Origin of the sequence: Modicisalibacter xianhensis, from assembly GCF_900113605.1 — a bacterium.
Classification (GTDB): Bacteria; Pseudomonadota; Gammaproteobacteria; order Pseudomonadales; family Halomonadaceae; genus Modicisalibacter; species Modicisalibacter xianhensis.
The window spans coordinates 57,530-288,215 of the sequence record NZ_FOPY01000003.1; the positions used below are offsets into that span (position 1 = coordinate 57,530).

Consider the following 230,686-nt stretch of genomic DNA (forward strand, 5'->3'; position numbering starts at 1 on the left):
CCGACAAGGAGTTTCGGGCATCGCCTCTCATGCGCCTGCATGTCCTGCAACGTCATATCGAAGAAGGCCGACTTTCCGAAAGCCTGCATTGGCAGACTCACTAATAACCAAGAAACAAGCGTTTCGGATAAATGCTCACGGAGGGATGCATCATGAAAGTGGTCATATTTGCTGGCGGCTATGGCACGCGCTTGAGTGAGGAAACTGCCATATGTCCCAAGCCGATGGTGGAAATCGGTGGTCGGCCAATAATCTGGCACATCATGAAAACGTATGCCCATTATGGCTTCAAGGACTTTGTCATTCTGGGTGGTTATAAAGTCGATTATATTCGCAATTACTTCTTGAATTATCGCGGAAACTTGACCGATTACACCATCGACTTGAAAACCGGCAACATTGATTGGCTCCAGAGCGTCAATGAAGACTGGAAAGTGACCGTGCTAGATACCGGGGATGGGGCCATGACCGGAGGGCGCCTCAAGAAGGCGATGCCGTTGCTGATGGATGGCTCTTTCTGCCTGACTTACGGCGATGGGGTCAGCGACATCAACATTCCTGCACTCATCGATACCCATAAGTCAGCGGGTAACTGGTGCACCTTGACGGCGGTCACCCAGCCCGGCCGCTTCGGCGCCCTGCGATTCGACGAGGGGTCGAGTCGCGTCAAGGGCTTTCGGGAGAAGGGAGAGAAGGATGGCGGCTTGATCAATGGCGGTTACTTCGTCTGCGAGCCGGAAGTCTTCGAATTGATCGACGATAGCCAGACGACATGGGAAAACGAGCCCCTCGAGCGCATGGTCAAGCTTGGCAAGCTGGGCTACTACCATCACGACGGCTATTGGCAGTGCATGGACTCGCTGCGCGACAAGCGGGTACTGGAAACGGCCTGGGAAACCAATCCGCCCTGGAAGGTCTGGAGCGATTGACCCTGCCTCGCCAAGCCCGATCACTTCTCAACAGACGACACTATAGATGATCATTATCGATACTGGCCTTGCCAAGCGGCAGGCGGAAGGGAATCCCATTCGGGTCGGTATGGTGGGTGCCGGATTTCAGGCCAGCGGTATCGGCCTGCAAATCATCACCGCCACACCGGGAATGCAGTTATGCGCCATCGCCAACCGTAACCTGCCGGCGGCGATCAATGTTTTCGGACAAGTCGATATCCAGCCGGTGCATTGCGATACCCAGGACGAACTGGAGGCCGCCATCGCTGCCGGCCGCCCGGCCGTTACCGAGGATGCCGTCGCCCTGGCACGCGCTGGCGGGCTCGATGCGATCATCGAGGTGACCGGCTCGGTGGAATTTGCTGCCCATGCCGTACTGGCCGCGCTGGAAAGCGGCAAGCATGTCATCCAGATGAATGCCGAGCTGGACGGCACCATCGGTCCCATCCTCAAGGCCAAGGCGGATGCGGCCGGGGTCATTTATACATTTTCCGATGGCGATCAGCCAGGCGTGCAGATGAACCTGTATCGTTTCGTGGCCGGCCTGGGCGTGACACCGGTGCTGTGCGGCAATATCAAGGGCTTGCACGACCCCTATCGCAACCCTGCCACCCAGGAGAGCTTTGCCAAGCGCTGGGGTCAGAAGCCGGCGATGGTCGCCTCGTTTGCCGATGGCACCAAGATCTCGTTCGAACAGGCCATCGTTGCCAATGGGACGGACATGCAAGTGGCCCGGCGTGGCATGCTCGGCCCGGATTTTTCGAATGGCAATCCCGGCTCGCCGCTGGTACCGATCGAAGAGACCGTATCGGCATTCGAACCGCACCTGAATCCCGATGGACCCGGATTGGTGGATTATGTCGTCGGAGCGCGACCGGGGCCGGGCGTGTTCGTCCTCGGTACGTTGGAAAACCCCAGGCAGCGGCACTACCTGGAGCTCTACAAGCTGGGCAAGGGGCCCTATTACTGCTTCTACACGCCGTATCATCTGTGCCACTTCGAAGTGCCGACCTCCGTGGCCCGGGCGGTGCTGTTCAATGATGCCGTGCTGGCGCCCAGGGCGGGGCCGAAGGTCGGGGTCATTGCCGTGGCCAAGAAGGATCTGGCCGAGGGCGAGACGATCGAGGAGTTCGGAGGCTTCGAGGTGTATGGCGTGGCCGAGAACATGACGGCCATTCGCCAGGAACAGCTGTTACCGGTCGGGTTGGCGCTGGGCTGCCGCCTGGCAAGGCCGGTAGCGAAAGATACGCCGCTGACATTCGATGATGTCGTTGTGCCTGCCGGCCGATTGATCGATCGCCTTTATGCCGAGCAGGAACATCTCTTTGCCTGAGTTTGGCTGATATCTTTTCCTGGGAGAATGTGATGATTTTCCATCCGACGACATTGAACGATGCCTGGTTGATCGAACTTGAGCCAAGAGGCGATCAGCGAGGTTATTTTGCACGCACCATGTGTCAGGAAGAATTTGAAAAACAGGGTTTGATTAGTCGGTTCGTACAGCAAAATACGTCATTTTCATCCGAGCGTGGCACATTGCGTGGACTACACTATCAAAAACGGCCGCATGGGGAAGCCAAGCTGATACGTTGTCTGCGTGGTTCGATAGTGGACATTATTGTCGATGTCAGGGAGGAGTCGTCGACTTACCTGCAACATCAGATTTTCGAGCTGACAGACAAGAACTTTTATCAACTCTATGTGCCGCCAGGCTTCGCTCACTCGTTTCAGACGCTGACCGATAACGTGGAAGTCAGTTATCTGGTTTCGGCGCCATATACGCCCGAAGCCGAGCGGGGATTACGATATAACGATGAAAGGCTAAACATAAATTGGCCCGTTCCGGTGACGGTAATTTCAGAAAAAGATAAAAACTGGCCTTTGATTGTCGATCAGGAACTTCCTCTTTATTGAAAAATGAGTGTGAGGTCATGGTCTGAATACGCAGGTGCCGGTGGGAGAGAATCACATGGGGAAGGTGGTAGCGGTCATCCTGACTTACAATCGTAAGGAGTTGCTCGAGAAGGCACTGGCTGCCGTCTATGCGCAGACACGGCCTTGCGATGGCGTCATCGTGGTGGATAACGCCAGTGAGGATGGCACCCGGCAGATGCTGAACGAGTCTGCCTATCCCGGCCTGAAAGCCTACGTGCTGTCAGCCAACATCGGAGCCGCGGGTGGCTTCAATGCCGGGTTTCGCCTGGCCTACCAGCATGGCGCCGATTTCGTATGGATGATGGACGATGATGTCTTTCCCGAGCCGGATGCCTTGCAGCGTCTTCTCGACGCGGATGAGTTCCTGGCGCAGAAAGGCGTCGAGCATAGCTATCTCTTGTCGACGGCTTACACGGAACATAGCCAGGTTACCAATACCCCCGAGGTCAGTCAGCTGACGAACGAGGTCGGCTACGGCAACTGGCCTGCCTTGGTCGAGCATGGCCTGATTCCCATACAGCGAGCGACTTTCGTCTCGATTCTCGTGCCCCGTCCAGTGTTGACCCGTCATGGGTTGCCCATAGCCTCGATGTTCATTTGGGGAGAAGACTATGAATACACCCTCCGTATAAGTCGCAAGCGTCCGGGGTTTCTTGTCGGCAACAGCAGGGTTCAGCATGTACGCCAGAAGAGCGGTGCCCAGAACCTGCTCAAGGAAGAGAATCCTTCAAGACTGAAATTTCACCGGCACCACGTCAGGAACAATATCTTCATCGCCAGAAAATACTTTTCCACCCGCAAGTTGCTTGGGGTTATCTGGTTTTCCCTGAAAACTTTGTCCAAGCTCTTGCGTAGAGCGGAACTTGCCAAGTCCAGGGTGCTGGTTCATGGAATGATCGAAGGTTTGAGTTTCTATCCCGCCGAGGAATCGGTGAACTCCCCGTTCGACAATCTGAAAGTCAAGGCATTGCCGGTCGAGAGTCTTTTTTCACAACGTCAATCACCGCCGGGTTTCGATAGAGCTATGCCACCTGTAATTGAATCTCTACAGGGGAACTGTAGCTAGTAAACATTCTATTTCCTGAAAAGCTTGAGACATGGAAGTGGTGGTGGCGTGTTACAGGGGTATGTTCCATGGAATTCAGGAGAGATATCAACGGCCTCAGGGCAATCGCAGTCGCGCTTGTCGTGCTGTTCCATTTCGGTGTGCCGGGCTTCCAGGGAGGATTCATCGGCGTCGATGTGTTCTTTGTGATTTCAGGCTATTTAATGACTGGAATCATTTTTTCAAGAATGCGCAAAGAGACATTTACCATTCTAGGTTTCTATCTCGACCGGGCACGCCGAATCGTGCCCGCGCTCGCTTGTCTGTGCTTTGTTGTGCTTCTGGTCGGCTGGGCGCTGCTGTTGCCTGTCAACTACGTGGAACTGGGAAAGCAGGTGCTAGGCAGCTTGGCCTTCGTGTCGAATTTTTTGTATTCCCAGGAGGCGGGGTATTTCGAGCAGGCCGCTCATGAAAAGTGGCTGCTGCATACCTGGTCGCTCTCCGTTGAATGGCAATTCTATCTGCTCTATCCGCTGGCGCTTGTCGCCTTGCGCCTGTTCGTACCCATCGACAAGTTGCGCTGGTTCATCCTGGCTGCCGCCATGCTCTCGTTGGCGATCTCGGTCTATGCCTCCAGCCGCTGGTCGATTCATGCCTACTTCCTGCTGCCTACCCGGGCATGGGAGATGCTGGCCGGGGCATTGGTATTCTTGTTTCCCTTGCGCCGCATGCACACCGACAAGGTCAGTTGGGAATGGGTCGGCATCGGCCTGATCTTGTTCAGCGCGATGTTCTTCAGTTCGCAACTGGACTGGCCAGGGGCACTTGCTGTGTTACCTGTGCTGGGCACGGCCTTGATCATCCTGCAAGCCCGGCAGGATTCGATCGTCACCTCCAATTCTGTGTCGACGTTTCTGGGTAAAACCTCCTATTCGGTCTACCTGTGGCATTGGCCAGTGGTCGTCTGGATCAATTATTTTGGCCTGGGTGGCGAGGCGGCATGGACGGTACTGGGTATCGCGGCATCGATCCTGCTCGGCTATCTCTCCTATCGCTTCATAGAGAACATGGCTCGTCAGCGGCGCTCGCGGCCTGCTCGCGCATTTCACTCATCCCGCCCTCTGTTGCATATCGGTGTGCCGACTACGGCAGCGGCTGTGTTTGGCATGGCAATCATTGTCTCCAACGGGGTGTCGCAGCGCATGAGCGAGGATTTCTATGCAGCGATGGGAAGGCTCGACCTGCCGCGCATGAACAACGGTTGGTGTTTCTACGACGTCAACTCCGATGAAAACCTCGCGGTAGGAAGCGAAGGGCTGCACTGTGTGCGAGGGGAGAGTGGGGCGCCACTCAAGGGGTTATTATTCGGGGATTCCTTCGCCGGGCACTATGGGCCGTTCTGGGACCGGGTAGGCAAGGACATCTCGGCCGAAATCAACTCCGTAACGACAAACTGGTGCTATCCCAGCACGAACGATGTCATCTATGGTGATTCGTCCACCAGAAGCTACGATCAGTGCTTGATCAATAGGCAGTACTTCCTCGAGAACGTGTCGGACTACGATTTCGTGGTGCTGTCAGGCTCGTGGCGCAATATCTATACTTCGAACCAGATGCAGGGCGTCTACGATGCCATTGCCTATGCTGCCCAGCGGACCCGGTTGGTTATCGTCATGCCGACCCCGACCTATTTCGATGTCAACGTGAAGAACATCTATGCACGTAGCATGCTCTTCAACATCGACTTCGATATCAGCCATTTTGCCAAGACCGGCGATGCCGAGGCCGTCGAGGCGAACAGGGCCGTCGAGGCCTTCGCCGAGCAATACGACAATGTCGTCTACATAGACCGGGAAGCGTTATTCAACGTCGATGGCCTGCCTTCGGAGGTCACGGCGGAGAATATTCCCTTCAATTATGACGAGAACGGGCACATCAGTATCTATGGATCGAAAATGGCGGCTGAGTCTTTCACGTCTTCCAGCAGTTATCGTGAACTTTCAAGACAGCTGATGGAAGTGCGCAATGCCAAGGCCAGGCTTAAACCCAAACCTGATCCCAAGCCCAGGGAGCTGGTTACCCAGTGGTTAACGAACTGGGACATGCCCAACTCCGCCGTCATTACCTGGTAGGGCGTCCATTGTATCAAGTGGGCCAAGTGGCAACCAAGGGGCAGGCAGGCCCGGTCGCACAGCGGGGCGTCGGGACGGGACTGCCTGGCATGGGATCGGGGTCAATATAGCGCCTGAAGCCGTTCGGCAGCACATTGCCGATTCAAGACTTCTGCGCGGTGCAGTGCCTTCTGGTAGCTGGCGAAGGTTTCTTGGGTGTTGTGTATCGCGCCGTCGTCATCCTCGATGATCAACCAGGTATCGACTGTGCGGTTGGGGTCGACGCGGCGATTGGCGGCGGCGACTCGATAGGTTGGAGCCAACGGGTATCTCCTTATTCTGGTGTCCTTGATAGGCTGAGCCACGGTCTGGCCCGATCTACGTTCTGTCTGAAAAATGTCTGCGCTCAACCATACAGCGTTAAAAATCGACTCAAGATGCTCATTTACCCATGTAAACTCCGCGCTTTCGTCAATTTTTGCCTTGTCTGGCTATCGCTCGCCGATTTTCAGACAGAACTTAATCTTTTTTTCCTGGAGCCTGCCTCTCGAGGCAGGGCCAGTGTGACTTCATCCTGGCCTGGTGGAGGGCCCCATCCCTGGGACGGCATTTCTGCCGTCTCCTTCAGGCAGTACTTGCCAGAACTGAAATTCACATTGTTAAGTGTAATTAGCGTAAAGATACATTGTGATGCGCTTTCTGCTCGTTGTTTTGTGAGATATCTCTTACATTGCTTCTGATACATTTCCTTTCAATGTAGCCAAGAGGTACTTTCATGACGTGGCTTGGGTCATGGAATTCACGAAATGATAACCGTACTTGGTAAGGAAGAATCTCATTACCAAGTATAAGCCATCGTTTTAGATAAGCGAGAAAAAAAGAGGGGTGCCCCATCTCGTTAAGAGTAAGTATTTTTACAGGCCAAGTTTATATTTTATCTGTATGCATTATTTTTATGAGCTTGCTTTGTATTGGTTTGTGCTTTTCAAGCGGGTGTGCGGAGCCCTGGAACAGCCATGGAATTAACTGCTTAAGCTTCCCATTACTTTTTTCGAGTATCTGTCAGTTGGGGAACATGCGCGACATGGAAAACATGAAGTGCCATACGGGGCAAGGTTGAGAAAAAACCATCTGGAAATAGGTGGTTTCGCCATCTGCCGTTCATGAATCGCTGTGGTGAGGCTGTCGTCAGGGCATTGCTCACACTGATAACCCATTTAATTTCAATGGGTTGTTGATAATCGCTGAGCAATGGATACGGCTGAGCCAACGAGCGGGAGCGAGCATGGCAATTAACTAAGAGGAATTAGCCTAGTGTCAGTAGCACACCTTGAAAATCACGTAGAATTAAAAAAGCCCGCGGCACGCATTAGTCCGTCAGTAATGAAGATATTATGGTGATAGTGATTAGTAACCAAAAATAAAAATAAGTAAATCACGTTCTTACAAACTGCCATTGTTTGTTCTAGCTTATCGGTGTGACCGGTCAGGTTTTCAATTCGTTTACAAAGTAACCGGCTGGTGGTCTGTCGCTATGTGGCCTTGAGGGAGCGCCAAGTAACCTCCGGGCGGTAGCGTGGAAAACAACAAGGGAACGGAACAACGGCAAGAAAACTTGCCTTGATAAGCGGGAAACATAAAAGACGCCTGTGACTACAGGTGCAGAGTACGGGACTTATCCAGACGGCTTACGGATAAGCCTTGCTGGGCAAGGCAAGCGGTACCGCGATTGGCCTGCTTGCATTGCCATCCTTCTTATTGGAATGAGAGCGAATAAAAATGCTGACACGTCTATGGGTACACCGCACACGTTGGGGCCGGCCTGCGGCGGGGATTCTGCTGGCGATGGGGCTGTCCGCCTGTGCAGCGGCCCCGGGGGGCCACATCGATTACGATGCTGAAAGCGATCCGCTGAGCGACGTCAAGGTCGATGTCAAACCGATCACGCTTGAACTGATTCAAGAGATGAATGCCCGAACTCGTGAGTCTGCGGCTATCGCCATGGGGGGCGATACCGATAACCGACCCGGGAAGCCGCTGCCCGATTATGACTACTACATAGGCCGTGGCGATGTGCTGAACATCATCGTATACGACCATCCCGAATTGACAATCCCTGCCGGTAGCGAACGCAGTGCAGCGGAGTCGGGCAACGTCGTGCACTCCGACGGCACTATCTTTTATCCCTATGTCGGCAAGGTGAAGGTGGTAGGACGCACCGTGCACGACGTGCGCAACGAGATCCAGCGCCGCTTGGCGGACTATATTGCCGAGCCGCAGGTGGACGTCAAGGTGGCCGCCTACAACTCACAGAAGGCATACGTGACAGGGCAGGTGAACACGCCGGGACAACTCCCGATCACCAACGTGCCTCTGCGTGTACTGGACGCCATCAGTCAGGCGGGTGGCCTGACCGACCTGGCCAACTGGCGTGATGTCGTTCTCTCGCGGGATGGCACCGATACCTCCCTCTCGGTCTACGACATGCTGGTCTACGGCGACCTGAATCAGAACCTGTTGCTCCGCAATGGCGATGTCGTGCATGTGCCGGAAGTCGGCAACCAGCAGATCTTCGTCATGGGCCAGGTCAACGAGCAGGCCTCGTTCGCCATGGGCAATACCCGCCTCTCGTTGACAGCCGCCATCTCGCAGGCGGGTGGCATGGATGAAGACAGCGCCAATGCCTCGGGCATCTTCGTGATACGTCGCAACCCGGCTGCCAGCGATACCTACGCCACGGTCTACCAGTTGGATGCCAGCAATGCCGCGGCGTTCGTGCTCGGGTCGCAGTTCATGCTCGAGCCCACCGACGTGGTTTACGTCACGGCTGCACCATTGGCTCGCTGGAACCGTGTCCTGAGACTCCTGCTGCCGTCTCTGACCACGATCTACGAAGCGACGGAAGTCAACGAGAACATTCGCGACCTCTGATCCTGAACCGGATCGATTCATCACGGCGGGCCTGAGGGCCCAAGGGGAAACGCCATGCGGGGGTCAGCTTACCCCGCATGGGTTCTCAATCATTTCGCCTCGTCTCTCTGGTAACGCTCATGAAACAACTACCGTCTTCCAATCGTTTGACTCAGGAAAACGGCGATATCGATTTCACTCGTACGCTCGGTATCCTGATCGATCATAAGTGGGTGATCATCTCCATCACCTCGCTGTTTGCCATCATTGGCGTCATTTATGCGCTGCTCGCCACTCCGATCTACCAGGCCGATGCTCTGGTGCAGATCGAGGACGACCAGCAGAACGTCAACCCGCTCAACGAAGTCACCAGCCTGCTCGGCAAGGAGCCGCCTTCCGAGTCAGAAATCGAGATCATTCGTTCACGCATGGTGCTGGGGCGTGCCGTGGACATTCTCAACCTCGACCTGGTAGTGGAGCCCAAGCAGGTGCCGCTGGTCGGGGGCTTTCTCAACCGCCATGGTGTCGAGCGGCCGACCTTCGTGACCGACTGGAACCATGCCAAGGTAGCCAGCCTGCCGGTGGTCAGCGGCATGCTGGACTGGCTGGGAGTCGAGTTGCCCGAATTCTCGTTCGACTGGGGCTATATCTGGGCGGGTGAGTCCATCGACGTCAAGGCCATGCCGGTCTCCGACGAGTACCTGGACAAGGCATTTACCCTGCAGGTACTCGATAGCCAACGCTACCGGCTGATCCATGACGAGCTGCCGGTAGGGGAAGGGCGGGTCGGTGTCGACGAAGAATTCCTGAATGGCAACGTTGGCCTGACGGTCGCTGAAATCAATGCACCGCCTGGCGCTACCTTCGAGGTCATGCATTTGCGTCGCTTGCGGGCCATCAACAACCTGCGCGAGAGCCTGGTCATCACCGAGCGCGGCCAGGAGACCGGCATTCTCAGCTGGATGCTGACCGGGGCCGACTCCGAGCAGGCCATGACGACGCTAAGTACCGTCGCCGATATCTATGTCGCCCAGAACATTCAGCGGCAGTCGGAAGAGGCCCGCAAGAGTCTCGACTTCCTGGATAGCCAGGTACCGGCCGTCCATGACGAACTGCGTGCAGCCGAGGACAAGCTCAATACTTACCGGACCGAGCGCGATAGCGTCGACCTGTCGATGGAAACCAGCTCGATCCTCGAGCGAATGGTCAACCTCGAGTCCCAGTTGAATGAGCTGCAGTTTGCCGAGGCGGAAATTTCCCGGCGGTTCACGCCCAGTCATCCGACCTACGCTGCCTTGCTGGAGAAGAAGAGCCAGCTGAACAAGGAAAAGGCCAACCTGGAAAGCAAGGTCAACAGCCTACCGCAGACCCAGCAGGAAATCCTGCGCATGCAGCGTGACGTGGAAGTGAACCAGGAAATCTACGTCGCCCTGCGCAACAAGGTGCAGGAGATGCAGATTGCCGAAGCCAGTACGGTCGGTAACGTGCGTATCCTCGACATGGCCGAGGTCTATCCGGAGCCGGTCGCGCCCGGCAAGAAGTTCATCGTGCTGGTTGCGACCATGCTGGGTGGCATGGTGTCGGTCGGCGGTGTGCTGCTGCATGCGGCACTCAACCGGGGTATCGAAACGCCCGATGAACTCGAGCATCTCGACATGCCGGTCTATGCCACCGTGCCGCTGTCCGAAGATCAACAGAAGCTCAATCGCTTTATCCGTCGCGAGAACGGGCGAAACGACACGATCACGGCGGGACTCCTGGCCAAGCGCAATCCCACGGATGTCTCGGTCGAGGCGCTGCGCGGCCTGAGAACCAGCCTGCACTTCGCGATGCTGGATAGTGCGGACAATCGCATCCTCGTGACCGGGCCGAGCCCGGGCATCGGCAAGAGCTTCGTGACGGTCAACCTGGCGGCAGTCTGTGCCCAGGCGGGACAGCGGGTGCTGATCATCGACGGCGACATGCGCAAGGGACATCTGCACAGTGTCTTCGGCACACGCCCCGATGGCGGCCTCAGCGATATTCTCAGCGATCGCCAGCCGGTGCAGGACATGATCCGTATCGCCGATGGCATGGATTACCTGCACTACATCGCACGTGGCGCCGCGCCCCCCAACCCGGCCGAACTGCTCGACACGCCGCGCTTTACGGAGCTGCTGGAGTTCGTCGATCAGCACTATGACCTGGTGATCATCGACTCACCTCCCATCCTGGCCGTCACCGACGCCGCCATCATTGGCAAGCATGTGAGCACCACGCTGCTGGTGGCGCGTTTCCAGATCAACTCCGTCAAGGAAATCGATCTGGCACGGCGTCGCCTGGAAACGGCGGGCGTCAAGGTCAAGGGGGCGATTCTCAATGCCATGGAACGCAAGGCTGCCACCGCTTACGGGTACGGCTATTACAACTATGCGTACAAGTAAGCACCCGATGGACGAGTGAGCCTGACCGGCAGGGAAGCCGAACCCTTCACAAGGTGTCCGATGAAAACAGTCAGTGTGTACATTCCGACGCGTAATCGGCCGGAATTCCTGGAGCGGGCGCTGGAGTCCCTCGTCAAGCAGCAGCACAAGGCATTTCAGGTGTTGGTCTGCGATGACGGTTCCAGCGCCGAAAACAAGCCCAGGGTGCTTTCGGTGATCAACCGCTACCGGCAGCGCTTCTCGGATCTGGTGTTCTTCAACGAGCCCGAGTCCCGTGGCGCCTGCCATGCCCGCAACCGGATGATCGGGGCCGCGGAGGGCACCTACATCACCGGGCTGGACGACGACGACGAGTTCATGCCTGAGCGCTTGCGGGTCTTTCTCGACAGCCGGCAACTGGACCAGTACGCCTACCTGAGCGCCGGCAAGATCGTCGATGACGGCACGTCGTCGTTCGAGTCGATCGAGACGCATGGCGAGATCACGCTCGATAAGCTTCTGCACTCGAATATTGCGGGTAACCAGGTGTTTACCCGTACGGAGTACTTGAAGGCCGTAGGCGGGTTCGATGAGCATTTTGTGTCCTGGCAGGACTATGACCTGTGGGTGCGACTGACCCGAGAGTTCGGGGCTGGCTACAAGATAGAGAAATGCACGTATCTCTGGCATGTCGGCCATGAGCTAGGGCGAATCAGCAATCCTGCCAAGGTCAGTGCCGGCTATCACCAGTTTCTCGACAAGCATGCAGGCCTGTTGTCGCGCCGTCATCGCCAGGCCCTGGCCGTGCAGGACAGGGTGCAGAGCGAACTGCCGCTATCGCTGGGTTTTGCCTTGGCCAACATGAATCTCAAGACCTGTTATCCATTGACCAAACATCTGGCGCGCAGCCAGTTCCCTGGCTTTTTCCTCTTGCTCAGAAACGTCATGAGGCCGGTAGGCGGCAGCAAGGCCTGACGGAAGTTAGTAGCACCGGAACGACACGACAACAGTGGTCAGGGATGACATGAAAATATTGATGCTGAATTCGTATTACGACAAAGGGGGCGCGGCAAGGGCGGCGTTACGGCTTGCCAAGGCACTGCCGCTCGTTGGTGTGGAAGTGGATTATCGCAGTGTTTACAACAGGCACATGCGCCCTTGGGAAAAAGCCAGTTACCTGTTCCGGGTAGCCAAGGATCGATTGCCGGGAGCCCTGAAAGCCAGGTCGAAAATCATGTTTTCGGCAGGAAGGCCGGACAACAGCACGTTGGTCGAGAGCATCAATGCCTCCGACGCGGATATTGTCCATATCCATTGGCTGCATGGCGGTGGCCTGTCCATCGAGGATATCGCGAGAATCGCCAAGCCGGTCGTCTGGTCGCTGCACGATATGTGGGCGTTTACCGGTGGCTGCCATTACGATCAGGAATGCGCGCGTTTCGTCGAGGGATGTGGGCATTGTCCCTTGCTTAAGAGCCGTGGACGAGACGATCTCAGTCGCGACATCGTCAAGCGCAAGCTGGCGCTGGCCAGCCAGAAACGCGACCTGACGATTATTGGCCTGAGCCGCTGGATGCTGCGCCAGGCCGCTCGCTCCAGGGCCCTGGGCGACGTGCCCAAGGTGAACCTGCCCAACCCCATCAACACCAATGTTTTTGCCCCGCTCGACAAGCGCCAGGCCAGGGAACGGCTCAACCTGCCACTGGACAAGAAGCTGATCCTCTTCGGGGCCATGTCTGCCACGGACGATTCACGCAAGGGCTATACGCAGCTTGTCCAGGCACTGCAGCAGCTCGATATCCGCACCACGGACGTGGAGGTCAGCGTCTTTGGCAGCGACGAGCCTGACCGTAAACCGGACATTCCCATGCCCATACATTACCTGGGCAATATCGGCGATGACCGGCAGCTGCAGGCGATCTACAGCGCGGCGGACGTCATGGTGGTGCCGTCCCTGCAGGAGAACCTGTCCAACGCCATCATGGAATCGCTGGCGTGCGGCACGCCCGTCGTCTGCTTCGATATCGGTGGCAACGGGGACATGGTCGAGCATCTCAAGACGGGGTTTCTGGCGTCGCCCTGCGACCCGGCAAGCCTGGCGGAGGGGATTCGCTGGGTCATTCTCAACAAGAAACATAGCGAGTTGTGTGAAAACGCGAGAAACAAGGTAATTGAAGAGTTTGATGAAATAACAGTGGCTAACAGATATCTGGCCTTTTATCAGGACCGGTTAGTGAATAACAAGAAAAACGTAGAAAGCCCGGTTGCTGCCAAGTCCTGAAAGCCATCCATCTATTGCGTTTCCGATGCCATCCTAAGCATAAGGAAGTGAAGGAGATTTATCATGGAAAAGAGAGCGTTGATTACCGGGATTTCCGGACAGGATGGGTCATATCTCGCCGAGTTTCTTCTGGAAAAAGGTTATGAGGTTCATGGTATCAAGCGCCGTGCTTCATCTTTCAATACTCAGCGAATCGACCATATCTACCAGGACCCGCATATAAAAGATCAGAACTTCGTACTTCATTACGGGGATCTGACGGATTCTTCCAACCTGACGCGCATCCTTCAGGAAGTTCAGCCTGACGAAGTATATAACCTGGGAGCGCAGTCGCATGTTGCTGTCAGCTTCGAGTCGCCGGAGTACACGGCGGATGTCGATGGACTCGGCACGCTGCGACTACTCGAGTCCATTCGTATTCTTGGCTTGGAGAAGAAGACTCGCTTCTATCAGGCCTCGACATCGGAATTGTATGGCTTGGTGCAGGAAATTCCGCAGCGCGAGACGACCCCGTTCTATCCGCGCTCGCCCTATGCGGTAGCCAAGCTCTACGCCTACTGGATCACCGTCAATTACCGCGAAGCCTACGGCATGTATGCCTGCAACGGCATTCTCTTCAACCATGAGTCGCCGCGGCGCGGCGAAACCTTCGTGACCCGCAAGATTACCCGCGGCTTGGCGAATATTGCTCAGGGGCTGGAAGCGTGCCTGTACATGGGCAACATGGATTCGCTGAGGGACTGGGGGCATGCCAAGGATTACGTCCGCATGCAATGGATGATGCTGCAGCAGCCTCATCCCGACGATTTCGTGATTGCTACCGGCGTGCAGTACTCCGTGCGCGAATTCATTGTCTGGGCGGCCGCGGAACTTGGCATCACGCTGCGCTTCGAGAATGTCGGGATCAAGGAGCGAGCCGTCGTCGAGGCCGTCGTGGGCGACAAGGCCCCCGGCGTCAGGGTCGGCGATGTCATTGTCCGGGTCGATCCGCGCTATTTTCGACCCGCCGAGGTGGAAACCCTGCTGGGCGATCCGAGCCAGGCCCGTGAAAAGCTGGGGTGGGTACCGGAAATCACCGTGCAGCAACTCTGCGCGGAAATGGTCAAGGAAGATCTCAAGGTGGCTCAGCGACATGCGTTTCTCAAGCGACACGGCCATTACATGCCGATCGCTGTGGAGGGCTGAGTATGGGCGACTTTCGAAACAAGTGCGTATTCGTGGCGGGGCATCGCGGCATGGTGGGCTCATCGCTCGTCCGCCAGTTGAGCGAGAAGGGCTATCGGCACATCGTCACGGCAACACGCGAAGAGCTTGATCTGACCGATCAGGCGGCGGTACGGGCCTTCTTCCAGCGGCAGCGTATCGATCACGTCTACCTGGCGGCGGCCAAGGTCGGCGGCATATTGGCCAACAATACCTATCCCGCCGATTTCATTACCGACAATCTTCGGATCGAGCTCAACATCATTCAGGCTGCGCATGAGTCGGACGTCGAGCGGCTGCTGTTCCTGGGCTCGTCGTGTATCTACCCCAAGCATGCACCCCAGCCGATGCGAGAAGAGGACTTGCTGACAGGGACGCTGGAACCCACCAACGAACCCTACGCCATTGCCAAGATTGCCGGCATCAAGCTCTGCGAAAGCTACAACCGCCAGCACGACCGGGACTTCCGTAGCGTGATGCCGACCAACCTGTTTGGCCCGGGAGACAATTTTCATCCCGACAACAGCCATGTCATTCCCGCGCTGATGCGCCGTTTCCACGAAGCCATCGAGGCGGGCGCCAAAGAAATGGTGGTTTGGGGGAGCGGCACACCGCAGCGCGAATTTTTGCACGTGGACGACATGGCCGAGGCCAGCATCTTCGTCATGGAAATGAGCCGCGAGGCCTACCGCTCCAGTACTTTGCCGATGTGTTCGCACATCAATGTCGGCACCGGCAAGGACTGCACGATTCGTGAGCTGGCTGAAACCATGGCTCGCGTCACGGGTTATCGGGGGCGGCTGGTCTTCGATACCACCAAGCCGGACGGGACGCCTCGCAAATTATTGGATGTGTCGCGTCTCAATGCCTTGGGCTGGTCAGCTTGTATCCCCCTAGAAACGGGGCTCAGGTCCACCTACGCGTGGTATCGAAAGAACAAGCACAACAGCGAGCGAAGCCATGAAAATAATGTTGCATGCCATTAACTTCAGTCCCGAGCTCACCGGGATCGGCAAATATAGCGGTGAAATGGCCCGTTGGTGGGCGGAGCGCGGACATGAGGTGCGGGTGGTGACGGCGCCTCCCTATTACCCTGACTGGAAAGTCTGGCCCGGCTACAGTACGCGCTGGTGGCACAAGCAGCGGGAGGACCGGGTGACGGTCACCCGTTGCCCCCTTTATGTGCCGTCCAATCCCAGTGCCTTGAAGCGCATCTTGCATCTGGCCAGCTTCTCGCTGTCATCGATGCCCGTGGTCCTGAGCCAGCTGCGCTGGAAGCCGGACCTGGTCATCCTGCTGGTACCGACCCTGTTCTGCGCCCCGCAGGCCCTGCTGGTCGCCAGGCTGTGCAAGGCCAGGGCCGTGATTCATATCCATGATTACGAAGTGGACGCCATGTTCGGGTTGGGCATGGCCAGGGGCAAGGGGCTGAAGCGCCTGGCGTACTGGCTGGAGCGCAGCATCTTCAAGGCTTTCGACAAGGTATCCGCCGTGTCCGTGAGCATGCTGCAACGAGCGGAGCAGAAGGGCGTACCCAAGGACAAGTTATGTTTCTTTCCCAACTGGTCCGAGATTTCCCGCTTTCAGGGCGTCAAGCGCTCTCCGGCCTTGCTCGAGTCGCTGGGTGTCGACCCTGCACGCAAGGTGCTGCTGTATTCCGGCACCATCGGCGCGAAGCAGGGGCTGGAAAATGTCATCGAGGCAGCCCGGCGCCTGCGTACGCGCAGCGAGCTCGTCTTTCTCATCGTCGGTGACGGCGCCGGCAAGGCCCGGTTAGTCGATCTCGCCAGGCAATACGATCTCGACAATGTCGTCTTTGCACCCTTGCAGGCCTATGACGTGCTGCCGGAATTGCTGGCGTCCGCCGAGTGTCATCTCGTGGTGCAGAAGGTAGGCGTTGCCGATGCCGTGCTGCCTTCCAAGCTGACCAACATCCTGGCCGTTGGCGGCAATGCCGTGATTACTGCCGATCCGGAAACCAACCTGGGCATGCTGTGCAGCGATTATGCGGGCATTGCCGTCCGCGTCGAGCCCGAGTCGGTCGATGCGCTGGTCGAAGGTATCGAACGCGCCCTGGCCATGCCCGAGAAGAACACGATCGCCACGGGGTATGCGCAGGAGTTTCTCGACAAGGACAAGATACTTACACGCTTTTTGGCAGAGGTCATCTGATGTGGCTCAGCGAGCAGACTTTCCGGACAGTCATAGCGTCCTCGCCATTGGTTTCCATCGATCTCGTGATAAGAAATCGGGAGGGTCGAATCCTTCTGGGGCGGCGGCTGAACCGCCCCGCACAGGAATTCTGGTTTGTTCCGGGAGGGCGCATCCAGAAGAACGAGCCACTCGACGAGGCCTTCCTGCGCATAACCAAGTACGAACTCGGTCAATCATTTACACGCCGGCAGGCCAGGCTGATGGGAGTCTACGAGCATTTTTATCCCGACAGTGTGTTTGGCCCGGAAGGAAAGGCTCCTGACACGCATTATGTCGTGCTGGGCTATACGATGTTCCTGCCCGATGAGTTCAATCTCGTGCCGCCAGCGTTACAGCATAGCGATTATCGCTGGTGGCGCCGTGACGAGATGCTGGTTTCGCCTGAAGTGCATCAATATGCCCAGGATTATTTAAAATAATAGCTACACTCTCAAGTTGTCCCTCGGATGTTGTGCCTCTCGAATGGAGAGGTGGGACAACAGCTGCAATGGATGGGGAGTGTAGACAGGCGAGGGGGATGTCTCTTGAATACTTTGTTTATTGCTTTGATTCTGGTGCAATGCGCCGTTCTCATATATCTGGTGTATAAACGTCAGGGGCGGTTTCTTATCGTTTTTCCTGCCCTGCTGTTCATTTCTGCACTGTATACCTGGATTGGCTGGCGGTTCTTCAGCTTTTCAGTCGACATGCCATTCGACTTCCTCAGGCACGCCAGGGCCGATAATGTGGAAAAAGCCATTATCTATTTCATAGTTTGTGCAGGGGCGTTTGCACTGGGCAGTCTTCTGGTAAGAGACAACTCAGCTGCCCGTGCAGGCACTGAACTGCCTAACAAGCTGGTCGTGACACTGGGCAATCTGGGGCAGATGCAGTTACTCGCAACGGCGGCGATCTGGTTCGTCGTGTTCATACCTTCCTACGGTCTGGACAACTTGTTGCAACGCACCTTGTATCGCCCCGAATTCGCGTTCCAGATTGGCATGGTCATCGCTTCGATCGTCTTGCCTTTTTCCTCGCTGGCGATCGGTCTGCTCAGGAATCGCTTCGTCCGGATGGCCTTGCTCATTGCCGCCATGTTGATCATCGTGGCGACGAGTTCACGCTCGTCTCTCGTACTGATTGCGTTTTACCTGATCGGCACGTTCATGCGTAAAGGCCGGATCGTCAAGACGGAACTCGCGGTGTTTGCTTTTCTCGCCTTGTGGTTGAGCGCATTCGCGCTGGAGTCACGCCACTTGCCGGTCCAGGGAATCATGCCCAACTTCCTGGCACTGCTGGCCTGGTTCGACATCGACGCGGTGGTCTATACCATCAACTATATCCTGTCGTTCTCGGTAGGTGTGCTGACGTATGCCATTGAAATGCCTTATCACCTGGTCAATGTCGTGCCTTATTCGCTGAGCCCGCTGCCCAGTTTCCTTTACAGCATCCCGGTCACTTTCGACAACCTGATTGGTACGGCGCCCTATAGCGCCATGGCGATTCTCTATAACGAAAGCTACTGGGGCGGGGTGGTCTTCTTCTTTGTCTGTGGTTTCCTGATTGCCGTCATGGAACGTTATAGCTACCAGAGAAACTTTTTCCTCTGGGTGATTATTTCTTCCTTTATCTTTGTGTTCACCATTCTTTGTGTGCAGTATCAACTTCGCTCGGCGGCCCGCCTGGTCTATTACATGATGTTCTTTTCTGCCCTCTATACGTTTGGTATGCCTGTTATCAGAAAGATGTTTTTTACTGAACGGATTGGGCATGTCTAGAAAACCTCTCAAGGCGAACGAGAATGAAAATTGCCTATTGTATTCTGTGCCATAAGGTAACCAACCCTCTGAGGTTTACGGTCAACTATCTTTCCCGGTTCGAGGGGAACAGGATTTATATACATGTTGATCGCAAGAGCGACATTGCCCCTTTCGAAGAGGCCTTTGAGCAAGCAAATGTGACATGGCTCACCGAGCGAATCGATGTCGCATGGGGAAGCGTATCCCAGGTCGATGCCACGCTGGCACTACTCAAGGCAGCGACACAGGAGACGTTCGACTACGTTTTCCTCATCTCCGGCGACGATATACCGATCGCCAGTCATGACCAGATACTTGCTTGCCTCGAGCGTCACAAGGGGCGCGAATTCATTGCTTATCAGGATGAAAGGTTCAACCGTGTCGACCCATGCGAGCGTGTGAAGTACCACTATACAGACATGTTCTTCAAGAAGCGCAAAACGCTCATGGAAAGGGTCGGGGCCAAGCTTCATGGAGTTGGATGCAGGCTGGGGTTCTTCAACAACCCGTTCTACAAGACGCTGCCCAGGCTGTACAAGGGAACCTCCTGGTTCACCATAAGTCATGGTGCTTCATGTTTCATCCTGAAATATCTGGAAGACTATCCTTATTATCGGCTGGCTTATCAGTATTCCTTCTGTTGCGACGAAGTCTTTTTTCATACCATACTCAAACAATCGCCATTCAATAGAAATATCATTCGTGACCCAGAATGTTATTCCGATAGTTTGCGTTACATCGATTGGAAAACTGGCCCCGATTACCCGAGGACACTGGATGAAAGCGACTTCGCGAACATGAAGTCTAGCGGGATGCTTTTTGCTCGTAAGGTCGACCCGGATATTGATATCGGCTCTCTGGAGTGCTTTATCGATAAAACCAACGAGCATTACAAAGAAAGTCTTTTTGTCTGAATTCGAAAGTCGGGTGCACTGGCTACCCAATAACAACGCCAGATGGAAAATATCAATGGATGAGCAGGATCGTTCCTGAAGCGCCTGGCGCTTGAGGCGGCTTGTGATCGATTCCTGTGCCTGCTGGCTTCTTGTCGATGAAAAGGAATTTACCGTGCTGACTCCCGTTATCCTTGCTGGCGGCTCTGGCTCACGCCTGTGGCCGTTGTCACGGAAACTGCGACCCAAGCAGTTTCTTGCCTTGAATGGCGCTCAGACAATGCTTCAGCAAACACTGGCTCGCCTGAGTGGGCTTGTGTATGGACCGCCCTTGATTATCTGTAATGAGGAACACCGGTTCCTGGTTGCCGAGCAGCTCCGCCAGGCCGACCAACTCGGGGCGAGCATTCTCCTGGAGCCTGTGGGACGTAATACGGCACCGGCCATTGCGCTGGCAGCGATGATGGCCTGCGACGAGAACGGTGAAGACCCGCTGTTGCTGGTGTTGTCTGCCGATCACCTGATCGAGGACGTCGCACGTTTCCAGGCCGCCGTCGAGAATGCAATTCCTTTGGCCGAACAGGGCTATCTGGTGACCTTCGGGGTCGTGCCGACGCGCGCTGAAACCGGCTATGGCTATATCCAGCGAGGGGAGGGGCTGCTGCAAGGGGAGAAGGTTAAGCGCTTTGCGGAGAAACCGGATGCCGATACGGCAGCCACCTACGTGGCGTCGGGAGAATATTACTGGAACAGCGGCATGTTCCTTTTCCGGGCCAGCCGTTATCTGGAAGAGCTTGCCCAGCATGAGCCGGGTATCGTGCAAGCCTGCCAGGCTGCCATCCAGGGCCTGAACAAGGACTTCGGCTTCCTGCGTGTCGATGCCGACGCATTCGAGATGAGTCCGAATGTCTCCATCGATTACGCCATCATGGAAAAGACCGATCGGGCGGCCGTGGTGCCTCTTGAGGCCAGTTGGAGCGATATCGGCTCATGGTCATCGTTGTGGGAGGTCAGCGAGCAGGACTCACAAGGCAACTGCCGGCACGGTGATGTGCTGACGGTGGAAACCCAGCGCACCCTGATACGCGCCGAAAGTCGGTTGGTCGCCACGGTCGGGGTCGAGGACCTGATGATCGTCGAAACCAAGGATGCCGTTCTCGTCGCGCACAGGGACAAGGCGCAACTGGTCAAGCAGGTCGTGGAACGCCTCGAGCGTGAAGGGCGGCCCGAGTACGAGAACCATCGCGAAGTCTATCGGCCTTGGGGCAAGTACGACTGCATGGGGAAAGGCAGCCGTTATCAGGTCAAGTGCATCACGGTGGCACCCGGAGCGAAGCTGTCCGTGCAGATGCATCATCATCGGGCGGAGCACTGGGTCGTCGTTTCCGGGACTGCCGAAGTGACGGCGGGGGACGAGACATTCCTGGTCACGGAAAACGAGTCGACCTATATCCCTATCGGCCGTGTCCACGCGTTGAAGAATCCTGGCGTGATTCCTCTGGAGCTGATCGAGGTGCAATCCGGCTCCTACCTGGGCGAGGACGACATCGTCCGGCTGCAGGACAACTACGGGCGTACCTGAACACGCCATTCGACGCATGGCACTAATGACAATCAGGGATGTGACGCAAGGGCAGGCTATGGATACCTTAACGAAGAAACCTCTTGTGCTCGAGCAGAGCAGCAGGGACATTTCCCGACAATCATCGACCAGCTTCGGTTCCCTGATGAGGATCATGGACTTCTCATTGATGATCGGGGGCATGCTGGTCATCGGCAGGTACCAGTCGGAAACCGTTGGCCTGGAGTGGTTGCTGCTTTATGGCTGTATCGGCTGGATTCTCTACCATGCCGGGGCCAGTTATCTGAATTTTTACGGTTCGTGGCGTGTCTTCTCATTGCTGCGCGAGCTGACACATGTCGCGCTGATATGGTTCATTGCCTTCAGTTGCGTCGCTCTCACGGCCTTGCTGCTTTTCGACGACGAAACCCACGTGCGCGATGTGATACTGCCCTGGGGCGTGGTCGTTGCCACCGGCATGCTGAGCTATCGCAGTCTGGTTCGCCTGTTTCTCCATCGCCTGCGTGAATTGGGCATCAATAACCATAACGTGGCGATCGTGGGCTGTGGGCCTTCGGCCGAACGCCTGAAGAAAGGCTTCGAGTCCGCCCCGTGGATGGGATTCCGTGTCGTGGGCCAGTTCGACAAGTCGCAGGTGGCCAACGGGGCCAGTGAAACGCTGGACGTCCAGGAAATGATACATCTGGCGCACAGTGGCCAGATCGACCGGACCTACGTGACCTGGGAGATGAGCCGCGAAGCGGATATCCGGCAATTGATCGAGGCCTTGGCTGACACCACGGTATCGCTTTACCTGATACCCGATCTGCTGGTGTCCGACCTGATGTACTCCCGGGTCGAGCCCATCAACGACGTGATAACGGTCAGTATCTACGATACGCCAGTCTATGGGCCGACAGGTTCATTGAAGCGTATCGAGGATATCGTGCTGAGCTTGGCGATACTGGGGATCGTATCATTGCCCATGCTCGTGATCGCCTTGGCCGTCAAGCTCACGTCGCCAGGGCCGGTACTTTTCAAGCAGACACGCTATGGACTCGATGGACGCCCTATCAGGGTCTACAAGTTTCGTACCATGAAGGTCATGGAAGATGGCGATGTCGTTACCCAGGCAACCCGAAGCGACAAGCGCCTGACACCGGTGGGCGGCTTTTTGCGCCGTACATCCCTCGACGAGCTTCCCCAGTTCATCAATGTCCTGCAGGGGCGGATGTCCATCGTCGGCCCGCGACCCCACGCAGTGGCCCACAACGAACAGTATCGTGGCCTGATCCATGGCTACATGCTGCGTCACAAGGTCAAGCCGGGCATTACCGGATGGGCACAAATCAATGGCTGGCGCGGTGAAACCGATACCTTGGAGAAGATGCAAAAACGCGTCGAACTCGATCACGACTATATACGCCACTGGAGCCTGGCCTTCGATCTCAAGATCATTCTGCTGACGGTTTTTAGGGGGTTTGTCGATAAAAACGCGTATTGAACATCTGAACTTCTATTTATCGGCAATAACGCTCTAGACACGTTGCGGTGTGATCCAATGAAAATACTAATTACAGGTGGGGCTGGCTTCATTGGCTCTGCAGTGATCCGGCATATTATTGAAACGACGCAGGATGATGTCGTCAACTTGGACAAGTTGACTTATGCAGGCAATCTGGACTCCTTGGCAGGTGTGGTCGCCAACCCACGCTATCAATTCGAAAGAGAAGATATCTGTGATGGCGACGCGCTTCGGCGGGTTTTCGCCCGGCATCAGCCGGATGCCGTCATGCATCTGGCGGCGGAAAGCCATGTGGACCGTTCCATCGAGGGGCCTGCCGCCTTTGTCCAGACCAACATCGTGGGCACCTATCAGTTGCTGGAGGTGGCAACCCGGTACTGGCAGGAGCTACCGGCCTCCCGCCAGGCACACTTTCGTTTCCACCATGTCTCCACGGATGAGGTGTATGGGGATTTGGGTGGGACGGACGCACTGTTTACCGAGCAGACCGCCTATTGTCCCAGTTCGCCCTATTCGGCCACCAAGGCAAGTTCCGACCATCTGGTGCGTGCCTGGCACAGGACGTTCGGCCTACCGGTCGTCGTGACGTCCTGCTCCAACAATTACGGCCCTTGCCAGTTTCCGGAAAAATTGATTCCCCTGATGATACTCAATGCCCTCGAGGGCAAGGCCTTGCCGGTTTATGGCAAGGGCGAGCAAATCAGGGACTGGCTCTATGTCGAAGATCATGCGCGAGCGTTATATACCGTACTGACACGGGGAGGCAACGGAGACACTTATAATATCGGCGGATTTAACGAGAAAAAGAACATTGAAGTCGTTTATACGCTCTGTGAGTTACTGGAAGAACTTGCGCCGTCGAAGCCTGGGCATGTCCGCTACTACAGCGACCTGGTGTCCTTCGTCGAGGATCGACCAGGGCATGACCTGCGTTATGCCATCGATGCGGGAAAACTCCAACGCGAACTCGGCTGGATGCCTCTCGAGACCTTTTACTCGGGCATCCGCAAGACCGTGACGTGGTACTTGCAGAATATTGAGTGGTGCCGGCGTATTCACGACGGCAGCTATCGGCGTGAAAGACGGGGTCTGGGCAGCAGGGAGGTAGCATGAAGGGAATCATTCTCGCCGGGGGAAGCGGAACCCGGTTATACCCAATCACGATGGGTACGTGTAAGCAGCTTCTACCCATCTACGACAAACCGATGATTTATTACCCGCTCTCCTTGCTCATGCTGGCAGGTATCCGGGACATCCTGATTATCGTCAACCCGACCGATGAAGAGCGATTCCGAGATTTGCTCGGCGATGGCAGCCAGTACGGGATCTCGCTCAGCTATGCCATACAGCCCCGGCCAGAAGGGCTGGCCCAGGCGTTCATCATTGGTGAAGACTTCATCGGCGACGAAACGGTGTGTTTGGTCCTGGGCGACAATATCTTTTACGGACAAGGATTCACCGAAAAGCTCAGGAGTGCGGCTGCATTGAAGAAAGGAGCGTGCCTCTTCGGCTACCAGGTGAAGGATCCGGAAAGGTTCGGTGTCGTCGAGTTCGACGAGGAAAACCGTGTTCTCTCCATTGAGGAGAAGCCGGCCAGGCCCCGTTCGAACTACGCAGTCACCGGGCTTTACTTCTACGACAACGATGTCGTCGACATCGCCAAGCAGGTCACGCCATCAAGCCGTGGCGAGCTGGAAATCACCAGCGTCAATCAAGCGTATCTGGAGCGGGGCGATCTGAGCGTTGACCTGCTGGGGCGTGGCTATGCCTGGTTGGATACCGGGACGCACGAGAGCCTGCTCGAAGCGGGCATGTTCGTTCAGACCATTGAGCGCCGCCAAGGGCTGAAGATCTGCTGCCCCGAGGAGATCGCCTTCAACAATGGCTGGCTGACGACAGAGCAGGTCATTCGGGCTGGGGATTGCCTGGCCAAGAACGGCTACGGCCAATATCTGCTGAAGGTGGCGACATCATGATACCCGTGACGAGACCTTACCTGCCCGATCGTGAGAAGCTCCAGTGTTACATCGACGGTATCTATGCCCGTCAATACCTGACCAATAACGGTCCGTTGGTACAGGAGCTGACCCGTCGCCTCGAAAACTACCTGGGCGTCGAGAATCTCCTGCTGGTCAGCAATGGCACCCTGGCGTTGCAGATTGCCTACCGAGCATTAGGCATCTCGGGTCAGGCGCATGGGGAGCGCGTCGAAGCCATTACCACACCCTTCAGTTTCGCGGCCACGGCCAGCTCGCTCAAGTGGGAGGGGGTCGAGCCGGTGTTCGGCGATATCGATCCCGACACATGGTGCCTGGATCCAGCTTCCATCGAGCCCGCCCTGACGACCTGTACGCGGGCCATCGTGCCGGTTCATGTCTTCGGCAACGCTTGTGAAGTCGAAGCCATTGAAGCGATTGCCCGCCGGCACCGGTTAAAGGTGATCTATGACGGTGCCCATGCCTTCGGCGTGACGTACCGGGATCGAAGCCTACTGGTTCATGGGGATGCCACGACGTTGAGTTTCCATGCCACCAAGCTGTTTCACACCGTGGAGGGCGGGGCCATTATCTTCAAGCACAAGGAGGATCTCGAACGGGCAGCCCTGCTCATCAACTTCGGCATTTCGGGGCCCGACAAGATCGATACGCTGGGCATCAATGCCAAGATGAATGAATTCCAGGCCGCGATGGGGCTTTGCGTACTGGATGAAATCGAGGCCAATCTCAAGGAAAGGGAAGCCATCTGGCGGCTTTATGCCTACGCCCTGGGCAATCATTATCAAATGCAGCGACTCAATAGCCACTCTCGCTATAACTACGCCTACTTTCCTGTGGCCTGCCGCGATGAAAAGGAGCTGTTACGCGAAGTCGATCGTCTGGCTCGTGCCGAGATACAGGTACGGCGTTATTTCTACCCCTCCCTGGATCAGGTCCAGGCATTCTCCGACAGGAAAACGCACTCGATATCGGACGATCTGGCACGGCGGGTCATGTGCCTGCCCGTGTACCAAGGATTGGATGCCGGCATCGTACTCCAGCAATTATCGAGCATCAGTGAGGTTGCCTAATGTTTTACCACTTGAAAGAACTCTATTCCCTGCTGAGCAAGGAGCAGCGCAGGAAGTTTTTTCGCCTGCAACTTCTCGCCGTTATCATGGCGTTTGCTGAAATCGCCGGTGTCATCTCGATCGGCCCCTTCATGGCGCTTGTCGGCAACATGGACCAACTGGAAGGGCAAGGAATGCTGGCCGACGTGTATCGTGCCAGCGGCGTCGCGAGCCCTGAAATCTTCCTGATCTGGGTCGGTGGCGGTGTACTGGCCGTCCTGCTGCTGTCCGGCATGTTCTCGATGTATACCATCTGGCAGATGTCGATGTACGGGGCTCGCGTCGGGGCGGAGCTGAGCAGTCGCCTGTACAACTACTACATGCATCAGAATTGGCTGTTCCATGCCAGTGGCAACAGCAGCACCTTGACCAATCGCATCGCCGAAGAATGTCAGCGGGTGATGATGCACATCATCATTCCGTTGATGCACATGAATGCAAAGCTGACCCTGGCCATATTCATGACACTGGCGATTTTCGTCTACAACCCGATCGTGGCGCTAGCGGGCGCCGGTGTGTTCCTGGCCTCATACTTTCTGCTTTTCAAGACGGTCAGGCGTCGTTTGGTCAACAATGGAAAGATCATTTCCCGTTCGCAGACGATTCGTTTCAAGTTGATGGCAGAAGGATTTGGTGGCATCAAGGACGCCCTGTTGCTCAGGCGACAGGATGTTTTCACGAAACGCTTCAATGATGCCAGCGACAGATATGCCAATGCCTTGGGGGCCAACCAGGCATTGAGTCTGGCTCCTCGCTATGCGATGGAAATCGTGGCATTCGGCTGTGTCATATTCCTCGTGCTTTATCTTCTGGCGAGCAGCGGCGGCAATGTCGTGAGCCTGCTGCCGGTCTTGTCCATCTATGCCCTGGCGGGTTTCAAGATTCTGCCGGCCCTGCAACAGGTCTATAACAGCCTCTCGCAGATCCGTGGGCATATGTCCGCGTACGAATCGATTCGTGAAGAGCTGAAGGCTAGTGCACATAGCCCCGCCGTCAGTGTGGATTACTCCGCCAAGCAGAAAAAATTGACGCCGAGGCAGGACATTGTCCTCCAGGGTATCGGTTTCACTTATCCGGGCAAGGTGGATAAAGCCCTGGATGAGGTGGATCTGCGAATTCCCGTCAATCGCACTGTGGGGCTGGTAGGAGCGTCGGGCTCGGGCAAGTCCACGCTGGTGGATATCTTGCTGGGACTCATCGAGCCGGATCAAGGAGGTATTGTCGTCGATGGACAGCTCCTGACCAGAGACGCCTTGGGTGACTGGCAAAATGCATTGGGCTTCGTGCCGCAAAGCATTTTCCTGGCTGATGCCAGTATCAAGGAGAACATCGCTTTTGGCCTTCCCGAAGAAGCCATCGATATGCAGCGTGTACACGACTGCGCCAAACAAGCGCATCTCGATGAGTTCCTCGACAAGCTTCCTGAAGGTCTGGACACCCGTGTTGGTGAGAGAGGGGTCCAACTGTCCGGTGGGCAGCGTCAGCGAATCGGTATTGCGCGTGCGCTCTACCATGACTCGGACGTGCTGGTACTAGACGAAGCAACCAGTGCACTGGATGGCATTACCGAAAGCCATATCATGCAGGCGATCCAGAGTTTTTCTGGTCAGAAAACAATCGTCATGATCGCGCACCGACTGGCAACGGTAAAACAATGCGACCTGATCTACTTGATGAGGGATGGGAAAGTCGTGGATCAGGGGCGCTATGAAGAACTGGTCGTAAGAAATGAAATATTCAAGCGCATGGCGGAACACGCCTAGCCTCACATGATAATAACTAAAAAAATGGCCGACTAGTCGGCCATTTTTTGAATGAGCGATTGTTTTGATTTTTAGCGACATGGAATTAACGCCAAGGGAATATGATGAAGAAGATTCTTTTCTTGGGGGCTTCAAGAATACAGCTCCCCCCAATCCAGTACGCAGTAGAGAATGGCTACTATGTGATAACCTGTGATTACTTGCCAGATAATCCTGGTCATCAACTGGCGAATGAGTATCACAATATATCTACAAGAGACAAAGACGCTGTGCTTCGCATGGCAAGGAAGGCCGGAATTGATGGCGTGGTAGCCTATGCTGCTGATTCGGCTGCGCCTACGGTAGCCTATGTTGCCGAAAAGTTAGGGTTGCCGGGAAATCCCTATGAGTCGGTAACCATCTTGACCCGAAAAGATCTTTTCAGGAACTTTTTAAAGGCTAACGGATTCAATGCTCCCCGCTCAAATTCCTTCGATAGCCTGGAAGAAGCAGAGGAGTGGTTAAGAATTATTGGCGCTCCTGCGTATGTCAAGCCCGTTGACTCATCGGCAAGTATCGGGAATACACTATTAACCTCCGCGAGTGATCTCCCCGCCGCGTTTGAACATGCCATGAAACACTCATCGGCACGTCGCGTGGTCGTTGAAGAAGTCATTGAGAAAGCCGGCTATCAAATTGATAGCGACGTTTTCATGGAAAAGGGAGAGTTGAAGTATTGGCTGTGGGCCAACGCGCATTTCGATTACAAATGTAGTCCTCCCATTGAGATTGCCAATAGCTATCCTGCGACATTAAAAAAAGAAGTGGGTGAAAAGGCAAAAAGTGAGCTTGAAAAGATATTTCGGTTATTGAACTGCAGGACAGGGGCGTTTAACGTAGAATTTCTCGTGGATTCTAACGAAGAGATATGGTTCCTGGAAGTGGCACCTAGAAACGGAGGAAGCAGGATCCCTGAGCTGATAAAGTATGCAACCAATAACGACATGGTAAAGGCAATCGTCGATACTGCGGTCGGTCTGGATAGCCAACTGGTACATGTGGATTCACCAATAGGCTATTGGTCGAATTATACAATACATTCTCTTGAGGATGGTGTGTTAAAAGACATTTGGATGTCGAACAGGCTCAAGTCGAAGATAGTAGAAAAACAAATATGGTCGCAGCCTGGCGACTTTGTACGTAAGTCCAGGGGAGGGATTGATGACTTGGGGGAGATGATACTTAGATTCGATGATGCCAGCGAAATGGTAAGCATGCTTGATGATATGAATAAGGATATCAAGGTTAACGTTGATATTTAAAGTGTTATCAGAATAAAGATTCTTCCCGGTCGTCAGGCCTGCCTGTTGTATAGCCAAGGAAAGATATGAAAACCATCCTCTTTTTGGGCGCTTCGTCTACCCAGGTACCCCCTATCGTTTATGCTGTAGAGCAAGGTTATCATATTCTAACTTGTGATAATCGTCCAAGTAATCCGGGGCATAGGCTTGCGCATGAAAGCTATGATATATCAACGACAAACAAGGAAAAGGTTCTTGAGCTGGCTGCAAGCAGAAACATTGACGGCATCGTGGCTTATGCATCGGATCCTGCTGCGCCTACCGCAGCTTTTGTAGCAGAGCGGTTAGGGCTGCCGGGTAATCCTTACGAATCGGTGCTCACTCTATCCCAGAAAGACAGGTTTCGTGAGTTCTTGCAGAGAAATGATTTCAATACGCCGAGGTCCCGCTCATTCCAAGACCAGGCAGAAGCGCAAGAATGGCTGGAACAGCTTGATCTCCCTGTGTATGTGAAACCCATCGATTCTTCAGGAGGAAAAGGGATAACTGTTCTAGAGGATAAGGATGGTTTCGCAGACGCCTTCGCTCATGCCATGAATTTTTCCCTTGAAAAAAAAGTTGTCGTTGAAGAAAAGATACGCGGCAAGGTCGGCTATCAGAACGACAGTGATGTATTCATGGTCAACGGAAAGCTCAGATTCTGGATATGGGGCGACAGCCATTTCAATCATGCCTGTAGCCCGCCTTTTCAGGCGGCAAGCAGCTATCCCGGTTCTCTCGAAACAAGGTTGGAAAAAAAAGTATGTCAGGAACTTGAGCGTTTGCTTGGGCTCTTGAACTTCAGGTCTGGCGCTTTCAATGTGGAATTCCTGATCGATGCCAGTGATGAAATATGGTTCTTGGAAGTCGGGGCAAGAAATGGTGGGGGAGGCACGGTTGACGCTATCAAGTTTGCCTCTGGCGTCGATATGGCAAAATATACCGTCGATGCTGCCTTGGGGGGAGATTGCTCTTCGCTGAAAAACAGGAAAACATCGGGGTATTGGGCAGAATGTCTTGTTCACTCGCTGGTTTCGGGGGAATTGGAGAGCCTGGATTTCTCTGATGAGCTGGCGGGTAAAGTTTTCCAAAAGACCATTTGGACTAACCCGGGTGATTTGATCTACAAGGCGACTGGGTCAAATCATGCCTTGGGCATGATGATACTCAAGTTTGAAAGCCGGGAAGAAATGAATCGTATGCTTGATGATATATCTTCACATATCTTCGTGAAGGTTAGATCCGGTGTGATGATGGGGCAGGAAACTGCTGCTTTACCTGCTTAGTGGCTTGGTTTGTATTGCTTTTTATTCCAAGGGCTCTATCTGGTAGTGTGAATTTCAGGTGGGTAAAATGAAGAGTGAAAATAATAACTTTGAGGTGATGGTTAGTGTGTGCTGTACTGCTTTCAATCACGCAAACTATATCGCAGATGCCTTGGAGGGTTTCATCAAGCAGAGCGTGGATTTTCCGATTGAGATCCTCGTTCACGATGATGCATCTACCGACGGTACTCAGGAAGTAATCCTTGAGTACGAGAAGCGATACCCACATTTAATTAAAGCGATATGCCAAAAGAAAAACCAGCATTCGCAAGGACGTTACGCCTTTGCTCATATTCTCTATCCGATGGCTAGAGGAAAGTATATTGCCTTCTGCGATGGCGATGATTATTGGACAGACCCTTTGAAGTTGAAAAAGCAAGTCGAGTTCCTGGAAAATAATCCTGATTACGTGATCTGCGGGCATGATGCTTACGTAATCAACGAGTCCGGCATCGTTAGCACTTCAAAACTTCCCGATGTGCATAAGAGAGATGCTGTTTCCCGGCAGCTCCAAAAGAACCGCGACATCCTTACTTTATCTATATGTTTCAGGAATTTAAGAGTGCCGATTCCCGAAGAGTATAGTAATGTCATGAATGGTGATGCGTTTCTTTTCTCTTGGCTAGGCAATTTTGGCCATTACAAATATATGGATGATATCAAGCCGGGGGCCTACCGGGTACATGCAGGGGGAATGTGGTCGTTGCTTGACATGAAGGAGAAAAAAGTCAATTCAATGGTCACTTATTACTGGTTGGCACAATATTACAAAAGTATGGGTTCTCATGATATTGCCTTCTATCATCTGACTCAGGCGGTATACATAGCTGTCGATGAGCTGTGCATCTTGGGAATAAAAAGGGTTTTATTGCTGAATTGCGTTCTTTTTAAGGCAATGGCGCAAAAAAGCGTGCCGCGCTCATTTGCTTTTCTTCGCTCACTGAGAAACCGTTTGTTCTACAAGAACGATCTCATTAGCAAACACGAATACCATTAAGCCGAGGTGGGTAATGTACCGATGCCCTAACTGCAACAATTTTGGAGTCTATCCTGTCAAGCGAAGATGGTGGCAGCGCTTGCTCAACCTGCCGCACCGCTATTATTGCTATGACTGTGGTCGCGAATGTGCCCGTTCCATGGTTCAACGTACCCGCGATGAAAGTGCTGCATCCTCTCAAGAGGAGAGTGCGGCTGATGAGGAGCGGATGGAGACCGTACAAGGGTCGTCTGGCTCCATGTAACAGCATGATAAATCTAATCCTGCTGTATTAGATAATTCGTATAGAAAAAATTCCTTAGGTTGCTACGATAAGCCATCCGAAGCGTACTGGCTTCTGAGCTACTGTCTGCCGAAGACTAATTTTACTTAGCTTTTGCCGCGTGATAATGTTACTTTTCGTAACGAGTCAGGCAATACGCCACGGACAAGGCGGGTGAGTGCAGTGAGTGCATCGGGGCCTATGGTAAGGGAGTCACCATGTTGAAATGCCCAGCTTGTGAAAGTTTCGGCGTATATGCAGTGAAGCGCCACTGGTGGCAGCGGCTAGCCAACCTGCCGCATCGCTATGAGTGTCATGATTGTGGTCGGTTTTCTTCAAAGGCCGAACTCATCGAGGAGAGGGGATTCTTGCCACACCCCACGTCGTTATCGGGAGGCCCGCGGAAGGCCTGATTGCCAAGAGACGCCTCTTCTTGTCTTGGAGCTTTGCCTTTGCTGTAAAGATGATATGTATGCGCCATTCGGCGATTTATCGCTAGCATTTGCGCGTCAAGAATTTGACCCCTTGGGTCATCAGGTTGTCATTCCTTGCCCGGCGCTTGCCGGGTTTTTTTCGTTCAGGCCTTGATCTTCTTGAGCCTGCATTGGCCTAGTGCCACTTGCTTGCGGCGGCTTTTCGCCTCGGTATTGCGGTCCTGCCTCTCGCTGGCCCCACGCACAAAGGCGAATACGCAAAGCACGGCGATCAGATAGCAGACGATAGCCAGTATCCAGTAGTTCATGCTTCCCTCCGTTTTCAGTGTTACCTACCTCCATCGGCTGCCTGGAGAAAAACTTGAATGTCCCGTGTTTTCCGAGCGGCTGTCTGGCTGGAGGCATTCTATCCTGAGCCCGACCTGTCCCCGCAGTAATTTCGTACTCAGCCTAGATGCTTAGGAAAGTCATTTCACTTCATAAGGTTACGATAAGCCCCTTTGAGGTTGAAAATGCGTTTAGGTTTGTTTCTAATGTCTTTAGCGTAGTCAGTTGGTAATAAAAAGTAATTTTGTCTACGCTGAGCGTTACAAAAACACTTGTCCTCTAGGGAAGGGAGAATGAGATGCGTCAGGGAACGACGGGTAGAGAAAATTACACACCCTATGGGCCGCTTGATCGAGCGACCGCCCTATCCTCCGTAGCCGTGCCTCAGCAGTGAGCTGAGCGCTATCTGATACCTGTCTATTCAAGCCGATCGGTGTCGTTACCGGCCGGCAGCGGAGGAGTCATGCCTTTTGTTCACTTATTGGCGCCTAAGCTTGGCGTCATGGCGTTATTTTGCTGTTCAGTCGGTGTCGCTTGTCTACTGGGAGACCCGTCGTATGCCTTGGCCGACGACAAGTCTGCCATCAACGGCGATGGACGTGGGGCGCCGAACCAAGAGACGACACTTGCCGTCAGGTTTTCCGGTGTCGAACTCATTGGCAATTCGCTGTACTCGGACCAGCGTCTCACCAGGCTGATTGCCAGCGATATGGCCAAGCCGCTGACGTTTACCGACGTGCAAGCCCTGGCAGCCAGAATAGAGACGTACTATCGCAAAAACGGTTATGACCTGGCGCGGGTTATCGTGCCCGAGCAAGCGTTTCGTGAGGGCAAGGCATTAGAACTCGTCGTACTGGAAGGGCGGCTAGGCACCATCGAGATCCGAGGCAACACTCGCTATCCGGACCGCTACATCATCGATACGCTGGAAACCTCTGGCCTCGAGCGTACACGGGCGTTTTCGCTCGGCGACGTCGAGCGTGGCCTGGCCCTGATCAATCGGCGTTCAGGCGTCGAAGTCAGCTCGACGTTACGCCCCGGTGAGGTACAGGGCGCGACCGACCTGGTCGTCGATGTCGATGAGCAGTCACGTATCACCGGGGCGCTGGAGGCCAACAATTATGGCAGCGAAAACAGCGGCAAATACCGCCTGGTGCCGGCACTTAGCCTGTTGAACGCGACGGGACATGGAGACCAGCTAGATATCCTGGGCATGAAATCGCTGGGCGATGGTGATGCCTATTTCGGCTACCTGGGCTATGAGACGCCTATCAATGCAGAGGGCACCAAGGCCCATGTCTACGGCTTTTCAGGCAACGTCGCCATTGGCCAGGACTTCAGGGTGCTGGAAATCGAGGGGGATAGTGAAGGCTGGGGCGTCGGGCTTTCGCATGATGTTGTCGTGTCCAGTCAATCCATCGTCAATGTCGGAGCCTGGCTGGAGGGGCAGGATCTCGAGCAGTCGATGCTCGGCATCACGACATCCAAGGACCGCGTGCGCAAGGTCCGCCTGGGGGTCAGTATCGACAGCACCGACCTGCAGGGACGCACCTTGTTGTCTCTCGATGTACACCAGGGGTTGGGCGATCGACTGGGCGGGATGGATGACGATGCATTGCTGTCTAGCCGCAGCTATGCCAGGGCCGACAACGATTTCACCAAGCTGACCTTCGACCTGGCGCGACTGCAACGCCTCAATGAACGCTGGTTAGTGGTGCCTCGTCTCTATGGACAGTATGCGTTCGACTCGCTGGTGGCTGGCGAACAATGGGCTGTCGGTGGCTTTCATTCCGTGCTGGGGCATCCAGCATCGGCGTTCTCCGGCGACAGTGGCTATACCGCTTCCGTCGAAGGCCGTTATTCCCTTCTCGGAGAGGATCGCTATCAGTTGATTGTGCGCGCAGACCATGGCCGCGTGTTCGTCAGACAGCCCTATCTTGGCCAGGCCGATGACCGCGACATCTCCGGGGCCGGGCTGGGCCTGCGTGCGCAGCCGTGGGAAAGCCTCGAGCTACGTGTCGATTACGGCGTGCCCATCGGCAGCGAAACGGGTGACGACGCCTACTGGTACGGTCAGGCCAGTTACCGCTTCTGACGGTGGCTCGTGTGGTTTGGCCGGGCCAGGGATAACAAGTCTCAGGGAACGAAAAAGGATATGACCATGGAAAGGATGCCCATAAAACGGCTGTTCTTGGGCCTGTCGATGCTGGGAGTGCAGGCAGTGGCGCTGGGTGAGCCCAACCTGGACCGTATCGCTGAAGGTAGCGCCACGGTAACGGCCAACCAGACGGTCAATGGTATCAATGTCGATACGCTGATCGAACAATCCTCTGGCAAGGCAATTCTCGAATGGAGCAATTTCGATATCGATGCCGGGGAACTCGTTCGCTTCATGCAGAATGGCTCCGATTCGGTGGCACTCAATCGCATCAGTGGCGACGCGACACAGATTCTTGGGCAACTCCAGGCCAACGGCCGGCTGTTCCTGGTCAATCCCAACGGTATCGTCTTCGGTGACTCGGCCAGGGTCGACGTGGCCGGCCTGGTGGCAACGACGCTCGATGTGGCCAACCAGGATTTCCTGCAGGGCAATTATCGCTTCGAGGGCCCGGCGCAACCCGGGGCGGAGATTCGCAACTCGGGCACGATCGACATCGACGACAATGGCTTCGTCTATCTGGTTGCGCCCGACGTCGACAACCGGGGGGCCATCAGGGCCAATCTCGGCCGTGTGGGGCTCGCCACGGATGGCAGCTTTACCCTCGACTTGAAAGGCACCGAGCTGGTCAGCTTTCAGGTCACGGAGGAGCAACTCGAGACGTCGGCGACGCAGGTCAGCAATGCGGGGTCCCTGGTAGGGGATGTCGTGATCCTGCAGGCCAACGAGGCAGACAAGGTCATGTCATCGGTCGTCAACAGCGGCAATATAACGGCGGCAACGGCGTTCGACATGGTAGGTGGCCGTGTTGCCCAGGAAGGAACGTTGACAGCGGGGGACGTAGCGCTCCGGGCCAGCGACTCTGTACTGCAGAGCGGCGATATCAGCGCAACAGGCCGCGTCGATATCGATGCCGATGTCGATATCGTCATGACGCAAACGGCCGAGACCCGAGCTGGCGGCGATATTCGCTACAATGCCGACGACGACCTGACCGTGAATACACTGACCTCGGAGAATGGCTATATCGGTCTGATAGCCGATAATCAGTTCGTCCAGACTGGCGATATCACCACGCGCGGCACCAGTGTCGAGGTCATGGCAGGCACCGAAGCCGCGGGTGGCCCCGGCAGTACCGGCGATATCGTCATGGCTGAGGGTGCTCGCACCCAGGCGGTCGATGACATCCGCTACCAGGCAGGGCGGGATTTGACGGTCGGTATGCTGGCTTCTCGACCGGATGACGATATCGAGCTGACCGCTGGCCGTAATCTGTATCAACGCGCGGACATCGTGGCGGCCGGTAGCGTCACTGTCGAGGCCGGCAACGATATCGTCATGGCACGTGATTCGATGACTCGGGCCGGGAGCGATATTCGCTACAATGCCGATGGCAACCTGACCGTGGCATCACTCGACTCCGACACCGGCTACATTGGCCTGCTGGCTGACGCGTCGATCATGCAGACGGGCAATATCTCGACCGGCGGTAGTAGCGTTCAGGTAGAGGCGGGTACCGTGGCTGCGGGTGGCCCGGGTGTCACCGGCGACGTTGTCATGGCCGAGGGGACGCGAACCCGAGCCACGGGCGATGTACGCTACACGGCGGGGCGCGACCTGATACTCGAAGCATTGGTGTCGTTGCCCGATGATGATGTCGAGCTTCAGGCCGGTCGGGATATCCATCAGCATGCCGACCTCTCGGCAGGCGGGCAGATCGCAGTAGCTGCCGGCAATCATCTGATCGTGAACGAGGGGATCGAGGCCCGTGCCGGTGAGGGAGCCACATTCACTGCCGGAAACACCATGGAACAGCGGGCAGGCAGTCGTATCGTGGCAGCCAAGGATATTTCGATCACGGCAGGCCGCTCGGTCAGCATGGCGGGTTCGGCACTGACGCGATCCGAGCAAGGAGATATCGCCTACCAGGCGGGGCGGCAGCTGACGGTAGGCCATATCATGACCTCGGACCGGCTCGATGGCGGCACTGTCAGTCTGAAGGCGCCAGCGATTTCCGGTGCTGCAGGCGGCGAGGGTGTCCAGGCCGGCTTCATCGATATCGAGGCCTCGCAGACCTCGGCCACGGCACTCGAGCGCGCGATTCGTTCGCCCTACGAGGTGACCCGCATCGTCGTCAACCAGCGTGAGGCTGGCGGCCGCATGACCCGGGATGCCCGTTTCATGAACGACCTGCTGCTGGTGCCCAATGGCATGACAGTCGCGCAACGAGTGCCTGTGCCGGATGCGGATCAATGAGATAGCGTCAAGTGGCGTTAGGCGCTGCGACGCGGGCGGAACCGGGGTTCCGCCCCTTGCTGAGTGATTTGACGAGTCGGCTCAGGCGAGAAGCGCCTCGGCTTGGGAGGCATCGATGCCCAGTAGCTGGGTCTGCACGGCCTCCGTTCCGTCACTGATGATAGTCATGTCCTTGGGAAACGCCTTGTCGTCTCCGTAGGCCTTGTAGGCGAATCGCCACACCTCGCCGGGGGCAAGTGTATTAGGCGAGTCATCGCTGATCCGATAGCCGGTATCGTCCTGGTTGGCGGCGCCGTTCCATACGGTGTCGAGATCATCGGCCAGGTCGAACTGCAACTCGGGGTTGGTGATTTCCACTTCCGAGGTATTCTCGACGAAGATTTCCGCGACATAGCCGTCGTTCCACTCGCTCCTGACCCGACCGCTAACGGTGACGTCGCCTTCCGGCTCGCTAGCGGTATCTCCTGCCTGGGCTATTTCACTACTGTTGCCTTCGAGAATGTCTTCGGCAGAAGGGACCTTCGGCGCCTCGCCTCGGGATGTGCGCCCGGATTCGACATCAAGCATGGTGCCGTCACCGAAGACGACTTGTTCGATATCGTGCAGACTGTCCTTGCCCACCTGAACGTTGTCGCCGCTGATACGGATATCGCTTTCATCGTAATCCTGTAGATAGAACGCGATATCGTCGCCCTCGCCGCCATCGAGCCGGTTCTCTCCCCAGCCATCCGCCGGGCCCGCCTGCAGGATATCGTCTCCCTGGCCTCCATATAGGGTGTCATTGCCCTCGCCGCCGTTGAGATAGACGCCGTCATCAGAACCCTGTATGACGTCGTCGCGACGTGAGCCCACCACGTAATCGAAGGTGACCTGGTTGGCCTCGACATCGGTGGCCGCTCCCCAACTTGTACCGTCTTCATTGAACCATAGAGAGGTCGAGATATCGTCGGCACCACGTATCGACTGATCAACCTGCACCGTGTTGCCGTGGTCGCGACCGCCATGAAAGTTGATGTCGCGGTCCGTGGAGCGCACATGGGCATCGTTGTCCACCGAGGATCGCCATGAGGCAAACAGCAGGCTGTGGCGCATGCCGCTGTCGCTCAGGTTGGTGTAGCTGCCGTCATAGCTCTCACGCAGTTCGTAAGCGTAGCCGCTGCCGCCGGAGCCCTTATTGAACGCGCCATGGGCCTCGATATCGTCAACCCGGCTATCCAGTGTCTTGGCAAAATGGTAAGCGGTGGAAGGGCCGTTGATGACCTGAATATCCGATAACTGGCTATCCACCGTGCCGTTCACGCAGACGGCCATGAAGTCCTTGAGATCCGACATGGTATTCTTGAATTTGCCATTGTCTGGCGTGCCCAGTTCGAATTCGATGCTGAAGCCTTGCAGGGCGACATCGCTCAGGGTATCGAGACGCTCGACCTGGGTCTTGCCGTCGTCGAAGTCGAAATGCACTCCCCGGTCCAGGGTGATCGTCCGGCCATCGATAGACTCCACTCGCGCCATGCTGGTGCGCAGTGGGGCATTCTCCTTGCGCCAGGCCGTGTCGCCGATCTCGTCGAAGAATGCCGAGTCGTTATCCTGCCAGAGGCGCAGGGTATCTCCGGGCTTGAGGTCGCCGACCTTGTCCAGGGTGATGCGACGCTCTCCTTCATCGGCATCCCGGGACAATCTTCCCACCGTGGCTCCATCGCTGCCGTCCAGTTGAATGGCATAGCCATCGCCGTTGTCCAGCGCCCGGTTGGTGAAGCTCAGGGTGGTCTTGCCGCTACCTGCTCCCTTCAAGGTCACGTCGGAGCGGGTAATGGTCAATGAATCATCGAACGCGTAGTTACCTTCACCGAACTCGATAATGGCGTCTTTCGGGGCATCGTTGATGAGGGCTTCGAGTTGGTGGGCGCTGGTGCCCTTATCGATTTTCAGGGTACTGCTCATGCAATGTCTCCAGTAAGCATCTTGATGCTTCTGGCAGATCCGTTGCCGACGAAGCGCTGCCTGCCGCGGTTATCAGTGTGGCAGGCCCGGTCGATACGCTGCGCACCACAATTCCCTTTCCGGTTGGCTGCCTGGTTATTGCTGGGCAGGCGGGCGGATGCTAGCGGCCAGGCGAAACGCAGGGCAACCGAGCACTTGCTAGGGTTTTTGGTTGCAAAGTTTTTTTGTGTATCGAGGTGACGCTGATTGGCGACACGGTGTTTAATTCTTAACTTTATGTTTTAAATGATTTTTTAACGAGAGCGTAAGTTTTTTAAAATTAACGTTTTCTTTAAAAGAGAGAGCTGCGTTACGAAAGTATGTTTTTTGTGATCATAAAAGCGCTCTCAACTTTGTTACGCTTCGTGCCGTGCCGATAACCGTTCGTGCCAAACCGCCCCGCTTGACCCATGCCTCGATAGCCGTAGTGACGCCAATGACACCAAACCGCCATCCCAGTGAATTGCGGCACGCCTTGAAGGCCTGCTGTTCCTCGTTTGCTGCCGTGGGTGGATTCAGCCTGTGCATCAACCTGCTGATGCTGGTACCTGCCCTCTACATGCTGCAGGTCTACGACCGCGTCATCCCGACAGGCAGCATGGAGACCCTGGCCATGCTGACCGGGGTCACGGTCTTTTTCTTCATTGTCATGGGCGGGCTGGAACTGGTCCGCTCGCGGATTCTCGTACGGGTCGGCAATCGCCTGGATATGCTGCTGAACCCGTGCTTGTACAGCGCCATGTTCCGTCGCAGCGTGACCACGCCGGGGCAACAGACGGCACAGCCGCTCAATGATCTGGCGACGCTGCGCCAGTTTTTGGCGGGCAATGGCTTGTTTGCCTTCTTCGATGCACCCTGGGTACCCATCTATCTGGGCATCCTGTTCCTGTTCGACGTCTGGTTCGGCGTCTTTGCCAGTGTCGCCGCGTTGATTCTTCTGGCGTTGGCCGTTGCCAACGAGAAGGCGACACAATCGCTGTTGGCCGAGGCGGGCAGCGAGCATATCCAGGCCCAGGACCTGGCGACGAGCAACCTGCGCAATGCCGAAGTCCTGCATGCCATGGGCATGCTGCCCGAAATCATGGGCCGCTGGGCGGCCCGCCACGAGGCCTTCCTGATCAAGCAATCCCAGGCCAGCGACCGGGCGGGGACGCTATCCAACCTGTCAAAGATCCTGCGCCTGCTCTTCCAGTCGCTGATTCTCGGCCTGGGGGCCTGGCTGGTGGTCAAGGGCAGCCTGACCCCGGGCATGATGATCGCCGGCTCGATCGTCATGGGGCGGGCGCTGGCGCCCATCGACCAGATGATTTCCAGTTGGAAGGGCTTCGTCGGCGCGCGCAACGCCTACCAACGTATCGAGGAATTGTTGGCCCAGCAGCCCGAAGCGTTGCAGTACATGTCATTGCCGGCACCACGCGGCGATATCTCGGTCGAAACCGTCGTCGCCGTGCCACCCGGGGGCAACCTGCCGACGCTACGCGGCGTTAATTTTTCGGTGGCCGCAGGCGAGCATGTCGGGATCGTCGGGCCGAGTGCCGCCGGCAAGTCGACGCTGGCCAGGGTCCTGCTGGGTGTCTGGCCGGTCCAGGCCGGCAAGGTACGTCTCGACGGGGCGGACATTGGTCACTGGAACCGCGACGAACTGGGGCCGCATGTGGGTTACCTGCCCCAGGATATCGAGCTCTTCGACGGTACTGTCAGCGAGAACATTGCGCGCTTCGGTCACGTCGATGCCGACAAGGTCATCGAGGCTGCCCGCAAGGCGGGCGTACATGACATGATCCTGCGTCTGCCGGAGGGCTACGACACGTGGATCAGCGCCCGAAGCGGAGCGCTTTCCGGCGGGCAGCGCCAGCGCATCGGCCTGGCCCGTGCCTTGTACGGCAACCCTGTCCTGGTGGTGCTCGACGAGCCCAACTCGAACCTGGATGACACCGGCGAGCGCGCCCTGGCACACACGCTGCAGAAGCTCAAGACAGATGGCGTCACGCTGTTCGTGATCAGTCATCGCACCAGTGTATTGAAAAGCGTGGACAAGTTGCTGGTACTCAAGGATGGCCAGGTCAGCCTGTTCGGCAGTCGCGACGAGATTCTGTCCAAGCTGGCGCGGCCGGTTCAGGCTCGCCCCGATACGGCGCGTCGCCAAGTCAGCGGCAAGACTCGCCTGGCCGCTGTCGGGGCAGACGCCGGACAGCCTCATCAAGACCTCGAGGAACAAGCATGAACGCCTTGCGTACACGCCAGCCAAGCCTGGAAACGCCAGTCCAGCCTCAGTTGCCCACCGGCGACAGGCGCTACCGGCAACTGGGGCTGGGCATCGTGCTGGCCTGCTTCGTGGGGTTCGGCGGTTGGGCGACGGCTGCCAACCTGGCCGTGGCCATCGTGGCCCCCGGCACGGTCTCGGTCGCGTCGTTCAAGAAGACGGTACAGCACTACGAGGGAGGTATCGTCAGCGATATCCTAGTCAGCGATGGCGACCATGTCGAGGCCGGCGATCCCCTGCTGATTCTGGATAACACCCAGGCCCTGTCGAAACTGGAAATCGTGCGTTCCCAGTACCTGATCAATCGCGCCACCGAGGTACGGTTGCTGGCCGAGCAGGCCGACAAGGCGAGCCTGGGCTTTCCCGAGTCGTTGCGAGACCACGAATCCGAGCGTATCGGCAATATCCTCGCGGTCCAGCGTGAGCTGTTCCAGGCACGCCGACAGACGATGCAGGGCGGGCTCGACACGTTGGAGCAACAGACCGTGCAACTGCGCGAGCAGATCGAGGGGCTGCAGCAGGTCATGGTCGTCAACCGCAAGCGGGTCGGGTCATTGCAGCAGGAAGCCGAGGATTTCCGGTCGTTGTACAAGGAAGGGCTCGGCAACAACCAGCGCGTGCGTGAACTGGAACGCCAGATTCTCCAGTACCAGGGCGAGAATGCCCAGCATCAGGCCGATATCGCGCGCCTGGAATCGCAGATCAGCGAAAACACGCTCCAGCGGCGGGTTCGTCAGCAGGAGTTCCAACAGGACGTCGGGGAGCAACTGCGCCAGGTGCAGGCGGACATCGCCGATGCCGAGGAGCGGATGACCGCACTGCGCGACCAGGTCAGACGCACCACGGTCACGGCCCCGGTCGCGGGAACCGTGGTGGGGCTGGCAGTGCATACCCAAGGGGCCGTGATCGCACCAGGAGATTCGATCATGGAGCTCGTGCCCAGTGACGACAGCTTCACGATCGAGACCCGTATCGCCGACCGTGACATCGAGACTGTCTTTCCGGGCCAGCGTGCCGACATTCGCTTCAGTGCGTTCAACCAGCGCCTGGCCAACGTCATCGAGGGCGAGGTCATGCAGATCTCGGCCGACAGCTTCGTCGATGAGGCCACAGGCGCCCGGTATTACAAGGCGCGTATCAAGGTCACCGAGCAAGGCAAGCGCAAGATGAACGAACACATGCAACTACTGGCCGGCATGCCCGCCGAGGTCATGATTCGTACCGGCGAGCGTTCGTTCGTCAGTTACATTGCCCAGCCGATCACCGACATGATGGCACGCGCCATTCGGGAGGGGTAATGGCAATGCGTCATCGACTCGGTGCGCTGGTGTGCCTGTGGGGCCTTGCGGGTACGGCACAGGCGCAGTTGCCGTCCCTGCCGCAGTTGTTTGCCCAGGCGCTGGCGCACGATGCCGGCCTGACCCGCCAGCGGTATGAATTCGAGGCGACACGCCAGGAAGTCGGCAAGGCCTGGGCGGGGTTGCGTCCGCAGGTCGAGGCCAGCTACAGCCATGTCTATCAGGATTCCAGCAACATCTATACCGAGAATCCCGAGAACTACGCCCAGAACGATCTTTATGATGAGCGTGTCGACGGCGAGATCGGCGAGGACGTCTGGCGGGTGCAACTGAGTCAGCCCTTGTTCAGCCTCGAGCGCTGGCGCCAGGTGGACAAGGCTAAGGCGCAGGTCTCCGCTGCCGAGCTGAATCTGGCCTTGGCCGAGCGCGATCTGGCGCTGGACGTCTCCCAGGCGTATCTCGATGCCTATCTGGCCTCGCAGACGCTGGCGCTGCTCGAGTCAAAGCGCGAGGCGTTGGCGTTGCAGCGTCGCCAGGCGCAGCGTGCCTACGATCTGGGGGTCGGCGATCGCATCAATCTGCTCGAAGCTCAGGCCCGCTTCGACCAGGCCGAAGCCGACCAGTACGAGGTGGAGAATGAACTGGCCAATGCACTCAGCACACTGGAACGTCTGACAGGCTCCACCCCCGAGTTTGCTCGAATAGCGGTCAGTAATGTGCAGGCCATCGAGGTCGCGCGCCTGCAGGGCGATCGTGACGCATGGCTTGCGCGCATCGCCGACAACCTGCAGGTCCGGCTGGCCGAGCAGCAGCTGCAGGTGGTCCAGGCCGATACCGCGATTCGGCGAGCCGGCCACTACCCGCAGGTCAACCTCAACCTGGGCTATACCGATCGCAACAGCCCCGATGAACTGCGTGCCAGTGAGGACGCCCAAGCCAGTGTGGAAGTCAGGGTGCCCCTCTATCGGGGCGGCTATACCCAGGCCAACGTCCGCCAGGGGGAGCTGTATGCCCAGGCCGGCGAAGCCGAGGTGACCGAAGCAAGTGAACTGGCCCGCCAGGAAGTTCGCCAGCGCTTGCGCGGCCTGGAAAGCAAGGCACGCCGCCTCGACGCACTCAAGCGCTCGCTGGCCTCGGCCATGCTGTACCTGGAAGCCGCCGACAAGGGAGAGCAGCTCGGCCTGCGCGACCTGGTCGACGTACTGGATGCCCGTGCCGATCTTTACGACCTGCGCATCGAGTTCGTCGAGGTCATCGGTCAGTGGCTGGCCGACAAGCTGGCACTGGAAGCGGCCGTCGGGGATCTCGAAACCCGCGATCTGGACGCGGCCATGGCGCTATTGGATAAGCTCAGCGCTGCATGATCAGGGCGCCAGCCGGTAGCGGTCGCGCCCCTCTCGCTTGGCCGTCAGCAAGGCAGCATCAGCGCGATTGATGGTGTCCTGAGGGGGCTCGCCAATACGATGTTCGGCGACGCCGACGCTGGCCGTGACCGCCAGGCTGACATCACCGACCTGAAGCGGCAGCGCACGCAGATGCGCGCAGATGCGCTCGACAGTCTGGCGCGCCTGGTCGAGGGAGGTATCGCTCAGCAACACCAGAAACTCCTCGCCACCCCAGCGCCCGCACAGGTCGCTGGCACGCAACTGGTTTTTCAGGACGCCGGCCAGTTCGACCAGCGCCTGATCTCCGGTCTCGTGACCATGTTGGTCATTGATACGCTTGAAGTGGTCGACATCGATCATGGCCACGCAAAATGGCAGGCTCTGGGCCTTGGAGCGCTGGGCGGCCTGCTGCAGATGGTCGTTCAGGAGACGGCGGTTGGCCAGGCCGGTCAGGGGATCCTGGGAAGAGGCGGTCTTGAGGGCCTGGTTGCGTTCGCGCATCAATTGCTGATAGCGGTCCGAGATGCGTGACAGCTTGCGTTCACGCTGTACCTGGCGATCGTATTGCGCCTTGATGGCCTGCATGTCCTCGCGGGTGAACTGCTGGTAGCTGTCGGCAATGCTGAGCAGGCGATCGAGACGCCGGGTCTGTGTCATGTGCAGGCGATAGAGTTTCGAGAGCGCCTGCTGCAGGGGATGACCCCGGTGCTCCGGCTGGTCGATCATCGCCTTGATGTCGGCCAGCAACCGTGCTTCTTCCTGGGTCACGATCAAGCCTGTTGCGGTGTGATGGTGAACGGGAAACTGCAGTCTTCGCGAAACTCCTCGGCAAGTTCGGCAATGCGTTCGTTGCGTGCATCGTAGTACCAGCGTACCTGCACGTCCTGTCCGGCTTGGTGCGCTTCCTCGAGCATGTCGAAGATATCCATCATCACCTTGACCGAGCTTGTGTTCAGGTAGACGAGCCCGAGATCGAGGTGCAAGGGACGGTCTCCCTGGGCCAGGTAGCTTTCCACCCAGTCGATGACCTGGCCGAAGAGCTCGTAGGAATTTTCCGGGTAGGAGTCCCCCTGCATGGCCAGGCGGCCGGCTTGCCACTCCCCCTGAACGGCCGGGGTGGATTGACTGCCGGGAATGTTGAGGTCGTTGGTCATTGTCGATGTGGCCATGTCAAACGGTGGCTGTGAGGCTAAAGAAACCGCGCCCGTCGGGCAACTGCTCGAGTGACGCCTGCAACGGCTGGCTGGACTTTCGCGCCATGTCCAGGATGCCCAGACCGGCACCGCTACTCGCGGCTGCCTCGCGGGGTTCGCGTAACTGACGCTTGTAGGCCTGCTTGAGTTCCGCCTTGTCGAGTCCCGCCAGGCCCTGGATGGTCTCGACCAGGTGGTTGCCGTCCTCAAGCTCGACGAGGTTGCCGGCCGATACGAGATACTGGCCATGCGCATTCTTGGCCACCGCCACGGTGGCTGTCGCGTCCTGCTCGCCGTAGCCCTGCTGGCGTGCATAGTGACGGATGTTCTGTGTCATCTCGATGTAGATGGCGAAGACGTCCATGGCCGACGACGGCGTGGCATCCTGGCTCGACAGGTAGCTGCGCAGAGCGTTGCCGATTTCCTCGATCAGGCTGCGCGAGATCGGACCATTGAAGCACAGCATGATGCGCTGTTGCTGGTAGCTTTCACGCATGGCTAACAAGTCCATGGCGTCTCCTCTTGTGATGGCTCGCCCCGTGGCGAGACTGGGTTAGCCGGTGCCGGGCGGCGATGCTGGGTATCTTGCTCGCTAAACGGCGTGGGGGAGGGCTGCAGGCGGAAGCTGAGTACCGTGATGTCGTCGCGCTGAGGCAGTTCGCCCTGATAGGAAACGAGCTCGGTTTCGAACCGGGCGATCTGCTGCTCGGGAGGCAGCTGAGCGTATTCCACCAGCATCGCTTCGAAGCGCTGGTTGCCGAAGCCGAACCCATGTTCGCCACCTGCCTGGTCGAGGAACCCGTCGGTGCACAGGGTATAGGTCCAGCCGGCATGCAGCGGCTGGGTGACATTGCAATAGGTGGTGCGGCGCTTCTGCGCAACGGCGCGCTTGGCGCCGCGCTGGACCTGAAGGTCCTGCCCGTTGCTGGCATAAAGCGACATCTTGGCGCCGGCAAAGGCCAATGTGCCGGCCAGGCGGTCTACCCAGACCAGGCCGATATCCATGTTGGTCGCAATGGTCGGCGGCAGCTCGTCCTCACGAAGCAGCTCACGGCTCTGCCGGTCGGTGGCGTTGAGAATCCCGGCCGGGTCATCTTCGCCGGCCTCGAGAATGGCATGGTCGATGGCGGCGCGGGCCAGCATCGTCATCAAGGCACCGGGCACGCCATGGCCGGCGCAATCGACGACGCCCAGCAGGTAGCCCCGGGGAGTGGCGCGAAAGACATAGAAGTCGCCACCGACACGGTCGCGGGGACGCCACAGCACGCCGTAGTGATGTTCCAGCGAGTCGGCGATCTGACGTGATGGCAGGATGGCACGCTGGATGATACTGGCATATTCGAGGGAGTCTTCGATCTGGCGTTGGGCAAGCGCCATTCGGGCGTTGGCTTGCTCGAGTTCGCGGGTGCGCTGACGTACCTTGTCCTCGAGCTGCTGGGTGTGTTGCTCGACCTGGCTGGCCATGCTCGAGAAGGCGCGTGACAGCTCGCCGATTTCATCATGCCGTCGGACGGGAAGTTGCGGACTATAGTCGCCCCCGGCAATGGCCTGGGTCGATTGTTGGAGGCGGCGCAGAGGGCTGATGATCAGGCGGTTGGTAGCGACGATGAATGCCAGCAGCAGGCACGCCAGGAGCAGGGCCAGGCCGCCTGCCATTCCCCACAGCCAGCCTGGCGCGAGAAACTGGGCCGCCTGGATATCCAGCGCGGTGATCATCAGCCAGCCCAGCTCCGGCATGTAGCCGACCGACAGCAACCTGGGGCGGCCATCCAGCGTCGCCAGCAGTGTCTGGATCGTGCCTGGGGCGCGCTCGGCCTGCTGCATGACGTCAGTCAGGGCTGCGCGCTGGGCTTCGGTATCTAGCAGGGACTGGACACGCTGTTCGCGCTCGGCCGATACGGCGTTGGCGCCCGAACTGAAGGCGATGCGCTGGGCATCGGGGTAAGCCTGCAATGCCCCGTTGCGGTCGACGATCATCGGCATGATGCCTTGGGCATCGCTGCGGATGAAGTCATCCAGGAACCCGCTCAGGTCGAGACCGCTGCCGGCCATGCCCAGTACGCGCCCTGCATCGCGGACTATCACGTTGAACCATACGTTGGTAACGCCGAGCTTGGTATCCACATTGACGTTGATGTTATAGGGCTTGCCACTTTCGACAGAGTGGAAATACCAGCGGTCGTCGGGGTCGTCGGAACTCAGCCGGTAGCTGGGGCGCAGTGCGTTTGCGCTACCGGCATCGTTGAAATAGTAATTGCCACTGGCGTTGGCGACGATGAAGTAGGCATGATCGCTGAAATCCTGCCGATAACCTTCGGCTTCCTCGAGAAAGTCGGCTTGACGGCGGGTGTCCGTTTCGTTGGCCAGCCAGCGGCGTGTGGACAACGAGTTTGCAAAGCGCTGCGATAGGGCCAACTCGCGAGATACCGGCGCGAGGATGCGCTGCATGTGCAGTAACGTATAGTTTTCGGCGTAAGCGTTGGCGAAGTGGCGTCGAATGTCATCGATGGCCTGCCAGCCGATCAGGGCGGCGGGAACCAGGGCGATGAGACAGGCCAGTAGCAAGGCCAACGCCGACTTGCCACGCAGTCCCCAGCGAATTGCCATGGATGTTCCCCTGCGACAAGGGCGGGCGAAGGTTCGTGTTCTGGTTGTTGCCCGCAGGGCGTAACATGCCACAAAGCGCCGTTGGCAGCGAGATGACTCATTGTCCGATAGGCAAAAACCTGATGTTTTTTGACGAGGGGCAGATGAGCCGAACAAGGCAGGGGGGAGGGACGCGAGGAAGGGCAATGACACGGCGGCCACGGTGGGCCGCCATGCGAAGGGGGTCAGGCAGCCGGGCGGGCCACCAGGGAGCGCGTATCCTCACGCGCTTCGGTCAGCACGACCTGGGTGACGTCGCCGAGCTTGAAGCGCTCGACACCGTCGACCTGGACACGGCCTTCCTTGTCATCGATGGCCACCTTGTCGCGGTCGCTGTGGATCAGCGGGGCAGGCACGAAGGCAGTAGCGCCGTTGGCTGTCAGGCGGACACGCATGCCGCCGCGGTTGATCGAGACGATCTCGGCCTCGAAGGCCTGTTGTGCCTCGGCAGCAGGGGTTAGGTAGCGTACGTACAGCCAGTCCTTGACGTCGCGCTCGGCCATGCGGTTGAGCTTGCGACGCTCCGTCAGTTGTTCGGTCAGCGTGGCGCTGGCCTCTGCCGGGGCCTGCTCGCCCTTGAGGACACGCTTGATCAGGCGATGGTTGACCATATCGCCATACTTGCGAATCGGTGAGGTCCAGGTGGCATAGGCCGGCAGCCCCAGGCCGAAATGCGGGCCAGGTTGGGCTGACATGCTGGTGAACCCCTGGAACTTGCGCAGGCGCGCATCCAGCCAGGCATCGTCGCGGCTTTCCAACGCACGCTTGAGCTCACGATAGCGGGGCAGTTCGAGCAGAGCCTCGCGTTCGACCTCGATCTGCTGGGCCGTGAGGAATTCCAGGGCGGCATCGGCCTTCTCGGGCTCGAAGGCGTTATGCACGTTGAAAATGCCATGACCGACCTGAGCGGCGAGAAGATCGGCGCAACAGGCATTGGCGGCGATCATCGACTCCTCGATCATGCGGTTGGCGATGCGCCGGTCCTCGATGCGCACGTCGAGCACATTGCCCGATTCATCGAGATCGAAGACGTAATCGGGACGATCCTTGAACACCAGGGCATGTTCGCTGCGCCAATGGCTGCGTGCCTCGGTCAGCTTGGCCAAGGCCTGGAGCTGCTCCCCGATACCGGGCTCGGGTGCCCAGCCATCCCGGCCCTCGAGCCAGTCGGACACGTTGTCGTAGACCAGACGGGCATGCGAGCGCACGTTGGCGGCGAAAAAGCGGTAGTCGCCCAGGCTGCCATCGGCATTGACGTCAAGCGTACAGGCCAGGGCCGGACGATCCTCGCCTTCCTTCAGCGAACACAGGTCGTCTGCCAGGGCCTCGGGCAGCATGGTGACGTTCTGCCCGGGCAGGTAGACGGTGAAGGCCCGGGTCTGCGCTTCCAGGTCGGCGGCATGGCCTTCGGCGACATAGGCGGTCGGGTCGGCGATGGCCACGGTCAGGCGCCAACCGCCGTCTTCGCGCGCCTCGACGTGCAGGGCATCGTCCATGTCGCGCGTCTTCTCGCTGTCGATGGTGAAGAAGGGCGTCGCGGTCAGGTCTTCGCGTGTCAACCCTTCCTCAAGCATCGGCCAATCGTCACCGGCCTGTGGCGACGCCTGCTCCAGGGCGTGACGCGCCAGGGTGACCCGCCACGGCACCGCCGGATCGTCGGTCTTGGCAATCAGTTCGTCGATCTGCGTGAAGAAGGCGCGATCGTCGGGCTTGAGCGGATGACGCACCAGGCATGCCACCACCCAATCCCCATCGCCGAGACTCTGCTCGTCGAGGCTGTTCTTGACCCGGGCCTTGAGTGAATTCTTGATCGAGGGGTGATCCGGAATCACCGCCAGGCGGCCTTCACGCTTCTGCACCCGGGCGATGAAGCGATCCAGGCCCGCTTCGAGCAGGGTTTCCGGTTCGACGGACTTCTTGTCGCCTTCCTCCTTGAGGACGGCTTCGACACGATCGCCGTGGAGTACCTGCTTCATGGCGGGAGGCGGCACGAAGTAGGATTCGCCGTTATCGGTCTCGAGAAAGCCGAAGCCGCGGTCGGTCGCCTTGATCACACCCTCGACACGGGGCGTGTTGTCACGGATCTGTTGCTTGAGCTGGGCAAGCAGCGCATTGTTTTGCAGCATGAAGGAGTCGGTACGATTGGCGGGAACGAAGGGCCACTATACGGATTTACGGCGCCATCGCCAATTCCCGTGGCCCATGACGAGACGATGCCGGTTACTCAGGGCGTCTGCGATGGTGTGCCGTCCATCGAGAAGGACAGGGTCGCGATCGTTCAGAACTGGCGCCCGACCTGACGAGTGTCTTCAAGCCCAGTCTCCCTTCGTCAACAAAGTGCGGTAGCCTGAGAGGTGACATGCGGCTCAAGGAAGGAACATGCAACCCCATCTGATCGTGACGGATCTCGACAACACCTTGCTCAACGCAGAGCATACGCTCGACCCGCTGACCATCGAGACGTTTCGGCACCTGGCCGGGCAGGGGCATCACATTGCCCTGGCTTCGGGGCGCCATTACCGGGATATCGCCGCGTTCCGCCAGCGGCTGGGTGTCGATGCCTACATCCTGAGCACCAACGGGGCGCATCTCTATGCACCGGACGACACGCTGATCGCGGAACAATGGGTGCCCCACGATCTGGTCAGGGAACTGGTGCGGATGCCTCGCGGCAGCGACATTCGTCTCAATCTCTACACCGGGGATGGCTGGCTGATCGATGCACCGGCACCAGAGCTATTGAGGCTGCATGCCCACAGCGGCTTTGGCTACGAGGTCGCCGACCTGGAAGCCCATGACGGTAACGGCGTCGGCAAGGTGCTATGCATCGGCGATCCCGAGGCGTTGGCGGCGCTGGAAGAAAGCATCCGGGCCAGCCTGGGTACACGCCTGCACATTACCTATTCCATGGCGGATGCCCTCGAAATCATGGCCGAGGGCGTCAACAAGGGCGTCGCCCTCGAGCGGTTGCTGGCGCGGCTCGACGTACCCGTGTCGCGCTGTTTGGCGTTCGGCGACAATCTCAACGATGCTGAAATGCTACAAGTCGCCGGTCATGGTTTCATCATGGCCCGGGCGCATCCCGACCTGCCGGCTCGCGCACCCCGGGCCGAACGGATCGGCCATCATCACGACAGTGGTGTCGCCCGGCGCTTGCGTGCCTTCTTCGATCTGGAGGTGTCGGTCAGCTAACCAGGCAGAGCCATTTCACATGACAAGGAGTGTCATTGTGTCATCTTACGAACAACGCGATCTCAGTGATTTCCGTCGGCGAGTGTGGATCGTCGCCGGCGTTGCCACGCTCACGCTCTCGGCACTGGCGGCGGTATGGTTCGGGTACCGGATCCTCATGTTGATCTTCGCCGGGTTGCTGCTGGCGCTGTTCTTCTCGATTCCGGCGACCTGGCTGCAGCGCCATACTTTTCTTTCGCAGCGCTGGGCGCTGGCCGTCGTGCTGGTCGTGTTGGCAGGATTGGGCCTTGCCTTCGGTTTCAAGTTCGCGATGAGCCTCAACCAGGAATTCGCTCAGCTGACCAAGGTAGTCCCCGGCTCCCTGGAAGCGCTCAAGGAACAATTGAGGACCTGGCCCCTCGGCTCTTATATCGTCGATGCCTTTGATCGTGCGCCGTCACTCGAAAGCGCGGTGAGAGACTGGTCATCACGCGTCTCGACGCTGTTCTCGACGACCTTCGGTGTCTTGCTCAATGTCGTCGTCGTGGTATTCATCGGTCTGTTCGCGGCGTTCGAGCCGTCGATCTATCGCAAGGGGCTGATGCGGCTCATCTATCCGTCGCAGCGGCCACGTATCGCCGAGTTATTGATGACGCTCAAGTACCGCATGTCGTGGTGGCTGATCGGGCGCTTGTCATCGATGACCGTGATCGGCGTGCTTTCCGGAGTGGGGCTATGGCTGCTGGATATCCCGATGGCGTTCACGCTCGGGCTGCTGGCGGGGCTGTTGTCGTTCATTCCCTACCTGGGGCCAGTCATGTCGGCCGTACCGGCCTTGCTGGTGGCGTTCTCGCAGAGCCCTACCAGCATGTTGCACGTGGCCATTCTCTATCTGGCAATCCAGTTCCTGGAGAGCTATGCCATCACGCCGCTCATCCAGCGTGAAGCCGTCAGTATTCCGCCGGCGCTGCTGCTGGCCGTGCAGGTCTGGCTGGGCCTGTTCGCGGGGCTCATCGGCTTGCTGATCGCAGAGCCGTTGATCGTGCTGTGCATGGCCGCGGTGCAGAAACTGTATGTGGAAGATTGGGTCGAGCGCCAGACGCAACAAACTGCGTCTGGCCCGTCCGACCCGTAACCTGGTCAATGCGGCCCTGGCTCAGGGTCGATGCACCGTGATGACTTCGCAATCGGCCGCATGAGAGACCTTGTGCGACACACTGCCGACCACCAGCCCGGCGATGTCACTCAGGCCACGGCTGCCCATGACGACTGCGTCGACACCCAGCAGGTTGGCCTGCTCCAGAATGACGCGGGCCGGGTCGCCCTGCTGGATGCTGACATCGACATCGGTCACGCCATGCTCCGTGGCTTCCTGCCTGGCACCCTCGGCAATCTTCTTGCCGGCACGCTCGACCTCGTCCTGGGGCGCATCCATCAATACGGAGCCGGCACCCCAGATCAGGCGGGTATCGTGGGACAGGGTCTCGGGAATATGCAGGATATGCACGCGGGCTCGATCCTGAATGGCCAGCTTGCAGGCGATGGCCAGGGCGTGCCTGGCATTTTCGGAGCCGTCGACGGGCACCAGCAGCGTCTGATACATGGCTGTCTCCGTAGGCGAAAGATAGCGCTGTCACATACACCCTTAGCGTAGCTTGCCTAAGGGTTGCAAAGCCTGTCCTCGATCAAATGAAGGTCATTTTTGGCGTTCGTCGCCAGGTGCTGCTTCCAGGCGGCGCAGGCGTTGCCAGAGTTCGCTGCGCAGGTCGCCGATGCGCGGTGCTTCCTGTTCATCGAAGGGCAGGGGGCGCATCAGGCGCATGGCGCGAAGCCCCAGCCGGGCTGACAGCAGCCCGACCCCGAGCCCCTGGCCGGCGCGGGCCGACAGCTTGCCGGCCAGGTTCATCGAGAACAGCTGCATGCTGGCGTCGGACACCAGTTCGCTGGTACCGGCGAAGGCCATGTTGGCCAGGACGCTACGAAACAATTTGAGCCGGCTGGCATAGCCGAGCTCCAGGCCGTAGAGCGCGGCGATACGATCGAGCATCGCCAGATTGCGCCAGGCCACCAGAAGCATGTCGACCAGGGTCAGCGGGCTTACGGCCACCATGATTGCCGTGTCGCCGGCCATGCGCGAGATCAGGCGGCGGGCTTCCCGGTCGCGCGGTGCCAGCAGGTGATGGGACAGCAAGGCACGAGTCTCGGCGCCGTCGTGGTGTGCCTCATGCGCTTGCTGGAATGCCTGCCAATGCGGGGCGTCGCGGTCGAGTTTTATCTGCTCGCGGAGCTTCTCGCCCAGACGCTCGGCCTCGCGCCCCGAGGTCGTCTCGAGGCCCGACAGGCGCTCACGCAGTCCGGCGTGACGGCGCAGGCGGCGCAGGCGGAAAAGTTCGCGCAGCAGCGCCGAGCCCCCGAGCCCGAGGGCCAGCAGGCCGAGCGCGCTCCATGCGCCACTGAGCAGGTCGCCGCTCAGCGATGACACATACAAGGCTTGGCCGGCTTCCACGGCGCCAAGCGTAAGACTACCCCCCAGGACTGCCAGCAATCCCCAGCGTCGCTTTCGCGGGCGTGCCAGGCTGCGGTCGAGCGCGGCATCGGTCGTGGCAGGCAGGGAATCGTCCAGGGCATGCGATGTGGTGTCGACGGCATAGTTCTCGGCGGGACGCAGGTCGACGGTGCCGTCCAGAGAAGAGGAGTCCAGCGTAAAACGCTGGCCCGGTTGCGGATCGCTCATTGCAGCTTGTCTCCGATCAGCCAGTCGAGGGCGGCATCCATGCGTATGTGCGGTAACCCTCCGCCGCGAGTCTCTCGGGAAAGCGGACGGAAGGCGGTGAAGGCAAAGCCCTGGCGGGCCCAGAAATCGGGGCGCGGCAGGCGCGTAGGCACTTCGCCGGGAAATACCAGCGTCTCCTCGCCGTCCAGGGTCACGCCGCGCAGGGCGGGGGTGCGCTTGCCCTGATGTTCCACCTCGTGGGCCTGGGTGGCGCGGATCGAGGCCAGCGACAGCGCCTTGACGGGAACGTCGGCAAAACGCAAGTCCTTGATCGGCTCCGCCAGCAATGCCTCGAGCAGGGTGACAAGGTGCGTGTGCTGTTCCGGCGTGACATGGTCGGCCTTGGTCGCGGCGATGGCCAGGCGATCGATACGCGGCGAGAACAGCCGGGAAAGCAGGCTGCGCTTGCCGTAGTCGAAGCTGCGCATCAGGGTCGCCAGTGCACGCGACAGGTCCTCGAAGCGTTCCGGCCCGGCATTGAGCGCACCGAGCACATCGACCAACACGATCTGGCGGTCGAAGCGGCGAAAATGCTCACGGTAGAACGGCTTGACCACATGCTGCTGATAGTAGGCGAAGCGCTTGGCCAGGGTGCGGTAGATACTCTCGTCGGGCAGGCTTTCGAGGTGTTGCCGGTCGGCGTCCTCGAGCCCCGGCAAGGGGAAGAACTGTAATACCGGCGCCCCATCCAGATCCCCAGGGAGCAGGAAGCGGCCTGGTTGCAGGTCGGAAAAGCCGGCATTGCGTGCAGCCTGCAACGAGTCGGCATAACGCCCGGCAATCTCGGCCAGTTCGGCTTCATCGGCGGGCGCAGCCGGATCCAGCCGCTCGACGGTGGCCAGCCAGTCGGCGGCCAGTTCGCGGCGTTGCGGTGACAGGGTCGCCTGCTGGCGCTGGCTCCAGCTGAAGAAGTCATGTTCCAGCAACGGCAGGTCGAGCAGCCACTCCCCCGGGTAATCGAACAGGTCCAGCGTCAGCGTGGCCGTGTCGCTACCCAGGCTGCCGAACAACCCATTGTTTTCAGGACGGTAGCGTATGTGCAGGCGCAACTCGCTGATGCCCCGTGTGGGCTCCGGCCAGTGAGGCGGTTGCTGGTCGAGTGAGGCGATGGCCTGATCATAGGGAAAGCGCGGTACGCCCAGGTCCTGCTGGGCGACACGCTGGGCACCCAGCAATCGCCCTTCCCGGGCTGCCGGCAACAGGTCGAGGCGGGCCTCGACGCCGGCGTGGCGCAACTGGTGTACCAGCGAGGTCAGGAAGGCCGTCTTGCCGGCCCGCGACAGTCCGGTGACAGCCAGGCGAAGCTGCCGGTCACGGCTGCGCTCGATGAGGTTGTTGAATTCGCGTGCCAGGCTCTGGCGCATGGAGTGTCCGCTTCCAATCGGGTTCAGTCACTTAATCTGAGGATGATTGGCCTCGGTGACAAGTCGGCCAAGGCAGATGCATGAAAATCGGCGCTTGAAACGACGGCGCCCTGCCGCAGGTCATGCAGCAGGGCGCCGGGATGTGGCGAGAGTAGAGCGAGAGCTCGGAGGTTATCCGGCAAAGGCCAGGTAGATGGCAATGACCAGAACGATCAGCACGATGCCTGCCGGAATGGCGCCTTTCCATGGCGTCAGGTCGACCTGGCCGCTGTCTTCATGCACCCAGTCGGTGGCGCGTGGACGCACCTTGCCCAGGATCAGCATGAGCGCGACCAGCAGTACGAACACCAGCGCCACGAAGTGGAAATTCTGGATCACGTCGAGCACGGCGGTGAACGGTGGCACGAAGTAGACCAGGCCGATGACGAGACAGCCGCCAACCAACGAGATCTTGGCGCCGATCGCCGGGACCCGCTTGGTCAGCAGGCCGACCAGGACCACGGCCAGGATGGGGATGAAGTACATCGCGTTCATCTTCTGCAGATAGCCGAACAGGCTTTCCTGGCCTGCCAACAGCGGCGCGATGGTCATCGAGGCGAAGGCCAGCACCCAGCCGAAGATCTTGCCGGCACGCACCACCTGTTCCTCGGTGGCGTGCTTGTTGAACACCTCCTTGTACAGGCCAAGGCTGAACAGGGTGGTAGTACTGTTCAGCGCCGAGTTGAACGACGACAGGATCGCGCCCACCATCACCGCGGCGAAGAAGCCGGTGAGGTACGGCGGCAGCACGTTGAAGACCAAGTGACCGTAAGCCTCGTCGGCGCGCACGTCCTGATCGGCGTAAAGGTAAAAGGCAATGATGCCGGGCAGCACCAGGTAGAGCGGCCCGAGTAGCTTGAACAGGCCGGTCAACAGCACGCCTTTCTGGCCCTCGGCCAGGGTCTTGGCGGCGAAGGTACGCTGGATGATCTGCTGGTTGGTGGTCCAGTAGAACAGGTTGATCAGGAACACGCCGGTGAACAGCGTGGCGAAGGGAACCTGCTGGTCTTCCCCGCCAATCGAGTTGAGCTTGTCGGGCACGTTCTGCTTGAGGGTATCCCAGCCGGCCATCACGCCATTGTCGCCACCCACCGCCTGCAAGCCGAAGTAGACGATCACGAAGCCGCCGATCAGCAGGCCGACCCCATTGAGCGTATCGGAAACGGCGACGGTACGCAGGCCGCCGAACAAGGCGTATACCGAGCCGATCAGGCCCACGACCCAGACCGTGGACCACAGCAGTACGGTATCCGACTGGATGCCGGTCAAGCCTTGCAGGTCGAGCATGCCGGCCAGCCCCACCGCACCGGAATAGAGAATGATCGGCAGCAGAATCACGGCATAGGCGATCAGGAAGATAATGTTACAGATCAGCTGCGTAGTCTCGTCGAAACGAATTCGCAGCAACTGGGGCACGGTGGCGATGCCGCTACGCAGAAAGCGCGGCAGGAAGAACAACGCCAAGGCCACCAAGGCAATGACGGCAACGACTTCCCACGCCATGACGCTCAAGCCATCGGTAAACGCGGCGCCATTGAGGCCGACCATCTGTTCCGTGGACAGGTTGGTCATCAACAGCGAACCGGCGATGAGCGGGAAGGTCAGGCTACGGCCCGCAAGAAAGTAGCCACGGGTACTGTTGTGATCGTCACGGCGCGTGACGAGCCAGGTGATCAAGGCGACCAACCCGGTGAAGAAGAGAAACGAGAGTAGGGTGAGGGCATGCATAAGAAGGCATCCTTGTGTGGCTTGTATGGCCTGATTCCGATCGGTCCACTGCGACACGCCACAAGGCAGCAACGCCAACAGGGTTGTCCGGACAACTCCGGACAACCCATGCTGACACTGATTGTCTGCCATGCGGCACCGCACAAGCAGGCTGCGCTGCGATTGTCGGTGGCGCACAGTATATAAGTGTGAATCGATTCTTCCATCATCCATTTGTCGGACATACGTGGTTGCATGTCTGTTTGCAGGCTTGCCTGCCAGGCAATAACGTTTCGTTACGGAAAATAAGCGTATGTATTAGTTAAAGTTTGCCTAGCTGCGTTGTGTATCACTACGCTTAGAACACAGGACCATGTCGGGATCGGGTTGCCTGGGCGGCGGTTTCCTGACGGCATGGATCGAGGTGAGGAGAGAAAAATGACACTACGCGTAACGCGAAGGCAGTTCTTCAAGCTGGGAGCTGCCGGGATGGCCACTTCCAGCATGGCCATGATGGGATTCGCGCCGGAGCCTGCAGTCGCTTCGGTGCGCCATTTCAAGCTGACTGGCGCCAAGATTACCCGCAACAACTGCACCTACTGCTCGGTGGGCTGCGGTCTGCTGCTGTATAGCCGCGGTGACGAGAGCATCAATAACGTCGACGACATCTACCATGTCGAGGGCGACCCGGATCACCCGGTCAGCCGTGGCTCCCTGTGTCCCAAGGGGGCAGGCATTCTCGATTTCATCAAGAGCCGCTCACGCTTGTCGCACCCCATGGTGCGCGAGCCTGGCAGCAGTGAATGGAAGAGGATCAGTTGGGACGAAGCGCTGGACCGTATCGCGCGGCACATGAAGAACGATCGCGACGAAAACTTCGTCACTCAGGATGAAAACGGCAATACCGTCAATCATTGGCTGACGGCCGGCTTCCTTGCAGCCTCGGCGTCCTCCAACGAAACCGGCTACCTGACCCACAAGGTGGTACGTAGCCTCGGCATGCTGGCCTTCGACAACCAAGCGCGCGTCTGACACGGACCGACGGTGGCAGGTCTTGCCCCAACATTCGGTCGCGGTGCCATGACCAATCACTGGGTCGACATCCGCAATGCCAACTTGATCCTGTCCATGGGTGGCAACTCGGCAGAGGCACACCCCGTGGGCTTCCGTTGGGTCATGGAGGCCAAGTATCGCAATAACGCCAAGCTGGTGACCGTTGATCCGCGCTTCACGCGGACCGGGGCCGTTGCCGATTTCACGGCGGAAATCCGCACCGGCACGGATATCATATTCCTGGGGGGATTGATCAGTCATCTGATCGAGACCGACCAGATCCAGCATGAATATGTGCGCAACTATACCGATGCCGCGCTGATCGTACGCGAGGATTTCGGTTTTCACGATGGGTTGTTTACCGGTTTCGAACCGGTGACCGGAACGTACGACAAGGACACCTGGCACTACGAGATCAATGACGAGGGCTTTGCCCGGCGCGACGACACATTGCAGCACCCACGTTGCGTCTATCAGCTGATGCGCAAGCATTACAGCCGCTACACGCTGGACATGGTAGAGACCGTTTGCGGGATGCCTCGGCATAAGATCCAGCGCATCTGGGACATGGTGGCCGAGACGGCCGTGCCCGGCCAGACCATGACCATCCTTTATGCCCTGGGCTGGACCCAGCACTCCATCGGCTCGCAGATCATCCGTGCAGCAGCCATGGTGCAGTTGTTGCTCGGCAACATGGGCATGGTTGGCGGCGGGGTCAATGCGCTGCGCGGTCACTCCAACATCCAGGGGCTGACCGACCTGGGGCTGCTTTCCAACCTGCTGCCCGGCTACATGAGCCTGGCCCAGGCCGAGGAGCAGGACTATCGGGAGTATATCGAAAAGCGCACCCGCGAGCCGCTGCTGCCCGATGAGGTGTCCTATTGGCGGCACTATGAGCGTTTCCATGTCAGCCTGATGAAGGCCTGGTTCGGCGATGCGGCCACCGAGGCTAACAACTGGTGTTACGACTGGCTGCCCAAGCTCAGCGAGCCACTCTACGACGTGCTGCATACGTTCCATCGCATGCATAACGGTGAGATCAATGGCTACTTCTGCCAAGGCTTCAACCCGCTGGCCTCGTTCCCGCACAAGGCCAAGATCACGGAGTCGCTCTCCAAGTTGAAGTATCTGGTGGTCATGGACCCGCTGGCGACGGAAACCTCCGAGTTCTGGAAGAATTACGGTGAGTACAACCCGGTGAATCCCGAGGAGATCCAGACCGAGGTGTTCAGCCTGCCGACGACCTGCTTCGCTGAAGAGGACGGTGCCATTGTCAATAGTGCCCGCTGGCTGCAGTGGCACTGGGCGGCGGCACCGCCGCCGGGCGAGGCGCGCCCCGACGTGGAAATCATGGCCGGGCTGTTCCACCGCCTGCAATACATGTACCGCGAGGAGGGGGGAGCCTTCCCCGATCCGATCCTCAACCTGACTTGGTACTATCGCCAGCCGGCGTTCCCGGGGCCGTCGGAACTGGCGCGAGAATACAACGGCTGGGCGCTGCGGGACGTCTACGACGAGAACCGCAACCTGGTGTGTCGTGCCGGGGAGCAGTTGCCTGACTTCGGGGCCCTGCGCGATGACGGCAGCACGTCCTGCGGTTGCTGGATTTTCTCGGGCTCGTGGACCGAAGAAGGCAATCAGATGGCACGGCGTGACAATTCCGATCCTTACGGGATAGGCATGACGCTGGGCTGGGCATGGGCGTGGCCGGTCAATCGGCGGATTCTCTACAACCGGGCCTCGGCGCGCCCCGACGGGACGCCATGGACACGTGAGAAGGCGTTGATCTGGTGGAATGGCACTCGCTGGGTGGGTGCCGACATTCCGGATTTCCCCAAGCAGTCACCGCCGTCAGCCGGGTTGGGACCGTTCATCATGAACCAGACCGGTCGCGGCCAACTGTTTGCCCGGGATCGCATGGCCGAAGGGCCGTTCCCCGAGCACTACGAGCCGTTCGAGTCGCCGATTGGCATGAACCCGCTAAACCCCGACAACCCGCTGGCCAAGAACAATCCGGCCGCCCGGGTGTTCGAGGAGGATCGCGAGAACTTCGCCACCTTCGAGGAGTTTCCGCATGCGGCGACGACCTATCGCCTGACCGAGCACTTCCACTTCTGGACCACGCATGCCTTGCTCAACGCAATCATGCAGCCCGAGAAGTTCGTGGAGATCGGTACGGGGCTGGCCGAGGAACTGGGTATCGAGCGCGGCGACCGGGTACGGGTTGTCTCCAAGCGTGGGCATGTCGATGCGGTGGCGGTGGTCACCAAGCGTATCCGGACCCTGCAGGTGGCCGGCAAGACAGTCCATCAGGTAGGGATTCCGTTGCACTGGGGCTTCAAGGGCGTCGCCAAGAAGGCGCACCTCACCAACGAGTTGACGCCTTTCGTCGGTGATGCCAACACCCAGACGCCAGAATTCAAGTCGTTCCTGGTGCGGGTCGAGAAGCTCTAAGGAGGCGCTATGCGAGGCGATCAGATCAATCTGCAAAATATCGTGGCGCGCTCGGCATCGAATGCGCCATCCCCCCAGATACGCGACGGCGGTGTCGAGGAGGTCACCAAGCTGATCGACGTGTCACGCTGCATAGGCTGCAAGGCCTGCCAGGTGGCGTGCTCGGAGTGGAACGACCTGCGTGACGAGGTCGGCGAATGTGTCGGTGTCTACGACAATCCGCTCGACCTCACGCCCAATACCTGGGAGGTGATGCGCTTCAACGAGTACGAGGACGAGCAGGGCAATCTGGAATGGTTGATCCGCAAGGACAATTGCATGCACTGCGAGGAGCCGGGCTGCCTGGAGGCATGCCCGGCCCCGGGCGCGATCGTCAAGTATGCCAATGGCATCGTCGACTTCAACTCCGAGCACTGCATCGGCTGCGGCTACTGCGTGGCGGGGTGCCCCTTCGACATTCCGCGCATCTCGGAGAAGGACGAGAAAGCCTACAAGTGCACGCTGTGCTCGGACCGGGTCTTCCACGGCCTGGAGCCGGCCTGCGTGAAGTCCTGCCCGACGGGGTCGATCATGTTCGGCACGCGGGAGGACATGCACGAACTTGCTGCGGCGCGTACCGACTTCCTCAAGGGGCGCGGTTATGAGAAGGCCGGTATCTATGATCCCGCCGGCGTGGGCGGTACGCACGTCATCTATGTGCTGCAGCATGCCGACAAGCCCGAGATCTATGGCAACCTGCCGGAAGATCCGCGCATCAGCCCGATGGTCGATGCCTGGAAGGGCGTGACCAAGCCGCTGATGTCGGCCGCTGTCGGCCTCGCCGCGCTGACCGGCTTCTTCCATTACGCCATCAAGGGGCCCAAGGAAGAGCCGGAAGATGACCCGGATGAGCGGACAGCCACCGCTGCGGTAAGGACGGATGAGGAATCGGCCTCGCCGGATAGCCAAGAGGGGGATCGCCCGTGAGCCACTCAAACACGAAAAAGGGCATTCTGCGCTACACTTGGTGGGCACGCACCAACCACTGGGTCGTGGCGATCAGCTTCGTCCTGCTGGTGCTCAGTGGGCTGGCCCTGTTCCATCCTTTCTTCTGGTCGTTCACGGGTCTGTTTGGCGGCCCGATCCCGACACGTTTCATCCATCCCTGGATAGGCGTGGTCATGTCGCTGTTTTTCCTGCTGCTGGCCGTGCAGTTCTTCAAGGAAAGCTTTATCAAGCGCCATGATATTCAGTGGCTCAAGCAGATTCGTGACGTGCTCAGCAATCGTGACGAAAAGCTGCCTCCGGTTGGCAAGAACAATGCCGGACAGAAACTCGTCTACTGGATCATGGTGGCCTGCGTACCGGTCCTGCTGGTGACGGGCATCATCATCTGGCGGCCCTATTTCGCCGATGCCATGCCCCTATGGCTGTTGCGCTTTGCCGTGATGGTGCATGCCTATACTGCGTTCCTGGCCATCATTACCCTGATCATCCATATCTATTCGGGTATCTGGGTCAAGGGCTCCATTCGGGCCATGGTACAGGGACGTGTCAGCAAGGCCTGGGCCAAGCACCACCACAACCTGTGGTACGAGGAAGTGATGAAAGAGCGTAACCCGCCGTCGGCGGACAAGGATGACGACTCCAGCCGTCAACAGCAATCGCCATAGGATGATGATGTGAACCACGCATTTGGAAGTGCGCCGGAGGGGGTGATGTCCCCTCCGGCGGTTGTGCTCCCTGGGAGCGATGTCTTTGCCGCTCGTGCGCAACGCCTGCGCGACCTGTCCGGACGTGTCGAGGCAATGGGGGAGTTTCTTGCCTTCATGGCACAGGTCGCCCAGGCTCAGCAGGTTGCACTGGAGCAAGGGGTGCCGGATTGGCAGCCCGAGCCCGAGGCGTTCACGCTGGCGCTGGAGCATGGCATGGCGCCCCTGAGCGTCGATGCGCTTCGCCGCGATGTCGATATCCCGGGCGAAGTGATGGCGTTTGTGGATGCCCTGGACCTGCATGTCGGTGGGGCCCAGCGTCCCTTGCTCGAACAACTGCGTCGCATGCCTGCTGAAGAGCGGGACGCACTCGTTGCCGCGTTGCTCGATGGCCAGCCCGGCCCGCAAGCCAGTCGTGGCGTTATGCCGTTGCTGGCCGCAGCGTTGCAGGTAGCCTGGGTACGCCTGGTGCAACGTTTGCCCGACGCCCCGCAGCGCCCACCGGACGAAGCCCGGTCGATATGCCCAAGTTGCGGCTCGGCACCAGTGGCGAGCGTCATCCAGGACGATCCGGAATGCCGCGGCGCCCGCTATCTGCAGTGTGGTCTGTGTGCCACCCAGTGGTATCTCGAACGGGCACGTTGCAGTGTCTGCGAACATACCGGCAAACTGAAATATCTCAGCCTGGAGGACGACGACGGCAATCCTTGGTTACCCGTCCAGGCCGAAACCTGCGGGAACTGCAATAGCTACCTGAAGATCATGCCACGAGAGCTGGATGGCAAGTTGGAGACACTGGCCGACGATCTGGCCAGCCTGGCGCTGGACCTGTCGCTGAACGAGGAGGGAACGTTCCGGCGTAGCGGCTACAACCCCCTGTTTATCATCGGGGAATGAGCACAGGCGTGGACGGCAGGCGGCCGGACATGCTATGCCATGAGGCTTGATCGAGCTGCACGCGATAGCTCATGATGAAGCTCATTGGCATGGACATGAATCGACAATGGACGTTAGACGCCACCTGCCTGCCGTCGATGTATTGATGGCCACTTCCCTGTTGCAGGAATTGCTGCAACACCACGGCCATTCGCTGGTAAAGCGTGCCGTGCGTGATACCTTGGATGATGAACGTCGACGGCTGCAGGAGCAGCCGTCCGATACTGGTGTAGTACTGCCTGCCCTCGATGACCTGGCGCAACGTTGCGCAACGCGACTCGACAACCTGACCCAACCCAACAGCCGAGCCGTCTTCAACCTGACCGGCACGGTCATCCATACCAACCTGGGGCGTTCGCCATTGTCCGAGCCGGCCATTGAGGCCATGGCCGAGGCGGCACGTCACCCCGTGGCACTGGAATACGACCTGGAAAGTGGTGGACGCGGCGATCGCGACACGCTGGTCGAGTCGCTGCTCTGCGAGTTGACCGGTGCTGAAGCGGCTACCGTGGTCAACAATAACGCCGGTGCCGTGGTGCTGGCCCTGGGGGCCTTGGGAGCTGGCCGAGAAGCGATCATTTCTCGGGGCGAGTTGATCGAGATCGGTGGGGCCTTTCGCATGCCCGACATCATGCAGGCGGCGGGCTGTCGCCTGCATGAGGTGGGGGCGACCAACCGGACCCACGCGCGCGATTTCGAAGCGGCGCTGAACGAAGAAACCGGGCTGATCGTCAAGGCGCATACTTCAAACTATGCCATTACCGGGTTCACCAAGAACGTGCCCGAAACCGAACTGGCCGAGATTGCCCATCGCCATGGGGTGCCTTTGATGGTCGACCTGGGCAGCGGGGCGCTGACCGACCTGGCGGCCCTGGGACTGCCTTACGAAGCCCTGCCACGCGATACCATTGCCGCCGGGGCCGATATCGTCACCTTCAGCGGCGACAAGCTGCTCGGGGGACCTCAGGCCGGCATCATCGTCGGCAAGCGTGAGATGGTCGAGCGCATCAAGCGCCACCCGCTCAAGCGTGCTTTGCGTCTCGACAAGCTGATGCTGGCGGCGCTCGAGGCGACACTGCGCATCTATCGTGACAGCGACGCACCCGCCCGCGACATTCCCACCCTGGCCCTGCTGACCCGGCTGGAAGCTGACATTGCCGAAACCGCCGAGCGGTTGCTCCCGGCCGTCCAATCCTTGCTTGATGATATTGAAGTCACCACGCAGGACTGCATGAGCCAGTTGGGGAGTGGCTCCCTGCCGGTCGATCGCCTACCCAGCCGTGCGCTGGTATGGCGGCCCATGGCCAAGGATCGTCAAGGGCGGGAACGGGCGCTGCGCCGTCTTGAAGCGGCTTTCCGCAGCCTGCCCCGGCCGGTGATCGGGCGCCTGCGCGACGGTGCGCTGCACCTCGACCTGCGTTGTCTGATGGGGGACGTGCAGGAGCAACGCTTTCTGGACCAGATCGACACCTTGAAGACAAATTACCTGCAGCGTCAGGCCGGGGAGAGGGCATGATCGTCGGCACGGCTGGCCATGTCGATCATGGCAAGACGGCACTGATCCAGCGGTTGACGGGCATCGATACGGATCGCCTCAAGGAAGAGAAGGCGCGTGGGCTGACCATCGAGGCGGGGTTCGCCTATCCCGAGGTCGAACCGGGTATGGAGCTCGGTTTCGTCGACGTGCCCGGTCATGAGAAGTTCATCCATAACATGATGGCCGGCAGTGCGGGCATCGACAGCGTGTTGCTGGTCGTGGCGGCTGACGATGGCGTGATGCCGCAGACGGTCGAACATGTGCAGATCCTGTCCCTGCTTGGACTATCGCGGGGGCGGGTGGCGCTGACCAAATGCGATCTGGTCGACGCGGCTCGCCTGGCTCGGGTCGAGTCCGAGATCCGGCAGTTACTGAGTGCGACACCGCTGGCCGAAGCATCGATCTATCGCGTCTCGAGCCATACGGGCGAAGGTGTCGGTGCGCTGCGTGATGCCTTGTGGACCGAAGCCGCCCAGCGTCATGAATTGCCGGCCTGGGGGGCATTTCGCCTAGCGGTGGACCGCGTCTTCACCAAGACCGGCGCGGGGCTGGTCGTGACCGGGACGGCAGTGAGCGGGACCGTACATGAAGGTGACATGTTGCGCCTGGAACCGTCGGGTATCCGTGCGCGGGTGCGTAGCCTGCGTCGCCAGCACCGCGAGAGCGAACAGGCTCGTCAAGGCGACCGTGTGGCGCTCAACCTGGTGGGCAGCGGGGTGGAGCGCGACGCAATTGTGCGTGGCGGCTGGGTGGTCGACGAGTCGCTGGAGACGCCGCCGTTGCAGCGGGTCGATGTCGACATCACCCTGCTGGACAATGTGACGGCCCTCAAGCATTGGACGCCGGTACACGTCCATCTGGGCGTGGCTCGGCTGACAGGCCGTGTGTCCCTGCTCGAAGGCCAGCGCCTCGAGCCCGGCGGGCGCATGCTCGGCCAGCTGGCGCTCGACCGCCCCGTACATGCCTGCCTGGGCGATCGTTTCGTGATCCGTGATCATGGTGGACAGATGACGTTGGGCGGCGGCACGGTGCTGGATGGCGATCCGCCGCGACGCGGCCAGCGTGCGCCCAAGCGCCTGACCTGGTTGACGGCCCTGGCCGAGTGCGCCGCCGGGGGAAGCCCCTATGACATCGTCCGGCCACTCGAGACCGGCCTGTCGCTATGGCCCGAGGGGCTGGACCTGGACAAGCTGGTTCGCAACTTTAATAGCGATCAGCAAGATCTGGCGGCACGGGTCGAGGCCATGGGTGGACAGGTCATTTCAGCGCAAGGCCATGTCTGGGCGTTTTCCCGCCAAGGGCTGGAGGCAGTGAAGGCGAGAACGCTCGAGACCTTGCAGCACAACCACGTAAACGAACCCTCCATGCTGGGCACGGAGCGGGAGCGTCTGCGTCGCCAGGTCATGCCCGGTCTGCCGGGAGCGTTCTTTCGCCCCTTGCTGAATGCCATGATCGAGGTCGGCCATATCGAGCGACACGGTCCATTCCTGGCTCTGCCCGGCCACCAAGTGGCGCTGGATGAGGCCGATGAGCGGCTCTGGCAGCAAGTGCAGCCCTTGCTGGCCGATACACCCTTCGAGCCACCCCGTGTCCGCGATATGGCCGCCAAGCAAGAGCTGGATGAGCAGGCCATCAGGCAGGCGCTCATGGCCTGTGCACGCCTTGGGCGGGTATATCAGGTACGCAAGGACCATTTCTACGAGGCGATGGCAGTCGAACGGCTGGCGGGGATCATCAAGAGGCTCGACGCCGAGCATGGCGCCGCGCGGGCAGCGGATTTTCGCGACCATATCGGCACGGGGCGCAAACTCGCCATACAAATCCTTGAATTCTTTGATAGACTCGGTTTCACTCGGCGTGTACGTGACGACCACATAGTGCTTCGGCACGACATGTTCGAGTAGTGCTCCAAACGATCCAGGGAAGAGGATCGACCCCCGGTGGGGCGGCCAGGCTTCAAACCTGGTAGGGGCTGCCAGCGGTCCCTGGTGGGTTCGACTCCCACGCTCTTCCGCCACCTCGCTTGCGATTGTAGATAAAGCAATGCCGCCCATGTGGCGGCATCGCAATGAGTGGCTTTTCGGTTGGCGTGATCAGTGCCGACGGCCCTGAGAATCGTTGTGCGCACGCTCGCCGCGTTCATTGAGGCTGTTCCAAGCCTGCTCACCCTTGCGCTTGGCCTTCTGGCGATTCTCCGACTTCCTGAGCCACCAAGCGGCACCCGCTGCGAATAACCCTTTCATGCAAAACCTCCTTGCTGCATCAGGTGTGTTTTTACGGTATGGACGCTTGGCGGCGTGAGGTCAAGCGAGGCGAAGCATGATGCCATGGTCATATTGTCGTTTGCCGTCTATTTAGCAATGGATGCCTGGGCCGCCCTGTGCCATTGGCGCTCGGTCGCCTTGAGCCAGTCTCCGCATTGCGTGCCGGCACCGGCCCAATCCTGATTCATGCGGCTGACGAAGAGGGCATCTCCCTTGTGGATGTGCGTCAGCAGTTGGTCCCGGAGATCTCCCGATTCGCCTTCCGTCTGGACCAGCCAGAGCGAGTCCATGACATGGATGTGCGGGTAGGATTCCAGGCACTCGTAGAAGGCGTTGTATTCTTGAGGAAAGGTCAGATCGTAGGCGACAGCATGAATAGCCATGAGAATTCCCGATGCGTGTTTGTTGTGTAAGCGAGACGCGTCTTCACTGTCAGCGTAGCGGCAGGGCATGTCGCTCGGCGAGGGGAATCTAACCTGCGTTAATGATGAAAATGGCCATCATTTTGACGCTTGTGACAAGGCAAGGCCTGGCGCGCCGCGCATGAGAAAACTCAGCCAAGGGAGGCGGTAAGCGTAAGGAGAGAGGGTAACAACGAATTAGGCCCGGCCATTGCTGGCCGGGCCGTGCAGTACTGACGTGCTGCAAAACGGTAAGCTTGTTGGGATCCTTGGCTCTAGTGGCATCCTGCCCTTGTCACCTGCTTTCCCGAGTACCGGTCGTCCTGACCGCGCACCTCCTTGAACTGGCGACCGTCCTTGGCCGCTGCTCACCGTGGTTATCACCCTAGCCGATTACGTTTCGCTTCGTCAAGCCAGCTTCCCGATACAATTCAATCGATTACCATGAATCGATCAGTGTTGTGCCATCAAGCAGGTGTCAGGCGTTTCTCGAATAGCGCCGTGCCTGCGGTGTCCTTCAGCGTGACAGTCAGTTCGCGCGATTCGGCATCCAGATCGACCTGGCCGAAGAACTGGTAGCCCGCTGATGGGGGCAGGTTGGTCTGGCCGGATGGCGGCGCCTTGGTGAATACCGCCTCGGGGCCAAACGTGGCATCCAACTCGCCGGGGCCGAAGGTGCCTGCATTGAGCGGGCCACTGACGAACTCCCAGAACGGCGTGAAGTTCTGGAAACTGGCGCGCTCCGGAGAGTAATGGTGCGCTGCCGTATAGTGCACGTCGGCGGTCAGCCATACGACGTTCTGCACGTTGGCCTTGTACAGTTCTTCCAGCAAGCGAGCAATTTCCTGTTCGCGCCCTAAAGGCTGCCCCGGTTCGGCGTTGGCCACCGCCTCGTAACGCTCGCCATCCTTGACTACTAGCCCGAGCGGCATGTCCGAGGCCACGATCTTCCATGTCGCGCGGGATTGGCGTAGCCCGTCGAGAAGCCATTGCAGTTGGGCGTCACCAAGGAAGGCCGCACCGCTGCCTGGGTTCGCCTGCCGGTTGGCGGAGTTGGCGCCCCTGTAGCTGCGCATGTCGAGACGAAAGATCTCGAGATCGGGACCATAGGTAAAGCGGCGATATAGGCGCTCCGGAGCGTCGGGTGTCTGGCGCACCGGCATGTAATCCATGAAGGCACGGCGGGCGCGTGCGTTGAGCAGGGATACGTTCTTTTCGGTATAGCGCGGATCGTCAAGAAGTTCGCCGGGATACCAGTTGTTGACCGTCTCGTGATCGTCCCACTGGGCAAGCATGGGCACCTCGGCATTGAATCGGCGCAAATTGTCGTCGAGCAGGTTATAGGCGTACTGCCCTCGGTACTCCGCCAATGACTCGGCAACCTTGGCCTTGGCCGGTGTGACGATGTTCCTCCAGGTCGAGCCGTCCTCGAGTGTCATGCGCTCCTCGAGCGGGCCATCGGCATAGATGGTATCGCCGGAGTGGATGAAGAAATCGGGACGTACCTGGCGCATGGTCTCGTAGATTCGCATGCCGCCAAGGTCGGGATTGATGCCCCAGCCCTGGCCCACGGTATCCCCGGACCAGACGAACCGGACATTGCGCGGCCGAGTCGGCGGCAGACGAAGCCGGCCGACAGCCGGCTCGCTCAACGCGCGCTCATCGCCCAGGGCAGCATAGCGTACCCGATAGTGCAGCGACTCCATGTCGCCAAGGCCGGTGACATCGAGCTTGGTAGTAAAGTCGTCGATCGGTAGCGCCGTGGGGCCAGTCAGGTACCGGGCTTGTCTGAAATCCGGATTGTCGGCCAGCTCAAGAATCATACGCGCCGGACGGTCGCTGCGACTCCAGAGCATGGCACGACCCGGCAGCATGTCGCCGCTCATCACACCGTGGGTAACGGTTGGTCGGCGCGATTCCGCCAGCACGATGGCCGGCGCACCAAGCAGGCCGGCAGCACCCAACGCGGCACCGGCATGCAGGCTCTGCGACAGGAAACGACGACGGGACAGGGACATGGGGCTCTCCTTGCGGGCAATATCACCGGTGGACTTGGAGAGCTACCTTGCCTGTCGTTCATGACGATGGCCTGACGAGAGCATGAGCGTACGATGACGAAGTCATGACAGCTCAAGGCAAGACGCCTGGCGATACCGGGCTGGCCGGCTCCACGATACCGAACAGTTGAAGCAGAAGTGGACTGGCGGCGATCAGAAAGCCTAGCACCGCCAGGCCCCGGCCAAGCCCACGACGGGTAGGGCGGCGGGCAAGGTGCAGCCCCACCAGGCAGACAATGATGCCGATGATATTGAACAAGTAACCGGCCATGGCGAATAGCTGGGCGAATGTCATGCAATCTCTCTGCGTTGGTCACATGGGCTCGGGGCGTGAAAGGCTCGCCGCCGAGACAGTCGTTACCTACGCTCAGGATATCAATTCGCGATCGTTGGGAGCAGAGACCCATGAACGAGACGACTGCCCAGACGATTCTTCAGTTCTGGTTCGAGGCTCTTGAGCCGCGACAGTGGTTCGCCAAGGATGAGGCGCTCGATGCCGAAATCACCGAACGGTTTTCAGCCGTATTGCAGGCCGCCATCGCGGGAGAGTTCTGGACATGGCGGCGTTCTCCGCAAGGCCGGCTGGCCGAGATCCTCGTGCTTGACCAGTTCTCGCGCAATATTCATCGTGGCAGTATCCAGGCCTTCGCCCAGGACCCGCAAGCCCTGGTGCTGGCCCAGGAGGCCGTAATGGCCGGGGCGGACCGGCACCTCGACGTGCGTCAGCGCGCCTTTCTCTACATGCCCTACATGCACAGCGAGTCGCTGCTCATCCACGAGGAGGCGCTACGTCTGTTCGACCAGCCTGGACTCGAGGACAACTTGGATTTCGAGCACCGGCATCGGGCAATCCTGGAGCGCTTTGGGCGTTACCCGCACCGTAACGCGCTGCTGGGGCGCCCTTCCACTGCCGAGGAACAGGCCTTTCTCGAGCAGCCGGGATCCGCGTTCTAGCTCCTGCCGTGACAAAACACTGCACACGGAATTTGCGTCGGGCTCGTTGGGCTGACTACCTTTGCATGGCGAGTACGATCAAAAAAAGTGAGAACGATGCCTGATCGCCGGCAAGGGAGCGACATGGTTGGCCTCCGTGTCCATGCCGGCGTGGCCTTGCGAGATGGGTGGGCCGACATACGCAAACGAGGAGTGCTTGAACATGGCGAAAAACCCCCACACGAATCCGAACAGCGACGGTCCGCATGACCAGGATTTCAAGACCACCGAGCACAGCAAGTCGGAAAATCTCGAGAAGTACCGTAGCGACGCCGAAGGACACGACTTGCGCACCAATCAGGGGATTCGCATCTCCGATAACCATAACTCGCTGAAGGCCGGCGAGCGTGGTCCCACCCTGATGGAAGATTTCATCTTCCGCGAGAAGCTTAATCACTTTGACAACGAGCGAATTCCCGAGCGTATCGTGCATGCCCGTGGTGCCGCGGCGCATGGCTATTTCCAGCCCTACCAGGAAGCCGCCAGGTTTTCCAAGGCTGGGCTGTTCCAGGATCCCGGCAAGAAAACGCCCGTCTTCGTGCGCTTCTCGACGGTGCAGGGTTCGCGCGGCTCCAACGATACCGTCCGCGACGTACGCGGCTTCGCTACCAAGTTTTACACCGATGAAGGCAACTGGGATCTGGTCGGTAACGACATGCCTGTGTTCTTCATCCAGGATGCCATCAAGTTTCCTGACTTCGTGCATGCCGTGAAGCCGGAACCGCACAACGAGATTCCACAGGGCCAGTCCGCTCATGATACGTTCTGGGATTTCGTGTCTCTGATGCCCGAGTCCACCCACATGGTGCTGTGGACCATGTCGGATCGCGCCTTCCCGCGTCACTATCGCAACATGGAAGGCTTCGGGGTACACACGTTCCGGCTGATCGACAAGCAGGGCAAGGCGCGTTTTGCCAAGTTTCACTGGAAGCCTCTTGCCGGCACCTGCTCGCTGATCTGGGACGAGGCGCAGAAACTGTGGGGGCGTGACCCGGACTTCAACCGTCGCAACATGTGGGACGATATCGAGAACGGCGATTTTCTTGAGTATGAACTTGGGGTGCAGATCGTCGAGGAAGAAGACGAGCACAAGTTCGACTTCGATTTGCTCGATCCGACCAAGCTCATTCCCGAGGAACAGGTACCGGTCATTCCCATCGGCAAGATGGTGCTCAACCGCAACCCGGACAACTACTTCGCCGAGACGGAGCAGGTCGCCTACAATCCGGCCAATGTGGTACCAGGGATCGACTTTACCAACGATCCGTTGCTGCAGGGCCGGTTGTTCTCCTATCTCGATACCCAGATGCTGCGTCTCGGTGGCCCCAACTTCCACGAGATTCCCATCAATCAGCCGGTGGCGCCGTTCCATAACAACCAGCGCGACTCCATGCACCGTCAGACGATCAACAAGGGCCAGGCCTCCTACGAGCCCAATTCGATCGACGGTGGCTGGCCGCGCGAGACACCGGCAGGCCCCGAAAACGGCGGTTACGAGTCCTATTACGAGCGTGTCGATGCCAACAAGGTGCGCGCGCGTAGCGCCTCGTTCGGCGATCATTACTCACAGGCGACACTGTTCTGGAACAGCCAGACCGATGTGGAGAAGGAACACATCATTGCCGCCTATACCTTCGAGCTTTCAAAGGTCGAGCGCCCTTGGATCCGCGAGCGGGTGATCAAGGAAATCCTGCCCAACATCGACCTCGAGCTGGCGCGTCGGGTTGGCGAGAACCATGGTATCGAGGCGCCCTCCAGCAAGACGGCGCCAGCCGACGAGCTGGGGACGAGTTCTCAGGCAGATTCACCGGCGCTGAGCCTGATGGCCCGCCTGCCGGGCAACATCAAGTATCGCAAAGTGGCGATTCTGGCGGCCGATGGCGTGGACGGCGATCAAGTGGCTGCCGCCAAGGCCAAGCTCGAAGCCGAAGGCGCCCAAGGCATGGTCATTGCCCCGAGCATGGCCCCGGTCAAGGCGGCCAATGGCCAGACGATTACTCCAGACGCCATGCTCAACGGCATGCCTTCGGTGACGTTGGACTCGGTGATCGTGGCCGGTGGGGCAGAAAGCGTCAAAGCACTATCGCAGTCGGGGCAGGGGCTTTACTACGTGCAGGAAGCCTACAAGCACCTCAAGGCGATCGCCGCCATTGGCGAAGGCAAGGACCTGCTGTCTGCCGCGGGTATTCCCGCACAGGAAGAGGGTATATTCCTTGGCGCGACAGTCGATGATGTCTTTACGCCGTTCACCGAGGCGATGGGCAAGCATCGGGTGTGGGCGCGTGATGCGAAGGCCAACATGATGCCAGCCTGAGGATTGACTCGCCTCGCACGCAATGGCAGATAGGCGGTGAAACTCAGTCACCGCAACCCAGAAGCCCGGCTGCAGGACAGCCGGGCTTTTTCATGCAGTTTTCATGCAGTCATTTCAGGCGTTGACGGTGCCCTTGGACTCGACCAGCTCCTTGAGCGCTTCCTCGATGATACCGAGGCCTTCTTCGAGGATGTCATCCTCGATAGTCACCGGCATCAGGAAACGGATGGAGTTGCCGTACAGGCCACAGGACAGCAAAATCAGACCTTTCTCACGGGCGCGCTTGCAAAGGGCTCCTGCGAGGTCGGCATCCGGGGTGTGGCTGGCCTTGTCGGACACGAGGTCGAAGGCGGCCATGGCGCCCATGGTGCGAGGATGGTCGACACAAGCGAAATCCTGCTGCCACTGCGCGAAGCGCTTGGCCAGCTTGTCGCCCAGGACCCGGCTCTTCTCGAGGATGTTCTCTTCCTCGAAAACCTGAAGCACGGCCAGGGTCGCGGCGCACGAGACAGGACTGCCGGTGTAGGTGCCGCCCAGCGAGTTGCCACCGCTGGCATCCATGTGCTTGTCGGTTCCGACAACGGCGGAAATCGGCATGCCGTCTGCCATGCTCTTGGCCATGGTAATGATGTCCGGCTCCACGCCGCTGTGCTCGATCGCGAACAACTTGCCGGTACGCCCGAAGCCGGACTGCACTTCATCGATGATCATCAGCATGCCGTGTTCATCGCAGATCTCGCGGATCGCCTTGAGGAAGCTGGCTGGCGCCGGGTAGAACCCACCCTCGCCGAGTACCGGCTCGAGCACGATGGCTGCCGTGTCCTTGGGATTGGCATCGGTCTTGAGTGCCATCTTCAGGCCACGCAGGGCTTCATCCTCGCTGACACCGTGATACGGCACCGGATACGGGGCACGAAAGACGTTGCCCGGCATCGAGCCGAAGTCGGTGGCATAGGGCGCCACCTTGCCGTTCATGGCCATGGTCATGAATGTGCGGCCATGGTAGCCGCCGTCGAAACAGATCACATTGTTCTTGCCGGTGGCGGCACGCGCGATCTTGACAGCATTTTCCAGGGCTTCCGCACCGGAGTTGGCGAGCATGACCTTGGCATGGCCACGCACCGGCGTAACTTGGCTGAGCTTTTCGGCTACCTTTACATACCCTTCGTAGGGCATCACGGTCTGGCAGGTATGCATCACCTTGTCGAGCTGTGCCTTCACGGCCTCGACCACCTTGGGATGGCGGTGCCCGATATTGAGCACACCGATGCCGCCGGCGAAGTCGATGATACGATTGCCGTCGGCGTCCCAGATCAACGCGTTCTCGGCACGGTCGGCGAACTGGGTCGCCGGGCTGGCCGCACCGTTGGCGACATAGCGCTGCTTGAGCTCGTTGAGTTGAGCATTATTCATGGCTTCCTCCTTGTCATCCCGGGCAGTGACGATCACAGCCCGCCAACGCAAACATATTTTAGTTCGGTATACTCATCGAGGCCGTGACGCGACCCTTCGCGACCCAGGCCCGATTCCTTGACGCCACCGAAGGGGGCCAGTTCGGTGGACAATAGTCCTTCGTTGACGGCGACCATGCCATACTCCAGGCCCTCCATGACATGCCAGATGCGCTTGTAGTCCCGCGCATAGAAATAGGCAGCGAGGCCGAACTCGGTGGCATTGGCCATGGCAATGGCCTGCTCGTCGGTCTCGAAACTAAAGACCGGTGCCAGTGGACCGAACGTTTCTTCCCGGGCGACCTGCATCGCGTCGGTGACATCGGCCAGCACGGTAGGCTGGAAGAAGGTGCCACCCAAGGCGTGTGGCTCGCCCCCACACACCAGGCGGGCCCCCTTGCCAAGCGCATCACCAATATGTGCCTGCACCTTGTCGACGGCGGCCGGATTGATGAGCGGTCCCTGAACGACACCGTCATCCAGGCCGTTGCCCACCTTCAGTTCGTTGACTCGCTTCGCCAGTTTCTCTAGGAAAGCGTCGTATATTCCTGCCTGAACCAGCAAGCGATTCGTGCATACGCAGGTCTGGCCGGAGTTGCGAAACTTGGAAGCAATGGCGCCTTCCACGGCGGCGTCCAGGTCGGCATCGTCAAATACAATGAACGGGGCATTGCCACCGAGCTCCATGGAGGCTTTCTTGACCGTTCCGGCGCACTGCGCCAACAGCTTCTTGCCCACCGGCGTCGAGCCAGTAAACGACACCTTGCGGACACGCGGGTCGGTGGTCAATACCTCACCGATCTCGGCCGGTCGCGAGGCGGTCACTACATTCAGTACCCCGGCCGGAAACCCGGCATCCTCGGCCAGCTTGGCCAGGGCCAGGGCGGTCAGAGGCGTCGCTTCTGCGGGTTTGATCACCACCGGGCAGCCCGCGGCCAGGGCCGGAGCGCATTTACGAGTGATCATGGCCAGCGGGAAGTTCCAGGGAGTGATGGCCGCGACCACGCCGATCGGCTCGCGAAAGACCAGAATGCGCTTGTCGACCCCGTGAGAGGGCAGCGTTTCCCCGGCGACGCGCTTGGCCTCCTCGGCATAGTACTCGACGAACGAGGCGCCATAGCCCACTTCACCCTTCGCCTCGGCGAGCGGCTTTCCCTGCTCTAGCGTCATCAACCGCGCCAGGTCGTCACCATGGGCAACGATCAGCTCGTACCATCGGCGCAGCAGGCTCGACCGTTCCTTGGCCGAACGCTTGCGCCAGGCCGGCCAGGCAGCTTCTGCGCTTGCCACGGCGGCCCGGGCATCGTCGGCGTCAAGATCGGGTACGTCGGCCAGCGTCTCCCCAGTAGCAGGATTGGTTACCGCAAAACGGCGCTCGGCATCGCGCCACTGGCCGTCGATGTAGGCCTTGGGAATCAGCAGGTCAGGCAAGGTGAGGGGCATAGACACACGCTCCAACAGTCCAGGGGCTATCATGTTTTACAGACTGTGCATTATATAAAACATTTTGCCAAGTCCCGCTATAGGAATCCCCTTGTGAAGCTTGGGGTTTTGCTAGGTATCTTCGCCGTGGCATGGCAGCATCGGCGAGGCTACCGCTTTCCGGTAGACTATGGGGCCTGCAATTCATTCGTCATCAGAGAGTCAGAGGTGAGACCTTGGCCGATCCGCTAAATGCCTGGTGGGCACAGCAACTGGTCCTGTGCGGCTGGGCTTTCGAACCCGATCCCACCGACATGGAGCCGCCAATAGCCGTGGCTCGATTGGCGCAGTTGGGCGTGGTCGAGCGCGGTGAGCTGGGCTGGCGCCTGCTGGAAGCTTTTCCGCCCGGCGTACCGAACCCCCAATTCCAGTTGGCTGCGCTCGAGTTGATCGCCTTGGCGGCGGCGGCAGACTGGCTACCTTCTGCTCAGACCCGGGCTTGGGTGCTGCGTGTGGCCAAGAGCATTCACGCTCAGTATGCGTCCCTCGATGAATGGCTTGCGGCTTTGAAGCGGGCACGTCTGGAGGAAGGGTGGTCCCATGGCGACGAGGACTTCGCTCTGGCCGGGGAGGCGCTGGCGCAGCTCGAGCACCAGGGGGATGGCATCACTTGGGATGCCATCAGTCAGCACTTGGCCTCGTGCCGGGAACAGTCGCTGTGGCCTGAGCATGAGAACGAACGCCCCTGGGCCCTGCGTGCCATCTTCGCGCCAGTGCTGGTCTTGCCGCCACAGCCGGACCGGGACTGGCCCGAGGTTGCACGCTGGCTGGAAAGCGAGTGGCAGATACGTGGTCGCGATGAGTTGATCCATATCCTGCTGTGGCTCGGCGGCCAGGGGCACCGTTACGGTTGGGACCTGGATGCTGCCCGGCTGCTCGAGGCCGATGGTGCGACTCGCCAGTCCTGGCTGCGCGGACTCAACGAGCAGCGGCGGTATGGACAGGTGATGCTCGCCTATCTCGAGCAGGGGGAGCCCCTGGAATGGGCCGCCTGGGACTGGCTGCGTCTGGTCGATCTCGCCTATGCCGGCCTGATGCTTGGTTGGTTGAGTGCTGACGAGGCCGAGGATTTCGCGGCGCATGCCGCTGACTTGCTGATGCGTCGCTACAATGACTGGATGGCGCTGGTCCAGGCCTACCAGCGTGGGCGAAGTCTGTTCGAAGGACATCGCTATCCCACCGACCAGGCAGTTCCCGAGTTGGCGTTACTCTTGAATTCATCGGTCAGCCCATGGCGGGTGCCTCTACAGGATGTGGTGTCGGAAACGCAGCGTGAACGCTCGCGCCTGGCCTTGCGTAGTTGGCGTGCCGATGCCCGGCACTGGGTACTGGCGCTGGCCTCGGTGCGGGAACCCGACCTGCTCTACCGCCAGGGGATGAGCGTGGCGCTCGACGAGACGCGCCGTCAGGATGCTCGCCGCTACCTGGCAGAGACACTGGGGCTGTTTCCGGATGAGGGCATCGAAGGGCTGATGCGTTACTGGCTGCCGGCCCAGTCCCATCATCTCAATCAATTGGCTATCGATGCAGCCCACGGGGCCTTGCCGCCGCTGGACACCGATTTCGGGCGTCCTCCCGACGACGCCATTCGCTTGCGTGAGCGGGTGCAGTCATGTGTGCGTCATGCCGCCACGATCCATATGGCCGAGAAATATGCCTTCTACCTGTTGATGGCGGGAGACAGCGGTGACTTCGATGCGGCGGGGCTGGGGCGACTCGCCGAGTCACTGCGCGGCGTACTCTGCCGGCTGTATCCCAACCCCAAGCGGCTGCTCGATGCCTGGGCGGCTTGGGAAGCAGCCTTGCCGGAATTGCCCGAAGATACGCTGGTTCACGATATTCGCTGGCATAGGGATGACCCGGGCAGCCCTTTTCACTGGCTCGACTGGCACCAGATCGAATGGCAGGAACCCGGTCCAAGGCCCAGCCTGACCCGTCTGACGGCGCTGTCGCTAGCCGGCCCGCTCAATCCCGGTACCTGGGGAGAGCCTCAGCGTGAAAGCCGGGCGGAGCGTGAGGCGCTGCAGCAGTGGCTGGACAGCCATTACGGCCTGCATAGCCCGGAAGGGCTACAGGATTTCATCGATTTCCTGCTCGAAGCCGGGGATCGTCAGGAATACCAGATCAACTACGCGCCATATACGCTCAACCGGGCACGCCTGGAAGAAGAGATCGCCATTCTCGAGTCGGGCGAATGTGGCGAGGAAGAGCGTAACCATCTGCTGCGTCTGCGACGTGTACGCGACAACGAGGCGGGCTGCAACGACATCGATATGACGGCCTGGGATCTGGCTCAGGCGGTGGATCTGGCCATTGCCGGCCGTAGCCTGGATTGGTTGGGTGCCAAGCGATTCGATGATGTACTCGATACCGCCCTGGCCGAATCCCAGCGGCATTACGGTAACTGGCGGGACTATGCGCTGGGACTCTATGCGGGGTTCGCCTTCTTTATGGGAGAGACCGAAGACCGCGACAATTTCCTCGCCCGTTTCCGCGAAGGACTGGCCGCGTGGCTGAGCGCAGCGCCGCCGCTTGCCGGCTCCTGGGCCAGCCTGGACTTTCCTGGCGCACGACCACGTCATTGGGCGCCGCTGCATATCGATACGCTACCCGGCGATGCACGCACGCTGCATTGAACCAGCGATGCTGAGGCTTGCTACCAGAGATGTCGCGATGAGTTCTGTTCCGGTTCGTACACGAGGACGCAGGCCTGGGCGTCGCAGGCTTCTGCTGCCTTGCGTGGTGGCAGGTTTGCTTGCGGGGTGCGCTACCGCGCCCCAGGATGATGAGCGTCAAGCGACGAGGGGCGGCCAGGCGTTTGCCGAGAAGTCCTACATCAGCGGGCCGGTCAATCAACTGGCACAGCGTATGAGAACGCTGCGGCGTTCATCGCTGGAAGCGATACGCCGGGCACTGATGAACGAGCATGATCGCTGGCAGGGGACGCCTTACGTACTGGGCGGCGAAGGCCTGCGGGGCATCGATTGCTCGGCATTGGTGCAACGGGTCTACAGTGAAGCCTTTGCACTGAAATTGCCACGTACGACGCGTGGCCAGGTCCATGAAGGCAATTTTGTCGAGCGTGAGGCACTGGAGGCTGGCGACCTCGTGTTCTTTCGGCCTCCCGGTGTCTACCGTCACGTCGGGATCTATATCGGTGACGGCTACTTTCTGCATGCCTCGGCCTCCAAAGGCGTCACCTTGTCCCGGGTCGATAACGTGTTCTGGCATCGCCATTACTGGCAGGCGCGACGGCCCTTGCTATTGACGGAAATCGCTCAGCGCCTCGAGTAGCCTCAGTGCTGGAGGCGAGGGCTGTGTTCGAGCACGAAATCGACGAAAGTACGCTCGGCCCGCGAGAGATAGGCCCCCTGATTCCATGCCAGTGATAGGTCCAGCCAGGCTGACGGTTCGAACGATACGGCAGCGAGATCGGGCTCCTCGACGACGCGGCGTAAAAAGGTCGTGATACCGAAACCCTGGCGTACGATGGCCTTGGTCAATGGAATCAGGTTGGACTGGAAGGCGACCTGGGGTTGCTGGCCGGTTTCCGTAGCCAGGCGGTCGACGAATTCGCGATGGAAGTAGCCATCCTGAAAAAGCACCAGCGGCTCGCTCAATACGTCCCGGGCTGTCACGCTCTCCCGTTGCGCAAAGCGGTGGTCCTTGGGTACGCAGACCACCATCTCCTCGCGTAGAAAACGGTGGCACTCGAGCCTGTGTGTCGAGGCGTCCTCGGTGACCACGCCCAGATCGAGCTCCCCTTCGGCAATCATGCGTTGCAGGCGCCGAGTGCCGGCTTCGACGACCGTCAGGCGAATCCCGGGGTGGCGGGACTTGAAGCCCATCAGCAGGGGAGGAAAGTAGTAGGAGCCCAGCATCGAGGGAATACCGATGCGTACCTCGCCCTTGACCAGCCCATGCACTTCGCGCATGGCCAGTTCTATCGACTCGGCCTGACTGAGCAAGTCCCGAGCCTGGCCAAGCAGGAGCTCGCCCTCCGGGGTCAGGCTGATGCGGCGTTCATGCCGATGAAACAGCCGCAGTTCCAGGCGCGACTCGAGTCCCGCAATGGTCTGACTGACAGCCGATTGGGCCACATGCAGGGTTTGGGCGGCGCGGGTGAATCCCCCATGCTCGGCAACGGCCACGAAGTAACGCAGTGCCCTGAGGTCAAACGATAGATTCATAAGCCAATGCGATCGTTGGTATCGTCAAGCCCTATTTGGCTTATTGGTTTTGATACCGGATCATGCTCGCAAGTACAAGGAGTGATTCATGATCCAAGCCCATAGCCGAGACTGGTGGCGTGCCACGTTGGCCCTGTGCCTGGGCTCGTTTACCGTGTTCGTCAATCTCTACGCGGCGCAGCCGCTATTGCCAGAGTTGCGGCAGGTCTTCGACGTGTCAACGCTGGCCGTGGCCATGGTCATGGCTGTCTCGACCTTGACTCTGGCGGGCGCGCTATTGGTCTTCGGTCCTCTTTCCGACGCTATTGGTCGTGGCGGTATCATGCGCGTCACGCTGCTGGTCGCTGCCTTCTGTTCGTTGATATTGCCGTTTGTCGATGATTTCGCCTGGCTTCTCGTCATTCGGGCAGTGCAAGGGTTCGTGCTCGGTGGACTGCCTGCCGTGGCGATTGCCTGGATGGGCGATGAGTTCGACAAGCGGGCCCTGATGCTGGCCGTGGGGCTGTATATCAGTGCCAATACCCTGGGAGGGATCGGTGGGCGTGTCATGGGCGGGGTCGCCGGTGAGTATGGCGGCTGGCATGCCAGTTTCCTGACCGTAGGGTTGGTCAGCCTGCTCTGCCTGGCGATCTTCTGGCGATTGTTACCTGCAGCGCGTGAATTCAAGCCTGCACCGTTGCGTCTGGGCGTGGCGTTGGGCTCGTTGAAGCGCCATCTGTGCAATCCGCTACTGCTCGGCGCCTACCTGATCGGCGGCTTGAACTTCTTCATCTTCATCAACCAGTACAGCTACATCACGTTCCGGCTCAACGAGGCGCCGTATTCGCTCTCCACGCAGTGGCTGGGCATGATCTTCGTCACCTACTTGGGAGGTACCCTGGGATCGGCCTTGTCAGGACGAATTGCCCAGCGCCTGGCACAGCCGGCTTGCATGATGCTTGGCATTGCCATCTTCATGGCCGGAACGCTGGTAACGTTGAGCGAGGGGCTACCACTGATCCTGGCTGGCCTGGTCATCAATGCCTTCGGCTTCTTCCTCTGTCACTCCATGGCCTCGAGCTGGGTAAGCCGACAGGCACTCGAGGCAAGGGGCAGTGCATCGGCGCTCTATCTGGTTTTCTATTATATCGGCGCCAGTCTCGGCGGCTTCTACCTGGAGCCTTTCTGGCAGGCCGCCGGCTGGTGGGGCGTGGCGATGGCCTCATGGCTGGTGCTGGGCATGACCCTGGCACTTTCCGCCTGGTTGTGGCGCAAGGAACGACGCGTGGCCATCGTCGATGCCAGTCCCTGAGCCAGTGGGCTGCCGATCAATTTCCCGGTAGCCCGGCCTGGTCTCCCCAGATTTCCTCGAGCCGCTCGGTGCGTCCGCAGCCAGCCTTGTAGAAGCGATAACGGACCGGATTCTTTTCGTAGTAATCCTGATGGTACGCTTCTGCCTCCCAGAACTGGCCGGCCGGAACGATCTGGGTCGCGATGTCGCGACCGAAGCGCTGCTCGAGGTCTGCCTTGGTGCGTTCGGCCAGCTGTTTCTGCTGCTCGTCATGGTAAAAGATGGCACTACGGTATTGGCTGCCTGCGTCACAGAACTGGCGATCCTTCGCGAAGGGGTCGATGTTGTGCCAGAACGCCTCGAGAAGCGTGGCGTAGTCGACCTGAGAGGGATCGTATGCAACACGTACGGCTTCGGCATGTTCGGTGGCTCCGCTCGCAACCTGTTCATACGAGGGATCCTGTTCGTCGCCACCGGTGTAACCCGAGACCGTACGCCGGACGCCTTCTATCTCGTCGTAGGCTTCCTCGACGCACCAAAAGCAGCCGCCGGCAAAGGTGGCCTGGGCAGTTTCAGCTGAAGTTTCCTGGGCCAGGGTGGGTGGGACGATGGCAGCCAGGGCCATCCATCCCCAAAGCAGGGAGGACCTCATGGCGTTACCTCTAACGTAGGCATTCATGGCTTTGAGGAGTGTTGGCCATGCAGGGTTCCAATTTCCGGCATTGCCAGGCAAAAGAAAAGGGCAACCAGTGTTGGTTGCCCTTCGGGTTTCGGCGCTACCCCACTGTCTGCGGGATACGCCTTAGTGCTGATGGCCGCCTTCGCCATGCACGTGGCCGTGCTCGACTTCCTCGGAAGTGGCTTCGCGGACTTCGGCGATTTCCACGTCGAAGTTGAGTTTCTGGCCGGCTAGCGGATGGTTGCCATCCACGGTCACGGTGTCGCCTTCGACCTTGGTCACGGTAACCATGAGCGGGCCACCCTGAGTCTGGGCCTGGAACTGCATGCCCGGCTCGACGTTTTCGACACCCTGAAAAGCATCGCGGGGCACTTCCTGAACCAGTGCGGGCTGAGTCTCGCCGTAACCTTCTTCCGGGTTGACGCTGACCTGCAGCTTTTCGCCACTCTCGCGGCCTTCCAGTTCCTTCTCAAGGCCGGGAATGATATTGCCTGCGCCATGGAGATAGGTCAGCGGCTCGCGACCTTCCGAGCTGTCCAGCACCTCACCTGCATCGTTGGTCAGGGTGTAATGGAACGCGACAACGGAGTTCTGCGCAATCTGCATGTTAAGATGGACCTTTCGGTGAGTGCATGTCATTTCCATGGTAACGCGTACCTCTGCACCTGTCAGGGGCACCGAGGAATTTTCATGACGATGGGGGAGCGCCTTGATTGCTGTTCAAGCTTTCGGGGCGCCTAACCTGTATCGGAGCCGTAAATCTGAGGCAAAGTAGACGAAGCCGTCGACGGCGTTTTTTCTCGGCAGGTCAGTTGCATGGCGATTAAGGGCAAGGGTACCCTGCCCATAGCCCGATGGCAGAACAACGTTTACTAGATGCGGTGTCTGAGAAGCGCCGTTTCTGGTGGATTGCGATTACGTCTATGACTCTACTGGGAGCAAACGTTCTATGATCGAGACTCTGGTCTGGCTGATTGCCTTTGGCGTCATCCTGTTTCTATCGCTCAAGAGCTGGGATGGTGCGCTGGGCAAGGCTTTCGAGCGTAGGTTGCCGCACACCTTCAAGGGCAGTGACGACGATCGCTGGATCTGGAGCATAGGGCTGGCAGTGATTGGCGCAACGTTCATCGTTCGCCCCGTTTCCATGCTGCTGACTCTGCTCCTGATGGGGCTGATTGCCTGGATTGTCGTGAAGCTGGCTCGCTGGGGATTGTCAAAGACCCACTGAGTGACTCAGCAAGCCGTCAGTACCTATGAAAAATCCCGCATTATGCGGGATTTTTCATGGTTAATCGTCGTGGAATCAGTAGGGGGCGACGCTCATATTGGCACCGCTGCCGATCAGGCGGACACGCTGACCGACCTGCCATTGACGATCCGCTTTCTGAACAACGATCACGGTGTCGCCCACATCACGACGAACCTCGATTTCCCAGGCATTGGTCTGGTTGGCCTTGTCCTCGATCTTGCTGCCAGCCACACTACCGCCAATGGCACCGGCGGCGGTAGCGATGGTGCGTCCGGAGCCACCGCCGATCTGGTTGCCCAACAGGCCACCGATCACTGCACCTCCCAAGCCGCCTAGAACGCCGCTGTTCTGATCGCTGGCCTGGATCTGTACCGGGCGAAGCGCTGTGATGGTGCCATAGGTGACCGTCTGGCCGGTCTTGGCCTGGCTTCCCCGATACACATCCCCCGAGTAGAGGTCGGAGTTGGCGCACCCACCCAACGTCAGCAGGCCCATGGCGATAACGGGAAGAAGACGCTTCATCATACCCTCCTCAACTTGGCGAGAACGCCAAGCGTACAATCATTGAAAACGCTGTTCTAAAACAGTGTAGCGAGTCGTGCTTCCTTAGACCAGAGGCAGGAGGATAGGTGCCTGCCTCTTTCGCCGGGATATTGCAAAAAATGTGAAAATAGCGTCAACGAAAAAGGAGGCCGTAAGGCCTCCCTGGAATGAAGCGGGTCATACCGCCAGATCAAGTTCAGGCAAACTGGTTCATGGTGTTGTCCTTGCCACCGGCCTTGAGGGCGCGCTCGCTGGAGAAATACTCCTTATGGTCGTCCCCGAGGTTGGAGCCGGCCATGTCCTGGTGCTTGACGCAGGCCAGTCCCTGACGAATCTCCTGACGTTGCACGTCCCGAACATAGGCCAGCATGCCTTCGTCACCAAAGTATCCCTTGGCCAGGTTGTCCGTGGACAGGGCCGCGGTATGGTAGGTCGGCAGCGTGATCAGGTGGTGGAAGATGCCGGCCTCTCGAGCGGCGTCGCGCTGGAAGTTGCGTGTCCATTCGTCGGCAAGGGCAGCGAGTTCGGTGTCGTCGTACTCGGCGCTCATCAGCCGGGCACGATCGTAAGCCGACACATCCTTGCCTTCTTGCTCCCAGGCATCGAACACTTGCTGGCGGAAATTGAGCGTCCAGTTGAAGGACGGGGAGTTGTTGTAGACCAGCTTGGCGTCGGGCACCACGTCGCGGATCCGGTTGACCATGCTGGCAATCTGGCCGACATGCGGCTTCTCGGTCTCGATCCACAGCAGGTCGGCGCCATTCTGCAAGGCGGTGATGCAATCGAGCACCACGCGATCCTCACCGGTGCCTGGACGGAACAGATAGAGGCCGTTGGCCACGCGCAAGGGCTTCTGCAACTGCCCGTCGAGCTTGATGACCATATCGCCGTCGACGAGGTCATCTTCGTTACACACCGGCGTCGTGTACAGGAAGCTGGTGTACTGTGAAGCCAGATCCCCCGGCTCCGTGCTGACCGGAATCTTCTGGGTCAGGCCAGCGCCCAGTGAGTCGGTGCGTGCCACGATGACCCCGTCCTCGACACCCAGTTCCAGAAAGGCGTAGCGAACGGCATTGATCTTGGCCAAGAAATCCTCGTGGGGCACGGTCACCTTGCCGTCCTGATGGCCGCACTGCTTGGCATCCGATACCTGGTTCTCGAGTTGGATGCAGCAAGCGCCGGCTTCGATCATGCGCTTGGCCAGCAGGTAGGTCGCTTCCTCGTTGCCGAAGCCGGCATCGATATCGGCAATGATCGGTACCACATGGGTTTCGAAATTGTCGATTTTGTCCTGTACGGCCCTGGCCGCGACTTCATCGCCCTTGGTGTGGGCGGCATCGAGCTCGCGGAACAGGTGCCCCAGCTCGCGGGCATCTGCCTGACGCAGGAACGTGTAGAGTTCTTCAATGAGTGCGGGAACGGCTGTCTTTTCATGCATCGACTGGTCGGGAAGCGGGCCGAATTCGGAGCGCATGGCGGCCACCATCCATCCCGAGAGATAGAGATAGCGCCCCTTGGTCGATCCGAAGTGCTTCTTGATGGAGATCATCTTCTGTTGGCCGATGAAGCCATGCCAGCAGCCCAGCGACTGGGTATAGCGTGACGGGTCCTCATCGTAGGCAGCCATGTCGCGACGCATGATGCCAGCAGTGTAGCGGGCGATATCCAGGCCGGTGCGGAAGCGATTCTGGAGCGCCATGCGGGCAGCATGCTCAGGGTTGATCGTGTCCCATTTTCCGGCGTGCTTTTCGCGCAGCTTGGCAAAAGTATTAACGGTTTCCCGATAGGCAGACATAGTGGCTTCCTCGTTGCGTTAAGAGTCAGGGGCACCTTGCGCCGACATCGGGCGTGGGTGCCACAGCAAACATTTCCTGGCGCAGTCAGCATGATTTATCACTTGAATTGACCTGCTGCGCCGCAGAAACAGCTCGGGATCTGTCCGGCTTGTCTTCAGTCGCCATGGCTTTTCTGTAGAAGAGTCTTTGACTACAGGCGCCAGGGGGCATAGTTGTCAAACGGCTGTTTTATTGCCGCCTTGTCAGGAACTATGGCCCATGATTGCTGGGCTCAACAATCAGCACTTAGAGGCAGGGAGGGTTGTAGTATGACTACAGGAAACGCAAGTTGTTCGTCTTTCTGTAGTCATGTTTCGGGAGGGAAAGTTTTATCAGCAGGAACAGGAGGATAGTATCAGGCGCATGTTGCGATGCGGAATGCCGGCATCGAGAAATTCTTCGCCGTACGCCTGGAAGCCTAGCCTTTCGTAGAAAGGCATCGCCTGGATCTGGGCCGCAAGGACAGCCTCTTCATGGCCTCGGAGGCGCGCAGCCGCGATGGCTTCGCGCATGAGCCTCACTCCGATGCCGCGCCCACGTGCCTGGCCCAGTACGGCCACACGGCCTATATGTCCATCCGGGAGAAGCCGGGCCGTACCGATCGGTTGCCCGTTCTCGCAAGCTAGAAAATGCAGGCAATCGGGGTCTTGTCCGTCCCATTCCTCTGCCTCGGGGACCTGCTGTTCGTCAATGAAGACGCGGCGACGGAGTTCGCTCGCTCGCTGGCCCAGCGTCTGCCAATCGCCCTGGATGACTTGTACGGTCACGCCTCTTCCTCATCGTCTGGCCAGCTCAAGCTGCCGCGATCGAGCAGGTGGGCAAGCAGTTCTGCAGCGCCGTCGTGGGTCAACAGGTTCGCATCGACAGGTGCATTGTCGGCCAGGGCGCGAGCGAGTGATAGCGGGCAATCCATGGCATCGCCGTCGACGAAGAGGGTGGCGACATGGTCCGTCCCGTCCCGATACGCGAAGCGTGAACCCAGTGTCCGTTCCAGTGTCACGCCAGCCTGTAGTTCCGCAACAAGCGACCCGACGTCCGTCGGAACGTTCTGGGGCACCAGCTGGTCGAGGTACTTGGGCTGTGTCATCGCACGACCGAACCACTGTGCAAGCTGTTCCGGGTTATCGAGGGTATTCAGGATAAGCGCGCGCATACGCTCCAGTGAAACATCGTCAATCTCGCCGGGATGCAGGGCCGGGGTGAGGTCCGGGTCGGCATAGCGCTGCGAGTCCGGCAGCAGTTCTCCCAGATAGTCGGCATATGAGGTGATCGATTCATCGGCGGAAAGGGCGCGGAAACCCACCGAGAAGGTCATGCAGTCGTCCGAGCGGCTGATGCCGTGGTGTGCCCAGCCAGGCGGCAGGTAGAGCATGTCGCCGGGTTCCAGCAGCCAGTCCTGATCGGATTCGATCTCGAAGTGCTCGAGAATGCGCAGATCGATACCCTGAACGATAGTTGCATCGTCGGGTACCTTGCCGCCCAATTGCCATTGGCGGGCGCCGCTGGCCTGCAGCAGGAACACGTCGTACTGGTCGACATGGGGCCCGACGCTGCCGCCGGGGGGCGCGTAACTGACCATGATATCGTCGAGACGCCAACGGGGCAGGAAGTCGAAGGCCTCAAGCAAGGCGCTCACGTCGGGTACGTAGTGATCAACGGCCTGAACCAGCAATGTCCAGTCGCGTTCGGGCAGCCGAGCAAAGGTCGCCTCGTCGAACGGGCCATGCGAAACCTGCCAGGGCTTCTCGGCGCCATGCTCCTCGACAAGGCGCGCTTCAATGCCGTCCTCGCAGGCCAGGCCAGCCAGCTCATCGGGGGACAGCGGCGACTCGAAATCGGCAAAGGCACCGCGAATCAGCAGTGGCTTCTTCTGCCAATGTTCGGCCAGGAACTGGGCGGCGCTCATGCCGCCGAGCAAGGGAAGGGGGGTATTGGCGGGCATGGGATCGTTTTCCGTTCAGTGAGTTGATACGCGACAGGCACGGGACAACCCGTGCCTGTCGATCGATGCAGCCAGCGTAGCCTGAAGGCATCTATAACGCCTTGGCCTGCTCGGCGGCATTGCCGATGTAGTTACCGGGTGTCAACGCCTTGAGTTCGGTCTTGACCGCCTCCGGCAGATCCAGCGTGTCGATGAAGGCGGCAAAGCCTGCCTGATCGATACGCTTGCCGCGGGTAAGTTCCTTGAGCTTCTCGTAAGGCTTCTCGATGCCATAACGGCGCATCACGGTCTGTATCGGCTCGGCGAGGACTTCCCAGCTCTGATCCAGGTCATCGTTGAGACGCGCGGGATTGGCCTCGAGCTTGCCGATGCCCTTGAGTGTGGCCTGGTAGGCGATCAGGCCATAAGCCAGGCCGACGCCCAGATTGCGTAACACTGTCGAGTCGGTCAGGTCGCGTTGCCAGCGGGAGATAGGCAGCTTTTGCGCCAAGTGACCGAGCAGGGCATTGGCCAGGCCGAGGTTGCCTTCCGAATTTTCGAAATCGATGGGGTTGACCTTGTGCGGCATGGTCGATGAGCCGATTTCCCCGGCCACGGTCTTCTGCTTGAAATAGCCCAGCGAGATATAGCCCCAGACATCGCGATCGAAATCGATCAGGATGGTGTGGAAGCGGCAGAAGGCGTCGAACAGTTCGGCGATGTAGTCGTGGGGCTCGATCTGGGTCGTGTACGGATTGACGCCGATGCCCAGGCTTTCGACGAATTGGCGGGCATTGGCTGCCCAGTCGACTTCCGGATAGGTGGCCAGGTGGGCATTGTAGTTGCCTACCGCGCCGTTGATCTTGCCCAGCAGTTCGGCGGATTCGATCTGCTTGAGCTGACGACGCAGGCGATAGGCGACATTGGCCATTTCCTTGCCCAGTGTGGTCGGGCTGGCGGTCTGGCCATGGGTGCGCGACAGCATCGGCTGATCGGCATGCTCGTGGGCCAGGCGTTCCACGGCGGTCACGATGTCGCGCATGACCGGCAGCAACACGCCCAGGCCGCCCTTGAGCATCAGTGCATGCGACAGGTTGTTGATGTCCTCGCTGGTGCAGGCGAAGTGGATGAACTCGGTAACTGCATGCAACTCGGGCAATGCAGCGACCATTTCCTTGAGGAAGTATTCCACCGCCTTGACGTCGTGATTGGTGGTGCGCTCGATCTCCTTGATGCGGGCGGCATCATCGACCGAAAACTCGCTGACCAGCGTGTCGAGAAAGGCCTTGGCTTCGGCAGAGAGTGCCGGCACTTCCGGGATTTGCGGATGCGCGGCCAGGCATTCCAGCCAGCGGACCTCGACGGTAACGCGCGCGCGAATCAAGCCGAACTCGCTGAAGTGCTCGCGAAGGCGCTCAGCCTTGGCCTCATAGCGACCATCGACGGGGGACAGGGCGGTAAGGGGAGAGAGTTGCATAGTGTCGTCCGATGCGTCGGGCACCCGGTTGATAAAGGGCTGGGCGCCACGGGTTCAGGTTACGTCAGGTTCAATTCAGCCGATCCAGGGTCTTCTTGATGGCCCCGCGCTGAAACAGCAGTTTCCAGCGACGCCCGCCTTGCTGATGCCATAGCAGGGCAAAGCGAATCCCGGCGAGCAGGGCCGTACGCACCCGTTCCGGCATCATGCGCTGCTGGAGCAGGCCGGGGTCGCCCTGGACGACGATGCGCTGGCGGAAGGTCGATATGGTGTCCTGATAGAGCTCGCCGAGGCTGGCAATGACATTCTCGTGGGTAGTGCCGAAATGCTCGGCCTGACCCTGAATGCGTGTCAGGCGCTGTCCCAGCGTGTCCATCATCTGCGGCTGCTGGCGCAATTTCTGCATCAACATCAGTAGTGAAAAGCCATAGCGCAGCACGGCCGGATCGCTGCGATCCCGGCCAACTACGGCGTTGAGCACTTCGAGGCCTTGACGCAGGTTGTTGTGGTGGCCGCCATAGATGGTTTCGAACGAGGCCGGGTTGGTGTCGACCGTGGCATGGATCAGTGTCTTCCAGGCGCGCTCGTCACACTGGCCGGTGCGTGCCAGCTGGTCGACGACGGCAGCGGCTTGAAAGACGCCGGCCAGCGCCAGGGTCTGGCGGGCAATCGGGTCGTCGGGGGCGGTCTGGATAGGAGTTGCGGTCATGCAGCGCGTACTCCCTGTTTCCAGGTGTCCCGAATCACCCCACCGCCCAGACAGATCTCGCCATCGTAGAGTACCAGTGACTGGCCGGGTGTCACCGCACGCTGGGGGGCGTCGAAGATGACCTCGACACCGCCGTCGGAGCGTGTGGTCATCCGGCAGGCGACGTCTTCCTGGCGATAGCGTGTCTTGGCGCGAAGGTGCATGTCATGTCCCGGTGGTTCGCCGGCAATCCAGTCCATGGGTTCGGTCGCGAGGGCATCGGTATAGAGCAGTTCATGATGCTTGCCTTGGACGACGATCAACACGTTGCGCTCCAGATCCTTGCCAGCCACGTACCAGGGCGCATCGGAATAGTCGGCCAGTCCACCGATGCCCAGCCCCTGGCGCTGCCCCAGGGTGTAATACATCAGGCCCATGTGGTCACCGATCACGTCGCCCTCGGGCGTCTCGATGCGGCCGGGCTGTGCCGGCAGGTACTGCTGGAGAAAATCGCGGAAGCGACGTTCGCCGATGAAGCAGATGCCGGTGGAGTCCTTCTTGCGGGCCGTCACCAGATCATGTCGCTCGGCGAGTTCGCGCACCGCCGGCTTCTCGAGTTCCCCAATGGGGAACAGCGTACGGGCAATGGCGGCCTCGGGGACGGCATGCAGGAAATAGCTTTGATCCTTGTTGGCATCGAGCCCCTTGAGCAGGCGGGCGCGACCGCCGGATTCGCCGCGACGCACGTAGTGCCCGGTGGCGATCTTCTCTGCGCCGAGCATTTCGGCATAGTCGAGGAAGACCTTGAACTTGATTTCCCGGTTGCAGAGGATGTCCGGGTTGGGCGTTCTGCCGGCGCGATATTCGGCCAGGAAGTGTTCGAAGACGTTATCCCAGTACTCGGCTGCGAAATTGGCAGTGTGCAGCTTGATGCCCAGTTTGTCGCAGACGGCCTGGGCATCCGCCAGGTCTTCCTTGGCGGTGCAGTACTCGGTGCCGTCGTCTTCGTCCCAGTTCTTCATGAACAGGCCTTCCACTTCGTAGCCCTGCTCGATAAGCAGCAGGGCGGAAACGGAAGAGTCGACACCGCCGGACATGCCGACGATGACCTTGCCCGTGGCAGAGGGCCCCGTGGGTACAGACCCCGTGGCTTGAGACATAGTCGCTCTCGGATGGGATACGATGAAATGGTTGCGCGAGATTATACCTGAAACCGGCGCAAGGCTTCGAGTCACCGTTCGCGGATCACATCCAGCGGAAAGCACTGCCCGCGGCGCAGGTCACGAATACGCTGCATGACCAATGGGCTGCGTAGGCGCTTGGCCCGGTGGAGGTCGTCGATCTCATCGAGGGTCAGCCAGTGGGCGGCCACCACGCTCTTGTCGAGCGCTGAGTCCAGGTGAGCCAGAGGCAGCCCCACGAAGGCGTGGCTATGAAATACCAGGCCGTCAGCAGCGGTGAAGATATACAGGCCGAGATAATCGGTGATGGCCACCTGCCAGCCGGCTTCCTCGCGGGTCTCACGTACAGCGGCATCGGTCAGGCGCTCGCCGGGTTCAAGGTGACCCGCCGGCTGGTTGTACAGGCTGAACGGGCCGCCATGGTCTTCCTCGACGAGCAAATAACGTCCACCGCGTTCGATCACCGATGCCACGGTGACTCGGGGGCTCCAGCGTTTCATCGGTGTCTCCTCGTGCGGCGGGTTGATGCCTGCCGGTGGTTTGCCGGTCGCGGTGCGTTCAGCGTTTCGCTTCGCCATTCCCCCGGTGACAGCCCGTCCAGGCGCCAGGGACCGATGGCGACGCGAATCAGGCGTAGCGTCGGGAAGCCAATGTGTGCCGTCATGCGTCTCACCTGGCGGTTCCGGCCTTCGTGCAATGTCAGTTCCAGCCAGCTCGTGGCGATGCCTTGACGCTGCCGAATCGGCGGCTGGCGTGGCCCGACGCCGGGTGACCCTAGCATTCTCACCTTGGCTGGGCGAGTGGGACCATCCTTAAGTGTCACGCCTTGTCGGAGAGCGTCAAGGCTTTCCTCGTCGGGCTGGCCTTCTACCTGTACCCAATATTTCTTGGGCTGCTTGTGCCTGGGGTCGCTGATATGATGAATGAGAGCGCCATCGTCGGTGAGCAGCAGCAGGCCTTCGGAATCGTAGTCGAGTCGTCCTGCGGCATAGATGCCAGGTACGTCAATGACCTGGGCGAGAGTGTCCCGTCCCTGATCGTCGGTAAACTGCGAAAGCATGCGGTAGGGCTTGTGAAGCAGGTAGATCGTGCTCATTTCGTCCCGTTGTCTGAGGCGCGGCGAAGTCAAGGAGGGTACGAGACTAGCGGGGACCGGGACGCCTGCCAACAACCTCGTAGGGCCTGCATTTTTCTTGAGTCGATCCGTTGACGTCGTGAACGGGTTATTTTCATTCTGACGCTTGCAAGGTGCAGCGACTGCACGCATCTTGCTAGTGAACTCCGAGTGTCTTTCTACGTCAAAGTGAGTGACGTCGTAGCACTTCGGCTTGTGTTGATGGGTTAAGCCTCTTATGTTCAATACAGACGAGAGAATTTCGATGACCGCCGCGGTGCAAACGATCTGGGCAGGAATGACTCGCCCCCCACGGCCAGAAGAAGAGGATGAAGGGGATCTGTCCGTCAAGCCGGCAGACCCCGAATTGGAAGAACCGCCGCGTTACAAGGTGGTCTTGCATAATGACGACTACACGCCAATGGAGTTTGTCGTCGAGGTGTTGCAGACCTTCTTTCATATGGACAACGAGAAGGCCGTACAGATCATGCTGGCGGTGCACACCCAGGGCAAGGCTACCTGTGGCATCTTTACCCGCGACATTGCGGAAACCAAAAGTCATCTAGTCAACGAATACGCGCGAGAGTGCCAGCATCCTTTGCTGTGCGATATCGACAGGGCCGACTGACGCCTGGCAACGTGACAGTCCGGGTTTGCTAAATTGCCCGATGTGCCCGATTGTGAAAGTGCCGACGATGCCCGAGGCGGCGAGAAGGGGACTGCCATGCTGAGCAAAGAACTTGAACTGACCCTGAACACGGCCTTCACGGTGGCGCGCTCCAAGCGTCATGAATTCATGACCGTCGAGCACCTGCTGTTGGCCTTACTGGACAATGCCTCCGCTGCGGATGTGCTGCGTGCCTGCGGAGCCAATCTGGACAAGCTGCGCTCGGATCTGCAGGACTTCATCAACTCCACCACTCCTCTGATACCCGAAGGGCAGGACGATCGCGAAACCCAGCCGACCCTGGGCTTTCAGCGTGTCCTGCAGCGCGCGGTCTTCCACGTACAGTCTTCGGGCAAGAGTGAGGTGACCGGCGCCAATGTGCTGGTGGCCATCTTCTCCGAGCAGGAAAGCCAGGCAGTCTATTTCCTCAAGCAACAGAACGTGGCGCGCGTGGATGCCGTCAACTACATCGCCCACGGCATTTCCAAAGTGGCTGGGCACGGCCAGAATCCGTCGCCCTCGCAGGACGCCGAGGAGGGCGAGGAAGGCATGAGCGAAGGCAATGCACATCCGTTGACCGGTTATGCCACGAACCTTAACGAGCAGGCCCGCCTGGGCAAGATCGATCCGCTGATCGGGCGCGATCATGAGCTCGAGCGCACCGTGCAGATCCTGGCCCGGCGTCGCAAGAACAACCCCTTGCTGGTCGGTGAAGCCGGCGTGGGCAAGACGGCCATTGCCGAAGGGCTGGCCAAGCGCATCGTCGAAGAGGATGTTCCTGACGTCATTAGTGATGCCGTCGTCTATTCCCTCGACATGGGAGCTCTGCTGGCCGGGACCAAGTACCGCGGTGACTTCGAGAAGCGCCTCAAGAGCCTGCTCGCCGAACTCAAGAAGCAGCCCAACGCGATCCTGTTCATTGACGAGATCCATACCGTGATCGGGGCGGGTGCGGCATCGGGTGGTGTCATGGATGCCTCCAACCTGCTCAAGCCGTTGCTGTCATCGGGTGAGCTGCGCTGCATTGGCTCCACGACGTTCCAGGAGTTCCGTGGCATCTTCGAGAAGGATCGGGCGTTGGCGCGGCGTTTCCAGAAGGTTGACGTGCTCGAGCCCTCCGTGGAAGACACCATTCGCATCCTCAAGGGGCTGCGTGGGCGCTTCGAGGAGCATCACCAGCTCAAGTACACCGATACGGCCCTGGAAAGTGCCGTGCGCCTGGCGGATCGCTACATCAATGATCGCCACCTGCCGGACAAGGCCATCGACGTCATCGACGAGGCCGGGGCGCACCAGCGCCTGCTGCCGCCCGAGGTGCGCGTCTCGACTATCGACGTCGAGCAAGTCGAGGCGGTGGTGGCATCGATCGCTCGCATACCGCCGAAGAGCGTGTCCAGTTCCGACCGCAAGCTGCTCTCCAACCTGGAGCGCGACCTGAAGATGCTGGTGTTCGGGCAGGACGAGGCAATCCAGAGCCTGTCGGCGGCGATCAAGCTGTCACGGGCAGGCCTCAAGTCTCCCGACAAGCCGGTGGGCAGCTTCCTGTTCGCGGGACCGACCGGGGTCGGCAAGACCGAGGTGGCGCGTCAGTTGTCCCAGTTGATGGGGATCGAATTGGTGCGCTTCGACATGTCCGAGTACATGGAACGGCATACCGTGTCGCGCCTGATTGGCGCCCCTCCCGGCTACGTCGGGTATGACCAGGGTGGTCTGCTGACCGAAGCGATCACCAAGCAGCCGCACTGCGTACTGCTGCTCGATGAGATTGAAAAGGCGCATCCGGAAGTTTTCAACCTGCTGCTGCAGGTCATGGATCATGGGCGTCTGACCGATAACAATGGCCGTGAAGCTGACTTCCGCCATGTCATCGTGATCATGACTTCGAATGCGGGGGCAGAGCAGATCTCACGTCGTTCGATCGGCTTCCAGACCCAGGATCATTCGACTGACGGCATGGAAGTCATTCGCAAGACCTTCACGCCGGAGTTCCGTAATCGCCTGGATGGCATTATTCAGTTCCACGGCCTGGCGCCGGAAGTGGTGCGGAATGTAGTCGACAAGTTCCTGGTCGAACTTCAGGCACAGCTTGACGAGAAGCGCGTCCAGCTCGATGTCAGCGAAGAGGCCAGGGCGTGGCTGGCCGACAAGGGCTATGATCCGGAGATGGGGGCGCGTCCGATGGCCCGCGTGATTCAGGAGAAGCTCAAGAAGCCCTTGGCCGAGATGATTCTTTTCGGCGAGCTGGCTGACAATGGAGGCTTGGTTCACGTGACGGTGGAAGGCGATGAGTTGCATCTTGCCACCGAGGCGGAACAGCTTGCCTGATCGTGAGGGAGCGCCTGCAGGGTAAGAGCATTGCCTTGCAGGCGTTACGCTCGGCTACTGGTACCCAGTATTCACCGCAACTAACGCAGCGCCCTGTCAATGGACGGGGCGTTGTTTTTTCAGCTATCGATCATTTCCACAAGACGAGCATGAGCGGTGCAAGGCGGGCTGCACGATTTACCTGTGCCTTTTGTGCCTTTTGTGCCTTGGGCCGGGCGCCGTCATCAGCGTGAGCGGTAGACAATGCGTCCCTTGGACAAGTCGTAGGGCGTCAGTTCGACCTTGACCTTGTCACCGGTCAGGATGCGGATGTAATTCTTGCGCATCTTGCCCGAAATGTGAGCCGTGACTACGTGGCCGTTTTCCAGCTCGACCCGGAACATGGTGTTGGGCAGCGTGTCGACGACGACACCTTCCATTTCGATATGATCTTCTCGTGCCATATAAGGCATACCCTCGTGGTTGTCGTTACGCATGACAGTCAGGCGTTACACCACTGCGTCGCCTGTGCTGATCAAGATAGCCCGATATTGTGCCGCATGCCGCGCGTTAAGGCAAAAAGCGCGGAATCAGAGAGGAATCGCACGGCGCCAATGACGCCCATCAAGGTATTCGAGCGGCTGGAACGTTCGCTTGTAGTTCATCTTGCGCGATTCGCGAATCCAGTAACCGAGATAAACGTGGGGCAGGCCGAGTTCACGGGCCATCTCGACCTGACGCAGGACGGCATAGACCCCAAGTGAGCGGCGTTCGAGTTCGGGGTCGGGATCGAAGAAGGTGTAGATCGCCGACAGGCCATGGCTGAGATGGTCGATGGCTGCGACCGCCAGCAACCGCTCATTGCGACGAAATTCCAGTAGCCGGGCGTAGGGATGGTCGAGCGTCAGGAACGTACGGTACTGCTCATGGCTTGGAGGGTACATGTCGCCATCGGCATGACGTGTGCGAATGTAGCGCGCATAAAGCTCGTAATGCTCGGCATCGAAGAACGCAGGCCGCTCATGCATGGTCAGATCATCGTTGCGGCGCAGGAGCTTGCGTTGCGTACGATTGGGTGAGAAGTCCTCGACGGGAATGCGCACCGAGATGCAGGCGCTGCATCCCTCGCAATGGGGCCGGTAGAGGTGGCGGCCGCTGCGGCGAAAGCCAAGGAGTGCCAAGGCATCATAGACATTTTGTCCCGGAGACTCTTGCGGATCCAAAAACAGCGTGGTTGCCTCTCGCTCGGGCAGGTAACTACAGGCATGAGGCACTGTCAGGAAGAAGCGCAGGTCCCGCGCCGGCTGTTGCGGAGCGCTACTGCTCACGTTGGGTTATCCTCCCGGGTCGCTGGCAAGGTGGCATCCATGTCCCAGCCTGGAGACGGCTGATCTACATATGTCTCAAGATAGTCGATGAAGTCGCTGCGGGCGATGTCCCTGGCGCCAAGGCTGACAAGGTGCGGGGTATGCATCTGGCAATCGATCAGGCCGCCGCCGGTGGCTTGCATGTGCCTGGCCAGATGCACCAAGGCCACCTTGGAGGCATCGCTTTCGAGACTGAACATCGATTCGCCGAAGAACATCCGGCCCAGAGCCACGCCATAAAGGCCACCTACCAGACGACGATTGCGCCAGACTTCGACGGAGTGCGCATGGCCCATCTTGTGCAACTGGCCGTAGGCCTGCTGCATGGGACGGGTAATCCAGGTGCCTTCGGCATCGGCGCGACTGCTGGCGCATGCCTCGATGACGGCGTTGAAATCCCGGTCGAAGGTCGTCTGGAAACCGGCGTTGCGCAGGCGCTTGGCGAGGCTGCGTCGCACGCGGATCTCGTTAGGAAACAGGACCAGGCGAGGATCGGGGCTCCACCACAGGATGGGTTGGTCCTCCGAATACCACGGGAAGATACCGCGTCGATAGGCTGCTAGCAGCCAGTCCGGGGTCAGCGCGCCACCGGCGGCCAACAGGCCATCTGGCTCGTCGAGCGCCGTTTCCAGGGGCGGAAAGATCACGGGATGGGAAAGGAGCCAGGGCAGCATGGGCACGCGGTGGTCGGCTGTTGGAAATGTCGTTCAGTCTGCCGGCCTTTCCAGGTGATCTCAATGCCTGCCATGCCATGAAGTGATCGTATGCTAACCCCTGTGCCACGCGGTTCAGGCTCGGTATGATGTCCTCCTTGAAAAGGATAAATCCATGTTCGTCCGTGGCTCATGTCAAGAGTACTTATTTTTCGCGAACATGGTAGTGAAGGGGGGAGTCATTTGAGCACCAAGAAGAAACCGGTGAATCGTCGTGCCAAGGCGACCCAGGCCAAGGAGAAAGCCCGTCGCTTCGGGCTTCGCCTGCAAGGAGCCACTCGTGAGGGCGCGGTGATCTTGCTGCTCGCTGCGTGCGTGTTCCTGCTATTGGCCTTGTTCAGCTATACGCCTCAGGACCCGGGCTGGTCCCATAGTGGCCCGGAGCAGGGCGTCTCCAATTGGATGGGACGTATCGGGGCCTGGTTGTCCGATGTCCTGTATTCCCTGTTCGGTGCCAGTGCACTGTGGTGGCCCGGCATGCTGGGCTTTGCCGCTTGGCGCCTGATGCGGACACGTGAAATCCGTCTGGAGTGGGATGCCACGGCATTGGCTGTGCGTGCCGGGGGCTTGGTTCTGCTGCTACTGGCAACGACTTGTCTGGGCGCCCTGCACTTCTATAACCCGCAAAGCGACTTGCCGTATTCGTCTGGGGGCATACTTGGCGAAGGCCTGGCCAACGCGCTGACACCATTGGTTGGTATGCGGGGGACTACCCTGCTGGCATTGGCCGCCTTCCTGTGTGGGTTTCCCCTGTTCAGCGGCATGTCATGGCTGACTGTCATGGACGAGATTGGCCTACGGGTCCAGCGCAGCCTGGGTTGGATGGCGCGCCAGTTCGGTGGCGCACGCGATCAACTTACGACACGACGCGACGCCAGGGCAGAGGATGAGCAGCAAGTCGCAAAAGAGACCGAGACAGATGAAGACGAGGGCCTGTCGGAGCCGTTGCCTTGGTGGAAGCGCTGGTTGGGAAGAGGGCGTTCTCCCGAACTGGAGCGCTGGGAGGCAGAGCCGGCCCTGGCGGGTGGCCATCGGCTCGAACCCCAGTTGCATGAATACGAGGAGGAGCGGGCATTTTCGGAGCAGCGCGATCCCCTGCGTGCCGAGCGCGATACCAGTATCCCCTGGGACGTGCCCGAACGCACACCGTCGGCCAAACAGCCCGGTGCTGCCTATGCCGCTCAGGAGGCCCGTGTCCAGGCGGCAGTCAGTGCTGATCAGACTGCGCCTGCTACAGCCGAACGGAAGCAGCAAGCGGCGCCCGAAGCGGAAAAGCCACGCTCGTCGCCACACGCGGATGTAACGCGGCGTCGCTTTATCGAGCCTGAAAATGACGAGGGCAACGCTGAAGCGGCGTCGGCGACGCGCGCCATGCATGCACCGGCCGAGCCGATTCTGCCTGATGACGATGAGCCCGAGATACCGGCCAGCTTGGCGCGTCCCATCGCCGCCGAACCCCGGGAGCGCCAGCCGACTGCCCCCGTGTCGTCTCCTCGGCCGGCAAGCGAACCAGAACCTTCTCGCCGGGAAGCACCACAGGCCTCCCGATCCCCCTCGGAGCCAATCGGGCAAGCACCGCATGCATCGGGTGAGGAAACTTCCCATAGTGAAGAGGCCTTGTCTGACAGTGATCGCGGCCAGGCACGGCGCGAGCCCGTCATGTCCGAAGATGCCATGTCTGCCACCGAGGGCGAGACCCAACCTCGTCGAACGGCGCCGGCCATTGGCTGGGACGATTGGGATGACACGGAAGCGGACGACGAACAGCCGCCTGTGCGTGAGCCGCGTATCAGCTGGAATGATGCCATCGCGAGTGACAGTGCAGAGGCGCCTTCTTCCCGTACAGACATGCCGAGCATGGACTCCGAGCCTGAGCCGTTCGGAGACGAAAGCACTGCGCCCCAGACTGATGAAGCGCCTTTCGATGCACAGGAAACACCGGGTGAATCGCCGCGACAGGCCACAGCAGAACAAGCCCGAGAGGCTGCCAGCGATCCCGATGGCCCTACGCTGTGGACGGTTGAGCATCTGCAGAGCCAGCGGCCGGTGATGGACGACCTTCCCGAGCCGATGGGCAAGCTGCCATCATTGCGCCTGCTGACGCCGCCCGATCCGGCGCAGCCCAACTATACGCCGCAGCAACTCGCCGACATGGCCGAGCTGCTCGAGGTCCGGTTGCGTGAATACGGGGTCAAGGCCGAGGTCGTCGAAACCTGGCCAGGGCCGGTGATCACGCGCTTCGAGATCAAGCCGGCGGCAGGGGTCAAGGTGTCCAAGATCAGTAACCTGGCCAAGGACCTGGCGCGTTCGCTGATGGTCAAGAGCGTACGTGTGGTCGAGGTGATCCCCGGGCGTCCCACCGTGGGTATCGAGATCCCCAACCCCAACCGGGCCATGATCCGCCTGCGCGAAGTCGTCGACTCCGATGCCTACCAGCAGGCTGGGTCGACACTGACCCTGGCGCTGGGCCACGATATCGGCGGCGCGCCGGTGGTGGCCAATCTCGGCAAGATGCCTCACTTGTTGGTGGCCGGGACGACCGGCTCGGGCAAGTCGGTGGGCGTCAACGGGATGCTCATCTCGATGCTGCTCAAGGCAACCCCCGAAGAAGTGCGCATGATCATGGTCGACCCCAAGATGCTCGAGCTATCGGTCTACGATGGTATTCCGCATCTGTTGGCGCCGGTGGTCACCGACATGAAGGAAGCCGCCAACGCATTGCGCTGGTGTGTTGCCGAAATGGAGCGTCGCTACAAGCTGATGGCGGCCATGGGGGTACGCAACATTGCCGGCTTCAACGCCAAGCTCGACGAGGCCGAGCGGGCAGGCGCCCAAGTGGCCGACCCGTTATGGGAGCCGCAGCCCTGGCAGATGCACGAGCAACCGCCGGTCCTCGAGAAGTTGCCCTACATCGTGGTGGTGATCGACGAATTCGCCGACATGTTCATGATCGTTGGCAAGAAGGTCGAGGAACTCATTGCCCGCCTGGCCCAGAAGGCGCGTGCTGCGGGTATCCACCTGATCCTCGCCACGCAGCGCCCGTCGGTGGATGTGGTGACCGGCCTGATCAAGGCCAACATTCCCACGCGCATGGCCTTCCAGGTGTCGTCCAAGGTCGATTCGCGCACGATTCTCGACCAGGGGGGCGCCGAGAACCTGCTGGGGCACGGCGATATGCTCTATCTCCCGGCCGGTTCGGGCATGCCGACCCGCGTGCATGGAGCCTTCGTCGACGATGACGAGGTTCATCGCGTGGTGGAAGACTGGAAACGTCGCGGCGAGCCGGAGTACATCGAGGAAATCCTCTCGGGTGGAGTTTCCGCCGATGCCCTGACCGGGCTCGAGGCCGAAGGCGGTGGCGATGGCGACGATGCCGAGCAGGATGCACTCTACGATGAAGCGGTGATGTTCGTCACCGAATCGCGGCGCGCTTCCATTTCCGCTGTACAGCGCCGTTTCAAGATCGGCTATAACCGGGCGGCGCGTCTGGTCGAGTCCATGGAAGTGGCGGGTGTCGTATCGTCGATGGGAACCAATGGCAGCCGTGAAGTACTAGCGCCTCCTCCCGTGGGTGACTGACGCGGCGCATTATGCAGACAATGAGGAAATCCGCGGCGTCGTGCAGTCATCGGCGAGGCGCTGCGGTCCATGGTCTAGCGGAACGTGAATACGTCCGCCGACCGGAGTGAACCAAGGAGAAGGCATGAAACTGATGAAGAGCCTGGCTGTCATGGGGGCAGCGTTGATGATGCCCATGCTGGCCAATGCCGATGAACAGGCAGCCGAGCGCCTGACCCATCTGCTCGAACCGCTTAAGACCTATTCCGCCGATTTCGACCAGCAGATCCTCGATGGTTCCGGCCAGCGCCTGCAGGAGGCCCGCGGTCATATCTGGCTGTCACGCCCCGGTCAGTTTCGCTGGGAAGTCGAAGCCCCGTATCGTCAGGTCGTGGTGTCCGACGGGCAGAACGTGTTTCTCCACGATCCCGACCTCGAGCAGGTGACTATCCAGCCCCTCGATACGCGCGTTACCCACACGCCGGCACTGCTGCTTTCCGGCAAGGCCAGTGCACTGACCGAAAACTATGATGTGTCGCGCCAGCAACAGGGCACGACGGAAACTTTCACGCTGTTGCCCAAGTCGCCCGACACCCTGTTCGAAGATCTCAAGCTGACCTTCCGTTCCGAGGCATTGCGAGGGTTGCAGATGAGCGACAGCACCGGGCAGCGTACGGCCATTGCCTTTTCCGATGTCGAGGCCAATGCGCCCATTGAATCATCCCGGTTCGACTTCCAGGTGCCCGAGGGGGCCGATGTGATCCAGGAAGCCCATTGAGCCCAGATCCCACCCGACCAAGCCCCGGTGAGCCATTCAGCCGCTTCCCGGGGCTTTTTGCTGCCTGGCTCATTCACTCGGGCTGGCGATCGGCCTGGGCATCCAGTTCAGCGCGGTAATCGAGCATCTGCTTGAAGCGTTTTTCCTGTCCCTGTTCGCTGGGGATGAAGAAGCGGGTATGAGGGACAGTGTCGGGCCAGCAGTCATGGGCGCTGCCCGCCGGATAGCCGTTGGGCTCGTTGTGCGCATAGCGATAACCCTCTCCGTGCCCCAGCGAGGCCATCAGCCGGGTCGGTGCGTTGCGCAGGTAGGTAGGCACCTCGATATCGGGATGCTCGGCCACAAACCCCTTGGCACGCTTCCAGGCCTGATCGATGGCATTGCTCTTGGGAGCCACGGCCAGGTGAATCGCGGCGTGAGCGATGGCCCGCTGGCCCTCGTAGTCGCCGAGCCGCAGGTAGGCATCCCAGGCAGCCATCACCAGTGGCAGGGCGCGTGGCTCGGCATTGCCGACGTCCTCCGAGGCGATGGCTGCCAGGCGACGGATGACATCCAGCGGATCTCCACCACCTTGCATGAACTGCGCCATGTAAAGCAGGGCTGCATCGGGTCGCGATGAGCGTACCGACTTGTGAATTGCCGACAGCAGGTCATAGTAGTGGTCGCCCTGCTTGTCGAACGCGCTGGCCTGGTGGCCGATCACTTCGGCCAGGGCATCCTTGGCCAGGCGCTCCAGGCCCTGTTCCTCCACGGTAAAGTCGCAAGCCGTCTCGAGCAGCCCCAGGGCGCGGCGGGCGTCGCCGCTGCTTGCCCGCGCGAGAATGGCCAGCACATCGTCATCCACTTGGATATTGCGCCGGCCCAGGCCGCGGTCAGGGTCCTGCAGTGCATGCCGCATCACATCGGTCAGCTCGGCCTCGTCGAGTTTCTTGAGCACATAGACCCGGGCCCGCGACAGCAAGGCCGAATTGACCTCGAACGAGGGGTTCTCGGTCGTGGCACCGATCAGGGTCAGCAGCCCCGATTCTACATGGGGCAGCAGCGCATCCTGTTGGCTCTTGTTGAGACGGTGTATTTCGTCGAGGAACAGCACGGTAGGGCGTTGTTGCGCCTGGGCGGCCCTGGCGCGCTCCACGGCGGCGCGGATGTCCTTGACGCCGGCCATGACGGCCGACAGGTGTTCCAGCTGGGCGTCCGAAGCGGCGGCCAGAATCTCGGCCAGGGTCGTCTTGCCCACGCCGGGCGGGCCCCAGAGGATCATGGACCGAAGCGTGCCGCTCTCGGCCATGCGGCGTAGCGGCTTGCCGGGGCCGACCAGGGCCTGTTGGCCGATATAGTCATCAAGGCGCCGTGGGCGCATGCGAAATGCCAAGGGAGCGCTGTCCTGCGAGGCATGGCTGAACAAGTCCATGAAAGCCGCCGATGCTAGGGTTGGGGTCGATAAGGTTGTATTACCGCAACGATACCATGCGTGTGCAGTGGTCAGGGGGCGCGTCGCTGTCTTTCGCGTTTTCAACGAGCGTAAACTCGTCATACCCACTAGGGTAAACATTCAGGCTCATGTAACGGATTATGGCCATGCCGGCCTATCTCATCATCCAGCCAAGGCGCCGATGAGAAGCAGGGAGCAATTGCCTGAAAAACGTCAATTTGCGTTGTCGCCTAAACTGTCATCAGCGTGGCGGTATCTTAATGTCGGCCCACGTAAGCAGAGGAGACTCCTACCATGCCCATGCTCACTCAACTGCGCCAGGATCATGCCAACATGGCGCGGCTGTTGCACGTGCTCGCGCTCAAGCACAAAACGCTGGACCATGGCGAGCGTCCCGACTTTCAACTCATCCGTGAAGTCGTGGACTTCATCCTCGATTACATGACCGGCTTTACCGTGCCGCTGGAGCGTATCAGCAGTCAGCAGTTGCTGACCAAGGTTCCCGAAGCCAGCGAACTCGGAGCGCGTCTCGCCGAGGATTACGTGGCGCTGAATGAGCGCCTGGCCTGCCTCTCCCAGGACATCGATATGATTCTCATGGATGCCGTCGTGCCCATGGACCGTTTCGCCAATGACCTGCAAGCCTATCTCGAGGCGCACCGTGCCTATCTGCGCGCCGAACGTGAGGAACTCTTTCCGCTCATGCGCGAGCATCTTGATGAGGAGGAGCTCCAGCTACTGGCCGACGCCCTGCCCGAAGGTGCCCAGGCCGAACTGGAACGTCTCCAGGAGGCCTACCCTGAGCTATACGCCGAATTTCGTGACGCGCCTTCTCCCTTTGCCTGAATCTGAATTGTGGCAGGACTGACGGGCCGGGCCTGCAGGGGCCGGCCCGTCAGGTCGATACCTGCGGCAGTTCATCCCACCGGGTCGTGTAACATGGCGAGCGATACCGGCTGTTCATCGGCCATGTGGCGTTGTCGTAGCGCAATCCCAGTGTGAGTGAATCGCGGCCATACCGCTGTCTGATGGCATCCCAGGCAAGCATCAGCGCTTCCTGTCGGGCGGGCTCGTGCCCCTCGAACAGCGAGGCCTGGCTGCCATGGCGCGGGGACAGGTCGGCCAGCATGACTCCCAGCTTCTGATAGGCGATACCGGGACGCCACAGGTCCGCCAGGAGTCGTTGGGCATGGTGGTTGAGCCGCAAGGTGTCGGCACTGGGGAAGGGCAGCATCGTCCACAGGGAGTGCGATTGTTGCGGGCCAGTGTGATGAGGGTTGGTTCGCAGGAATACCCCGATGGCACTGGCCAGCATATCGTCACGACGCAGCTTTTCCCCGGCACGCTGGCAGTGGTGGCGTAGTGCGTCGCTCAGTTGTTGGCGATCGTTGATCAGCCGGCCGAACGAACGTGAACAGAGAATGCTGCGCCGTGGCGTAGCCAATTCGTGGGCTTCCAGGCAGGGTGTGCCGCGCAGTTCGCGAGCCGTGCGGGCCACTACCACGCTGAAGCGCATGCGCAGTAGGGCTTCAGGCGTTTCGCGAAGCGCGGCGGCGTTGTCGATCCCCAGGCTGGCCAGTTTCAGGGCGAGACGACTACCGATGCCCCACACAGCCTTGAGCGGGAGTTGGTGCAGATACCGGCTGAGTTCGGGCGCCTGCGCATCCGGCCACAGGCAGAACTGGGAATGGCCTGGCATGCCCTTGGCGCGGCGATTGGCCAGTTTGGCCAGGGTACGTGTCGGGGCGATACCCAAAGAGACGGGCAGGCCAACCTCGCGCTCCACCGCTTGAACGAGACTGCGTCCCAGAACGTCAAGGTCGCCGCCGATACCCCGCAGGTCAAGAAAGCACTCATCGATGGAATAAGGCTCGAGAGCAGGCACGCGTGCTGCCAGGACCTGTTGAACACGGCTGGAAAGGTCGCCGTAGAGGGCGTAGTTCGAGGATCTGAGCACGATTCTGCGCCGTTGTCCTGACGGTATCTGGTGCACTGGCATACCCATGGTGATACCCAGCGCCTTGAGTTCCTCGGAGCGTGCAATGACACAGCCATCGTTGTTCGACAATACGCCGACCGGCACGCCCTCCAGGCCAGGTTCGAACAGACGTTCACAACTGACGAAGAAATTGTTGCAGTCGATCAGCGCGTACATGGCAGCACTCAACGGCGAAAGGCATGAATGACATGACAGACCGGGCCCCAGATGCGGTGATCGTGCTCGCCGTCCAGGGGAACCCGGGCCAGGCGGCTGTCTTCGCCCTGAAGCCAGAAGCGACCGGCATGGCTATCCAGGCGCTGCAGGCTCAGGCTGCCGTCGATGGTGGCTACGACCCAGTCGCCGGCCCGGGGGGATAGTGCCCGGTCGATGATCAACAGGTCCTTGTCATGGAAGCCGGCCTGGACCAGGCCATGCCCACTGACACGCATGAAGAAGGTCGAGGCGGGGTGGGGCACCAGGTAGCGATCGAGATCCAGAGGGAATTCACGATAATCGTCGGCGGGGGATGGAAAGCCACTCGCTCCGCGTAGCTCGGGACTGGGAGCCAGAAGTGAGGTGCTTCTGGGGGATGCGTAAGCGAAGCGGCTGACGTTCATGGGTATGCCTCCTTGGGTAATGGTATGGATACTGTAAAAATAACCAGTATTTGAAGGGGCGACAAGGGTCGGGCCTGTTGGGCGTCGGTCAGGTAGAATGCGCACCAAGTAGTGTGGTGAGGAATCGGGATGGACCGGCTTCAGGCAATGCAGACCTTTCGTGCGGTGGTCGAGGCCGGCAGCTTCGCGGGCGGCGCCCGGCGTCTGGGGCTATCCAATGCGATGGTCAGCAAGCAGGTGGCGCGCCTGGAAGAGCAACTAGGTGTCAGGCTGCTGGCCCGAACGACTCGTCGCCTGCACCTGACGGCCGAAGGAGAGCGTTACCTGCGCGGAGCCGCACGCCTGCTCGACGAACTGCAGGAACTGGAAGCGGGGCTGGGCGAACAGCGCGGCGAGATTCGTGGCAAGGTGCGTCTCTCGGCGCCGCTGGATTTCGGTGTACGCGAGCTGATGCCGGCATTGCAGGCCTTCGAGCAGAAGCATCCGGCCGTGCGACTCGAGGTGGCGCTGGAAGACCGCCGTGTCGACCTGCTGGCCGAGGATTTCGACCTGGTGGTGCGCATCGGTGAACTCGAGGATTCGAGCCTGATTGCGCGCCGCCTGATGACCATGCCCATGCATGTCTATGCTTCGCCCGGCTACTTGGCGCGTTATGGCACGCCGGGTCACCCCGATGAGCTGCGCTCGCATCGCTGCCTGCATTACAGCCTGCAACGCGACGGGCCCAGTTGGACATTTCTCGTTGATGGCAAGCCCCAGCGTTATCGCTTCCAGCCGGTGATGACGTGCAACAACGGGCGGGCGCTGGCAGAAGCCGCATCGCGGGGCATGGGCCTGGTTTACAAGCCGGCCTTTCTGGGGGAGCCGGAAGTCGCCAGGGGGCGCCTGGTGCATGTCCTGGACGATTTCGTGACCCGGCCGCTCGGTGTGTACCTGCTGTATGCCGAGCGTGACCTCATGCCGGCGCGGCTGCAGGCACTGATTCACACGTTATGCGAGTACTTTGCCGAGGAGAAGGGATGAGCGGGCCGGTTCTCGTCTTCGATTCCGGGGTCGGCGGGTTGTCGGTTGCGGCCGCCATACGCCAGCGCCTGCCACAGGCCGCGCTGGCGTATGTCTGCGACAATGCCATGCTGCCCTATGGCACCAAGCCCGACGACTGGCTGGTGGGGCGTATTGTCGATGTGTGCCTTGCTGCCGTGGCAGCCTGTAGGGCCAGCACCCTGGTCGTGGCCTGCAATACGGCAAGTACGCTGGCCTTGCGTGAGTTGCGCGCCCGGCTGGAGATTCCCGTGGTGGGCACCGTGCCTGCCATCAAGCCGGCGGCAATGCTGACGCGTAGCGGCACGATCGGTTTGCTGGCGACCTCGGCCACCGTTCACCGCCCCTACACCGACGCCTTGATCCGTGACTTCGCGGCCCACTGCCAGGTGGTCAGGGTGGCTGCCGATGGCCTGGTTACCCTGGCTGAGCGCAAGCTGGCCGGACTGGAACTGGACGAAGCGATTCTGGCAGAGGAATTGGCGCCGCTCTGGAAGCGTCCCGAACTCGATACCGTGGTGTTGGGGTGTACGCACTTTCCGCTGCTGGTCGATCAATTGCGTGCGCAGGCGCCGCAACCGGTCGCCTGGATCGACTCGGGGGCGGCCATTGCACGTCGCGTCGCCAGCGTCGTTTCCGGCATGGGCCAGCCCTGCTCGACTGACCAAGCCTGGGCCACGGCACCCATGCCAGCACTCTCTGTCGCCCTGGCAAACTACGGTTTTGCCGCCCCGCAGTGGCTTGCCGTGGAATCCCTGCCGCATCTGCTGCGCTGATGCGCCTTTACCCCTTTTATCATCAAGCAAGGAGACTACGTGGCCATACCCGTTGTCGAACCTGAGCGTTATCAGGAGCAACTGGACGCCAAGCGCGATTTCCTGATCGAACGCTTCGCACCACTCGATGCCCCCGAACTCGAGGTATATGCCTCGCCACCCAGCCATTATCGGCAGCGGTGCGAGTTTCGCGTCTGGCATGAAGGCGATGATCTTTATTACGCGATGTTCGAGGTAGACCCCGAGGATCCCAAGAAGAAGACGGTCGTACGGCTCGATCAATACCCCGTGGCCAGTCGGCGCATCAATGAACTGATGCCACAGTTGCTCGATGCCGTACGGGATAATCCCGTGTTGCGACGCAAGCTGTTTCAGGTGGAATTCCTGACCACGCTCACCGGTGAAGCGCTGATCACGCTGATCTATCACCGCCCGCTGGGCGAGGACTGGGAAAGCGATGCGCGCTGGCTCCAGGCGCACCTGGGCGTTTCCATCATCGGCCGGGCCCGCAAGCAGCGCCTGATCCTGGAACGCGATCACGTCTGGGAGCGGCTCGAAGTGGACGGGCAGGTATTCACGTATCAGCAGGTCGAGAACAGCTTCACCCAGCCCAACGCATGCATCAACCAGGCCATGTTGCACTGGGCAAGGAACGTGACGGCTGATGGCCAGGCGCGGGATCTTGTCGAGCTGTACTGTGGCAATGGCAACTTCACCGTGGCGTTGGCCGAAAACTTCCGTCGCGTGTTGGCCACGGAGATTTCCCGGACCTCGGTGGCTTCAGCCAACGTCAATATCGAGGCCAACGGCATCGATAATGCCGTGGTGGGACGCATGTCCGCCGAGGAGTTCTCGCAGGCCCTGGCCGGGGAGAAGAGCGGACGCAGAGTGGCCGAGATGGCGCTGGACGACTACGATTTCTCCACGGTACTGGTCGATCCACCCCGTGCAGGGCTGGATCCACAAAGCTGTGAGCGTCTCAGGGAATATTCGCGCATCGTCTATATTTCCTGCAATCCGGCGACCTTGTTGGACAATCTGCAGCAGTTGCATGATACCCATGCCATCCGACGCTTCGCGCTATTCGATCAGTTCCCTTGGACGGACCACTGCGAATGCGGGGTGCTGCTCGAAAGACATGCCTGATGCGTGAGGGGGAGGCAGGATAGGCCAGAGTTGTCCTCTGTAACGAAAAGTCAAGAGGCAATGCGCAACTGATATGCTCCATGAAAGTTGGGGCATGATGATAGGGCTGTCCGGGGAGCTGGAGTACGCTCGCATAACGCGACACGCGAGTCGCGCCGATGAACATCCCACCGGTCACTGGTGACCGGGTGCAGCCGAGGTGATTGATGCAACACGTCGCAATCGATGGCAAACAGGAATTTCTTGCCCAGCTTCGCGAGCAACTCGCCAAGCGCCTTCCTCAGGAAAAAGTGAAGGCGATTGCAGCCTTCGCCGAGGATTTCTATGCCAGTGCACCTTTCGAGGATCTCGCCGAGCGCCATCTCGACGATATCTATGGTGCCACCCTGACCATCTGGCATTTCATGCAGCAGCACGACCCCAAATCGCCCAAGGTCGGGGTCTACAACCCGGATTTCGAGAAGCACGGTTGGCAATCTTCGCACACCGTGGTGGGCGTGCTGCAGCAGGACATGCCGTTTCTGGTCGACTCGGTGCGCATCGAACTCAATCGGCGCGGCATTACTGTACATGCCATTCACAATGCCGTGCTGGCCGTCGAGCGCGACCCGCAGCATCGACTCAAGCGTGTGACCCCGGTCAATGCCAAGCAGGCGCCCAAGACGCACGAGTCGGTCATCGTCATCGAGATCGATCGCCATTCCGATCCCGCCGTGCTCGAGGAACTGGAAAGCAGTATTCGCGACGTGCTTCGCGACGTGCGCACGGCGGTCGAGGATTTCGAGGCAATGCGCGATCAGGTCAGCGCGGCGCTCGAGGAACTCAAGGCATCGCGGCCATCCCAGATCGAAGCGGCCAATCACGAAGAGGCCATCGCTTTTCTCGAGTGGTTGAAAAGCGATAATTTCACTTTCCTTGGCTACGATGAGTACGAGGTCGTCAAGGAAGACGGTCAGGACCAGTTGCGTCACATCAAAGGCAGCGACCTGGGGGTGTTCAAGCTGGATCAGCCTCGCTACCGCGAGCGTATCCGCAACGACCTGGGCGTCGAGGGCGATCACTACGTGCTGGTGCCCGAACTGCTGTCGTTTGCCAAGAGTGCCTACCATTCTCGGGTACATCGCCCGGCCTATCCCGATTACATTTCCGTCGATCGCTACGATGCCGACGGCAATGTCATTGGCGAGAGACGCTTCCTGGGGTTGTATGCGGCGACGGTCTACAATGATTCACCGCGCCATATTCCGATCCTGCGCAAGAAAATCCAGGCCGTGATCCAGGCCACCGGCGTCGATCCGCGTGGTCATGATGGTCATCAATTGCGCCAGATCCTCAATGTCTACCCGCGCGACGACCTGTTCCAGATATCTACTGATGAGCTGATACGGACCGCGACGGGAATCCTCAATATTCGCGAGCGACGCCGGGTGCGTCTGTTCATTCGCGAGGACCGTTTCGGGCGTTTCTACTCGTGCCTGGTCTTTGTGCCACGCGACGTGTTCTCCACCGACCTGCGCGTGCGTATCCAGAACCTGCTCTGCGATGAGCTCGATGCCACGTTCGGCGATTTCAATACCTACCTCTCCGAGTCGGTGCTGGCGCGTATCCAGTTGATCCTGCGTTTCAATGGCGAGACGCCGGTGGATTACGACATCCGGCGGCTGGAGAAAAAGGTCGGCATGCTGGCCCGCAGTTGGCGAGACGACCTGCAGCATGCCATGGTCGAAGGCTTCGGCGAGGAACAGGCCAACCAGCTGATGGATCGCTACCGCGAGGCGTTCCCCGGGAGCTATCGCGACGATTTCTCGGCACGCACCGCCGTTTACGATCTGCATCACATTGGCGAGCTCGAGGAAGGTCAGGCGCTGGCACTGAGCCTGTATCGTCTGGTCGAGGAAGAAGAGGACGGCGTCAACCTCAAGCTGTTCCATGCCGACTGCCCGGTGCCGCTGTCCGACGTGTTGCCGGTCATGGAGAACCTCGGCCTGCGCGTGCTGGGAGAGCGACCCTATAACATTCATCGCGAGGACCGCGATTTCTGGGTTCACGATTTCGATCTGGAGCATCATTCCAACGAGATCGTCAATCTTCAGGAGATGCGTGACACGTTCATCGAGGCGTTCAAGCGTATCTGGGTTGGCGATGCCGAGAACGATCCGTTCAACCGCCTAGTGATCGGTGCCAACCTGACATGGCGCGAGGTCGCGCTGCTGCGTGCCTATGCCCGTTATCTCAAGCAGTTGCGCTTCGGGCTGTCACAGCTCTATATCGCCACCACGCTGGCCAGTTATCCGGAGATCACCCGCGAACTGGTGACCCTGTTCGAACTGCGTTTCGATCCCGACCAGCAGGGTCAGCAGAGCGAGATCGATGCTTGTCTGGAGCGTATTACCGGGCAACTAGACGCGGTGGCCAGCCTCAACGACGATCTGTTGCTGCGGCGTTATGTCGAGTTGATCCAGGCAACGCTGCGCACCAACTATTACCAGGCCGACGAGAGTGGCGATTACAAGGGCTATATTGCGATCAAGCTCGAGCCGGCCAAGATTCCCGACATGCCCAAGCCGCGGCCGAAATACGAAATATTCGTCTACTCGCCGCGTGTCGAAGGGGTGCACCTGCGGGGTGGCAAGGTCGCCCGTGGTGGGCTGCGCTGGTCTGATCGCCACGAGGACTTCCGGACTGAAATCCTTGGGCTGGTCAAGGCCCAGCAGGTCAAGAATGCGGTCATCGTGCCGGTGGGGGCCAAGGGCGGATTCATCTGCAAGCGCATGCCTGACACGACCGATCGCGATGCCATCCAGAAGGAAGGGATCGCCTGCTACCAGATATTCATTCGGGCATTACTCGATGTGACCGACAACCTCGCTGGGGGGGAAGTCGTCCCGCCCAAGGCAGTCGTGCGTCACGACGACGACGACCCCTACCTGGTGGTCGCTGCCGACAAGGGAACGGCTACTTTTTCCGATATCGCCAACGCGATTTCGCTCGAGTACGGTCACTGGCTGGGTGATGCCTTCGCCTCGGGTGGCGCCAACGGTTATGACCACAAGAAGATGGCCATCACCGCTCGTGGTGCCTGGGAGTCGGTAAAGCGCCATTTCCGCGAGTTGGGCGTCGACACCCAGCAGGACGAGTTTACGGTGCTGGGGGTTGGCGACATGGCCGGCGACGTGTTCGGCAATGGCATGCTGCTGTCGGACAAGATTCGCCTCGTCGGGGCGTTCAATCATCTGCATATCTTCATCGACCCCGAGCCCGACGCCGCTGCCTCGTTCAAGGAACGCAAGCGTCTCTTCGACCAGCCGCGCTCCAGTTGGGAGGAGTACGACAGCAGCTTGATTTCCGAAGGGGGAGGCATCTTCAAGCGTAGCGCCAAGTCGATCACCATCACGCCGCAGATGAAGCAGGTCTTTGGTATCGAGGCCGACAAGCTGTCTCCCAATGACCTTATCAATGCCATGCTCAAGGCAGAGGTCGACTTGATCTGGAACGGCGGGATCGGCACCTACGTCAAGTCTCGTGAGGAAACCCATGCCGATGTCGGAGACAAGGCCAACGATTCCCTGCGAGTGAATGGCGAGGAACTGCGCTGCCGTGTCGTCGGCGAAGGCGGTAACCTGGGGTTGACCCAGCGCGGGCGCATGGAGGCCGCACGCCAGGGCGTCCGGGTCAATACCGATTTCATCGATAACTCCGGCGGGGTTGATTGCTCCGACCACGAGGTCAACATCAAGATCCTGCTCGACGATGTGGTCAAGCGTGGCGACATGACCGACAAGCAGCGTAACCAGTTGCTGGCGGACATGACCGAGGAGGTCGCTGAGCTGGTGTTGCTGGACAACTACCGCCAGACCCAGGCGCTGTCATTGTCCCGGCGTCTGTCCCAGGATGGCCTGGGACCGTTCCGGCGTTTCATCAATGAACTCGAGGCGCATGGCCAGTTGGATCGCGAACTGGAGTTCCTGCCCAGTGACGAGATGCTGCTCGAGCGCTCCAATGCCGACGAGGGACTAACCCTGCCCGAACTGTCGGTACTCATCTCATATGCCAAGAGTACGTTGAAAAGCGACCTGATTGCCTCGGAGGTACCCGACGACCCGTATATCCAGACGCATCTCGAACGTGCCTTTCCCAAGGTGCTGGTCGAGCGTTTCCGCGATGAGATGTACGAGCACCGGCTGAAACGTGAGATCGCGGCGACCCAGATATCCAATGATCTGGTCGATCACATGGGCATCGTGTTCATGCGTCGCCTGATCGACTCCACGGGAGCAGGGCGTGCCGATATCACACGTGCCTATATCGTGGCCCGGGACAGTTTCAACCTCGACAGCCTGTGGCAACAGATCGAGGCGCTGGACAACAAGGTCGACAGTGAAATCCAGTACACCATGATGCAGGACCTGATGCGGTTGCTGCGCCGTGCGACGCGCTGGTTCCTGCGCCACCGCAGCAGCATGACGGTCAAGGAGAGCGTTGAACACTTCGCGCCGCGACTGACACAGCTTCAGGAGAGCATTGGTGACCACCTGCGGGGCGATGATCACGAAGCCTGGCAATCACGTTGCGAGGAGTTGACCGGGGCCGGCGTGCCCGAGGAACTGGCAAGGGTGATCGCGGCGACACGCAATCTCTATGGCGGGTTGGGAATCATCGAAGCCGCCAAGCAGGCCAACGAAAAAGTGCAGCGTGTTGCCGAGGTCTACTTCGAGATCGGGCATCGCCTGGAGTTGCCTTGGATGACCGAGCAGGTCAACGAGCTCAAGGTACGCGATGCCTGGCAGGCACAGGCCCGGGAGACCTTCCGTGACGATCTCGACCGCCAGCAGCTGGCGCTGACGGTCAGTGTGCTCAGCATGGAAGACAGTTCGCTGGATGTCGGGCCGCGTGTCGAGCAGTGGTTGTCGCGGCATTCGGAATTGCACAATCGTTGGTGTGGGTTGGTCAACGAAGTGCGGCATGGTGCCCAGGGCGGTTTCCCGCTGTTCGCCGTGGCCATCCGTGAGCTGGTCGATCTGGCCGAAAGTAACGGCGAAAGCTGATTTCGCAGCCAGAAGCTGTAAACCGCCCGGCGTGAGCCGGGCGGTTTGCGTTGTTAGCCTGGTCTCGCTTACCGTTCAAGGTTTAATGACATGACACGCCAGTCGGGGGCGCTCTGGTATGCTGTGCCACGACCGGTTAAACGCCATCGTAGAGAGACCCTATGAAACATCGCGTATTACCTATCATCGTGGCACTGGGATTGGCTGGCTCGGCATCACTGGCGATTGCCGATAGTCCCGCCCTGCAGCGTGCCCGCGAATCCGCTGACAAGGTTGACCTGAGCAAGTTCTTCACGTCTCGCACCGATGCACGCAGCCAAAGCTTTGGTTTTGGAGGCACGCACGAACATCCATTCACCGTCGACAAGGCAGGCCAATACGTCTTTACCAGCAGCACTCTACCGGGTGAGTCGAATGATTACCGCATTAATGCGGTCATTCTCGATGAGCAAGGCAACGCAGTGGCGCGTGGCGATGCGCTGGGCAAAAACGGTGGCCTACGCCTGGTGGAGCAGCTCGAGCCGGGGGATTACACCCTGCGAGTCACGGCGAACAAGTTCGGGACCGAGAGCACCGGTGGCAACAGCTACAACGTCGAAGTGGCTGGGCTGGACTCGCAAGGACGCCGGTTGAGCAGTGACCAGAGCGGCATCGATGGTGGCACCGGGATAAGCTTCGGCGGGCCGGGGCGCGATGGTCGTACCACGGCGTTCGTGAACAAGAACGATGCCGTTGCTGCCATCGCTGCGCCTCAAGTTACCCAGGAGACGCCAGCCAGCAAGGCCGCCGCGCCAGAAACGTCAACTGTCGCCCAGCCCGCGCAGTCCGCAAGCGAGCCAGCGCAGGAAGCCATGCCCAAGGCCTTTGATGAAATCGTCGCGGATATCGATATCCGAACCCGGGGGGAAGTATTGTCTTTCGACGTTGTCGAAGCGGGCACGGTTTCCGTCACCAGTTCCACCTTCGTGGGGAGCGAAACTGAATATCGTCTCGAAGCGAAAATTCTCGATGCGCAGGGCAACGTCGTGGCCAGTGACAAGGCGACCGGCTTCGAGGGCGACTTTGCCATTCGCACACGTCTGGAGCCGGGCCGTTACACCGTCTGGGTCAACGGCCAGAAGTTTGGTCGGGCCAACAGTGGTGTCAACAACTATACGCTGCGCATCCAGCAACTCGATACCCAGTAAGCGCCACAGTCGATAGCCCCACGTCCTGCCAGGCCCACGTACCTTCGTACGATGTGGATTAAGCCTGGCGGGGCGCTTGGGGTATACTCTCGGCGTTTTTCATTGATGCCGAGCTGCCCATGTACTCTCTTTTCCGCTCCCTGCTGTTCCGACTGGATGCCGAAACCGCCCATGGCGTATCTCTGTCCCTGCTGGATGGGGTGTATCGCTTGCGGCTTACCGGCATGCTGGGGGCAGAAGCCCGTGTTGCCGATCCCGTCGAGATCATGGGGCTTACGTTTCCCAATCGCGTCGGTCTGGCAGCGGGGCTGGACAAGAACGCCGATCACCTGGACGCCCTCGGCGCACTGGGATTCGGCTTCGTCGAGGTAGGAACAGTCACGCCCGAGCCACAAACGGGCAATCCCAAGCCACGCCTGTTCCGCTTGCCCGAGCGGGGCGCCATCATCAATCGCATGGGCTTCAACAATGCCGGTGTCGATCACTTGGTGCGCAACGTGCAGCGCAGCCGCTTCGATGGTGTCATCGGCATCAACATCGGCAAGAACCTGACCACACCGGTCGAGCGTGCCGTGGACGATTACCTGGCATGTCTCCGGCGAGTGCATGCGCATGCCCATTACGTGGCGGTGAATATTTCTTCCCCCAATACGCCGGGATTGAGAAACCTGCAATTTGGAGAGCATCTGGACCATCTGCTCGGTGCGCTGCGTGAAGAGTGTTCCAGGCTCGACCGGGAGACTGGGCGGCGTGTGCCGCTGGCAGTCAAGATTGCGCCGGACATGAATGACAACGAGACGGCACTGGTGGCCAAGGCATTGGCCGTCAATGGCATCGATGGCGTGATTGCCACCAACACCACCGTAGCCCGCGATGCGGTGGCGGGATTGCCGCATGCCGAGGAGCAGGGCGGGTTGTCGGGAAAACCTGTATTCGAACCGTCAAATGTCGTGATTCGTGCGCTTCGCCATCATCTGCCAACGATGCCGATCATCGGTGTAGGAGGCGTCGACAGCGGCGAGACAGCACGCGCCAAGCGCGATGCCGGGGCGGACCTGGTGCAATTGTATTCTGGCTTCATCTATCGCGGGCCGGCACTGGTGGCGGAATGTGCCAGGGCGCTCAAGGTTTGAGAAAAAACGCAGGAAGGCCCGCATCTCAGGCGGGCCTTGGAGAGTCATCATCCTTCACCGAGGCATGTGCCGGTGGCGGGAGAGCCGACAACCGGCATTACGGTGGGAGACGGATGGTCACATCACCATGGGGTTCTTGTGCAGTCCGGAGACACCGGTCATGCCGGCCCAATGATCCCCACGACCTTCACGCCAACCGCTCATCCAGTATTCTCGCAGATTCACGTCCTGACTGGGACAATCGTCACGGGAGCGACCAGTGATACCGGCCTTGTAGCCGTGAACATAAGCACGCTGGAAGCGATCACGTTTCTGTCGTTTCATCGGATGGCCTCTTTGAAGAACCGATTTTTTGGTATCGAGACTTTTGCGAAGACAAAAGACATCATGCAATACGCTTGGCGTCATTGCAGGTCGATTAGCCTCGCAAACCCACAGGGCCCACGAATAGAACGCATGCGTGTCATCAGTAGCTACTGATTTAATTACTAGTTCAGAATGACCAGGCTTGTCGAGTCGCGTTTTGTCAACAAAAGGTTACCTAACGGTTACCTGATTGAAATCAAAGGATCATGCTAGCGTGATCCCGGAGTCGCTTAGCTTATGACCAACTCCCATTCCGCCACGGGAAGCATGTTCGCAACGTGTCCCAAGGGCCTGGAAACGCTCCTCGCCGAAGAAATCACCGCGCTGGGAGGCGAGGTCGCCAGGACCACTGTCGCCGGGGTGCATCTTCAGGCATCGCTCGATGTGGCCTACCGTATCTGCCTATGGTCGCGCCTGGCCAATCGCCTCATTCTGGTGCTTGCTCAGGAAGAGGGAGTAGAGACGCCGGATGCTGTGCATGGTGTCGCCAGCAACATCGACTGGTCGCGTCATGTCATGTCGGATCGCAGCCTGGCTGTGGATTTTCATGGTCAGTCTTCGCAGATTCGCCATACCCGCTATGGCGCCCAGACCGTCAAGGATGGCATCGTCGATGCCCTGCAGGCAGCCGGACGCGAGCGTCCGACCATCGATGTCCGCCAGCCCGATCTGCGGATCTACGCCAACCTGTATCGGGGACGGTTCACCCTGGGTATCGACCTGTCGGGTAACAGCTTGCACCAGCGAGGCTATCGCAAGGAACTGGGGCATGCGCCGCTCAAGGAGAACCTGGCCGCAGCCTTGTTGATACGGGCTGGCTGGCCGGAGCGGGCTCGCCGGGGCGAGCCGCTAGTCGATCCCCTGTGTGGGTCGGGCACGCTAGTCATCGAGGCCGGGCTGATCGCGGCAGACACGGCGCCCGGGCTGCGCCGGGAGCGCTATGGCTTCCATGGCTGGGCAGGGCATGACGAGTCGGCTTGGCGTGAGCTCAAGCGCGAAGCCGAGGCCAGGGCCAGCCTTGGTCGCCGGCGCATCAAGTCGCGTTTGTATGGCTTCGATATCAGCCCTCAGGCACTGGCGGCTGCCAAGGCCAACGCCATGCGGGCCGGTATCCCCGCACTGATCGAGTTCCATGGCGGAGCGCTAGCCGAGCTCAAGCGGCCGGTGGAGAGCGAGCAGCCGGGGTTGATCATGACCAATCCGCCCTATGGCGAGCGTATCGGCGAACTTCCCGAACTGGTTCCGCTCTATGCGGCGCTGGGTGAACGGGCGCGTAGCGAGTTTCCTGGCTGGTCCATGGCGCTGTTCACGGCCAATCCTGACCTTGGCCATCGTGTCGGGCTACGTGCCGAAAAGCAGTATGCCTTCAAGAACGGGGCGCTGGATTGCAAGCTGCTGCTCATTTCCGTGCCCGAGTCGTCGGACCAGCCGTCGGATAGCCTGCAGGAGGCGGGGAGCGCACGCTCCGATGGGGCGCAGATGTTCGCCAACCGACTGGAAAAGAACCGTAAGCGGCTGCGCAAATGGCTCAAGCAGAGCGGGGAGTGCTGCTATCGCGTGTACGATGCGGACATGCCGGAATATGCCTTGGCCGTGGATGTCTATGGTGAGCGTGTCCATGTGCAAGAGTATGCGCCACCCCGGTCGGTCAACCCCGCCCAGGCTCAGCGCCGACTGATGGATGCCTTGCAGGTCTTGCCTGGCGTGCTGGGCGTGCGCCCGGAAAATGTCTATTTCAAGCAGCGTGAGCGCCAGGCGGGCAAGGCCCAGTACCAGAAGCGAGACAGCAGTGGCGAGCGTTTCCAGGTACGCGAGGGCCAGGCGTTGCTGTGGGTCAATCTGCGGGATTATCTCGACACTGGTCTGTTTCTCGATCACCGTCCGGTGCGGCGACTGCTGAACCAGATGGCCGACGGCAAGCGCTTTCTCAATCTGTTCTGCTATACCGGCACGGCGACAGTGCAGGCAGCGCTGGGAGGCGCCAGTGACAGTGTCAGCGTCGACCTGTCCAACACCTATCTCGAATGGGCTCGCGACAACCTGGCGCTCAATCGACTCGATCCCAGCCGGCACAGGGTGATTCGCGACGATTGCCTGCATTGGCTGGAAACGGCGGGTAGCGAGTTCGACCTGATTTTCCTCGATCCGCCGACGTTTTCAAATTCCAAGCGCATGGAAGGCACGCTGGATATTCAGCGTGACCATGCAAGACTGGTGAATCTTGCCATGGCACGTTTGGCTCCAGGTGGCACCTTGGTGTTCTCCAACAACCAGCGCCGCTTCCAACTCGACGACGGACTGCTGCAGCGTTACGAGATCAAGGACATTACCTCTCGTACCTTCGATCCGGACTTCCAGCGTCGGCCCAATCTCCATCACTGCTTCCAGATCCGTCACCGGGGTGCAAAATGAGCCAATTGACGCTTTACACCACCCTGGGGTGTCACCTTTGCGAAATACTGGAGGCAGAGCTGGCACGCCTGGGGCACGCCAGTATCCAGCTGGAGCGTGTCGAAATCGCCGAGAGCGAGATATTGCTGGCCCGCTACGGGACACGCATTCCCGTGCTGGCCGACGAGGGAGGCAACGAACTCGAGCGAGGATTCGAGCGCGACCGCCTGGCTGCCTGGCTCGAGGCGAGAGGGTTATGCGCTGAAGGCAAGAGCGAATCGGGAGCCGATCAGGGGCCGTCCCGGATCAGCATGCGGCTGGTCAAGGGGCGGCGTGTTCTGAAATGACCTCAGAGTCCCAGTAGCGACAATTGGCGAACGGCATCGCGTCCTTCGGGGCTGTCCTCGCTGGTTTCCAGAACCTTGCGGAATCCGCGCGACGACTGGATATGGTCGACGTCGTCGAGCCACATCAAGGCCTGATCGTAGCTGTCGGCCAACTGGTGCTTGAGCCCGCCGAACTGCGTGCCGATCTGGCCCCAGGCGCGACTGAAGATCCAGTCGCCGAACATGTCCTGATGGACATGGACAAGAACGTAGTCATGTTCACTTTCCCAGCGGACGATCACGATGGCTCCTGAAATGGCACGGCTTGCCGCTCCCGGTGGCGCGGCCTAAGATGACCAGCGTCATTGTAACTGTCCGCCGGCCACGAACAAGGAGCGAAACATTCCATGCGTATTCTAGTGGACCAGAACGTTCCATTGGCCGAGGAGTTCTTCGCCGATCTGGGTGAAATCACCCGCATGCCAGGGCGAGAAATGACCCGCGAAGCCGTGCGTGACAAGGATGTGCTGATCGTACGTTCGATCACGCCGGTGAACGCAGAATTACTGGAAGGGTCTCGGGTCAAGTTCGTGGGGACGTGCACCATCGGTACCGACCACGTCGATCTCGCCTACCTTCGCGACAAGCGCATTGCCTTTGCCAGTGCCCCCGGCAGCAATGCCGACTCGGTTGTCGACTACGTGCTTTCCAGCCTGCTGGTACTGGCCGAGGAGGAAGACTTCGCCTTGGCCAGGCGTACCGTGGGGATCGTTGGTGCCGGCAATGTGGGAAACCGACTATGGCAGCGTCTGCAGGAACTCGGTGCCCGTTGCCTGATCTGCGATCCTCCGCGTGCCGACGCGGAAGGACGCAGCGATTTCGTCGACATCGACACGCTGATCGAGCAGGCGGATATCGTTTGCCTGCATACACCGTTGGTACGCGATGGGGACCACCCGACCTACCATCTCATGGATGCGGCGCGTATCGAGACACTCAGGCCGGGCACCGTCCTGATCAATGCTGGCAGGGGCGCCTGCCTGGATAATGCCGCGCTGAGCCATCGCCTGGAAAGCCGGGGCGACCTGCGCACGGTCCTCGATGTCTGGGAAAACGAGCCGGCCATCGATGAAACCCTCTATTCACTGGTCGATATCGCCACGCCGCACATTGCCGGCCATAGCTTGGATGGCAAGATGCGTGGCACCGAGTTGATCTACCAGGCATTGATGGAGCATTTCGGACTGCCAGCCAGGCGCAAGCTGGGCCAGATCAAGCCTGAGCCCTGGCTGCACAAGGTCGTTCTCACGGCATGGGCGCCCCCGCTGGAAGCCTTGGCGCTTTGCGTCAGGGCCTGTTACGACGTGCGTCGGGACATGGTCGGCTTCGAGCGGTATCGCCGCCGTCTGGGGATGGCAACTGCCTTCGATCGCTACCGCGCTGAATATCCGGTGCGCCGTGAGTTCTCTACCCTGCGAGTGGACTTGAAGAAGAATAACGCCGGTCTTCGTGACGTGATCGAAGGCTTCGGTTTCAAGTTAAAACTGGCAGGCAAATGACCAATGACGTGTGCCCGCGTCATGGCGGGCACAGTAGGAACGGATGGCAGCAAACGGCTGTCTTTATCTCGCTTGGCCCTGGCCCAGGCATTACCACAAGGCATGGTTCCCGAGCTTCATAACCTTGACCGTAAAAACTTAGACCGTCGCGTAGTAGGGAGCGCGCTGAGCCTGGTAACCCTTGTAGGCTCCCTCCGACATCAGAACCAGGACCCGGTAGGCCTTCATACCAATGCGCTTGAACAGAGAAGGCTGAGATGAAGTGATGTTGGTGCGGGTTGAAGAGACTGTCTGGGTAGTCATGTCGTAACCCCTATTGTTTGAAGACGTACCTATAGTATGCGGGGTGTTAGACTTTAGTTCAATGCGCTGGATGATGGAGCTTGCGACGTTAGTCGAATATGTACGGTCCAGAGCATGGCTGCTGCAGTCACTATAAAGAAAAGCCCTCACCCGAAGGGTGAGGGCTGGCGAGGCAGCGGCGATAGCCCCCCGGTTACTGACGATAAGCTGACTCCTTGAGGGCGCGGATGCGATCGTCCAGCGGGGGATGGCTGGCGAAAAGGCGTTCCATGATCTTGCGGGACTGGCCGGCCGTGATGCCGAACGCCGTCAGCGTGTCAGGCATCTGGTTGGGCATCTGCGTTTCCGCCTTGAGGCGGGCAAGCGCATTGATCATGGCGCCGGAGCCAGCCAGCTTGGCGCCAGCCGCGTCGGCGCGGTACTCACGGAAACGCGAGAACCAGGCGACGATGACCGATGCAATCAGGCCGAAGACGATCTCGGCAACGATGACCACGGCGAAGTAGCCCATGAAGCCCAAGCCTTCGTTGTCGTCACGCCGCAGGAAACTGTCCAGTACCTGGGCAACGACACGTGCGAAGAACATCACAAAGGTATTGAGTACACCCTGAATCAGCGCCAGGGTTACCATGTCGCCATTGGCCACATGGCCGATCTCATGGGCCAGCACGGCCCGGATCTCCTCGGGGCGCATGCGATTGAGCAAGCCGGCCGAAACCGCAACCAGCGCATCGTTCTTGTTCCAGCCGGTGGCAAACGCATTGGATTGCTGGGCCGGAAAGATGCCTACCTGCGGTGTCTTGATGCCGGCGTCACGTGCCAGTTCGGCCACGGTATTGACCAGCCACTGTTCGTTGGCATCGCGTGGTTGATCGATGATCTGCGTTTTCGTGCTCCACTTGGCCATTTTCTTGGAGAGGAACAGCGACACCAGCGACCCCGCCATTCCGAACACGAAGCAGAAGATCAGCAGGCTGTTCATGTTCAGCCCGTTGGCCTGCAGGTATGGCTCGACGCCCAACAGGCGCAGTGTGATGCTCGCCACCAGCACGACGGCCAGGTTGGTGGCAAGAAACAGGATGATGCGCATCATGGAGTTAACCCTCGATAGTCTGGAAACCAGGGGAAATTCAGGTTCTTGTTGGCCACTTAGATGCGTCCCGTGCGGCCGAGTTTCAATCGCTTACCGGATGAGCCGACGGAAATGGCTCATTGGCGATAGCGGGACAAAAAGCGTGCGAAACGGTCCAGTGCATCTTCCAGCTGGTCGGCCCAGGGCAGGGTAACGATACGCACATGGTCCGGCTCGGGCCAGTTGAAGGCCGTGCCCTGGACCAGCAGGATCTTTTCCTGAAGCAGCAGGTCGAGGACCAGTTTTTCGTCATCCTGAATGTTGAAGACCGCCGGGTCGAGTTTGGGAAAGGCGTATAGTGCTCCCTTGGGCTTGGTACATGACACGCCGGGAATGGCGTTGAGCTTCTCGTAGGTAATGTCGCGCTGGGCGCGCAGCCGGCCTCCCGGCAACACCAGGTCGTTGATCGACTGATAACCGCCCAGGGCGGTCTGGATGGCGTGCTGGGCCGGAACATTGGCACACAGGCGCATCGAGGCCAGCATGTTGAGGCCCTGGATGTAGTCCCTGGCCTGCTGCTTGGCGGCGGTACCCGACAGAATCATCCAGCCGGAGCGGAAGCCAGCACAGCGATAGCTCTTGGACAGCCCATTGAGGGTCACGACCAACTGATCCTCATCGGCCAGCGCGCCGGTAGACACGTGCTCGACGTCGTCATAGAGGACCTTGTCGTAGATCTCATCGGAGAAGACCACCAGGTTGTGTTCGCGAGCGATGCTCAACAGCTCCTTGACCACCGCAGGGGGATACACGGCGCCGGTGGGGTTGTTGGGATTGATCAGGACCAGGGCGCGCGTATGTGAAGTGATCTTTTCCCGGATATCGGCAAGATCGGGGACCCAGTCCGCCTGCTCGTCGCACAGGTAATGAACAGGACGACCGCCCGACAGGTTGGCCGCAGCCGTCCACAATGGATAATCAGGCGCGGGAATCAATACCTCGTCACCATCGTTGAGCAGCGCCTGCATGGCCATCACGATCAGCTCGGATACGCCATTACCGATATAGATGTCCTCGATGCCGACCCCGGGAATTTGCTTGCGCTGGCATTCCTGCATAATCGCCTTGCGCGCAGAGTACAGCCCCTTGGAATCGCAATACCCCTGTGCGGTCGGCAGGTTGCGCATCACATCCTGGAGAATTTCCTCCGGCGCCTCGAACCCGAAGGGGGCCGGATTGCCGATGTTGAGCTTCAAGATGCGCTGACCTTCATCCTCGAGGCGCTTGGCGTGATCGAGTACCGGACCGCGAATGTCGTAGCAGACGTTGTCGAGCTTGTGCGATTTCCTGAGTGGTGTCGGGGTGTCCATTGGGATTCCGTTAGCCGTACGGTGAGGGGCGGCAATGAAAGAGTTCTAGGGTCAAGCCAATACCGGTGTTGCGCGGCGAAGCACAGCATATAACGCGGTCGTGATACTGCCAAAGCGCAATTACCGCTCAGACAGGTGTGCTTTCCTGATCGCTTGCCTGGCTTTCCGGTGGAGGAATGTCAGCCGGTGTCTCGAGCGTCACGCGGCCCAGCTTGCCGTCGCGCAGTTCATGCAACAGCACTTCCGCACCGCGATGCATGTCGACCTCGCCACCGGCTCGCAGGCCTCCGCGCTTGCTGGCGATTTCACTGACGATGGCCTGCCCGTCGAAACCGGCCAGGGCCAGCAGGTCGATCCGCTGAGGGCCATCGGCCTCGACATCGGCTGCCTGGGGAACGGGGGAGTAGGGAGGCAGTTCCTTGAGCTTGAATCGGCTGCTCAACGCATCCGGGTAGCGTTTGGCCAGTTCGGCTGCGGCAACGATGGCAACGTCCAAGTAATCAATGGCGGTATCACGGATCGCGCCGCTGGCGGCCAGGCGATAGGCACTGGCCTGATTCTCGATCTTGGGCCAGAGCACACCGGGCGTGTCGATCAGTGCAATGCGTCCCTCGATACGGATTTTCTGCTGGCGCTTGGTCACTGCCGGCTCGTTGCCGGTCTTGGCGATCTTGCGTCCGGCAAGCCCGTTGATCAGGGTCGACTTGCCGACGTTGGGAATGCCCATGACCATGACACGAACGTCGCGGTCAGCACGCACCTGGCCGGCCAGTTCGTGGCACAGTTTGGGTATGCGCTTGAGTTCGCGTGCCTGGGTGGTGGTGACCGCCAGTGCGCGCGTATCTTCCTGGGCATCGAAATACTCGACCCACGTCTCTGTCTGCGCCGGGTCGGCGAGATCGGCGCGCGAGAGGATCTTGAGTACTGGCTTGTGCTCGGTCAGTTCGGCGAGCATGGGATTGGCGCTGGAGTAGGGCAGGCGTGCATCGAGCACTTCCAGCACCACGTCGATTTCCGGCAACGCCTCCTTGATCTGGCGGCGTGCCTTGTTCATGTGTCCCGGATACCAACCGAGCATGGCGTCACCTTGTACCGATAGCGATGAAAAGAGGCGCCCATCTTAGCAGATCGGCGCCCTTGTCGCGGTCGGTGTCTACTCGCCGGGATGAAAGCTCAGTGCCACGGAATTGATGCAGTAACGCAGGCCAGTCGTCTGCTGGGGTCCATCGGGAAACACATGGCCCAGGTGGGCATCGCAACGCGAGCACACTACCTCGGTACGGCGCATGCCGTGCGAGGCGTCGAAGTGTTCTTCCACGGTCTCCTTGCCCAAGGGACGGTCGAAACTGGGCCAGCCACAGCCCGAGTCGAACTTGTGCTCATTCTCGAACAGGGCTGCGCCACAACATACACAGTGATAGATGCCCTGTTCGTCACTGACCTGGTGGTCGCCGCTGAAAGGCGGCTCCGTGCCTTTCTCGCGCGTCACATGGTACTGCTCGGGGGTAAGCTGCTCGCGCCATTCGGCGTCGCTCTTGTCGAGTTTCTTGCGCATGGTGTTCTCCCGTTGAACTGGCCGGGACAGAATCGGCCGGAACGTCATGGTGCGACAATGATGAGGTTGGTCGGGTTCACGACACAATGCCAGTGCAGACTCCGGCATGTGTGGATGGGGCGCAGAAACGCAATTGCCACATTGCGACTCGCCGCCTGTTGACACCTGCCGCCTGGCTAACTAATATACGCGCCACCTCGACGAGGCAAGGCATTGCGTCCCATTCGTCTAGTGGTCCAGGACACCGCCCTTTCACGGCGGTAACAGGGGTTCGAACCCCCTATGGGACGCCACTTCCTCCTCGGGTGCCGGATTGGTGTATTAAGCGGGAATAGCTCAGTGGTAGAGCATCGCCTTGCCAAGGCGAGGGTCGCGAGTTCGAATCTCGTTTCCCGCTCCATTCGCCGTCTATGCGTCCCATTCGTCTAGTGGTCCAGGACACCGCCCTTTCACGGCGGTAACAGGGGTTCGAACCCCCTATGGGACGCCACTTGCTTGCTCCTCTCTCGATCGGCGGGAATAGCTCAGTGGTAGAGCATCGCCTTGCCAAGGCGAGGGTCGCGAGTTCGAATCTCGTTTCCCGCTCCATCGTATAATTTTTCTGCAAGCAAGGTTAGGGTCGCGAGCTGGAGCGCCAGCCCGGTCGCCTCTCGTTCCCGCTCCATCGTGTATCATCCCCTCATGTCGCTGCCGACACTGCATGGCTATAGGCTATCGTAGTCTTATCCATTCTTCGCTGCGACAGCCATGGCACGCCAACCTGGTGAAATTATTAGCCAGGCATTGATTTTTGCCGCTCCGGCCCCCATGTCATGTGTTCTTTTCCCTAGCGACCGACTGACGACAGGTGCGTTTGATGGCGGAACCGGCTTTGTCCATCCGTGGGCTGACCAAGGTCTACGGCAATGGCTTTCATGCCCTGAAGGGCATCGATCTGGATGTACCCGAAGGGGATTTCTTTGCACTGCTTGGCCCTAATGGCGCAGGCAAGTCGACCACGTTGGGCATCGTCTGCTCGTTGGTGCAGAAAACCGCCGGCCAGGTGAAGATCTACGGTATTGACATCGACCGTGATTTTGCCAAGGCCAAATACCACCTTGGTGTCGTACCCCAGGAATTCAATTTTTCCCAATTCGAGAAGGTCGAGGATATTATCCTTGCCCAGGCGGGCTATTACGGTCTGTCGCTGCGCCAGGCCAAGCCGCGCTGCGATCAATTGCTCAAGGACCTGGGCCTGTGGGACAAGCGCCATGGGCCGGCACGCATGCTCTCGGGAGGGATGAAACGGCGCCTGATGATTGCCCGTGCGCTCATACATCGCCCGCGCCTGTTGATTCTCGACGAGCCGACGGCCGGGGTGGATATCGAACTGCGCCGCAGCATGTGGGACTACATGCGTCGTATCAATCGCGAGGAAGGCACCACCATTATCCTGACCACGCACTATCTCGAGGAAGCCGAGAGTCTGTGCCGCAACATTGCCATCATCAATCACGGCGAAATCGTCAGGAACACCTCGGTGCGCGATCTGTTGACCGAGCTGGATACCGAAACCTTTTTGCTCGACCTGGCCCGCCCCATCGTCGAGGCACCCCGCATCGAGGGCTTTGACGTCGAGAAGGTCGACAGTGCACAGCTCGCCCTGTCGGTAAGAAAAGGGCAGCGTCTCAACGATGTCTTCGCCCAGCTTTCCGATCAGGACATGCAGGTCGTATCGATGCGCAACCGGGCCAACCGTCTTGAGGAACTGTTCGTCTCGATGGTCGAGGGTAACAACGCCAAGGCAGAGGCAAAGCGAGCGGCACAGGAGGAAGTGCGTCAATGAACCCAATGCAGATCCTGATTTCGCTCTGGACCCTGGTCGTCAAGGAAGTGCGTCGCTTCACGCGTATCTGGCCGCAGACGCTGTTGCCGCCGTCGATCACCATGACCATGTACTTCATCATCTTTGGCAACCTGATCGGCTCGCGTATCGGTGAAATGGATGGCATTAGTTACATGGCCTATATCGTGCCGGGTCTGATCATGATGTCCGTGATCACCAACAGCTATTCCAATGTCGCGTCGTCGTTCTTCTCCAACAAGTTCCAGCGCTCCGTGGAAGAGATGATGGTCTCACCGATGCCCAACTGGGTCATCCTGTCGGGGTTCGTGCTGGGTGGCATGGCGCGTGGCCTTGGGGTGGGGCTGATCGTGACCCTGGTGTCGTTCTTTTTCACCGACCTGAACATCCACCACCCGCTGGTGACCCTCGGCGTGGTGACCATGACGGCGACACTCTTCTCGATTGGTGGCTTCATCAATGCCCTGCTGGCACACAAGTTCGACGATATCTCCATCGTGCCGATCTTCGTGCTCACGCCACTGACCTACCTGGGTGGGGTGTTCTACTCGATCAACATGCTGCCGGAATTTTGGCAGAGTGTGTCGCTGGCCAACCCGATCCTGTACATGGTCAATGCCTTCCGCTATGGCATTCTAGGCGTTTCCGACATTCCCGTGGGCGGAGCACTGGTCGCCATCGCCCTTTTCATCGTGGCCTTCTTCGTCCTGGCGCTGTGGATGCTGGAGCGGGGCAAGGGTATCAGGAGCTAATGACGTGACACATCGTCCCGACACCCTCAAGCATGCGCCGCTTGGCCGCGAGTCCGTATACCCCGAGCATTACGATCCGACGCTACTGTTTCCTATCGCGCGTTCGGCCAATCGCGCGCCGTTGGGTATCGACAATGCCGACCTGCCGTTCGTTGGCGAGGACGAATGGCACGCTTTCGAGATGTCCTGGCTTGATGAGCGCGGCAAGCCGATCGTCGCGGTTGCACGGTTCCGGTTACCGGCGACCTCGCCCAACCTGATCGAATCCAAGTCCTGGAAGCTGTATCTCAACAGCTTCAACCAGACCCGCTTCGCAGATTGGAATGCGGTGCTGGGCACGCTTGCCGAGGACCTGTCCGCCGCGGCAGGAGGGGGTGTCGAGGTCAGCCTGCTCGATCTCGATGACGATGCGTTGATGCCTCGAAAATTGCCTGGAGAATGCATCGATGGGCTTGATGTCGAGATTAGCGATTACTCGCCGAATTCGAGGCTATTAACGGCCAGTGAGGAAATCGTCGAGGAGAGCCTGTATTCACACCTTCTCAAGTCCAACTGTCCGGTGACCGGCCAGCCGGACTGGGGCAGCGTACTGATCCGCTACCGTGGACCGAAGATCGACCGGGAAGGCCTGCTGCGCTATGTGGTGTCATTCCGTCAACATCAGGATTTCCATGAGCATTGTGTCGAGCATATCTTTACCGACCTGATGGCCAGGGTGCGGCCGAAGCGCTTGCTGGTCATGGCTCGTTACGTGAGGCGTGGCGGGCTGGATATCAGCCCTTGGCGCGGTACGCCCGGCGAGAGGCCTCCCGAGCCGCTGCGGTTGGCACGTCAGTGAGGGATTCGATAAAGTGTTGAGAGATTTTCTCGTTTGAAGGGGCATGCCGTGGATGCAATGACACTCCTGCACGAAAGAAATTCTATGGGCAAACTGATGGGACCCGCGCCCAGTCGCGAGCAGTTGGATGCCATGTACCGCGCGGCACTCAGAGCGCCCGATCACAAGGAGCTGACCCCGTGGCGCTTTATCGAGTTCAGCGGTGATGGCATCGACCGCCTGGGTGACCTGTTTGCCGAAGGCGAGCGCAAGGCCAACCCGACTATCGATGAGGGGAAACTGGATTCGATTCGCAAGAAGCCCAAGCGGGCGCCGATGATCATGGCCGTGATTGCCAAGGTGACGCCCGAACTTCCCAAGGTGCCGCCCATCGAACAGGTGATCTCGGCAGGATGTGCTGCTCATGGCATTCTGCTTGCCGCACAAGCCCTGGGCTTGGGAGCGATGTGGCGCACAGGTACCTTCGCCTTCGACGAGACGGTTCGGCAGGGGCTTGGACTGGGTGAGCACGACCAGATTGTCGGATTCCTCTACCTGGGCCAGCCGGGAGGGCGTCGCAAGCCCCTTCCCAAGCGCGATCCGAGCGATTTCGTCGAGCGCTGGAACTGAGGCTCGCCATGCGCCATCACGGTGTGCCTTTTCCGCGTCTGCCGCTACCCAGCGCTCAGCCTGGTGGGGCAGGGCAGGGAGAAAGCCTCGAGACATTCCAGCAGTGGCTGGGCGAGGCGATTCCTCTGGTCGGTCATCTGGGTATCAAGCGCATGTACTGGCAAGGCGACTCGCTGGTCTGGGATCTGGCGCTTTCGCCCAACCTCAATGACAAGGGCACCGGCTTCGGCGGCTCCCTGACAGCGCAGACTACGCTGATCGGCTGGTGCTGGACCGCGCTTTGGCTGCGGGCACGTCTACGAGAGCAGGATGTGGTTGTCGCCCAGGCCAGTCAACGGTTTCTCGCCCCGGTGACCGGCGACTATCGTCTGGAGTGCCGGCCGTGTCAGGTTGACGGCCCTGAACAACTGCAAGCCCGTCTGGCGAGCGCCGGCAAGGGACGGTTGGCCTTGGTTCAGCAGCTTTATTTGGATGATGTGCTGTGCCTGGAAGCCGAGGGTGACTACGCGGTCCTGCCAGCAATATCCACGGGTTGAGCCAAAAAATGGCTTGCAATCGCGGGCTTAGCTCGCTACCATTTGCGCCGTTCTTGAGAGATGCCGAGCGCAGCGCAAGAACCACAATGTGGAGAGGTGTCCGAGTGGTCGAAGGAGCACGCCTGGAAAGTGTGTAAGTCGAAAGGCTTCGAGGGTTCGAATCCCTCCCTCTCCGCCAAAGAATATGAATAAGCCGCTGATTCCAGCGGCTTTTTTTATGTCTATAAAACGCCGGCCCATATTTCAGCCCATACTTTGATTTTGGCTTGCCCCGGCCTTGATGGGAATCCTTTGGACAACCCAGGCATTTCCTTTGAGCCATTTCCCTCAATTTGATCAGCATCACATGGTGTGTAAGCTTGACGCTGAACTTGCCGTTTCATGTATCTCTGGCCGGAATCCCTGTTGGAATAACCGAACAATCGAAGCAGGAGTGAGTACGGTAACACTTGTGCCATCCTCAGGCAGCAACGCTGGTGGCTGGCTGTAGCCGTAGAAGGACCAGGGAAGCAGCTCTTCTTCTCCTACCAAAAAGGTGGCCCCATCCTGTTCGATGATCGTCCCGAACGGCAGGGTCTCAATGGCGGCTTTAAACGTGACCTTATCCCCGCTCTGAGCGGTCCGCTCGGCATGAAGCACTCTATCGATTGCTGCGATCGAAGGATTTTCTCCTGTCACTAACCCTGGGTTGGCAGCGAGCCACTTCACCTTGAATTCTCTGTAGCGCCTGTTACGGCAGGAACCACAGGGGCGATGTCCCGCCGCAAAGGCCGTGGCCTCATCAAGGAAGAACAGCTCGGAATAGGAGTCGGGGGAGAAGATGGTGCGCTGGATGTCGACATATTCGAGCGAGCACGTCACCCAAGCCTTGGTTTTCCATGCACGGACAATAGTCTTGTCCGCATCGTGCAGCCGACCACGATTGCCCAGCAAGGTCCCTCGAGCTTGTACTGCATGCAAGTTGCCAAAGGGATTAACTCGATTCTGTAGTGGCATAGCTTTTCCTTGTGAGGGGCCTTGAATGGCCAGCGTTGGCCATAGCTTCAACTGACACGTTCGAGGTGAGACCTGTAATAACCCTCATCCGTTAGCCCAACCTGGCGATACAGTTGAGCTGTACTCGGGCAAGAGTTATACCGTAGCCATTCAGGCAAATTCCAAGCATGGCTACTATGCTAATTAAGCCAGCTTAGGGTTTCGGGGAATGACATGCCAGAAGGTGGGATGACGCAGCAGCTTTATCGTCTCGGGTTGCTGAAGGCACTCGCGGATAATGGTTAGAAAAGGGGATGTGACAGGCATCAGTGCCATGCGGCGTAGCAATCGAGCCAGCGAGGCAGAGCCAGGCAGGCCGATGGCCGCCAGAATGACAGAACGCCTGAATGCCAGGCATGCGGGTAGCTGCCGTTCGCTCCAGCCCATGCGCTGGGCATATTCCACCAGGAGTATCAACAACAGTGGGTTATCACTGGCCAGCTCGAGTGCTGCTGGAATGCGCGCACAAGCTTGTAGCAATGCGTAGCGCCAGAGGAGCGCCATACTGCCGACGGTCGCCACCGTGTGAGGAACGTCCCGGTACAGCGAGCCGGGTAGCGGAATACCGGGCGCTTCAAGAAAGGCGCCTTTTGCCAGCGGTTCGCCGTGGCTGAAACTGCGCCATGCGAACGGCTGGGGCCCATGCCACCCTTGCACCTGGAGCTGAAGCGGATAGTGCAAGTATTCGGTGATGTCGATTGTCAGACAGTGCGAATCGGCCACTTCACAGGGCATGGGCAAGCCGAAGGCCGCCTGCTCCGACTGCTTAGGCATCGGCGGGTACCCTGTCTCTGTTGAGGCGCGCCAGGATAGCCTCGGCATTGTGTCGTATGTCGTCACGCCATCCCTGGGGTTCGATGACGTCTACGCTGGCCCCCATGCCTCTCAGCCACCAGAGCGTCTGCTGGTCATCCGGTACCTCGGCTTCTAGCCGCTGCCAGTCGCTGCCCTGAAGTGGCGTCAGGGTTTGCGTGACAGCCAACGGTGTCTCTGACAATAGCCAGGCCACCTGTGGCTCGACATGGGCGACCAATCGGATATCCTCGGTGCCCTGCGGATAGCCGAAGGCACCGCTACTTATGTAGTCGTCCAGGTCAAAGCCCACGGACGCTCGCCAAAGGCCATCGCTGAAGGTGACGGTTTCGATACGTTGCAGAGCGAACTGACGAATATCTGAATAGTCGTTCACGGTGGCCAGCAGGTAGGTCACGCTGTGGCGACTTACCAGGCCCTGCGGATGCAGTGTGAACGACTTGCGTTTCTCACGGCTGCGGGATAGGTAAATCACGTCAAGAGCCCTCTGTTCGAGTAGCGCCTGGGCCACGGTTTGCCAGGTAGCTTCTTCGAGATGGGCAGGAAGCAGAGCCTTGCCGTTGGGGATCGCCCGCACACGCCTGGCCCATTGGCTCAGCCCATTATGTTCCATTTCATTCAGCAATCGTCTGGCATCGGAAAACTGTGGGGCAAGCTGGCCGATCACTACCGGGGGGAGAAGACCCTTGAGATACTCTTCGGCAAGCACCAGGGTCAAGGCGCTGGGTACATCAAGGGCCGGCAGGCTGCAGTGAAAATCACGGTCGAAGTACCAGCGATAGGGCTTCTGGCTGTCGTCGCAGCTTAGGGGGAAGTGCAGTGCGAGCTTGTCGCGGAGGTCGCGTTGCAGCGAGCGGTTATCCACCTTGAACCCCCGCTCATGAAGCTTCTCCAGAAGCACCGGTGTCGAGATCCGCCCGGGGCTGCGTGGGATCAGTTGCAGCAGGGCCAAGTAGCGAAACAGGGTCTCACGAATCTCTGACATGAACGCTCCATTAATAGGTGACCAAAATGAGGGCAGCGTAACGGCGCGCCGACCAACTCACCAGCATCCTAGTAGCCAAGCTACTACCGGTACGGGCAGATGCGGCGTGCCCAGGAACTGCTTTATCAGCGCATGGACGCGTTCTCGCCAGATACGCGTATGCGTTACCTCGTGGAGGGCTGCGAGCCAGGGAGGACCATCCATGCTCCGCTCACTCGCGAGGAGTGGGCTGTCGCCCAGCCAGGCGTACACATCTGGCAATGGCTTGCCGATGCACGCGGGGAACAGCACAGCCTGTGCTGGCAGGGACATCCCCAGCATGAGCAGAACCGCATTGGCCTCATGATCGCAGGCCAGGTGCCAGCGGTGAAGGTCCGTGCCAGGCGTTGGCGGACGACGCAAATGACCTGCCGCCACATGCCACAGCAGATGGGCCTGCACAAAGCGGCGTGTGGCCTCATCAAGACCGGCATTCCAGGTGGGATTCACCAGGAGCCGCGAGCCATCACTGATAGCCGTGGCCACTTCGAATGTCTGCTCAATGGGCATCCCTTCTGCCAGCCAGGCCGTGGCTGGGTGCTGTATTTTCCATCTCTGCCGGTCAGCTTCCCATAGATTCACAGCGTCAGTTCGCCGTTGTACGGCGGTCGCTGCATCTCCCTTGAAAATCTCTACGACGTTGGTGCTTGCCATTTGGCCTCTCCCTGCCCCGGTGATGTTCAGCAGGATCCGCTCGGCAAGCGACAAGGTGCGTCGCATCGCGTAAGAAAAGAGTAATATACAGAAAGCTTCAATAAGCGACACGGCTTGTCGCATGGAGGAACTAGGCTCGTGGTATGGCGGCGCAAGGCAGGAGGCTCAACCATGAGAGAGCGCTTTACCATCGATCACCTGGTGTACGAAGTACGTGTCAGTCACCGTAACGAGATTACCTTTGCCATCGTCGGGGGGGCTAACTCCGTATACCAATCATGGACCTATGATCCGCTCGATTCCGTGGATGACTGGGATATCGAGCCGAACATCACTGAGGATATCGGTGTCTCCCGCTACCCGCTTAGGGTCTATCGGGAAGTCCTGAAGCGTACGATGTGCTGGCTGGGAGGGGCACGGCCAAAGGCTTTCACCTTTACCCTGCAAAGCGAACGCAGGCGCTGGATCTACGAGCGTACCGCACGCCATCTTGCGCAGCGATTCGACTATGACCTCCAGGTGACCGGTCGAACTTACCGCTTTTTCAAATTGAAGCACTCTGACCAGGAGGCCTCATGAACTCAAGAATACCGGCAGTGGAATTTGTCTCTCGGCTGCTGTACGAGACGGATCCCATGGGTACCTGCTGCCGAGAAAACGCCTGTTACGATGAGTATGACAGTGTGGCCGCTGCCCTGGTTGAATGGCTCGCGGAAGGGGAACCGGTGCATGTGGCGCTGCGACAAGCGCTTTGTGATGGGTTTGGTAGTGACTTGCTGGCCACGGCCAGGCTTGAGGAGGCACAAGCGGCACTCCGCACCAGGCTGGAACGTGGGGGAGGTTGAGCATCATGGAGCTAAGAAAGCGTTTGGAGCAGCAGGCAAGCCGCTGGGAGCCAGACGACCTGCTTCAGCAGATGGGCTATACACGGCCACGGCAGGCCCAGCGGGACAGGCTGGTCAGGGTGCTTGCAGACCCCAAGCTCGGGCTGACCACAGCAGAGTACGACTTCGTCTATAGCAGTCGTGATTTTCTTAGAGCACTCGGCAGGTCACTTGAACTGGCGCAGGCGTGTGAGGCACTGATCATCCAACGCGATACCTTCGAATTTGCAGAGCGTGAAGCGTACAAGCCGTGGCTGAGTGTGGAGGTGATCGACAAGTCAACTCGTCTCGGCGGTTTCAGCCGTGCCATGGCTGCAGGCAAGCGACAGCTTCCGCTACCCAAGGACGCCTGGCAGATGCCAAGAAGGGCACAGGTACGCCTAGCCAAGCGGCTGGTGCGCAAGCATATGGCCAAGACCGGTGGCAAGCTGCCAATCTGGGGCGAGATTGAAGGGTACCGTCTCTACTTCGACACTGATCGCTGGATCTTCCTGGGTCGAAACGGAGGGACCAGGGGGGACGGCTCCAGCATTGTAAGCCCGGGGGCAAACAGCGAGGATGGGCCTAAGAATCATTAACCATGGAGGGAGTATGTACGATCTGATTGGCGACATACATGGCTACGCAACCCCGCTGAAGCACTTGTTGAGCAAACTGGGCTATACGGAGCGGGAGGGCGTCTGGCAGCACCCTGACAGGCAGGTGATTTTCTTGGGTGATTTTGTCGATCGCGGACCGGAACAGGTAGAGACCGTACGTATCGCACGGGCCATGGTCGAGGCGGGGCAGGCTCTGGCGGTGATGGGCAATCATGAGTTCAATGCCGTGGCCTGGGCGACACCGGACCCGAAAAATTCCCAAGAATTTCTGCGGGCCCACAGTGAGAAGAATCGCAACCAGCACCAGGCGTATCTCGACCAGGTCGAGGAGGGCAGTGCGCTTCATCAGGCACATATCGCCTGGTTCAAGACGCTCCCCTTGTCGCTGGAGCTCGAGGGGCTGCGGGTCATTCACGCCTGCTGGCATCCGCCGTCGCTGCGAGTCCTCAGGGATTACACGGATGCTCAGCAACGCATCCTGGAGGGTGCCTGGCCCGAGCTATGCCGCAAGGGCTCCGCGGGCTATGACGCGCTGGAAACGGCGGTCAAGGGGCTGGAGGTGCCGCTACCCGCCGGGGCCGAGTTCTTCGACAAGGACGGCAATGCGCGCCACCACATTCGGACGCGCTGGTGGGAGCTGGAGCGTCTGACCTACCGCGACCTGGCCATGGTGCCGGCCGATCAGATCGAGGCTATCCCCCATGACCCGGTGCCGGAGGATATCCTGCCTGGCTACGCTGGCGACAAGCCGTTATTTGTCGGCCATTACTGGCTGACCAGCGAGCCGGCACCGCTCAACCGTTACATCGCCTGCCTGGACTACAGTATCGCGGCCGGACATACCGAGAGCACAAGCGAGGGCAAGCTGTGCGCCTACCGCTGGGATGGTGAGCGTGAACTATCCAAAGACCGCTTTGTTTGGGTAACAGACTAACTGGGAACCTCTTGTTATCGTCGTACGCCGCCATATGGGCCGTGCCCGCTTTGTTGAGCAAAGGGCGGGATACTTGAACAACATAACCACAATCGGTGACATGAGCATGGACAGGTACCGTCACGACTGCCAAACCGACCTGGCAAGGATTCATGGCAGAACGCTCAAGCAGGCGCTGGCCTTCACGCGGGCCAATCATGCGTTTGGCAACATTGCGGCCACCCAATGGATCGAGATCTGCCCCATCTGTGATGCCTATGCGCTAGGCATGGAAACCAATCATCCCTGGCCGTTCCTCTGTGCGGATGGGGTGATGCGTACCGTCGAGGATTTCGATCCCACTACCCAACAACCCGGTGCGGAAAGCCTGGATTTTTATGGTCTGGAGTCCACCCGATCGGCACTCGACAGTGCTATTGAACTCGCCCAGCAGGAATTCGAGGGAACGCGCCATCTCGAAGAGATCGGCGAGACCTTTCTGACGGGCAACCCGGGGATGACCTCGCTGGATTTCAGCCAGGCGGTCTGCAAATGGGGCAAGGGGCTGCGAGTCTGGGGCAACCTGACTCGGCATTACCGGTTACCCGATCTAGAGCAGGCCCTGAACGACTGGCTGGCAATCGCGACAGCGACCGACGACGCAGCCCGCGCCATTGCGCCGGGCGTGGCCATCAAGGGCTTGAATGTCTCCTTCGCCAGCAAGCACCTGCGGATGCTGGATCCGCAGCGCTATGCCGTGCTTGATGAGGTGATCAGCCAAGGGCTGGGGTTTGCCATGAACCCCGCAGGCTATGCGCTCTTGCTTCGCTGCCTCCATGAGTTTCGGGCCAGGCAGGGGCTGCCGTATAACGTGGCTACTCTGGAATCGGGACTCTTTTATCTGATTCGCCAGTCGGTACGGGCGAGGGACGAGTAACCGGCATAGGAAGGCGCAGTTCGCGCCTTGGAAAACAACGATCAGACAGTGCAGGGAACCATGATCAACGAACGTAATGTCGACGAGACAAGAGGGCGCTTTCGAGGCTGTCTCCTCGGGGGCGCCGTCGGCGATGCCCTGGGCGCCTCGGTCGAATTCCTGTCGCGGGCGGAGATACTTGAGCGCTTCGGCTCGGAAGGGATTACCGACTATGCACCGATCTACGGCGGACTGGGCCGGATCACCGACGATACCCAGATGACGCTGTTCACCGCCGATGGATTGCTGCGAAGCTGGGTGCGGGGCTGTATTCGAGGCATTACCGCGTACCCGGGTATCACGGCGCATGCCTACCTGCGCTGGTTGCATACCCAAGGGGAGTCATCGGTGCTGCAATTTCCCGAGGCTGACCCCGGCTGGCTGGATGGCCAGCACGAACTACAGCATCGGCGTGCCCCGGGGAATACCTGCCTGGCAGCCCTGCGCGAGATGCCGGCATTGGGCGAGCCGGCGCGCAACAACAGCAAGGGCTGCGGTGGGGTCATGCGCGTTGCGCCGGTCGGCCTGTTTGGGTGGCATTTCCGACAGGACCAAGCCCCGGAAGACGTGTTTCGATTGGGTGCCGAACTGGCGGCACTGACCCATGGCCATCCCGCGGGACAACTGACGGCGGGAGCCCTGGCCGTCCTCGTCCTGAGCCTGACCGAGGGCGCGACCCTGACAGAGGCCCTAGAGGTCGCGAAGGCCTGCCTGCGCCAGGAACCTCGTCATGAGGAGACGCTACGTGCCATCGTGCAGGCCGAGACCTTGGCGGGCACCAGGACACCACATGCCGAGGCGATTGCCCAGCTCGGCCAGGGCTGGATCGCCGAGGAGGCGCTGGCCATTGCACTCTACTGCGCCCTGGTGGCCGAGAGTTTCCAGGAGGGAATCATCCTGGCGGTCAATCACGACGGCGACTCGGACTCGACCGGAGCGATGGCCGGCAACCTGTTGGGGGCCTGGCTAGGGGAGCGCAGCATACCGGCGCGATGGCTGGAGCCGCTGGAGCTACGTGATGTCATTGCCGAGGTGGCCGAGGATCTGCTGAGCTTTCCCAACTGGGATATCGACGATGCCGTCAGCAACGAAGCGGAGTACGAGCGCATCTGGCGTAAGTATCCGGGATTTTGATCGCCACCGATCCCCGGAGCGGATAACGATATTTCGAAGCGACCGAGACACGTGAGCGAGCCTGAGGGGAGCCTCGACTCCCCGTGGTTGCCATGGAAGACAAGGAGCCGTTGAATGGCGGAAATCATTCCCTCACTGGAATCTATCGATCTGCAGAGCCTGCCGGATAGCGAGCGCCGGGTGCTGGAAGTCCTGCATGCCCTCGAGTTTCCGGGGCTGCAAGTGTATTTCAGCATGCCGATGGTGATCGAACGCCAGCGCGGGGACATCCGAAGTGAAGCCGATTTCATTCTCTTCCATCCCCGCCATGGCCTGCTGGTCTGGGAGGTCAAGGGTGGCGGGGTCAGTTATGAAAATGGGGTGTGGTATTCCCGGAATCGCCAGGGCAAGCATCAGATCAAGGACCCGGTCAAGCAGGCGGACACGATCCAAGGGGCGCTGCTGCGGAAGATCCGAAAGGAACTGGGCGAGTCGTTCTCCGTGCCCATAGGGCGCAATGTCGTGTTTCCCGATGTCACGCTGGAGCAAGTGACCCTGCCCATGGGGCTCGAGCGGCGCTATGTGATCGACTTCACCGCACTGCAGTCATTGACGGCCGATAGCCTGATGGTGCATTTCCGGCGTTGGCCTCACCAGGAACGGCTGCCTGTTTCCAGCATGGAACAGACCTGGCTGATGGAAAAGGTGCTCAATCCCACCTTCCACCTCACGGTGGACATCAATGCCACGATCGAGCGTGTCGAGAAGCGCCTGGTACAGTTGACCTCCCAACAGCTCTGGGCTCTGGAACTGCTGCACCACATTCCGAGGATGGTGATCGTGGGCGGGGCAGGCACCGGTAAATCGATCCTTGCCCGTCAGAAGGCTCTGGAACTGGCCCAGGCCGGCAAACGGGTGCTGATGCTGTGCTACACGGAGGCGCTCGCGGCGCATCTTCGCCACCATGTGGCAGAAATCCACCCCGAGCCTTTGGAAGGGCTGGAAATCAGGACCTTTCACAGTGCCGCGCGTAACTTGGTAACGCAGGCAGGGGGGCAATGGCGGGTTCCTGAAACACTGCAGGAGCGGGCTCGGTTTTACGAGCAGGCGGTGCCTGACCAGATGATCGAGGCCGCGGGTGTCATCGAGGATCGCTATGATGCGCTGATCGTGGATGAAGCGCAGGATTTCGAGCCCATCTGGTGGCTGGCCCTGCACGACTTCCTTAAGCAGGATGCCCTCGTGGCGCTATTCGCGGATCCCGCCCAGAATTTGTTCGGTCGTGAATTCGAGATTCCGACGGACGCCTTCTCGGACATGGTGCCCTATTACTTTCCCCTGACCTGGAACTGTCGCAATGCCAGGGAAATCATTGACTGGCTGATGCGTCGCTTTGAGTTTGCCAATCCGCCGGCAGACACCCAGCCCAGCAGTGGCTATCAGGTCGAGGAATTTGCCTGGACCATGGCTGAAGAGCAGGAGGCACAGCTCAAGCGTGCCTGGGCGACCCTCAAGGAGAACGGGGTGATGCCGGAACAGCTCGCTATTCTCAGCCCTCATGCACCTGAAGAGAGCCAAGGCATCCAAGCCTTCAAGAAAGCTTTTCCGAAGGGGCAGTTCCGCTACAGCAGCATTCGCAGCTTCAAGGGCCTGCAGGCGCCCTTCGTGTTTCTGGTCGACATGGATACCAGTGACTTCGCTGCCCGTGAGGACCTCTGGTACGTCGGAGCCACCCGGGCCACGTTGGGCCTGAAGACCTTCAGCGGTAAGACCTGAACTCACGGCTTGGCTTCGTTGAGCTTGGTAAGGAAGTAGAAAGGAGATCTCAGTGAGCAGGAAGACAGTCTTGGAAGTGGCGGCGATCATGGCCATGATGGGCATGGCGCCTGTTGGATGGGCGTCAGGCATACCCGAACAGTTCCTGGGATTCTGGGAAAAACAGGAGTCTTGTTCCAAGGCGCTGACGTTCGGGATGCCGGACACGGGCCTGATCATCCGAGAGGCGTCCATCATGGGGTATGAACAGCCCTGCGATCTGAAGACGATCCTCGCGTCTGGCGAAACCACACTGCATGCGACGTTCAGCTGTCATTTCCCCGATGGAAGTGAGGATATCGATTACCAGTTCGAGAAGAGCACTCAGGGCAAGCTGCAATACCATACCGAGGGCTTTGACAGTGACCCACTCGTCAGGTGTGAATCATGAGGTGGAAGGTCGCGCAAGGGCCAACAAGCTGTTATTGACTTTATATCGCCCAAGGCGTTTCGTAGACGCTCGGTTAAACGAGACTGCAGTATAATTGCGATGTAAAAAAGCATGGTTATGCTGATTAATTTTTAATAGGAAATACTGTGAGCGAGCTTCAGGCCTACATCGAGAAAGTTTACGAGCAAGCGAAAATTGGTGACTGGGGGCGAGTCTTTTCTGAGTGGAGAGATATACCATTTATCGCAAACCGGTGTAGCCGCTATCAAAAAGAACATTCTGGTTGGACATTCCTGCATCAAGCAGCTTATTTCGGACATGAGGAAGCCTGTCGGGAATTGATTCGGTTAGGGGCTTCTGTTGGAGGGCAGACCCATAACGGAAAATTAGCTGCAGATATTTCGCAGGAGAAGGGGCATACGGCTTTGGCAGCCCTCTTACGGCGAGCGCTACAAGATGAGGAATCACTCTGGGCAACCTCGAACGATCCAGACCTGCGACCTAGTAGCAATCTTTGGGGTGAGGCTATAGAACGTCAAGCAATAGGGGGTATGCTTGTTGCTTATGCTGGGGGGATAGTCAAAATTCCAAGCGGCGCGAGATACTTTACAGACTCGTTTGAGCGTATCCTAGTTGGTTGGCATGGTACTTTTGACCCGCCTTGCGGAATGGATGGCGAATCAATGTTATAAGGCGTATTGCCCGCAGGATCTTATTTTGAAAGCAGCTCAGCCATTCCTCGTTTTTCGGCATGGTTAAATGATCGTAGCTGATGCATTCTGACACGTTGTCGAGCCGCTGCTGCTACCGCCGAAACCCAAGCCGCGTGGTGGCCGACCTCTCGTCTCCAACCGCGCCGCCCTGACAGGCATCCTGTTCGTGCTGAGCTCGGGTATTCCCTGTTAGATGCTGCCGCAGGAGATGGGCTGCGGCTCAGACGTCACCTGCTGGCGTCGCTTGTGTGACTGGCAGGAGACGGGGGGCTGGGAGCATCTGCACCAGACGTTACTGGAACATCTCCATCACGCCGATCAGCTCGATTGGGAGCGGGCCTGTATGGATAGCGCGTCCATACCGGTAAAAAGGAGGGCTCGGCCATCGGCCCCAACCTGACAGACCGGGGCCGGTCGAGCACCAAACGCCACCTGCTGACGGATCGCCAGGGTGTCCCGTTGGCCATCCTGCTGTCGGGAGCCAACATACATGACAGCGTGCCTCTGGCGGCTCTGCTCGATAGTGTTCAGCCAGTTTCATCGGGCCGACCAGGGCGTCCTCGTTGCCGTCCCCGCAAGCTTCACGCAGATAAAGCTTACGATCACCGACGTTGCCGCTGGTCATGCCGGGCTCGTGGCATCCAGTCCTGCATTGCTCGTCGAGAAGTGGAAGACGGCCAGTGACTCGGGCGCCATCGCTGGGTGGTCGAGCGAACCTTTGCTTGGCTGGGGCGGATGAGGCGCTTGGCAATAAGCTATGAACGGCGTGCCGATATCCACTATGCCTTCACGCTGCTGGGGTGCTCGTTGATCGGTCTGAACAAGCTTCGAGGTAGGTTTTGAAAGGCACTGTTATCCCTTGGAGCCAGATCGGCTTGGTTCAGAGAGCTTCGCGCGGTTTACCGCGCTGAACACGCAGAATGTCGGCCATCACGGAGGGTAGGGTATGCGATTCGTAGACGTCATGAACGGCAGGCAGGGTCGAGAAGATATTCGGCCAGTCGGCATAGAACGCTAGGTGGGTTAGCGCCTGGGAGGCTCAGGGGTAAAGAAGGGGACATGCTGCCGATAGGAGTGAAGTAGACCCTATTCATTGGGCCACCTGACAGGCGATCTAAGCTCAGAGCGTATAAGGCTGCTTTCGACCCAAAGCCGACATGCCGGCAAAAGCAGCGAGCATGTTTATCAGTGTTATTCAGCATGCGCGATGATTGGTGTTATACTGCCAAGCTATACTTAATTTACAGGATTTCAATAAGCTAATAGGTGTTTAATCGTGCAGAATAACATTATTGAACGCGCGTGCGCATTCAAGTGGAATATCGAGCACGCCACCTAATACCTGTTAGCCATGAGGAGGACTCAACGTGCGATCGCGAGCCCGCGTACTGTTAGATAAGTCAATTCAGGCGATGCTCGCCGCCATTGAAGTTTACAACAAGCCTCAGTTCTCCTACCGGGAAGAGACCTTCTCAATCCTTGCCGTGAACAGCTGGGAACTGCTGCTAAAGGCTCGGATTCTCATGCTGGATGAAAATCGGATAAGCTCTATCCTTGAGTATGAGCAACGCACGAACGCCGACGGCACGAAATCGAAGCAGCGTTATCGTAAAAAGAACCGTTCCGGAAACCACATATCGATCAGTTTGTTCAAAGCGTTCGACCTTCTTGTGAACGAATATGCCGATGCTGTGCCTTCCGTCGTACGCCGAAACCTAGAGTTATTAGTCGAGGTCCGGGACAACTCCATCCACTTCATCAACACGGAGAGTGTCCTTGAACTCCGAGTGCAAGAAGTCGCAACGGCGTGCCTCACCAACTACATGAGCCTCGTCCGCCAGTGGTTCGGCGTCGACTTCACGAAGTACCACATTTTCTTGATGCCCATAGCCTTCGTCCGGGATTTCCATGTGGCCGACGCAGTTCAGCTCAACAGCCAGGAGAAGAAGCTCCTCCAGTACCTTGAGCAGGCCGAGACCAGCGGAGAGGAGGAGGAACCGGACGATTTCAGCATGGCGGTCCGGATCGATTTGCGACTACACAGGACGTCCGGGAAAGGTGATGTGGAAGTGCGCGTCTCGAATGCCCCCGACGCCGTGGCGGTCCGGCTGGAAGAAGAGGATGTCCGAGAACGTTATCCGCTCGACTACCGAATGTTGTCCCAGCGGCTCAGGAAGCGTTACGTCGACTTCAAAGCAAACGATAAGTATCACAAGATACGGAAGGCCCTGGAGGCAGATGAGAGATTCTGCAAGACGAGGTTGTTGGACCCCGGAAACCCAAAAAGTGCCGTGAAAAATTTCTACAACGGCAACATAATAAAAGAGTTTGACAAGCATTACACCCGGGATAACAAGGCGTTCAAGCCGACCAGTTGAAAGCCGCTTAACGCCTTTCAACCGTCGGCTTAACCTTCGCGTTAGACTGCAAGGATAGGAGGGGGCATGGGACGATTTGTATCACCATCAATAGAACATTTTGACCGATTGCGACAGCCACTCACTGAAGGTGAGCGGATGGTATTCGACTTGTTCAATGAGACGCTTGCGCCAGAGTGGGAGATTTACATTCAGCCCCACCTTAATGGGTTGCGTCCAGATTTTGTTCTGATGAATCCCGCTGTCGGAATCGCCGTCTTCGAGGTGAAGGACTGGAATCTCGACGCGATGCGCTATTGGGTACAGGAACGGCCCGGCAGAGCTCCTCGGCTATACGCGTGTGACGGCAGGAAGGAGTTTTCGGTTCAGAACCAAAATCCGGTTGAAAAAATATATAGATACAAACAGGAAATACATGAACTGTATTGCCCTAGATTAGATGGAAAAGCCGGTTTTGCCACGATTACCGCCGGGATCATTTTCCCATTCGCCAATACCGCAGCTGTCCACGAACTTCTGCGTCCTTGTCTGGATTATCGAGGGATGCTTGGTTGGCCTCAGTACAACCCCGTCTCTGGTGCTGAAGCCATAGCTGAGAATAAAGTTAATCTAGTCTTCCCTGAAAGTCGCCGGTCAACTTCTAGATTCATGAGCGATGAACAGGCTGACGACATGCGAAATTGGCTGATTGAGCCTGATTTTTCTGCGACTCAAAGAAAGCCCATCGAGTTGGATACAACTCAAAGATCATATGTGACTTCTCGAACCCAGTCCGGCTACAGGCGAATCAAGGGTCCAGCGGGCTCTGGAAAATCCTTGATCCTTGGCGCTCGCGCGGCACAACTTCTCGGTGAAGGAAAAGAAGTTCTCGTTGTTACCTTCAATATCACTCTTCTGCACTATTTGATGGATGTTGCTGTCAGGTGGCCAAACTCGAAGGGTCGCACGAGGCAGGGTGTTACCTGGTTGAATTTTCATGCATGGTGCAAGCGAGTTTGTTTGGATTCTGATCACGAGAAAGAGTATCTCGACCTATGGCGGGGTGCCGAAGAAGAAAGACGAGACGAAGACAATGTGCTGCGGTTTCGCCTACCTGCATTGGTAGGAAGCTGCATTGATTCAGATGCTGATGAGATGGTTCAGCGCTACGACGCCGTTCTGGTAGATGAGGGGCAGGACTTCTTGCCATCGTGGTGGAATGTACTTCGTAAAGTATGTCGGGATGGCGGTGAAATGCTGCTTGTCGCGGACGCCACGCAGGATGTGTACGGAACCGCTCATTCATGGACCGATGAGGCTATGACGGGCGCCGGATTTCCTGGTGGTCGTTGGGCGGAGTTACAAACTTGCTACAGGCTGCCGCCTTCTGCTTTGAAAGTGGCAAGGGATTTCGCCAGTCAATATTTGCCGCCGGACACCGTCGACTTGCCCAATGGCCCGCAAGGCGAACTCGATTTGTACCCGTGTGCATTGCGATGGGTTCAAACTTCTCCTGTACGTGCCGTCGAGATATGCCTTGAAGAAATCCTTCAAATGGCGCCGCGCGCTACCGATGCCATTTTGGCGATCCCTGATATTACGTTTTTAACGGGCAGCCAGAAGATGGGTGCTTCTGTTGTAAATGCTTTGGGGTCCAAAGGCGTCAATGCGGTGCATACATACAGCGCTGACAAGAAGGAATCGCGCAGACGCAAAATGGGTTTCTATATGGGGGATGCACGAGTAAAGGCGACGACCCTCCATAGTTTCAAGGGGTGGGAATCTCGTGCCATTGTTATTTTTGTGGGAGAGAAGACTGGCGGGCAAACACTTGCGCTGATTTATGCCGGGCTTACAAGGCTTAAGCGGCACGAAGAAGGAAGCTTTCTGACCGTGGTCTCTTGTGCAGGCGACCTAGTAGAGTTCGGGAGGTCATGGGATACCTATGAAGAGCGGTAGGCTAGGTGCGTTGCAGTCTAACTCAAGCGTTATATAATCCTGCGCTGAATGTCCGCTTCTGGCCGAAAGCTGCCAAAAGAAAAAGTTCGCTACCACTACCTAGCACCTTCCCGTGCGGGAGGCGCTAGGTATATACCGTTATCGTTAATACTCTAACTCCATCCCCGTTCAGCAAGGGATACACAACCTTCTTTTCCTACAACTACATGATCCAGCACCCGTATGTCGACCAGACTCAATGCCTCCTTGAGACGCTGGGTGATACGTAAATCGGCATTGCTGGGCTCGGGATTGCCTGAGGGATGGTTATGGACCAGGATCACTGCCGCGGCATTGTGGGTAAGCGACGTCTTGACGACCTCGCGCGCATGGACACTGGCCGAGTCGATCGTACCGCGGAAGAGTTCCTCGAAACGGATCACCCGATGCTGGCTGTCCAGGAACAGCGCACTGAACACCTCATGCTCGTAGTCCTGAAGCAGGACCTGCAGGTAGTCGAAGGCGCGGGCCGGCTGGCTGATGACGCGTCCACGGGCCAGGCGACGGCGTGCCAGTTGCTTGGCCATGTGGAAGATATCGGCTTCGGTGACGGCGGAGGCCACCTGATAGGTACCGGCCACTTCGCCGGCCTGGAATTTGGCAGGGCTCATTGCTGTCTCCTTTTATGCCGCCATGACCTGGGCCATCCGCGTCTCGAGCACGTCATGAAAGGCTTCGACGCGCTCGACAAGAGTTTTAATCAGCGCTTCATCTCGGTAGGCCCGCTTGATGAACAGCGGCATGCCCGGCCAGTAGCTGACGAAGTCGATCCACTCGCGTTCGCTGATCCATAGCCCGCCCTGGCACTGTACGACATGTTCCTGGGGCAGCTCATCGGCCAGCAGCAGCTCGATCTGGTACTTGGGCAGCTTGGTCTTGATCTCGATAAGCCCGTCCTGGCCCACCAGGCTGTCCGGCGAGTAGCCCACGCCGTGATTGAGGATGATACCGACCTGCTCGAGGGCTTCATGGCTTGTCGCCTGGCTATACAACGCTCGAGCGGTAGATTCGAGGGCATGGCCACGCTGGGTGTGGGCGTTGCCCGCAAAGGCGTCGGCGGGCTCCCCGGTGATGCGTTCACCGATGAGCTGGTTCATGTAGCTGTAAGCGCCGGTGCCAAAATTTCCCGGCCCTTTGCCCTTGACCAGCAGCGTCTTGATCTCGGACATCGTCACGATCCCGAGCCGGGCCGCGTGCCATTCCGGCGTGCCCTGCTCGAAAGTCAGGATTTCCATGGGGTCACCTCGTCAGTGTTCGGAGTAATGGGAAAGGCAATGCGACGGCAGCGATGGGCAGTCGTCTCTAGCCCACCGCTACGTTGGAGAGGGTCATTGCATGGTGGGGTTGGCCTGCCGGGACTGGGCCCGTTTGGCGAGCGACGCGCGCAGCCGATCGAAGTCGGCCTTGGGTACCTGGCTGACCGAGGCGTACTTGCCGACGAACCATTCCTGAGTGGCCGGGGGACAGTTAGCGAGCAGCCGGCCTAGCTGCCCGGCCTGGAACGGCGTCACGCAGCGAGCCGGGGCCGCCGTCTGGCCATTGTCGTCCTGGCCGCGGGTGGTGATGTTGAGCAGTGCACACAGCACGTAGCGCTTGCCGTAGCTTGTCGATGAGCCGAAGGCCTGCACGGCATTCTTGTTGCCACTGACATCGGCCGGCAGCAGCATGCGGGTTTCTTCGCGATGCCCGGCCTGATGCATGAGGATGCCGGTCACCTCGAGCCCCCGCTCCTGCGTCTGGATGCGGAAGCTCACCGCAAAGCCATGGCGCTGCAGGATGGGACGCACCGTATCGACGATGTCTTCCAGCGTGGCGTACTTGCCGTTGTTGCCCTGGCCACGCTCCTCGATGCTGGGCAGCTCGGTCTGCATGGCGGCCATGGCCGCGCTGTAGGCCATCATGGCCTGGCGATCCAGGATGCGTTCCTGCATCTGCAGGAGTCGCTCCATCTTGTCGATGTCGACGTCCGGATTCATCGCCGCGCGTTCGATGACCTGGATGATCGCCGTACTGTCGTTGTGGGGCTCGGGCAGTTGGGTAGCCGTGTTGTCTGGTTGAATGGCGGATGGCTTCATGACGGTGCTCTCCTAGAGATAATCCTGAATGACGTTGGCCACGTCTTCCGGTGCCACGGGGTCGAGACTGACCGTGGCGCGATAGAAGCGGCCCTGGGCGCAGACGAGCGTGTGCGCCTGGGGATCGTCCTGTTCCACCAGCAGTCGGGCGAGCTGGGTCAGGGCATGGGGTATCGAGAGTGCAGATTGCTCAGGCATGGCCTGTCTCCTGGTCAAGAAACAAAAAGCCCGGCCAAGATGGGCCGGGCGGTTATGCCGTCAAGAATGAATGCGGTAATGCGTGAGGTGTCACGCCACGAGCTCGAGCGCGGTATCCAGGGCGCGGTGCTTCAGGTTGGCGCCCTGGCCGAACCATGCGGAATCCAGACGCGTGTCGGTGCTGCGGGCGCGCTTCTCGTGATCGACGAACTCCGTCACGGCATTGAGCAGGCCCCAGGCAGTATCCTGCGCCGTGACCAGCTGGGAGCCACGCCCTGCGCCGTGATAGAGCCGCAACAGCTTGTTCAGCGTCCGGCTATGTACCGGCTTGTCCGAATCGCTGGGGGGCATATCCGGCGTGTTGAGCACGGTCTGGAAGTAGCGTGTCGCCTCGTCGGGATGGATGCGACGTTCGGCCAAGGCCCTCATGCGCGTCATGAAGTCGTCCCATTGCGAGACGGAGATCCCCAGCTGCCGCTTGACTCGCTGCGGATCGAACACCGTGCTGTGAGGCACTCGGACCATCTGTGACGCACCATCCACTGCCAGGCTCAGCGTGTTGTTGCACACAACGCGCACTGTCGTCGGTGTCGCGACCGTAGCCAGCGAGCCGTCGCAGGACGTCGCCAGCAGCAGATACCCTCGGACCTCGTCCTTGCCTTTCAGCGAGGTGCTCAGGCCACTACGGGCCAGCGCCCAGAACTTGCGCCCCCCCTTGAGCACGCCTGCCGTCTCCAACTCGTAGCCGGCGTATTCCGTGAGGTCCCGGTAGAATTCCAGCACTTCCTGCGGCTGAACGACCTTGTAGCGCTGGGAGACTACCGAGAGTGGTACCTTGCTATCAGAGCGGAACAACACCTTCTGCTCGGGAAAGGAATGGATGCTGCCCAGGTGAGACGCCGCATCGGCAATGAAGCGCACCGGGGTTTCCTGGATATACCAGTTCATGCCGGCCTGCTGCTGCCAGACCTCCAGCGGCTGATGCGGTGACAGCTGTTGCCCCAGCCCGTGCCAGGGGGTATCGCCAACGTAGGCCATTTGTTCGATGAGATGTGCCATGTGAAAAATCCTTGTAGTGCAGTCAGACACGGCATAACGGCCCGCCACCTCCAAGGGCAGCGGGCAGGCCGTGTTTAGTTGAGAACGGGAATGCGAAGACATGACCTGAATCGGGAAGCACAAGCCATGAAAGTGATACGAGTCAGGGACGGAAGGTATGGCCACAGGCCTGGCAGGCGTAGTTATCGAGGACGTGAGTATCCAGTTCCTCGCCGAGCTTGGCCCCGGCAACGCCTCCCGCGGTGCCTCCCACCAAGCCACCGAAGACGGCGCCGGCCAAACTGCCTACCGTGATTCCCACTGGGCCAGCCCAGGCACCGATCAACGCGCCCGTTTCGGCACCGGCCATGGCGCCTGCTGCTCCACTGGCAGTTCCTGCCGCTGCGCCGGTAGCGCCTCCCACCTTGCGGCCAGAGTGGCGCGTAATCACTCGATACGAGCCGCAGCTCGGACAATGCACCGACATGAAAACCTCCTTGAGATAGTCAGCGAGAAAGCAATACGGTTTGCTATCAAGGAGGTAGTACAGGTTTGAAAATTGTTTGAATCCTATCGGACGATATGCTCAACAAGATGGAGCACGCGATACTAGTTTTCAGTCAGCAGGAAGTAAGTATACCCCAGCAAAATCGTGCCTATTAAACCAACAACCCTTGGATATACCCAACTTTTTTAAACCGGGAATTTAGGATCCTCTATTATTTGAATAGACAGAGCTATTAACTATAGATTTATTCCCTGTGATCAATAGATCACTAAGGGAAGTGATACGGCCATGTTCTGTCAAGCCACATCCTACAAGTGTGCTTGACGCACCTAGTTAAACAACCAGTCATGCATGAAGGGTGATCAAGGATTCAATCAAAGCTTGTTAGTAGTTTGAGCATCTGTAGATTTTTAGTGGATTGGGGAATGATACGAGAAAGTACCTTCACCAACCACGAGTCTCAACAATGACTTACTTCGACGTCGATTACCGCACCCCTTTGAACGACGATGTCATCAGCGATGACGCCATGCGCGAGATCATGCTGGAAGCTGGGCACTCCAGCGAGTTTATCAGCATGACGACGGCGCAAGGCACCATGGAATATATCGATAATGATCAGGGATGGCTCAACGAGCTGATCGAGGTTGATAAAAATCTCAAGGCATGCTGTACCGATACTTGTTACCTGAACATAGCCATGCTGGCTCAGCCGGTCGTGTACGATAGCGACAACTACGTGCTACGAGGCAGTCCGCTACTCGATGCGCTGATTGAGGCCTACGTGGCGCTCGATTGGGTTTTTTACCAGACATCTATTGGTCAACACTACCGTCCCAGCCCATACGCTGAAACCTTTCTTAGGGCTTTCAGGGATTGTGCCTTCCTGCACGCCTGTATCGAGACTGACACGCCAATCATGTCCTGGGTCGAGGCTGAGAATACGGTGACTGAGATCAACAATCGGTTGCTGAGCTGGCGATCCTATATATCGACTCGTAGCTTCGACCATGAATGCAAGCGCGCTTATTACAACAGCAGGAGAAATCGAAAGAGCATGCGTGAGTGGGTTAATGCCCTGTTTCAAAAGCACGCTTACTTGCAGGTAATCAGAGTAGATTTGGGATACCGAAAAGATATCGCGACTAGCGTCCCGTACGAGATGGCTAGCACCCAGCGTGCAAAGTTTTGCAAATACTTCCATCATGAACTGCTCTTTGCACACATGGTCGGCTATGCATGGAAACTGGAATGGGGAGTAAGCCGGGGCTTTCACTACCACTTCTTGTTCTTCTTCGATGCTTCGCAAGTCCAAAATGATGTCCTACGAGCTCAATGGATAGGCGAATACTGGAGCCAGAAAATCACGAACGGCGACGGTACCTATTACAGCTGTAATCATAATGCCGACACGACCTACTACTACAATGCCTTGGGCAAGATGGCATATCACGATGTTAACAAGCGTCAAGGGCTTGAGTACATCATCAGCTACCTGACCAAGCCCGATGAGTACGCGTCCTTGGCTGTTTCAGGCAGGACTTTCTTCCATAGCCGAACCCCACACTCATCCGGTGGGCCACGTCCAGGCCGGCCCAGGCAGTATCCATCAGCCTTCTGAGGCGTCATTCCTGGCTTCGCTTTTATCCGTCTATTGATCCGTCAGCGCCGGACTCACTACGTCACTGCCCCCGGAAAACCGGGGGTTCCTTCGCCCGTGCCTATGGTATGGCGGCATTGCCGTACTGACTTACCAACTAACCAGAGAGCAAATCCCATGAGCGAATATTACAGTGACTTCTGGATGCGTGAATTACTCGAGAAGCATCCTGAGATAGCTGCAGGGCACCAGAGGGGGCCAACTGTATGCACCATGCCTCCTCACAGAGGGCAGCCTCTCCCCGCCACGTCCTCGTCTGTTCACCAGTCTCCTAATTCTTTCAATCCGGCACTGGCTGCACAAGGGCAAGCACGAAGCATTCCATCCTGTCGGCCCCAGGAGCACTCGGCGATCCAAGTGACACTACCCCAGCACAGTGATAGGGCAAACTGTGGGGACATTCAGGCACTCGTGAGCGCAGCCTGCGAATTGCGTCATCAGCTGCGCCTGACCCAGCGTGCCTTTGCCGAGCGGCTGGGGGTTAACCCACGCACTTGGCAAGAATGGGAGCAAGGTAGACGGTTGCCTTCAGGGCCGGCTAGGGCACTGTTAGAGCAACTATTGAGCCAACAGTAGCTAACTGAAAGCTATACATGGGCAACCGTAGAATCTTTACGATGTACCACGAAGTTTGCCTCGTCCGAAGGAGAGTTCGTTGCCAGGCAGCCGAAGCCTTACCAAATCATCAGTCTTGGTTAGAGAATTAATCGCATGGCACAGCCCTTCCATACTTCGGCTGTCATCAATGCTCACTGCGTCAACGACCCTGGCATGGTAACGCTCCTCAATGTCGGTTCGGCTACAGCTAAAGTATGTTCCTTGATCCTCTACGAATTTATCAGCCCATAATTCACCCAAGGAGAGCGCTAACTTCGCATCTTCTTGTCGTACTGTTCCGTCGAAGAATAGCAGTAGATTAGTGTGATATCCTTTTACGGGCCCGTATTTTACTGCCCAAGCATACCCTACCCACTGAGCAAAAAGCTGGTGTGAGTGGCGTAGAGCCAGATATGCTTCGCGATGACGCTTCGCTTTCTCGAAATTGATGGCGTCTCGATGGTTTGGTTGATAGCCTAGATCTAAACGCACGACGCCCAAGCGCTCATATTTACTCAGCAATTTGTCAGCATACCTTGTAAAACCTAGCCGTTTTCTCTCCGAGGCTCGTTTTTGGTTCGCAACTTCCTTTAAGAAAGCATCGTCCGAAGTGACAGCACGAAACTTGTCAAGAGCAGCATTCAGCTCCGAGAGGATCTCCCGTGCCTGCTTAGGCTGTACAGATATTGGCTTATCACCAATCCAGGCTAGGAGTGTATCGCAGTCAGATAAGCAATCGATTAGCTTTGTTAGATGAGGGTTTAGCTGTAATCGCTCGTTCAAATGTGGGGTTTGCATCAAATCAGTTAGCGTGAACCTATGGCTAACCAGCTCGCTAAGCCGGGGATCTCCGGTGAGTGATACGCGAGAGGAATCACGTCGGTGCGGAACGCAAGTCTCCTCCAGAATAAAAGGCGAAGGGTTATCGCAAAGCGACTTAGAGAAGTTATCGGCACCCAGAAGGTCCCTATACCAACCGCTCTCGGTTACAAATTCTCGTACCCTACTATCACCGTATGGGCCGCTAGTATCGAATGCCCTGGTAAGGTTCAGGGCGTCTAATAGTTCACTCTTCTGCCAACGCAGCTGTGTTAAGCCATTCATGCTCGTCTCCCTTCGAAATCTGCCCAGTGTATCGGCCCCATAGACCGGTCTGCGATTTGCGTTGCTTGAGACCGCTAGTTCGGCCTTAAACTGGTTCCTAATGTCTCAGAAACTGGTTCCTTGGATGCCTTTGGGACGTTCTGGACAATTGAATGGTTGGGTACTGAGTTACCCGTGTTGTCACGCCTAACTCTGCCGAGTCGATGGGCGCTTAACCAAGTAGCAAGCCTGTGCGAGTCATGACACTGGATAGCCTGCGGATGACTGGTGAAGCATGCTCTGTTCATGGGTTGCTGGGCTGACATTGCTGCGTTTTCTCCTTGGGTGGATTCGGCTTGCAAGGGCTTAACTGAGGGCCTATGATGAGCTCAATGCTAGTTTAGGTTCACAAGTTGTTCAAGCGCCAGGCTGCCATCGCAGGGAGCCGGCCCGAGGAGGAGAGCGAAGAGAGTGGCACGTCCCAGGCAATCGATTTTTGACGAGGAGGAGGAGAAGCAGCTCATCATTCCGATGACCGAGTTCGGGATTCGTATGGTTACTAGAAACGGGGAGGTCACCGCTGTTACGAGCGAATTCAGTAACATTCGTTCTCTCTCGCTGGCAGAGAGGGTAGTTAATGAACTGAGCCACATGGATTCTGAGCCTTACTACGAAGTCAGGCACGACCATGGTCGCTCAATATTCTACCGGGTAGTACCAAGCCAGCTTATGAAACAGATGAGTAAGGCCTGGAATGGAATGAGCCAAATTGTGAGTATGGTGGAGTCTGGCTCTGAGCGGTCAGTCCCAAAGGTGCGCATAGCTTCAAGGCTGAATGTCTTTCAACAAGCCTACAGCGAATTGCTAACCAAATATGGGAGTAGGATTGCTAAAAAAGATGGTTTTTTGTTGGAGAAAGCTTCTTTTGAAGATTTTTCAAAACTCAGCAAGGAGACCTTTGCAGGTTTTAAGGAGGCGCTGGAAAGCCCGGTAGTGAGAAAAGAAAGCAAACAAGCGCAGACTAGGATGTACCGCAATCGTCAGTCGCTGTTTGCGTATGTTGATAGCTTATTAACCCACTATTCTAAGCTATATGTAGTGCGTGTAGATCTTGGATATAATCCTGATAGCGCGAGGGTGCCACAGAAAGTTACCTATTCTCGTGCTAAGCGAGATTTCGAAAAGCTGATGGCGCATCGGCACCGGAAACGAATGTGGAAAGATGATCTGGTGGGTTTTATATGGAAACTTGAGGATGGGGCAGAACGTCGTTATCACTACCACCTCTTGCTGTTTTATGACGGGGAGCGAGCAGAGCAGCATAAAGAAGACCAGAAACTTATCCATGAGCAATGGATAAACGACTTAACTGAAGGGGACGGCGCTTGCTTTATCAGCTGGGAGAAGGCAGAGGAAACGCCGCTGGGAGTTTCACCTGACGGATTAATAGATCGAGAGGATCATGCTAAGCGAAAAGCGATCTTGGTATATCTAGATTATTTAACGAGAATTGATCGGTTAATTGGGCTTGAGGTGCCTGATAACGCGAGAGTGTTTGGAAAAGGGCAGTTGCCTAAGAGTTAAGGAGCGAAGAGAAATGACTAACAAAGAGAATGATCTAAAAAAAGAGGCGGCGGACGAAGCGCAGGTAGAAGATGCTGGTGAAACCCGGCGATCTCCGGTCTTTCTCCGGATGAAAAAGCTAATTGAAAAGATTGGCCTGTCAAGATCCACAATTTACAACAAGTTAAATGAAAAGTCGCCTTCCTACGATCCTGCTTTTCCTAAGCAGAGGCGCATCGGGCTAGGCGCGGTTGGTTGGGACGAAGCAGAAGTAGAAGCTTGGATGCAACAGTGTGTACGGAAAAGAGAGGACCTGTAGTAGAAGGTAGGTTGGCCCGCGTTTCGTAGCTGTATAGGCCTGGCAGATGTGACTTGGCTCTTACTCTGCTAAGGGAGGATAGCGTAACATGGCAAAAACGACTGATAACTAGGCTAGTGCGGAGGGGCTTCTGGGGAGCGCCTCTCGATAGCTAAGAGCCGCAGCGCGAAAGCTCCGTTGCGGCACACCCAGCAGGGAGCAGTACATGCGAGACGTTCTTTCTACTTGTCAGCCACGCGCCGAGATTTTAGCGGGCACCTTCAACCCTGAGATCTTTACAGCCAGCCTGAGCCGTGTGTTGGGTGATTACCACAAGGGAGAGGCTCGAGAGGGGGCTAGCTCTCTCTATTCCGATCCAGTGGTTTTCTTCCGAGATGCGACGCACCCAACCCAAGGGCTTTGCACGATTCTGGACAATGCCCTGGCGAGGCTGACTAACGGCGACTTGTCGCGTCCGGCCATCCAGCGTCTCGATACTGCCTTCGGCGGAGGTAAGACCCACACGCTGATTGCTCTGGCGCACGCTGCCATGCAAGGCAAGCCGCTGGCGGAGCATATGGCAGGGATAGTAGCACCTGAGCGCTTGCCTGAGCCCAACCACGTGAAGGTAGTAGGTATTATCGGTGATACCGTAGATACGCTACGGGAGACAGCCGGCGGGGCGTCGCCCAAGCCAAATACGCTCTGGTGGCTGATTGCTCAGCAGACCCTTGCCTCCGAACAGCAATCTTCTATCCAGGCACGCCTGGAGGATGCCTCAGCGCCAGCTTCTGATGAGTTCTTCGAGACCCTCTTCGGCGACAAGCCAACCCTGATCATCATCGATGAGATTGCTCAGTATTTGTCTCGCATGGAGGCTGCTTTTCCAGGCTTGGGCGCTGAGCAGTCGGCAGCGTTTCTAATGTCGCTTTCAACCTATGCTGCAGGTAAGCCTAACGTAGCCGTCGTGCTGAGCCTGGCATCGGCAACCAATGCCTTCGGGAGCTTTAACAAGCTAATTGGAAGCCTGAAAAGTACGCACGGTTTCACCGATGCGCAGGCTGAAGCTATCGTGGCTGATGCACAGAAGAGTGTGCTAGACGTCGTCAACCGCACCTCGGAAGCCACGACGCCAGTTCAGGAAGGCGATCTGTCGCGTATTATGGCCAAGCGGCTATTCGTATCGGTCGACTTGGAGGCAGCAAACGAAGTAGCCACAGCCTTCATCGAGACCTACCGCCAGGCAGGGACAGACCTGCCGGCTGGGGCCAATGACCCGCAGTTGCATGATCGACTGGTGGCTCACTACCCGTTTCATCCTACGCTGATTGAGTTCCTATCCGAGGAACTGGCCCAGGTAGAAAGTTTCCAAGGCACCCGTGGTTTGCTACGTACCTTGGCCCGGGCCGTGCGGCGCATCTGGGAAGCCAAGCTCGCGATCCCCTTGATCCAGACCGGCCACATCGATTTGTCCGATGGCACTATCCGAGGCGAGCTGCTCGGTAAGACGGACAATACCGACTTTGTGGCTGTGCTGGACTCCGATATCAGTAAGGCGTCGGGTACCCAAGCCACCAGTCGTACCGTCGCCGAAGAACAGGATCATGCCAACCCACACCCGGATGGTTACCCAGTACATGAATGGGCGTGGCGCGTGGTCTTCCTGCACAGTTTAATCGGTCGCGGAGGCGGCCTACAGGACGAAAAGTTCGGTATCGACATGACCTCGGCGGTCTATGAGATGGCATCGCCTGCCATCAAACCGGCCACTGTGCGTTCTGCGCTGGAGACTATCGAGCGTGAGGCGAATTACCTTCGTGAGCGTAACGGGCGGCTCTATGCCGATACTGTGCCGACGCTTAACAATATTCTCCGCCGTATCGAAGGTAGTGTAGCCTATCAAGAGGCAATGATGCGTGTGGAGCAAGTGGTACGCAGGCTGATCGAGCGATCTGCTGTCTTCGAGGTCCATGCCAATATCACTGATGGTGAAGGCATTCCCGATAAGTCTCGCAAGCCTCAGCTGGGCATCGTTGCCTTTGAAGCTGAAGGAATCGACCCGGCTCTTTTCATCGAGCGCCGTGGCGATGCGGTGCGCGAGTACCAGAACCAAGTGTTCCTGCTAGCCCCCAGTACTACCCATATCGCTGGAGCGACATGGACAGAGTCCCGTACCCAACAAGAGCACCGAACGCGCCAGAACATCCTGACCTTGGCGCGCAAGGCTATAGCCGTCGAGCGCCTCAAGGAAAACCCTGAAAATTGGGGGGTCAGCCACGATCAGCTGCAGAAGGGCGAATTCAAGGATCGAGCCGCCAAGAGCCCTGCTGAGCTGCGCACGGCCATTGATGAAGCCTACCGTTTCCTGATCTACCCGAGCCGCGATGGCGGACGGGTAGTGGTGCGTGATCTCGGCAAGCGCGGCGCTGGCCCCACAGCGGGCGGCTCCAGCGGCCTGCACTTGGAGGATGCTATCCTCAAGCAGCTGGCCGAGGAAGGAGAGCTAATCACCGAAGAGCGCGCATCCACCGCAGAAGCGATGACGCTGTTGGGCAAGCTATTCTTCGAGAGCCTTAAGCAGGTCAACGTTAGCGATCTCGTGGAGCGCTTCGCGACGCGACGTAACTGGCCGATCCTGCAGCGTCCGGAGTTGTTGGCCACTGTACTTGTGGAAGGCGCCAAGCGCAGCAGTTGGTGCCTGGGCCACATGCCCGACAAGAAGGCCCACAAGCCCGATGCCCTTTATCACAAAGACAACCCGCCACCGCTGACGGCAGCGCCCCTAGAGCAGTGTGGAGAGGGCTGGATTCTCTGTACCAAGGAACACGCCAAGCAGTTGGGTTGGCTGGAAAGCATCGTGCGTGATCCGAATACCGTAGCGGCCTGGATCGAGCAGACGATCGAGAGTCGGGACCAGGTTGACCTAAGCCAGTTACCACAAATTATCGAGCAGGAGCATGACAAGGTCGATCCACACGTGATGCAGCAGCAACTGGAATACCTCTTTGCTCAGAAGCAGCTGGTGGCCTATCCCAAGGAAGCCTTCAATGAGAAAGGGGATGCGGACCCTGACCAGGCAATGACTGGTGATACCATACCGGTGGGCGGCGTTGCTGGCGGGATCGTCGTGCCTTATCAAACGGCACAGGCGCGTGGCTGGATCAGAAAACCGAAGGTTGAAAACCGCTCCTTCGTGTTGAGAGCACCTGATAAGGTCAAGCAGCTCTTCAACCTGCTTTCGGGAACGGCACTCAGCCAGTCCACGACTGAGATACAGAATCTGCAGATTATGGCAGAAACCCCTGATAAGGGCCGCTTCCAGCTAGGTATGGGCCCCACCAACGTAGGCGCCTTGGTGGAGAGCCGGGCTCTGTTTGCGGCTTTGAATAATCGTTTACGCTTCGAGCAGGGTAGACACGAAGTGCGTCTGACCTTGGGTGAGCTGGACCAAAACTGTAAGTTCACCAAAATGCTCGAGCAACTGGAAGGATAAACACGACCGATGGCCACTTCTGCCACCCAGCCTGGGTTCCGTGCGCGTCGTAAGAGCTCACAGGCCGATGAAGCGCAGCTGGCAAAGCTGGCCAGGCGTTCACCTTATGTGCTACGCCTGACCCGTCACAAGGACATGCCGCCTCCTGTATTGACGATCAAAGAGCGCATTGCGCCGGAAGATCGTGATGATGTGGAGGGCCTGTCCAACCCACGTGCCAAGACTGTGGAGCGTGGCAGCCTCTATGGGGAGTCAGTACGGGCCTGTCTACCCGTGCTCAAGCGTATTCTTGAGGAAGTGAAGGATGAGCAGGGCATTCCGTTGGGCCTGGAACGTTTCATGTCGGCTCAGGGGCTGAAACAGACAGACATCAACTTTCCTCTGGATGAAGCCGCCGGGGCTCGCTTGGCTTTGTTCTTCCGCCTACAGAGCAAAGTAAAGGATGTCGACCGGATTGAGCTGATTGGCCGACGGGTGGCCATGTTCTCTCGGGAGGAGGCTGTGTATTGGCTGGCGAACGTGACCACCTCGGACCCGGCCCTGCGTAGCTGGGCCACCAGTGGGCTGCGCATGCTGCTGTGTGGTGAGGCCGGCGATAAGCGCGTGCCGCGTATTCTGGAGCGGATTCGTGCCCGTGGCTAATGGATATAAATCGATGTGGCCCGCTGAGCGGGGCCGTAGGCAGCCAGTGCCAAGAATAATGATCAGCCAGGTCCGTTGCCTGGCTGTCGCCATGTTTAAGGAAACAGCAGTATGGATGTCAACGAATCAGGTCTAACAGCTAACAGCATGTCGGCCAGTAGCAATGCACTATCTCCGCTCGGCGATCAACGCCTGATCGAAGCCGGCTTTCCCTGTCACCAGGTGGGAGCGGAAACCCAGCGCGAGCGCGGTGCCAGCTCGGCGCTACCGCCGCTCTACTATCTGCACGTGTGGTGGGCACGACGCCCCCTCACGCCCAGCCGTGCAGCTATCCTGGCTTCCTTGTTGCCCGCCGATGCCGACCCCGAGCAGTTTATACGTGACTTGGGGATCGTGCGGTGGCAGGCCAAGCTAGGGAAGGAGCGGTGGACATTGGTCAGCGATACCATCACCAAGCGGCTTTATCAGGAAGAAGACGGCAACTGGGTGCTGCCCGTCGACAAGACGGTGCTCAAGGCAGTGGAAAAGGAGCAGCAGCGCCGTGAGGCCTGCCGCGAAATGATCGATCAACTGGAACAGGCTAGTCCCGAGTTTCAGGAAGATCCCGTGGTGCAGGGCTGGAAGGCAGATGTCCAGGAGCTGCCCACCATGGGCATCTATACTGGTGCCAGTCTGGAGGTCATGCAGGCAACCGCTGACCCTGCCGGCGTCAAGGAGAAGATCGAGTTTGCCAAGCGCGATGATGTGAAACAGGTACTAGGCAAAGCCATCCGCTGGGACCCGGAAGACTCCTACGGATATTCCCGCGCCTTTGCTACGCCTACCGAGCCATTGCCTGAGGATCAGCGTAAGGTGGTGCTTGATCCAACTTCCGGTGGCGGCTCAATCCCCTTCGAGGCGCTACGCCTCGGCCATAAGGTGATTGCCAACGAGCTCAATCCGGTTGCTAGCGTCATTCTCAAGGCGACTCTCGATTATCCTGTGCGCTTCGGTGAGAGCCTGCTGGCCGATATTCAGGAGTGGGGCGAAAAGCTAAGGGAGAAGGTCGAAGCCCGAATGGCTCCCTTTACTCCTTTCAGCCCTATTCCCGCTGATCAGCGGGCTAAGCTAGAAGCCTATCTATACAAACACCCTGAGTTGGTGGAAGAGTACTCTGCCGAGCATGACCATATGGGCTTGCTTTATTGCCGCCAAGTCACCTGCCCTCACTGTGAAGGCGATGCGCCGCTACTAAATTCACTATGGTTATCGAAAGAAGGTGGCAACTGGGCAGTTTCTATTCAGCCGCACCATGATCGAACGGTGCATTTCGAGCCCTTCGAAGTTACCAGTACTAAACGTGGTCCCAGAGGGGAAGATCTGGACGCGGGAACTGTTAGCCGCGGCGTCGGACAGTGTGTGCATTGTCATCAAGCTATCTCAGCGGAAGAAATCAAGCGGCAGGCTCGTGGCGAATCAGATTACGGCAACTGGAAGGATGTACTCTACTGTGTAGTAGGGATTCGAATAGAGCCAAAGCTAGATAAGGGGGGTGAGATCCAGCGCTTCACTTCGGGGAAACAAGAAGGCGAGATTAAAACTAGGAAAGTTCGTTATTTTCGAGCCCCTAACCAGTCGGATTTTGAGGCCCTGAGGTCTGCAGAAAAGGAGATGCAAGATAGCCTCCTTGGTTTTGAGATGAAAGGGCTGGTGCCCAATGAAGAAGTTCCGGAGGGGTATAATACTAACCAAATTAGGCAGTTTGGTGTTGCGTCCTGGGTTGATATGTTTTCGCCTAGGCAGCTTCTAGGGAATTTGAGCATGATGGAAGCCATGCAAGACCTAAAGCCACTAATTAATGGTAGAGTTGAAGAGGAAAGGTTTAAAGCAATTGTTACTTACCTGCAGTTTGCTATAGACAAAGTTGTTGATTATAATTCAAGGCAAACGCGTTGGCATAATGGGCGCGGGGTTATGATTGGCACATTTGGAAGGCACGACTATTCTCCGAAATGGACTTATGGAGAAATGGTGATGTCTGGCTCTAGCCCTGCTTTGAAGTGGGGGGTTTCTCAAGTTGTTGATGCTTATAAAGGGTTGTGTAAGTTAGTTGATAATGTTAAATCTGAAGATTCAGATGTCTCTGTCAGAGGCTGCAATTCTGCGTTTGGCATGCCTTACTTACTTGATGAATCTGTTGACTTAATTGTTGCTGATCCTCCTTATTACGATAATGTGCATTACAGTGAGCTTTCTGATTTTTATTATGTTTGGCAAAAAAGGAGTTTTGTCGACATCTATCCAGAATGGTTTTCAACTTCAGTGGTTGACAAACAAGAGGAGGCTGTGGCGAATAGGATTAGGCACGGGAGCCAGAGGAGGAGTAAGGATTTTTATCATAAAGCGATGAGCGGTATCTTTTCTGAGTGCCGGAGAGTTGTAAAAAAAGATGGGTTAATGACCCTGATGTTTACGCATAGGAGTCAAGATGCTTGGGAGGCATTGACTTCATCTATTTTGCTTTCCGGCTGGAATATTACTTCTACATTTCCTGTTGAGTCAGAGAATACTAACTCCCTCAGCCAAATGGATATGGCTGCAGCATCAACAAGTATTTTTATTGCTTGTCGTCCATCTGATCACTCTAATCGTGGCACCTCCAGTTGGGCCTATGAAGTCAAAGGCAAGCTGGAAACCGCGGTGCGCGAAGGGCTGGGAGAGTTCGAGCGCCTCAAGCTCAATCCCATCGACCGCATGATCGCCTCCTGGGGCCGAGCCCTGCGCGTCTACTCCGCCCACTGGCCAGTGCAGGATGGCGACGAAGATGTACCGCCCACCCGCGCCATGCAAGAGGCGGCCCGAGTGGTGGCCGAGGAAGAGGTCAGCCGGCTCTCAGGTGGCCTAGTCACTGTCGATGATCTGGACGCCGAGTCTCGCCTGGCCGTCATTGCTTTAGGGATCAATGGTCTGGGCGATTTCGCCTTCGACGATGCGCTGCAAATGAGCCGCTCGCTTAACTTCCGCCTACAGAGCCGCAACGGCAACTACCGCGTCAGTGATGATTTAGTGGCTTATGCCAATATCGGTGAAGACGAGCGCGCCGCTCCGCTGGTTATTCGCGGCAACAAGCTGCGCCTGCTCAAGCCTGAGGAACGGGCCGCAGCGCGCCTGGAAAACCCACAGACTCTGTGGGACGTGTTGGGTGGGCTGATCACCACCTACCGCGACGGTGGCATCGTGGCCGCGCGTAACTTCCTGACTCAGCATGGCAAGCGCGACAGCGATGCGCTACGCGGCCTGCTCAAGGTCTGGGCCAAGGAATGCCGCGACGATGAGCTCAAGCGTGAGGCCCAACTGATCGACTACGAGCTTTGAGACTCGAATAAAGGTTAACTTAGGTGCTAGTAAAGGTCGGTGCGACTGCAGGTTGCTTATCTCAGCTGCACCGATTTGGTTTAGGCGGACGGAAGGGGAGCGAGATGAATCGTGAAAGGACATTGCGGTTGCTGCATGACCATCTGCCAGTGCTTGCTCGCGAGTTTGGTGTCAAGGAGCTAGCATTATTCGGCTCTATGGCACGGGACCAAGCTCGAAAGGACAGCGATATCGATGTCCTGGTCAGCTTCGATGGCCCAGCGACGTCTGCACGCTACTTCGGTACTCAGTTCTATCTAGAAGATCTGCTGGGTCACCCTGTCGATCTGGTGACAGATAAAGCCCTGCGCCCTGAGCTTAGGCCGTTTGTCGAGCGCGAGGCATTGCATGTCTGAGCAAAAGCCGCAGCGAGAATGGCGCTTCTATATCGATGACATGATTGGTTTTGCTGAGAAGGTACTCTCTTACACAGAAGACCTTCAACAGCATGATTTCGTTTCGCAGGACATTACTTACGATGCGACCCTACGCAACTTGGAGCTGATCGGCGAAGCAGCTACCAGAATTCCAGCCGAAGTCTGTTCCGCCCATCCTGAAGTACCTTGGCGGCTGATAATCGCGACCCGTAATCGTTTGATCCATGCCTATCTGGGGATTGATAACGACACCGTGTGGAGCATTATTCAGGAAAACATTCCCGAACTTCTGAAAATGCTGGAAGCGATTAGGGACAGGTACCGCAATGATTGAGCAGGCCGGAACGATGGGGAAGGGTGTATGAGGCCAGGTATGGTGATAAGAGACTTCGATTGGAAGCATAGCTACGCGACCTCCGACATCCGTGAGGACGGGAAACTTGTAGATATCCTTCATGATTTCTATATCCCTGCCTTGTCACGCGCCACTCGGTATGACCGTGTAGCGGGGTATTTCACCTCATCGTCTCTGGCGGCAGCGTCACAAGGTTTCTCACGTTTTGTAGAAAACGGCGGGGTAGCACGCTTCGTGGTCGGTATGCAACTCGACCCAGAGGATGCTGCTGCTATCTTGCGGGGTGATACCTCTCGTGCCGATAGGGTGATGCTGGAGCAGCTTGACATTACGCCTTCATGGCCTGACGCCGTGCGTCACGGGGTGGAGCTACTGGCCTGGATGGTCACTCAGGGCTATTTGAGTGTGCGTGTAGGGTTACGGGTGCATGCTCAGGAGGGTACGCCGCAACCGCTAGATTTTGCTCAGGATGGCTACCTGCATGAAAAATGGTTCATTCTGGGTGACGAAGAGGATGAAATTTATATATCGGGATCACTCAACGAGTCCCGTACGGCTCTGGCGGTCAATGCTGAGAACATTACGCTACAGCCCTCTTGGATCTCTGATTGGAACAGAAGCATTCTGAAGGACAAGCACCGCAGCTTCGAGGCGCTGTGGCTGGGCAAACATCCCGCCATCAAGACCTTCTCCTTACCTGAAGCGGTGCATGCCAGGCTGGTCAAGATCGCAAGCAACGTAACGGGGTTGTTCGAAATCGATGGTACTCCGATGCCATACCATCCGATGCCGGACCAGAAGCAAGAGGTGCGTGAAGCTGACGAGATCCAGCCAAGCCTTGCTGAGCGGCTACGGTTTGCAATGATTCGGCTGGCCCCTTTATTACCTGGCGGTGAGCAGGTGGGCATTGAAACGACACCGATCGAGCCTTGGCCACACCAGCGCTTCGTTGCTAACCGCTTATTAGAGACTTACCCCCGCAATCATCTGCTCTGCGATGAAGTGGGCCTGGGCAAGACTATCGAAGCAGGTCTAGCTTTTCGTGCTCTTTGGTTAAGTGGCAGGGCCCGCTCGATTCGGGTATTCGCTCCGGCTTCATTAACAGCCCAGTGGCTGGTTGAAATGGCTGAAAAGTTTTTCTTGCCTTTTTACCGCCGCACTAACAGCAAGGGTCGCTGGGAATGTATCGACATGCTCAGCGGTGAGACTATCCAGGGTGATGGGAAAATGTTCGACAGCCCGTTGGAGATAATCTCAACCGGGTTGGTGATCAATCGTCACGGTGGACGCCTGTTGGCAGGCCTCCCTGAAACGGATCTGGTGCTGGTCGATGAGGCCCATAAGGCAAGGCGTCAGACCCCAGACAACCAAACGGCTGTGCCCCGGTTTAATAAGCTCTACCAGGAGCTCCAGAGCGAGCTATATGGCAAGTCTCGAACCTTGCTACTGGCTACGGCGACGCCGATGCAACTTAACCGGGTAGAAGCCTTTGATCTGCTTAAGCTGATGCCTTCTGCCGGCGCCGTGCAGTTCTCAGAAGATTTGTGCGAAATTTTCTATCGCACTCGAGACAAGCTGCTCAATCGTGAGCCCATGGCAGACTATGAGAGCGAATGGCTACGACGATACCTGAATGATGTACGTGCGTCTTCACCGGAGCAATGGCGGTTTGTACATAACCATGTTCTGAGCTTTTTCGGGCAGACCGGGCTTGAGGACTTCGTTGAACGTTGGCTAGAGCCAATGGACTGGGATGAGGTACAGCCGGCACTGAGCCTGTTGGCACCACTTGGCCGCAGCATGTTACGGCATACCCGTTCGCTTTTGCGCGCCTATCAGCGCGAAGGCCTGTTGAATGCCAACTTGGCATGGAGGGAAGTCCACCCTAGCATCGTCAAACTCTCCGGTGTCGAGCGCGAGGTCTACGACCAGCTTCAGGATTACTGTGCCGAGCTAGCTAGCCATATTGCCGCCAACATGGAGGAGGGACGTCAACGGGCCGCAATTGGCTTCTATCTCAGCTTCCTGCGGCTGCGCTATGCGTCATCCTTTTACGCTCTGCGTTGCTCTCTCGAGCGCCGCTTGGTCAAGATCCGACAGACACTGGACCATAAAGCCCAGCAGTTCGCCAATAGCGATATTGACCGCGAAGAGCTGGAGGAGATGTCCGACGAAGAAGTAGAAGGATTGGTGCTTAAGCATCGTACCGAGAGCGACCTTACCTGGGAGCAGGGGGCTGTATCTCGCTTGCTTGCCACTATGGACCGGTTGCCCTCTACTCCACGCAAAATGCAGCAGCTCCTGCAGGATATCGATCAGCGTCGAGTGAGCGGGACAGACCGGGTTCGCCAATTGGTGTTGTTTACTCGCTATGCCGACACCATGAATTATCTCCATGACGAACTACGAAGGTTACTGCCTCGATGCCCGATGGGAACATTCTCCGGCGCTGGCGGCACCTTGCGCCGAGCCGGTGAGTACCATCCCGAGAGGATGGATCGCACCACTATCAAACAAAGTTTCGTTGGTGGGAACATCGACATCCTGCTTTGCACCGATGCGGCAGCCGAAGGTTTGAACCTGCAGAGTGCAGATCTGCTGATCAACTTCGACCTGCCCTGGAACCCAATGATGCTGGAGCAGCGCATCGGCCGTATCGACCGTATCGGCCAGCATCACGAGCATATCCGCGTCTTGAATTATCTATACCAGGACAGTGTGGAGGAAGTGGTCTATTCTCGGCTGGTCCAACGCTTCCGGGAAGCCCTTACCGTTTCCGGTGAGCTGCAGTTCTCCCTGTTGCCGATCCAACCCGAGGACTTCGAGGACTACGCTAAGGCAGATGGCGAACAGGGCAAGATTGATGAGGAAGAGCTGCTATGCCGAGCCTACGAGCATGCCAAGCGTATCAAGGAACGGCAACAGCTCACGGAATTCAAGGCTGATGAGCAGAAGGCAGCCTATGAAGCACTGGAGGCTCAGCAGCGGGCAGAGCCTCTGCCAGCAACCCTTGAACTCATCTGGAGCGCCATCAGCGAGAGTAAGTATCTCAGAGCACTGGGTGGAAGCATCGAAAGCTTCAGGCATGGAGACGCCTTCAGCCTAGTCGATGTGCCTGGGCTGCCTCGTGAGGTGTTGCTGACAACGTCACGTGACCTCTTCGAGCATGGCCTTGGCCAGGATGACCACCGTCGATTGCATTTCGCCACCTACGGTGATCCCGTCTTCGAGAAACTACTCGACTACATGCTTCAGCCACTAACAGAAGTGCAGACGGCTTGGCAAAACAGAAAGCCCTTGGTATCGATCCGTATCGATAATCATGAACTGCGCACCTTAGAGGATGCCCTCGACACTGAGCCTCCCGAAGACAGCCAGATTGAGCTGAAAGAACGCTCCCTGCCACTTCAGGGGCGTCAGGATGACAGAGTAGGTCGGCAGCAAAAGGTAATGTTGAATTCAGCCTCTGCCAGCTTGGCGTCACAGAAATTGAACTCCAGCCCTGATTCACAGAATAACCAGATCTCTGAAATTGACCGTTTCCGCGTCGATGTCAATAACCGTCACGGACAGCGCGTGCATTTAAACTTCGACACACCAGATCGCAACAGCATGCTAGCAGTGCGAGAGAAGCTATTATGGCCAGTTGCACAAAAGGGAAACGGTTTGGTCGTTGATGCTGACCCGCTGCTGTTGACTGCTTCACGGGATGTTATTTTCAGGCAACTGGGCGATAGAAATTGCCGGACCAGCCATGATGTCGCGAGACGCTTGACGATACAAGCAGAGGAGCTTGCGGCTCGGAGCTGAGGTGAGCGTGGCTATGTAACCGCCTTCGATCTTTATTAGGCGGTTGGCCATTTATTAAAATAAAGCTTTTCTGATAAGCACTAAATTAATTTGATTGTATTGTTTCGATATTTTTGGTGCGACTAGTCAAGAAAAGCTACAAGAAAAGGCCTGGCAGGAGAATTAGCGTGACAGAGGAATTAATCTAAAATGAAAGAGCTGATTTTTAGCCTTGACGAGATATTTGATAGAGAAACCACAGCGGGTTGTCTGTCGCAGTACACAGCAAATTTCTTTCATATCCCTGCTTACCAACGCGGTTATAAATGGTCTTCTGAGAAAGGTGGAGCAGTGACCATACTGCTTGACGACCTAAAGTCTGCATTCCAAAATAAAGAAGAAGAATATTACCTCCAGTACATTACTGTAAAGCGTAGGCCCTTGGTTGTCGGTGATCAGGAAATAGATTGTTTGGAAGTTATTGATGGTCAACAGCGACTTACAACTCTTTCTGTCTTGTTATCAGTGTTTAGTGCGCTTCTTGGAAACTCAAACTTAAATAAAAATATCGCAGCTGGAAAGCTGCACTATGCGGTACGTAGCAATTTCTTTGAAGAAAGTATTTATCCTTCAGATAAAGTGCTGCACCTTGCTGAAACGAGCTGGGAGGATTTGGTAACCATTAGGCCAGAGTTGGACAAGCAGGATATATACTTACTGCATGGTGCGGTCAAAGCCTGTTATCTGCTCATTTGTGAAATTGAAGAGCGGGTAGAGTTTTATCGCTATATCTTATCTTCAGTAAAACTAATAGTGAATTCTGTAGAAAGGCATATTAGTAGTGAAACAGTTTTCAGGAACCTTAATAGCAACAAGGTTCCGTTGACGGAAACGGAGTTAATTAAGGGGCTTTTGCTTACTCAAGCTGGCCGTAAGCGTGTCCACAATGCTGATAGCCATTTCAAGGAGGTACTGGAGGTAAGGCTGGGTTTAGGCAAGGATTGGGAGAATATACAGCGCTGGACCAGACAGGCACAGGTGCGTAACTTCTATTTCGGGAGCGCATCAGATGGCATGCATCAGTTATTGAAACTTACTGCTATGGGCCTAGCGAAGCTTACGAAGAGTAAGTTATCATTATCATCACAGAAGTATCCGCTTTTTGAATTTTATAGCCAGCTCAATGATGCAGACCAAGTACTGACACAGTTGATTGATATTCAGCAGCGCTTGGCTGATTGGTTCGATAATGATTATTTTTATCACGCTATCGGTTTCTGTCGCTTTGCTAAATCTAGCCCATATATAACCCTGCCATTTTTAAGAGCGTGTTTGGATAAGCCCAGCCGAGCTGACCTGAAGGCATGGTTGGGCGACTGTGTTAGGAGCTTGATCGGTATAGAAGAAGGTAACCTCAATGAAGTTGAAAAGCTGATGTATGGTGAAGACGACAATAGAATTCATGCAGTGCTGCTTTCGCTAAGCATATATCCAGATAGTAAGTATCGTGGCCGTTTCAACTTTGAGGCATTTAATAAAGAAGAATGGTCCCTTGAGCATATTTTTCCTCAGTCTCCAGAAGGCAAAGGGCAGGTCCTAAAAGAATCGCATAAAGAAAATATTCGGCAGCTGCTGCAGGACGCTAGTGAAGAAAAGGAAATTAGCGAACAAGTTGAGGAGGTTTTACAGTTGCCACAGAGAAGTACGGAACAGCGCGATGTCTATGAGAAAGCTCTGGAGGCAACGGGATGTATTAACAATATTGGAAATATTTGCCTATTAGCAAAAGGTGATAATAGTGCATTAGGGAACAAGTTTTTTGTTGATAAGAGAGTTGCCATCTTGCAGAGAATCCAGGCTGGAAGCTTTGTCCCTAAACATACTTTTGATGTATTTGCGAAGATGATAACAGGTCTCGATGATGACATAGAACAATGGACGGCGCATGATATTTCTTCTCACTCCAAACATGTATCTAGTTCACTTCATGCGGCCTTGATGAGAGGCGATTTATGAAAGCTGGTAAATATACTTATAAAGAGCTTTTCGTCAATCGTTATGTTAGAAGAATAATAGTACCAGAAATTCAACGTGATTATGTATGGAAAGAGCCGCAGCTGAAAGGTTTTTTGCAGTCGTTAACTGCGGATTTTAAAAAGTTTGTCTACGCTAGTGTGCCACAAGTAGAAAGTTTGGAAGATAACGATAAAAATGCTCAGCTGCAGCAGGATTTTGATCTGTTTTATCGAAAACGTAATTATTCGTCGAATATTGGTTTTATTTATGCGTACACAGATGAGCAATATCTAGGTCGCTATTTCCTGATCGATGGTCAGCAGCGCATTACTAGTATTTACCTGTTACTTTTAGTCCTAGCCGCTCGCTGTGGCGAGGCGGAAGAGTTCAACAAGTACTATCGCAAAGGAGGTTCGCCTGTCCTCGATTATCGAGTTCGTGACGCAACAAGCTTATTTCTCAACCGTACTGTTTATCTTCTGTTAAGTGATCCTGAAGCCGAGGTAACAGACCAGCCTTGGTTTCTTGACGGTTATAAGTTGGATGCTAGTATCAGTACAATGCTTTCAAATATTAATCTAATAAAGGCTTGGCTGGAGAGCTCTGGGCTGGATGAGAAGAGGTTTTTCAACTTTATCCAAGATTACACAGTGTTTTGGTATTTTGATACCAATATTAGCGCTCAAGGTGAGAATCTTTATATCTACTTAAATGCTAGGGGGGAGCAGGTCCAAGAAAATGAGAATCTTAAAGCGAATCTTTTATCACACTTAAACAGTGAGGAAGAAAAGGACCTTTGGGGAAAAAGGTGGGAAGACTGGCAAGATTTTTTCTGGCGTAAGAGAGAGGTTGTTCGAGGAGCGCCTAATCCTAGCGCGGATAAAGGATTCAATGCCTTTCTAGCCTGCATAGCTGCTTTAAAGCAATACCTTAGCGGTAATGCTAAATATCTTGTTCGTAATAACGCCGATAGTAAAGTAGCTGGAGGCGTTGTTTCGGATATTCTTGGCCTAGAAGATATAGAAAAGTACTTTCTGGTTCTGGAGTATCTGGATAGCTATCAACAAAAATTTTCAAATTTGTATGTATATGCGGATTGGGTTGGTAATTGCTTAAAAGATATTTGGGATATCCTCAATCAGGATAGAACAGACTGGTTTGTTGACTATTCGCAGCCGAGTGTTTTTTCTTCGCAGACAAATAACATGGTGCTTGTATGGGGGGTTGTGCATTGGGTAGCATCCTCTATCGAGTCGAATGTTCCTTTCGAGGTTGTTTTTAGAGGGATACGTAATTTTTACCTACGCTACCATAATAATGTTCGTGCAGCCTCGCATATCAAGGAAAGCGTAGAGCGTCTTCTAAGAGAGGGTTTTATAAGCAACGAGCCAGAAAAAGAAGAGTACCAACGGGAGCGTTGGCTAGCTAGGGTTAAAGATGAAATAACTAAGCGTGAGTTTGAATCGCTGCTTTGGAGTATTGAAGATCACCCGCTTAACCTGGATGGTTCTGATGTGGGTGGCGTTAATATTACGCATCTTTTGGAGTTCGATGGTGGGCTTACACAGGACAAGTTGCGTGCCATTAGAGATGCGTTCTATCATTGTTTCCCTTTACAGTCTAATAGAAACAAAAAACTCCAAAGCCTGTTGCTGCACTATGGGGCTTATTGGCAAAGAAAATCACCTTGGTATTATGAGAACTACCAATTTGATAACTGGAAGGCAATAATCAGAGGCTCTCCAGTAGGAGGGGTTCCTCAGAACAAGATTTTTCAACATTGCTTGATGGAGATAATGAGCTCAGGGAACGATGTTTCTGGCTTGCTAGAGGTTAAGCGAAATGGCTACGAGCCCGACGTCGAAAATAATGATTTGCGCTCACAATTGCTTTGGTATAATCACTATTTAGAAGAGTCTATGTGGAGCCAAGGTAATTTTATAGCCATTGGCAATGGCGGAGACGATGAGTGGGATGAAATTTTTCCTAGTAAAAAAGCCTTCCGCAATACAAAAGGAGATTTCAAAGGAGGGAGTCCAGTTAAACTAGCGAAGATTCTACCGGAAGAAGTAGAGTACATCCCTAGTTAATCAGGGTATAGAGCCCAAATAGCCCTAACATTGAAGCAGAAAGGGCGAAATGTAGGTGCAGGTGACTATAGAGGGGTGGGTAAAATAAAATTTGCCCACTCTTGCATCATGGCTCGCCGCTTCGCGAACAGGTCTCCCCGTCTATATGCTGCTTCCACTTTGTTTTCTATGGTGTGGGCCAACGCCATTTCGGCTACGTCTCGGGGATAGCTGGTGACTTCTCCAGTCCAGTCACGAAAGCTCGAGCGGAAGCCATGAGGGACGTAGTTATTGCACTTGCCATCTTGGCCATAGCCCATGCCTCGCATCAGCTGCAACATGGCCATATTTGAGAGGGGACGACCATGGCGTGCCCCTGGAAAGAGATAAGGGTTACCTTGCACTCGTGGCAGTTGCATCAGCAGTTCCATAGCTTGCCGTGATAACGGCACTCGATGCTCACGTCGCGCTTTCATCCGATCTGCAGGGATCGTCCACGTCTCGTTTTTGAGGTCGAGTTCCGCCCACTCGGAGCGTAAGGCTTCCGAGGTTCGTGTCGCTGTCAGTATCAAGAACTGTAATGCTTTAGAGGAGATACTGGTGTAGCCTTGGAGTTCAGCCATGAAAGCGGCGACCTCGTCATATGGCATGGCAGGGTGATGAACTACCTTTTTAACCCGGGATGGCTTGGCGAGCAGTTTGTCGAGATGGCCACGCCAACGAGCAGGATTGATGGGGTCTTTGTAATTATGCGCAGCAGCGTAGTCGAGCACGTTTTCAATACGCCCCTGTACTCGCTTGGCCGTTTCGGTCTTAGTGGTCCAAATAGGTGAAAGAACTTTTAAAACGTCCTGTGTGGTCACTTCATTGACCGGTTTGGACCCGATGACCGGCCTGGCATAGGCCTTCAATGTACTAACCCACTGGCGGGCATGCTTGGCATTCCGCCAGCTGCGGCGGTGAGCTTTGATATAGCGAGCTGCACAGCTTGTGAAGGTGGGAGTCGTCTCTTCTATCTGGCTCCTTTGCTCTACCTTTGCCTCCCTCTCCGCCACAGGATTATGAAGGGGATCAAGCATAGCTTGATCCCCTTCGTCGTTTTAGGCTCTCGAAATAGTCTCAAGATTATAAGCGAGCATATGCTCTTGCATCGTGACGCATATGTACTCCTGAGCTTGCCTTTCTTGACCCTTGCCCCAGAAATCGAGCCCATCGGCTTCGTTTCGTACTCAGAGGCTTACTACTTACTAGTGGTGGGCATCAGGTCACTTCGTACCGTTCGTTGGTTTCGCGAATCGGATGCGGAAGCGGAATTGAATGAGCCCGACCGGGGCCGGGCTCTGGACGGTGCATCATTGCGAGTCCCATCGAGCTTCCTTGCAACCCATCGTGCATCCTTGCACTCATGTGCAATGGCACCGGTTGTCCTTCCCTGCTCGACGACGAACACAGTGACACAGTTTTCCGTCTACAAATGTTGATCGATGTTAAATTCAGGAAATTTATTTCGTTGCTAATTAAACTTCGCTCCTGGGCTCGACACTTTTCTGGTCACCGATAAGAAGAGTGTGCTGGATGCAAAGTACTCCGAGCGGACAGGCTAGATCTCGTACACGTAGCCCCTCGGTCCAGAGAGCGCAGGCGGCGCCTGAGCGGCTGGAGCCTGCCAGTCAGGCCGATGCGCGTTATGTGTGGCTGCTGCGCTAGGTTTGTGGACTTGATCCTTGGCTTGAAGAGCCGTCATTTCGGGCTCACCGGGTTCCTGGAGAGAGAAATAGACGAGGGCCATCGAGAGGCAGCCTAGCGTCAGCGCGGATAACAGCAGCTTGTCCATTGATCGGTCTCCCCATGTAGCGATATCCAAGGCAGGGTACAGCAATGGCAGCCGAGGATGAAATTCCCTGCGAAGCGCTGCTCTCTGTCTAAGAAGGGCTTCAGTGCAGAGTTGACCAGTAAAACGCAACAAGCCCGGCTGCGCGTGAGCCGGGCTGGCTTGATAGCAGTTGTGATGAGGTCCAGCGATCAGGAAAGTACGGCCTTCACCGCTGTGCTGGCCTTCTTATCTGCCAGCTTTCGAGGTGTTTTCACGGTGGTAAATGTCAGAGAGTTCCTTCTTGAGAAGGTTAATGTTATCTCTGATCTTGTTGTTGATGTCTTTGATCCTGATACGTAGGTGCCCATGCTCAACGACGGCACGTTCGAAGAGATCCAGGGCGGTTTGCAGCGTCAGTTGATCATCACGACTGTAGAGCCGGTAGAAGGTTGGGCGAGGCAGCTTGGCTGAGGGAATACGGCTGGCCAGCAGCTCACGTCCATGCCAGTAGAACTGCCATTCCCCGCGCTCCTGGGGAGCGTCAACTGTTGAAGGGGGCGACGGTAGTTCATGCATTGCAAAGTATTCCTCTGGAGTTGGCGGCTGGTTGACGCGCTCTTGCAACTCCCGATACTCGTCTGCCAGTGTTTGGGTGGATTCGGCCAGGCCACCTTCGGCTTGAACGAAAGTAATCGTCGTATGTGCCTCGTGGTTTTCGAAGACCCCTTCAATATGGTGGTTGACCGGTATCCATAGGACACCATCTTCTACCATGGCCTTTGCCGGGATACGTCCTTCATAGGTGCGGGTCGTTTGCCTCATTGGCGAAGTTAGCCTTCTTCCATGAAATGATTTACAGACGTTAGCGCTATCGAGTGCAGTGACGCAAAGTTTCGGCCTCATGGCGTACCCTGAGGCAGTAAAGAAACACGCCCTGCCGTGGCGGGGCGTGTCTATGGCGACAGGCAGTTGCAGCTTGGCACGATCACCAGTCGCTCGGCTTTCTTGACGGGGTTTTTCCTTGCTGCCAGGCACGATTGGACGTCATTTGCCTGACTGGCTGTTGGAACATATGACGCGCCTTGATCAGTCCATCGCTGTCATCGACGCGGTTTTCGCGTCTGGCTGCAGAAATCGCGGCTTCGCTCGTGCCTTTAAATGCTTGCTGCTGGGTCACGCGCTGGGATAGTGGCTGCTGCAACGCTTGATAGGCTCTATCGGACGCTGTACTTGCCAGTACAGGCGCCGACAGTAGCGCTGACAGAAGAAGGACCATCGCTTTATCGGTGTTCATGACCTGATCCTCGTGGTGGGGCAATACGTGCCCGCCAAGAAAGGATTGATCAGGCTTGCCTGAGTTACGAATCGAACGCGGCGAATGCTTACATCAAGGGCATTGATGAAAACCTAGGCAACGATAGGGGGAACAGAATTACCGAAGTGTGATTGAACCAGAGCGCGTAACCAGAACTCGGCAGGATCGTTATCCTGGGCACTGCGCCAAGCCAGGGAAAGCGTGAATGCAGGAACGTCGAATGGTACGTCTTCGGCGCGAAGCTTGTCCCTTGTCTGCAATGCTGCAGCCAGATAGTCAGGGACGGTCGCAATGATATCGGTGCCCGAGAGGAGGGCGCCTAGACAACTGAAGTCGGAAACGGCGAGTATGACCTTTCGTTTACAGCCCATCTTGGCCAAGTGAGTGTCGATACATCCGCTCAGGTCGCCCGCGAAGGAAACCAGGGCATGAGGGCGCGAACAGTAGGTTTCCAGAGACAAGGGTTCGGGGGCAGTATCGGCTCGCAAGACCTTGGGATAGGCGTGTCGTAGCTCCTTGCATCGGATATCGGCTGGCAAGTCACGCATGCAGCATACCCCCAGCGAGATATCGCTGCTGTGCAACAGGTCTGGCATTGCCAAGTAATTGGCTCGCCTGATGACCAGAGTCACATTGGGCGCCGTATAGCGGAGTTGACGCAATAGCCGTGGGAACAGGCTGAACTCGACATCGTCCGACAGCCCGATTCGAAATGTGCTGTAGCTGGTAAAGGGATCGAACGCTTGTGTCGTGCTAAGTGCCTGTGTAATGGAATCCAGGGCAGGATGGAGGTGGCGATAGATTTCCAGGGCCCGGCTGGTGGGTTCCATGGTGCGCCCGGCCCTGACAAATAGCGGGTCGTTGAAAAGATGGCGCAGACGCGACAGGGCAGCACTGATCGCCGGTTGACCGAGGAACAGCTTCTCGGCGGCATGCGTCACGCTGCGCTCATGCATGAGTGTTTCGAAGACGACGAGCAAATGGAAATCGACTCGACGCAAGTCGTTGCGGTTCACTAATGCCTCCCAATCCCGTAGAAGACAAGTCACTACTCGGCTAAAGGAATGCCTCATACCCATAGGCGAATGGGATAAACACTTTTCTATTTAGCTTCTTGGTACTGCGCTTGCTGGTTTATATCCTCAATTTGTTAATTTATTTGACGCAGGACAGGAAGAACGCCATCCATGATGGTGTGGCGTTTCGCGCTCATCTAAAGTTGCCTTGCTACGTCAGGAGGCGTAGCCAGCAGGCATGAATCAAGAATCTTGAATCAGGAAGCGAGTCGGATGATCACCAAAGAGGAAATCGATCTTGCCAGGAAGGCCCCGTGGCTGAACCTGCCGCGTGTCGACGATGAAGGTCCGGAGAACGATGCTTTGTTCCTGGTAGGTTTGCAAATCGAGCAACTCACCCAGCAAGCCGATACTGATACCGCTATCGAAGAAGCAGTGGAAGCTTATTCCACCGTAGGCCTGGATCACGACCTGGCCGAGACAGCCGTCATGTATGTGAAGTGCTGGGGATAACCGTAAACAAGCAGCCCTCCCGGTAAACAAGCCAAGGCATGTGCCTTGGCTTGTTGTATATAACGTTGATTGGCTCGCATCACGCTATTGCTGGGCCGGGTACGTTTCCTGCTTGAGCAACTTGGCCAGATAGACACAATTGCGTGCCAAGGCCTGGTTGGATTGCTTCACCATCTCCGGTGGTTCGTCGAGATCCTGGTAGTCCGTGCCTTGCATGGCCTCTCCGACCCAATAGGTCGAGGCGTTGGCAGGTATCGTAAATCCCACATCGTTCAGGCCCTGGAAGACTTCGGCCATGACATGATGGGCGCCATCCTCGTTGCCAACGACGGCGGCCGCAGCAACACGTCCATAAGACAGCATGCGCCCCGCATCATCAGTCTCGCTGAGTAGTGCATCCAGACGTTCCATGACGCGCTGACAAATGCTCGAAGGATGCCCCAGCCAGATGGGTGACCCCAGGATGAAGATATCCGCGTCGAGTATTTTCTGGCGGATCATGGGCCAGTCGTCACCTTCGCCCTCGTCGGACGTCACGCCTGGCTTGATATTGTAGTCGGCGGCACGCAACAACTCCCCATGTACTCCGAGTGTGTCGAGTTCAGCCAACACTTCGTCAAGCAGCCTGCCGCAAGAGGACGGCGCCGGCGATGACTTCAAGGTACAGTTGATTGCCAGAGCAGAGAGGGTCACGTTGATCTCCTTGTCTTGACCGGTTCAGCCTTTCGAACGGCGAGGATCGATGCTGCGCGGGTAAGTGCGCTCATCGGTGATTTGCCCCTCCGAACTGTGAATCTTGACCGAGCCCCGCTTGTCGCTCATGTACTCCTGAGTCTTGTGGACGGCCTCTTCCTTGGTAGGCGCCTCGAGCAGGTCCTTTTCGGACCCTTCCCGACGCAAGTGCCAGTTACCGCCGCTTTTCGTCAGATGAAAGTTATCCATGAAGTGTCTCCTCTGGTGATCCTTTTCCAGAATGTTCTCTCAGCCTAGTCAAATAAGTTTTGGTTTTCACAACGATAGGAAGGGATTGCCTGACTTATTAGCGAGTGCTGTTACTCTGTGCTGGGACCGCTTGGCAGCCATATACGAGGAGACGCTATGAGCAACGGACAGGATACCGGTCGTCAATTGGCGAACCGGCAAGGGCATCCGATCACCAATAACCAGTCTCAGCGCACTATCGGTAGCCGTGGGCCGGCAACGCTGGAAAACTATCAGTTTCTGGAAAAGATCAGCCACTTCGACCGTGAGCGGATTCCCGAGCGCGTCGTGCATGCGCGTGGTTTCGTGGCCTATGGCGACTTCGAGGCGACCGGCAAGATCGGCGACGAGCCGGCTTCCAAGTATACGCGTGCCAAGCTCTTTCAGGAAGCCGGCAAGAAGACCGAACTGGCCATCCGCTTCTCGACCGTTATCGGGGGTCGCGATTCATCGGAGGCCGCTCGCGACCCGCGCGGCTTTGCGGTCAAGTTCTATACCGAAGACGGCAACTGGGATCTGGTCGGCAACAACCTGGCCGTGTTCTTCATTCGCGACGCCATCAAGTTTCCCGACGTCATTCACTCGCTGAAGCCGGATCCGGTCACGTTCCGTCAGGAGCCGAATCGCATCCTCGACTTCATGAGCCAGACCCCTGAATCCATGCACATGCTGACGCACCTGTTCAGCCCGCGTGGCATTCCGGCGAGCTATCGACATATGGAAGGGTTCGGCGTCAACACCTACAAGATGGTCAATGCCCAGGGTAAGACGTCCCTGGTCAAGTACCACTTCCATCCGCGCTGCGGAATTGCCAGCCTGACCGAGGAAGAAGCGGCCAAGGTGCAGGGTCAGGATCTCGGCTCGGCCTCCAAGGATCTGTACGAATCCATCGAGCGTGGTGACTATCCGCAGTGGGACATGTTCGTGCAGATCATGGAAGATCATGATCATCCCGAACTCGACTGGGACCCGCTCGACGACACCAAGATCTGGCCGGAAGACCAGTTCCCGCTGCGTCACATGGGTGTCATGACCCTCAACCGCAATGTGCAGGATTTCCATAACGAGAATGAGCAGATCGCCATGGGCACCGGCGTGCTGGTCGACGGTCTCGACTTCTCGGATGACAAAATGCTGATCGGCCGGACATTCTCCTACTCCGACACCCAGCGTTACCGGGTCGGCCCCAACTACCTGCAGTTGCCGGTCAACCAGCCCAAGGGCGTCAAGGGCAAGGTCTACACCAACCAGCGTGGCGGGGAAATGTCCTATGGCGTCGATCTCGCGCCGGGGCAGAATCCGCACGTGAACTACGAGCCGTCGATTCACAATGGCTTGCACGAGGCCGACCGCGAGGAGCCCAACAATCCGCCCGAGGTTTCCGGCCGCCTGACGCGCAGCGTGATCGAGCGCCGCAATGACTATATCCAGGCGCGTGCTCGTTACAACACCATGATGGATTGGGAGCGCGATGAACTCATCAACGTGCTCGGCGGCATGATGCAGAGCTGCGAGCTTGACGTTCAGGAACGCATGCTGTGGCATCTTTTCCTGGTCCATGATGACTATGGCAGCCGGGTCGGTCAGATGATCGGCATGAAGGCAGACGATGTGCGTCATCTTCAGCCGCTGCCCAAGCAGGTGCTGACCGAGGAAGACAAGCGTCGGCTCGAGAAGCTGGGCAACAATGGTGACAAGATCGACAATACGGTCTGGGGCCAGTGGACCAGCTCAGTCGTCAACCGTCAGGCCACGGCGGAGCAGGTGCTTACGGGCAAGCTGGATGACCATCTCTCCGGCGGAATGACTGCCCCGCAGCCAGAACTGAGCAAGTAAGCTGGGCAAGTAAGCCGAGCAAGTCGCAGCACTTGCATCACAGGCGTATCGAACCCGGGCATGGCGACATGCCCGGGTTTGCTGTATTCAGCCTCATGTACGGCCACGCAGTGTCAGCAGGACCCCGCCGATCACCACCAGGCTGCCCGTCATCTGCACCCAGGTGACCGTTTCGCCCAGCAACAGCCATGCGCCCAGCATGGTGAACACCGGCAGCAGGTTCAAGAACACCGCCGAGCGGGTAGGGCCGACATCGCCAATGGCGCTACTGTAGAGCAGCAAGGCGATGACCGACGGAAAAATGCCAAGGTACGCCAATCCCAAGGCCTGAGATGCATCGATGCGGGGAATGTCGCCTCGCCAGGCCCAGTCCAGCATGGCCAGCGGCGCCAGCACCAGGTTGGCGATGATCAGCATGGCCAGCAGCCCGCCATAACGGGGGAACTTGGCAATGTGTGACCTGACCAGCAGCGAATAGCCGACCCAGACAAGGATGGCCAGGAGCATGATGCCATCACCCACCGAGATACCCGTGGCATGCGTGGTGTCGCCTTGGGTGATGACCGCGACGGCGCCCGCCAATGACAGTACCACGCCCAACCACTGCAGCCCGCGATAGCGCTCGCCGAGCAGCGCGAAACCGATCAGGATCGTGACCACGGGAATGGTGGCTTCGAGTATCGCCACATTGGTGGGCGACGTGGTCTTCAGCGCGGCATAGATGAGTACATTAAAGAAAGCGACGCCTGTCAGAGACAAACCCAGCAGTGGCCGCCAATGGGTACGCAACGTGGGCAATGCCCGCAGCATCTGCGTCAGGCCCAGCGGAATCATCAGAAGCAGGGCGATGAATACCCGGGCCCACGAGATGGTCAGGGCGGGTAGATCGGCCAGCGCCTTGCCGACCAGGATGTTGCCTGAAAAGATCAGCACCGTCAGCAGCAGAAACAGGTAAGGGCGAAGCAGCGGCATTCACGCTCCAGCATCGTGTCGAAATCAGGTCGGGTGGCTCAGGGTAAGCCAAACTGGGGGGTATCGACAGCAATCATCGGGAGTGGCCCATGCGCCTGATAAACGGCATACGCGTGTTGTTGGCAGGTATCGCCATGTCGGGTTGGATGGCAGCCTTAGCGGCAAGTGCCACGGCACAGGACGTACCGGATACGCAGGCCTTGTGGGGCAGGCTGGCCCAGGGTGGCCATGCTGCCCTGATGCGCCATGCCATTGCGCCCGGTACCGGGGACCCCGACAATTTTGTAATGGAAGACTGTAATACGCAGCGCAATCTGTCGCCGGAAGGGCGGGAGCAGGCGCGTACCATCGGCGAAGCGTTCCGCCAGCATAAGGTCGGCGTGAGCGCCGTCTATTCTAGCCAATGGTGCCGGGCGCTGGATACGGCCAGGCTGCTCGACCTGGGAGAGGTCGAGCCGTTGCCGGCACTCAACTCGTTCTTTCGCCAACGTGAACGCGAGGCCGAGCAAACCCAGGCCCTCGAGCAGCGGCTACTCGAGATGGCAGCGGACGAGACCTGGGTGCTGGTGACGCATCAGGTCAATATCACCGCATTGACCGGGATCTTCCCACGCTCCGGGGAAATCGTCGTGGTTCGCCCCGACGCGACGACGGGTTCACTGATCGTGGTCGGCCGCCTCATGCCCGCTGACTGACGTGTCTTCCGATGACTCATACCGCCCGACGTGACCCGCCGCCTGGCTGGTTGGCGCTCGGGCCACCGAATGCCTCGGGTAGCTGGCAGACCCAGGTCATGGCGTCCTGTTTCTCCCGGTTGGAAAAGACTCGAACCTTGATCGGATGAAACAGCTGGTTTTCCAGCATGGCGACAGGGCGTACCCAGAGGCGGTTGGACGTCACCGCGACACGGTGGAAATGTTCCAGCTGGCCGATCTGCGTCAGGCCGTAGCCGATGTCACGGATGAGCGCCGTGGCGGTCAGCCAGCGCATGGCATCGATCTCGGCATACAGGCTGACCTTGGGGTGCTGGCGCTTGGCATCCTCGATGGCGTCGATGACCACTTGTAATTCATCGGCGGTGACACGGCCCGCCGCACGGAACGCGACCACATGCGGTGACGGGGCAACGATCAACTCAAGCATGGCTGCAACCTCGCGAATGAAACGCTCGCTTAAGCGTAGCACCCTGGAGCCGATCTGCTGCCTTGGATGGGGGCAAGCCTGGTTGGCGATGAGGGGGCCGGGCCCGTTCATCCTTCCTGAAGGTAATGTCCCCTCGAAAAAGGGGACATTGGGTAAACCATGAAGTGCTTACTGTTATTCAGAAACGATAACTCAGGCCAGCACTGATGGCGGTGAGGGTAAAGTCGTATTGGTCGGATTCGTCCAGATACGTCACATATTCGACGGAGCCGGCCATGGTCGGCGTAAAGTTGACTTCAGCACCCACACCATACGAGAAATCAGATTCCGTTTCTTCAACCTTGCCTATAGGCGAATCAAACTGACTCTCGATGCCGGTATAGCCAAGTAGGGCGTATAGCGCCAAGGTATCAGCGAGTGGCAAGTACCCGATGCCATAAAGGCCATACATGTAGTCGACGCCAACATCAACGCCTGACTTGTAATCCTCGACCGTCACTTCTTCATCGGAGAGTCCCATGTCGACCCGAGCTTCCAAGGCAAAGTAATCCGTCACGAAGTAGCCAACCCGGCCAATCAAGGCATCAGGCTCGGCTTCTAGGTCGAGATCATATTCCTGGCCAAGATAATCGTAGTCATATTCGGCTTCGTAATTGAGCTTGCTGTACTGCAGGCCGACATAGCTTGACCCGGTAGGTGCAGCGAAGACGGGGCCGGAAATAACCACAGTCGATAAGAGTGCGCAAATGATTTTTCGTTGCATGATGTTTCCTGGCGGTTGTTACTAATTGTTACGATGATAATATATTCAAGCTGGCACTAACGAGGCAACTTCTTTTTTGCGGTTTATTGAACGGGCGGGCCAAGCCAGGGTAAAGCTTGATGTAGATCACCAATCATTGAAGCTTATGGGCTGCGCCTGAGAACGCAGCCTATAAGCACTTCTTGGGTACAAAAACTCGTGCTGTAACCGCAGACGCAAGCAAGGGAAAGCGACACTTGGTTGTAACAATGCAAAAGTATGAGTGATTTAATTATTCCGTATGTTTTTGCGCCGGGCGTCGTGCCCTATCAAGGTATCTGATGAGACTTTGCCCAGCCTGCAGTGTCTTTGCCATAGATGTTTTTAATTTCCAACATGCTGATATATATAAATATTTTTATTATGTTGGCGATCAACAAAAACGCATCAAGCGCCTCTATTGCTAAGTGCTGCAAAATAGTTCCACAGCGCTGCAAGAGGTTACCAAGCGTTAATTTTTGTAAAGATCCATTCTGATCTCGGGAGCGGGATCCCACGGCGGCCAACCCAACGGCCCCGACAAAATAAACGCAATGGAGTTCGAGACATGAACAAGCTGATGATGGGTGTAAAGAAGTTTCTGCGTGACGAGGAAGGGACCGAAGTTGTCGAATGGGCGCTGGTGGCGGGGCTGATTGTGGCCGTAGGTGCGGGAATTTTTTGGTCTATCGGTGATGCTGTTAGCGTCCACTTAAATTCATTGCTAGAGGCTTTGGGTGGTGAAGCCGGGACCACTAAGCCAGCATAATAAATGGTGATTAAGTTGGCGCCGGATCCGGTGCCAACTTAAATAAATAATTTTAATTTAATTAAGAGGCCGGAATGAATTACTTGATCTTTTCGGTGGCTATTGTTTTTTTTCTCTGGAGCGCTGCAATTTGGGATGTGATTCAGAGGCGTATTCCTAACGCCTTGGTTTTTGCTGGCGCTATTCTGGGGAGTATGTTGCAACTGGTGCTGGTCGGGATCGATGGTCTGCTAGATGCTTTAATGGGTTTTGGGGTTGGGCTTGTAATTCTTCTGCCCGGCTATCTAATCGGCTATACCGGTGCAGGGGACGCCAAATTGATGGCTGCTATCGGCACCTTTCTGGGGCCCCAAAACATATTCCTTGCTGCAATGTCCAGCATCGCGGTGGGGGGCGTTGTTGCCCTAGGCTACGCCGCCAGCTCACTCTTTAACCAAACATCTATTTCCCCCTGGTCACGCTACGGACTGATGTTCAAGACCTGGGTTACAACAGGACGTCCTATTTATATCGCTCCGGCCGAAGGCGAAGTCATGGGTCGCAAGTTTCCGTTTGCCGTATCGATTGCCATCGGCACGACGCTGTTTCTTGCCTGGGATTCGCAGCTACTGACATTGGCCGGATTGGCTAAATAAAAAATTGGATTCAAGAGGCCGCGCGATGGATAGCCATTTCAACACGCTGAGTGCCATGCAAAGCCCGCTGACTGAAGCGGGGATCAACCCCGAGCTATTTGTGAGTGCGTCGTCTGGCTCGGATGGGCATGGCAAGCCGCCGCTGGCCGTACGCCCCCGTAATCTGGAAGACGCGGGCCTGACTGAACTCTACGTCGCCGACCTGATCTCCAAGCATCTTTTCGAGCGCGGTGTGCTCGATCTACACGAGGTGACCCGCTGTGTCGCGCTGCCCGGCAGCATTGTCGAAAGCGTGTTTGCCTTCCTGCGTGAAGAGGGCCGGGCGGAGGTGCGGGGCGCGACCCCTACGGGCGTGTTGCGCTATGCGTTGACCGAGCGTGGCCGCCTGGCGGCGCAAGAGGCGCTGCTGCGCGATGGCTATATCGGCCCGGCGCCGGTGCCACTGGCACAGTACAACGCCCTGGTGGCGCGTCAGGCTCTGCAACAGCAGGGGATTGATCGGGACACGGTGCATGCCGCATTCAGCGACATCATGATTCGCCCTGAGGTACTCGACCAGCTCGGGCCGGCCATGCACTCCGGGCGCGCCACCTTCATCCATGGCGACCCCGGTACCGGCAAGACATTCATCGCGCGTCGCCTGGCCCGGCTGATGGCCGGCGGCGTGCTGATTCCCCATGCCATCCTTGTCGCCGACAAGGCCGTGCGTCTGTACGACGGCGGCGTACACGAGCCGGTGGACGATACGCAAGCCGACACAGCACTGAGCGCGTTGTATCTCGATCGCGGTCACGATCCACGATATGTGCTGTGCAAACGCCCGGTAGTCGTGGTGGGGGGCGAACTGACCATGGACATGCTCGAAGTGCAGTACGACACCGCCACGCGCATCCACCATGCCCCGGCCCAACTGCGCGCCAACAACGGCATGCTGATCATTGATGATCTGGGTCGCCAGCGTATGCGGACGGAAGAACTGTTCAATCGCTGGATCGTGCCGATGGAAGAGCGGCGTGACTTCCTGAGCCTGCGCAGCGGCCAGCATTTCCAAGTGCCTTTCAATGTCGCGCTGGTGTTCTCGAGCAACAAGCATCCGCATGAACTTGCCGATCAGGCCTTCCTGCGGCGTATCGGCTACAAGATCCGCTTCGAGCCGCTGACTCAGCAAGAATATACCGTTATATGGCAACAGGAATGCCAGCGTAACGACCTGCCTGCCAATGACTCGCTGGCCCGCTTCATGATCGAGGACATGCATGGCCGCCTTGGCGTGCCACTGCTTCCGTGCCATCCCCGTGACCTGATTGGCCTGGCCATGGATCGCCTGCGCTATCTGGGGCAGCAGGACCTGACCGAAGAGGGCCTGCGCTGGGCCTGGCAGAACTATTTCGTGGAGCCCGGCGTCGCCGGGGAGGAGCGTGACTCATGAAGAAGGGCGTTGTATTGATGCTGGGGGTGTCCTTGGTGCTGGCGGTGAGTGCCGCCGGATTGGCCAATACCTGGATCAGCAAGCAGGAAGGCGAGGAAGAGGTGGATACCGCGTCAGTGGTCGTAGCAGCCTTGCAGATCCCGTTCGGCAGAAAGGTGCAAGCGGCCGACTTGCGTATGCTGCAATTGCCGCCCCATGCCATCCCCGAAGGCAGCTTTACCGACTTGGAGAGTGTGGTCGGCCGCGTCAGCTCACAGCCGATCTATCCCGGCGAGGTGATCCTGCAGAATCGTGTTTCCGAGCATCTGGGGGGCAGTGCGCTGGCGGCAGTGCTGGAGCCAGGCATGCGCGCCATCAGCGTACGCGTCGATGATGTCGCCGGCGTGGCGGGGTTCCTGCTGCCCGGTAACGTGGTGGACGTGGTTTCCACGCACCGCAACGTCAATCGCGACGTCAAGCCCAAGACGATACTCGAGCGCATCAAGGTACTGGCGGTGGATCAAATTGCCTCGCAGGAACGCGATGGCCCGGTGATCGTGCGTGCCGTGACCTTGGCTGTTACGCCCAAGCAGGCGGAGCAGGTGGTCGAGGCCACCCAGGAAGGACGCATCCAGCTTACCTTGCGCAACCCCCTCGAAGAAGTCGAAGAAGAGCCGATCCAGGTCGCCCAGGCCGGCCCGCCCAAGCTGGAAGCGTTGCCCCAGGCCAAGCCGGAACCCAAGCCCGTCTACAAGCCGGCCCCGCCGGTGCGGGTCAGCGTGATTCGCGGCACCGAAATGAGCTCGACCACCGTGCGCCACTAGGGCGGGAGCGGCAGGCAGCGACAAAAAATACAGGTAGCGGGGGACACAGCACATGAACAGGCAGGGAACGACACGACTCATCATGGCCTTGGCCGTCAGCATGGCGACGCTGGGCTGGGCTCAGGGCGCGGGTGCACAAGCGCGGGAGCCCATTTCGCTGGCGATGGCCAACCAGGGGCGCTCGATGACGGTGGATGTGGCGCTCAACAAATCAAAGGTAATGGACTTCGCCCATCCGGTGAAGGTGGTCTCGGTGGGCAACCCCGACGTGGCCGATATCGTGGTGGTGGGTTCGCGTCAGATCTATGTGGTGGGCAAGTCCCTGGGCAACACCAACGTGGTGCTGTGGGATCGCAACGAGCGCGTCCAGGGTACCCTCAATATTCAGGTCACACCCGACCTGGAAACCTTGAAGGCCGACCTGCACGCGCTGCTGCCGGGCGAGCCGATCCAGGTCCGTTCGGCCAATGGCCGTATCGTGCTCAGCGGGGAAGTCTCCAGCGCCTCGCGCCTGGATGCCGCGCTGCGCCTGGCCAACAGCTTTGCCCCGTCGGACGCGGCGGAGGGCGAGGGGCCCATTCTTAACCTGATGCAGGTCGGCGGGGCGCAGCAGGTCATGCTCGACGTCAAGGTAGCGGAAGTCTCGCGCTCGCTGGTCAAGCGCCTGGATAGCCAGTTCAACGTGCTCAACGTGGCGGGCTCCTCGCTGCGCCTGGGGGCGGTCAAGGGCGGGGCAACGTTCCCCGATGCGGAGTTCGAAGGCGGCGGAAGACTGCCCATCTTCGGTGGCAATTCCCCTGTTGGCCCGGTAGTTGACGAATTCGCGCCTGCCACGGCAGTCATCGAGGATAGTGGCATCTTCGCCAGTTACCAGCGCAGTGATTACATCCTCAACATGGTACTGGACGCCGCCAACCGCGAAGGGGTCGCCAAGATCCTCGCCGAGCCCAACCTCACCACGCTGACCGGTCAGGAAGCCGAGTTCCTCGCCGGGGGCGAGTTCCCGATCCCGGTGCCGTCGGGCGATGACGGGGTGACCATCGACTACAAGGATTTCGGCGTCGGCCTGAGCTTTCTGCCGGTGGTGCTGGACTCCGGCGTCATCAGCCTGAGTGTCGATGTCTCGGTGTCCGACCTGTCATCCCAGAACGCGCTGAGTCTGGCAACGGATGGCGCCTCGTCACAGTTCTTCGTGCCGTCGCTGATCAAGCGCAGCGCCAGTTCCACCCTTGAGCTGAGCAGCGGCCAGACCATTGCCATCGCCGGAATGCTCAACGAAAGCCTGCGCGAGAACGTCAGCAAGTTCCCCGGTCTGGGCGACCTGCCGGTGCTGGGCGCCCTGTTCCGCAGTCAGGAATTCGTCAAGGAGCAGACCGAACTGGTCATCTTCGTGACGCCGCGCCTGGCCACGCCGATCAGCGAGGAGCAGGTTCGCCTGCCAACTGGCAGCTTCGTGGCGCCCAACGACGTGGAGTTCTACCTGCTGGGCCGCTTCAACGGCACTGCGGGAGAACAAGACCAGCAGGCGCCACGTTTCACGCCGACGGCCGACCCGCTATTCAATCGCCGCGATGGCGGTACCGAAGGCCGCTTCGGCCATGACCTCTGATCGCCACGCCGGGAGACACACCATGATTCATGCACGCTTACTGCTGTTGCTGTGCCTCACCTCGCTGCTGACCGCCTGTGCCCCGCAGCCCGGCAAGGACCTGCCGCCGTACGGTGCCAGCGTTCGCCACATGATGCAGGCCCAGACCTACCGTGAGGGCGACCAGCCGCCCGCGCTGCAGGGCGACAAGGCTGTCCGGAACATGGATGCCTACCGTCGCGGTCAGCGCACCCCCGGGCTGAACACCGGCTCATCCTCGATGGCGCCGTGAACCTGGGCACTGCGAGAAAGGGAACCCGATCAGCACGTTGGCAGGCAGGCCTGTCATCAACGAAAGGAACAACGTATGCGCTCACGCTTGGAATTGCTGCTTGCCGGCCGCTCGAGGGAGGTCCTGGCGACACTGGAAGCATCGCTGAAGGCGCGCGGGGATATCAGTGTCAGGACCCGGTTATTCATCAACGGTGATCACGACTCGCTGCAAGGCATTTATCCGCTGCCGGATGCCCTCGTGCTGGTGGCCAGTGATAACTGGCGCGCCGAGATGGCCGCGCTGAGCGAGCGCTCTCCCAGCGAGCGACCGCCGCTGCTGATCGTTGGCGAGCAGGGCAATGCCGACCTGGTGCGCGTCGCCATGCGGGCCGGGGCCCGGGATTTTCTTTCGCCGCCTGTCAACGATGACGACATGGCAGAGTTTCTGAATGATCTGCTGCGCGCCAAGCGGGTCGAGTCGAGCCAGAAGGCGGCGCGCCTGACGGCCGTCATCAATGCCAAGGGCGGCTCGGGGGCGAGCATGATCGCCGCCAACCTGGCACATGTGCTGGCCAAGGCCCTCGACAGGCAGACCGTGCTCATGGACATGGACGTGCAGTTCGGGGCCTTGCCGCTGTACTTCAACCTCACGCCGCGTCACGGGCTGGTCCGGGCGCTGGAGCTGGTCGACAGCCTCGATCTGCTTGCCCTGGAGGGGTACGTCCTGAAGCACCAGAGCGGCCTGGACCTGCTGGCCTCGACGCCCGAGGATCGCATGACCATTGCCGAGGTGCCCGAGTCGCGCGTGGAGATGCTGCTCAAGCTGCTCGGCGAGGCCTACGACGATGTCGTCGTCGACCTGCCGCGTTGGGTCAGCGGGGCCACCGCCATGACCCTGGAGCATGCCGATCATGTGCTGGTGGTGATGGAGCAGGGTGTGGCGCATCTGCGCGATGCTCAGCAACTGGTCAGTATTCTCGGCAGCGAACTGCACGTCGACGATGCCCAGGTCACGATCGTGGTCAACCGCTTCAGCAAGAGCAACCCGGTATCGCTCAAGGACATCCGCGAGGCGCTGCCCAACCTGCACATCGTCACCCTGCCCAACGATTTCAAGCGGGTGACCCAGAGCGTGAACATGGGCAGCCCGCTGCTCGATTCGGCCAGCGGGGCCTCGATTACCCGCAATCTCGAGAAGATGGCTCGCTCGCTGAGCGAGGGAGAAGGGCAACTGCGCACCCGTGGCTCGCGCTGGAGCCTGCTGGGCTGGGCCCAGCGCGCCTGAGGAGATGACACATGAACCTGCGCCAACGATTGAGCGGTACCGAAAGTCGCGAACTGTCCCGCGATAGCTGGAACACACCGGGCATGCGCCATGCCGAGAACAGCCTGACCGCCGAAGAGCAGGCCTACAAGCAGGCATTGTTCCAGAAACTGGTCAAGACCCTGGATCTCTCGCTGCTCAGTGGCCTGGGCGACAAGGAAGCGCGCAGCCAGATTCAGCTGGTCTGCGAGTCGATGATGCGCGAGGAGACCCTGCCGTTCAATGCCAGCGTGCGCCAGCGCATCGTCGCCGACCTGCAGGATGAAGTGCTGGGGCTGGGGCCGCTGGAAGCGTTGCTGGCCGACAGGACGGTGGCCGACATACTGGTCAACGGCACCGAGCCGATCTTCGTCGAGCGTCACGGCAAGCTCGAGCAGACCACCTTGCGCTTCGCCAGCGACCGGCACCTGATGTCGATCATCGACCGTATCGTCTCGAGTGTGGGGCGGCGCGTCGATGAATCGTCGCCGATGGTCGATGCACGCCTCAAGGACGGCTCGCGCGTCAACGCCGTCATCCCGCCGCTGGCCATCGATGGCCCGATGCTGTCGATTCGCCGCTTCTCGGTGGACAACCTGACCGCGCAGAACCTGGTCGAGATCGGCACGCTGTCCGACACCGTCGCCCGGCTGCTCGAGGCCATCGTCAAGTCCCGGCTCAACGTGCTGGTATCCGGCGGCACGGGGGCGGGCAAGACCACCATGCTCAACGTGCTGTCGAGTTTCATCCCGCATAACGAGCGCATTGTCACCATCGAGGACTCGGCGGAACTGCAACTGCAGCAGCCGCATGTCGTGCGCCTCGAAACTCGCCCGCCCAATATCGAAGGCCGCGGCGAGGTGACCCAGCGCGACCTGGTACGCAACAGTCTGCGCATGCGGCCCGACCGCATCATCATCGGCGAGGTGCGTGGCGGCGAGACCCTCGACATGCTCCAGGCCATGAACACGGGCCACGACGGCTCGCTGACCACCATCCACGCCAACACCCCGCGTGATGCACTGACGCGTATCGAGAGCATGGTAGCGATGAGCGGCATTACCCTGCCGATGCGTCCGCTGCGCGCGCAGATTGCCTCGGCCATCGATGTGGTGCTGCAGGTGGAACGCCAGGAAGACGGCAAGCGCCGGCTGGTCAGCGTGCAGGAAATCAACGGCCAGGAAGGCGACATCATCACTATGTCGGAAATCTTCAGCTTCCGCCGGCAGGGGATGGATGAAGAGGGCAACGTAATTGGCACGTTTGCCGCCACTGGTGTGGTTCCCCACTTCTATGAGCGGCTGCGGCAGCGCGGCATGGACCCGGGACTGGATGTCTTCCAGCCGGGTGAGGAGCAGTGGCGATGAACTGGCAGCTTTCCGACGAGGTGATCTTCGTCGGCATGATCTTCATCGCCGTGTTCCTGCTGGTGCAGAGCTTCATGGTGCCGGCCTTCGGCGAAAACCGCCAGGCCCGCAAGCGCCTCAAGAAGCGCCTGAAATCCGTCGCGGTGACGCCGGAACAGCGCGAGCGGGCGGAACTGCTGAGAAGCAAGCGCTATCGCGAGCGCTCGGCACTGGAACGCACCCTGGGCAAGTTGCCCGGCATGCCGCGCCTCGAACGGCTCATCGAGCAGGCGGGGCGCGAGACGCCGGCCTATCGTCTGGTGCTGATGAGTGCCTGCCTGGCGGTCATTCCCGGGCTGTTGATCGCCCAGTGGCTGGCCATGCCGGTGATGGGCATCGTGGGTGGCCTGCTGCTGGGCAGCCTGCCCGTACTTTCCTTGCTGCGGGATCGATCCAAGCGTCTGGCCAAGTTCGAAGAGCAACTGCCCGATGCGTTGATCATCATGTCGCGCGCCCTGCGTGCCGGCCACCCGTTTTCCGATGCCATGAAGCTGGTCGCCGAAGAAATGCCCGACCCCATCGGCCCCGAGTTTCGCACCACGTTCATGGAGATCAACTACGGCGGCGATGTTCGCACGGCCCTGGGTGGGCTCTTGGAGCGCATCGGTAGCGTGACGGTGATGGTGTTCGTTACCTCGGTGCTCATCCAGAAGGAGACCGGCGGCAACCTGGCCGAACTGATGGAGGGCCTGGCCTCGGTGATTCGCGACCGCTTCCGCTTCCATCGCAAGCTGCGCACCTTGTCTGCCGAAGGCCGGTTGGCGGCCTGGGTGCTGTCGCTGCTGCCGTTTGGCCTGGCGGGGGTGCTGTCGATCGTCAGCCCGGGGTTCCTGCCGATGCTGACCGACAACCCGACCGGTCGCCAGATGGTGGTCATTGCCTTCGTGATGATTGTCATCGGCATCTTCTGGATGCGCCGCATCGTGCGCATCGACGTGTAGGAGGGCGGGTATGGATATCCTCAATCAACTCCAGGCGTTCCTGAATGGCCTCATCGCCGATCCCGAGCTGGCCCAACTCAGTTTCGTGGCGCTGCTTGGCCTGGCGGTGTTTACGCTGCTGGTTGCCATCATGCTGCTGATCCTGGGACTGGCGGACCCGGTAAAGCGCCGCCTTCAGAACCTCGAGCCGCAGCCGGCCGTCACGGGCGCAGCGGGCGGTGGTGGAGAAGCCGGCGCAGCGAAAGGGGCCGGCCTGCGCGGCCTGGTCGATCCCATGGGCAAGCGCTTGATGCCGACGGAAGAAGAGGCCAAAAGCAAGGCCTACAACCGCTTGCGGCATGCCGGCATTCGCGCACCGGGGGCCTTGAACACGTTCTTCGGCGCCAAACTGGGGCTCACGCTGCTGCTGCCCACCCTGGCCATGGTGGCCGCGACGTTGCTGCGGCTGCCACTGAATATTGCCGTGCTGGCTGCCGTCTCCGCCGGCCTGGTCGGCTATCTGCTGCCGACCTTCTGGCTCGAGCGCGCCATCAAGCGGCGTACCCTCGGCTTGCGTCGTGGCCTGCCGGATGCCCTCGACCTGCTGGTGGTCAGCAGCGAAGCGGGGCTAGGGCTGGGCGCCTCCATCCAGCGGGTGGCACGTGACCTTGAGATCAGCCAGCCGGAACTTTCGGACGAACTGACACTGTTCGGCATGCAGACGCGGGCGGGAATGGATACACGCACCGCCCTGCGTGACCTGGAGGAGCGGACCGGCGTGGAGGACATTCGTGGCCTGGTCACCAGCCTGCTGCAGAGCATGCGCTTCGGCACCAGCATTGCCGCGACCCTGCGTATCTATGCCGCGGAACTGCGCGACAAGCGCACCCAGGAAGCCGAAGAGAAAGCCGCCAAGGTCAGCACCAAGATGCTTTTTCCGCTGGTCTTCTGTGTCTTTCCCAGCTTTTTCGTCGTGGCGCTGGGCCCGCCCTTGCTTGGGGCGTTCGAAGCCATGAGCGGTCGTTAAAACAATGATTCGTTTCGAGGGAACTGACATGAAAACGCATAACAACATCAACAAGCTGGCTGCCACCATCCTGGCCGGGGCGCTGCTTGCCGGTTGCGCAGGGACGCCACGCAATGACACGGGCGATGGCTACGGCGTGTTCTACGATGGTGAATCCACGGCCACCTATGCCACGGCATTCCCGGTAGGCACACCGGAAGAGGCCTATCGGAACGGGGACATGGCATTGCGCTCGGGCGATGCCGACCGGGCGCTGTTCGAATATATCCGCGGCCTGCGCCTGGCGGAGGCGCCGTCTCCCGATGCCCTGTACCGCATCGGCTATATCCACCACAAGCGCGAGAATTACCGCCTGGCGGATCTGGCCTATCGCTGGGTGCTGGAGCTGGAGCCCAGCCACGCCCAGGCCGGTACCGGCCTGGGGGAGGTGTTGTTGCAGAAGCGCCAGTACAAGGCCGCGGAAGAGCAGCTTCGCGCCGTGACCATTGCGCATGGGCAGGCACCCTGGCGCGCCTACAATGCGCTGGGCATCATCGCCGACATGAACGGCAATGCCGAGCAGGCCGAGCAGTATTACCAGAAAGCCTTGAACATCAATCCCGAATCGGCCGTGGTCCTCAACAACCTGGGCTATTCCCGATACCTGTTCGGCAATTGGGTCGGTGCCAACGAGGCGTTGCAGTCGGCGCTTCAGGCCGACCCCAGCTATGAATTGGCCTGGCGTAACCTGGGGCTGGTGCATGCACGGCAGGGGGATTATGGCTATGCCCTCGAGGCCTTGGGCAGAAACGGTCAACCGGCCGAAGCCCTGAATGATGTCGGCTTCGTGTCGATGATGTCGGGCGATTATGACCAGGCGCTCACCTTCTTCGAGGAAGCCATGCGGCTCTCCCCGGCGTACTACGTCACGGCCAGCGAGAATGCCAGCAATGTCAGGCGCATGCTGGAACGTCGTGGCGGCATCGGACTGTAAGGGAGGGCTGCCATGAAATCCTTGCACCGGCAGAAGGGCGCGGAGCTGGTCGAGTTCGCGATCAGCTCGTCACTGCTGTTCATCCTGCTGTTCGGCATCATCGAGTTCAGCGTGGCGCTGTTCGACAAGTCCACCCTGACCAATGCCAGCCGCGAGGGAGCCCGTCACGGCATTCTCTTTCGCCCGGGCGAGCGGGCATTGGCGGGAGGGTCCGCACAATGTCCCGAGACTGTCAGCTCGGAAAACGATGCTATTCGTGATGCCGTGTGTCGCTACGCGGAAGACTACCTGATCTCCCTGGGTGGGGCGGCAGTAATGAGCATCGATATTGCGAGAAGCGACCGCAATACCAATACGTATTTCGATGCCGGGGACGAACTGACCGTGACGGTCAATTATCCTTATCAGTTTCTCCTGCTTCCTGAGTTTGTCGGCACGCTTGGCGGTATTTTGAACTTGTCTTCCACCATTGTGATGAGGGCAGAATAGCCATGAACCCTTCCTTGACCAGACGCCGAGCAGGTAGTGGCCGTAGCCTGCATGGTCAGCGCGGTGTGTCTACGGTGTTGATGGCGGTCGCGCTGTTCATGCTGCTTGGGTTTACGGCGTTGGCCGTGGATGGCAGCAATCTCTACGTGGCCCGCAATGAACTCCACAATGCGGCGGATGCCGGTGCCCTGGCCGGGGCCAGGTGGCTTTATTCCCTGGATGGAAGCAGCGTGAATGCCGGGGCCAATGTGGTAGCACAAGACGCTGCCATGGCCAATACCAGCCAGGGGACTCCGGTTGAAGTCGTCAGCGTATTGCGCGGCCACTGGAGCTTCGCGACACGCACGTTTACCCCTAACGAGTCGCTCTTGCCCGTGGACCTGGCAGGGCGGACCACGGCCGAGCTGGATGCCGACCCCAATTTCATCAACGCTATCGAGGTCGTGACAGCACGGCAGACCACGCCTGTTGAAGCCTTTTTTGGCACTGTGTTGGGATTCGACAACTATGACGTGTCTGCACGTGCCGTCGCTTATATCGGGTTTGCCGGTGCATTGCGGCCGAACGATGCCGACCAGCCGATTGCCATGTGCAAGCAGGCGTTGCTGAACACGGATGGCAGCTACGACTGCAGTGTCGGACGTTTCATCCCCGAGGGGGACCAGACGGGAGGCTGGACGAATTTCCTCCACGACACCAGTGGTGCGACCAATGCCAGCGAACTTCAGAGTCTGATCTGTGGCGATGGTAATCCAGCGGAGATGGAGTTTGGCGAAGATATCGGTACCAACAACGGGCAGGTGCAATCGGCGTTTAGTGCGCTGTATGACTGCTGGACCGAGGAGACCGAACGTAAGCGGTTATGGAGCTTGACCCTGCCGGTCATCGACTGCGAATCGGGGGTTGCGCCACAGAACCCGCTGGTAGGGGCTGTGGAGTTGAATATTGTCTGGATGGTCAATGGAGAAAACAAGATCGACCATTCTCCTTATGACCAGCAGGCCGGAGCGCCGACGGAAATGACATTGCCTGCGGAAGACGTCGACAGCTCTTCTCCAGGAACCTGGACCAATACCAGCCCCAGTGGTGAAACGCGCTGGTCAAATTTTGTCGATAACTTCAATCTTCGCGACCAATACGATGAGCCAGCCGATTGGCGACAAAAGAGCATCTATTTCCTCCCTAGTTGCACTGTTCATGAGCCCAAAGGCCAGACAGGCGGAGAAAACTACGGCATCCTGGCCCGCATACCGGTGCTGGTAGATTGAGTAGATCCAATAAGATTGTTATTCCTGCGTGTACTCCCGGAGCTTTTTTCCTGTTCCGGGAGTCACCTGTTCCGTTTTTGATCCCGGTCGCGTTGCGTCTTGTCGAGGGACCTCCCGCTGGCTCTTGGTCAGTAACGTCGTGGCTGGCTCAAGCGATTGCCGATAGCGTGACGGGGGTAGACCGACATATCGCTGGAACACCCGAGTAAAATAGGACAGGTCACGAAACCCGACGGTAAAGCAGACGTCGGTGACGGATATTCTGGGATTGGCCAACAGGCGCTTGGCCTCTTCGATGCGTCGGGACAGAAGATAATCCTGGAAGGTGACCTTCATCACACGCCGAAACAGGCGGCTGAACTGGAAAGGACTCAGGCCACAGAGTTCGGCGACTTCCGACTGGACGATCTTCTTGTGCAGATTCTTGTCCAGGTAGGCCAGGGCTCGATCCAGCGTCGCTTTGTCCTCGTTCTGATTGGCACGGTGCTGGCGGGCTTCAGGAGGAATCGTGTTGGTCATGTCCAGCTTGGCGCGTGAATCCACATCCATCTGGCCGTGCTGCTTCAAGCTGGCCAAGACCTCGAGCACGCTGAGCAGGCGTGAGGTATCGAGCGGGTAAACGAAATAATCCCATACTCGGGTCCGAAACGCCCAGACGGCGAGCTGTTCGGAGTGGGCCTGTGTAATCATCAACAATGGAACGGCGGGGGCCTGCTGCTTTGCACGCCGAAGATCTGACAAGCCGGCAGTATCGGGATAGTCGAACTGGAAGCAGGCAGCAATAGGGGGACGGCGCTGCATGAGGGGAACAGGATCGACGCCTGGCAACACGTACTCTATATGATAGCCTTGCGCAGTAAGTTTAGTTGTGTAATCACTGGCAGGGTTGCTATTCAAGTCCCTGATAACTATAAGTATATAGTTATTTTTCATCGCTTGCCCCTATTCCCTGAGCGTACCTTCTAAGCGTAAATTTCTTTATTTTTATAAGTTAATTTAGTTAGTGTAGTCTTATTTTTGTAAGCTACACCTAAGTTTACTTTAGTTTTTTGGGGCAGGCTTGTCTATAGTTATATTGTTTTTCAGCTTTTGGTAAATATTTCAATTCGCATGAAGCATTCATTATCAAGTCATACGGTCGTTTGTATTTTATGGCGAGTTTTAATTATTAGCTTGTTTTGTTTTTCTTCGGCAAAAAATGACAGGAGCCGGATCTCCTGCCTTTGATGGTATTGGTTGCATGGCTTGGTCACTCCTTCCCACGCTCCTCGGCAGGCCCCTTGACCCCTTTCTGGCAGCAGCTCAGGTTATGGGCGCTATTGACCAGTCCCACATGTGAGAAGGCCTGGGGGAAATTACCGAGTTGTCGCTTCTGGATGGGATCGTACTCTTCAGCCAGCAGCCCCAGGTCGTTTCTCACCGAAAGCAGCTTGTCGAACAATTGGGCCGCTTCGTCCTGTCGACCGAGCATGACAAGGGCATCGACGAGCCAGAAGCCGCAGACCGTAAAGGCTCCCTCGCCATCGGTCAGTCCGCACTCCGCTTTCTTGTCGCTCTGAAAGCGGTACACGAACCCGTCGTGCGTGAGATCCTTCTGGATGGCGTCAATGGTACCTACCATCCTGGGGTCATCGACCGGCAGGAAACCGACCTGTGGAATCAGCAGTAGGGAAGCATCCAGCGAGTCGGCTCCGTAGTACTGCACGAACGCGTTACGCTGCGAACTGAAGCCTTTCTCGCAGACTTCGTCGTGAATCTGCTGCCGCAGTTGCCGCCAGTGTTCGACATCCCCCTCCAGGCCGAACTCCTCGACACTCTTGATGGCACGGTCCACCGCAACCCAGGCCATGACCTTGGAATGGGTATAGTGACGGGCCGGGCCACGATGCTCCCACAGGCTCATGCCTTTCTCCTGCCAGTGAGCCTCGAGAAAATCGAGCAGGGTGCACTGGATAGCCCAGATATCTTCGTTGGGCTCGATGTCGTGGACGCGACCGAGGTGCAGGCCATCCATCACTTCGCCATAGATATCCAGTTGGCGCTGCTGGTAGGCACCGTTGCCGGTACGTACAGGCTGGCTGCCGTTGAAACCCTTCAGCCAATCGAGTTCATGCTCGTAGAGGCGTCGCTCCCCGGCCAGGCCATAGATGGGCTGCAACTTGCTGGGATCGCCGGCCACGGCGCGGAGCAACCATTGCCGCCACGCACATGCCTCGTTCCGGTAACCTGACGAGAGCAGGGCATATAGGGTGAACGTGGCGTCGCGCAACCAGGTATAACGGTAATCCCAGTTCTTCTGACCGCCCATTTCTTCGGGCAATGATGTCGTGGCGGCGCCGACCATGCCGCCAGTTTCTGCATGCGTGAGCGCCTTGAGCGTGATCAGCGATCGCACGACGGGCTCGCGATACTCGTCTTCGATTTCGCACTGGCTGCTCCATTCCTGCCACCAGGCTTCGGTGTCTGCGAGGGCTTGCTCGGCATCACGGGAGGGGGGCTCTTCACAGAACGAGCGATACCAGGTCAACACGAAAGGAATCTGCTCGCCGGCTTTGACTGTGAACGAGCCATGCACGTCATTGTCCTCTTCGACGAGGGGGACAGGGGTTTCCAGGCGTATGCCATCGGGGCCGGCCACGCCGGTAATCCCCTGGTCGCGAATGCGCACCCAAGGCGCGATTCGTCCATAGCCGAAGCGGAATGCGGCATCCATACGCATATCAACACCGCCCTCGCGGCCTTCGACGATACGGATGACATCCACCACGCTATCGTTTTCGCGAGAGAGTGGCATGAAATCAATGATGACGGCACGCCCCGAAGCCGTCTCGACTTCGGTTTCAAGGATCAGGCTTTCTTCTCGATAACGTCGCCGGGTGGAGCGGATGGCCTGGCTGGGCCAGATCTTCCAGTAGCCGTTCTCATGTTCACCCACCAATGCGGCACAACAGGCGTCCGAGTCGAAGCGGGGCAGGCACAGCCAGTCGATCGACGCATCCCGATCGACGAGAGCCGCAGTTCGCATATTGCCGATGAAACCATAATCCTCGATTCGCTTGTGGTGCTGCATGCAACATCCTTGTTCTGGGGTGTGGGCTGTTCCTAAGTTAAGTCATTAATGTAAGTTGCGGAGAAACATGGCGTTGTCATTTGTTACATTATTTTAACGAAATATAATTTGAATAACGCCTTTCCCTTCAGAGCGTAGCCGTTGTCAAAAAGCCTAGGCAAATTTCAATCATCTTGCCGAGAAGCCCGGTTTCATGCCTGAATGCAGGCTTGAATTTTTGAAAAACTCAAGGAAAACAATTGCCTGTCTAGAGTTGTCGGGAGTAATGAAAAAGCGAAGCATAAGCGAAACGAAGCGGTGTCCAGATTGACCATGTTCCTTTTGAAGGTCTATATCTTTCGACGGGTTCTTCAAATATATAACTTCGGTTAAGGCTAAAAGACAGCCTGATCTCGTTCTGGCACGGAGGCTTGATATGAGTGAGCTAGTCGGCGATTTTATGCTCAAACGGTTATCCCAGTGGAATGTAAAGCGCATATACGGTTACCCCGGCGACGGAAGTAACGGCATCATGGGAGCCCTGAATCGCGCGGGGGACCAATTTGAGTTTATACAGACTCGGCATGAAGAAATGGCCGCCTTCATGGCTTGTGCCCATGCCAAGTTCACTGGTGAGGTTGGAGTGTGCACGGCGACATCCGGCCCCGGGGCGATCCACTTGCTCAACGGACTGTATGATGCCAAGAAGGATCACCAGCCGGTCGTGGCCATTGTCGGCCAGCAGGCGCGTGCCGCCATGGGCGGTGATTATCAGCAGGAAGTCGATCTGGTATCACTGTTCAAGGACGTTGCCAATGAGTACGTGCACATGGCGACCAGTCCGGCACAGATCCGTCACTTGATAGACCGCTCGATCCGGATTGCCTTGGCGGAGCGGACCGTTACCGTCATTATCGTACCTAACGACCTGCAATCGCAGCCGGCGGTAGAAGAGCCGCCACGTGCGCATGGCACGGTGCATTCCGGGGTAGGCTATTCGCGGCCCAGAGTTGCACCGCACGAGGACGATCTCAAGCGAGCGGCTGCGGTACTCAATGAAGGCGAGCGCGTGGCGATTCTGGTTGGTGCCGGGGCACTCAACGCCACTGACGAAGTGATCCAGGTTGCCGAGAAGCTGGGCGCCGGTGTGGCCAAGGCTCTGCTGGGGCGTGCCGCGCTACCTGATGACCTGCCGTTCGTGACGGGATCCATCGGCCTGCTGGGGACCAACCCGAGCTGGGAACTGATGGAGAACTGCGACACGCTGCTGATGGTGGGCTCCAGCTTCCCCTATTCGGAATTCCTGCCCAAGGAGGGCCAGGCGCGCGGTGTTCAGATCGATATCGATGGCCGCATGGTCAGCATGCGCTATCCGATGGAGGTCAATCTGGTCGGCGATAGCGCGACTACCCTGCAGGCGCTATTGCCGCATCTCAAGCAGAAGACCGACCGCTCCTGGCGCGAGCACATCGAGAAGAGTGTCGCGCAGTGGTGGGACGTGCTCGAAGAGCGCGCCATGGCGGATGCCGACCCGGTCAACCCTCAGCGTGTATTCTGGGAGTTGTCGCCCAAGCTGCCCGATAATTGCATCCTGACCAGCGATTCAGGCTCGGCGGCCAACTGGTATGCGCGTGACCTCAAGCTGCGGCGTGGCATGATGGCCTCACTCTCGGGCGGGCTGGCCACCATGGGCAATGGCGTGCCCTATGCGATCGCTGCCAAGTTCGCCCATCCCGAGCGGGCCGTGATCGCGATGGTCGGCGACGGCGCAATGCAGATGAACGGCAATGCCGAGTTGGTGACCATTGCCAAGTATTGGCAGCGCTGGTCCGATCCGCGCCTGATCGTCTTGGTGCTCAACAACCAGGACCTCAATCAGGTGACCTGGGAGATGCGCGTCATGGAGGGCGATCCCAAGTACGAAGCCTCCCAGGATGTCCCCGACTTTCCCTATGCCGACTATGCCGAGTTGATCGGCCTGAAAGGGATCAAGGTAACCGAGTCCGAGGCGTTGGCCGGTGCCTGGGATCGTGCGCTGAATACCGATCGGCCGGTGGTATTGGAAGTGAAGACCGACCCCAACATTCCGCCGATTCCGCCGCATATCAAGCGCGAGCAGGCCCAGGCCTACATGTCGGCGCTATTGCACGGGGATCCGGACTCGCTGGGTACCATCAAGGCGTCGTTCAAGCAGTTTGCGCGGGAATTCATTCCCAAGGCACGCAAGCACTGAGGAGGCGTGTTTCGATGACAGCACGCATTCCGATCGAAGCACTGCAGGTGTCGGCCTACAAGGTGCCTACCGATGCGCCGGAGTCGGACGGCACGCTGGCCTGGGATTCGACCACCCTGGTATTGGTCGAACTCCAGGCCGGCGGCAAGGTCGGGGTTGGCTATACCTATGGCCATCCGGCCTGTGCCGAGCTGATTCGGGACAAGCTGGCCGGGGTGATCGAAGGCCATAGCGCACTTGATGTCCGACATGGTTGGTTGAAGATGGTCGAGGCCATTCGCAACCTGGGGCGGCCCGGGATCTGCTCGATGGCGATCTCGGCCGTCGATGTGGCGCTATGGGACCTCAAGGCTCGGCTGCTGGACGTACCGCTGGTCTCGCTATTGGGGGCAATGCGTCCGGCAGCCCCGGTGTACGGCAGTGGCGGATTCACATCCTACTCGCATGACCAGCTCACCGAGCAACTGGTGCGCTGGATCGAGGAGGGCATTCCACGTGTCAAGATGAAGATCGGTCGCGAGCCCGGGCACGATCTCGAGCGGATACGCCTGGCTCGCGAGGCGATCGGTGCCGACAGCGAACTGTATGTCGACGCCAACGGTGCCTATGCCCGCAAGCAGGCCCTGGCCATGGCCGACGCCTTTCAAGCCTACGACGTGTCCTGGTACGAGGAGCCGGTGACCTCGGACGACCTGGAAGGGCTGCGCCTGCTACGCGACCGCGCGCCAGGCGGTGTCGAGATCACGGCCGGCGAGTACGGTTATGACCTGCCGTACTTTCGCCGCATGCTCGAGGCCGGGGCCGTGGATGTACTGCAGGCCGACCTGACACGCTGTGGAGGCATCACCGCATTCATGGATGTCGCCGTACTCTGCGATGCTTTCAAGATCCCGCTGTCGTCGCACACGGCACCGGCATTGCACATGCATCCAGGCTGTTGCGTCACGTCTCTGCGCCATCTCGAGTATTTCCATGATCATGCCCGCATCGAAGCGATGCTCTTCGATGGGCCGGTCGTGCCGGTCGGCGGCAGGCTCGAGCCCGACCTCTTGCGGCCCGGGTTGGGGCTGACATTCAGGCGACAGGAGGCAGAACGCTACCGGCTATGACAGGCAAACGGCCTGTCGCCTGTCGAGAGGACGAACGGACACAATCGCAAGGAACCGGCGATGAACGATCTCAATACAAGCCAAGCACGCGAGACAGCACAAGACGATCTGGAAGACTACCGCCAGCTGGCCAGGGAGCTCGACGAGGCCATCGAGGGAGAGGTCCGCTTCGATGCCGGTAGCCGCGCCCTGTACGCCAACGATGCCTCCAACTACCGCCAGCCGCCCATCGGTGTGACCATTCCGCGAACGGTAGATGACATCATCGCCATCCATCGACTCTGCCACGAGCACGGCGTGCCGATCCTGTCCCGCGGTGCCGGGACCAGCCTGTCGGGTGAAACGGTCAACCATGCCGTGGTCATGGATCACTCGAAATACCTCGACCATATCGTCGATATCGACACCGTGAACAAGCGGGTTACCGTGCAGGCCGGGGCGGTCAACGACAAGGTCAACCAGGCCCTGGGCCATTACAATCTGGTGTTTCCTCCCGATCCGTCGACGCACGAGTGGTGCACCATTGGCGGCAACATCGGCAACAACTCGTGCGGCGTCCACTCCGTGCAAGCCCAGTGCTACGGGCACGGCCCGCGCACCTGCGATAATGTGCATGCGCTGGATATCCTTACCTACGACGGCGTGCGCATGACGCTCAAGGATGGCTATAGCGAGCGGGAGATCGACGAGATCATCGCAGCGGGCGGGCGCCAGGGGGAGATATTCCTCAAGCTGAAGCACCTGCGCGACAAGTACGCCGAGCGGATTCGCGAGTGCTATCCGCAGATCGAGCACATGCCGCGCCGGGTATCCGGTTACAACCTGGACGACCTGTTGCCCGAGCGGGGCTTCAATCTGGCCAGTGCATTGTGCGGTACCGAAGGCACCTGCATGACCGTGCTCCATGCCACGCTCAAGCTGACCGACAACGTCAAGCATCGCACGCTCATGGTGGTGGGTTTCGACAATGTCGAGGAGGCGGGTGACCATGTACCGCTAATCATCGAGTCGGGCCCCATCGCACTCGAAGCCATCGATAAGCGGCTATTCGATAACGAAGCCAAGCAGCACATGCACGAGCAGACCCTTGGCGAACTGCCCGAGGGCGATGCCTACTTGATGGTGGAGTTCGGGGGAGAGGATTCCGACGATACCTGCGCTCAGGCGCGTCGGCTGATCGACAAGCTCATGAAGGCCTCCAGCAAGATCGTCGACTATGACATCGTCGATGACAAGCAGAAGGCCAATAGCATCTGGGCGGTGCGCAAGGCCGGCCTGGGAGCGACGGCGTTTCCACCGCCGGAACAGCAGCCACACTGGCCGGGCTGGGAAGATTCCGCGGTGCCGCCCGACAAGGTGGGCGACTACGTTCGCGATCTCAAGGACCTCTACAAGAAATACGATTATGTCGGTTCCATGTACGGTCACTTCGGCCAGGGCTGCATTCATTCGCGCATCAATTTCGACCTGCAATCGACAGAAGGCGTGGAAAAATACCGTCGCTTCGCCGAAGAGGCGGCTGACCTGGTAGTGTCCTATGGTGGCTCGCTGTCCGGCGAGCACGGAGACGGTCAGGCACGTGGCGAATTGCTGGAACGCATGTACGGCCCCGAGTTGATCGAGGCATTTCGCGAATTCAAGCGCATCTGGGATCCGCAATGGAAGATGAACCCGGGCAAGGTCATCGATCCCTATCGGCTCGATAACAATCTACGCCTGATCCATTACCAGCCGCACCAGGTCGAGACCCACTTTAAGTTTCCCGATGACAAGCGCAGCTTTGCCCGGGTGGCGTTCCGTTGCGTCGGTGTCGGCAAGTGCCGTAGCGATGACGGCACCATGTGCCCCAGCTACATGGTCACCCATGAGGAGAAGCACACCACACGAGGGCGGGCGCGCCTGTTGTTCGAGATGATGAACGGCGACGTCATCAAGGATGGCTGGCAGTCGGAAGAAGTCCGCGAGTCACTGGACCTGTGCCTGGCCTGCAAGGGGTGCAAGAACGACTGCCCGGTCAACGTCGACATGGCCACCTACAAGGCGGAGTTCCTTTCACATTATTACGGCAAGGGAGCGCATCGCCGGCCATTGTTCCACTATGCCTTCGGTTTCATTGATCGCTGGTCGCGCCTGGCGTCGAAGATGCCGGCGCTGACCAACTTCGTGGCCCAGGCACCGCTGTTGCGCAACGTCACCAAGCAGGTGGTGTCCATGCCCCAGCAACGCAAGGCGCCGGTCTATGCGCCGCAGACGTTCAAGGCCTGGTTTGCCGAGCGCCCCATCGTCAACGAGCATGCCGCCGCGGTCATGCTATGGGCAGACACCTTTACCAACCACTTTTACCCGGACACGGCCCAGGCGGCGACCGAGGTGCTGGAGGCCGCCGGTTATCGCGTGGTCATCCCGCCCGAAGGCCTGTGTTGCGGTCGTCCGCTCTACGATTTCGGCATGCTCGACAATGCCAAGGCCTATCTCGAGCAGGTAATGACGACCCTGAGTGGTGCCATCGAGGCCAATATGCCGATCGTCGGGCTCGAGCCGTCGTGTATTGCCGTGTTCCGCGACGAACTGACCAATCTGTTCCCGGACGATGCTCGGGCCAAGCGGCTGCATGACAACAGCATGATGCTCAGCGAGTTTCTGGTGAATCGGGCCGAGAACTATCAGCCACCCAGGTTCGAGCACAAGGCGCTGGTACATGGCCATTGCCACCACAAGGCCATCATGCATCTGGATGCCGAACACGCGCTGATGCAGAAGATGGGGTTGGATTACGAGATCCTCGACTCGGGTTGTTGTGGAATGTCCGGCTCGTTCGGCTTCGAGCGTGAGAAATACGATGTGTCGATCGCTGCCGGTGAGCGGGTGCTGCTGCCCAGGGTGCGCGAGGCCGATGAGCATACGCTGATCATCACCGACGGTTTCAGTTGCCGGGAGCAGATCGCCGAGACCACGCAACGCCGGGCTTTGCATATTGCCGAGGTACTGCGAATGGCCATGGATCGCTCGCAAGCCACACTCGCCGAGGGGCCACCGGAGCGCGACATCGTCGAGCGCCGAGCCCGGGCTCAGCGTCAGGCCAACCGTCGTGCAGCCACGGTGGCCGGGGCCGTGGTTGCCGGTGGATTGTTGTTGTGGGGGGCCAGCCGCCGGCGCCAGCAGCACCACAGATAATCGACCTGTGACAAAAGAGGTGGAACGACATGCAAGGACGTCAGGAAGTCGTGGTCATCACCGGCGCCGGTGCCGGCCTGGCTCGTGCAGTGGCACGGGAATTTGCAAGGCATGGCGCATCGCTGGGGTTGATCTCACGCAACCAGGCCCGACTTGAAGCGATCAAGAGCGAGGTCGAAGCCCTGGGAGGGCAGGCCGTTACCGTCAGTGCGGATGTCGCCAACGCCGATCAGGTCGAGCAGGCCGCCGAGTTCATCGAGCGCCAGCTCGGCCCCATCGACATCTGGATCAATGGCGCAATGACCACGGTATTCTCGCCATTGCACGAGATGACCCCGGACGAGTTCAAGCGCGTGAACGATGTCACCTACCTGGGCTACGTGCACGGCACCATGGCAGCACTCAAGCGCATGCGTGCGCGCAACCATGGCACCATCGTGCAGATCGGCTCTGCGCTGGCCTACCGACCGATTCCATTGCAGACTGCCTATTGCGGTGCCAAACATGCCATCAAGGGCATGACCGAGGGGCTGCGCTGCGAGCTGATGAACGAGGGCAGCGATGTGCATGTCACCATCGTTGAGATGCCTGGCCTCAACACGCCGCAGTTCGACTGGTGCAAGAGTCACCTGCCTCAGCGAGCACGCCCCGTGTCACCCGTCTACCAGCCCGAGGTGGGCGCGCGCGCGGTCTACTGGGCGGCCCACCAACGCCGGCGTCAGGTCTATGTAGGGATCTCCTCGGTATTGACCATCTGGGGTAACAAGCTGGCCCCCGGGTTGATGGATCGCTTTCTGGCCAGGACTGCCGTCAGCGGGCAACAGACGGCCGAGAGCGAAGATCCCGACCGTCCCGACAACCTGTGGCAGACGGTCAAGGGCGACATGGGCGCACGTGGCCGTTTCAGCCGCGAATCCCATGACGACAGCTACCAGCTTTGGATGACCACTAACCGTGCCAAGGTGGGCATGATCGCCGGCGCTGCGGTTCTGGCCGGGGTGGCGCTATGTGCAACCCGCCAGCGCCGCCATCACCGAGTGGATCGGCATGATGACGATCCCCTGGCCCTGTCGCGCCGCTGAAGCCCATCCAAGGAGGGAAATGCCATGCCTGCCGTAGGACGAACCTGCTGGGCCATCGCCGAAGGTCACATCCCAGGCCAGAGCCACGGGCCGGAACCGCAGATGACCAGCCACGAGACGGCCTGTATCCTCAACGCCTCTTCCGAGGTGGCTCACGTAACGATTACGCTGTACTTCGCCGACCGCGATCCGGTCGGCCCCTATCGCATCGAGGTACCGGCACAACGCACCCGACACGTGCGTTTCAATGATCTTGACGATCCCGAGCCGGTACCCCGCGATACCGATTTTGCCAGTGTCATTGAATCCAGCGTGCCGATCGTCGTGCAGCATTCGCGGCTCGACTCGCGGCAGAGTGAACTGGCATTGTTGAGCACGGTAGCGTTTCCCGTTGACTGACTGCACAACGCACGACATTCGATAACCGGAAGTGCTGCCGCAGGAGCGTAATCCCAAGCCAAGTGACGGGCCAGCGAGAGGGACCCTGGTGCAATGAGTGTCGAATTACAGGAAGTACGCGAACACATGGGGCGACATGCGCCCTTTGATACCCTCTCGGACGAATTGCTCGACGAGGTGGCCAGCAATATCGAGGTAGCCTATTTCAAGGCCGGCACCGATATCCACCATTATGGCCAGACGATCAGCGAGCTGTGCTATATCCGCCAGGGCGCGGTAGATGTCTATCGACGCAACGGCGAGCTATACAGTCGTCGGGGCGAGGGTGAAATCTTCGGCCAGTTCAGCCTGTTGCGAGATAACCTGGTGAGGTTTCCGTCCCAGGCCATCGAGGATACGCTGCTTTACTACATACCCGCCGAGGTGTTTCGACGCCTGTGCGAAGAAGACGACAACTTCGCCGATTTCGTCGAACTGGAGCGCCCTCGCCTGGAAGCTACCGTCGATAAGTATCGTCGGAACAATGACATGATGATCACTCGGGTGCGCAAGCTCGTCACCCGTCGTCCGGTGATGATCGAGGCCTCTGCCTCGGTGCAGCAGGCCGCCCAGCGCATGCGCGAGGAGAACGTCACCTCGGCGTTGATCTACGAGGCGTCCACGAGTGTCGACGAGAGCCAGGCGCGATATACCTTTACCGATAGCCAGGGACGCGCCTGGACGTTGATCGGTATTCTCACCGATGTCGATTTTCGCAACCGCGTCCTGGCCGCAGGACTCGCGGGGAATTTGCCGGTTATCGATATCGTCAGCCGCCCGCCACGCACCATCCAGTCCGACGAGTCGATCCACGAGGCCATGTTGTGCATGTTGCGCAACAATATTCACCATTTGCCAGTGCTGCATCGTCGCTATCCCGTGGGTGTGCTTCATCTGTCGGATATCGTGCGTTACGAGACCAATAGCAGCCTGTATCTGGTCAACAATATCTTCAGTCAGCCCAGTGCCAAGGGCCTGGCCCAATTGAGTACGGACGTGCGCGCTGCGTTCGTACGCATGGTTTCCGATGGCGCCGATTCACGCATGATAGGCAGCGCGCTATCCACCATCGGGCGCAGCTTCACGCGGCGCTTGCTGGAACTCGCCGAGGAGGAACTGGGCCCGCCCCCGGTGCCTTACTGCTTCATGGCGCTCGGGTCCATGGCGCGCAATGAACAGGTCATCGTCAGCGATCAGGACAACGCGCTGGTCCTGGATGACCGTTTCGATGCCGAACGACACGACGATTATTTCGCCGCCTTGGCACAACGCGTCAGCGATGGACTGGCGGCCTGTGGCTACGCCTATTGCAAGGGCAATATCATGGCCACCAACCCACGCTGGCGCCAGCCGCTCTCCGTCTGGAAACGCTATTTCAGCGAATGGATTGCAAGGCCCGACCCCCAGGCGCTGCTCGACAGTTCGATCTTCTTCGACCTGGATGCCGTGCATGGCGAAGAGACGTTCGTCGAGCAATTGCAGGATCTCGTGGCGGAGCAGGCCTCGCAAAGCCCCCGGTTCCTGGCGGCCATGGCCCGCAATGCGCTCAACCGAAAGCCGCCGCTGGGGTTCTTTCGTGGCTTCGTGATGGAAAACACTGGCGAACACAAGAATTCAATCAACCTCAAGCGCCGCGGTACGGCACCGATGGTCGACCTGATTCGCGTCCATGCCCTGGCTTGTCGGTCGCGCGCCCAGAACTCCTTTGCGCGTCTCGATGACATTGCCCAGACCCAGCTGTTGCCTGAAGGTAGCGGGGAACGGATACGCTATGCCTTGGAGTTCATTTCCATGGTGCGCATCCGGCACCAGGCACTGGATATTGAGGAGGAGCGAGATCCCGACAATAACGTCGAGCCGGAAAACGTCTCCTCGGAAGAGCGGCACAATCTCAAGGATGCTTTCCTGGTTCTGAGCAATGCGCAGAAATTTCTGGGCTTTCGCTATCCCATGCCTCGGTCACGCTGATTTCCATGCTGTCGTTTCGTCTGGATAACTCACAACAGCGCTCCTGGCCGGATTATCTGGCCGAGCGTGCAGCCGTCGCCCATGATCCGCGCCTGCAGCGCTTCTTTTCGACCGGGTGTCCGGCACCGGATACCCCGATCGGCGAAGCGCCGCTGCTGGCTCTGGATATGGAAACCACCGGCCTGGATGCCAACCGACACGCCATTGTCAGCATCGGGCTGGTGCCGTTCACCCTGCAACGCATCACACCCGGCGCGAGCCGCTATTGGGTGCTGAAGCCGCCCCGGCCACTGACCGAGAGTTCGATTGCCTATCACCACATCACGCATTCGGAGATCGACCGTGCGCCCGATCTGAGCGATATCGCCGAGGAGCTGCTCGAGGCGATGGCCGGTAGGCTGATCGTAGCGCATTACTATCGCCTGGAGCGGTCGTTTCTCGACTCGGCCTTCGAGGCCCGGCTGGGAGAAGGACTGCGCTTTCCGATGCTCGATACCATGGTGCTGGAAGCCAAGCGCTACCGGCATTCATGGCGGGCCCGATTGGCCTCATGGGTGGGCAAGCCGCAAGCCTCGATCCGCTTGCAGGATAGCCGTGACCGTTATGGCCTGCCGGCGTATACCTCGCATCACGCTCTGACTGACGCGTTGGCCACGGCGGAATTGCTGCAGGCCCAGATTGCCTATCACCATTCCCCCCAGACGCCCATCGGCTCGCTCTGGGTCTAGGTTGCGTTGCTGCCGAAACGACGAAGGCGGCCGAGAGGCCGCCTTCGAAGTGCACTGGCGCAGGGCGATCAGGCTCCGCGGGGTTCGCTCCGCAGCCCTTGGACGATGGCAAAGCAGGCAGCCAACAAGACCAGGGTGAAGGGTAGCCCCGTCGAGATGACAGCGGCCTGGAGTGCCGTCAGGCCGCCACCCAGCAGCAGGGCGATGGCGATGGCGCCTTCGATCAATGCCCAGAAGATACGCTGTGGCTTGGGCGCATCCACCTTGCCGCCGGCAGTGATGGCATCGATCACCAGCGAGCCGGAATCCGAGGAGGTGATGAAGAACACCATGACCAGCACGATCCCGACAAACGAGGTGATCGCGGTCCAGGGCAACTGACCGAGCATTTCGAACAATTGCAGTTCCAGCGCGGCGTTGCTGACGCCTTCGAAACCACTCAGGTACTGCTCGATGGCGGTACCGCCGAAGGCTGTCATCCACAGCACCGAGACCAGCGAGGGGACCAGCAGCACGGCAATCAGGAACTCGCGAACCGTACGACCGCGGCTGACACGGGCAATGAACATGCCGACGAACGGTGACCAGCTGATCCACCAGGCCCAGTAGAAGGCAGTCCAGCCCTGGCTGAAGTTGGCGTCTTCGCGACCGAAGGGGTTGGACAGAGCCGGCAGATGCATGAGGTACGACCCCAGGTACTCGAAGAACCCGGTCGCGATCATGAGCGTCGGTCCAACAATGATCACGAACAGCAACAGCAGGAAGGCCAGTATCATGTTGAGCTGCGACAGGCGCTGCACGCCCTTGTCCACACCGGCCACAACCGACATCAGCGCAACGAGGGTAATGCCGATGATCAGGACTACCATGGTCACTTCGTTATTGGGGATACCGAACAGGAAGCCGAGCCCGGCGGTGGCCTGGGATGCGCCGAAGCCGAGAGAAGTGGCCAGGCCGAACAGGGTAGCGAACACTGCCAGGATATCGATGATATGACCCGGCCAGCCCCAGATGCGCTCACCCAGGATCGGGTAGAAGATCGAGCGCATGGTCAGCGGTAGTCCCTTGTTGAACGAGAACAGGGCCAGGGACAGGGCAACCACGGCGTAGATGCCCCATGGGTGCAAGCCCCAGTGGAAGATGGTCGCGGCCATGGCCAGCGAGATGGCACTTTCCTCATTGCCGCTGGCTGCGCTCAACGGGGCCCAGTCGGTGCGAATGCCGTTCTCGCCCATCTCGGTGCCCCCTAGGGCGGTGCCGAAGTGGGTCAACGGCTCCGAGACGCCATAAAACATCAGGCCGATCCCCATGCCGGCGGCGAATAGCATCGCGAACCAGCCCGCGTAGCTGAAATCCGGCCGGGCATGGGCGCCACCCAGGCGTACCTTGCCCAAGGGCGTAAATATCAGCACCACAGCTAGGATCACGAAGATATTGGCCGCCAGCAGGAAGAACCAGGTCAGGTTGCCCGTCATCCAGTCTCTCAGACCGGTGAACAGTGGATCCATCTGGTCCTGCAGTGCCAAGGTGATGATCACGAAAAACAGGATGACCAGCGACGAGAACGTGAAGACCTTGCCGTGCAGATCGAAATCCAGGCCAAACTTGTTGGCAGAGATATTGTCCTGGCCGATCACGTAATCGGTATCGATCAGGTTGGCTGGCCCTTCGGGAGCGGGAATGCCCTCGTTGCTTTCTCCGTTTCGAGACGAAGCGTTGTCGTGGGGTGAATTTTCTGCCACGTGGAGTTCTCCTTGTGGACTGTGAATTTGCCGACGAAACAGACACAAGCGCCCCTGCGGCTGCCGCCTCACGACAGTCGGCAGCCAAGCTGCATGACGTTATGCTGATTGTCGGTATGTCACCTGCGCCTCGATAATTGTAGGCGATAACCGGCCTCGGTTTCGATAACTGCTCGCTTGGGGACAGAAAGGCTAGCGCGACGGTGCCTCTCGCTGGCCCTCGGAAGTCTCTCCTACAGGCTGCATTTCCAGGGCCAGGCGGCGGCTGACATCACCCGGCGAGCCGGTACGACGGGCCAGCAGGTCGTAGGCGACCGGCACCACGAACAGGGTGAACAGGGTCGCCGTGGCCACGCCGCACAGGATGACCAGGCCAATGACACCCCGGGTCTCGGCTCCTGCGCCGGTGGATATGATCAGGGGGACGGCTCCGGCCATGGTCGTAATGGCCGTCATCAGAATCGGGCGCAGGCGGGTGACTGACGCTTCTACCAACGCTGGCCGAAAGTCCTGGCCCTGATCCCTCAATTGATTGGCAAACTCGACGATCAGGATACCGTTCTTGGCGGCCAGGCCGACCAGCATGACCAGCCCCACCTGGCTGTAGATGTTGAGCGATTGTCCTGTCAGCCAGAGGCCGAATAGCGCACCGCACATTGCCAGCGGTACCGTCAGCATGATTACGAAAGGATGGATGAAGCTTTCGAATTGTGCCGCCAGCACAAGGAAAACGATCACGGCACCCAGGATCAGCAGAAAGGTTGTCGCCCCGCTGGCTTCTCGGTAGTCCCGCGAGGGGCCCTTGACGTCGGTCTGGGCTTCGGCCGGCAGGATCTCGTCGGCCGTGCGTTCCAGATAAGCCAGCGCTTCGCCCAGCGGATACCCATCTGCCAGGTCGGCCTCGAGCGTGATGGCGCGCACCCGGTTGAAGCGGTTGAGTTCGCTGGCGCCGGCATAGTCGCTCAGCGTCACCAGGCTGGCCAGGGGAATCAGTTCACCGCTGCGTGCCGAGCGAACCCGGATGGTTTCTAGCGATCTCGGGCTGCGCTGGTCTTCCCGAATGCCTTCGACAATGACTTCATATTCTTCGCCGTCGTCGACATAGCGCGTGACGTTGCGCCCGCCCAGCAGGGTTTCGAGAGTGCGGCCGATGTCGGTGACGGTCACACCCAGGCTGGCGGCACGGTCGTAGTCGATATCGATGCGCAACTGCGGCTGGGTCTCCTGATAGTCGCTGTCGAGATCGGTCAGGCGTGGGTTGTTCTCCCGAATATGCTCGATCAAGGTATCCCGCCAGTCGGCCAGCTTTTCGTAGGTACCCCCGCCCAGCACGAATTGCACCGGTTTTTCCACGCCACCGCCGAAGCCCTGGCGCATGATGGGGATGGTGCGCACGCCGGGCAGGCCGGACAAGCGTTCACGCACCTCGTCCATGATCGGCCAGGCGGCTCGCCGCTGGCTCCAGTCGGTCAGGTTGACGATGGCAAACCCGCTATTGAAGGTCTCCAGATTGCCATAGCCTCGCGGCGCACGGACCAGGACGCGTTCGATTTCGCCGGACTCCCGCATCGGCAATAGACGCGCCTCGATCTCGTCCATGTAATCCTGCATGTAATCGAAAGTGGCGCCTTCCGGGCCGTTGATCAGAATGAAGAAATTGCCGCGGTCCTCGCGCGGGGTGTACTCGTTGGGGAGCTGGCCGGCAAGCCAGATGCAGGCCCCTAGCAGGGCGGCGAACAGGGCGACGATAACCAGGCGCAGGTTAAGGGCGTGTAGCAGTAGACTGCGGTAACCGCGCTGGCTGACGTCGAGCAGGGCATTGACGACCTGGACCAGGCGGCCCTCCTGCATGTGCCGGGACAACATCTTCGACGCCAGCATCGGCGCGAGTGTCAGCGCAATCAGGCTGGAAAACGCCACGGCAGCGGCCAATGTCAGCGCGAATTCGGAAAACAGCCGGCCGATATCGCCACGCAGGAAACTCAACGGAACGAACACGGCAATCAGGACCAGCGTCGTGGCGACCACCGCGAAGCCGATCTGTCGCGTGCCACGATAGGCGGCGACCAGTGGCGTCTCGCCATGCACGTGCATGCGTCGGTGGATGTTCTCGAGCACGACGATGGCATCATCGACGATCAGACCAATGGCCAGCACCAGGGCGAGCAGTGTCAGCAGGTTGAGCGTGAAGCCGAATACCGCCAAGGCAATAAACGTGCCGATGATCGATATGGGTACCGTCACGGCAGGGATCAGGGTCGTGCGCAGATTGCCAAGAAACAGGAAAATCACCACGACCACCAGCGTCATGGCCACGAACAGCGTGGTCACCACTTCACCGATGGCACCGGCAACGAACACCGACGAATCGAAGTTTAGGGTCAGCGACATGCCTTCGGGCAGGGTGGGCTGTACGCGCGCCAGTTCGGACTTCACGGCTTCGGAGATTTCCAGCACGTTGGCTGTCGACTGCCGCATCATGCCGAGCCCGACCATGGGAATGCCGTTGCCACGGAACAGTGTGCGTGTCTCGACGGCACCGATCTCCACTTTCGCCACGTCGGCGAGTCGCACCAGGTAGCCATCGTCGCCCTCGGCGACCACCAGCTCGCGAAAATCCGCCGGCGTGGCGAAGCTTCTCGGCAGACGGGCCACGAACTGGCGCTCCTGGGATTCGATGGCACCGGCAGGCAACTCGACATTCTCGGCACGCAGGGCATCCTCGACGTCTCCTACCGTCAGGTGGCGTGCCGCCAAGGCGTTGCGATCCAGCCAGATGCGCATGGCATATTCCTGATCGCCGCCGACACGTACCCGGGCGACCCCAGGCTGGACCGAGAAACGGTCGACCAGATAGCGATTGGCGTAATCGGTCAGCTCAGGGATCGTATAGCCTTCTCCCGTCAGGCTTAGCCACAACACCACATCCTCGCTGCTGTCGGCTTTCTCGATCTCCGGTGGGTCGGCTTCCTCGGGCAGATTGTTCGCCGAGCCCGAAATCCGGTCGCGAATATCGTTGGCGGCGGCCTCGATATCGCGCGACAGGGAAAACTCGACACTGATGCTCGAACGCCCGTCCTCGCTGGAAGACTCGATGACCTGGATTCCCTCGACACCGGCAATGCGGTCCTCGATGACTTGGGTGACCCGGGTTTCCACCACGCTGGCCGAGGCACCGGGATAGTTGGTGTCGATGCTGACAATAGGTGGATCGATGGCCGGATATTCCTGCAAGGGCAGGCGTTCCAGGGCCAGCAGGCCGAAAGCGATCAACAGCAGCGAAACGACGGTGGCGAGGACCGGACGCTGAATCGAGATGTCGGACAGGCGCATCAGACATCTTCCTTCGGCGGAACAGCGCGGCTGCGTCGGAGCAGCTCGGAGACGTCGATATTGTCGTCATCGATACCCAGCACGCTAACATGGTCACCTTCGCGTACCTGTTGCACGCCATGGCTGACCACCAGATCGCCTGGCTGCAGCCCCTCGGTAATTTCCACCACGCCGGCCCGACGCTCTCCCAGAGTGACCGGGCGACGCTGCACGACATGGCCGTTAGCCTCATCGATTGCCAGGACATATTGGCCGTTGCCGCTGGCAATCAGTGACTCTTCGGGAAGCACCAGCGCCTGGCGCGGCTGGCGCTCGAGGGTGACTTCCATGAGCATGCCGGGGCGCAGACGCTGTTCGGTATTGGACAGGCTGGCACGTACCGGGATGGAGCGGGTCACCGGATCGATGCGTGTTCCCAGGCTGGTGACTTCGCCGTTGAAGGTACTCTCGGGATAACTGGCCGTCGTGGCCGCGAGCGACAGCCCTGGCTGCAGGGCGGACAGATGGACCGCAGGGACGCTGAAGTCGAGCTTCATCGTGTCCAGCTTGTCGAGCGTGACCAGTTCCATGCCTGGCGAGACCAGCGCGCCAGGGCTGATGTCGCGAAAGCCGACCATGCCGTCGAACGGTGCCTTGATGTGATAGTCGTCCAGGCGGGCGCGAATGGCCTCGATCTCGGCCTCGATCTGCTGCAGACGGGCACGGTTGTCCTCGACATCGGCGCGTGGCGCCAGGTTGCGTGCCTGTAACTGTGCCGAGCGCTGCAGCACGTTATTGCGTTCGACCCGCGTTGCCTGGGCGGCACGCAGTTCCGCCTGGACCTCGCTGTCGTCGAGCCGGATGAGCAGGTCACCTGCCTTGACGCGTGCGTTGTCCTCGAAATTGACTGACGAGACGATCTCGGTGACGGTCGCCGACAGTGTCACGCTTTCGTCGGCACGCAGCGTTCCCAGCGCCTCCAGAGGAGTGCTCCATTGACGCAACTCGGCGCGTGCGGCGATTACTGGTGTCGGGTCGTCAGCCAGCGCTGCGGACAAGGGAAGCGGGCAAGTCAGCATCAGCAGGCAAAGGGCGCTTGTCAGGCGCAGCGCTAGACAGCGGAATCGTCCGTTCATGGCGTCTCTTGGTCGGGGAGCGACAAGTTTCGATTATCAGCGACAGGCGCGTTGGAGGATATGGCGATGGCAAATCCTCATCATGTGCGAGCCGGACGCTTCGCGAAAGTTCCAGCACGAGCGAGGACTGGTAGAATGGCCGGCCGATGAGAAGGGGCCCGACATGACTCGCAATCCCGATGTAGTGATTATTGGTGCTGGTGCGGCCGGCTTGATGTGTGCGCTGACAGCCGGTTACGCCGGGCGGCGTGTGCTGGTACTCGATCATGCCAACAAGCCTGGCAAGAAGATCCTCATGTCTGGCGGCGGCCGCTGCAATTTCACCAACATGAACACCGGACCGGGCAATTTTTTCTCTTCCAATCCGCACTTCTGCATCTCCGCCCTCAAGCGCTACCGGCCCGAGCATTTTCTCGAGCTTGTCGAACGTCACGGCATCGAACCCGTGGAAAAGGCGCCCGGGCAACTGTTCTGTGCGGACTCGTCACGCCCGATTCTCGACATGCTGCTGACCGAGTGCGATTGGGCGGGTGTCGAGATACGGCTCGCGACTCGCATCGAGCGTATCGAACGCCAGGGCGAAGGCATGCAACTGGTCACGTCGGCAGGGCGCATCGATACCGGTGCCGTCGTGGTGGCCACGGGAGGGCTTTCCATCCCCACCATGGGCGCCACCGGTTTCGGCTATGACATTGCCCGCCAATTCGGCCTGGGTGTGACCGAGACTCGCGCGGCCCTGGTGCCGTTTACCCTGACTTCCCAGTGGAAGGCGCGTGCCGCTGCACTTTCAGGCGTTGCCTGTCAGGTCGAGGTCACCTGCAATGCGGGGCGATACCGCGAGCCGATGCTGTTTACCCACCGGGGGCTGTCGGGGCCGGCCATGTTGCAGATTTCCAGCCACTGGCTGCCTGGCGATGAACTGGTCATCGATCTGCTGCCCGGGGTCGATGCCATGGCAGCATTGACACAGGCCCGGCATGCCACGCCCAAGCGGCAACTCTCGACGTGGCTGACCGAACGCTTGCCCAAGCGTCTGGCCCAGGCACTGGTGGAGTGGTATGGCAATGATGGTGTGCTGGCCGATCAATCCAACCAACAGCTCGACGATTGGCGTGGGCGTCTCGGCCAGTGGCGTATCAAGCCTGCCGGCACAGAAGGCTGGCGTACCGCCGAAGTGACCCTGGGCGGCGTCGACACCTCGACCATTTCCTCCAAGACCTTTGAGGTCAAGGAACTGCCCCAGCTCCGCTTCATTGGTGAAGTGCTCGACGTGACGGGCGAGTTGGGTGGACACAACTTTCAGTGGGCTTGGTCGTCAGGGGTAGCTTGTGGTCAGTCTCTTTGAGTGTGGGACGCCTGCCCGGATTTGGCGCTAGCGTCAGAGCCTCCTACCCTAGCTAGGCACGGTAAGCCACGACAGGGAGCAAGGCGTATGGAAACGGTACCCACCTCTATTCGTAGAATGTTATTGGTTATCACGGCGCTGGGCGTTTCTTCACCGCTATTGGCACAACAGGACGAACTCGCCGGGGCTGCGCAGACCGGCAAGTATGCCGAAGCCTTCCAGCAAGTAGAGGAAGAAGCCAGGCAAGGCGTGCCCCAGGCCCAGTACAGCCTGGGCAGGATGTATGCTTTTGGGCAGGGCGTCGAAAAGAACATGGTGACGGCGGTGAAGTGGTACCGCAAGGCGGCAGACCAAGGGCTGGCCGAAGCTCAATATCACCTGGGCGAGGCGTACGGCGCCGGGGAAGGCGTGCCACAAGACTACGTGCAAGCCTATCAATGGATGGCGCGTGCCCGGCAGAACGGGGAAGAGAAGGCCAAGGCTGCCATGCAATCCTACAAGGAGCTGATGACGGAAGATCAATTGCAACAGGCGCAGCAGGGGGGGGAATCAAGCGCTGCCTCGACATCGCAACCCTAGCCGTTTTACCGTTCGTTACCTGGCATGGCAGGGGGGCATGCTACGCTTCATTGACACTGCCATGGATGCCATACCCGAGAAAGGAGCGTTCTCATGTCCCCTCTAGCTCAGCGACGCGACACGCCGGATACGTTGCATACCAAGGAATGGCTTCGCTACTACCAGCGTGTGCGTGCCGCCACCGAGGCAATCTGCGCCCCCTTGCACAAGGAAGACTACATGGTGCAGAGCATGCCGGACGTCAGCCCCCCCAAGTGGCACATAGCCCATGTCAGCTGGTTTTTCGAAGCATTCATCCTCAAACCTTTCCATCCTGCCTACCGCACCCTCGATCCTGCGTACGATTATCTGTTCAATTCCTACTATGTCACGCATGGCACGCCGTTTCCGCGCCCGGATCGCGGGATGATTTCGCGGCCTACGGTCGATGACGTGTACCGCTATCGCGCGCACATCGACCGAGCCATGGAGGAATTGCTCAACGACCCGCCGCAGGAGCATCTCCAGGAAATCCTCCGGCGTCTGGCGCTGGGGTTGCCCCATGAGCAGCAGCATCAGGAACTGCTGTTCATGGATATCAAGCATATCCTGGCGCAGAATCCGCTGTGCCCGGCATACCGTGACGACCTGGCGCCTGCGCCCGAGCATGCCGTGGGAGAACTCGGCTGGCATGCCTATCCTGCCGGGGTCCGGCACATTGGCCATGACGCCGCCGAGAAGGGCTTCGCTTATGACAATGAAATGGGACGGCATCGCCAGTTCGTCGAGGCCTTTCAGATTGCCGACCGCCCCGTGACGAACGGGGAATTTCTCGAGTTCATGCGCGCGGGAGGCTACGACAAGCCCGATTTCTGGTTGTCGGATGGCTGGGCCACGGTCAAGGCGGAAGGCTGGAAGGCTCCGTTGTATTGGGCCGAGCGGGATGGTGTCTGGCATCACTATACCCTGGGGGGCCTGGTCCCGGTCGACATGAACGCGCCGGTATGTCATGTCAGTTTCTACGAAGCCGATGCCTATGCCCAGTGGGCTGGGGCGCGCCTGCCCACCGAAGCCGAGTGGGAAACAGTGGCCCGGGACGTGCCGATGGCGGGCAATTTCGTCGAGCAGGACCACCTGCAACCGGTTTCGGCCGAGCCTGCCACGGAAGTCCCGGGACAGATGTTCGGCGACGTCTGGGAGTGGACCGGTAGCGCCTATCGTCCCTATCCAGGGTTTCGCAAGTTGCCGGGCAGCCTGGGAGAGTACAACGGCAAGTTCATGTCAGGCCAGATGGTGCTGCGCGGCGGGTGCTGTGCCACGCCGGCCGATCATATTCGCGCGACCTATCGCAATTTCTTCCCCCCTCAGGCGCGCTGGGCGTTTTCGGGGTTTCGCCTGGCACGGGAGGCATGAGCATGACCGTGATGTCGAACACGGCGACGGCCGTGCATTTTCATGACCAGCAGCCCCCTGCGGCTTCGCTGACGCTTCGGGACGAACTGTTGCAAGGCTTGCGCGCGGCTCCCAAGAGATCATCGCCCAAGTTCTTCTACGACTTGCGAGGCTCGGAGCTGTTCGACCGGATCTGTGTCCAACCGGAATACTATCCGACGCGTACGGAAGAGGCCATTCTGCGTGATGCCGCCGACGACATTGCCGATGTGGTGGGCAAGGACGCGACATTGATCGAACTGGGCAGCGGTGCCAGTCGCAAGGTTCGTCTACTGCTCGAGGCTGTGCGCCCGACCAGTTACCTGGGTATCGACATTTCCCGTGACTTCCTGCTGGACAGCACCCGAAGGCTTGCGGCGGATTATCCCTGGCTGGATGTCCATGCGGCCTGTGCCGATTTTTCCCAACGCATGACCATGCCGTCAGGTTTGGCTTGCGATCACCCGGTGGCGTTCTTTCCCGGTTCGAGTATCGGCAACTTCGCGCCGGAAGAGGCCGAATGCTTTCTGCGAGGCCTGCACTCCCTTTTGCCCTCGGGGAGCGGTCTGCTGATCGGTGTCGACCTGATCAAGGATGAAGCGATCCTCAATGCCGCCTACAACGATGCCGCCGGCGTGACGGCCGCTTTCAACCTCAACCTGCTCGAGCGATTGCGCCATGAGTTCGAGGGGGACCTCGACCCGGCGACCTTTTCCCACCAAGCCTTCTACAATGAGTCACGCTCACGTATCGAGATGCATCTGGTCAGCGACATCGACCAGACTATCCGCGTGTCTGGCGAGGTGTTCCATTTCGATCAGGGCGAGACCCTGCACACCGAAAATTCCTACAAGTACAGTGTCGAGGGATTTCGCGCACTGGCCGCGCGCGCTGGGTTCGAGTCGCGTGCCCTATGGACTGACCCCGACAAGCTGTTCAGCATCCACTATCTGGAGCGCGCTTGAGAGAGAGACGGGATGACAAGCAATGACGCCGGCACAAGCCGGCGTTCTTGGTTTGCGACCCTGAGTGGTGCTCAACGCACCAGTGCTTGTGTTCCGGGAACGCCGGCCAGGAAGGTATTGAGGCTGAAGCCTATGCCCAGGCGCTGCACGTCCTGATCGTGGTCGATCAGGCTTTCGCCGTAGCCGTCGTAATACTGGACATGTCCCCGCACCTTGCCGATGAGCGGAAACGTGTAATCGAGCTGAGCGCCATAGTTATGCTCTTCCGGATTGCCTCGTACCATCAGTGACACCTCATGATCGCCGAAGGCGCGCACGACGGTGATGTCGCCATAGCCGATATAGTCTTGCAGATCGGGATTGTCGTCTTCCTTGTCGCTTTCGGGAATACGCCAGTGCGGTGCGATACTGACGGCCCAGTCACCACGCTGAAACAGGAAATCGGCATAGAGCCGGTTCCAGCTACGTGATAGCGGCTCGGATTGCCCATTGGATTGGTGAGCATAGCCGATGCGGTTCTGTGTATTCGTCCAGCCGAGAAAGGTGAAGCGATTATCGAAGCTGATGAACGCTTCTGGCTCGTAATTGGTCTCGCGGAAGGGCGATGAGGCTTCCGAATTGTAGGCCTGCCACCAGCTGCGCTGGGTATAGGCGAAGTACAGGTCGCCATTGTTACCGATCAAATCATCGAAGACCTTGACCTTGAGACTGATCTGGAACTTGAGTTCTGCCTTGTCGGCATCGCCATCGTCGCTGATGCCATCGAAATCCGACTGGTTGGGATGGGTGTTGTAGGTCCAGGGCAGCAGGTAGTTACGGCGATATACCGTTATCGCCAATGGATTGTTTTCGGAATTCTGCTCGAGTTCACGCCGCGTCTCTGCCTGATCGACGGCCGCCTGGGCTGCCTCGTCACGGCTGGTCAGGCCGGAAGCGTCTTCCTGAGCCTGGGCGTGAGTCGCGAGTAGCGCCAATGAGACGAGGGTCATACGCAAGGGGGAGGGCAATGCCATATCAGCATCCTGTAAAAGGCATCAAACGTGTCTTTCTACCATGCCGCTCGGCTAAGTCAAATCGTCGCTTCGAGCGGACATTGCCAACGTGTCTGACCGGGCCCACAATGCGCGGCAACGTGGTGTAGGACAAGCGACCGATGACGAGGATGGTGGCGGTGGTGGCCCGAATGGGAAAAACCTGGTGGAGGAGGGTGCTGATAGGGCTACTGGTCGTAGCAATGATGATCGCCATGCCGGCCATGGCACAGGAGGCGTTGCCCGGAAAGGAGGTACTCAGTCAGCGCCTGGAGACATTAACCTCGATCGAGCAGCCTGACGCCAGCCAGAAAGAGGAAATCGATACGCTACGCGCCACGCTCGATTCGATGGAAAAACGGGCGTCGGTCGAAACACAGCGCAGTGATCTGGAAAAGCGACTCGAGCAGGCACCCGAGGAGATGCAGCGTCTCGAGCGTCAATCGCGCCAGTACGTCGAAAGCGACATACCCAGTGCCGCGACGCTCGAGAAGATCGGTCAGGACGAACTCGAGGAGCGGGTCAATCAGGCTCTCGAGGAATTGAAGGCATTGCAGGATCGGCTCGCGGCGACCAATTCGCGGCTGATCGAAGCACAGACGCTACCTGAGCGAGCCCAGGCAGACATCACCGAGTCGCTCAAGCGCATCGAGGAACTGCGCGCTGCGATGGACGATTACTCCGGCACCCAGGATGCGCCGCCTTACTGGGAACTGCTCAGCGAACTGCAACTGGCAGAGAGTCAACTGGCCCTAAAGCGCCGCCAATTGGCAACCAACACGCGCTTGTACGAACTGGCCAAGCTGGAACGCGACGTTCTTACCAATCGGATCGACACCGTTCAGGATCGATTGACCCTGATGCAGGCGGTACTCGACCAGAAGCGCCGGGAGAAGCTCGAGGAGGCCGTCAGCGACTCGGCGAGCCAGGACGCCGTGACGGCGGGCCACCCGGTGGTATCCCGCGCCCAGTCAATCAACCGCGACCTGAACGCCGAGCTATTGCGTATCATCGATCGTAACAACGCCCTGGAGCGCGAGGGTATCAAGGTGCGCACGCAACTGGACCGCGTACGCCAGGTCCAGCGCACGCTCAATGAACAGATCGAGGCGATCCGCGGCAGCTTGCTGTTGTCGCGAATACTTCGCGAGCAGCGCAGTGCCCTACCCAAGCTCGATGCCGTCAAGGGCCTTCAGGAAGAGATTGCTGATATTCGTCTCAAGCAGTTCGACCTGGGCCGCCAGCGGGAAGAGCTACGTGATATCGAGCAACTGGCGCAGGCCCGGCTCGATGCAGCGGGTGTCGAAGCGACCCCGGCCCTGCTCGACTCGTTGACCCGGCTGTATCGCTCACGCCGCGAGCAGGTGGATCAATTGGAGCAGGAATATGGCGAACTGCTGACGACAGCCATCGACCTGCAGCTCAACCAGCAACAACTCCTCGATATCAGCAAGAGCCTACGTGCCACCATCGAGGAACAGCTGTTCTGGGTTGCCAATCGGCGTCCGCTGGACCTGGCCTGGCTACGGCAAACTCCCTCGTTGACCATGGCGCAACTCGCCGAGGGTGAATGGCGCAAGATTGTCGTGGGCCTGGGCCAGACGCCGCGGCTTGCAGCGCTCTGGGCGACGGTGCCGTTGCTGCTGGCGGCGCTGCTGCTATTACGGCGTTGGCGAATCAAGGCGCACCTGCTGACCTTGCACGATCAGATCGGTCGGCTCAAGCGCGATACCCAGATGCATACGCCGCGTGCCATCCTGCTCAATGCTCTGCTGGCAGCGCCGGGTCCGTTGGCTCTCGCGGCGGTAGGCGTGGCCCTGACGCTGGGCTGGCAGGGGCTGGTCGCCACCTTCGGCGAGGCGTTGCTGCAACTGGCGCTGGCCTGGGGCGTGGTGGCGCTGGCCCGGCGTCTGCTGGTGCCTGATGGCGTTGCGATTCGTCATTTCCACTGGCCCACGGCGTATGCCGCCAGGTTGCGCCGCCTGCTGTGGTGGTTGGGGCTCACGCTGATTCCCGTGCTGTTGATAGGCGCCATCGCCCGGGGCGACGGCCCCTCGTTGGCCGAGCGGCCATTGTCGTTGCTGTTGCTGCTGGGTGGCTTGTTATCGATGAGTGTGCTCATTGCGCGGTTGATCATGGCGCACATTCCGCATTTCGGCACCAACCCCTTCCGCCTGGCATTGGGGCTGGCGCTATCGGTCGCCACGTTGATTCTGTCCGTACTGATCGTGCTGGGGTACGAGTACACCGCCCTGCAGTTGATCGGCCGTTTCGTGATCAGCCTGTATATCTTCGGCCTGTGGATCCTGATCGAGGCTGCAGTCATTCGTGGCCTGGCAGTGGCGGCCCGGCGCCTGGCCTACCGGCGCGCCGTCGCCCGGCGTCGGGCCCAGGTACAGGAGGGGGCGGAAGGGGGATTGGAAGTCGTCGAAGAGCCCCCGCTGGATCTCGACCAGGTCAACCAGCAATCGCTGCGCCTCTCCAAGCTAATCCTGTTCCTGGGCTTCTCGCTGGTGCTCTATGTGGTCTGGGCGGACCTGCTGGCCGTGCTTTCTTATCTCGACAACGTCCGGGTATGGTCGATTACCCGGGGCGAGGGTGAGAGCCTGACCCAGACACCGATCACCGTGGCCAACCTGATGACGGGATTGGCGATTGTCGTGCTGACGTTCGTGATGGCCCGCAACCTGCCTGGCTTGCTCGAGGTCATGGTGCTGTCGCGGCTGTCGCTCAAGCAGGGCAGCGCCTATGCCATCTCCTCGTTGCTGTCGTATACCATCGTGGGTGTCGGCATCGTGGTGTCGCTGGGCACGCTCGGGGTTTCCTGGGGCAAACTGCAGTGGCTCGTAGCGGCCTTGGGCGTGGGCCTGGGTTTCGGCCTGCAGGAAATCTTCGCCAACTTCATTTCGGGGTTGATCATCCTGTTCGAACGTCCGGTACGTATCGGCGACACCATCACGCTGGGCAACCTGCATGGCACGGTCAGTCGTATCCGCATCCGTGCGACGACCGTGACCGACTTCGACCGCAAGGAAATCATCATCCCCAACAAGACCTTCGTCACCGACCAACTGATCAACTGGTCGCTGTCGGACAATATCACCCGTGTCGTGCTCAATTACGGGGTCGCTCATGGTTCCGATTTGGATACCGTGCATCGGCTGCTGCGTGATGCCGCTGAAAGCAACCCGAGGGTGCTCAAGGACCCCGAGCCCCAGGTGTTCTGTACCAGCTACGGGGCCACGGCCTTCAACTTCGAGCTTCGCATCTTCGTCAATGACCTGCTCGACCGGCTGTACGCCGCCGATGAGATCAATCGGCGGCTCGATGTCCTGTTCCGTGAGCACGGCATTCGCATCGCCTTCAACCAGATGGATGTCTGGCTGCACAATGCCGATGGCCAGGCCGCGAAGGTACTGTCACAGGTCAAGGACAGGTCGGTGGGCAGCAGCAACTAGGCCTTGCGTGCGTAGAGCAGAAACTCGCGGTTGCCATCGCCGCCCAGGATCGGGCTGTCGCGCCAGGCCATCACCTCGAAGCCATGCGCGGCGCAGCAGGCGCGGATACGCTGCTCCACCTCGGTGTAAAGCGTGGTATCAGTAACGATGCCGCGTGGGTCCACCTTGCCGGGCCCCACCTCGAATTGTGGCTTGACCAGTGACAGCAGTTCGGCGCCGGGGGTAAGCAGGCGGCCCAGCTCGGGCAGGATCAGTGTCTGCGAGATGAACGAAACGTCCATGACGGCGACCGATACTTGTTGTGGCGCTAGTGTAGCAAGCGCGTCTATCAGCCGTGGGTCGTCGGCCATGGCGCGCGCATTGAGTCCTTCGAGGCAGGTAATGCGCGCATCCTGGCGCAACTCGACATCCAGTTGATCATGACCGACCTCGATGCCGATGACATGGGCGGCGCCGTGGCGCAAGGCGCAATCGGTAAAACCGCCCGTGGACTGGCCGACATCGAGCACCAGGCGCCCATCCAATTGCAGTTGCAGGGCATCGAGCAGGGCTTCCAGCTTGAGCCCGGCGCGCGACACGTAACGCTCTTCGGCATCGTCGGCGACCAGCAGTGCCGCATCGTCGGGAAGCTTCTCGCCAGGCTTGGTCAGCGTGCGGGAAGGTGTGTCGGCCAGGCTAACCCGACCATGGCGGATGAGGCGCTGGGCACGGGTGCGTGAGCGTGCCAGGCCCTGGGCGACCAGCAACTGGTCGAGTCGCATCATGGGGCTGTCTCTTCAGGTGTCGGAGGGTTCGTTGCGGTAGCGGGACGGCGAAACTCGCGATGCCAGCGTGCCAGCAACGCTTCGCGCTTGAGCTTGTCGAGCGTGGCCAGAAGTCCAGGGCCCAGACGAATCGGGCGCAATGCCTCGCCCAGCCTCTCGCGCAGCGCGCTGGCACTGCCGGGGCCTTTCAGGGCCGGATGAACGGCACCCAGCGGTGTCTGCTCGCTGATGATCCGTTGACCATGCTCGCTGAGCAGATAATCGAAGAAGCGTCGTGCCGCCTCAGGATTGTCGGCGGAGCGAGGCAGAAACGCCAGGCGCTGCATGACCAGGGCGTAATCGCTGGGAATGACGATTTCCAGTTCAGGATGCTTTGCGACGAATCCCTGGGCGTAACTGCCCAGCAGGTTGTAGCCGATCAGGTAGCGACCCACGGCCAGGCCGTCGAGCATTTCCTGGGTTGTGCCCACCAGGTCGGCCTCGACACCACCCAGCGCGGCCACCAGCTCCCAGTAGCGGGGCGACAGTCGCGCTTCTTCGACCGCATAGGTATAGCCGGCACCGCTGCGAGCGGGATCATAGGTCACTACCCGGCCCGTCAGGGCCTCGCGTTCGCGCTCGAGCAGCGTTACCAGCTCGGCGTGGCTGCCGATTGCGCCATAACGCTCGGCCAAGTCCTTGTGGTAGACGATGACCACCGGCTCGAAGGTAATGCCGAACAGTTCCTGGCGCCAGCGGGCCCAGGTCGGCCACTGCTCCGCGTTATCCAATCCGAGGGGTTGGGCGTAGCCATTGTTGGCCAGTTGATATTGCCAGGGCATGGCCGACGACATGACCACGTCGGCCCGGGAGCCATCGCTGCCGCTCATGAAGGTCCGGTAGACCTCCAGGGTAGTAAGGTTGTGATAGTTGAGCGAGATATCCGGGTTCAGGCGATGAAAATCCTCCAGCACGGGAGCGATGAGCGGGGTATCCAGCGCGCCGACGATATCCAGTTGCGAGCTTTCGGCAATGGCCGATTGGGTTGGATAATGCAGCATATCCGCCGCGCCTGACACTCTGGTCATGGCGAAACCCAGGCCAAGGGCGATGCCCAGGGCGCAAAGAAACCGCAGGGTCATGAACGATCCCCCATGAAGCGTATCGCCACGCGAAGCCCAGAGCCCTGGCGCGCCTCGTGCAGCGTCAGGCGGGCATGGTGGGCACGGGCGATGCTGTCGACGATGGCCAGGCCCAGGCCCGACCCTTCTCCGCTGTCCTGGCCACGAAAGAAAGGCCGCAGCACCATCAGGCGCAGGTCGGCAGGAATGCCCGGGCCATTGTCCTCCACTTCCAGCGTGGGCGGGTTGGCCAGTACGCGCACGGTGATCTGGCTGGCGCCATAGCGGCGTGCATTATCGATCAGGTTGGCCAGGCATTCCTCGAGTTGCCAGCCGACGCCGGGGACCAAGATGGCCTCTTCGGACGTTTCCACACCCAGGTCGATGCCCTCGCGATGACAGGCGCCCAATGCGCCCAGCGTGGCAGTGCGTGCCACCTGGTTCAGGTCTTGGGGCGTGAGTTCGGGGCTGGCTTCCGGGTTATTGAGACGCGTCATGGACAGTAGCTGCACGGCCAGGCGGGCCGTGCTGGCGCTGGTCGCCTGCATGGCTTGCAGGGCCTCGCGCCATAGCGCGGGATCATCCTGGCGCAACGCTAGTTCGGCACGGGCCGAGAGCCCGGCCAGCGGTGTACGAAGCTGGTGCGAGGCGTCACCGATAAAGCGCTCCTGGTTGGCACGTACTCGGCGCATGCGGGCCAGCAGGTCGTTCAATGTCTCGCGCAGTTCCGCAAGCTCGCGTGGCAGGTTCAGCGCAAGCGGGGCCAGGGTGCGAGGGTCGCGCTCGCGGATCGCCCGGCGCAGCCGGGTCAGGGGCGACAGGGCAAGGCGAATGGTCAGAACCAGAATGCACGCGGCCAGCAAGGCCATGATGGCGATACGTACGAGACTGCCCTGGAAGAGAGCGAGGGTCAGGCTCTCGCGGCCTTCGCGGGTGTGCGCAACCCGCACCTCGAAGCGCTCACGCTGGCTCCAGCCCTCAAGGCGGGTTTCCCGAATGCCCAGCCGTAGGTGTTGGTCGTTCCAGGTCACGTTGCCGTAATGCAGTGCTTGCTCGTCACCGTTGGCCATGGCCAGGCCGGGCAGATTGGCATTACCGGTAATGAATTCACCGCGCGCATTGTAAAGCGCATAGAAGACGCGTTCCTCGGCATCGGTCGCCAGCATTTCCAGCGCGGCAGGGGATAGGTCGAGCCACAATTGTTCGTCCTGCCACTTGACCTGCTCGGCAATTGCCAGCGACGAGGCTTCCAGCAGACGGTCAAAGGCGCGGTCGGCAGTATCGCGGGCCCCCAGGTAGGCCTGGATCAGCATCAGGGCGCCCAGACCCAGCAGCGGCAACAATAGCCAGGCCAGCAGGCGCCGATACAGACTGTCCTGCGCGCTCACGTGGACTCCAGCAGGTAGCCCAGGCCGCGGACGGTGCGCAACTCGACGCCACTACCGCTCAACCGGCGACGCAACCGGTGTACGTACACTTCTATAGCGTTGTCACCCATGGACTCACCTGCAAACGCCTCTTCAGCGAGGCGGGCCTTGTCGACCGGTACGCCGGCATGGCGCATCAGGCAGCCGAGCAGGCGTTGTTCGCGGGGTGGCAGGTTGAGAGGCTCTCCTCCGAGCGTAAAGCGCTGCGAAAGACTATCGAAGTCCAGATTGCCGACCTGCAGTGCCGTGCTGCGTGTATGACGGCGCAGCAGTGCACGCACGCGCGCCTCGAGTTCATCCAGTGCAAACGGCTTGGCCAGGTAATCGTCGGCGCCGAGATCGAGGCCACGCACCCTGTCCTCGATGGCGCCGCGTGCCGTCAGGATCAGTACCGGGGTCTCCTTGTCATGCTGGCGCAGGGCGGCAAGTACATCCAGGCCGTTGCACCCCGGCAGGTTGAGGTCGAGCAGGATGAGGTCCTGGCCATGCCCGGCTTGGGAGAGTGCCCGTCGTGCCTGGTCGCCGTCGGCCAGCGCCGTGACCTGATGATTATCCAGGCGCAGCACATCGGCCAGCGTTTCGGCAAGCAGGGCGTCGTCTTCGATGAGCAACAATCGCATGGGAAACCTCGCTTAGCGCTCTGCCGGGCGCCTTTCCAGTTCGGCCAGGGCGGATGTCAGGTACTTGTCGGCCAAGGCGGGCGTGAGGCGACTGCTTGGGCCCGACAAGGCCAGCCAGAGTGGCGAACTCTCACGGGGGTGGCCGAGTTGACGACAGTGCATGATACCACCCGGAAAAGCCTGGGCTGGATCGCCTTCCGTCTCGATACGCCAGCGCTGGCCGGGGCGCAACTCATGACGCAATGCGCTATCGGGCACGGCTACCAGGCGGCACTCGGCATGCTGGCTCGTGACCTCGATCAGGGAGGCAGTCTCGCCGCTGGCCTGTGTGAGTGACTCCAGGACAGGCTGTATCCAGGCTTCGAGCTGTCTACTGGGCATGTGGCGCCGCGCCAGGCGTACCGGTGCATGGCCCAGCCTATAGCGGCCATCCTGCCCGCGCTGTACGTAATCGAAGCGCTCCAGCGAACTTAGCAGGCGCAACAAGGTGCTCTTGTAATACCCCGTTTCACTGGCCAGGTCGGCCAGCGTGAAATACTCCTGTGTCGAGTCGAAGACATCGAGAATGGTGAGTGCGCGCTCGACGGATTCCACGCGATCCTGTGCCATTTTTTAGGGCCTCGGTAACGAAAAAGTCTGAGCGATAGCGTCATTCAACTTTGGTCTAAACGAGCAGAATAAGCGTTGACGCCGGTGGGCAACATGCCTAGCTTTCTACTCCAAGGAACGTTGTTCTGCCTTACAGAATTGTAAGGTGGCTGTCAGTTCCTGGCAAGCCAAGCGTCTTGCCATCGTTTCGTTGCAACACACTTCGCAAACCGAGGAAACGACAATGTCAATGAAAACGCCGCTCAAACTTCTGGCCGCAGCGTCCCTGACGCTCGGCACCAGCATGGCCATGGCCTTCGAGCCGGAAGGCAAGGTCGAATGTCTGGCGCCCGCCGATCCGGGTGGTGGCTGGGACTTTACCTGCCGTAGTGTGGGCAACGTGATGGAAGAGCTCGACCTGGTGCCGGGCAGCGTACAGACAATCAACATGGCCGGTGCCGGTGGCGGTGTCGCTTACGCGCATACGGTCAGCAAGCGTGCCGGTGACGACCAGTTGTTGATTGCTGCCTCTACCGCCACGACCACTCGTCTCGCCCAAGGCCAGTTCCAGGGTCTGGATGCCGACATGGTCAACTGGATCGGTGCGGTAGGTGCCGATTACGGCATCATCGCCGTGTCCAAGGATTCCGAATACAAGGATCTGCCGTCACTGATGAACGCGCTGAAGGAAGACCCACGCAGCGTCAAGTTTGCCGGTGGTAGCGCCAAGGGTGGCTGGGACCACCTCAAGGTCCTCATCGCGGCCAATTCCGCAGGGGTCGATAACCTGCCGCGCATTCCCTACCTGTCGTACAACAACGGTGGTGAAGCGATGACCCAAGTCGTCGGTGGTCACGTCGATGCCTTCACCGGTGATATCACCGAAGCTCAGGGCTTCATGGAGTCCGGTGACCTGCGTGTCCTGGCGGTGCTGTCCGATGAGCGTCTGCCTGGCGAGTTCAGCGATATCCCCACCGCCAAGGAGCAGGGCATCGATGCCGTAGGTCCCAACTGGCGCGGTTTCTACATGCCGGCAGATATTCCTGACGATGCCAAGCAGTACTGGGTCAACGCCGTCGATGAACTCTACCAGAGCGAAGAGTGGAAGCAGGTCATGCAGAACAATGGCCTGATGCCGTTCCACGTCAGCGGTCCCGAGTTCGAAGAGTTCGTCAAGCAGCAGATCAATGACATCGAGTCACTGTCCAAAGACATCGGGCTGATCAAGTAATGACACTCAACGACCGCATCTTCGGAATACTGATGCTCGTCCTGGCCGTCGCGTACGGCTGGGGCGCCACCCAGTTTCCGGAGCCGTTCGGCGGGGCCGAGTCGGTCGGCCCCGAAACCTTTCCCAAGGTGATCGCGGTGGTGCTGGCCCTGTCCAGTCTCTACCTGATCGTCAAGCCGGATCCCGACAATGCCTGGCCCAAGGGGCGCATTGCCCTGGAGCTGATCATCGCCGTGCTGGTGCTGATCGCCTACACGCTGCTGCTGGAGCCGCTCGGCTTCATTCTCGCTACCCTGCTGGCGGTGGGTACGCTGTGCTGGCGCATGGGCGCCGCGCCGGTGCGGGCCTACGTGACCGGCGGTGTGGCAGGTGTCGTGGTCTATTTGCTGTTCACTTTTGCCCTCGACCTGGCCTTGCCGTTGGGTGTGCTTAGCGTGCTGGAGGGAAGCTGATGGAAACCCTGGGTTATCTGATCGACGGGTTCGGCGTTGCCCTGCAGCCGCACAACCTGATGTTCGCGCTGATGGGGGCCTTCTTGGGTACCCTGATCGGCGCGCTGCCCGGCCTTGGGCCGGCCAACGGCGTGGCCATTCTGATCCCGCTGGCCTTCACCCTGGGCCTGCGCCCGGAAACCGCGCTGATCATGCTCACGGCGGTTTATGCGGGCGCCATGTACGGCGGGCGCATTTCCTCGATTCTGTTGAACATTCCCGGCGATGAGCCGGCGATGATGACCTGCCTCGATGGCTACCCGATGGCCCAGAAGGGCAAGGCCGCCGAAGCGCTGGCCATTTCGGCGATCGCCTCGTTCATGGGCAGCCTGATCGCCACGGTGGGCCTGATTTTGCTGGCGCCGCTGTTGGCCAAGTTCGCCTTGACCTTCGGGGCGGCGGAGTACTTCGCGTTGTTCGTGCTGGCCTTCGCTACGCTGGGCGGCATTACCGGCAAGAACCCGGTCAAGACCATCCTGGCCGCGGCCATCGGCCTGATGATTGCCACGGTGGGCATCGATTCCACCGGTACGCAGCGTTTCACCTTCGGCATTCTGGAACTCTACGAAGGCATCGATTTCATCATCGCCATCGTGGGGCTGTTCGCGATCTCCGAGCTATTGTTCTTCATCGAGGACCGCGCCGGTGGCGGCAAGGGGCCGATGGTGGTCAACAAGCTCAAGCTCTCCTGGAAGGAAGTGCGTGAGATCATGCCGTCGAGCATTCGCGGCGGCATCCTTGGCTTCATCGCCGGTGTGCTGCCGGGGGCCGGGGCCTCGCTGGGCAGCTTCATCGGCTACACTCTCGAGAAGAAGGTGGTCGGCAAGAAGGGTTATTTCGGCGAGGGCGACCCGCGTGGTGTCGCCGGCCCCGAAGCAGGCAATAACGGCGCCTCGAGTGGCGCGCTGGTGCCGATGCTGACGCTCGGCGTGCCGGGCAGCGGCACCACTGCGGTGCTGCTGGCGCTGCTGATCTCGATGAACATCACGCCCGGGCCGCTGATGTTCACCCAGAACGCCGACATCGTGTGGGGCGTGATCGCGGCGCTGCTGATCGGTAACTTCCTGCTGTTGTTGCTCAACATTCCGCTGGTGGGCATCTTCGTCAAGCTGCTGTCGGTACCGCCGAAGTACCTGCTGCCGATCGTGACCATGGTGGCCTTCGTGGGCATCTACTCGATCAGCAACTCAGCGTTCGACCTGTACTTCATGGTCGCCTTTGGGGTGTTCGGCTATTTCTTGCGCAAGCTGGAAATTCCCATGGTACCGATCATCCTCGGTTTGCTGCTGGGGCCTGAGATGGAAAAGAACCTGCGCCACACACTGGACATCGCTGACGGCGACTGGACAGCACTGTGGGACAGTGGCCTGGCCATCGGGTTGTGGATCGTGGCTTTCGTCGGCCTGGTGCTGCCGTACATCGTCGGTCCGATTTTGCGTCGTCGCATGCAGGCAGCGGCTGGACACGGTAACCAGACGGATTGAGGCGATAGCCAAGCCGGTCACCTTTGCCGGCAATAGCGAAGCCCCCGGTAGCTTGCCGCTACCGGGGGCTTAGTCATTCAAGAGAGTCAAAAATCAGTCGGGGGCGGGGCTGCCTGGAGGCCTTCCGGTGGTTGCCGGTCTGCTCCCCAACTGCGCTGTACCTTGGCTATGACGGTTTCGATGCTTTGGGGATCGACATTCGAAAGGTCGCCTGGCTCGAGCGGGTCATAGTGGAAGATGTACAGCCGGGAAGCGAAATCTTCGAAGGGTAGTGAGGACTCACCGAAGCGCTCGCCATGCCCTGAGGTGCTGACTACGACCTCATCGCCCCAGTCCTGACCACTGTCGTTATTGGGGTTGAAAAAGTACATGCGCATGACCTGCTGGGGATCGAGGCTCACCCGCAACAGAGTGATGGCATGCCAGCCAATGAAGCGTGCCGCGCTGTCGGTTACGGCGATACCGGCCGGCTGGGGATGAATCAGCGGTTGGTTGCCGTTGTAGAACGGATGGTAGCTGGCATAGAAGTGGCGCAGGAATTCGTCGAGGCGGTAGAGGTGGCCTGTCGCGATATCCACGGCAATGCGAAAGCCGCGCCCGGTCCACCAGCCATGAAACTCCGGATTGATCCAGCGATGGGGGTCTGCGTCGCGGCCGATGCAGCGTCGCCCCATTTCCGCATAGATGCGATCCAGATGTGGCACGACCAACAAGGATACGGGGTCGAGGTCGATCGGCAACTGCTTGGCGACGCCCTCCGGATTTTCTCGCGATGACACCGGCTGCCCCTCGAAATGCATGATGATCTCATCATCGCGAGTGGCCCAAGCCACCATCTGCAGCAGATAGTCGGGGTCATTGTAGGACCACATCGATAGTGCGCGTGCCGACTGGCAGGTCGGGTTGTTGCCCTGGCCGACACCGAGCGGTTGACCCAGCATGCAGAGCACGCCTTCCATGAGACGGGCTTCCGGCGAGGGTGTGTCGCCAAAGGCGATGTGCAGACGCTGTTTGGAGTAGGGCGACAACGGCAGGGCGACCTGTCGCCATAGTGCAGGAGCGACCGGGGGTTGGTAGAGAATGCCTCGTTCCAGCAGCAGGGCCAGGCCGTAGAGGGATTGCGGCGTCTGCGGGTGTACGCCAAGGTCGACCATGGCATGCACCAGCTCTCGGTAACAGAGCAGACAGTCGCGGCCCGTGCTGGAAAGCCCGAGCGCCTCACTCAGCAGGTGGTCGCCACGGTCGAGCAGAAAGCGCACCAACTGAGTGTGGTAGGGCGAGACGAGGCCCGTGTCGTGCATGGCCCGCGCGAAACCAGTGGCCTCGTATTGCAGGGCCACGTTGTCCATGGCTTCCAGGCGCTGCTGATAGATATCGAGACCCGGATCTTCGCGGCAGCCATTCGTGGTTCCGAAAAGACTACTTATCAGCCGGTCGGCGCCTTGGCCACTGCTGCCCAATTCGATGTTGGGATTGGCCTGGCAGGCAGCGATCTGCAGGATCATCTGCTTGACGGCATCGACCTGGATGGGGCGCTGCTCGAGGATGCGCCAGATCTCGTCGATCAGCTTGTCGACAATGTGCTCATAGCCAATGCCATCGGCCAGATACTGGAACAGGCGTCTCGTTAGCAATGCCAGGTTGCCCTGGCGCGTTCGCTCGGCCTCACTGGGAGGCATGAATAACAATTCCAGGTTGAGCGCGAGTACCTGGGTCAGGTGATGGTGCGCCTGCTGCTGAGAAATCGAAGGATGCTGGTAGTGGCCACGGGCGACCGCCATCATGCGCAGCTCGCTCAAGGCCTCGAGCATGACGGTTTCTGTCGCCGAGGCAGTCAGCGAATGCTTGGCCAGGGCGGGCAGCAGAATCTGAGGGTGTGCCCAATCCGACCCTTCGAATATGCCGGCGGAT

The 230,686-nt window shown here is 58.9% G+C and carries 192 protein-coding genes, 6 tRNA genes and 1 pseudogene (2 of these 199 cut by a window edge); 124 read left to right on the forward strand and 75 right to left on the reverse strand.

Annotated features, from left to right (window positions below; all coding sequences use genetic code 11):
• The 6 genes from BM194_RS03770 to BM194_RS03795 form a co-directional block, all read left to right on the forward strand.
• Window positions 1-104: the 3' end of an NAD-dependent epimerase/dehydratase family protein gene (locus BM194_RS03770; protein ID WP_092843814.1), read on the forward strand. It extends 943 nt beyond the left edge of the window; the window shows 104 of its 1,047 coding nt (coding positions 944-1,047); the start codon falls outside the window, past its left edge; it ends in the stop codon at window positions 102-104.
• A gap of 48 nt (window positions 105-152) precedes the next feature.
• Window positions 153-929 carry a glucose-1-phosphate cytidylyltransferase gene (gene rfbF / locus BM194_RS03775; RefSeq protein WP_092843816.1) on the forward strand — a complete coding sequence of 259 codons (777 nt, stop codon included), beginning with the start codon at window positions 153-155 and terminating at the stop codon, window positions 927-929.
• Between the two features lie 46 nt (window positions 930-975).
• Window positions 976-2,283, forward strand: coding sequence for an NAD(P)H-dependent oxidoreductase (locus tag BM194_RS03780; RefSeq protein WP_092843818.1), 1,308 nt, complete (start codon window positions 976-978; stop codon window positions 2,281-2,283).
• Window positions 2,284-2,315: 32 nt separating this feature from the next.
• Entirely contained in the window at window positions 2,316-2,864 is a 549-nt protein-coding gene (gene rfbC, locus BM194_RS03785) for a dTDP-4-dehydrorhamnose 3,5-epimerase (RefSeq protein WP_092844312.1), read from the forward strand.
• 55 nt (window positions 2,865-2,919) lie between these two features.
• The gene (locus tag BM194_RS03790) at window positions 2,920-3,951 is read left to right on the forward strand and encodes a glycosyltransferase family 2 protein (RefSeq protein ID WP_092843820.1); all 1,032 of its coding nucleotides are present in this window, start codon (window positions 2,920-2,922) and stop codon (window positions 3,949-3,951) included.
• 68 nt (window positions 3,952-4,019) lie between these two features.
• The gene (locus tag BM194_RS03795; RefSeq protein ID WP_092843822.1) at window positions 4,020-6,062 is read left to right on the forward strand and encodes an acyltransferase family protein; all 2,043 of its coding nucleotides are present in this window, start codon (window positions 4,020-4,022) and stop codon (window positions 6,060-6,062) included.
• A gap of 101 nt (window positions 6,063-6,163) precedes the next feature.
• Here BM194_RS03795 and BM194_RS03800 read toward each other — a convergent pair whose 3' ends face one another.
• The gene (locus BM194_RS03800; RefSeq protein WP_092843824.1) at window positions 6,164-6,364 is read right to left on the reverse strand and encodes a hypothetical protein; all 201 of its coding nucleotides are present in this window, start codon (window positions 6,362-6,364) and stop codon (window positions 6,164-6,166) included.
• A 1,456-nt stretch (window positions 6,365-7,820) separates the two neighbouring features.
• Between BM194_RS03800 and BM194_RS03805 the strand changes: the two genes are divergently transcribed.
• From BM194_RS03805 to BM194_RS03895, 19 genes are all read left to right on the forward strand, one after another.
• A complete protein-coding gene (locus BM194_RS03805; protein ID WP_092843826.1) occupies window positions 7,821-8,972 on the forward strand; it encodes a polysaccharide export protein in 1,152 nt (383 codons plus the stop codon).
• Window positions 8,973-9,091: 119 nt separating this feature from the next.
• The gene (locus BM194_RS03810; protein ID WP_092843828.1) at window positions 9,092-11,374 is read left to right on the forward strand and encodes a polysaccharide biosynthesis tyrosine autokinase; all 2,283 of its coding nucleotides are present in this window, start codon (window positions 9,092-9,094) and stop codon (window positions 11,372-11,374) included.
• Window positions 11,375-11,434: 60 nt separating this feature from the next.
• Window positions 11,435-12,328 carry a glycosyltransferase gene (locus BM194_RS03815; RefSeq protein ID WP_092843830.1) on the forward strand — a complete coding sequence of 298 codons (894 nt, stop codon included), beginning with the start codon at window positions 11,435-11,437 and terminating at the stop codon, window positions 12,326-12,328.
• Between the two features lie 61 nt (window positions 12,329-12,389).
• A complete protein-coding gene (locus tag BM194_RS03820; protein ID WP_218155355.1) occupies window positions 12,390-13,634 on the forward strand; it encodes a glycosyltransferase family 4 protein in 1,245 nt (414 codons plus the stop codon).
• Between the two features lie 63 nt (window positions 13,635-13,697).
• On the forward strand, window positions 13,698-14,819 hold the full coding sequence (gmd, locus tag BM194_RS03825; protein WP_092843834.1) for a GDP-mannose 4,6-dehydratase: 1,122 nt from the start codon (window positions 13,698-13,700) through the stop codon (window positions 14,817-14,819).
• A gap of 2 nt (window positions 14,820-14,821) precedes the next feature.
• Window positions 14,822-15,823, forward strand: a complete 1,002-nt coding sequence (gene fcl / locus BM194_RS03830) for a GDP-L-fucose synthase (protein ID WP_092843836.1) — start codon at window positions 14,822-14,824, stop codon at window positions 15,821-15,823.
• Window positions 15,798-17,009, forward strand: coding sequence for a glycosyltransferase WbuB (locus BM194_RS03835; protein WP_092843838.1), 1,212 nt, complete (start codon window positions 15,798-15,800; stop codon window positions 17,007-17,009). Before fcl ends, BM194_RS03835 begins: the two co-directional genes overlap by 26 nt.
• Window positions 17,009-17,470, forward strand: coding sequence for a GDP-mannose mannosyl hydrolase (locus tag BM194_RS03840; protein ID WP_092843840.1), 462 nt, complete (start codon window positions 17,009-17,011; stop codon window positions 17,468-17,470). The genes BM194_RS03835 and BM194_RS03840 overlap by 1 nt, the downstream gene beginning before the upstream one ends.
• Before the next feature lie 105 nt (window positions 17,471-17,575).
• A complete protein-coding gene (locus BM194_RS03845) occupies window positions 17,576-18,808 on the forward strand; it encodes a hypothetical protein (RefSeq protein WP_092843842.1) in 1,233 nt (410 codons plus the stop codon).
• A 23-nt stretch (window positions 18,809-18,831) separates the two neighbouring features.
• Window positions 18,832-19,743, forward strand: a complete 912-nt coding sequence (locus tag BM194_RS03850) for a beta-1,6-N-acetylglucosaminyltransferase (RefSeq protein WP_092843844.1) — start codon at window positions 18,832-18,834, stop codon at window positions 19,741-19,743.
• Window positions 19,744-19,897: 154 nt separating this feature from the next.
• Window positions 19,898-21,304, forward strand: coding sequence for a mannose-1-phosphate guanylyltransferase/mannose-6-phosphate isomerase (locus BM194_RS03855; protein ID WP_092844314.1), 1,407 nt, complete (start codon window positions 19,898-19,900; stop codon window positions 21,302-21,304).
• 154 nt (window positions 21,305-21,458) lie between these two features.
• Complete coding sequence (locus BM194_RS03860) at window positions 21,459-22,787, forward strand: undecaprenyl-phosphate glucose phosphotransferase (protein WP_218155356.1); 1,329 nt, start codon at window positions 21,459-21,461, stop codon at window positions 22,785-22,787.
• A 57-nt stretch (window positions 22,788-22,844) separates the two neighbouring features.
• A complete protein-coding gene (gene rfbB / locus BM194_RS03865; protein WP_092843846.1) occupies window positions 22,845-23,921 on the forward strand; it encodes a dTDP-glucose 4,6-dehydratase in 1,077 nt (358 codons plus the stop codon).
• The gene (gene rfbA / locus BM194_RS03870; protein WP_092843848.1) at window positions 23,918-24,784 is read left to right on the forward strand and encodes a glucose-1-phosphate thymidylyltransferase RfbA; all 867 of its coding nucleotides are present in this window, start codon (window positions 23,918-23,920) and stop codon (window positions 24,782-24,784) included. Before rfbB ends, rfbA begins: the two co-directional genes overlap by 4 nt.
• The gene (locus BM194_RS03875; protein WP_092843850.1) at window positions 24,781-25,875 is read left to right on the forward strand and encodes a DegT/DnrJ/EryC1/StrS family aminotransferase; all 1,095 of its coding nucleotides are present in this window, start codon (window positions 24,781-24,783) and stop codon (window positions 25,873-25,875) included. Before rfbA ends, BM194_RS03875 begins: the two co-directional genes overlap by 4 nt.
• An 11-nt stretch (window positions 25,876-25,886) precedes the next feature.
• Complete coding sequence (locus BM194_RS03880; protein ID WP_244890868.1) at window positions 25,887-27,677, forward strand: ABC transporter ATP-binding protein; 1,791 nt, start codon at window positions 25,887-25,889, stop codon at window positions 27,675-27,677.
• Window positions 27,678-27,781: 104 nt separating this feature from the next.
• Window positions 27,782-28,978: an ATP-grasp domain-containing protein gene (locus tag BM194_RS03885; protein ID WP_092844318.1), complete on the forward strand. Its 1,197-nt coding sequence runs from the start codon at window positions 27,782-27,784 to the stop codon at window positions 28,976-28,978.
• A gap of 65 nt (window positions 28,979-29,043) precedes the next feature.
• Window positions 29,044-30,282, forward strand: a complete 1,239-nt coding sequence (locus BM194_RS03890; RefSeq protein WP_092843854.1) for an ATP-binding protein — start codon at window positions 29,044-29,046, stop codon at window positions 30,280-30,282.
• 67 nt (window positions 30,283-30,349) lie between these two features.
• Window positions 30,350-31,318, forward strand: coding sequence for a glycosyltransferase family 2 protein (locus tag BM194_RS03895; protein WP_092843856.1), 969 nt, complete (start codon window positions 30,350-30,352; stop codon window positions 31,316-31,318).
• A gap of 839 nt (window positions 31,319-32,157) precedes the next feature.
• Here BM194_RS03895 and BM194_RS20585 read toward each other — a convergent pair.
• Complete coding sequence (locus BM194_RS20585; RefSeq protein ID WP_166671086.1) at window positions 32,158-32,322, reverse strand: hypothetical protein; 165 nt, start codon at window positions 32,320-32,322, stop codon at window positions 32,158-32,160.
• A 581-nt stretch (window positions 32,323-32,903) separates the two neighbouring features.
• Between BM194_RS20585 and BM194_RS03900 the strand changes: the two genes are divergently transcribed.
• Window positions 32,904-34,436 carry a ShlB/FhaC/HecB family hemolysin secretion/activation protein gene (locus tag BM194_RS03900; RefSeq protein ID WP_244890869.1) on the forward strand — a complete coding sequence of 511 codons (1,533 nt, stop codon included), beginning with the start codon at window positions 32,904-32,906 and terminating at the stop codon, window positions 34,434-34,436.
• A 66-nt stretch (window positions 34,437-34,502) separates the two neighbouring features.
• The gene (locus BM194_RS03905) at window positions 34,503-36,755 is read left to right on the forward strand and encodes a filamentous hemagglutinin N-terminal domain-containing protein (protein ID WP_177223336.1); all 2,253 of its coding nucleotides are present in this window, start codon (window positions 34,503-34,505) and stop codon (window positions 36,753-36,755) included.
• Between the two features lie 81 nt (window positions 36,756-36,836).
• Here the strand turns inward: BM194_RS03905 and BM194_RS03910 are convergent, their stop codons facing one another.
• Window positions 36,837-38,696, reverse strand: a complete 1,860-nt coding sequence (locus BM194_RS03910; RefSeq protein WP_092843862.1) for a cellulose binding domain-containing protein — start codon at window positions 38,694-38,696, stop codon at window positions 36,837-36,839.
• Window positions 38,697-39,171: 475 nt separating this feature from the next.
• Here BM194_RS03910 and BM194_RS03915 point away from each other — a divergent pair, with 475 nt between their 5' ends.
• Genes BM194_RS03915 through BM194_RS03925 form a run of 3 tightly spaced genes read left to right on the forward strand, consistent with a single transcriptional unit; the run spans window position 39,172 to window position 43,660 of the window.
• Complete coding sequence (locus BM194_RS03915; protein ID WP_092843864.1) at window positions 39,172-40,959, forward strand: type I secretion system permease/ATPase; 1,788 nt, start codon at window positions 39,172-39,174, stop codon at window positions 40,957-40,959.
• On the forward strand, window positions 40,956-42,296 hold the full coding sequence (locus tag BM194_RS03920) for an HlyD family type I secretion periplasmic adaptor subunit (protein WP_092843866.1): 1,341 nt from the start codon (window positions 40,956-40,958) through the stop codon (window positions 42,294-42,296). Before BM194_RS03915 ends, BM194_RS03920 begins: the two co-directional genes overlap by 4 nt.
• Window positions 42,296-43,660, forward strand: a complete 1,365-nt coding sequence (locus BM194_RS03925; protein ID WP_092843868.1) for a TolC family protein — start codon at window positions 42,296-42,298, stop codon at window positions 43,658-43,660. Before BM194_RS03920 ends, BM194_RS03925 begins: the two co-directional genes overlap by 1 nt.
• On the opposite strand, the gene siaD is transcribed toward BM194_RS03925, so the two are convergent.
• The 5 genes from siaD to BM194_RS03950 form a co-directional block, all read right to left on the reverse strand.
• Window positions 43,661-44,449 (reverse strand): biofilm regulation diguanylate cyclase SiaD, encoded by a 789-nt coding sequence (siaD, locus tag BM194_RS03930; protein ID WP_243836292.1) that lies wholly within the window; start codon window positions 44,447-44,449, stop codon window positions 43,661-43,663.
• Window positions 44,450-44,451: 2 nt separating this feature from the next.
• Entirely contained in the window at window positions 44,452-44,850 is a 399-nt protein-coding gene (gene siaC, locus BM194_RS03935; RefSeq protein WP_279586999.1) for a biofilm regulation phosphoprotein SiaC, read from the reverse strand.
• A gap of 1 nt (window position 44,851) precedes the next feature.
• Window positions 44,852-45,385 (reverse strand): biofilm regulation protein kinase SiaB, encoded by a 534-nt coding sequence (gene siaB / locus BM194_RS03940; protein ID WP_092843870.1) that lies wholly within the window; start codon window positions 45,383-45,385, stop codon window positions 44,852-44,854.
• Window positions 45,373-47,481 (reverse strand): biofilm regulation protein phosphatase SiaA, encoded by a 2,109-nt coding sequence (gene siaA, locus BM194_RS03945; protein WP_092843872.1) that lies wholly within the window; start codon window positions 47,479-47,481, stop codon window positions 45,373-45,375. Before siaA ends, siaB begins: the two co-directional genes overlap by 13 nt.
• 224 nt (window positions 47,482-47,705) lie before the next feature.
• Window positions 47,706-49,646, reverse strand: a complete 1,941-nt coding sequence (locus BM194_RS03950) for an exoribonuclease II (RefSeq protein ID WP_092843875.1) — start codon at window positions 49,644-49,646, stop codon at window positions 47,706-47,708.
• A 253-nt stretch (window positions 49,647-49,899) separates the two neighbouring features.
• Here BM194_RS03950 and BM194_RS03955 point away from each other — a divergent pair, with 253 nt between their 5' ends.
• A complete protein-coding gene (locus BM194_RS03955; protein WP_092843877.1) occupies window positions 49,900-50,712 on the forward strand; it encodes a Cof-type HAD-IIB family hydrolase in 813 nt (270 codons plus the stop codon).
• A 37-nt stretch (window positions 50,713-50,749) separates the two neighbouring features.
• On the forward strand, window positions 50,750-51,826 hold the full coding sequence (locus tag BM194_RS03960) for an AI-2E family transporter (RefSeq protein ID WP_177223337.1): 1,077 nt from the start codon (window positions 50,750-50,752) through the stop codon (window positions 51,824-51,826).
• 21 nt (window positions 51,827-51,847) lie between these two features.
• Here BM194_RS03960 and BM194_RS03965 read toward each other — a convergent pair whose 3' ends face one another.
• The 4 genes from BM194_RS03965 to BM194_RS03980 form a co-directional block, all read right to left on the reverse strand.
• Complete coding sequence (locus BM194_RS03965; RefSeq protein WP_092843881.1) at window positions 51,848-52,294, reverse strand: universal stress protein; 447 nt, start codon at window positions 52,292-52,294, stop codon at window positions 51,848-51,850.
• A 93-nt stretch (window positions 52,295-52,387) separates the two neighbouring features.
• Window positions 52,388-53,425 carry a TIGR01620 family protein gene (locus tag BM194_RS03970; RefSeq protein WP_092843883.1) on the reverse strand — a complete coding sequence of 346 codons (1,038 nt, stop codon included), beginning with the start codon at window positions 53,423-53,425 and terminating at the stop codon, window positions 52,388-52,390.
• A complete protein-coding gene (locus tag BM194_RS03975; protein WP_092843885.1) occupies window positions 53,422-54,828 on the reverse strand; it encodes a YcjX family GTP-binding protein in 1,407 nt (468 codons plus the stop codon). The genes BM194_RS03970 and BM194_RS03975 overlap by 4 nt, the downstream gene beginning before the upstream one ends.
• A gap of 171 nt (window positions 54,829-54,999) precedes the next feature.
• Entirely contained in the window at window positions 55,000-56,595 is a 1,596-nt protein-coding gene (locus tag BM194_RS03980; RefSeq protein ID WP_092843887.1) for a solute:sodium symporter family transporter, read from the reverse strand.
• A 492-nt stretch (window positions 56,596-57,087) separates the two neighbouring features.
• Here BM194_RS03980 and fdnG point away from each other — a divergent pair, with 492 nt between their 5' ends.
• The 7 genes from fdnG (at window position 57,088) to BM194_RS20590 (ending at window position 66,262) form a co-directional block, all read left to right on the forward strand.
• Window positions 57,088-60,081 (forward strand): formate dehydrogenase-N subunit alpha, encoded by a 2,994-nt coding sequence (fdnG, locus tag BM194_RS03990; protein ID WP_244890879.1) that lies wholly within the window; start codon window positions 57,088-57,090, stop codon window positions 60,079-60,081.
• 9 nt (window positions 60,082-60,090) lie between these two features.
• Window positions 60,091-61,047: a formate dehydrogenase subunit beta gene (fdxH, locus tag BM194_RS03995; protein WP_092843893.1), complete on the forward strand. Its 957-nt coding sequence runs from the start codon at window positions 60,091-60,093 to the stop codon at window positions 61,045-61,047.
• On the forward strand, window positions 61,044-61,733 hold the full coding sequence (locus BM194_RS04000; RefSeq protein WP_092843895.1) for a formate dehydrogenase subunit gamma: 690 nt from the start codon (window positions 61,044-61,046) through the stop codon (window positions 61,731-61,733). The genes fdxH and BM194_RS04000 overlap by 4 nt, the downstream gene beginning before the upstream one ends.
• Window positions 61,734-61,742: 9 nt before the next feature.
• On the forward strand, window positions 61,743-62,669 hold the full coding sequence (gene fdhE / locus BM194_RS04005) for a formate dehydrogenase accessory protein FdhE (protein ID WP_244890870.1): 927 nt from the start codon (window positions 61,743-61,745) through the stop codon (window positions 62,667-62,669).
• Window positions 62,670-62,775: 106 nt separating this feature from the next.
• Complete coding sequence (gene selA, locus BM194_RS04010; protein ID WP_092843900.1) at window positions 62,776-64,224, forward strand: L-seryl-tRNA(Sec) selenium transferase; 1,449 nt, start codon at window positions 62,776-62,778, stop codon at window positions 64,222-64,224.
• Complete coding sequence (gene selB / locus BM194_RS04015; RefSeq protein WP_092843903.1) at window positions 64,221-66,149, forward strand: selenocysteine-specific translation elongation factor; 1,929 nt, start codon at window positions 64,221-64,223, stop codon at window positions 66,147-66,149. The genes selA and selB overlap by 4 nt, the downstream gene beginning before the upstream one ends.
• 17 nt (window positions 66,150-66,166) lie before the next feature.
• Window positions 66,167-66,262 (forward strand) — tRNA-Sec (locus tag BM194_RS20590).
• A gap of 76 nt (window positions 66,263-66,338) precedes the next feature.
• Here the strand turns inward: BM194_RS20590 and BM194_RS20595 are convergent.
• From BM194_RS20595 to BM194_RS04030, 4 genes are all read right to left on the reverse strand, one after another.
• Window positions 66,339-66,488 carry a hypothetical protein gene (locus BM194_RS20595; protein WP_177223338.1) on the reverse strand — a complete coding sequence of 50 codons (150 nt, stop codon included), beginning with the start codon at window positions 66,486-66,488 and terminating at the stop codon, window positions 66,339-66,341.
• A gap of 107 nt (window positions 66,489-66,595) precedes the next feature.
• Window positions 66,596-66,892 (reverse strand): hypothetical protein, encoded by a 297-nt coding sequence (locus tag BM194_RS04020; protein WP_092843905.1) that lies wholly within the window; start codon window positions 66,890-66,892, stop codon window positions 66,596-66,598.
• Window positions 66,893-67,377: 485 nt separating this feature from the next.
• Window positions 67,378-68,928: an alkaline phosphatase D family protein gene (locus BM194_RS04025; protein ID WP_092843907.1), complete on the reverse strand. Its 1,551-nt coding sequence runs from the start codon at window positions 68,926-68,928 to the stop codon at window positions 67,378-67,380.
• A 112-nt stretch (window positions 68,929-69,040) separates the two neighbouring features.
• Window positions 69,041-69,262, reverse strand: a complete 222-nt coding sequence (locus tag BM194_RS04030; RefSeq protein WP_092843909.1) for a hypothetical protein — start codon at window positions 69,260-69,262, stop codon at window positions 69,041-69,043.
• 110 nt (window positions 69,263-69,372) lie between these two features.
• On the opposite strand from BM194_RS04030, the gene BM194_RS04035 reads away from it, so the two are divergent.
• Both BM194_RS04035 and katE read left to right on the forward strand, forming a co-directional pair.
• On the forward strand, window positions 69,373-69,921 hold the full coding sequence (locus tag BM194_RS04035; RefSeq protein WP_092843911.1) for a DUF924 family protein: 549 nt from the start codon (window positions 69,373-69,375) through the stop codon (window positions 69,919-69,921).
• A gap of 202 nt (window positions 69,922-70,123) precedes the next feature.
• A complete protein-coding gene (gene katE, locus BM194_RS04040; protein ID WP_092843913.1) occupies window positions 70,124-72,274 on the forward strand; it encodes a catalase HPII in 2,151 nt (716 codons plus the stop codon).
• A gap of 114 nt (window positions 72,275-72,388) precedes the next feature.
• Here the strand turns inward: katE and gabT are convergent, their stop codons facing one another.
• Together gabT and BM194_RS04050 are read right to left on the reverse strand one after the other, a co-directional pair.
• A complete protein-coding gene (gabT, locus tag BM194_RS04045) occupies window positions 72,389-73,687 on the reverse strand; it encodes a 4-aminobutyrate--2-oxoglutarate transaminase (protein WP_092843915.1) in 1,299 nt (432 codons plus the stop codon).
• Window positions 73,688-73,719: 32 nt separating this feature from the next.
• On the reverse strand, window positions 73,720-75,168 hold the full coding sequence (locus tag BM194_RS04050) for an NAD-dependent succinate-semialdehyde dehydrogenase (protein WP_092843917.1): 1,449 nt from the start codon (window positions 75,166-75,168) through the stop codon (window positions 73,720-73,722).
• A 215-nt stretch (window positions 75,169-75,383) separates the two neighbouring features.
• Here BM194_RS04050 and BM194_RS04055 point away from each other — a divergent pair, with 215 nt between their 5' ends.
• Together BM194_RS04055 and BM194_RS04060 are read left to right on the forward strand one after the other, a co-directional pair.
• Entirely contained in the window at window positions 75,384-77,843 is a 2,460-nt protein-coding gene (locus BM194_RS04055; protein WP_092843919.1) for a DUF1266 domain-containing protein, read from the forward strand.
• Between the two features lie 106 nt (window positions 77,844-77,949).
• On the forward strand, window positions 77,950-78,501 hold the full coding sequence (locus BM194_RS04060) for a C40 family peptidase (protein ID WP_340148070.1): 552 nt from the start codon (window positions 77,950-77,952) through the stop codon (window positions 78,499-78,501).
• Between the two features lie 2 nt (window positions 78,502-78,503).
• On the opposite strand, the gene BM194_RS04065 is transcribed toward BM194_RS04060, so the two are convergent.
• Complete coding sequence (locus tag BM194_RS04065) at window positions 78,504-79,397, reverse strand: LysR family transcriptional regulator (RefSeq protein WP_092843923.1); 894 nt, start codon at window positions 79,395-79,397, stop codon at window positions 78,504-78,506.
• Window positions 79,398-79,485: 88 nt separating this feature from the next.
• Here BM194_RS04065 and BM194_RS04070 point away from each other — a divergent pair, with 88 nt between their 5' ends.
• On the forward strand, window positions 79,486-80,688 hold the full coding sequence (locus BM194_RS04070; RefSeq protein WP_092843925.1) for an MFS transporter: 1,203 nt from the start codon (window positions 79,486-79,488) through the stop codon (window positions 80,686-80,688).
• Between the two features lie 16 nt (window positions 80,689-80,704).
• Here the strand turns inward: BM194_RS04070 and msrA are convergent, their stop codons facing one another.
• Complete coding sequence (gene msrA / locus BM194_RS04075) at window positions 80,705-81,319, reverse strand: peptide-methionine (S)-S-oxide reductase MsrA (RefSeq protein ID WP_092843927.1); 615 nt, start codon at window positions 81,317-81,319, stop codon at window positions 80,705-80,707.
• 150 nt (window positions 81,320-81,469) lie between these two features.
• A complete protein-coding gene (slyD, locus tag BM194_RS04080) occupies window positions 81,470-81,952 on the reverse strand; it encodes a peptidylprolyl isomerase (protein WP_092843929.1) in 483 nt (160 codons plus the stop codon).
• Window positions 81,953-82,295: 343 nt separating this feature from the next.
• Between slyD and BM194_RS04085 the strand changes: the two genes are divergently transcribed.
• Window positions 82,296-82,574, forward strand: a complete 279-nt coding sequence (locus tag BM194_RS04085; RefSeq protein WP_092843931.1) for a hypothetical protein — start codon at window positions 82,296-82,298, stop codon at window positions 82,572-82,574.
• Window positions 82,575-82,649: 75 nt separating this feature from the next.
• Here BM194_RS04085 and BM194_RS04090 read toward each other — a convergent pair whose 3' ends face one another.
• From BM194_RS04090 to BM194_RS04130, 9 genes are all read right to left on the reverse strand, one after another.
• Window positions 82,650-83,117: an outer membrane lipoprotein gene (locus BM194_RS04090; protein ID WP_092843933.1), complete on the reverse strand. Its 468-nt coding sequence runs from the start codon at window positions 83,115-83,117 to the stop codon at window positions 82,650-82,652.
• A 217-nt stretch (window positions 83,118-83,334) separates the two neighbouring features.
• The gene (locus BM194_RS04095; RefSeq protein WP_092843935.1) at window positions 83,335-84,933 is read right to left on the reverse strand and encodes an isocitrate lyase; all 1,599 of its coding nucleotides are present in this window, start codon (window positions 84,931-84,933) and stop codon (window positions 83,335-83,337) included.
• 372 nt (window positions 84,934-85,305) lie between these two features.
• Window positions 85,306-85,740, reverse strand: a complete 435-nt coding sequence (locus BM194_RS04100; RefSeq protein ID WP_092843999.1) for a GNAT family N-acetyltransferase — start codon at window positions 85,738-85,740, stop codon at window positions 85,306-85,308.
• Window positions 85,737-86,915 carry a cupin domain-containing protein gene (locus tag BM194_RS04105; RefSeq protein WP_092844001.1) on the reverse strand — a complete coding sequence of 393 codons (1,179 nt, stop codon included), beginning with the start codon at window positions 86,913-86,915 and terminating at the stop codon, window positions 85,737-85,739. Before BM194_RS04105 ends, BM194_RS04100 begins: the two co-directional genes overlap by 4 nt.
• Window positions 86,916-87,006: 91 nt before the next feature.
• Window positions 87,007-88,371 (reverse strand): adenylosuccinate lyase, encoded by a 1,365-nt coding sequence (purB, locus tag BM194_RS04110; protein WP_092844003.1) that lies wholly within the window; start codon window positions 88,369-88,371, stop codon window positions 87,007-87,009.
• Between the two features lie 70 nt (window positions 88,372-88,441).
• Window positions 88,442-89,080, reverse strand: a complete 639-nt coding sequence (gene hflD, locus BM194_RS04115; RefSeq protein WP_092844005.1) for a high frequency lysogenization protein HflD — start codon at window positions 89,078-89,080, stop codon at window positions 88,442-88,444.
• Window positions 89,077-90,219, reverse strand: a complete 1,143-nt coding sequence (gene mnmA / locus BM194_RS04120) for a tRNA 2-thiouridine(34) synthase MnmA (RefSeq protein ID WP_092844007.1) — start codon at window positions 90,217-90,219, stop codon at window positions 89,077-89,079. Before mnmA ends, hflD begins: the two co-directional genes overlap by 4 nt.
• 71 nt (window positions 90,220-90,290) lie before the next feature.
• Window positions 90,291-90,740 carry an NUDIX domain-containing protein gene (locus tag BM194_RS04125; RefSeq protein ID WP_092844009.1) on the reverse strand — a complete coding sequence of 150 codons (450 nt, stop codon included), beginning with the start codon at window positions 90,738-90,740 and terminating at the stop codon, window positions 90,291-90,293.
• Complete coding sequence (locus tag BM194_RS04130) at window positions 90,737-91,336, reverse strand: pseudouridine synthase (RefSeq protein WP_092844011.1); 600 nt, start codon at window positions 91,334-91,336, stop codon at window positions 90,737-90,739. Before BM194_RS04130 ends, BM194_RS04125 begins: the two co-directional genes overlap by 4 nt.
• Window positions 91,337-91,619: 283 nt before the next feature.
• On the opposite strand from BM194_RS04130, the gene clpS reads away from it, so the two are divergent.
• Entirely contained in the window at window positions 91,620-91,982 is a 363-nt protein-coding gene (gene clpS / locus BM194_RS04135; RefSeq protein ID WP_092844013.1) for an ATP-dependent Clp protease adapter ClpS, read from the forward strand.
• 96 nt (window positions 91,983-92,078) lie between these two features.
• Window positions 92,079-94,346 (forward strand): ATP-dependent Clp protease ATP-binding subunit ClpA, encoded by a 2,268-nt coding sequence (gene clpA, locus BM194_RS04140; RefSeq protein ID WP_092844015.1) that lies wholly within the window; start codon window positions 92,079-92,081, stop codon window positions 94,344-94,346.
• A gap of 224 nt (window positions 94,347-94,570) precedes the next feature.
• Here clpA and infA read toward each other — a convergent pair whose 3' ends face one another.
• From infA to aat, 3 genes are all read right to left on the reverse strand, one after another.
• Complete coding sequence (gene infA, locus BM194_RS04145) at window positions 94,571-94,789, reverse strand: translation initiation factor IF-1 (protein WP_013332816.1); 219 nt, start codon at window positions 94,787-94,789, stop codon at window positions 94,571-94,573.
• A gap of 126 nt (window positions 94,790-94,915) precedes the next feature.
• Window positions 94,916-95,653, reverse strand: a complete 738-nt coding sequence (locus tag BM194_RS04150; protein WP_092844017.1) for an arginyltransferase — start codon at window positions 95,651-95,653, stop codon at window positions 94,916-94,918.
• The gene (gene aat / locus BM194_RS04155) at window positions 95,650-96,366 is read right to left on the reverse strand and encodes a leucyl/phenylalanyl-tRNA--protein transferase (protein WP_092844019.1); all 717 of its coding nucleotides are present in this window, start codon (window positions 96,364-96,366) and stop codon (window positions 95,650-95,652) included. Before aat ends, BM194_RS04150 begins: the two co-directional genes overlap by 4 nt.
• A gap of 222 nt (window positions 96,367-96,588) precedes the next feature.
• On the opposite strand from aat, the gene BM194_RS04160 reads away from it, so the two are divergent.
• Both BM194_RS04160 and lolA read left to right on the forward strand, forming a co-directional pair.
• Window positions 96,589-99,984: a DNA translocase FtsK gene (locus BM194_RS04160; RefSeq protein ID WP_244890872.1), complete on the forward strand. Its 3,396-nt coding sequence runs from the start codon at window positions 96,589-96,591 to the stop codon at window positions 99,982-99,984.
• 124 nt (window positions 99,985-100,108) lie between these two features.
• On the forward strand, window positions 100,109-100,741 hold the full coding sequence (gene lolA, locus BM194_RS04165) for an outer membrane lipoprotein periplasmic chaperone LolA (RefSeq protein WP_092844023.1): 633 nt from the start codon (window positions 100,109-100,111) through the stop codon (window positions 100,739-100,741).
• Window positions 100,742-100,814: 73 nt separating this feature from the next.
• Here the strand turns inward: lolA and BM194_RS04170 are convergent, their stop codons facing one another.
• Window positions 100,815-102,152, reverse strand: coding sequence for a replication-associated recombination protein A (locus BM194_RS04170; RefSeq protein ID WP_092844025.1), 1,338 nt, complete (start codon window positions 102,150-102,152; stop codon window positions 100,815-100,817).
• A gap of 321 nt (window positions 102,153-102,473) precedes the next feature.
• Here BM194_RS04170 and BM194_RS04175 point away from each other — a divergent pair, with 321 nt between their 5' ends.
• Window positions 102,474-103,019: a hemerythrin domain-containing protein gene (locus BM194_RS04175; RefSeq protein WP_092844324.1), complete on the forward strand. Its 546-nt coding sequence runs from the start codon at window positions 102,474-102,476 to the stop codon at window positions 103,017-103,019.
• Window positions 103,020-103,068: 49 nt separating this feature from the next.
• Here the strand turns inward: BM194_RS04175 and BM194_RS04180 are convergent, their stop codons facing one another.
• Together BM194_RS04180 and BM194_RS04185 are read right to left on the reverse strand one after the other, a co-directional pair.
• Window positions 103,069-104,328, reverse strand: a complete 1,260-nt coding sequence (locus BM194_RS04180) for a Y-family DNA polymerase (protein WP_092844027.1) — start codon at window positions 104,326-104,328, stop codon at window positions 103,069-103,071.
• 8 nt (window positions 104,329-104,336) lie between these two features.
• Entirely contained in the window at window positions 104,337-104,771 is a 435-nt protein-coding gene (locus BM194_RS04185) for a LexA family protein (RefSeq protein ID WP_092844029.1), read from the reverse strand.
• 129 nt (window positions 104,772-104,900) lie between these two features.
• Between BM194_RS04185 and BM194_RS04190 the strand changes: the two genes are divergently transcribed.
• The 6 genes from BM194_RS04190 to BM194_RS04215 all read left to right on the forward strand — a co-directional run bounded on the left by BM194_RS04190 (window position 104,901) and on the right by BM194_RS04215 (window position 115,099).
• Window positions 104,901-105,794, forward strand: coding sequence for a LysR family transcriptional regulator (locus BM194_RS04190; RefSeq protein WP_092844031.1), 894 nt, complete (start codon window positions 104,901-104,903; stop codon window positions 105,792-105,794).
• Window positions 105,791-106,588: a glutamate racemase gene (gene murI, locus BM194_RS04195; RefSeq protein WP_092844033.1), complete on the forward strand. Its 798-nt coding sequence runs from the start codon at window positions 105,791-105,793 to the stop codon at window positions 106,586-106,588. Before BM194_RS04190 ends, murI begins: the two co-directional genes overlap by 4 nt.
• Before the next feature lie 39 nt (window positions 106,589-106,627).
• On the forward strand, window positions 106,628-107,734 hold the full coding sequence (trmA, locus tag BM194_RS04200) for a tRNA (uridine(54)-C5)-methyltransferase TrmA (RefSeq protein WP_092844035.1): 1,107 nt from the start codon (window positions 106,628-106,630) through the stop codon (window positions 107,732-107,734).
• Window positions 107,735-107,940: 206 nt separating this feature from the next.
• Window positions 107,941-112,779 carry an NAD-glutamate dehydrogenase gene (locus BM194_RS04205; protein WP_092844037.1) on the forward strand — a complete coding sequence of 1,613 codons (4,839 nt, stop codon included), beginning with the start codon at window positions 107,941-107,943 and terminating at the stop codon, window positions 112,777-112,779.
• Window positions 112,780-112,940: 161 nt separating this feature from the next.
• Complete coding sequence (locus BM194_RS04210) at window positions 112,941-113,966, forward strand: hypothetical protein (RefSeq protein WP_092844039.1); 1,026 nt, start codon at window positions 112,941-112,943, stop codon at window positions 113,964-113,966.
• Window positions 113,967-114,085: 119 nt separating this feature from the next.
• Window positions 114,086-115,099 (forward strand): quinone-dependent dihydroorotate dehydrogenase, encoded by a 1,014-nt coding sequence (locus BM194_RS04215; RefSeq protein WP_092844041.1) that lies wholly within the window; start codon window positions 114,086-114,088, stop codon window positions 115,097-115,099.
• Between the two features lie 117 nt (window positions 115,100-115,216).
• Here the strand turns inward: BM194_RS04215 and rmf are convergent, their stop codons facing one another.
• On the reverse strand, window positions 115,217-115,423 hold the full coding sequence (gene rmf, locus BM194_RS04220) for a ribosome modulation factor (RefSeq protein ID WP_019016705.1): 207 nt from the start codon (window positions 115,421-115,423) through the stop codon (window positions 115,217-115,219).
• A 279-nt stretch (window positions 115,424-115,702) separates the two neighbouring features.
• Here rmf and rlmKL point away from each other — a divergent pair, with 279 nt between their 5' ends.
• Together rlmKL and BM194_RS04230 are read left to right on the forward strand one after the other, a co-directional pair.
• On the forward strand, window positions 115,703-117,877 hold the full coding sequence (gene rlmKL / locus BM194_RS04225; protein ID WP_092844043.1) for a bifunctional 23S rRNA (guanine(2069)-N(7))-methyltransferase RlmK/23S rRNA (guanine(2445)-N(2))-methyltransferase RlmL: 2,175 nt from the start codon (window positions 115,703-115,705) through the stop codon (window positions 117,875-117,877).
• The gene (locus tag BM194_RS04230; RefSeq protein WP_092844045.1) at window positions 117,874-118,203 is read left to right on the forward strand and encodes a glutaredoxin family protein; all 330 of its coding nucleotides are present in this window, start codon (window positions 117,874-117,876) and stop codon (window positions 118,201-118,203) included. The genes rlmKL and BM194_RS04230 overlap by 4 nt, the downstream gene beginning before the upstream one ends.
• Before the next feature lie 2 nt (window positions 118,204-118,205).
• Here the strand turns inward: BM194_RS04230 and BM194_RS04235 are convergent, their stop codons facing one another.
• The gene (locus tag BM194_RS04235) at window positions 118,206-118,484 is read right to left on the reverse strand and encodes a hypothetical protein (RefSeq protein WP_092844047.1); all 279 of its coding nucleotides are present in this window, start codon (window positions 118,482-118,484) and stop codon (window positions 118,206-118,208) included.
• Window positions 118,485-118,589: 105 nt separating this feature from the next.
• On the opposite strand from BM194_RS04235, the gene pdxB reads away from it, so the two are divergent.
• Window positions 118,590-119,741 carry a 4-phosphoerythronate dehydrogenase PdxB gene (gene pdxB / locus BM194_RS04240; RefSeq protein WP_092844049.1) on the forward strand — a complete coding sequence of 384 codons (1,152 nt, stop codon included), beginning with the start codon at window positions 118,590-118,592 and terminating at the stop codon, window positions 119,739-119,741.
• Between the two features lie 138 nt (window positions 119,742-119,879).
• Here the strand turns inward: pdxB and BM194_RS20600 are convergent, their stop codons facing one another.
• The 5 genes from BM194_RS20600 to msrB all read right to left on the reverse strand — a co-directional run bounded on the left by BM194_RS20600 (window position 119,880) and on the right by msrB (window position 124,041).
• Window positions 119,880-120,044 (reverse strand): hypothetical protein, encoded by a 165-nt coding sequence (locus BM194_RS20600; RefSeq protein WP_177223341.1) that lies wholly within the window; start codon window positions 120,042-120,044, stop codon window positions 119,880-119,882.
• Window positions 120,045-120,237: 193 nt separating this feature from the next.
• Complete coding sequence (gene htpX, locus BM194_RS04245) at window positions 120,238-121,137, reverse strand: protease HtpX (protein ID WP_092844051.1); 900 nt, start codon at window positions 121,135-121,137, stop codon at window positions 120,238-120,240.
• Window positions 121,138-121,253: 116 nt separating this feature from the next.
• Window positions 121,254-122,486, reverse strand: coding sequence for a pyridoxal phosphate-dependent aminotransferase (locus tag BM194_RS04250; RefSeq protein WP_092844053.1), 1,233 nt, complete (start codon window positions 122,484-122,486; stop codon window positions 121,254-121,256).
• A gap of 127 nt (window positions 122,487-122,613) precedes the next feature.
• Entirely contained in the window at window positions 122,614-123,564 is a 951-nt protein-coding gene (gene ylqF, locus BM194_RS04255; protein ID WP_092844055.1) for a ribosome biogenesis GTPase YlqF, read from the reverse strand.
• Window positions 123,565-123,639: 75 nt separating this feature from the next.
• A complete protein-coding gene (gene msrB / locus BM194_RS04260) occupies window positions 123,640-124,041 on the reverse strand; it encodes a peptide-methionine (R)-S-oxide reductase MsrB (RefSeq protein WP_092844057.1) in 402 nt (133 codons plus the stop codon).
• A 217-nt stretch (window positions 124,042-124,258) separates the two neighbouring features.
• Between msrB and BM194_RS04265 the strand changes: the two genes are divergently transcribed.
• From BM194_RS04265 to BM194_RS04310, 10 genes are all read left to right on the forward strand, one after another.
• Window positions 124,259-124,334: transfer RNA gene (locus BM194_RS04265), tRNA-Glu, on the forward strand.
• 32 nt (window positions 124,335-124,366) lie between these two features.
• A tRNA-Gly gene (locus BM194_RS04270) sits at window positions 124,367-124,441 on the forward strand.
• Window positions 124,442-124,455: 14 nt separating this feature from the next.
• Window positions 124,456-124,531: transfer RNA gene (locus BM194_RS04275), tRNA-Glu, on the forward strand.
• A 23-nt stretch (window positions 124,532-124,554) separates the two neighbouring features.
• A tRNA-Gly gene (locus tag BM194_RS04280) sits at window positions 124,555-124,629 on the forward strand.
• A 268-nt stretch (window positions 124,630-124,897) separates the two neighbouring features.
• On the forward strand, window positions 124,898-125,866 hold the full coding sequence (locus BM194_RS04285; protein WP_092844059.1) for an ABC transporter ATP-binding protein: 969 nt from the start codon (window positions 124,898-124,900) through the stop codon (window positions 125,864-125,866).
• A complete protein-coding gene (locus tag BM194_RS04290) occupies window positions 125,863-126,636 on the forward strand; it encodes an ABC transporter permease (protein WP_092844061.1) in 774 nt (257 codons plus the stop codon). The genes BM194_RS04285 and BM194_RS04290 overlap by 4 nt, the downstream gene beginning before the upstream one ends.
• A gap of 4 nt (window positions 126,637-126,640) precedes the next feature.
• Window positions 126,641-127,474, forward strand: a complete 834-nt coding sequence (gene queF, locus BM194_RS04295) for an NADPH-dependent 7-cyano-7-deazaguanine reductase QueF (protein ID WP_092844063.1) — start codon at window positions 126,641-126,643, stop codon at window positions 127,472-127,474.
• A 48-nt stretch (window positions 127,475-127,522) separates the two neighbouring features.
• Window positions 127,523-128,083, forward strand: coding sequence for a nitroreductase family protein (locus BM194_RS04300; RefSeq protein ID WP_092844326.1), 561 nt, complete (start codon window positions 127,523-127,525; stop codon window positions 128,081-128,083).
• 8 nt (window positions 128,084-128,091) lie between these two features.
• Complete coding sequence (locus BM194_RS04305) at window positions 128,092-128,619, forward strand: YiiD C-terminal domain-containing protein (RefSeq protein WP_092844065.1); 528 nt, start codon at window positions 128,092-128,094, stop codon at window positions 128,617-128,619.
• A gap of 90 nt (window positions 128,620-128,709) precedes the next feature.
• Window positions 128,710-128,797 (forward strand) — tRNA-Ser (locus tag BM194_RS04310).
• A 164-nt stretch (window positions 128,798-128,961) separates the two neighbouring features.
• On the opposite strand, the gene BM194_RS04315 is transcribed toward BM194_RS04310, so the two are convergent.
• From BM194_RS04315 to BM194_RS04330, 4 genes are all read right to left on the reverse strand, one after another.
• Complete coding sequence (locus BM194_RS04315; protein WP_092844067.1) at window positions 128,962-129,615, reverse strand: hypothetical protein; 654 nt, start codon at window positions 129,613-129,615, stop codon at window positions 128,962-128,964.
• A gap of 183 nt (window positions 129,616-129,798) precedes the next feature.
• On the reverse strand, window positions 129,799-130,428 hold the full coding sequence (locus BM194_RS04320; protein ID WP_092844069.1) for a hypothetical protein: 630 nt from the start codon (window positions 130,426-130,428) through the stop codon (window positions 129,799-129,801).
• Entirely contained in the window at window positions 130,421-131,452 is a 1,032-nt protein-coding gene (locus tag BM194_RS04325) for a helix-turn-helix transcriptional regulator (protein WP_092844071.1), read from the reverse strand. Before BM194_RS04325 ends, BM194_RS04320 begins: the two co-directional genes overlap by 8 nt.
• Before the next feature lie 57 nt (window positions 131,453-131,509).
• Complete coding sequence (locus BM194_RS04330) at window positions 131,510-132,268, reverse strand: DUF2201 family putative metallopeptidase (RefSeq protein ID WP_092844073.1); 759 nt, start codon at window positions 132,266-132,268, stop codon at window positions 131,510-131,512.
• Window positions 132,269-132,316: 48 nt separating this feature from the next.
• Here BM194_RS04330 and BM194_RS04335 point away from each other — a divergent pair, with 48 nt between their 5' ends.
• The 12 genes and pseudogenes from BM194_RS04335 to BM194_RS04390 all read left to right on the forward strand — a co-directional run bounded on the left by BM194_RS04335 (window position 132,317) and on the right by BM194_RS04390 (window position 143,865).
• Window positions 132,317-132,724 (forward strand): hypothetical protein, encoded by a 408-nt coding sequence (locus tag BM194_RS04335; protein ID WP_092844075.1) that lies wholly within the window; start codon window positions 132,317-132,319, stop codon window positions 132,722-132,724.
• Window positions 132,721-132,990 carry a hypothetical protein gene (locus BM194_RS04340; protein WP_092844077.1) on the forward strand — a complete coding sequence of 90 codons (270 nt, stop codon included), beginning with the start codon at window positions 132,721-132,723 and terminating at the stop codon, window positions 132,988-132,990. The genes BM194_RS04335 and BM194_RS04340 overlap by 4 nt, the downstream gene beginning before the upstream one ends.
• 5 nt (window positions 132,991-132,995) lie before the next feature.
• The gene (locus BM194_RS04345; protein WP_092844079.1) at window positions 132,996-133,607 is read left to right on the forward strand and encodes a hypothetical protein; all 612 of its coding nucleotides are present in this window, start codon (window positions 132,996-132,998) and stop codon (window positions 133,605-133,607) included.
• A gap of 13 nt (window positions 133,608-133,620) precedes the next feature.
• Window positions 133,621-134,562: a metallophosphoesterase gene (locus BM194_RS04350; protein WP_092844081.1), complete on the forward strand. Its 942-nt coding sequence runs from the start codon at window positions 133,621-133,623 to the stop codon at window positions 134,560-134,562.
• 106 nt (window positions 134,563-134,668) lie between these two features.
• On the forward strand, window positions 134,669-135,478 hold the full coding sequence (locus tag BM194_RS04355; RefSeq protein WP_143097569.1) for a hypothetical protein: 810 nt from the start codon (window positions 134,669-134,671) through the stop codon (window positions 135,476-135,478).
• 60 nt (window positions 135,479-135,538) lie between these two features.
• Window positions 135,539-136,651: an ADP-ribosylglycohydrolase family protein gene (locus BM194_RS04360; RefSeq protein ID WP_092844328.1), complete on the forward strand. Its 1,113-nt coding sequence runs from the start codon at window positions 135,539-135,541 to the stop codon at window positions 136,649-136,651.
• A 114-nt stretch (window positions 136,652-136,765) separates the two neighbouring features.
• On the forward strand, window positions 136,766-138,406 hold the full coding sequence (locus BM194_RS04365) for a UvrD-helicase domain-containing protein (protein ID WP_092844084.1): 1,641 nt from the start codon (window positions 136,766-136,768) through the stop codon (window positions 138,404-138,406).
• Between the two features lie 52 nt (window positions 138,407-138,458).
• On the forward strand, window positions 138,459-138,836 hold the full coding sequence (locus BM194_RS04370) for a hypothetical protein (protein ID WP_092844086.1): 378 nt from the start codon (window positions 138,459-138,461) through the stop codon (window positions 138,834-138,836).
• Window positions 138,837-138,982: 146 nt separating this feature from the next.
• Window positions 138,983-139,528 (forward strand): ankyrin repeat domain-containing protein, encoded by a 546-nt coding sequence (locus BM194_RS04375; RefSeq protein ID WP_092844088.1) that lies wholly within the window; start codon window positions 138,983-138,985, stop codon window positions 139,526-139,528.
• 106 nt (window positions 139,529-139,634) lie between these two features.
• Window positions 139,635-140,392: pseudogene (locus BM194_RS04380) on the forward strand (IS5 family transposase).
• 524 nt (window positions 140,393-140,916) lie between these two features.
• Window positions 140,917-141,927: a DUF3644 domain-containing protein gene (locus BM194_RS04385; protein ID WP_092844090.1), complete on the forward strand. Its 1,011-nt coding sequence runs from the start codon at window positions 140,917-140,919 to the stop codon at window positions 141,925-141,927.
• Between the two features lie 66 nt (window positions 141,928-141,993).
• Window positions 141,994-143,865, forward strand: coding sequence for a UvrD-helicase domain-containing protein (locus BM194_RS04390; protein WP_092844092.1), 1,872 nt, complete (start codon window positions 141,994-141,996; stop codon window positions 143,863-143,865).
• 152 nt (window positions 143,866-144,017) lie between these two features.
• Here BM194_RS04390 and radC read toward each other — a convergent pair whose 3' ends face one another.
• The 6 genes from radC to BM194_RS04420 all read right to left on the reverse strand — a co-directional run bounded on the left by radC (window position 144,018) and on the right by BM194_RS04420 (window position 147,702).
• A complete protein-coding gene (gene radC, locus BM194_RS04395) occupies window positions 144,018-144,515 on the reverse strand; it encodes a RadC family protein (protein ID WP_092844094.1) in 498 nt (165 codons plus the stop codon).
• Between the two features lie 12 nt (window positions 144,516-144,527).
• Entirely contained in the window at window positions 144,528-145,139 is a 612-nt protein-coding gene (locus BM194_RS04400) for a lambda exonuclease family protein (protein ID WP_092844096.1), read from the reverse strand.
• A gap of 93 nt (window positions 145,140-145,232) precedes the next feature.
• Window positions 145,233-145,979, reverse strand: a complete 747-nt coding sequence (locus BM194_RS04405) for an ERF family protein (protein ID WP_092844098.1) — start codon at window positions 145,977-145,979, stop codon at window positions 145,233-145,235.
• A gap of 12 nt (window positions 145,980-145,991) precedes the next feature.
• Complete coding sequence (locus BM194_RS04410) at window positions 145,992-146,177, reverse strand: hypothetical protein (protein WP_092844100.1); 186 nt, start codon at window positions 146,175-146,177, stop codon at window positions 145,992-145,994.
• Window positions 146,178-146,267: 90 nt separating this feature from the next.
• Entirely contained in the window at window positions 146,268-147,236 is a 969-nt protein-coding gene (locus tag BM194_RS04415) for a DUF932 domain-containing protein (RefSeq protein ID WP_092844102.1), read from the reverse strand.
• 142 nt (window positions 147,237-147,378) lie between these two features.
• Window positions 147,379-147,702: a hypothetical protein gene (locus tag BM194_RS04420; RefSeq protein WP_092844104.1), complete on the reverse strand. Its 324-nt coding sequence runs from the start codon at window positions 147,700-147,702 to the stop codon at window positions 147,379-147,381.
• 487 nt (window positions 147,703-148,189) lie between these two features.
• Between BM194_RS04420 and BM194_RS04425 the strand changes: the two genes are divergently transcribed.
• Both BM194_RS04425 and BM194_RS04430 read left to right on the forward strand, forming a co-directional pair.
• Window positions 148,190-149,344, forward strand: coding sequence for a YagK/YfjJ domain-containing protein (locus tag BM194_RS04425; RefSeq protein WP_092844106.1), 1,155 nt, complete (start codon window positions 148,190-148,192; stop codon window positions 149,342-149,344).
• A gap of 252 nt (window positions 149,345-149,596) precedes the next feature.
• Window positions 149,597-149,959, forward strand: coding sequence for a helix-turn-helix domain-containing protein (locus BM194_RS04430; protein ID WP_092844330.1), 363 nt, complete (start codon window positions 149,597-149,599; stop codon window positions 149,957-149,959).
• Between the two features lie 36 nt (window positions 149,960-149,995).
• Here the strand turns inward: BM194_RS04430 and BM194_RS04435 are convergent, their stop codons facing one another.
• Complete coding sequence (locus BM194_RS04435; RefSeq protein WP_177223342.1) at window positions 149,996-150,778, reverse strand: YagK/YfjJ domain-containing protein; 783 nt, start codon at window positions 150,776-150,778, stop codon at window positions 149,996-149,998.
• A 756-nt stretch (window positions 150,779-151,534) separates the two neighbouring features.
• Between BM194_RS04435 and BM194_RS04440 the strand changes: the two genes are divergently transcribed.
• The 10 genes from BM194_RS04440 (at window position 151,535) to BM194_RS04485 (ending at window position 169,079) form a co-directional block, all read left to right on the forward strand.
• Entirely contained in the window at window positions 151,535-152,647 is a 1,113-nt protein-coding gene (locus tag BM194_RS04440; RefSeq protein ID WP_092844110.1) for a YagK/YfjJ domain-containing protein, read from the forward strand.
• 13 nt (window positions 152,648-152,660) lie between these two features.
• Window positions 152,661-152,945 (forward strand): helix-turn-helix transcriptional regulator, encoded by a 285-nt coding sequence (locus tag BM194_RS04445; protein WP_092844112.1) that lies wholly within the window; start codon window positions 152,661-152,663, stop codon window positions 152,943-152,945.
• Window positions 152,946-153,150: 205 nt separating this feature from the next.
• The gene (locus BM194_RS04450; RefSeq protein WP_092844114.1) at window positions 153,151-156,417 is read left to right on the forward strand and encodes a DUF499 domain-containing protein; all 3,267 of its coding nucleotides are present in this window, start codon (window positions 153,151-153,153) and stop codon (window positions 156,415-156,417) included.
• 9 nt (window positions 156,418-156,426) lie between these two features.
• Window positions 156,427-157,059: a DUF7680 family protein gene (locus tag BM194_RS04455; RefSeq protein ID WP_092844116.1), complete on the forward strand. Its 633-nt coding sequence runs from the start codon at window positions 156,427-156,429 to the stop codon at window positions 157,057-157,059.
• Window positions 157,060-157,170: 111 nt separating this feature from the next.
• Window positions 157,171-160,413 (forward strand): DUF1156 domain-containing protein, encoded by a 3,243-nt coding sequence (locus tag BM194_RS04460; protein ID WP_218155358.1) that lies wholly within the window; start codon window positions 157,171-157,173, stop codon window positions 160,411-160,413.
• Window positions 160,414-160,517: 104 nt separating this feature from the next.
• Window positions 160,518-160,808, forward strand: a complete 291-nt coding sequence (locus BM194_RS04465) for a nucleotidyltransferase family protein (RefSeq protein WP_092844118.1) — start codon at window positions 160,518-160,520, stop codon at window positions 160,806-160,808.
• A complete protein-coding gene (locus BM194_RS04470) occupies window positions 160,801-161,163 on the forward strand; it encodes a HepT-like ribonuclease domain-containing protein (RefSeq protein ID WP_092844120.1) in 363 nt (120 codons plus the stop codon). Before BM194_RS04465 ends, BM194_RS04470 begins: the two co-directional genes overlap by 8 nt.
• 39 nt (window positions 161,164-161,202) lie before the next feature.
• Window positions 161,203-164,994 carry a helicase-related protein gene (locus tag BM194_RS04475; protein WP_177223343.1) on the forward strand — a complete coding sequence of 1,264 codons (3,792 nt, stop codon included), beginning with the start codon at window positions 161,203-161,205 and terminating at the stop codon, window positions 164,992-164,994.
• Window positions 164,995-165,183: 189 nt separating this feature from the next.
• A complete protein-coding gene (locus BM194_RS04480; RefSeq protein ID WP_092844124.1) occupies window positions 165,184-166,989 on the forward strand; it encodes a DUF262 domain-containing protein in 1,806 nt (601 codons plus the stop codon).
• A complete protein-coding gene (locus tag BM194_RS04485) occupies window positions 166,986-169,079 on the forward strand; it encodes a DUF262 domain-containing protein (protein WP_092844126.1) in 2,094 nt (697 codons plus the stop codon). Before BM194_RS04480 ends, BM194_RS04485 begins: the two co-directional genes overlap by 4 nt.
• Window positions 169,080-169,144: 65 nt before the next feature.
• Here the strand turns inward: BM194_RS04485 and BM194_RS04490 are convergent, their stop codons facing one another.
• From BM194_RS04490 to BM194_RS04510, 4 genes are all read right to left on the reverse strand, one after another.
• Window positions 169,145-170,137: a tyrosine-type recombinase/integrase gene (locus BM194_RS04490; protein ID WP_092844128.1), complete on the reverse strand. Its 993-nt coding sequence runs from the start codon at window positions 170,135-170,137 to the stop codon at window positions 169,145-169,147.
• A gap of 980 nt (window positions 170,138-171,117) precedes the next feature.
• Complete coding sequence (locus BM194_RS04500; protein ID WP_092844132.1) at window positions 171,118-171,693, reverse strand: hypothetical protein; 576 nt, start codon at window positions 171,691-171,693, stop codon at window positions 171,118-171,120.
• Window positions 171,694-171,856: 163 nt separating this feature from the next.
• On the reverse strand, window positions 171,857-172,165 hold the full coding sequence (locus tag BM194_RS04505; RefSeq protein ID WP_092844134.1) for a hypothetical protein: 309 nt from the start codon (window positions 172,163-172,165) through the stop codon (window positions 171,857-171,859).
• 113 nt (window positions 172,166-172,278) lie between these two features.
• Entirely contained in the window at window positions 172,279-173,202 is a 924-nt protein-coding gene (locus BM194_RS04510) for a LysR family transcriptional regulator (RefSeq protein ID WP_092844136.1), read from the reverse strand.
• A 273-nt stretch (window positions 173,203-173,475) separates the two neighbouring features.
• Here BM194_RS04510 and BM194_RS04515 point away from each other — a divergent pair, with 273 nt between their 5' ends.
• The gene (locus BM194_RS04515) at window positions 173,476-173,715 is read left to right on the forward strand and encodes a hypothetical protein (RefSeq protein ID WP_092844138.1); all 240 of its coding nucleotides are present in this window, start codon (window positions 173,476-173,478) and stop codon (window positions 173,713-173,715) included.
• 84 nt (window positions 173,716-173,799) lie between these two features.
• Here BM194_RS04515 and BM194_RS04520 read toward each other — a convergent pair whose 3' ends face one another.
• Complete coding sequence (locus BM194_RS04520) at window positions 173,800-174,408, reverse strand: flavodoxin family protein (protein WP_092844140.1); 609 nt, start codon at window positions 174,406-174,408, stop codon at window positions 173,800-173,802.
• 24 nt (window positions 174,409-174,432) lie between these two features.
• Window positions 174,433-174,657, reverse strand: a complete 225-nt coding sequence (locus tag BM194_RS04525) for a DUF2188 domain-containing protein (RefSeq protein WP_092844142.1) — start codon at window positions 174,655-174,657, stop codon at window positions 174,433-174,435.
• Between the two features lie 156 nt (window positions 174,658-174,813).
• Here BM194_RS04525 and BM194_RS04530 point away from each other — a divergent pair, with 156 nt between their 5' ends.
• A complete protein-coding gene (locus BM194_RS04530) occupies window positions 174,814-176,532 on the forward strand; it encodes a catalase (protein WP_092844144.1) in 1,719 nt (572 codons plus the stop codon).
• A gap of 93 nt (window positions 176,533-176,625) precedes the next feature.
• Here BM194_RS04530 and BM194_RS04535 read toward each other — a convergent pair whose 3' ends face one another.
• Window positions 176,626-177,504 (reverse strand): DMT family transporter, encoded by an 879-nt coding sequence (locus tag BM194_RS04535; protein ID WP_092844146.1) that lies wholly within the window; start codon window positions 177,502-177,504, stop codon window positions 176,626-176,628.
• A gap of 89 nt (window positions 177,505-177,593) precedes the next feature.
• Here BM194_RS04535 and BM194_RS04540 point away from each other — a divergent pair, with 89 nt between their 5' ends.
• Window positions 177,594-178,199 carry a histidine phosphatase family protein gene (locus BM194_RS04540; protein WP_177223344.1) on the forward strand — a complete coding sequence of 202 codons (606 nt, stop codon included), beginning with the start codon at window positions 177,594-177,596 and terminating at the stop codon, window positions 178,197-178,199.
• Between the two features lie 16 nt (window positions 178,200-178,215).
• Here BM194_RS04540 and BM194_RS04545 read toward each other — a convergent pair whose 3' ends face one another.
• Window positions 178,216-178,647, reverse strand: a complete 432-nt coding sequence (locus tag BM194_RS04545) for a SpoIIAA family protein (RefSeq protein ID WP_092844336.1) — start codon at window positions 178,645-178,647, stop codon at window positions 178,216-178,218.
• A 178-nt stretch (window positions 178,648-178,825) separates the two neighbouring features.
• Window positions 178,826-179,410, reverse strand: a complete 585-nt coding sequence (locus BM194_RS04550) for a porin family protein (protein WP_092844148.1) — start codon at window positions 179,408-179,410, stop codon at window positions 178,826-178,828.
• A gap of 586 nt (window positions 179,411-179,996) precedes the next feature.
• Here BM194_RS04550 and BM194_RS04555 point away from each other — a divergent pair.
• The 13 genes from BM194_RS04555 (at window position 179,997) to BM194_RS04615 (ending at window position 192,311) form a co-directional block, all read left to right on the forward strand.
• On the forward strand, window positions 179,997-180,197 hold the full coding sequence (locus tag BM194_RS04555; RefSeq protein WP_092844150.1) for a Flp family type IVb pilin: 201 nt from the start codon (window positions 179,997-179,999) through the stop codon (window positions 180,195-180,197).
• A gap of 74 nt (window positions 180,198-180,271) precedes the next feature.
• On the forward strand, window positions 180,272-180,832 hold the full coding sequence (locus BM194_RS04560; RefSeq protein ID WP_092844152.1) for an A24 family peptidase: 561 nt from the start codon (window positions 180,272-180,274) through the stop codon (window positions 180,830-180,832).
• A 25-nt stretch (window positions 180,833-180,857) separates the two neighbouring features.
• On the forward strand, window positions 180,858-182,261 hold the full coding sequence (locus tag BM194_RS04565; protein WP_092844154.1) for a P-loop NTPase and SpoVK domain-containing protein: 1,404 nt from the start codon (window positions 180,858-180,860) through the stop codon (window positions 182,259-182,261).
• A complete protein-coding gene (cpaB, locus tag BM194_RS04570) occupies window positions 182,258-183,064 on the forward strand; it encodes a Flp pilus assembly protein CpaB (protein WP_218155359.1) in 807 nt (268 codons plus the stop codon). Before BM194_RS04565 ends, cpaB begins: the two co-directional genes overlap by 4 nt.
• 52 nt (window positions 183,065-183,116) lie before the next feature.
• Entirely contained in the window at window positions 183,117-184,673 is a 1,557-nt protein-coding gene (locus tag BM194_RS04575) for a type II and III secretion system protein family protein (RefSeq protein ID WP_244890873.1), read from the forward strand.
• Window positions 184,674-184,695: 22 nt separating this feature from the next.
• Entirely contained in the window at window positions 184,696-184,944 is a 249-nt protein-coding gene (locus tag BM194_RS04580; protein ID WP_092844158.1) for a hypothetical protein, read from the forward strand.
• 75 nt (window positions 184,945-185,019) lie between these two features.
• Window positions 185,020-186,210, forward strand: coding sequence for a CpaE/TadZ family protein (locus BM194_RS04585; protein WP_092844160.1), 1,191 nt, complete (start codon window positions 185,020-185,022; stop codon window positions 186,208-186,210).
• A gap of 11 nt (window positions 186,211-186,221) precedes the next feature.
• Window positions 186,222-187,595: a TadA family conjugal transfer-associated ATPase gene (locus BM194_RS04590; RefSeq protein ID WP_092844162.1), complete on the forward strand. Its 1,374-nt coding sequence runs from the start codon at window positions 186,222-186,224 to the stop codon at window positions 187,593-187,595.
• Window positions 187,592-188,575, forward strand: coding sequence for a type II secretion system F family protein (locus BM194_RS04595; RefSeq protein WP_092844164.1), 984 nt, complete (start codon window positions 187,592-187,594; stop codon window positions 188,573-188,575). Before BM194_RS04590 ends, BM194_RS04595 begins: the two co-directional genes overlap by 4 nt.
• A 10-nt stretch (window positions 188,576-188,585) precedes the next feature.
• Window positions 188,586-189,581, forward strand: a complete 996-nt coding sequence (locus tag BM194_RS04600) for a type II secretion system F family protein (protein ID WP_092844166.1) — start codon at window positions 188,586-188,588, stop codon at window positions 189,579-189,581.
• Between the two features lie 28 nt (window positions 189,582-189,609).
• Window positions 189,610-190,554, forward strand: coding sequence for a tetratricopeptide repeat protein (locus BM194_RS04605; protein WP_092844168.1), 945 nt, complete (start codon window positions 189,610-189,612; stop codon window positions 190,552-190,554).
• A 12-nt stretch (window positions 190,555-190,566) separates the two neighbouring features.
• Complete coding sequence (locus BM194_RS04610; protein ID WP_092844170.1) at window positions 190,567-191,043, forward strand: TadE/TadG family type IV pilus assembly protein; 477 nt, start codon at window positions 190,567-190,569, stop codon at window positions 191,041-191,043.
• Window positions 191,044-191,045: 2 nt separating this feature from the next.
• Window positions 191,046-192,311, forward strand: coding sequence for a pilus assembly protein TadG-related protein (locus BM194_RS04615; protein ID WP_092844172.1), 1,266 nt, complete (start codon window positions 191,046-191,048; stop codon window positions 192,309-192,311).
• A gap of 18 nt (window positions 192,312-192,329) precedes the next feature.
• On the opposite strand, the gene BM194_RS04620 is transcribed toward BM194_RS04615, so the two are convergent.
• Window positions 192,330-193,244, reverse strand: a complete 915-nt coding sequence (locus BM194_RS04620) for a helix-turn-helix transcriptional regulator (RefSeq protein ID WP_092844174.1) — start codon at window positions 193,242-193,244, stop codon at window positions 192,330-192,332.
• 316 nt (window positions 193,245-193,560) lie between these two features.
• Window positions 193,561-195,381 carry a glycoside hydrolase family 15 protein gene (locus BM194_RS04625; RefSeq protein ID WP_092844176.1) on the reverse strand — a complete coding sequence of 607 codons (1,821 nt, stop codon included), beginning with the start codon at window positions 195,379-195,381 and terminating at the stop codon, window positions 193,561-193,563.
• A gap of 415 nt (window positions 195,382-195,796) precedes the next feature.
• Between BM194_RS04625 and BM194_RS04630 the strand changes: the two genes are divergently transcribed.
• The 7 genes from BM194_RS04630 to BM194_RS04660 all read left to right on the forward strand — a co-directional run bounded on the left by BM194_RS04630 (window position 195,797) and on the right by BM194_RS04660 (window position 206,092).
• Complete coding sequence (locus tag BM194_RS04630) at window positions 195,797-197,593, forward strand: thiamine pyrophosphate-requiring protein (protein WP_092844178.1); 1,797 nt, start codon at window positions 195,797-195,799, stop codon at window positions 197,591-197,593.
• A 14-nt stretch (window positions 197,594-197,607) separates the two neighbouring features.
• Window positions 197,608-198,702 carry an enolase C-terminal domain-like protein gene (locus tag BM194_RS04635; protein ID WP_092844180.1) on the forward strand — a complete coding sequence of 365 codons (1,095 nt, stop codon included), beginning with the start codon at window positions 197,608-197,610 and terminating at the stop codon, window positions 198,700-198,702.
• A gap of 60 nt (window positions 198,703-198,762) precedes the next feature.
• Entirely contained in the window at window positions 198,763-201,876 is a 3,114-nt protein-coding gene (locus tag BM194_RS04640) for an FAD-binding and (Fe-S)-binding domain-containing protein (protein WP_092844182.1), read from the forward strand.
• A 29-nt stretch (window positions 201,877-201,905) separates the two neighbouring features.
• The gene (locus BM194_RS04645; RefSeq protein ID WP_092844184.1) at window positions 201,906-202,958 is read left to right on the forward strand and encodes an SDR family oxidoreductase; all 1,053 of its coding nucleotides are present in this window, start codon (window positions 201,906-201,908) and stop codon (window positions 202,956-202,958) included.
• Between the two features lie 24 nt (window positions 202,959-202,982).
• Window positions 202,983-203,357: a sensory rhodopsin transducer gene (locus BM194_RS04650; protein WP_092844186.1), complete on the forward strand. Its 375-nt coding sequence runs from the start codon at window positions 202,983-202,985 to the stop codon at window positions 203,355-203,357.
• Window positions 203,358-203,450: 93 nt separating this feature from the next.
• Window positions 203,451-205,364, forward strand: coding sequence for a DUF294 nucleotidyltransferase-like domain-containing protein (locus BM194_RS04655; protein ID WP_092844188.1), 1,914 nt, complete (start codon window positions 203,451-203,453; stop codon window positions 205,362-205,364).
• Between the two features lie 5 nt (window positions 205,365-205,369).
• Complete coding sequence (locus tag BM194_RS04660; RefSeq protein ID WP_092844190.1) at window positions 205,370-206,092, forward strand: 3'-5' exonuclease; 723 nt, start codon at window positions 205,370-205,372, stop codon at window positions 206,090-206,092.
• 68 nt (window positions 206,093-206,160) lie between these two features.
• Here the strand turns inward: BM194_RS04660 and BM194_RS04665 are convergent, their stop codons facing one another.
• The 3 genes from BM194_RS04665 to BM194_RS04675 all read right to left on the reverse strand — a co-directional run bounded on the left by BM194_RS04665 (window position 206,161) and on the right by BM194_RS04675 (window position 212,282).
• Window positions 206,161-207,834: a BCCT family transporter gene (locus BM194_RS04665; protein WP_092844192.1), complete on the reverse strand. Its 1,674-nt coding sequence runs from the start codon at window positions 207,832-207,834 to the stop codon at window positions 206,161-206,163.
• 192 nt (window positions 207,835-208,026) lie between these two features.
• A complete protein-coding gene (locus BM194_RS04670; RefSeq protein ID WP_092844194.1) occupies window positions 208,027-211,167 on the reverse strand; it encodes an efflux RND transporter permease subunit in 3,141 nt (1,046 codons plus the stop codon).
• Complete coding sequence (locus BM194_RS04675) at window positions 211,167-212,282, reverse strand: efflux RND transporter periplasmic adaptor subunit (protein ID WP_092844196.1); 1,116 nt, start codon at window positions 212,280-212,282, stop codon at window positions 211,167-211,169. The genes BM194_RS04670 and BM194_RS04675 overlap by 1 nt, the downstream gene beginning before the upstream one ends.
• A 163-nt stretch (window positions 212,283-212,445) precedes the next feature.
• Here BM194_RS04675 and BM194_RS04680 point away from each other — a divergent pair, with 163 nt between their 5' ends.
• The 4 genes from BM194_RS04680 (at window position 212,446) to egtD (ending at window position 216,581) form a co-directional block, all read left to right on the forward strand.
• Window positions 212,446-213,627 carry a BaiN/RdsA family NAD(P)/FAD-dependent oxidoreductase gene (locus BM194_RS04680; protein WP_092844340.1) on the forward strand — a complete coding sequence of 394 codons (1,182 nt, stop codon included), beginning with the start codon at window positions 212,446-212,448 and terminating at the stop codon, window positions 213,625-213,627.
• Window positions 213,628-213,714: 87 nt separating this feature from the next.
• Window positions 213,715-214,206, forward strand: a complete 492-nt coding sequence (locus BM194_RS04685; protein ID WP_218155361.1) for a tetratricopeptide repeat protein — start codon at window positions 213,715-213,717, stop codon at window positions 214,204-214,206.
• Between the two features lie 93 nt (window positions 214,207-214,299).
• A complete protein-coding gene (egtB, locus tag BM194_RS04690; RefSeq protein ID WP_092844198.1) occupies window positions 214,300-215,598 on the forward strand; it encodes an ergothioneine biosynthesis protein EgtB in 1,299 nt (432 codons plus the stop codon).
• Between the two features lie 2 nt (window positions 215,599-215,600).
• A complete protein-coding gene (gene egtD / locus BM194_RS04695; protein WP_092844200.1) occupies window positions 215,601-216,581 on the forward strand; it encodes an L-histidine N(alpha)-methyltransferase in 981 nt (326 codons plus the stop codon).
• A 71-nt stretch (window positions 216,582-216,652) separates the two neighbouring features.
• On the opposite strand, the gene BM194_RS04700 is transcribed toward egtD, so the two are convergent.
• A complete protein-coding gene (locus BM194_RS04700; RefSeq protein ID WP_092844202.1) occupies window positions 216,653-217,594 on the reverse strand; it encodes a phospholipase A in 942 nt (313 codons plus the stop codon).
• A gap of 149 nt (window positions 217,595-217,743) precedes the next feature.
• On the opposite strand from BM194_RS04700, the gene mscK reads away from it, so the two are divergent.
• Window positions 217,744-221,070: a mechanosensitive channel MscK gene (gene mscK / locus BM194_RS04705; protein ID WP_280522535.1), complete on the forward strand. Its 3,327-nt coding sequence runs from the start codon at window positions 217,744-217,746 to the stop codon at window positions 221,068-221,070.
• Here the strand turns inward: mscK and BM194_RS04710 are convergent.
• Genes BM194_RS04710 through BM194_RS04730 form a run of 5 tightly spaced genes read right to left on the reverse strand, consistent with a single transcriptional unit; the run spans window position 221,067 to window position 225,590 of the window.
• Window positions 221,067-221,834 carry a TlyA family RNA methyltransferase gene (locus tag BM194_RS04710; RefSeq protein ID WP_092844204.1) on the reverse strand — a complete coding sequence of 256 codons (768 nt, stop codon included), beginning with the start codon at window positions 221,832-221,834 and terminating at the stop codon, window positions 221,067-221,069. The genes mscK and BM194_RS04710 overlap by 4 nt on opposite strands.
• Window positions 221,831-222,955: an ABC transporter substrate-binding protein gene (locus BM194_RS04715; RefSeq protein WP_092844206.1), complete on the reverse strand. Its 1,125-nt coding sequence runs from the start codon at window positions 222,953-222,955 to the stop codon at window positions 221,831-221,833. The genes BM194_RS04710 and BM194_RS04715 overlap by 4 nt, the downstream gene beginning before the upstream one ends.
• Window positions 222,952-224,322: a sensor histidine kinase gene (locus BM194_RS04720; RefSeq protein WP_092844208.1), complete on the reverse strand. Its 1,371-nt coding sequence runs from the start codon at window positions 224,320-224,322 to the stop codon at window positions 222,952-222,954. Before BM194_RS04720 ends, BM194_RS04715 begins: the two co-directional genes overlap by 4 nt.
• Window positions 224,319-224,981 carry a response regulator transcription factor gene (locus BM194_RS04725; protein WP_092844210.1) on the reverse strand — a complete coding sequence of 221 codons (663 nt, stop codon included), beginning with the start codon at window positions 224,979-224,981 and terminating at the stop codon, window positions 224,319-224,321. Before BM194_RS04725 ends, BM194_RS04720 begins: the two co-directional genes overlap by 4 nt.
• Before the next feature lie 12 nt (window positions 224,982-224,993).
• Entirely contained in the window at window positions 224,994-225,590 is a 597-nt protein-coding gene (locus tag BM194_RS04730) for a helix-turn-helix domain-containing protein (RefSeq protein WP_092844212.1), read from the reverse strand.
• 223 nt (window positions 225,591-225,813) lie between these two features.
• Here BM194_RS04730 and BM194_RS04735 point away from each other — a divergent pair, with 223 nt between their 5' ends.
• The 3 genes from BM194_RS04735 to BM194_RS04745 are packed head-to-tail and all read left to right on the forward strand — an operon-like array spanning window position 225,814 to window position 228,775.
• A complete protein-coding gene (locus tag BM194_RS04735; RefSeq protein WP_092844214.1) occupies window positions 225,814-226,800 on the forward strand; it encodes a Bug family tripartite tricarboxylate transporter substrate binding protein in 987 nt (328 codons plus the stop codon).
• Entirely contained in the window at window positions 226,800-227,252 is a 453-nt protein-coding gene (locus tag BM194_RS04740) for a tripartite tricarboxylate transporter TctB family protein (RefSeq protein WP_092844216.1), read from the forward strand. The genes BM194_RS04735 and BM194_RS04740 overlap by 1 nt, the downstream gene beginning before the upstream one ends.
• Window positions 227,252-228,775: a tripartite tricarboxylate transporter permease gene (locus BM194_RS04745; protein WP_092844218.1), complete on the forward strand. Its 1,524-nt coding sequence runs from the start codon at window positions 227,252-227,254 to the stop codon at window positions 228,773-228,775. Before BM194_RS04740 ends, BM194_RS04745 begins: the two co-directional genes overlap by 1 nt.
• Window positions 228,776-228,861: 86 nt before the next feature.
• Here the strand turns inward: BM194_RS04745 and BM194_RS04750 are convergent, their stop codons facing one another.
• Window positions 228,862-230,686 carry the 3' portion of a hypothetical protein gene (locus tag BM194_RS04750; protein WP_092844220.1) on the reverse strand. Its footprint extends 200 nt past the window's final position, so the window shows 1,825 of its 2,025 coding nt (coding positions 201-2,025); the start codon falls outside the window, past its right edge; the stop codon is at window positions 228,862-228,864.

Excerpts from the sequence above, each read along its gene's own strand:
- rfbF (WP_092843816.1), top strand. The coding sequence starts at position 153 with ATGAAAGTGGTCATATTTGCTGGCGGCTATGGCACGCGCTTGAGTGAG.
- BM194_RS03780 (WP_092843818.1), top strand. The coding sequence starts at position 976 with ATGATCATTATCGATACTGGCCTTGCCAAGCGGCAGGCGGAAGGGAAT.
- rfbC (WP_092844312.1), top strand. The coding sequence starts at position 2,316 with ATGATTTTCCATCCGACGACATTGAACGATGCCTGGTTGATCGAACTT.
- BM194_RS03790 (WP_092843820.1), top strand. The coding sequence starts at position 2,920 with ATGGGGAAGGTGGTAGCGGTCATCCTGACTTACAATCGTAAGGAGTTG.
- BM194_RS03795 (WP_092843822.1), top strand. The coding sequence starts at position 4,020 with ATGGAATTCAGGAGAGATATCAACGGCCTCAGGGCAATCGCAGTCGCG.
- BM194_RS03805 (WP_092843826.1), top strand. The coding sequence starts at position 7,821 with ATGCTGACACGTCTATGGGTACACCGCACACGTTGGGGCCGGCCTGCG.
- BM194_RS03810 (WP_092843828.1), top strand. The coding sequence starts at position 9,092 with ATGAAACAACTACCGTCTTCCAATCGTTTGACTCAGGAAAACGGCGAT.
- BM194_RS03815 (WP_092843830.1), top strand. The coding sequence starts at position 11,435 with ATGAAAACAGTCAGTGTGTACATTCCGACGCGTAATCGGCCGGAATTC.
- BM194_RS03820 (WP_218155355.1), top strand. The coding sequence starts at position 12,390 with ATGCTGAATTCGTATTACGACAAAGGGGGCGCGGCAAGGGCGGCGTTA.
- gmd (WP_092843834.1), top strand. The coding sequence starts at position 13,698 with ATGGAAAAGAGAGCGTTGATTACCGGGATTTCCGGACAGGATGGGTCA.
- fcl (WP_092843836.1), top strand. The coding sequence starts at position 14,822 with ATGGGCGACTTTCGAAACAAGTGCGTATTCGTGGCGGGGCATCGCGGC.
- BM194_RS03835 (WP_092843838.1), top strand. The coding sequence starts at position 15,798 with ATGAAAATAATGTTGCATGCCATTAACTTCAGTCCCGAGCTCACCGGG.
- BM194_RS03840 (WP_092843840.1), top strand. The coding sequence starts at position 17,009 with ATGTGGCTCAGCGAGCAGACTTTCCGGACAGTCATAGCGTCCTCGCCA.
- BM194_RS03850 (WP_092843844.1), top strand. The coding sequence starts at position 18,832 with ATGAAAATTGCCTATTGTATTCTGTGCCATAAGGTAACCAACCCTCTG.
- BM194_RS03860 (WP_218155356.1), top strand. The coding sequence starts at position 21,459 with ATGGACTTCTCATTGATGATCGGGGGCATGCTGGTCATCGGCAGGTAC.
- rfbB (WP_092843846.1), top strand. The coding sequence starts at position 22,845 with ATGAAAATACTAATTACAGGTGGGGCTGGCTTCATTGGCTCTGCAGTG.
- rfbA (WP_092843848.1), top strand. The coding sequence starts at position 23,918 with ATGAAGGGAATCATTCTCGCCGGGGGAAGCGGAACCCGGTTATACCCA.
- BM194_RS03875 (WP_092843850.1), top strand. The coding sequence starts at position 24,781 with ATGATACCCGTGACGAGACCTTACCTGCCCGATCGTGAGAAGCTCCAG.
- BM194_RS03885 (WP_092844318.1), top strand. The coding sequence starts at position 27,782 with ATGAAGAAGATTCTTTTCTTGGGGGCTTCAAGAATACAGCTCCCCCCA.
- BM194_RS03890 (WP_092843854.1), top strand. The coding sequence starts at position 29,044 with ATGAAAACCATCCTCTTTTTGGGCGCTTCGTCTACCCAGGTACCCCCT.
- BM194_RS03895 (WP_092843856.1), top strand. The coding sequence starts at position 30,350 with ATGAAGAGTGAAAATAATAACTTTGAGGTGATGGTTAGTGTGTGCTGT.
- BM194_RS20585 (WP_166671086.1), bottom strand. The coding sequence starts at position 32,322 with ATGAACTACTGGATACTGGCTATCGTCTGCTATCTGATCGCCGTGCTT.
- BM194_RS03905 (WP_177223336.1), top strand. The coding sequence starts at position 34,503 with ATGGAAAGGATGCCCATAAAACGGCTGTTCTTGGGCCTGTCGATGCTG.
- BM194_RS03910 (WP_092843862.1), bottom strand. The coding sequence starts at position 38,696 with ATGAGCAGTACCCTGAAAATCGATAAGGGCACCAGCGCCCACCAACTC.
- BM194_RS03915 (WP_092843864.1), top strand. The coding sequence starts at position 39,172 with ATGACACCAAACCGCCATCCCAGTGAATTGCGGCACGCCTTGAAGGCC.
- BM194_RS03920 (WP_092843866.1), top strand. The coding sequence starts at position 40,956 with ATGAACGCCTTGCGTACACGCCAGCCAAGCCTGGAAACGCCAGTCCAG.
- BM194_RS03925 (WP_092843868.1), top strand. The coding sequence starts at position 42,296 with ATGGCAATGCGTCATCGACTCGGTGCGCTGGTGTGCCTGTGGGGCCTT.
- siaC (WP_279586999.1), bottom strand. The coding sequence starts at position 44,850 with ATGGCCACATCGACAATGACCAACGACCTCAACATTCCCGGCAGTCAA.
- siaB (WP_092843870.1), bottom strand. The coding sequence starts at position 45,385 with ATGGACTTGTTAGCCATGCGTGAAAGCTACCAGCAACAGCGCATCATG.
- siaA (WP_092843872.1), bottom strand. The coding sequence starts at position 47,481 with ATGGCAATTCGCTGGGGACTGCGTGGCAAGTCGGCGTTGGCCTTGCTA.
- BM194_RS03950 (WP_092843875.1), bottom strand. The coding sequence starts at position 49,646 with ATGCTGCAAAACAATGCGCTGCTTGCCCAGCTCAAGCAACAGATCCGT.
- BM194_RS03955 (WP_092843877.1), top strand. The coding sequence starts at position 49,900 with ATGCAACCCCATCTGATCGTGACGGATCTCGACAACACCTTGCTCAAC.
- BM194_RS03965 (WP_092843881.1), bottom strand. The coding sequence starts at position 52,294 with ATGTATCAGACGCTGCTGGTGCCCGTCGACGGCTCCGAAAATGCCAGG.
- BM194_RS03970 (WP_092843883.1), bottom strand. The coding sequence starts at position 53,425 with ATGAGCGATCCGCAACCGGGCCAGCGTTTTACGCTGGACTCCTCTTCT.
- BM194_RS03975 (WP_092843885.1), bottom strand. The coding sequence starts at position 54,828 with ATGCGCCAGAGCCTGGCACGCGAATTCAACAACCTCATCGAGCGCAGC.
- BM194_RS03980 (WP_092843887.1), bottom strand. The coding sequence starts at position 56,595 with ATGCATGCCCTCACCCTACTCTCGTTTCTCTTCTTCACCGGGTTGGTC.
- fdxH (WP_092843893.1), top strand. The coding sequence starts at position 60,091 with ATGCGAGGCGATCAGATCAATCTGCAAAATATCGTGGCGCGCTCGGCA.
- selA (WP_092843900.1), top strand. The coding sequence starts at position 62,776 with ATGGACGTTAGACGCCACCTGCCTGCCGTCGATGTATTGATGGCCACT.
- selB (WP_092843903.1), top strand. The coding sequence starts at position 64,221 with ATGATCGTCGGCACGGCTGGCCATGTCGATCATGGCAAGACGGCACTG.
- BM194_RS20595 (WP_177223338.1), bottom strand. The coding sequence starts at position 66,488 with ATGAAAGGGTTATTCGCAGCGGGTGCCGCTTGGTGGCTCAGGAAGTCG.
- BM194_RS04020 (WP_092843905.1), bottom strand. The coding sequence starts at position 66,892 with ATGGCTATTCATGCTGTCGCCTACGATCTGACCTTTCCTCAAGAATAC.
- BM194_RS04025 (WP_092843907.1), bottom strand. The coding sequence starts at position 68,928 with ATGTCCCTGTCCCGTCGTCGTTTCCTGTCGCAGAGCCTGCATGCCGGT.
- BM194_RS04030 (WP_092843909.1), bottom strand. The coding sequence starts at position 69,262 with ATGACATTCGCCCAGCTATTCGCCATGGCCGGTTACTTGTTCAATATC.
- BM194_RS04035 (WP_092843911.1), top strand. The coding sequence starts at position 69,373 with ATGAACGAGACGACTGCCCAGACGATTCTTCAGTTCTGGTTCGAGGCT.
- katE (WP_092843913.1), top strand. The coding sequence starts at position 70,124 with ATGGCGAAAAACCCCCACACGAATCCGAACAGCGACGGTCCGCATGAC.
- gabT (WP_092843915.1), bottom strand. The coding sequence starts at position 73,687 with ATGAATAATGCTCAACTCAACGAGCTCAAGCAGCGCTATGTCGCCAAC.
- BM194_RS04050 (WP_092843917.1), bottom strand. The coding sequence starts at position 75,168 with ATGCCCCTCACCTTGCCTGACCTGCTGATTCCCAAGGCCTACATCGAC.
- BM194_RS04065 (WP_092843923.1), bottom strand. The coding sequence starts at position 79,397 with ATGAATCTATCGTTTGACCTCAGGGCACTGCGTTACTTCGTGGCCGTT.
- BM194_RS04070 (WP_092843925.1), top strand. The coding sequence starts at position 79,486 with ATGATCCAAGCCCATAGCCGAGACTGGTGGCGTGCCACGTTGGCCCTG.
- msrA (WP_092843927.1), bottom strand. The coding sequence starts at position 81,319 with ATGAGGTCCTCCCTGCTTTGGGGATGGATGGCCCTGGCTGCCATCGTC.
- slyD (WP_092843929.1), bottom strand. The coding sequence starts at position 81,952 with ATGCAGATTGCGCAGAACTCCGTTGTCGCGTTCCATTACACCCTGACC.
- BM194_RS04085 (WP_092843931.1), top strand. The coding sequence starts at position 82,296 with ATGATCGAGACTCTGGTCTGGCTGATTGCCTTTGGCGTCATCCTGTTT.
- BM194_RS04090 (WP_092843933.1), bottom strand. The coding sequence starts at position 83,117 with ATGAAGCGTCTTCTTCCCGTTATCGCCATGGGCCTGCTGACGTTGGGT.
- BM194_RS04095 (WP_092843935.1), bottom strand. The coding sequence starts at position 84,933 with ATGTCTGCCTATCGGGAAACCGTTAATACTTTTGCCAAGCTGCGCGAA.
- BM194_RS04105 (WP_092844001.1), bottom strand. The coding sequence starts at position 86,915 with ATGCCCGCCAATACCCCCCTTCCCTTGCTCGGCGGCATGAGCGCCGCC.
- purB (WP_092844003.1), bottom strand. The coding sequence starts at position 88,371 with ATGCAACTCTCTCCCCTTACCGCCCTGTCCCCCGTCGATGGTCGCTAT.
- hflD (WP_092844005.1), bottom strand. The coding sequence starts at position 89,080 with ATGACCGCAACTCCTATCCAGACCGCCCCCGACGACCCGATTGCCCGC.
- mnmA (WP_092844007.1), bottom strand. The coding sequence starts at position 90,219 with ATGTCTCAAGCCACGGGGTCTGTACCCACGGGGCCCTCTGCCACGGGC.
- BM194_RS04125 (WP_092844009.1), bottom strand. The coding sequence starts at position 90,740 with ATGAAACGCTGGAGCCCCCGAGTCACCGTGGCATCGGTGATCGAACGC.
- BM194_RS04130 (WP_092844011.1), bottom strand. The coding sequence starts at position 91,336 with ATGAGCACGATCTACCTGCTTCACAAGCCCTACCGCATGCTTTCGCAG.
- clpS (WP_092844013.1), top strand. The coding sequence starts at position 91,620 with ATGACCGCCGCGGTGCAAACGATCTGGGCAGGAATGACTCGCCCCCCA.
- clpA (WP_092844015.1), top strand. The coding sequence starts at position 92,079 with ATGCTGAGCAAAGAACTTGAACTGACCCTGAACACGGCCTTCACGGTG.
- infA (WP_013332816.1), bottom strand. The coding sequence starts at position 94,789 with ATGGCACGAGAAGATCATATCGAAATGGAAGGTGTCGTCGTCGACACG.
- aat (WP_092844019.1), bottom strand. The coding sequence starts at position 96,366 with ATGCTGCCCTGGCTCCTTTCCCATCCCGTGATCTTTCCGCCCCTGGAA.
- lolA (WP_092844023.1), top strand. The coding sequence starts at position 100,109 with ATGAAACTGATGAAGAGCCTGGCTGTCATGGGGGCAGCGTTGATGATG.
- BM194_RS04170 (WP_092844025.1), bottom strand. The coding sequence starts at position 102,152 with ATGGACTTGTTCAGCCATGCCTCGCAGGACAGCGCTCCCTTGGCATTT.
- BM194_RS04175 (WP_092844324.1), top strand. The coding sequence starts at position 102,474 with ATGCTCACTCAACTGCGCCAGGATCATGCCAACATGGCGCGGCTGTTG.
- BM194_RS04180 (WP_092844027.1), bottom strand. The coding sequence starts at position 104,328 with ATGTACGCGCTGATCGACTGCAACAATTTCTTCGTCAGTTGTGAACGT.
- BM194_RS04185 (WP_092844029.1), bottom strand. The coding sequence starts at position 104,771 with ATGAACGTCAGCCGCTTCGCTTACGCATCCCCCAGAAGCACCTCACTT.
- BM194_RS04190 (WP_092844031.1), top strand. The coding sequence starts at position 104,901 with ATGGACCGGCTTCAGGCAATGCAGACCTTTCGTGCGGTGGTCGAGGCC.
- murI (WP_092844033.1), top strand. The coding sequence starts at position 105,791 with ATGAGCGGGCCGGTTCTCGTCTTCGATTCCGGGGTCGGCGGGTTGTCG.
- BM194_RS04205 (WP_092844037.1), top strand. The coding sequence starts at position 107,941 with ATGCAACACGTCGCAATCGATGGCAAACAGGAATTTCTTGCCCAGCTT.
- BM194_RS04210 (WP_092844039.1), top strand. The coding sequence starts at position 112,941 with ATGAAACATCGCGTATTACCTATCATCGTGGCACTGGGATTGGCTGGC.
- BM194_RS04215 (WP_092844041.1), top strand. The coding sequence starts at position 114,086 with ATGTACTCTCTTTTCCGCTCCCTGCTGTTCCGACTGGATGCCGAAACC.
- rmf (WP_019016705.1), bottom strand. The coding sequence starts at position 115,423 with ATGAAACGACAGAAACGTGATCGCTTCCAGCGTGCTTATGTTCACGGC.
- rlmKL (WP_092844043.1), top strand. The coding sequence starts at position 115,703 with ATGACCAACTCCCATTCCGCCACGGGAAGCATGTTCGCAACGTGTCCC.
- BM194_RS04230 (WP_092844045.1), top strand. The coding sequence starts at position 117,874 with ATGAGCCAATTGACGCTTTACACCACCCTGGGGTGTCACCTTTGCGAA.
- pdxB (WP_092844049.1), top strand. The coding sequence starts at position 118,590 with ATGCGTATTCTAGTGGACCAGAACGTTCCATTGGCCGAGGAGTTCTTC.
- BM194_RS20600 (WP_177223341.1), bottom strand. The coding sequence starts at position 120,044 with ATGACTACCCAGACAGTCTCTTCAACCCGCACCAACATCACTTCATCT.
- htpX (WP_092844051.1), bottom strand. The coding sequence starts at position 121,137 with ATGATGCGCATCATCCTGTTTCTTGCCACCAACCTGGCCGTCGTGCTG.
- BM194_RS04250 (WP_092844053.1), bottom strand. The coding sequence starts at position 122,486 with ATGGACACCCCGACACCACTCAGGAAATCGCACAAGCTCGACAACGTC.
- ylqF (WP_092844055.1), bottom strand. The coding sequence starts at position 123,564 with ATGCTCGGTTGGTATCCGGGACACATGAACAAGGCACGCCGCCAGATC.
- msrB (WP_092844057.1), bottom strand. The coding sequence starts at position 124,041 with ATGCGCAAGAAACTCGACAAGAGCGACGCCGAATGGCGCGAGCAGCTT.
- BM194_RS04285 (WP_092844059.1), top strand. The coding sequence starts at position 124,898 with ATGGCGGAACCGGCTTTGTCCATCCGTGGGCTGACCAAGGTCTACGGC.
- BM194_RS04290 (WP_092844061.1), top strand. The coding sequence starts at position 125,863 with ATGAACCCAATGCAGATCCTGATTTCGCTCTGGACCCTGGTCGTCAAG.
- BM194_RS04305 (WP_092844065.1), top strand. The coding sequence starts at position 128,092 with ATGCGCCATCACGGTGTGCCTTTTCCGCGTCTGCCGCTACCCAGCGCT.
- BM194_RS04315 (WP_092844067.1), bottom strand. The coding sequence starts at position 129,615 with ATGCCACTACAGAATCGAGTTAATCCCTTTGGCAACTTGCATGCAGTA.
- BM194_RS04320 (WP_092844069.1), bottom strand. The coding sequence starts at position 130,428 with ATGCCTAAGCAGTCGGAGCAGGCGGCCTTCGGCTTGCCCATGCCCTGT.
- BM194_RS04325 (WP_092844071.1), bottom strand. The coding sequence starts at position 131,452 with ATGTCAGAGATTCGTGAGACCCTGTTTCGCTACTTGGCCCTGCTGCAA.
- BM194_RS04330 (WP_092844073.1), bottom strand. The coding sequence starts at position 132,268 with ATGCGACAAGCCGTGTCGCTTATTGAAGCTTTCTGTATATTACTCTTT.
- BM194_RS04335 (WP_092844075.1), top strand. The coding sequence starts at position 132,317 with ATGAGAGAGCGCTTTACCATCGATCACCTGGTGTACGAAGTACGTGTC.
- BM194_RS04340 (WP_092844077.1), top strand. The coding sequence starts at position 132,721 with ATGAACTCAAGAATACCGGCAGTGGAATTTGTCTCTCGGCTGCTGTAC.
- BM194_RS04345 (WP_092844079.1), top strand. The coding sequence starts at position 132,996 with ATGGAGCTAAGAAAGCGTTTGGAGCAGCAGGCAAGCCGCTGGGAGCCA.
- BM194_RS04350 (WP_092844081.1), top strand. The coding sequence starts at position 133,621 with ATGTACGATCTGATTGGCGACATACATGGCTACGCAACCCCGCTGAAG.
- BM194_RS04355 (WP_143097569.1), top strand. The coding sequence starts at position 134,669 with ATGGACAGGTACCGTCACGACTGCCAAACCGACCTGGCAAGGATTCAT.
- BM194_RS04360 (WP_092844328.1), top strand. The coding sequence starts at position 135,539 with ATGATCAACGAACGTAATGTCGACGAGACAAGAGGGCGCTTTCGAGGC.
- BM194_RS04365 (WP_092844084.1), top strand. The coding sequence starts at position 136,766 with ATGGCGGAAATCATTCCCTCACTGGAATCTATCGATCTGCAGAGCCTG.
- BM194_RS04390 (WP_092844092.1), top strand. The coding sequence starts at position 141,994 with ATGGGACGATTTGTATCACCATCAATAGAACATTTTGACCGATTGCGA.
- radC (WP_092844094.1), bottom strand. The coding sequence starts at position 144,515 with ATGAGCCCTGCCAAATTCCAGGCCGGCGAAGTGGCCGGTACCTATCAG.
- BM194_RS04400 (WP_092844096.1), bottom strand. The coding sequence starts at position 145,139 with ATGGAAATCCTGACTTTCGAGCAGGGCACGCCGGAATGGCACGCGGCC.
- BM194_RS04405 (WP_092844098.1), bottom strand. The coding sequence starts at position 145,979 with ATGAAGCCATCCGCCATTCAACCAGACAACACGGCTACCCAACTGCCC.
- BM194_RS04410 (WP_092844100.1), bottom strand. The coding sequence starts at position 146,177 with ATGCCTGAGCAATCTGCACTCTCGATACCCCATGCCCTGACCCAGCTC.
- BM194_RS04415 (WP_092844102.1), bottom strand. The coding sequence starts at position 147,236 with ATGGCACATCTCATCGAACAAATGGCCTACGTTGGCGATACCCCCTGG.
- BM194_RS04420 (WP_092844104.1), bottom strand. The coding sequence starts at position 147,702 with ATGTCGGTGCATTGTCCGAGCTGCGGCTCGTATCGAGTGATTACGCGC.
- BM194_RS04425 (WP_092844106.1), top strand. The coding sequence starts at position 148,190 with ATGACTTACTTCGACGTCGATTACCGCACCCCTTTGAACGACGATGTC.
- BM194_RS04430 (WP_092844330.1), top strand. The coding sequence starts at position 149,597 with ATGCCTCCTCACAGAGGGCAGCCTCTCCCCGCCACGTCCTCGTCTGTT.
- BM194_RS04435 (WP_177223342.1), bottom strand. The coding sequence starts at position 150,778 with ATGCAAACCCCACATTTGAACGAGCGATTACAGCTAAACCCTCATCTA.
- BM194_RS04445 (WP_092844112.1), top strand. The coding sequence starts at position 152,661 with ATGACTAACAAAGAGAATGATCTAAAAAAAGAGGCGGCGGACGAAGCG.
- BM194_RS04450 (WP_092844114.1), top strand. The coding sequence starts at position 153,151 with ATGCGAGACGTTCTTTCTACTTGTCAGCCACGCGCCGAGATTTTAGCG.
- BM194_RS04455 (WP_092844116.1), top strand. The coding sequence starts at position 156,427 with ATGGCCACTTCTGCCACCCAGCCTGGGTTCCGTGCGCGTCGTAAGAGC.
- BM194_RS04460 (WP_218155358.1), top strand. The coding sequence starts at position 157,171 with ATGGATGTCAACGAATCAGGTCTAACAGCTAACAGCATGTCGGCCAGT.
- BM194_RS04465 (WP_092844118.1), top strand. The coding sequence starts at position 160,518 with ATGAATCGTGAAAGGACATTGCGGTTGCTGCATGACCATCTGCCAGTG.
- BM194_RS04470 (WP_092844120.1), top strand. The coding sequence starts at position 160,801 with ATGTCTGAGCAAAAGCCGCAGCGAGAATGGCGCTTCTATATCGATGAC.
- BM194_RS04475 (WP_177223343.1), top strand. The coding sequence starts at position 161,203 with ATGGTGATAAGAGACTTCGATTGGAAGCATAGCTACGCGACCTCCGAC.
- BM194_RS04480 (WP_092844124.1), top strand. The coding sequence starts at position 165,184 with ATGAAAGAGCTGATTTTTAGCCTTGACGAGATATTTGATAGAGAAACC.
- BM194_RS04485 (WP_092844126.1), top strand. The coding sequence starts at position 166,986 with ATGAAAGCTGGTAAATATACTTATAAAGAGCTTTTCGTCAATCGTTAT.
- BM194_RS04490 (WP_092844128.1), bottom strand. The coding sequence starts at position 170,137 with ATGCTTGATCCCCTTCATAATCCTGTGGCGGAGAGGGAGGCAAAGGTA.
- BM194_RS04500 (WP_092844132.1), bottom strand. The coding sequence starts at position 171,693 with ATGAGGCAAACGACCCGCACCTATGAAGGACGTATCCCGGCAAAGGCC.
- BM194_RS04505 (WP_092844134.1), bottom strand. The coding sequence starts at position 172,165 with ATGAACACCGATAAAGCGATGGTCCTTCTTCTGTCAGCGCTACTGTCG.
- BM194_RS04515 (WP_092844138.1), top strand. The coding sequence starts at position 173,476 with ATGATCACCAAAGAGGAAATCGATCTTGCCAGGAAGGCCCCGTGGCTG.
- BM194_RS04525 (WP_092844142.1), bottom strand. The coding sequence starts at position 174,657 with ATGGATAACTTTCATCTGACGAAAAGCGGCGGTAACTGGCACTTGCGT.
- BM194_RS04530 (WP_092844144.1), top strand. The coding sequence starts at position 174,814 with ATGAGCAACGGACAGGATACCGGTCGTCAATTGGCGAACCGGCAAGGG.
- BM194_RS04535 (WP_092844146.1), bottom strand. The coding sequence starts at position 177,504 with ATGCCGCTGCTTCGCCCTTACCTGTTTCTGCTGCTGACGGTGCTGATC.
- BM194_RS04540 (WP_177223344.1), top strand. The coding sequence starts at position 177,594 with ATGCGCCTGATAAACGGCATACGCGTGTTGTTGGCAGGTATCGCCATG.
- BM194_RS04545 (WP_092844336.1), bottom strand. The coding sequence starts at position 178,647 with ATGCTTGAGTTGATCGTTGCCCCGTCACCGCATGTGGTCGCGTTCCGT.
- BM194_RS04550 (WP_092844148.1), bottom strand. The coding sequence starts at position 179,410 with ATGCAACGAAAAATCATTTGCGCACTCTTATCGACTGTGGTTATTTCC.
- BM194_RS04555 (WP_092844150.1), top strand. The coding sequence starts at position 179,997 with ATGAACAAGCTGATGATGGGTGTAAAGAAGTTTCTGCGTGACGAGGAA.
- BM194_RS04560 (WP_092844152.1), top strand. The coding sequence starts at position 180,272 with ATGAATTACTTGATCTTTTCGGTGGCTATTGTTTTTTTTCTCTGGAGC.
- BM194_RS04565 (WP_092844154.1), top strand. The coding sequence starts at position 180,858 with ATGGATAGCCATTTCAACACGCTGAGTGCCATGCAAAGCCCGCTGACT.
- cpaB (WP_218155359.1), top strand. The coding sequence starts at position 182,258 with ATGAAGAAGGGCGTTGTATTGATGCTGGGGGTGTCCTTGGTGCTGGCG.
- BM194_RS04575 (WP_244890873.1), top strand. The coding sequence starts at position 183,117 with ATGAACAGGCAGGGAACGACACGACTCATCATGGCCTTGGCCGTCAGC.
- BM194_RS04580 (WP_092844158.1), top strand. The coding sequence starts at position 184,696 with ATGATTCATGCACGCTTACTGCTGTTGCTGTGCCTCACCTCGCTGCTG.
- BM194_RS04585 (WP_092844160.1), top strand. The coding sequence starts at position 185,020 with ATGCGCTCACGCTTGGAATTGCTGCTTGCCGGCCGCTCGAGGGAGGTC.
- BM194_RS04590 (WP_092844162.1), top strand. The coding sequence starts at position 186,222 with ATGAACCTGCGCCAACGATTGAGCGGTACCGAAAGTCGCGAACTGTCC.
- BM194_RS04595 (WP_092844164.1), top strand. The coding sequence starts at position 187,592 with ATGAACTGGCAGCTTTCCGACGAGGTGATCTTCGTCGGCATGATCTTC.
- BM194_RS04600 (WP_092844166.1), top strand. The coding sequence starts at position 188,586 with ATGGATATCCTCAATCAACTCCAGGCGTTCCTGAATGGCCTCATCGCC.
- BM194_RS04605 (WP_092844168.1), top strand. The coding sequence starts at position 189,610 with ATGAAAACGCATAACAACATCAACAAGCTGGCTGCCACCATCCTGGCC.
- BM194_RS04610 (WP_092844170.1), top strand. The coding sequence starts at position 190,567 with ATGAAATCCTTGCACCGGCAGAAGGGCGCGGAGCTGGTCGAGTTCGCG.
- BM194_RS04615 (WP_092844172.1), top strand. The coding sequence starts at position 191,046 with ATGAACCCTTCCTTGACCAGACGCCGAGCAGGTAGTGGCCGTAGCCTG.
- BM194_RS04620 (WP_092844174.1), bottom strand. The coding sequence starts at position 193,244 with ATGAAAAATAACTATATACTTATAGTTATCAGGGACTTGAATAGCAAC.
- BM194_RS04625 (WP_092844176.1), bottom strand. The coding sequence starts at position 195,381 with ATGCAGCACCACAAGCGAATCGAGGATTATGGTTTCATCGGCAATATG.
- BM194_RS04630 (WP_092844178.1), top strand. The coding sequence starts at position 195,797 with ATGAGTGAGCTAGTCGGCGATTTTATGCTCAAACGGTTATCCCAGTGG.
- BM194_RS04635 (WP_092844180.1), top strand. The coding sequence starts at position 197,608 with ATGACAGCACGCATTCCGATCGAAGCACTGCAGGTGTCGGCCTACAAG.
- BM194_RS04640 (WP_092844182.1), top strand. The coding sequence starts at position 198,763 with ATGAACGATCTCAATACAAGCCAAGCACGCGAGACAGCACAAGACGAT.
- BM194_RS04645 (WP_092844184.1), top strand. The coding sequence starts at position 201,906 with ATGCAAGGACGTCAGGAAGTCGTGGTCATCACCGGCGCCGGTGCCGGC.
- BM194_RS04650 (WP_092844186.1), top strand. The coding sequence starts at position 202,983 with ATGCCTGCCGTAGGACGAACCTGCTGGGCCATCGCCGAAGGTCACATC.
- BM194_RS04655 (WP_092844188.1), top strand. The coding sequence starts at position 203,451 with ATGAGTGTCGAATTACAGGAAGTACGCGAACACATGGGGCGACATGCG.
- BM194_RS04660 (WP_092844190.1), top strand. The coding sequence starts at position 205,370 with ATGCTGTCGTTTCGTCTGGATAACTCACAACAGCGCTCCTGGCCGGAT.
- BM194_RS04670 (WP_092844194.1), bottom strand. The coding sequence starts at position 211,167 with ATGCGCCTGTCCGACATCTCGATTCAGCGTCCGGTCCTCGCCACCGTC.
- BM194_RS04675 (WP_092844196.1), bottom strand. The coding sequence starts at position 212,282 with ATGAACGGACGATTCCGCTGTCTAGCGCTGCGCCTGACAAGCGCCCTT.
- BM194_RS04680 (WP_092844340.1), top strand. The coding sequence starts at position 212,446 with ATGACTCGCAATCCCGATGTAGTGATTATTGGTGCTGGTGCGGCCGGC.
- BM194_RS04685 (WP_218155361.1), top strand. The coding sequence starts at position 213,715 with ATGGAAACGGTACCCACCTCTATTCGTAGAATGTTATTGGTTATCACG.
- egtB (WP_092844198.1), top strand. The coding sequence starts at position 214,300 with ATGTCCCCTCTAGCTCAGCGACGCGACACGCCGGATACGTTGCATACC.
- egtD (WP_092844200.1), top strand. The coding sequence starts at position 215,601 with ATGACCGTGATGTCGAACACGGCGACGGCCGTGCATTTTCATGACCAG.
- BM194_RS04700 (WP_092844202.1), bottom strand. The coding sequence starts at position 217,594 with ATGGCATTGCCCTCCCCCTTGCGTATGACCCTCGTCTCATTGGCGCTA.
- mscK (WP_280522535.1), top strand. The coding sequence starts at position 217,744 with ATGGTGGCGGTGGTGGCCCGAATGGGAAAAACCTGGTGGAGGAGGGTG.
- BM194_RS04710 (WP_092844204.1), bottom strand. The coding sequence starts at position 221,834 with ATGATGCGACTCGACCAGTTGCTGGTCGCCCAGGGCCTGGCACGCTCA.
- BM194_RS04715 (WP_092844206.1), bottom strand. The coding sequence starts at position 222,955 with ATGACCCTGCGGTTTCTTTGCGCCCTGGGCATCGCCCTTGGCCTGGGT.
- BM194_RS04725 (WP_092844210.1), bottom strand. The coding sequence starts at position 224,981 with ATGCGATTGTTGCTCATCGAAGACGACGCCCTGCTTGCCGAAACGCTG.
- BM194_RS04730 (WP_092844212.1), bottom strand. The coding sequence starts at position 225,590 with ATGGCACAGGATCGCGTGGAATCCGTCGAGCGCGCACTCACCATTCTC.
- BM194_RS04735 (WP_092844214.1), top strand. The coding sequence starts at position 225,814 with ATGTCAATGAAAACGCCGCTCAAACTTCTGGCCGCAGCGTCCCTGACG.
- BM194_RS04740 (WP_092844216.1), top strand. The coding sequence starts at position 226,800 with ATGACACTCAACGACCGCATCTTCGGAATACTGATGCTCGTCCTGGCC.
- BM194_RS04745 (WP_092844218.1), top strand. The coding sequence starts at position 227,252 with ATGGAAACCCTGGGTTATCTGATCGACGGGTTCGGCGTTGCCCTGCAG.